The organism is Serratia marcescens subsp. marcescens ATCC 13880, from assembly GCF_017299535.1.
GTDB classification, from domain to species: domain Bacteria; phylum Pseudomonadota; class Gammaproteobacteria; order Enterobacterales; family Enterobacteriaceae; genus Serratia; species Serratia marcescens.
Map to the genome: position 1 here is coordinate 2,042,645 of NZ_CP071238.1, position 223,742 is coordinate 2,266,386.

Annotated in this window: 221 protein-coding genes, 1 other RNA gene, 1 pseudogene and 1 other annotated feature (1 of these 224 cut by a window edge); of the genes and pseudogenes, 117 read left to right on the forward strand and 106 right to left on the reverse strand. The window is 60.0% G+C overall.

All coding sequences use genetic code 11. The features are described 5' to 3' along the window. The 4 genes from fabV to J0F90_RS09810 form a co-directional block, all read left to right on the forward strand. Window positions 1–407: the end of an enoyl-ACP reductase FabV gene (gene fabV / locus J0F90_RS09795; RefSeq protein ID WP_016928134.1), read on the forward strand. It extends 793 nt beyond the left edge of the window; 407 of the gene's 1,200 nt are visible here — the last part of the coding sequence; its start codon lies off the left edge, out of view; it ends in the stop codon at window positions 405–407. Between the two features lie 226 nt (window positions 408–633). Further along, entirely contained in the window at window positions 634–852 is a 219-nt protein-coding gene (locus tag J0F90_RS09800) for a hypothetical protein (RefSeq protein ID WP_033640657.1), read from the forward strand. Window positions 853–1,023: 171 nt separating this feature from the next. Next, entirely contained in the window at window positions 1,024–1,329 is a 306-nt protein-coding gene (locus tag J0F90_RS09805) for a hypothetical protein (RefSeq protein ID WP_016928132.1), read from the forward strand. A 48-nt stretch (window positions 1,330–1,377) separates the two neighbouring features. Beyond that, window positions 1,378–1,713, forward strand: coding sequence for a hypothetical protein (locus tag J0F90_RS09810; protein WP_016928131.1), 336 nt, complete (start codon window positions 1,378–1,380; stop codon window positions 1,711–1,713). A 37-nt stretch (window positions 1,714–1,750) separates the two neighbouring features. Here the strand turns inward: J0F90_RS09810 and dcuR are convergent, their stop codons facing one another. From dcuR to J0F90_RS09825, 3 genes are all read right to left on the reverse strand, one after another. After that, complete coding sequence (dcuR, locus tag J0F90_RS09815; RefSeq protein ID WP_033640656.1) at window positions 1,751–2,470, reverse strand: two-component system response regulator DcuR; 720 nt, start codon at window positions 2,468–2,470, stop codon at window positions 1,751–1,753. Then, complete coding sequence (locus tag J0F90_RS09820; RefSeq protein WP_033640654.1) at window positions 2,463–4,076, reverse strand: sensor histidine kinase; 1,614 nt, start codon at window positions 4,074–4,076, stop codon at window positions 2,463–2,465. The genes dcuR and J0F90_RS09820 overlap by 8 nt, the downstream gene beginning before the upstream one ends. 125 nt (window positions 4,077–4,201) lie before the next feature. Continuing rightward, on the reverse strand, window positions 4,202–5,044 hold the full coding sequence (locus J0F90_RS09825; RefSeq protein ID WP_033640653.1) for a class I fructose-bisphosphate aldolase: 843 nt from the start codon (window positions 5,042–5,044) through the stop codon (window positions 4,202–4,204). 484 nt (window positions 5,045–5,528) lie between these two features. Between J0F90_RS09825 and J0F90_RS09830 the strand changes: the two genes are divergently transcribed. From J0F90_RS09830 to J0F90_RS09850, 5 genes are all read left to right on the forward strand, one after another. After that, window positions 5,529–6,458 (forward strand): sugar ABC transporter substrate-binding protein, encoded by a 930-nt coding sequence (locus tag J0F90_RS09830; RefSeq protein ID WP_033640652.1) that lies wholly within the window; start codon window positions 5,529–5,531, stop codon window positions 6,456–6,458. A gap of 75 nt (window positions 6,459–6,533) precedes the next feature. Continuing rightward, window positions 6,534–8,018 (forward strand): sugar ABC transporter ATP-binding protein, encoded by a 1,485-nt coding sequence (locus tag J0F90_RS09835; protein WP_033640651.1) that lies wholly within the window; start codon window positions 6,534–6,536, stop codon window positions 8,016–8,018. A gap of 15 nt (window positions 8,019–8,033) precedes the next feature. After that, complete coding sequence (locus J0F90_RS09840; RefSeq protein WP_025160279.1) at window positions 8,034–9,074, forward strand: ABC transporter permease; 1,041 nt, start codon at window positions 8,034–8,036, stop codon at window positions 9,072–9,074. A 63-nt stretch (window positions 9,075–9,137) separates the two neighbouring features. Next, window positions 9,138–10,058, forward strand: a complete 921-nt coding sequence (locus tag J0F90_RS09845; RefSeq protein WP_033640650.1) for a sugar ABC transporter substrate-binding protein — start codon at window positions 9,138–9,140, stop codon at window positions 10,056–10,058. Between the two features lie 139 nt (window positions 10,059–10,197). Further along, complete coding sequence (locus tag J0F90_RS09850) at window positions 10,198–10,962, forward strand: SDR family oxidoreductase (RefSeq protein WP_033640649.1); 765 nt, start codon at window positions 10,198–10,200, stop codon at window positions 10,960–10,962. Window positions 10,963–11,008: 46 nt separating this feature from the next. Here the strand turns inward: J0F90_RS09850 and metQ are convergent, their stop codons facing one another. Beyond that, complete coding sequence (gene metQ / locus J0F90_RS09855; protein WP_033640648.1) at window positions 11,009–11,824, reverse strand: methionine ABC transporter substrate-binding lipoprotein MetQ; 816 nt, start codon at window positions 11,822–11,824, stop codon at window positions 11,009–11,011. Window positions 11,825–12,060: 236 nt separating this feature from the next. Between metQ and J0F90_RS09860 the strand changes: the two genes are divergently transcribed. From J0F90_RS09860 to J0F90_RS09880, 5 genes are all read left to right on the forward strand, one after another. After that, the gene (locus tag J0F90_RS09860) at window positions 12,061–12,579 is read left to right on the forward strand and encodes a hypothetical protein (protein ID WP_016928122.1); all 519 of its coding nucleotides are present in this window, start codon (window positions 12,061–12,063) and stop codon (window positions 12,577–12,579) included. A 147-nt stretch (window positions 12,580–12,726) separates the two neighbouring features. Continuing rightward, window positions 12,727–13,152, forward strand: coding sequence for a universal stress protein (locus J0F90_RS09865; protein ID WP_015377548.1), 426 nt, complete (start codon window positions 12,727–12,729; stop codon window positions 13,150–13,152). A gap of 110 nt (window positions 13,153–13,262) precedes the next feature. Continuing rightward, on the forward strand, window positions 13,263–13,577 hold the full coding sequence (locus J0F90_RS09870) for an ArsR/SmtB family transcription factor (RefSeq protein WP_016928121.1): 315 nt from the start codon (window positions 13,263–13,265) through the stop codon (window positions 13,575–13,577). Next, window positions 13,574–13,903, forward strand: a complete 330-nt coding sequence (locus J0F90_RS09875; protein ID WP_033640647.1) for an SRPBCC family protein — start codon at window positions 13,574–13,576, stop codon at window positions 13,901–13,903. Before J0F90_RS09870 ends, J0F90_RS09875 begins: the two co-directional genes overlap by 4 nt. Window positions 13,904–13,948: 45 nt before the next feature. Continuing rightward, a complete protein-coding gene (locus tag J0F90_RS09880) occupies window positions 13,949–14,542 on the forward strand; it encodes an ATP-dependent Clp protease proteolytic subunit (RefSeq protein ID WP_033640645.1) in 594 nt (197 codons plus the stop codon). A gap of 5 nt (window positions 14,543–14,547) precedes the next feature. Here the strand turns inward: J0F90_RS09880 and J0F90_RS09885 are convergent, their stop codons facing one another. From J0F90_RS09885 to J0F90_RS09910, 6 genes are read right to left on the reverse strand one after another with little or no spacing between them, the layout of a single operon-like run. Continuing rightward, entirely contained in the window at window positions 14,548–15,414 is an 867-nt protein-coding gene (locus J0F90_RS09885; RefSeq protein ID WP_033640644.1) for a hypothetical protein, read from the reverse strand. A gap of 43 nt (window positions 15,415–15,457) precedes the next feature. Continuing rightward, a complete protein-coding gene (locus J0F90_RS09890; RefSeq protein WP_227944614.1) occupies window positions 15,458–16,210 on the reverse strand; it encodes a fimbrial biogenesis chaperone in 753 nt (250 codons plus the stop codon). After that, window positions 16,207–17,547 carry a fimbrial protein gene (locus tag J0F90_RS09895; protein WP_016928116.1) on the reverse strand — a complete coding sequence of 447 codons (1,341 nt, stop codon included), beginning with the start codon at window positions 17,545–17,547 and terminating at the stop codon, window positions 16,207–16,209. The genes J0F90_RS09890 and J0F90_RS09895 overlap by 4 nt, the downstream gene beginning before the upstream one ends. A 27-nt stretch (window positions 17,548–17,574) precedes the next feature. Continuing rightward, window positions 17,575–20,106: a fimbria/pilus outer membrane usher protein gene (locus J0F90_RS09900; protein ID WP_033640642.1), complete on the reverse strand. Its 2,532-nt coding sequence runs from the start codon at window positions 20,104–20,106 to the stop codon at window positions 17,575–17,577. A 20-nt stretch (window positions 20,107–20,126) separates the two neighbouring features. After that, the gene (locus J0F90_RS09905; RefSeq protein ID WP_227944613.1) at window positions 20,127–20,879 is read right to left on the reverse strand and encodes a fimbrial biogenesis chaperone; all 753 of its coding nucleotides are present in this window, start codon (window positions 20,877–20,879) and stop codon (window positions 20,127–20,129) included. A gap of 59 nt (window positions 20,880–20,938) precedes the next feature. Continuing rightward, on the reverse strand, window positions 20,939–21,472 hold the full coding sequence (locus J0F90_RS09910) for a fimbrial protein (RefSeq protein WP_033640638.1): 534 nt from the start codon (window positions 21,470–21,472) through the stop codon (window positions 20,939–20,941). A gap of 618 nt (window positions 21,473–22,090) precedes the next feature. Here J0F90_RS09910 and J0F90_RS09915 point away from each other — a divergent pair. Then, complete coding sequence (locus J0F90_RS09915) at window positions 22,091–22,531, forward strand: helix-turn-helix transcriptional regulator (RefSeq protein ID WP_016928112.1); 441 nt, start codon at window positions 22,091–22,093, stop codon at window positions 22,529–22,531. Window positions 22,532–22,538: 7 nt separating this feature from the next. Here the strand turns inward: J0F90_RS09915 and J0F90_RS09920 are convergent, their stop codons facing one another. Further along, on the reverse strand, window positions 22,539–22,757 hold the full coding sequence (locus J0F90_RS09920) for a hypothetical protein (protein ID WP_227944612.1): 219 nt from the start codon (window positions 22,755–22,757) through the stop codon (window positions 22,539–22,541). A gap of 119 nt (window positions 22,758–22,876) precedes the next feature. Here J0F90_RS09920 and J0F90_RS09925 point away from each other — a divergent pair, with 119 nt between their 5' ends. Beyond that, entirely contained in the window at window positions 22,877–23,209 is a 333-nt protein-coding gene (locus J0F90_RS09925; protein WP_033640637.1) for a tautomerase family protein, read from the forward strand. A gap of 53 nt (window positions 23,210–23,262) precedes the next feature. Here J0F90_RS09925 and J0F90_RS09930 read toward each other — a convergent pair whose 3' ends face one another. The 4 genes from J0F90_RS09930 to ychF form a co-directional block, all read right to left on the reverse strand. Next, window positions 23,263–26,589 (reverse strand): efflux RND transporter permease subunit, encoded by a 3,327-nt coding sequence (locus tag J0F90_RS09930; protein ID WP_033640636.1) that lies wholly within the window; start codon window positions 26,587–26,589, stop codon window positions 23,263–23,265. A 10-nt stretch (window positions 26,590–26,599) separates the two neighbouring features. Beyond that, entirely contained in the window at window positions 26,600–27,766 is a 1,167-nt protein-coding gene (locus tag J0F90_RS09935; RefSeq protein WP_227944611.1) for an efflux RND transporter periplasmic adaptor subunit, read from the reverse strand. A gap of 917 nt (window positions 27,767–28,683) precedes the next feature. Then, window positions 28,684–29,268 carry a TetR/AcrR family transcriptional regulator gene (locus J0F90_RS09940; RefSeq protein WP_033640633.1) on the reverse strand — a complete coding sequence of 195 codons (585 nt, stop codon included), beginning with the start codon at window positions 29,266–29,268 and terminating at the stop codon, window positions 28,684–28,686. A 296-nt stretch (window positions 29,269–29,564) separates the two neighbouring features. Continuing rightward, complete coding sequence (gene ychF / locus J0F90_RS09945; RefSeq protein ID WP_004941048.1) at window positions 29,565–30,656, reverse strand: redox-regulated ATPase YchF; 1,092 nt, start codon at window positions 30,654–30,656, stop codon at window positions 29,565–29,567. Window positions 30,657–30,990: 334 nt separating this feature from the next. On the opposite strand from ychF, the gene J0F90_RS09950 reads away from it, so the two are divergent. Next, window positions 30,991–32,520 (forward strand): SulP family inorganic anion transporter, encoded by a 1,530-nt coding sequence (locus J0F90_RS09950; RefSeq protein ID WP_033640631.1) that lies wholly within the window; start codon window positions 30,991–30,993, stop codon window positions 32,518–32,520. Between the two features lie 37 nt (window positions 32,521–32,557). On the opposite strand, the gene pth is transcribed toward J0F90_RS09950, so the two are convergent. After that, window positions 32,558–33,148, reverse strand: coding sequence for an aminoacyl-tRNA hydrolase (gene pth, locus J0F90_RS09955; RefSeq protein WP_028128042.1), 591 nt, complete (start codon window positions 33,146–33,148; stop codon window positions 32,558–32,560). A gap of 301 nt (window positions 33,149–33,449) precedes the next feature. Between pth and ychH the strand changes: the two genes are divergently transcribed. Continuing rightward, a complete protein-coding gene (ychH, locus tag J0F90_RS09960; protein ID WP_004941056.1) occupies window positions 33,450–33,728 on the forward strand; it encodes a stress-induced protein YchH in 279 nt (92 codons plus the stop codon). 185 nt (window positions 33,729–33,913) lie between these two features. Here the strand turns inward: ychH and prs are convergent, their stop codons facing one another. The 3 genes from prs to lolB form a co-directional block, all read right to left on the reverse strand. Next, entirely contained in the window at window positions 33,914–34,861 is a 948-nt protein-coding gene (prs, locus tag J0F90_RS09965; protein ID WP_004941061.1) for a ribose-phosphate diphosphokinase, read from the reverse strand. A 174-nt stretch (window positions 34,862–35,035) separates the two neighbouring features. Beyond that, a complete protein-coding gene (gene ispE, locus J0F90_RS09970) occupies window positions 35,036–35,902 on the reverse strand; it encodes a 4-(cytidine 5'-diphospho)-2-C-methyl-D-erythritol kinase (protein WP_033640629.1) in 867 nt (288 codons plus the stop codon). After that, window positions 35,899–36,522 (reverse strand): lipoprotein insertase outer membrane protein LolB, encoded by a 624-nt coding sequence (gene lolB, locus J0F90_RS09975; protein WP_004941069.1) that lies wholly within the window; start codon window positions 36,520–36,522, stop codon window positions 35,899–35,901. The genes ispE and lolB overlap by 4 nt, the downstream gene beginning before the upstream one ends. A gap of 467 nt (window positions 36,523–36,989) precedes the next feature. On the opposite strand from lolB, the gene hemA reads away from it, so the two are divergent. From hemA to kdsA, 6 genes are read left to right on the forward strand one after another with little or no spacing between them, the layout of a single operon-like run. Further along, window positions 36,990–38,252 carry a glutamyl-tRNA reductase gene (gene hemA, locus J0F90_RS09980; protein ID WP_016928100.1) on the forward strand — a complete coding sequence of 421 codons (1,263 nt, stop codon included), beginning with the start codon at window positions 36,990–36,992 and terminating at the stop codon, window positions 38,250–38,252. A gap of 31 nt (window positions 38,253–38,283) precedes the next feature. Then, entirely contained in the window at window positions 38,284–39,369 is a 1,086-nt protein-coding gene (gene prfA, locus J0F90_RS09985) for a peptide chain release factor 1 (RefSeq protein WP_016928099.1), read from the forward strand. After that, window positions 39,369–40,202 carry a peptide chain release factor N(5)-glutamine methyltransferase gene (prmC, locus tag J0F90_RS09990; protein ID WP_033640628.1) on the forward strand — a complete coding sequence of 278 codons (834 nt, stop codon included), beginning with the start codon at window positions 39,369–39,371 and terminating at the stop codon, window positions 40,200–40,202. The genes prfA and prmC overlap by 1 nt, the downstream gene beginning before the upstream one ends. A gap of 41 nt (window positions 40,203–40,243) precedes the next feature. Beyond that, the gene (locus tag J0F90_RS09995; RefSeq protein WP_170913124.1) at window positions 40,244–40,645 is read left to right on the forward strand and encodes a SirB2 family protein; all 402 of its coding nucleotides are present in this window, start codon (window positions 40,244–40,246) and stop codon (window positions 40,643–40,645) included. After that, window positions 40,642–41,451 carry an invasion regulator SirB1 gene (gene sirB1 / locus J0F90_RS10000; protein WP_016928096.1) on the forward strand — a complete coding sequence of 270 codons (810 nt, stop codon included), beginning with the start codon at window positions 40,642–40,644 and terminating at the stop codon, window positions 41,449–41,451. Before J0F90_RS09995 ends, sirB1 begins: the two co-directional genes overlap by 4 nt. Window positions 41,452–41,509: 58 nt before the next feature. Next, window positions 41,510–42,364, forward strand: a complete 855-nt coding sequence (gene kdsA, locus J0F90_RS10005; RefSeq protein WP_004941087.1) for a 3-deoxy-8-phosphooctulonate synthase — start codon at window positions 41,510–41,512, stop codon at window positions 42,362–42,364. Window positions 42,365–42,411: 47 nt separating this feature from the next. On the opposite strand, the gene dauA is transcribed toward kdsA, so the two are convergent. After that, a complete protein-coding gene (gene dauA / locus J0F90_RS10010; RefSeq protein WP_033640627.1) occupies window positions 42,412–44,100 on the reverse strand; it encodes a C4-dicarboxylic acid transporter DauA in 1,689 nt (562 codons plus the stop codon). A 232-nt stretch (window positions 44,101–44,332) separates the two neighbouring features. Further along, window positions 44,333–44,818: a heme-degrading domain-containing protein gene (locus tag J0F90_RS10015; RefSeq protein WP_004941092.1), complete on the reverse strand. Its 486-nt coding sequence runs from the start codon at window positions 44,816–44,818 to the stop codon at window positions 44,333–44,335. A 323-nt stretch (window positions 44,819–45,141) separates the two neighbouring features. Here J0F90_RS10015 and J0F90_RS10020 point away from each other — a divergent pair, with 323 nt between their 5' ends. Next, window positions 45,142–46,242 carry a GGDEF domain-containing protein gene (locus J0F90_RS10020; protein ID WP_033640626.1) on the forward strand — a complete coding sequence of 367 codons (1,101 nt, stop codon included), beginning with the start codon at window positions 45,142–45,144 and terminating at the stop codon, window positions 46,240–46,242. Between the two features lie 32 nt (window positions 46,243–46,274). Here J0F90_RS10020 and mfd read toward each other — a convergent pair whose 3' ends face one another. Next, complete coding sequence (gene mfd, locus J0F90_RS10025; protein WP_033640624.1) at window positions 46,275–49,748, reverse strand: transcription-repair coupling factor; 3,474 nt, start codon at window positions 49,746–49,748, stop codon at window positions 46,275–46,277. A 10-nt stretch (window positions 49,749–49,758) separates the two neighbouring features. Beyond that, the gene (locus tag J0F90_RS10030; protein WP_033640622.1) at window positions 49,759–50,019 is read right to left on the reverse strand and encodes a hypothetical protein; all 261 of its coding nucleotides are present in this window, start codon (window positions 50,017–50,019) and stop codon (window positions 49,759–49,761) included. Between the two features lie 38 nt (window positions 50,020–50,057). Between J0F90_RS10030 and lolC the strand changes: the two genes are divergently transcribed. The 5 genes from lolC to cobB all read left to right on the forward strand — a co-directional run bounded on the left by lolC (window position 50,058) and on the right by cobB (window position 55,103). Beyond that, on the forward strand, window positions 50,058–51,260 hold the full coding sequence (gene lolC, locus J0F90_RS10035) for a lipoprotein-releasing ABC transporter permease subunit LolC (protein WP_004941116.1): 1,203 nt from the start codon (window positions 50,058–50,060) through the stop codon (window positions 51,258–51,260). After that, a complete protein-coding gene (gene lolD / locus J0F90_RS10040; RefSeq protein WP_004941120.1) occupies window positions 51,253–51,957 on the forward strand; it encodes a lipoprotein-releasing ABC transporter ATP-binding protein LolD in 705 nt (234 codons plus the stop codon). The genes lolC and lolD overlap by 8 nt, the downstream gene beginning before the upstream one ends. Then, window positions 51,957–53,204, forward strand: coding sequence for a lipoprotein-releasing ABC transporter permease subunit LolE (gene lolE, locus J0F90_RS10045; protein WP_004941124.1), 1,248 nt, complete (start codon window positions 51,957–51,959; stop codon window positions 53,202–53,204). The genes lolD and lolE overlap by 1 nt, the downstream gene beginning before the upstream one ends. 53 nt (window positions 53,205–53,257) lie before the next feature. Then, complete coding sequence (gene nagK / locus J0F90_RS10050; RefSeq protein WP_033640621.1) at window positions 53,258–54,175, forward strand: N-acetylglucosamine kinase; 918 nt, start codon at window positions 53,258–53,260, stop codon at window positions 54,173–54,175. A 91-nt stretch (window positions 54,176–54,266) separates the two neighbouring features. Next, complete coding sequence (gene cobB / locus J0F90_RS10055) at window positions 54,267–55,103, forward strand: Sir2 family NAD+-dependent deacetylase (protein WP_016928086.1); 837 nt, start codon at window positions 54,267–54,269, stop codon at window positions 55,101–55,103. Between the two features lie 48 nt (window positions 55,104–55,151). Here cobB and potD read toward each other — a convergent pair whose 3' ends face one another. Continuing rightward, a complete protein-coding gene (potD, locus tag J0F90_RS10060) occupies window positions 55,152–56,195 on the reverse strand; it encodes a spermidine/putrescine ABC transporter substrate-binding protein PotD (RefSeq protein ID WP_025302505.1) in 1,044 nt (347 codons plus the stop codon). Window positions 56,196–56,431: 236 nt separating this feature from the next. Between potD and J0F90_RS10065 the strand changes: the two genes are divergently transcribed. Further along, on the forward strand, window positions 56,432–57,142 hold the full coding sequence (locus tag J0F90_RS10065) for a MurR/RpiR family transcriptional regulator (protein ID WP_016928084.1): 711 nt from the start codon (window positions 56,432–56,434) through the stop codon (window positions 57,140–57,142). Window positions 57,143–57,159: 17 nt separating this feature from the next. On the opposite strand, the gene J0F90_RS10070 is transcribed toward J0F90_RS10065, so the two are convergent. The 6 genes from J0F90_RS10070 to J0F90_RS10095 all read right to left on the reverse strand — a co-directional run bounded on the left by J0F90_RS10070 (window position 57,160) and on the right by J0F90_RS10095 (window position 63,384). Further along, window positions 57,160–58,545, reverse strand: coding sequence for a family 4 glycosyl hydrolase (locus J0F90_RS10070; RefSeq protein ID WP_033640619.1), 1,386 nt, complete (start codon window positions 58,543–58,545; stop codon window positions 57,160–57,162). 24 nt (window positions 58,546–58,569) lie between these two features. Then, window positions 58,570–60,129, reverse strand: coding sequence for a PTS transporter subunit EIIC (locus J0F90_RS10075; RefSeq protein WP_033640618.1), 1,560 nt, complete (start codon window positions 60,127–60,129; stop codon window positions 58,570–58,572). A 218-nt stretch (window positions 60,130–60,347) separates the two neighbouring features. Then, the gene (potC, locus tag J0F90_RS10080) at window positions 60,348–61,130 is read right to left on the reverse strand and encodes a spermidine/putrescine ABC transporter permease PotC (RefSeq protein WP_033640617.1); all 783 of its coding nucleotides are present in this window, start codon (window positions 61,128–61,130) and stop codon (window positions 60,348–60,350) included. Beyond that, window positions 61,127–61,987 carry a spermidine/putrescine ABC transporter permease PotB gene (potB, locus tag J0F90_RS10085; RefSeq protein WP_004941149.1) on the reverse strand — a complete coding sequence of 287 codons (861 nt, stop codon included), beginning with the start codon at window positions 61,985–61,987 and terminating at the stop codon, window positions 61,127–61,129. Before potB ends, potC begins: the two co-directional genes overlap by 4 nt. Next, window positions 61,971–63,086 carry a spermidine/putrescine ABC transporter ATP-binding protein PotA gene (potA, locus tag J0F90_RS10090; protein WP_033640616.1) on the reverse strand — a complete coding sequence of 372 codons (1,116 nt, stop codon included), beginning with the start codon at window positions 63,084–63,086 and terminating at the stop codon, window positions 61,971–61,973. Before potA ends, potB begins: the two co-directional genes overlap by 17 nt. A gap of 25 nt (window positions 63,087–63,111) precedes the next feature. Next, window positions 63,112–63,384 carry a hypothetical protein gene (locus J0F90_RS10095; protein WP_126186627.1) on the reverse strand — a complete coding sequence of 91 codons (273 nt, stop codon included), beginning with the start codon at window positions 63,382–63,384 and terminating at the stop codon, window positions 63,112–63,114. A gap of 57 nt (window positions 63,385–63,441) precedes the next feature. On the opposite strand from J0F90_RS10095, the gene pepT reads away from it, so the two are divergent. From pepT to J0F90_RS10130, 6 genes are all read left to right on the forward strand, one after another. Beyond that, window positions 63,442–64,671 carry a peptidase T gene (pepT, locus tag J0F90_RS10100; protein ID WP_033640614.1) on the forward strand — a complete coding sequence of 410 codons (1,230 nt, stop codon included), beginning with the start codon at window positions 63,442–63,444 and terminating at the stop codon, window positions 64,669–64,671. 299 nt (window positions 64,672–64,970) lie between these two features. Further along, window positions 64,971–66,110: a tail fiber domain-containing protein gene (locus J0F90_RS10105; protein ID WP_033640613.1), complete on the forward strand. Its 1,140-nt coding sequence runs from the start codon at window positions 64,971–64,973 to the stop codon at window positions 66,108–66,110. A 106-nt stretch (window positions 66,111–66,216) separates the two neighbouring features. Continuing rightward, the gene (locus J0F90_RS24675; protein ID WP_261140105.1) at window positions 66,217–68,232 is read left to right on the forward strand and encodes an S-type pyocin domain-containing protein; all 2,016 of its coding nucleotides are present in this window, start codon (window positions 66,217–66,219) and stop codon (window positions 68,230–68,232) included. Window positions 68,233–68,237: 5 nt separating this feature from the next. Continuing rightward, window positions 68,238–68,495, forward strand: coding sequence for a colicin immunity domain-containing protein (locus J0F90_RS10120; protein ID WP_227944609.1), 258 nt, complete (start codon window positions 68,238–68,240; stop codon window positions 68,493–68,495). Window positions 68,496–68,724: 229 nt separating this feature from the next. Next, on the forward strand, window positions 68,725–69,168 hold the full coding sequence (locus J0F90_RS10125) for a colicin D domain-containing protein (protein WP_229601630.1): 444 nt from the start codon (window positions 68,725–68,727) through the stop codon (window positions 69,166–69,168). Then, window positions 69,149–69,430, forward strand: coding sequence for a colicin immunity domain-containing protein (locus J0F90_RS10130; RefSeq protein ID WP_033640608.1), 282 nt, complete (start codon window positions 69,149–69,151; stop codon window positions 69,428–69,430). Before J0F90_RS10125 ends, J0F90_RS10130 begins: the two co-directional genes overlap by 20 nt. A gap of 412 nt (window positions 69,431–69,842) precedes the next feature. Here J0F90_RS10130 and J0F90_RS10135 read toward each other — a convergent pair whose 3' ends face one another. From J0F90_RS10135 to phoP, 4 genes are all read right to left on the reverse strand, one after another. Continuing rightward, window positions 69,843–70,628, reverse strand: coding sequence for an ATP-grasp domain-containing protein (locus J0F90_RS10135; protein WP_042707019.1), 786 nt, complete (start codon window positions 70,626–70,628; stop codon window positions 69,843–69,845). Between the two features lie 271 nt (window positions 70,629–70,899). After that, window positions 70,900–72,021, reverse strand: a complete 1,122-nt coding sequence (locus J0F90_RS10140) for a ribosomal protein uL16 3-hydroxylase (RefSeq protein WP_033640607.1) — start codon at window positions 72,019–72,021, stop codon at window positions 70,900–70,902. An 84-nt stretch (window positions 72,022–72,105) separates the two neighbouring features. After that, window positions 72,106–73,563, reverse strand: a complete 1,458-nt coding sequence (gene phoQ, locus J0F90_RS10145) for a two-component system sensor histidine kinase PhoQ (RefSeq protein ID WP_028128045.1) — start codon at window positions 73,561–73,563, stop codon at window positions 72,106–72,108. A 5-nt stretch (window positions 73,564–73,568) separates the two neighbouring features. Beyond that, complete coding sequence (gene phoP, locus J0F90_RS10150) at window positions 73,569–74,240, reverse strand: two-component system response regulator PhoP (RefSeq protein WP_004941169.1); 672 nt, start codon at window positions 74,238–74,240, stop codon at window positions 73,569–73,571. 378 nt (window positions 74,241–74,618) lie between these two features. Between phoP and J0F90_RS10155 the strand changes: the two genes are divergently transcribed. Then, on the forward strand, window positions 74,619–75,638 hold the full coding sequence (locus J0F90_RS10155) for an ADP-ribosylglycohydrolase family protein (RefSeq protein WP_033640606.1): 1,020 nt from the start codon (window positions 74,619–74,621) through the stop codon (window positions 75,636–75,638). 4 nt (window positions 75,639–75,642) lie between these two features. Here J0F90_RS10155 and J0F90_RS10160 read toward each other — a convergent pair whose 3' ends face one another. Further along, complete coding sequence (locus J0F90_RS10160; RefSeq protein WP_033640605.1) at window positions 75,643–76,407, reverse strand: GntR family transcriptional regulator; 765 nt, start codon at window positions 76,405–76,407, stop codon at window positions 75,643–75,645. 138 nt (window positions 76,408–76,545) lie between these two features. Between J0F90_RS10160 and pdxR the strand changes: the two genes are divergently transcribed. The 3 genes from pdxR (at window position 76,546) to J0F90_RS10175 (ending at window position 79,349) form a co-directional block, all read left to right on the forward strand. Next, window positions 76,546–78,060, forward strand: a complete 1,515-nt coding sequence (pdxR, locus tag J0F90_RS10165) for a MocR-like pyridoxine biosynthesis transcription factor PdxR (RefSeq protein WP_016928072.1) — start codon at window positions 76,546–76,548, stop codon at window positions 78,058–78,060. A 116-nt stretch (window positions 78,061–78,176) separates the two neighbouring features. Further along, window positions 78,177–78,629: a GNAT family N-acetyltransferase gene (locus J0F90_RS10170; protein WP_033640604.1), complete on the forward strand. Its 453-nt coding sequence runs from the start codon at window positions 78,177–78,179 to the stop codon at window positions 78,627–78,629. Window positions 78,630–78,644: 15 nt separating this feature from the next. After that, the gene (locus J0F90_RS10175) at window positions 78,645–79,349 is read left to right on the forward strand and encodes a GNAT family N-acetyltransferase (RefSeq protein WP_033640603.1); all 705 of its coding nucleotides are present in this window, start codon (window positions 78,645–78,647) and stop codon (window positions 79,347–79,349) included. Between the two features lie 51 nt (window positions 79,350–79,400). Here J0F90_RS10175 and purB read toward each other — a convergent pair whose 3' ends face one another. Both purB and hflD read right to left on the reverse strand, forming a co-directional pair. Continuing rightward, window positions 79,401–80,771 carry an adenylosuccinate lyase gene (gene purB, locus J0F90_RS10180; RefSeq protein WP_033640602.1) on the reverse strand — a complete coding sequence of 457 codons (1,371 nt, stop codon included), beginning with the start codon at window positions 80,769–80,771 and terminating at the stop codon, window positions 79,401–79,403. A 22-nt stretch (window positions 80,772–80,793) separates the two neighbouring features. Beyond that, the gene (gene hflD / locus J0F90_RS10185) at window positions 80,794–81,420 is read right to left on the reverse strand and encodes a high frequency lysogenization protein HflD (RefSeq protein WP_016928068.1); all 627 of its coding nucleotides are present in this window, start codon (window positions 81,418–81,420) and stop codon (window positions 80,794–80,796) included. Window positions 81,421–81,751: 331 nt separating this feature from the next. On the opposite strand from hflD, the gene kup reads away from it, so the two are divergent. After that, window positions 81,752–83,620, forward strand: a complete 1,869-nt coding sequence (gene kup, locus J0F90_RS10190; protein ID WP_016928067.1) for a low affinity potassium transporter Kup — start codon at window positions 81,752–81,754, stop codon at window positions 83,618–83,620. Window positions 83,621–83,670: 50 nt separating this feature from the next. On the opposite strand, the gene mnmA is transcribed toward kup, so the two are convergent. From mnmA to rluE, 4 genes are all read right to left on the reverse strand, one after another. Next, on the reverse strand, window positions 83,671–84,771 hold the full coding sequence (gene mnmA, locus J0F90_RS10195) for a tRNA 2-thiouridine(34) synthase MnmA (protein ID WP_033640601.1): 1,101 nt from the start codon (window positions 84,769–84,771) through the stop codon (window positions 83,671–83,673). Window positions 84,772–84,877: 106 nt separating this feature from the next. After that, complete coding sequence (locus J0F90_RS10200) at window positions 84,878–85,324, reverse strand: NUDIX hydrolase (protein ID WP_033640600.1); 447 nt, start codon at window positions 85,322–85,324, stop codon at window positions 84,878–84,880. A gap of 9 nt (window positions 85,325–85,333) precedes the next feature. Then, window positions 85,334–85,672, reverse strand: a complete 339-nt coding sequence (locus J0F90_RS10205) for a lysozyme inhibitor LprI family protein (protein ID WP_033640599.1) — start codon at window positions 85,670–85,672, stop codon at window positions 85,334–85,336. A 22-nt stretch (window positions 85,673–85,694) separates the two neighbouring features. Then, window positions 85,695–86,321 (reverse strand): 23S rRNA pseudouridine(2457) synthase RluE, encoded by a 627-nt coding sequence (gene rluE / locus J0F90_RS10210; RefSeq protein WP_033633281.1) that lies wholly within the window; start codon window positions 86,319–86,321, stop codon window positions 85,695–85,697. Window positions 86,322–86,452: 131 nt separating this feature from the next. On the opposite strand from rluE, the gene icd reads away from it, so the two are divergent. Beyond that, window positions 86,453–87,706 (forward strand): NADP-dependent isocitrate dehydrogenase, encoded by a 1,254-nt coding sequence (gene icd, locus J0F90_RS10215; protein ID WP_015377612.1) that lies wholly within the window; start codon window positions 86,453–86,455, stop codon window positions 87,704–87,706. An 84-nt stretch (window positions 87,707–87,790) separates the two neighbouring features. Here the strand turns inward: icd and uspF are convergent, their stop codons facing one another. After that, entirely contained in the window at window positions 87,791–88,246 is a 456-nt protein-coding gene (uspF, locus tag J0F90_RS10220; RefSeq protein ID WP_016928063.1) for a universal stress protein UspF, read from the reverse strand. A gap of 314 nt (window positions 88,247–88,560) precedes the next feature. Between uspF and J0F90_RS10225 the strand changes: the two genes are divergently transcribed. From J0F90_RS10225 to J0F90_RS10235, 3 genes are all read left to right on the forward strand, one after another. Beyond that, entirely contained in the window at window positions 88,561–88,968 is a 408-nt protein-coding gene (locus J0F90_RS10225) for a hypothetical protein (protein ID WP_033640598.1), read from the forward strand. 162 nt (window positions 88,969–89,130) lie between these two features. Further along, a complete protein-coding gene (gene tolA / locus J0F90_RS10230; RefSeq protein ID WP_227944608.1) occupies window positions 89,131–89,628 on the forward strand; it encodes a cell envelope integrity protein TolA in 498 nt (165 codons plus the stop codon). Between the two features lie 148 nt (window positions 89,629–89,776). Beyond that, window positions 89,777–90,679 (forward strand): HNH endonuclease, encoded by a 903-nt coding sequence (locus J0F90_RS10235; RefSeq protein WP_033640596.1) that lies wholly within the window; start codon window positions 89,777–89,779, stop codon window positions 90,677–90,679. A gap of 30 nt (window positions 90,680–90,709) precedes the next feature. On the opposite strand, the gene J0F90_RS10240 is transcribed toward J0F90_RS10235, so the two are convergent. After that, window positions 90,710–91,000 carry a hypothetical protein gene (locus J0F90_RS10240; RefSeq protein ID WP_016928059.1) on the reverse strand — a complete coding sequence of 97 codons (291 nt, stop codon included), beginning with the start codon at window positions 90,998–91,000 and terminating at the stop codon, window positions 90,710–90,712. 145 nt (window positions 91,001–91,145) lie between these two features. On the opposite strand from J0F90_RS10240, the gene J0F90_RS10245 reads away from it, so the two are divergent. Further along, on the forward strand, window positions 91,146–91,565 hold the full coding sequence (locus J0F90_RS10245; RefSeq protein ID WP_033640594.1) for a GNAT family N-acetyltransferase: 420 nt from the start codon (window positions 91,146–91,148) through the stop codon (window positions 91,563–91,565). Here the strand turns inward: J0F90_RS10245 and J0F90_RS10250 are convergent. Beyond that, window positions 91,562–91,774 carry a hypothetical protein gene (locus J0F90_RS10250; RefSeq protein WP_033640592.1) on the reverse strand — a complete coding sequence of 71 codons (213 nt, stop codon included), beginning with the start codon at window positions 91,772–91,774 and terminating at the stop codon, window positions 91,562–91,564. The genes J0F90_RS10245 and J0F90_RS10250 overlap by 4 nt on opposite strands. Before the next feature lie 93 nt (window positions 91,775–91,867). Further along, a complete protein-coding gene (locus J0F90_RS10255; RefSeq protein WP_033640590.1) occupies window positions 91,868–92,983 on the reverse strand; it encodes an AI-2E family transporter in 1,116 nt (371 codons plus the stop codon). Between the two features lie 294 nt (window positions 92,984–93,277). Here J0F90_RS10255 and J0F90_RS10260 point away from each other — a divergent pair, with 294 nt between their 5' ends. Next, a complete protein-coding gene (locus J0F90_RS10260) occupies window positions 93,278–93,415 on the forward strand; it encodes a hypothetical protein (protein ID WP_004941229.1) in 138 nt (45 codons plus the stop codon). Window positions 93,416–93,500: 85 nt separating this feature from the next. Here J0F90_RS10260 and J0F90_RS10265 read toward each other — a convergent pair whose 3' ends face one another. Continuing rightward, window positions 93,501–93,710 carry a tautomerase family protein gene (locus J0F90_RS10265; protein WP_033633277.1) on the reverse strand — a complete coding sequence of 70 codons (210 nt, stop codon included), beginning with the start codon at window positions 93,708–93,710 and terminating at the stop codon, window positions 93,501–93,503. A 17-nt stretch (window positions 93,711–93,727) separates the two neighbouring features. Continuing rightward, a complete protein-coding gene (locus tag J0F90_RS10270; protein ID WP_033640589.1) occupies window positions 93,728–94,468 on the reverse strand; it encodes an SDR family NAD(P)-dependent oxidoreductase in 741 nt (246 codons plus the stop codon). A 122-nt stretch (window positions 94,469–94,590) separates the two neighbouring features. Between J0F90_RS10270 and J0F90_RS10275 the strand changes: the two genes are divergently transcribed. Next, window positions 94,591–95,493: a LysR family transcriptional regulator gene (locus J0F90_RS10275; RefSeq protein ID WP_033640587.1), complete on the forward strand. Its 903-nt coding sequence runs from the start codon at window positions 94,591–94,593 to the stop codon at window positions 95,491–95,493. Here the strand turns inward: J0F90_RS10275 and J0F90_RS10280 are convergent. Continuing rightward, entirely contained in the window at window positions 95,468–96,676 is a 1,209-nt protein-coding gene (locus J0F90_RS10280) for an MFS transporter (RefSeq protein ID WP_033640585.1), read from the reverse strand. The genes J0F90_RS10275 and J0F90_RS10280 overlap by 26 nt on opposite strands. A 228-nt stretch (window positions 96,677–96,904) precedes the next feature. On the opposite strand from J0F90_RS10280, the gene J0F90_RS10285 reads away from it, so the two are divergent. The 5 genes from J0F90_RS10285 to J0F90_RS10305 all read left to right on the forward strand — a co-directional run bounded on the left by J0F90_RS10285 (window position 96,905) and on the right by J0F90_RS10305 (window position 101,279). Then, window positions 96,905–97,363, forward strand: a complete 459-nt coding sequence (locus J0F90_RS10285; protein ID WP_016928054.1) for a hypothetical protein — start codon at window positions 96,905–96,907, stop codon at window positions 97,361–97,363. Between the two features lie 98 nt (window positions 97,364–97,461). Next, window positions 97,462–97,878: a DUF2000 domain-containing protein gene (locus tag J0F90_RS10290; RefSeq protein WP_033640583.1), complete on the forward strand. Its 417-nt coding sequence runs from the start codon at window positions 97,462–97,464 to the stop codon at window positions 97,876–97,878. 72 nt (window positions 97,879–97,950) lie between these two features. After that, window positions 97,951–98,982 carry a LacI family DNA-binding transcriptional regulator gene (locus J0F90_RS10295; protein WP_033640582.1) on the forward strand — a complete coding sequence of 344 codons (1,032 nt, stop codon included), beginning with the start codon at window positions 97,951–97,953 and terminating at the stop codon, window positions 98,980–98,982. A 186-nt stretch (window positions 98,983–99,168) separates the two neighbouring features. Next, window positions 99,169–100,092 carry a TIM barrel protein gene (locus J0F90_RS10300; RefSeq protein WP_033640581.1) on the forward strand — a complete coding sequence of 308 codons (924 nt, stop codon included), beginning with the start codon at window positions 99,169–99,171 and terminating at the stop codon, window positions 100,090–100,092. Window positions 100,093–100,106: 14 nt separating this feature from the next. After that, the gene (locus J0F90_RS10305; RefSeq protein WP_033640580.1) at window positions 100,107–101,279 is read left to right on the forward strand and encodes a Gfo/Idh/MocA family protein; all 1,173 of its coding nucleotides are present in this window, start codon (window positions 100,107–100,109) and stop codon (window positions 101,277–101,279) included. Window positions 101,280–101,292: 13 nt separating this feature from the next. Here J0F90_RS10305 and J0F90_RS10310 read toward each other — a convergent pair whose 3' ends face one another. After that, window positions 101,293–101,643, reverse strand: a complete 351-nt coding sequence (locus J0F90_RS10310; protein ID WP_016928050.1) for a GFA family protein — start codon at window positions 101,641–101,643, stop codon at window positions 101,293–101,295. A gap of 141 nt (window positions 101,644–101,784) precedes the next feature. Between J0F90_RS10310 and J0F90_RS10315 the strand changes: the two genes are divergently transcribed. From J0F90_RS10315 to J0F90_RS10325, 3 genes are all read left to right on the forward strand, one after another. Then, window positions 101,785–101,994 (forward strand): hypothetical protein, encoded by a 210-nt coding sequence (locus tag J0F90_RS10315; RefSeq protein ID WP_004941260.1) that lies wholly within the window; start codon window positions 101,785–101,787, stop codon window positions 101,992–101,994. A gap of 152 nt (window positions 101,995–102,146) precedes the next feature. Beyond that, entirely contained in the window at window positions 102,147–103,220 is a 1,074-nt protein-coding gene (locus J0F90_RS10320) for an SMP-30/gluconolactonase/LRE family protein (protein WP_042705818.1), read from the forward strand. 74 nt (window positions 103,221–103,294) lie between these two features. Further along, on the forward strand, window positions 103,295–103,939 hold the full coding sequence (locus J0F90_RS10325) for a Qnr family pentapeptide repeat protein (RefSeq protein ID WP_015377630.1): 645 nt from the start codon (window positions 103,295–103,297) through the stop codon (window positions 103,937–103,939). Between the two features lie 8 nt (window positions 103,940–103,947). Here J0F90_RS10325 and J0F90_RS10330 read toward each other — a convergent pair whose 3' ends face one another. Further along, on the reverse strand, window positions 103,948–104,349 hold the full coding sequence (locus J0F90_RS10330) for a hypothetical protein (RefSeq protein WP_033641431.1): 402 nt from the start codon (window positions 104,347–104,349) through the stop codon (window positions 103,948–103,950). A 558-nt stretch (window positions 104,350–104,907) separates the two neighbouring features. Between J0F90_RS10330 and cspE the strand changes: the two genes are divergently transcribed. Together cspE and J0F90_RS10340 are read left to right on the forward strand one after the other, a co-directional pair. After that, on the forward strand, window positions 104,908–105,120 hold the full coding sequence (cspE, locus tag J0F90_RS10335) for a transcription antiterminator/RNA stability regulator CspE (RefSeq protein ID WP_016928047.1): 213 nt from the start codon (window positions 104,908–104,910) through the stop codon (window positions 105,118–105,120). Between the two features lie 114 nt (window positions 105,121–105,234). Continuing rightward, window positions 105,235–105,313: pseudogene (locus J0F90_RS10340) on the forward strand. 213 nt (window positions 105,314–105,526) lie between these two features. Here J0F90_RS10340 and J0F90_RS10345 read toward each other — a convergent pair. Next, window positions 105,527–106,204: an isochorismatase family protein gene (locus tag J0F90_RS10345; protein ID WP_016928046.1), complete on the reverse strand. Its 678-nt coding sequence runs from the start codon at window positions 106,202–106,204 to the stop codon at window positions 105,527–105,529. A gap of 253 nt (window positions 106,205–106,457) precedes the next feature. On the opposite strand from J0F90_RS10345, the gene J0F90_RS10350 reads away from it, so the two are divergent. Both J0F90_RS10350 and budC read left to right on the forward strand, forming a co-directional pair. Beyond that, window positions 106,458–106,886 (forward strand): universal stress protein, encoded by a 429-nt coding sequence (locus tag J0F90_RS10350; RefSeq protein ID WP_016928045.1) that lies wholly within the window; start codon window positions 106,458–106,460, stop codon window positions 106,884–106,886. Between the two features lie 315 nt (window positions 106,887–107,201). Further along, window positions 107,202–107,957, forward strand: coding sequence for a meso-2,3-butanediol dehydrogenase (gene budC / locus J0F90_RS10355; protein ID WP_016928044.1), 756 nt, complete (start codon window positions 107,202–107,204; stop codon window positions 107,955–107,957). A gap of 44 nt (window positions 107,958–108,001) precedes the next feature. Here budC and J0F90_RS10360 read toward each other — a convergent pair whose 3' ends face one another. The 4 genes from J0F90_RS10360 to puuD are packed head-to-tail and all read right to left on the reverse strand — an operon-like array spanning window position 108,002 to window position 112,121. After that, window positions 108,002–109,282, reverse strand: a complete 1,281-nt coding sequence (locus J0F90_RS10360; RefSeq protein WP_033633265.1) for an NAD(P)/FAD-dependent oxidoreductase — start codon at window positions 109,280–109,282, stop codon at window positions 108,002–108,004. An 11-nt stretch (window positions 109,283–109,293) separates the two neighbouring features. After that, entirely contained in the window at window positions 109,294–110,790 is a 1,497-nt protein-coding gene (gene puuC, locus J0F90_RS10365) for an aldehyde dehydrogenase PuuC (RefSeq protein ID WP_033640578.1), read from the reverse strand. A 15-nt stretch (window positions 110,791–110,805) separates the two neighbouring features. Next, window positions 110,806–111,363: an HTH-type transcriptional regulator PuuR gene (gene puuR / locus J0F90_RS10370; protein ID WP_016928041.1), complete on the reverse strand. Its 558-nt coding sequence runs from the start codon at window positions 111,361–111,363 to the stop codon at window positions 110,806–110,808. Continuing rightward, complete coding sequence (gene puuD, locus J0F90_RS10375; protein WP_033640577.1) at window positions 111,360–112,121, reverse strand: gamma-glutamyl-gamma-aminobutyrate hydrolase; 762 nt, start codon at window positions 112,119–112,121, stop codon at window positions 111,360–111,362. The genes puuR and puuD overlap by 4 nt, the downstream gene beginning before the upstream one ends. A 219-nt stretch (window positions 112,122–112,340) precedes the next feature. On the opposite strand from puuD, the gene J0F90_RS10380 reads away from it, so the two are divergent. The 5 genes from J0F90_RS10380 (at window position 112,341) to J0F90_RS10400 (ending at window position 118,013) form a co-directional block, all read left to right on the forward strand. Further along, the gene (locus tag J0F90_RS10380; RefSeq protein WP_015377637.1) at window positions 112,341–113,759 is read left to right on the forward strand and encodes a glutamine synthetase family protein; all 1,419 of its coding nucleotides are present in this window, start codon (window positions 112,341–112,343) and stop codon (window positions 113,757–113,759) included. Between the two features lie 308 nt (window positions 113,760–114,067). Beyond that, window positions 114,068–115,438: an APC family permease gene (locus tag J0F90_RS10385; RefSeq protein ID WP_016928039.1), complete on the forward strand. Its 1,371-nt coding sequence runs from the start codon at window positions 114,068–114,070 to the stop codon at window positions 115,436–115,438. Between the two features lie 91 nt (window positions 115,439–115,529). After that, the gene (yddG, locus tag J0F90_RS10390; RefSeq protein ID WP_042705749.1) at window positions 115,530–116,459 is read left to right on the forward strand and encodes an aromatic amino acid DMT transporter YddG; all 930 of its coding nucleotides are present in this window, start codon (window positions 115,530–115,532) and stop codon (window positions 116,457–116,459) included. A gap of 37 nt (window positions 116,460–116,496) precedes the next feature. After that, on the forward strand, window positions 116,497–116,769 hold the full coding sequence (locus J0F90_RS10395) for a hypothetical protein (RefSeq protein ID WP_004941292.1): 273 nt from the start codon (window positions 116,497–116,499) through the stop codon (window positions 116,767–116,769). A gap of 362 nt (window positions 116,770–117,131) precedes the next feature. Then, window positions 117,132–118,013: a nucleoside-specific channel-forming protein Tsx gene (locus tag J0F90_RS10400; RefSeq protein ID WP_004941293.1), complete on the forward strand. Its 882-nt coding sequence runs from the start codon at window positions 117,132–117,134 to the stop codon at window positions 118,011–118,013. Window positions 118,014–118,067: 54 nt separating this feature from the next. Here J0F90_RS10400 and J0F90_RS10405 read toward each other — a convergent pair whose 3' ends face one another. Beyond that, window positions 118,068–118,247, reverse strand: a complete 180-nt coding sequence (locus tag J0F90_RS10405; protein ID WP_025160261.1) for a hypothetical protein — start codon at window positions 118,245–118,247, stop codon at window positions 118,068–118,070. 442 nt (window positions 118,248–118,689) lie between these two features. On the opposite strand from J0F90_RS10405, the gene J0F90_RS10410 reads away from it, so the two are divergent. Next, window positions 118,690–119,184, forward strand: coding sequence for an anti-virulence regulator CigR family protein (locus J0F90_RS10410; protein ID WP_033640576.1), 495 nt, complete (start codon window positions 118,690–118,692; stop codon window positions 119,182–119,184). Window positions 119,185–119,298: 114 nt separating this feature from the next. Continuing rightward, entirely contained in the window at window positions 119,299–119,829 is a 531-nt protein-coding gene (locus tag J0F90_RS10415) for a chorismate mutase (RefSeq protein WP_033640575.1), read from the forward strand. Between the two features lie 3 nt (window positions 119,830–119,832). Here J0F90_RS10415 and J0F90_RS10420 read toward each other — a convergent pair whose 3' ends face one another. From J0F90_RS10420 to hutC, 4 genes are all read right to left on the reverse strand, one after another. Continuing rightward, window positions 119,833–121,368, reverse strand: a complete 1,536-nt coding sequence (locus J0F90_RS10420; RefSeq protein WP_033640574.1) for a serine hydrolase domain-containing protein — start codon at window positions 121,366–121,368, stop codon at window positions 119,833–119,835. Between the two features lie 236 nt (window positions 121,369–121,604). Next, window positions 121,605–122,408 carry an N-formylglutamate deformylase gene (gene hutG, locus J0F90_RS10425; RefSeq protein WP_016928031.1) on the reverse strand — a complete coding sequence of 268 codons (804 nt, stop codon included), beginning with the start codon at window positions 122,406–122,408 and terminating at the stop codon, window positions 121,605–121,607. Next, window positions 122,405–123,628 carry an imidazolonepropionase gene (gene hutI, locus J0F90_RS10430; RefSeq protein ID WP_033640573.1) on the reverse strand — a complete coding sequence of 408 codons (1,224 nt, stop codon included), beginning with the start codon at window positions 123,626–123,628 and terminating at the stop codon, window positions 122,405–122,407. Before hutI ends, hutG begins: the two co-directional genes overlap by 4 nt. Window positions 123,629–123,784: 156 nt before the next feature. Then, window positions 123,785–124,540 (reverse strand): histidine utilization transcriptional repressor HutC, encoded by a 756-nt coding sequence (gene hutC / locus J0F90_RS10435; protein WP_028128056.1) that lies wholly within the window; start codon window positions 124,538–124,540, stop codon window positions 123,785–123,787. A gap of 180 nt (window positions 124,541–124,720) precedes the next feature. On the opposite strand from hutC, the gene J0F90_RS10440 reads away from it, so the two are divergent. The 3 genes from J0F90_RS10440 (at window position 124,721) to J0F90_RS10450 (ending at window position 127,719) form a co-directional block, all read left to right on the forward strand. Next, window positions 124,721–126,091, forward strand: a complete 1,371-nt coding sequence (locus J0F90_RS10440; RefSeq protein ID WP_033640572.1) for a formimidoylglutamate deiminase — start codon at window positions 124,721–124,723, stop codon at window positions 126,089–126,091. After that, the gene (locus tag J0F90_RS10445; RefSeq protein ID WP_033640570.1) at window positions 126,091–126,648 is read left to right on the forward strand and encodes a HutD/Ves family protein; all 558 of its coding nucleotides are present in this window, start codon (window positions 126,091–126,093) and stop codon (window positions 126,646–126,648) included. The genes J0F90_RS10440 and J0F90_RS10445 overlap by 1 nt, the downstream gene beginning before the upstream one ends. Window positions 126,649–126,717: 69 nt before the next feature. Beyond that, window positions 126,718–127,719, forward strand: coding sequence for a LacI family DNA-binding transcriptional regulator (locus J0F90_RS10450; RefSeq protein ID WP_033640568.1), 1,002 nt, complete (start codon window positions 126,718–126,720; stop codon window positions 127,717–127,719). 41 nt (window positions 127,720–127,760) lie between these two features. On the opposite strand, the gene J0F90_RS10455 is transcribed toward J0F90_RS10450, so the two are convergent. The 4 genes from J0F90_RS10455 to J0F90_RS10470 all read right to left on the reverse strand — a co-directional run bounded on the left by J0F90_RS10455 (window position 127,761) and on the right by J0F90_RS10470 (window position 132,723). Next, window positions 127,761–129,203, reverse strand: coding sequence for a glycoside hydrolase family 32 protein (locus tag J0F90_RS10455; RefSeq protein ID WP_033640566.1), 1,443 nt, complete (start codon window positions 129,201–129,203; stop codon window positions 127,761–127,763). Continuing rightward, window positions 129,200–130,459, reverse strand: coding sequence for an MFS transporter (locus J0F90_RS10460; protein WP_033640564.1), 1,260 nt, complete (start codon window positions 130,457–130,459; stop codon window positions 129,200–129,202). The genes J0F90_RS10455 and J0F90_RS10460 overlap by 4 nt, the downstream gene beginning before the upstream one ends. Before the next feature lie 168 nt (window positions 130,460–130,627). Continuing rightward, window positions 130,628–131,932 carry an MFS transporter gene (locus tag J0F90_RS10465; RefSeq protein ID WP_033640562.1) on the reverse strand — a complete coding sequence of 435 codons (1,305 nt, stop codon included), beginning with the start codon at window positions 131,930–131,932 and terminating at the stop codon, window positions 130,628–130,630. A gap of 92 nt (window positions 131,933–132,024) precedes the next feature. Next, window positions 132,025–132,723 carry a DAPG hydrolase family protein gene (locus J0F90_RS10470; protein ID WP_016928021.1) on the reverse strand — a complete coding sequence of 233 codons (699 nt, stop codon included), beginning with the start codon at window positions 132,721–132,723 and terminating at the stop codon, window positions 132,025–132,027. A 93-nt stretch (window positions 132,724–132,816) separates the two neighbouring features. Here J0F90_RS10470 and J0F90_RS10475 point away from each other — a divergent pair, with 93 nt between their 5' ends. Beyond that, on the forward strand, window positions 132,817–133,461 hold the full coding sequence (locus tag J0F90_RS10475) for a TetR/AcrR family transcriptional regulator (protein ID WP_033640560.1): 645 nt from the start codon (window positions 132,817–132,819) through the stop codon (window positions 133,459–133,461). Between the two features lie 56 nt (window positions 133,462–133,517). Here the strand turns inward: J0F90_RS10475 and pckA are convergent, their stop codons facing one another. Continuing rightward, window positions 133,518–135,137, reverse strand: coding sequence for a phosphoenolpyruvate carboxykinase (ATP) (gene pckA, locus J0F90_RS10480; RefSeq protein WP_016928019.1), 1,620 nt, complete (start codon window positions 135,135–135,137; stop codon window positions 133,518–133,520). A gap of 432 nt (window positions 135,138–135,569) precedes the next feature. Here pckA and J0F90_RS10485 point away from each other — a divergent pair, with 432 nt between their 5' ends. After that, a complete protein-coding gene (locus J0F90_RS10485; RefSeq protein WP_016928018.1) occupies window positions 135,570–136,913 on the forward strand; it encodes a 2-hydroxycarboxylate transporter family protein in 1,344 nt (447 codons plus the stop codon). 333 nt (window positions 136,914–137,246) lie between these two features. After that, a complete protein-coding gene (locus tag J0F90_RS10490; protein WP_033640557.1) occupies window positions 137,247–138,665 on the forward strand; it encodes a serralysin family metalloprotease in 1,419 nt (472 codons plus the stop codon). Between the two features lie 147 nt (window positions 138,666–138,812). Here the strand turns inward: J0F90_RS10490 and J0F90_RS10495 are convergent, their stop codons facing one another. Further along, window positions 138,813–139,022 carry a hypothetical protein gene (locus tag J0F90_RS10495; RefSeq protein WP_033640556.1) on the reverse strand — a complete coding sequence of 70 codons (210 nt, stop codon included), beginning with the start codon at window positions 139,020–139,022 and terminating at the stop codon, window positions 138,813–138,815. A 159-nt stretch (window positions 139,023–139,181) separates the two neighbouring features. Between J0F90_RS10495 and J0F90_RS10500 the strand changes: the two genes are divergently transcribed. After that, entirely contained in the window at window positions 139,182–139,334 is a 153-nt protein-coding gene (locus tag J0F90_RS10500; RefSeq protein WP_162835083.1) for a hypothetical protein, read from the forward strand. A gap of 27 nt (window positions 139,335–139,361) precedes the next feature. Here the strand turns inward: J0F90_RS10500 and yniD are convergent, their stop codons facing one another. Next, window positions 139,362–139,454, reverse strand: a complete 93-nt coding sequence (yniD, locus tag J0F90_RS24685) for a small membrane protein YniD (protein WP_016928013.1) — start codon at window positions 139,452–139,454, stop codon at window positions 139,362–139,364. Between the two features lie 339 nt (window positions 139,455–139,793). Between yniD and J0F90_RS10505 the strand changes: the two genes are divergently transcribed. After that, window positions 139,794–140,186: an ASCH domain-containing protein gene (locus J0F90_RS10505; RefSeq protein ID WP_033640554.1), complete on the forward strand. Its 393-nt coding sequence runs from the start codon at window positions 139,794–139,796 to the stop codon at window positions 140,184–140,186. Window positions 140,187–140,190: 4 nt separating this feature from the next. Then, window positions 140,191–140,790, forward strand: a complete 600-nt coding sequence (locus tag J0F90_RS10510; protein ID WP_033640552.1) for a papain-like cysteine protease family protein — start codon at window positions 140,191–140,193, stop codon at window positions 140,788–140,790. Window positions 140,791–140,844: 54 nt separating this feature from the next. Here the strand turns inward: J0F90_RS10510 and J0F90_RS10515 are convergent, their stop codons facing one another. The 10 genes from J0F90_RS10515 to yebS form a co-directional block, all read right to left on the reverse strand. After that, window positions 140,845–141,084: a DUF1480 family protein gene (locus J0F90_RS10515; protein ID WP_004931517.1), complete on the reverse strand. Its 240-nt coding sequence runs from the start codon at window positions 141,082–141,084 to the stop codon at window positions 140,845–140,847. Between the two features lie 135 nt (window positions 141,085–141,219). Continuing rightward, on the reverse strand, window positions 141,220–142,152 hold the full coding sequence (locus tag J0F90_RS10520) for a Csu type fimbrial protein (protein ID WP_033640550.1): 933 nt from the start codon (window positions 142,150–142,152) through the stop codon (window positions 141,220–141,222). Window positions 142,153–142,172: 20 nt separating this feature from the next. After that, entirely contained in the window at window positions 142,173–144,593 is a 2,421-nt protein-coding gene (locus tag J0F90_RS10525; RefSeq protein WP_195757904.1) for a fimbria/pilus outer membrane usher protein, read from the reverse strand. Window positions 144,594–144,660: 67 nt separating this feature from the next. Continuing rightward, the gene (locus tag J0F90_RS10530; RefSeq protein ID WP_033640548.1) at window positions 144,661–145,425 is read right to left on the reverse strand and encodes a fimbrial biogenesis chaperone; all 765 of its coding nucleotides are present in this window, start codon (window positions 145,423–145,425) and stop codon (window positions 144,661–144,663) included. A 24-nt stretch (window positions 145,426–145,449) separates the two neighbouring features. Further along, window positions 145,450–145,998: a Csu type fimbrial protein gene (locus J0F90_RS10535; protein WP_162835082.1), complete on the reverse strand. Its 549-nt coding sequence runs from the start codon at window positions 145,996–145,998 to the stop codon at window positions 145,450–145,452. Window positions 145,999–146,003: 5 nt separating this feature from the next. Further along, a complete protein-coding gene (locus tag J0F90_RS10540; RefSeq protein WP_033640544.1) occupies window positions 146,004–146,507 on the reverse strand; it encodes a Csu type fimbrial protein in 504 nt (167 codons plus the stop codon). A gap of 2 nt (window positions 146,508–146,509) precedes the next feature. Beyond that, window positions 146,510–147,049 carry a Csu type fimbrial protein gene (locus J0F90_RS10545; RefSeq protein WP_016928005.1) on the reverse strand — a complete coding sequence of 180 codons (540 nt, stop codon included), beginning with the start codon at window positions 147,047–147,049 and terminating at the stop codon, window positions 146,510–146,512. Window positions 147,050–147,323: 274 nt separating this feature from the next. Then, window positions 147,324–148,760 (reverse strand): 16S rRNA (cytosine(1407)-C(5))-methyltransferase RsmF, encoded by a 1,437-nt coding sequence (gene rsmF, locus J0F90_RS10550; protein WP_033640542.1) that lies wholly within the window; start codon window positions 148,758–148,760, stop codon window positions 147,324–147,326. A gap of 102 nt (window positions 148,761–148,862) precedes the next feature. Continuing rightward, window positions 148,863–151,493 carry a PqiB family protein gene (locus J0F90_RS10555; protein WP_015377667.1) on the reverse strand — a complete coding sequence of 877 codons (2,631 nt, stop codon included), beginning with the start codon at window positions 151,491–151,493 and terminating at the stop codon, window positions 148,863–148,865. Continuing rightward, window positions 151,462–152,709, reverse strand: a complete 1,248-nt coding sequence (gene yebS, locus J0F90_RS10560; protein WP_028128162.1) for a membrane integrity lipid transport subunit YebS — start codon at window positions 152,707–152,709, stop codon at window positions 151,462–151,464. The genes J0F90_RS10555 and yebS overlap by 32 nt, the downstream gene beginning before the upstream one ends. Window positions 152,710–152,964: 255 nt before the next feature. Here yebS and J0F90_RS10565 point away from each other — a divergent pair, with 255 nt between their 5' ends. The 5 genes from J0F90_RS10565 (at window position 152,965) to J0F90_RS10585 (ending at window position 158,577) form a co-directional block, all read left to right on the forward strand. Further along, window positions 152,965–153,462 (forward strand): GAF domain-containing protein, encoded by a 498-nt coding sequence (locus J0F90_RS10565; protein WP_033640540.1) that lies wholly within the window; start codon window positions 152,965–152,967, stop codon window positions 153,460–153,462. 96 nt (window positions 153,463–153,558) lie between these two features. Further along, window positions 153,559–154,269 (forward strand): RNA chaperone ProQ, encoded by a 711-nt coding sequence (gene proQ / locus J0F90_RS10570; protein ID WP_016928000.1) that lies wholly within the window; start codon window positions 153,559–153,561, stop codon window positions 154,267–154,269. A 19-nt stretch (window positions 154,270–154,288) separates the two neighbouring features. Continuing rightward, window positions 154,289–156,337, forward strand: a complete 2,049-nt coding sequence (gene prc / locus J0F90_RS10575; RefSeq protein ID WP_033640537.1) for a carboxy terminal-processing peptidase — start codon at window positions 154,289–154,291, stop codon at window positions 156,335–156,337. A gap of 309 nt (window positions 156,338–156,646) precedes the next feature. Next, window positions 156,647–157,531, forward strand: a complete 885-nt coding sequence (gene htpX, locus J0F90_RS10580; RefSeq protein WP_016927998.1) for a protease HtpX — start codon at window positions 156,647–156,649, stop codon at window positions 157,529–157,531. Between the two features lie 338 nt (window positions 157,532–157,869). Continuing rightward, the gene (locus J0F90_RS10585) at window positions 157,870–158,577 is read left to right on the forward strand and encodes a hypothetical protein (protein WP_033640534.1); all 708 of its coding nucleotides are present in this window, start codon (window positions 157,870–157,872) and stop codon (window positions 158,575–158,577) included. 90 nt (window positions 158,578–158,667) lie between these two features. On the opposite strand, the gene J0F90_RS10590 is transcribed toward J0F90_RS10585, so the two are convergent. After that, window positions 158,668–160,062: an MFS transporter gene (locus J0F90_RS10590; RefSeq protein WP_033640532.1), complete on the reverse strand. Its 1,395-nt coding sequence runs from the start codon at window positions 160,060–160,062 to the stop codon at window positions 158,668–158,670. 231 nt (window positions 160,063–160,293) lie between these two features. Here J0F90_RS10590 and kdgR point away from each other — a divergent pair, with 231 nt between their 5' ends. Then, window positions 160,294–161,085, forward strand: coding sequence for a DNA-binding transcriptional regulator KdgR (gene kdgR, locus J0F90_RS10595; protein WP_028128163.1), 792 nt, complete (start codon window positions 160,294–160,296; stop codon window positions 161,083–161,085). A 45-nt stretch (window positions 161,086–161,130) separates the two neighbouring features. Here the strand turns inward: kdgR and J0F90_RS10600 are convergent, their stop codons facing one another. The 5 genes from J0F90_RS10600 to phnR all read right to left on the reverse strand — a co-directional run bounded on the left by J0F90_RS10600 (window position 161,131) and on the right by phnR (window position 165,839). Further along, entirely contained in the window at window positions 161,131–161,934 is an 804-nt protein-coding gene (locus tag J0F90_RS10600) for an ABC transporter permease (protein WP_033640530.1), read from the reverse strand. Between the two features lie 2 nt (window positions 161,935–161,936). Beyond that, window positions 161,937–162,800, reverse strand: a complete 864-nt coding sequence (phnU, locus tag J0F90_RS10605) for a 2-aminoethylphosphonate ABC transporter permease subunit (protein WP_016927992.1) — start codon at window positions 162,798–162,800, stop codon at window positions 161,937–161,939. Between the two features lies 1 nt (window position 162,801). After that, window positions 162,802–163,926, reverse strand: a complete 1,125-nt coding sequence (gene phnT, locus J0F90_RS10610; RefSeq protein WP_042705821.1) for a 2-aminoethylphosphonate ABC transport system ATP-binding subunit PhnT — start codon at window positions 163,924–163,926, stop codon at window positions 162,802–162,804. A gap of 8 nt (window positions 163,927–163,934) precedes the next feature. Further along, on the reverse strand, window positions 163,935–164,945 hold the full coding sequence (locus tag J0F90_RS10615) for a 2-aminoethylphosphonate ABC transporter substrate-binding protein (RefSeq protein ID WP_033640527.1): 1,011 nt from the start codon (window positions 164,943–164,945) through the stop codon (window positions 163,935–163,937). Window positions 164,946–165,119: 174 nt separating this feature from the next. Beyond that, window positions 165,120–165,839, reverse strand: coding sequence for a phosphonate utilization transcriptional regulator PhnR (gene phnR, locus J0F90_RS10620; protein WP_033640526.1), 720 nt, complete (start codon window positions 165,837–165,839; stop codon window positions 165,120–165,122). A 154-nt stretch (window positions 165,840–165,993) separates the two neighbouring features. Here phnR and phnW point away from each other — a divergent pair, with 154 nt between their 5' ends. Together phnW and phnX are read left to right on the forward strand one after the other, a co-directional pair. Further along, window positions 165,994–167,097 carry a 2-aminoethylphosphonate--pyruvate transaminase gene (gene phnW, locus J0F90_RS10625; protein ID WP_033640525.1) on the forward strand — a complete coding sequence of 368 codons (1,104 nt, stop codon included), beginning with the start codon at window positions 165,994–165,996 and terminating at the stop codon, window positions 167,095–167,097. A 9-nt stretch (window positions 167,098–167,106) separates the two neighbouring features. Next, window positions 167,107–167,916, forward strand: coding sequence for a phosphonoacetaldehyde hydrolase (phnX, locus tag J0F90_RS10630; protein ID WP_033640524.1), 810 nt, complete (start codon window positions 167,107–167,109; stop codon window positions 167,914–167,916). Window positions 167,917–167,979: 63 nt separating this feature from the next. On the opposite strand, the gene J0F90_RS10635 is transcribed toward phnX, so the two are convergent. The 4 genes from J0F90_RS10635 to J0F90_RS10650 all read right to left on the reverse strand — a co-directional run bounded on the left by J0F90_RS10635 (window position 167,980) and on the right by J0F90_RS10650 (window position 172,537). Then, window positions 167,980–169,371, reverse strand: a complete 1,392-nt coding sequence (locus J0F90_RS10635; protein WP_033640523.1) for an L-cystine transporter — start codon at window positions 169,369–169,371, stop codon at window positions 167,980–167,982. Window positions 169,372–169,552: 181 nt separating this feature from the next. After that, a complete protein-coding gene (locus tag J0F90_RS10640) occupies window positions 169,553–170,101 on the reverse strand; it encodes a metal-dependent hydrolase (RefSeq protein WP_004931456.1) in 549 nt (182 codons plus the stop codon). Between the two features lie 422 nt (window positions 170,102–170,523). Further along, window positions 170,524–171,189: a hexitol phosphatase HxpB gene (hxpB, locus tag J0F90_RS10645; protein ID WP_033640522.1), complete on the reverse strand. Its 666-nt coding sequence runs from the start codon at window positions 171,187–171,189 to the stop codon at window positions 170,524–170,526. A gap of 67 nt (window positions 171,190–171,256) precedes the next feature. After that, entirely contained in the window at window positions 171,257–172,537 is a 1,281-nt protein-coding gene (locus J0F90_RS10650; protein ID WP_033640521.1) for an HdeD family acid-resistance protein, read from the reverse strand. A gap of 185 nt (window positions 172,538–172,722) precedes the next feature. Here J0F90_RS10650 and J0F90_RS10655 point away from each other — a divergent pair, with 185 nt between their 5' ends. Next, a complete protein-coding gene (locus J0F90_RS10655) occupies window positions 172,723–173,283 on the forward strand; it encodes a YniB family protein (RefSeq protein WP_004931453.1) in 561 nt (186 codons plus the stop codon). Between the two features lie 35 nt (window positions 173,284–173,318). On the opposite strand, the gene J0F90_RS10660 is transcribed toward J0F90_RS10655, so the two are convergent. The 6 genes from J0F90_RS10660 to ghoS all read right to left on the reverse strand — a co-directional run bounded on the left by J0F90_RS10660 (window position 173,319) and on the right by ghoS (window position 178,392). Further along, the gene (locus J0F90_RS10660; RefSeq protein WP_004931452.1) at window positions 173,319–174,188 is read right to left on the reverse strand and encodes a fructosamine kinase family protein; all 870 of its coding nucleotides are present in this window, start codon (window positions 174,186–174,188) and stop codon (window positions 173,319–173,321) included. Window positions 174,189–174,424: 236 nt separating this feature from the next. Beyond that, window positions 174,425–175,279, reverse strand: a complete 855-nt coding sequence (locus J0F90_RS10665) for a metal ABC transporter permease (protein WP_033640520.1) — start codon at window positions 175,277–175,279, stop codon at window positions 174,425–174,427. Further along, window positions 175,279–176,139, reverse strand: coding sequence for an iron/manganese ABC transporter permease subunit YfeC (yfeC, locus tag J0F90_RS10670; RefSeq protein ID WP_033640519.1), 861 nt, complete (start codon window positions 176,137–176,139; stop codon window positions 175,279–175,281). The genes J0F90_RS10665 and yfeC overlap by 1 nt, the downstream gene beginning before the upstream one ends. Next, the gene (locus tag J0F90_RS10675; protein ID WP_033640518.1) at window positions 176,139–177,029 is read right to left on the reverse strand and encodes a manganese/iron ABC transporter ATP-binding protein; all 891 of its coding nucleotides are present in this window, start codon (window positions 177,027–177,029) and stop codon (window positions 176,139–176,141) included. Before J0F90_RS10675 ends, yfeC begins: the two co-directional genes overlap by 1 nt. Beyond that, window positions 177,026–177,961 carry a metal ABC transporter substrate-binding protein gene (locus J0F90_RS10680; protein ID WP_033640517.1) on the reverse strand — a complete coding sequence of 312 codons (936 nt, stop codon included), beginning with the start codon at window positions 177,959–177,961 and terminating at the stop codon, window positions 177,026–177,028. The genes J0F90_RS10675 and J0F90_RS10680 overlap by 4 nt, the downstream gene beginning before the upstream one ends. Window positions 177,962–178,092: 131 nt before the next feature. Next, window positions 178,093–178,392 carry a type V toxin-antitoxin system endoribonuclease antitoxin GhoS gene (ghoS, locus tag J0F90_RS10685; RefSeq protein ID WP_016927977.1) on the reverse strand — a complete coding sequence of 100 codons (300 nt, stop codon included), beginning with the start codon at window positions 178,390–178,392 and terminating at the stop codon, window positions 178,093–178,095. Between the two features lie 109 nt (window positions 178,393–178,501). Between ghoS and J0F90_RS10690 the strand changes: the two genes are divergently transcribed. The 6 genes from J0F90_RS10690 to J0F90_RS10715 all read left to right on the forward strand — a co-directional run bounded on the left by J0F90_RS10690 (window position 178,502) and on the right by J0F90_RS10715 (window position 186,160). Next, window positions 178,502–179,167, forward strand: a complete 666-nt coding sequence (locus J0F90_RS10690; protein WP_033640516.1) for a transglycosylase SLT domain-containing protein — start codon at window positions 178,502–178,504, stop codon at window positions 179,165–179,167. A gap of 307 nt (window positions 179,168–179,474) precedes the next feature. Further along, entirely contained in the window at window positions 179,475–180,200 is a 726-nt protein-coding gene (locus tag J0F90_RS10695) for a gluconate 2-dehydrogenase subunit 3 family protein (RefSeq protein ID WP_033640515.1), read from the forward strand. Window positions 180,201–180,202: 2 nt separating this feature from the next. Beyond that, window positions 180,203–181,984, forward strand: a complete 1,782-nt coding sequence (locus J0F90_RS10700) for a GMC family oxidoreductase (protein ID WP_004931432.1) — start codon at window positions 180,203–180,205, stop codon at window positions 181,982–181,984. A gap of 12 nt (window positions 181,985–181,996) precedes the next feature. Continuing rightward, window positions 181,997–183,334, forward strand: coding sequence for a c-type cytochrome (locus J0F90_RS10705; RefSeq protein ID WP_033640514.1), 1,338 nt, complete (start codon window positions 181,997–181,999; stop codon window positions 183,332–183,334). Window positions 183,335–183,592: 258 nt separating this feature from the next. Beyond that, window positions 183,593–184,876 carry an SLC5/6 family protein gene (locus tag J0F90_RS10710; protein WP_033640513.1) on the forward strand — a complete coding sequence of 428 codons (1,284 nt, stop codon included), beginning with the start codon at window positions 183,593–183,595 and terminating at the stop codon, window positions 184,874–184,876. Between the two features lie 150 nt (window positions 184,877–185,026). After that, window positions 185,027–186,160 (forward strand): ABC transporter substrate-binding protein, encoded by a 1,134-nt coding sequence (locus tag J0F90_RS10715; RefSeq protein ID WP_028128169.1) that lies wholly within the window; start codon window positions 185,027–185,029, stop codon window positions 186,158–186,160. 37 nt (window positions 186,161–186,197) lie between these two features. Here the strand turns inward: J0F90_RS10715 and J0F90_RS10720 are convergent, their stop codons facing one another. Both J0F90_RS10720 and J0F90_RS10725 read right to left on the reverse strand, forming a co-directional pair. Further along, window positions 186,198–186,884, reverse strand: coding sequence for a MarC family NAAT transporter (locus J0F90_RS10720; protein ID WP_016927970.1), 687 nt, complete (start codon window positions 186,882–186,884; stop codon window positions 186,198–186,200). Between the two features lie 107 nt (window positions 186,885–186,991). Continuing rightward, window positions 186,992–187,189: a hypothetical protein gene (locus tag J0F90_RS10725; RefSeq protein WP_050072186.1), complete on the reverse strand. Its 198-nt coding sequence runs from the start codon at window positions 187,187–187,189 to the stop codon at window positions 186,992–186,994. A gap of 246 nt (window positions 187,190–187,435) precedes the next feature. On the opposite strand from J0F90_RS10725, the gene J0F90_RS10730 reads away from it, so the two are divergent. The 9 genes from J0F90_RS10730 (at window position 187,436) to ihfA (ending at window position 195,566) form a co-directional block, all read left to right on the forward strand. After that, window positions 187,436–188,059 (forward strand): hypothetical protein, encoded by a 624-nt coding sequence (locus J0F90_RS10730; protein ID WP_033640512.1) that lies wholly within the window; start codon window positions 187,436–187,438, stop codon window positions 188,057–188,059. 218 nt (window positions 188,060–188,277) lie between these two features. Beyond that, the gene (gene thrS / locus J0F90_RS10735; RefSeq protein ID WP_025159696.1) at window positions 188,278–190,206 is read left to right on the forward strand and encodes a threonine--tRNA ligase; all 1,929 of its coding nucleotides are present in this window, start codon (window positions 188,278–188,280) and stop codon (window positions 190,204–190,206) included. Between the two features lie 3 nt (window positions 190,207–190,209). Next, window positions 190,210–190,761 carry a translation initiation factor IF-3 gene (gene infC / locus J0F90_RS10740; protein ID WP_048233542.1) on the forward strand — a complete coding sequence of 184 codons (552 nt, stop codon included), beginning with the start codon at window positions 190,210–190,212 and terminating at the stop codon, window positions 190,759–190,761. A gap of 98 nt (window positions 190,762–190,859) precedes the next feature. After that, a complete protein-coding gene (gene rpmI / locus J0F90_RS10745; protein WP_004931418.1) occupies window positions 190,860–191,057 on the forward strand; it encodes a 50S ribosomal protein L35 in 198 nt (65 codons plus the stop codon). A gap of 43 nt (window positions 191,058–191,100) precedes the next feature. Beyond that, entirely contained in the window at window positions 191,101–191,457 is a 357-nt protein-coding gene (gene rplT, locus J0F90_RS10750; protein WP_004931417.1) for a 50S ribosomal protein L20, read from the forward strand. 113 nt (window positions 191,458–191,570) lie between these two features. Next, window positions 191,571–191,693, forward strand: a sequence feature (Phe leader region). After that, window positions 191,575–191,619, forward strand: a complete 45-nt coding sequence (pheM, locus tag J0F90_RS10755; RefSeq protein WP_121626058.1) for a pheST operon leader peptide PheM — start codon at window positions 191,575–191,577, stop codon at window positions 191,617–191,619. (Overlaps the previous feature by 45 nt.) Before the next feature lie 186 nt (window positions 191,694–191,879). Beyond that, window positions 191,880–192,863 (forward strand): phenylalanine--tRNA ligase subunit alpha, encoded by a 984-nt coding sequence (gene pheS, locus J0F90_RS10760; RefSeq protein ID WP_004931416.1) that lies wholly within the window; start codon window positions 191,880–191,882, stop codon window positions 192,861–192,863. A 14-nt stretch (window positions 192,864–192,877) separates the two neighbouring features. Next, complete coding sequence (gene pheT, locus J0F90_RS10765) at window positions 192,878–195,265, forward strand: phenylalanine--tRNA ligase subunit beta (RefSeq protein WP_016927965.1); 2,388 nt, start codon at window positions 192,878–192,880, stop codon at window positions 195,263–195,265. 4 nt (window positions 195,266–195,269) lie between these two features. Next, on the forward strand, window positions 195,270–195,566 hold the full coding sequence (gene ihfA / locus J0F90_RS10770; protein ID WP_004931414.1) for an integration host factor subunit alpha: 297 nt from the start codon (window positions 195,270–195,272) through the stop codon (window positions 195,564–195,566). A gap of 187 nt (window positions 195,567–195,753) precedes the next feature. Here ihfA and J0F90_RS24815 read toward each other — a convergent pair whose 3' ends face one another. Then, on the reverse strand, window positions 195,754–195,885 hold the full coding sequence (locus tag J0F90_RS24815) for a hypothetical protein (protein WP_016927963.1): 132 nt from the start codon (window positions 195,883–195,885) through the stop codon (window positions 195,754–195,756). Between the two features lie 232 nt (window positions 195,886–196,117). Between J0F90_RS24815 and J0F90_RS10775 the strand changes: the two genes are divergently transcribed. From J0F90_RS10775 to J0F90_RS10845, 15 genes are all read left to right on the forward strand, one after another. Then, window positions 196,118–196,534, forward strand: coding sequence for a DUF2502 domain-containing protein (locus tag J0F90_RS10775; RefSeq protein WP_033640511.1), 417 nt, complete (start codon window positions 196,118–196,120; stop codon window positions 196,532–196,534). Between the two features lie 179 nt (window positions 196,535–196,713). After that, the gene (btuC, locus tag J0F90_RS10780) at window positions 196,714–197,721 is read left to right on the forward strand and encodes a vitamin B12 ABC transporter permease BtuC (protein ID WP_033640510.1); all 1,008 of its coding nucleotides are present in this window, start codon (window positions 196,714–196,716) and stop codon (window positions 197,719–197,721) included. A 45-nt stretch (window positions 197,722–197,766) separates the two neighbouring features. Then, the gene (locus J0F90_RS10785; RefSeq protein ID WP_004931411.1) at window positions 197,767–198,318 is read left to right on the forward strand and encodes a glutathione peroxidase; all 552 of its coding nucleotides are present in this window, start codon (window positions 197,767–197,769) and stop codon (window positions 198,316–198,318) included. A gap of 5 nt (window positions 198,319–198,323) precedes the next feature. Further along, window positions 198,324–199,079 (forward strand): vitamin B12 ABC transporter ATP-binding protein BtuD, encoded by a 756-nt coding sequence (btuD, locus tag J0F90_RS10790; protein WP_016927960.1) that lies wholly within the window; start codon window positions 198,324–198,326, stop codon window positions 199,077–199,079. 396 nt (window positions 199,080–199,475) lie between these two features. Continuing rightward, window positions 199,476–200,630: a UDP-4-amino-4-deoxy-L-arabinose aminotransferase gene (gene arnB, locus J0F90_RS10795; protein WP_033640509.1), complete on the forward strand. Its 1,155-nt coding sequence runs from the start codon at window positions 199,476–199,478 to the stop codon at window positions 200,628–200,630. Then, window positions 200,617–201,597 carry an undecaprenyl-phosphate 4-deoxy-4-formamido-L-arabinose transferase gene (gene arnC, locus J0F90_RS10800; protein WP_033640508.1) on the forward strand — a complete coding sequence of 327 codons (981 nt, stop codon included), beginning with the start codon at window positions 200,617–200,619 and terminating at the stop codon, window positions 201,595–201,597. The genes arnB and arnC overlap by 14 nt, the downstream gene beginning before the upstream one ends. Beyond that, complete coding sequence (gene arnA, locus J0F90_RS10805) at window positions 201,597–203,579, forward strand: bifunctional UDP-4-amino-4-deoxy-L-arabinose formyltransferase/UDP-glucuronic acid oxidase ArnA (RefSeq protein ID WP_033641428.1); 1,983 nt, start codon at window positions 201,597–201,599, stop codon at window positions 203,577–203,579. Before arnC ends, arnA begins: the two co-directional genes overlap by 1 nt. Next, entirely contained in the window at window positions 203,576–204,481 is a 906-nt protein-coding gene (gene arnD / locus J0F90_RS10810; protein ID WP_016927957.1) for a 4-deoxy-4-formamido-L-arabinose-phosphoundecaprenol deformylase, read from the forward strand. The genes arnA and arnD overlap by 4 nt, the downstream gene beginning before the upstream one ends. Further along, window positions 204,478–206,142 carry a lipid IV(A) 4-amino-4-deoxy-L-arabinosyltransferase gene (gene arnT, locus J0F90_RS10815; protein ID WP_033640507.1) on the forward strand — a complete coding sequence of 555 codons (1,665 nt, stop codon included), beginning with the start codon at window positions 204,478–204,480 and terminating at the stop codon, window positions 206,140–206,142. Before arnD ends, arnT begins: the two co-directional genes overlap by 4 nt. Continuing rightward, window positions 206,139–206,483: a 4-amino-4-deoxy-L-arabinose-phosphoundecaprenol flippase subunit ArnE gene (arnE, locus tag J0F90_RS10820; RefSeq protein WP_033640506.1), complete on the forward strand. Its 345-nt coding sequence runs from the start codon at window positions 206,139–206,141 to the stop codon at window positions 206,481–206,483. The genes arnT and arnE overlap by 4 nt, the downstream gene beginning before the upstream one ends. Next, window positions 206,480–206,872, forward strand: coding sequence for a 4-amino-4-deoxy-L-arabinose-phosphoundecaprenol flippase subunit ArnF (gene arnF, locus J0F90_RS10825; RefSeq protein WP_016927955.1), 393 nt, complete (start codon window positions 206,480–206,482; stop codon window positions 206,870–206,872). The genes arnE and arnF overlap by 4 nt, the downstream gene beginning before the upstream one ends. Before the next feature lie 171 nt (window positions 206,873–207,043). Beyond that, entirely contained in the window at window positions 207,044–207,508 is a 465-nt protein-coding gene (locus tag J0F90_RS10830; RefSeq protein ID WP_016927954.1) for an NlpC/P60 family protein, read from the forward strand. Between the two features lie 59 nt (window positions 207,509–207,567). Further along, window positions 207,568–208,581 (forward strand): lipoate--protein ligase, encoded by a 1,014-nt coding sequence (lplA, locus tag J0F90_RS10835; RefSeq protein WP_033640505.1) that lies wholly within the window; start codon window positions 207,568–207,570, stop codon window positions 208,579–208,581. A 514-nt stretch (window positions 208,582–209,095) separates the two neighbouring features. After that, on the forward strand, window positions 209,096–209,827 hold the full coding sequence (locus J0F90_RS10840; RefSeq protein ID WP_016927951.1) for an EAL domain-containing protein: 732 nt from the start codon (window positions 209,096–209,098) through the stop codon (window positions 209,825–209,827). Between the two features lie 256 nt (window positions 209,828–210,083). After that, window positions 210,084–211,526, forward strand: a complete 1,443-nt coding sequence (locus J0F90_RS10845; protein WP_033640504.1) for a protein adenylyltransferase SelO — start codon at window positions 210,084–210,086, stop codon at window positions 211,524–211,526. Window positions 211,527–211,559: 33 nt separating this feature from the next. On the opposite strand, the gene J0F90_RS10850 is transcribed toward J0F90_RS10845, so the two are convergent. From J0F90_RS10850 to ppsR, 9 genes are all read right to left on the reverse strand, one after another. Then, window positions 211,560–212,345 carry a heme ABC transporter ATP-binding protein gene (locus J0F90_RS10850; RefSeq protein ID WP_016927949.1) on the reverse strand — a complete coding sequence of 262 codons (786 nt, stop codon included), beginning with the start codon at window positions 212,343–212,345 and terminating at the stop codon, window positions 211,560–211,562. Next, entirely contained in the window at window positions 212,338–213,342 is a 1,005-nt protein-coding gene (locus J0F90_RS10855) for a FecCD family ABC transporter permease (protein WP_016927948.1), read from the reverse strand. Before J0F90_RS10855 ends, J0F90_RS10850 begins: the two co-directional genes overlap by 8 nt. Further along, the gene (locus J0F90_RS10860; protein WP_033640503.1) at window positions 213,342–214,172 is read right to left on the reverse strand and encodes a heme/hemin ABC transporter substrate-binding protein; all 831 of its coding nucleotides are present in this window, start codon (window positions 214,170–214,172) and stop codon (window positions 213,342–213,344) included. Before J0F90_RS10860 ends, J0F90_RS10855 begins: the two co-directional genes overlap by 1 nt. Continuing rightward, entirely contained in the window at window positions 214,169–215,206 is a 1,038-nt protein-coding gene (locus J0F90_RS10865; RefSeq protein WP_033640502.1) for a hemin-degrading factor, read from the reverse strand. The genes J0F90_RS10860 and J0F90_RS10865 overlap by 4 nt, the downstream gene beginning before the upstream one ends. Window positions 215,207–215,272: 66 nt before the next feature. Then, a complete protein-coding gene (locus tag J0F90_RS10870; protein ID WP_033640501.1) occupies window positions 215,273–217,345 on the reverse strand; it encodes a TonB-dependent hemoglobin/transferrin/lactoferrin family receptor in 2,073 nt (690 codons plus the stop codon). A gap of 94 nt (window positions 217,346–217,439) precedes the next feature. Next, window positions 217,440–217,622, reverse strand: a complete 183-nt coding sequence (gene hemP, locus J0F90_RS10875; RefSeq protein ID WP_016927944.1) for a hemin uptake protein HemP — start codon at window positions 217,620–217,622, stop codon at window positions 217,440–217,442. 171 nt (window positions 217,623–217,793) lie between these two features. Further along, complete coding sequence (locus J0F90_RS10880; protein ID WP_015377714.1) at window positions 217,794–218,279, reverse strand: glutathione peroxidase; 486 nt, start codon at window positions 218,277–218,279, stop codon at window positions 217,794–217,796. Window positions 218,280–218,384: 105 nt separating this feature from the next. After that, the gene (locus tag J0F90_RS10885) at window positions 218,385–219,431 is read right to left on the reverse strand and encodes a 3-deoxy-7-phosphoheptulonate synthase (protein WP_015377715.1); all 1,047 of its coding nucleotides are present in this window, start codon (window positions 219,429–219,431) and stop codon (window positions 218,385–218,387) included. 196 nt (window positions 219,432–219,627) lie between these two features. Then, a complete protein-coding gene (ppsR, locus tag J0F90_RS10890) occupies window positions 219,628–220,488 on the reverse strand; it encodes a posphoenolpyruvate synthetase regulatory kinase/phosphorylase PpsR (RefSeq protein ID WP_161544659.1) in 861 nt (286 codons plus the stop codon). Between the two features lie 458 nt (window positions 220,489–220,946). Between ppsR and ppsA the strand changes: the two genes are divergently transcribed. Continuing rightward, on the forward strand, window positions 220,947–223,325 hold the full coding sequence (gene ppsA, locus J0F90_RS10895; protein WP_028128172.1) for a phosphoenolpyruvate synthase: 2,379 nt from the start codon (window positions 220,947–220,949) through the stop codon (window positions 223,323–223,325). A gap of 109 nt (window positions 223,326–223,434) precedes the next feature. Here ppsA and rprA read toward each other — a convergent pair. Further along, window positions 223,435–223,544: antisense sRNA RprA (rprA, locus tag J0F90_RS10900), an RNA gene on the reverse strand. Window positions 223,545–223,742 lie beyond the last annotated feature (198 nt).

Below are 223,742 nucleotides of genomic sequence, written 5' to 3' on the forward strand. Positions count from 1 at the left end.
CTTACGTTGCGGTGCTCAAGTCGGTAGTGACTCAGGCTTCCTCCGCCATTCCGGTGATGCCGCTGTATATCTCCATCGTGTTCAAAATCATGAAGGAACAGGGCATTCACGAAGGCTGCATCGAGCAGATCCAGCGTCTGTTCGCCACCAAGCTGTACAGCGGCGCGGCGCCGGACACCGACGAGAAGCACCGTCTGCGTCTGGATGACTGGGAACTGCGCGACGAAGTGCAGGAAACCTGTCGTGAAATCTGGCGGCAGCTGAACGACAACAACATCAACGAACTGACGGATTACCAGGGCTACAAGGCGGAATTCCTGCGCCTGTTCGGCTTCGGTCTGCAGGGCGTTGACTACGACGCCGATCTGAGCGGCGAAGCCAATTTCGATGTGATCGAGCTGGTCTAAGCGCGTCGAGCGGTCAAACAAGGTCGGGTTAGCCCGGCCTTTTTTATTGCCTGCGAATTATCGGCTGGCTAAGCGAAAATGTTTATTTCGGGTTAACAGAGGAACCGAGTGGTTAACATCGGCGGTCGGAAGGTGAAATAACGGCGGTTATTAAACTAAAGAAAGTCATTTTTTATTTACCCTTGCCGCCGGCTGCGGTTATTTTATTTCCTTTAAGGAGAAAACTATGACATGGCGTTATTGTGCCACGGTATCGTTGTTTTTGTTGAGCGGCTGCGGCGCGATCCAGCCGACGTCGACGTCCCCAGACTGGTCTCAGCCCCAGCCGGCCACGCGGGAACAGCGGCAACGCATCATGGCGGGTGAGTCTGCCTCGTCGGTATTGCATGAAGGGAATATCGGTATTGGCGGCACGTTAGATGGGTCGAAAATATTCGATCGTTAAACCGCTAAATATATTCAGCCAAATTAATGCGCGCATTCTGCCGATATTGTCGGAGGGTTTACCTTTCCTGCGTTATTCTGCCGTGGCTTGACCATTCATTGCGTTAGCAGACAATTCGTTTTCCTTATAGGGAACCGCCGGTTTATTTCGGCGTAATCAAAGGAGTTGCCCATGACGAAGAACATGGCCGCGATCTTTCTCTTGCTGTTGCCGCCGCTAAGCCAAAGCGCCGGCGCAGCGCGCTACGACAGGCCGTGCGAAGGGGTGTCGCCGGTGCTGTTTCAAAAGCGCCTGAAAGCGCTGGCGCAGGATCTGCGGCAGGAAATAAGCGAGGAAGCGCCGCCGACGGAGCGCGATGCGGAAGAGCTGGCGCGGTTGGCGGAGTGCGCTATCGAGCCCGGCAAGGCGCCCGTCACCGGCGGGCAGCGCGTCTCCCGTTCAGAGGAAAAGCCGACGGCATCGCCGAACGGTTGCTGAGCCGGCGTGTGCGCAGAGTCAAGCGATGTAATGTAAAAGGAGTCATTGATGAAAAGGATCGTGTTGGCCGGCGTGGCCTTGTGTTGTTCCAGCTTCGCGCAGGCGCGGGTGGATCTGGAATACCATGCGGCGGCGCCGAAGGACAGTAAGGTCACCGAGGAGTACCAGAAAAAGCGCGACGCATTGCGCCACAAGGTGTGGAATGTCGATAACCTGACGCTGGCCAACGAGCAGGCGATTGCACGCGAACAGCAGCGCGAAGCCGCTGAGACCGCCGAGCGGCAGCAGCGGAATCTGGAACAGCAGCAGAAAAAGCAGCGCTGCCTGCGGAGACACTCGAAAGATCCTCACCCCGAGGCGAAGTGTTACAGGCACAACTTCTAACCTTCAACGTCCGGGCGCTTTCTGCGCCCGACGTCGTTTAGGCCGGGCGGCAATGCTCTTTCAGCATGGCGATCGCGTCCGGCTTCAGCTGATACAGATAGACCGGTCGGCCGGTGGCGCCGTACAGAATACGGGTGCCGAGGATACCGCTCTCCGCCAGATAGATGAGGTACTTGCGGCAGGACACTCGCGAAATGCCAATGGCGTTGGCCAGGTTGTCGGTGGAGAATTCGCTGTCGTGCTCCTGTTCGATCCACTCGCACACCGTGCTCAGGGTGATGCTGGTCAGGCCCTTCGGCAGCTTTTTGCTCTCCTGGCCGCCGGGCTGGCGGCGCAGCAAGCTGTCGACGTCGGCCTGCGAAAACTCGCGCTGCGCCAAGAGCTGGGACTGTTGCCGGTAGTGGCTCAGCGCCTCCTTAAAGCGGCTGAACTGGAACGGTTTGATCAGATAATCCACCACGCCGTAGTGCAGCGCTTTTTGCACCGTGTTCACGTCGCTGGCGGAGGAGATGATGATCACATCGGTCTTCTCGCCGAGTTCACGCAGGCCGGGCAGCAGATCCAGCCCGTTCTCCTGCTGCATGTAGATATCCAGCAACACCAGATCGATGCTGACGCTGGCATCGGCCAGCAGGGCGCGCGCCTGGCTCAGAGTGGCGACCGTCGCCTGGCAGTGAAAACCACCGACCTGGCTCAGATAGTATTTGTTCAGCTCCGCCACCATCGGGTCGTCGTCGACAATCAGTACGTTAATCATGGGCTCTGCTCTTGGCCTGATAGGGAAGGTGCACGAAAAATTGGGTCAGCTCGCCCGGTTCGGATTCGAAATCGATGCTGCCGCCCAGTTTCTCCAGATGGCTGCGGATCAGCGCCAGGCCGATGCCGCGTCCCGTTCCCTTGGTGGAAAATCCGTGTTCGAAGATGCGCGCGCCGATCGCCGGATCGATGCCGGGGCCGTCGTCGCTGACGATACAGTGTAATTGATCGTCGTGATGATGGAAGCTCAGGCCGATCTCGTGGCCCTCAACGCCGTCGATGGCGTCGATGGCGTTTTCGATCAGGTTGCCGAGCACGCTGATCAGCACGTGGGTGGTCTCCGCATCGTCGGTTTCCGGCAGCAGGCTGGTTTCCTCAATGGTCAGTTCGATGCCGGCCTCGTGGGCGCGGCTGATCTTGCCGATGAAGAAGCCCGCCACTTCCGGCGAATGGATCTTGCGCAGCAGCGCGCCGATCTCTTCCTGGTAGTTGCTGGCGGTGTTGATGATGTAGTTTTCCAACTGTTGATAGGCCTTCATGTGCAGCATGCCGAGTATCACATGCAGCTTGTTCATAAATTCGTGCGACTGCACCCGCAGGGCGTCGGCGTAGTGCGCCATGCCGCTCAGCCGCTGCAGCAGGCGGCTGACTTCGGTTTTGTCGCGGAAGGTGGCGATGGCGCCGGTCACCTGGCCGTTGACGATCACCGGCACGGTATTGGTCAGCAGTTCGCTGCCGTTGAAGCTGATCTGTCGATCGCGCAGCGGTTCGCCGCTGGCCAGCACCTCCGCCAGATGCAGCTGCGCCGGCCAATGCTTGCTGGCGGCTTCCAGCAGCAGGTTTTCCACCGGCCCGCTCTGGCGCAGCAGGCGCTTGGCTTCGTCATTGACGATGGTGATGCGAGATTCATTATCGACCGCGATCACGCCTTCTTTAATCGACTGCAGCATGGCGTTGCGCTGTTCGAACAGGTTGGAGATTTCGTAGGGCTCGAAACCCAGCATGATGCGTTTGAGCGCAGAGACCAGGAAAAAGGTGCCCAGGCTTCCGACCAGCGCGGCGAAGGCGATGGTCCAATAGATGATCCAACGGCTCTCCGCCACCACCCGCTGCACGGTGTCCAGCGCGATGCCGAGCGCCACCACGCCGATTTGTTTTTTCTGATCGTCATACACCGGCACGAACACCCGCAGCGCCGGGGCCAGCGTGCCGCGGTTGATGGCGCTGTTGACGTTGCCTTGCAGCGCGGGCGCCAGATCGTCGCCGATAAAATGCTTGCCGATCAGCCAGGGTTTAGGGTGCGAATAGCGGATGCCCCGCATATCCACCACCACCACGAACAACAGCTCGTTTTGATGGCGCACCTGCTCGGCGAAGCGCTGAATGGCGCCGCTTTGATCGCGCCGCTGCAAGCCGTCGATCACGGTGTTGGAGAGCGCCAGCGTGTTGGCGACGGCGATGGCTTTTTGCTGCAGCTGATCTTGCCCCTCGCGGCTCATCTGCACGAAAAACAGCGCGAACACCACCAGCAGCACCGAAGCGATGATGGCGGACACCATCAGCGTGATGGAGGTGCTCAGCTTGAGCGGCACCCGTTGTTTTGGCATGGCGGTTCTCCGAATGGCGATATCACGGCGTATTCTAGCGAGGAATGCGGCAAGCTGCAGTTACCGGCAGCAGGTTATAGCATGCTGCCGGGGGAGCGGGGGGTTATTTTAGTTACAAAAGCGGGTTACTGCTGGTGGTAGATCTCCAGCGCCTGTTGGCCGCTGGCGCCCTGATGGATGATCGCCATCAGGGCGCGCACCACCTGCGACGGGTTGCTGTGTTGATAGACGTTGCGGCCATAGACCATGCCGGAGGCGCCCTGCGCCATCAGCGCGGCGGATTTCTCCAGCACCGGGCCCAGCTCACCCTTGCCGCCGCCGCGCACCAGCGTCGGGCAGCGCGCCGCTTCCACCACGCGGTGGAAATCTTCCACCCGATCGGTCGGATCGGCCTTGATGATGTCGGCGCCCAGCTCGCGCGCCAGCCGCACCAGCGGCACGATCTTCTCCACGTCACCCAGCGATCCGTAGGCGGCGCCCTGGCCGGCCGGGGCCATCACCAGCGGTTCGATCATCAGCGGCATGGCGTAGCGGTCGCAGGCGTGGCGCAGGCGGCCGATGTTCTCTACGCATTGGCGGAAAATGCCGGGTTCATCCGGGATCATATACAGGTTGACCACCACCGCGGCGGCGTCCATTTGCAGCGCGGCCAGGATCGGCGCTTCCGGATTGTGCAACACCGCCCACATCTCACGGTGGCGCGCGGCGTTATAGGCGTTGCCGACGTCGGTGCGCAGCACCAGCGCCGGCTTTTCGCGCTGCGGCGCGCGCTGCAGCAGATCCGCCTGGCCGTAGTTGACCTGAATGGCGTCGGGGCGCGCGGCGATCAGGTTGCCCATCACCCGTTCGATATCTTCCAGGCCGATTAAGAAATCCGGTTCGTTGGCGATGCCGTGATCGATCGCCACGTCCAGGCACTTGCCGTTGTTGAACAGGCGGTTCATCCGCACCTTACTGCTGAGCTGCATGTCAGGTCCTCCTGAGATAGGGATATGTCCATTATTGCCGAGTAAGGATGGTCGGGAAACGCGGAAACCGCAAACTGCGCGCCCGCTCGCAGTTTTTGCCGGCGCACGAAAGGGGAACGCTCGCGGGCGGCTTTCATTTCATTTGTTAGATCCATGTCATGTTTTTGTTAATAAGCCATTCCAAAACGCATGTTTCGCTTGTTTGGGTTAAAAAGTTTCAATAATCTAAATTATGAAATAAACATTTAAAAAAGCGGCGAGGACGCGGCTTTCTCCTCCAGGGGTTTATTTCAATTGATTGTTTTTAATCTGTTTTGAGATATCGATCACCATTTTGTTCACGGCCTTAATACGGCGATAACGCGGTAATTTCGCCGTATCAAAGGGATAACACCGACCGTATTGTTGTTTGAATGTAAAAAATATTTTTCATTAGCTGTCAACCAACAGACCTCTTCATTCTAACGATTAAAGGGTAACGAACATGAAGCTGAAGAAACTGATCGCCGCCTCGGTACTGATGTGCATGCTGCCGGCCAGCGTGTTGGCGAAAGACATCAAGATCGGCGTTTCCATGGCTTACTTCGATGACAACTTCCTCACCATTCTGCGCCAGTCGATGCAAAGCAAAATGAAAGCCGACGGCAACGTCAGCGGCCAGTTCGAAGACGCCAAGGGCGACATCGCGCAGCAAATTCAACAAATCGAAAACTTCGTCAGCCAGGGCGTCGACGCCATCATCCTCAACCCGGTGGATACCCAGGGCGTCAAGCCGATGATCAAACTGGCCGAGAACGCCAAGATCCCGCTGGTGTTCGTCAACCGCAAGCCGGAAGTGGCGCTGCCGGCCGGCATGGCCTACGTCGGATCCGACTCCAAGCTGGCCGGCAAACTGCAGATGGAAGCGCTGGCCAAGCTGATGAACGGCAAGGGCAACGTGATGATCCTGATGGGCGAGCTGTCGAGCGAAGCCACGCGCGACCGCACCCGCGGCGTGGAAGAAGTGGCGGCCAACTATCCCGGCATCAAAATAGTCGACAAGCAAACCGCCAAGTTCTTCCGCAAAGAGGCGGTGGACGTCACCACCGACTGGATTTTGTCCGGCCAGCAGATCGACGCCATCGCCTCCAACAACGACGAAATGGCCATCGGCGCTATTTTGGCGCTGAAGCAAGCCAAAAAACCCGGCGTGCTGGTGGCCGGCGTTGACGGCACGCCGGACGCGCTGGAGTTCATCAAAAAGGGCGATCTGGCGCTGAGCGTGTTCCAGGACGCCAAAGGCCAGGGCGAGGGCGCGGTGCAGACCGCCGTTCAGCTGGTGAAAGGCGAAAAAGTGGAAAGCAACGTGTTGATCCCTTACCAGCTGATCACTCAGGCCAATTACCAGCAATTCGCCGATAAAAACAAGAAATAAGCCTTGAAGCCCGCCGCGGGCGCCGGTGTGGGGCGAGCGCGGCGGAAAACGTGGGTCAGTGCGGAGGTAAGCGGTATGTACCCTTATGTTCTTGAGGCCGAAGGCATCAGCAAGCAGTTCCCCGGCGTCAAAGCGCTGGATAAGGTCTCGATTAAAATCAAACCCGGCAGCGTGCATGCGCTGATGGGAGAAAACGGCGCGGGCAAATCGACGCTGATGAAATGCCTGATCGGCATCTACCACCCGGATGAAGGCTCGATAAAAATCAAAGGTCGGCCGGTCACCTTCAGCGACACGCTGCAGGCGCTGCATTCGGGCATTTCCATGATCCACCAGGAGCTGAACCTGGTGCCTTACATGACGGTGGCGGAAAACATCTGGCTGGGGCGCGAGCCGGCGCGGTTGGGGTTCGTCAACCACGAACAGCTGAACGAGAACACCCGCGAGCTGCTGGCGCGGCTGAACATCAAACTGCAGCCGGACACGCTGGTGGGTGATCTGAGCATCGCCAACCAGCAGATGGTGGAGATCGCCAAGGCGGTGTCCTACAACGCCGACGTCTTGATCATGGACGAACCGACCTCGGCGCTGACCGAAGGTGAAGTGGTGCATCTGTTCGCCATCATCCGCGAACTGCGCGAGCAGGGCAAAGGCATCATCTATATCAGCCACAAGATGGACGAGATCTTCGCCATCACCGACGAAGTGAGCATTTTCCGCGACGGCACCTTCATCGCCTGCGACAAAACCGAAAACCTGACCAAACAGTCGCTGATCACCATGATGGTGGGGCGCGAACTGACGCAGATGTTCCCCAAATTCAACAACAATATCGGCGAGGAAGTGCTGCGGGTAGCGGGGCTGCGCCGCAGCGGCTGGTTCCATGACGTGTCGTTCAGCGTCAAACGCGGCGAGATCCTCGGCGTCGCCGGGCTGGTGGGCGCCGGGCGCAGCGAAGTGATGGAAAGCCTGTTCGGCATGCACCCGGCGGACGGCGGCGAGATCTTTATCGAAGGCCAGGCGGTGAAGGTCGATTCCCCGGCGAAGGCGATCGAGAGCGGGCTGGCGTTTCTCACCGAAGACCGCAAGAAATCCGGCCTGTTTCTGGTGCTGTCGGTGGTCGAGAACATGAGCATCGTCAACCTGTCGGAATACATCGGCAAGAACGGTTTCGTCAGCCACGTGCAGATGGCCAAAGACTGCATGGATCAGATCAAAAAACTCAACATCAAAACGCCGACCATGGATCAGATCATCAATAACCTCAGCGGCGGCAACCAACAGAAGGTGCTGATCGCGCGCTGGCTGCTGGCGCAGCCGAAAATTCTGATCCTCGACGAACCGACGCGCGGCATCGACGTGGGGGCGAAAGCGGAAATCTACCGCCTGATCAGCGAGCTGGCCAACCGCGGCGTCGCCATCATTTTGGTCTCCTCCGAGCTGCCGGAGATCCTCGGCATGAGCGACCGGGTGATGGTGATGCACGGCGGCCGCATCACCGGCATTTTGGACAAAGACGACGCGGACCAGGAGAAGATCCTGGCGCTGGCCTCAGAATAACGAAGGGTGAACATCATGAGTAACGTAAAGATTGAGAAGCCGCTCTCCGCCGATTCAACGGGCAAGGGAACGCTGTTCTCCGGGCTGAGCGGCAAAATGCCGAAGGATACCGGCATCTTCATCGTGATGATCGGCATCGCGCTGATCTTCGAAATCCTCGGCTGGTACATGCGCGATCAGTCGTTCCTGCTGAACCCGAACCGCCTGCTGCTGATCGTGCTGCAGGTGGCGATCATCGGCATCATCGCGGTGGGCGTCACCCAGGTGATCATCACCACCGGCATCGATCTCTCCTCCGGTTCGCTGATTGCGCTGACCGCGGTGGTGGCGGCCAGCCTGGCGCAGACCTCGGACAGCATTTCGCCGATGTACCCGGGGCTGCTCGATCTGCCGGCGGCGATCCCGATCGGCGCGGGGATTGGGGTGGGCATTGTCTGCGGCTTTATCAACGGCTTCCTGATCACCCGCACCGGCATTCCGCCGTTCATCGCCACGCTGGGGATGATGGTATCGGCGCGCGGTCTGGCGCAGTACTACACCAAGGGCAATCCGGTCAGCTTCCTGTCGGACGGCTTCACGTCAATCGGCCAGGGCGCGATGCCGGTGATCATCTTCCTGGTGATTGCGGTGATCTTCCATATCGCGCTCAAACACACCCGCTACGGCAAATACATCTACGCCATCGGCGGCAATATGACCTCGGCGCGGGTGTCCGGCATCAACGTCAACAAATATCTGGTGACGGTTTACACCATCGCCGGCGGGTTGGCGGGACTGGCGGGCGTGGTGCTGGCGGCGCGCGTCAGCAGCGGCCAGTCGAGCATGGGGATGTCGTACGAGCTGGACGCCATCGCCGCGGCGGTGATCGGCGGCAGCAGCCTGATGGGCGGCGTCGGGCGCATCACCGGCACGCTGATCGGCGCGGTGATCCTCGGCCTTATCAAAAGCGGTTTCACCTTTATCGGCGTCGATTCTTACATTCAGGACATCATCAAAGGCGTGATTATCGTCGCCGCCGTGTCGATCGACATGCGTCGCAACCGCAAAAAACACTGATTGCCGTGAATTGCCGCCGGCGCCAAGGTTGGCCGGCGGCGTTTTTTTACCGGGGGGCACATCATGAATTACCTGAAAGGGCTGTGGCTGGCGGTGGCGCTGTGTGCGTCCACCCCGGCATGGGCGCAAACCATCGGCGTATCGATGGCCTATTTCGACCAGAACTTCCTCACCATTATCCGCCAGGCGATCGACAAGGAGGCCAAGGCGCGCGGCATTACCGTGCAGTTCGAGGACGCGCGCGGCGACGTCGGCCGCCAGACCGATCAGGTGCAGAGTTTTATCAGCGCCGGGGTGGACGCGATTATCGTCGATCCGGTCAACTCGGCCAGCACGCCGGTAATGACCAAAATGGTGCAGGCCGCCGGCGTGCCGCTGGTGTACGTGAACCGCACGCCGGGCGACGCCAAACTGCCGCAGGGCGTGGTGTTCGTCGGCTCCGACGAGCGGGAATCCGGCACGCTGCAGATGGAAGAGTTGGCGCGGCTGGCCAACTATCAGGGCAACGTGGCGGTGATGATCGGCAACCTGACCGACGCCGGCGCGCTGCAGCGCACCAAAGACGTGGAGCAGGTGGTGGCCAGGTACCCGAAAATGAAGGTGGTGCAGAAGCAGAGCGCCAACTATTCACGCAGTGAAGGCATGGATCTGATGATGAACTGGCTGACCAACGGCGAAGCGATCGACATCGTCGCCGCCAACAACGACGAGATGGCGATCGGCGCGATCATGGCGCTGCAGCAGGCGGGCAAGGCGGACAAGAAAGTGCTGATCGGCGGCATCGACGCCACGCCCGACGGCCTCAAGGCGCTGGCCTCCGGCAAGATGCAGGTCACGGTGTTCCAGGACGCGGTCGGCCAGGGCAAGGCCTCGGTCGATGTGGCGCAGCGCATGATCAACGGTGAAAAGCTCGAGCCGTATTACTGGATCCCGTTCGAGCTGGTGACGCCGGCCAATCAGGGAAAATACGCGGCCAGGCCGTGAGTTAACCGCCAGGTTCGCGTTGCCGGGGCGCTGCTTGCAGCGCCTTTTTTATTGGCGTCAGTTACATGTCCGCTTGCGGCCAGCGCGGCGCGGGATCTTGCCTCACACTGAGGATCTTTAAACCGCGTGAGGATGAGCGATGAATGCATTAAACGGCAAGGTGGCGGTGATCGGCGGCGCCAGTTCGGGGATCGGCAAAGCGGCGGCGCTGCTGTTCGCCCGGCAGGGGGCAGCGCTGGTGTTGGGCGCCCGGCGCGCGCCGCTGTTGGCCGAGTTGGTGGAGGACATTCGGCGCGAGGGCGGCCGAGCATTGGCGGTGGTGGGTGACGTGCGCGACGAAGCCTTCGCCGAACGGCTGACGGCGACGGCGGTCGACGAATTCGGCGGGCTGGATATCGCCTTCAACAACGCCGGCACCTTGGGGCCGCTGGGGCCGTCGCTGGCGCTCAGCGCGTCAGAATGGCGCGAGGTGCTGGAAACCAACCTGTCCAGCGCCTATTACGGCGCCAAGCATCAAATTCCCGCCATGCTGGCGCGCGGCGCGGGCTCGGTGATTTTCACCTCCACGTTCGTCGGCCACACCGCGGCGTTTCCCGGCACGGCAGCCTATGCGGCCGGCAAATCGGGGCTGATCGGCCTGACGCAGGCGCTGGCGGTGGAGTTTGGCGGGCGCGGCATTCGGGTGAACGCGCTGCTGCCGGGGGGCACCGACACGGCGATGGGCCGGCAGATGAGCAATACCCCGGAGGCGCTGGCGCAGGTGGCCGATCTGCACGCGCTGAAGCGGCTGGCGATGCCGGAGGAGATCGCGCAGGCGGCGCTGTATCTGGCGTCTGACGCTTCCTCATTCGTCACCGGCACCGCGATGCTGGTGGACGGCGGCGTGTCCATTCAGCGCGGCTGAGGTTGGCATGGCCCGTGGCCTGGCGCCACGGGCATACGGGAGAGATTTACCAGCCTTTGACGGCGTCACCTTTGTAGATGTCGGCGGCGCTGGCCGCCACTTCATCAGTCTGGTAGGCCTTGACCAGATCCTTCACTTTCTCGCTGTCTTTGTTGTCGATGCGGCTGGCGAAGATGTTGACGTAAGGCGAGTTTTTGTCTTCGACAAACAGCCCGTCCTTGGCCGGCGACAGGCCAATCTGGCTGGAATAGTTGGTGTTGATGATCGCCAGCGTCACCTGTTGGTCGTCCAGCGCGCGCGGCAGTTGCGGCGCTTCAACCTCGACGATCTTCAGCTTTTTCGGGTTGCTGACGATATCCAGCGCGGTCGGCAGCAGGCCGACGCCGTCTTTCAGGGTAATCAGCCCCTGTTTTTGCAACAGCAGCAGCGAACGGCCCAGGTTGGTCGGATCGTTAGGCACCGCCACCTGCGCGCCGTCCGGCAACTGGCTGAGTGCGGTTATCTTCTTCGAATACCCGGCGATCGGGTAGACGAAGGTATTGCCCACCGCCGCCAGCTTGTAGCCACGTTCCTGCATCTGCTTGTCCAGGTAAGGCTTGTGCTGGAAGGCGTTGACGTCCAGATCGCCATTGTTCAGCGCTTCGTTCGGCAGCACGTAATCGTTGAAGGTCACCACCTCCACGTCCAGATCGTATTTTTGCTTGGCGACCTTCTGCACCACCGCCCACAGCGACTGATCGATGCCGGCGCTGATGCCGACCTTGATGTGGTGCTCGTCCTGTGCGGTCGGGCCGCAGGCGGTCAGCAGCAGCGTGCCGGCGGCGGCCAGCGCCAACGTGAGGTTTTTCAGCGTAAATGTCATTTTCCCAGGGTCCTTGTCAACATTGCCTGCTAATTTTGGCGGGCAGAATAGTGGCAGTGACTGTAGGTAATCGCTGGGCTAAAACAAAATACTGATTCACTATGACTCATAGCGATTAGCTATGAGCGGCCGCTGCCCGGCGCGGTGCGGATTGTTTTGACGGCGAATCGGCGGGCTTATTATGATAGCCGTTGGCCCGTAAGGGCAGACTGGGTACTGAAACGAAGGAATAGACAATGCGATTGAACACTTGGAGCAAGGCGCTGCTGCCGCTGGTGGTGTTGGCCTGCGTCTCGGCGACTCAGGTTCGGGCGGCGGAGAGCGATACCGGGCCGATCCCTAAACAACTGCTGGGCAACTGGCGCGTCAGCAAAATTGTGCCGACTCAAACCACCGGCTGCTGGGATCAGCAACAGGCGCAGAGCCTGATCGGCGGCAAAATCAGCTATAAGGCGGATGCGTTCAGCTGGAACGACACGGCGCTGAAAAGCGAAGGGGCGACCGTCAGCACCGTAGAAGCGCAGGAGTTTGTCGAGGACAATGCCGGCAGCAGCTCCTATATCGATTTCCCGATGCTGGGCATCAGCACGCCGTCGGTCGAGCGTGTGGCCATTCAGCACGCGGATACCGTCATCAAAGGCATCACCGATCAGGGCACTGATGGGGTGCCCGGCGATAACGTGCTGGTGAAAGACGCCAACACGCTGATCCTGTCGTTGTGCAACGTCTGGTTTGAGGCGCAGCGCGAGAAATAATTTCTGCCTTCAGCCCCGGCAACGGGGCTTTCCCACCGCATCACCTCCCGCCATGAGCGCCATTTCTGAACTAAAATTAATCATAACGATATGACCCCGGCGTGATATCGGAGCCTCGGCTCAACCGAGTCCATGACAGGAGGCGCTATGTGTTACCACCATATTGTCATCGCCACCGATCTGAGCGATGACGGCAAACGGCTGGTCGAAAAGGGGGCGTTGCTGGCGGAGGCGCTGCAGGCCAAACTCTCGCTGATCTATGTGGACGTCCACTACGACACCTACCACGCGGCGATCGGCTTTTCGGAACGCAGCTATGACGGCGTGCCGTTCGAAGAGAAGATCCGCAAAGAGCTGGAACCCACCACGCAAAACGTCAATTACCCGATCGCGGAAGTGATTATCGGGCGCGGCGGCTTCGTTGACGAACTGCGCACGGCGGTCGTGGACAAGAACATCGATCTGTTGGTGTTCGGCCATCACCACGATCTGTGGAGCAACCTGTTTTCCTCTACCCGCAACGCCATCAACCAACTGAATATCGACGTGCTGGTGATCCCGATCCGTTCATAAGCGCGATCATGCCTCGTCCATTCACTCCGCGCTGCGGCGCGGAGTCTCTTTTGCAGCAAAAAATGCCGTGCTCGGTTGCATAATACATAAGTGAATACTAATGTGTTTATATGAACGAAAATGACATCTTCAAGGCGTTGGCCGATCCGACCCGCCGCCGCATCTTCGACAAACTCGCTGTCGCCAGCATGAACGCCAGTGCGTTGCGCGAAGGGCTGCCCATCAGCCAGTCGGCGATGTCACAACACCTGGCGGTGCTGCGTAACGCCGGACTGGTACGCGAGACGAAGCAGGGGCGCTGCGTCAATTACCAGGTCGACCCGGAAGGGCTGGCGCAGATCGCCCAGTGGCTGGCGAAGTACCGCGCCTACTGGCCGGCGCGCATCGACGCGCTGCAAACCTTGCTGAAGGACATGGATCAATGAACAAACAGGCTGAGCGGCCGCCGCGCGACCGGCTGGTGTTGGAGTATGCGCTCGAGGCGCCGCCGGAAAAAGTGTGGCGGGCGCTCAGCGTTCCCGAATTGCGCGAGCAATGGCTGCCGACGGGGGATCTGGCGCAGGCTGAACCGTTGGCCGCCACGCCGGGCGAGGCGGTGAGCTATCGCCTGCGCGACGACCAACCGCCGTTTCTCGAAAGCGTCGTCACCCTGCAGATCGTGCCGGACGCCGGCGGCGGCAGCCTGCTGCGGATTATCCACCAGCTCGACGCCGCCAACGATGGCCCGCCGACGGTGATGCGCGCCGCCTGACGCGTTAAACACATTTCTCTTTGTTGCCAACCCAGGAGTTCACCGATGCGTGAGAAGATGATGCTCGTCCCGATGGTGGTGGAACAGACCAGCCGGGGAGAACGTTCCTTTGATATTTATTCGCGCCTGCTGCGCGATCGGATCGTGTTCCTTAACGGCGAAGTCAACGACGACGTGGCCGAAATGCTGTGTGCCCAGTTGCTGTTTCTGGAGGCGGAAAACCCGGAAAAACCGATCCACCTGTACATCAACTCGCCGGGCGGGGCGATCACCAGCGGGCTGGCGATTTACGACACCATGCAGTATATCCGCGCGCCGGTGCATACGCTGTGCATGGGCACCGCGCGTTCGATGGGGTCGTTCCTGTTGATGGCCGGCGAACCGGGGCACCGCATGGCGCTGCCTAATGCCAGCCTGCACGTGCACCAGCCGCTGGGCGGCTTTCAGGGGCAGGCCTCCGACATCTTGATCCACGCCGAAGAGATGAAGCGCACCAAAGACCGGGTGATTCGGCTGTATGCCCAACATTGCGGCCTAAGTTATGAAGAGGTGGAGCGGGTGTTGGATCGCGATCGCTTCATGACCGCCGACGAAGCGGCGGCCTGGGGGTTGATCGATAGGGTATTGCGGGCGCGGTAAAGGGCTCAGGAGTGCGAGGCGGATTGTTGCGTTTGCCAAACCCGTTCAAGTCCGAATTCGACCATTGCGAAATAGAGACTGAAATAGCGCTCCGCCATGATGAAGAACGAACTATTGAGTTCGATCACCACATTATTGGTGGTGGTCAGCAGACCGGATTTTTCCGCCGCCTGCAGAATGCGGTTCACGTGCGCGCGTGAGACGGAGCAGGACTTGGCGATTTTGGCCGAGGAGAGCAGCAGAAAAGGGGAGTCCTGTCGGATGCTTTCGATAAACAGCATCAACAGCACCATGTGGCCGGCATCTTTGCTGATAAACAGCCCTGACTGTTGCACCAGATCGATCAGGTAGATCTCCTTGAGCATCAGTTGTCCGTAGGCGGCGAAAAAGGTGGACAGAAAGCCGGGCGCCGCCAGCAGCGCCGCGATGGGCATCTGTGGCGCCAGCGCCTGATAAGGCCGCGCCATTGAGGCGATCAGCGCCTGGGTTTCCGCCAGCGCGTGCGGCGTAGGCTTATAGCGTAACTGGCGTTTGTCATGCTCACAGGGTTTGACCTCCAGCCGGCGCCCGACCCGCAAGAAAAACAGAAAGGAGTCCAGGGAGTTCTCGCTGATCAAATTTTTCCCTTTAAAAAAGGCTTTGATGTCTTTCAGCCCGGCGGCGGGCTGGTGGTAATAAATGGACAGGATGGTGGAACAAATGATGAACCGGCTGTTCCTGAAGATGATTTTGTAAAACAGCGGATGTTTCTTGTAGGTCTCTTTCAATAACTCCCCGTGTTTGACGATGGCGGCGTGAAACGCCGGTGACTGCCTGATGATGTTGGCCTGTTTCTCCAGGTGAAACTGTAGCTGGAATCTGCTTAGACTCATTTTCCCTATTTCCTGTACTTAAAAAATGTGCTGCTTTTTATCGTTATGGGTTTGCTGTGTATGACTTGACGATCTGTTGGCCCTGGTCGTTGATGAGGGTGGCCTGAACGGTGATCTGAGAGGGGAGTTCCGACGCTGCAACGTCGTCCAGGTGATAATCTCGCGTGCTGAATGGCGCGGTCATCATGTCGCTTTCTTGCCGCACCGGGGCATCGCGCCTGTCGGTTTGCACGGCGATGCGCGCGAACGAGAGATAAAACGCCGACCGGTTGTGACAGCGCAGCAGATAGCCGCCCGGTGATTTTTGCAGCGTGAACGAAACGGCCTCGGCCGCGTTGTCGGCGTTTCCCTTCAGCGCGCTGGGCCGGTAGAAGATTTTCATCTGCGTGTTCATCGCCAGCGTCACGCGCGACGCCAGCGGCGGCGTGGCCGGCCGGCTGGGCGGGATCTCATACAGGTTAAGCCAGAACACCGACTCCCTGTCGGCGGGCAGGCTCGCGCCGGCAAACAGGATCCGCAGCCCCTTCAGCGCCGAAGGCTGCAGGGCGAATACGCTGGGCAGGGTGACAAACGGCGCGCGGGACAGTTCGGGGGCGGCGTTGACGTCACCGTTATCGATCCAGGTTTGCGCCACGATCGGATAGCCGTTGGTGTTGAGCAGCATCAGGGTTTTTTCCGTCTCGCCCTCGTGAAAGATCACCCGCGTGGCGGAGGCGATGATGCCCGCCTGCGCGCCGATGGAAGCCAGCGCCAGCAGCAGGGCGCATCCCATAATCAGGCATTTCTTTCTCATCATTGCACCTTAACCCAGACGTAGGCCCTGGCGTCCACCTTGCCGGCGGTGACGGTTTGGCCAGGCAGCCGGGCGAGCGTGGCGGTGAGCTGGGTGGTGTAGTGGGTAAACCCCGCCGCGGTGCTGCCGCCGCCGCTGGCGCCGTTGAGCACCGGATACCAGCCGGCGTCGTTGCCCTGCGGGCATTGCCCGGCGCTGCAGCGCGCCCAGCCGACAAAGTTCATTGGCGCGCCGTTGCCGGCGTTGGCGAGCGCGATGCCCACGCCGGTAGCGACGCTGCTGTCGGTGCCGTAGCCGCTGGAGAGCAGGTAACTCACGCCGCCGTTGGCGCTGACCAACCCGAGTCGCTGCGCCGCGACATAGCTTTCATACGGCACCTGCAGGCCGAGGGCGGTATTGTTGCTGCTGACGCCGGACACGGCGGCGTTGTCACATTCGATATTGAGGGTGAACTGCGCCTGTGAGGTTTGCCCGGCGGTCAACTGGCTGACGGAGAGGGTCGGCAGGATCACCAGCGGCGTGACGTTGCGCGCCACGCAGGTGGCGGTATAGGTCAGCGAAGAGATCGGTGCGGTGCCCATGCCCATCGCATTCCAGCGCCCGGTGCCCCAGGTGGCGTAGTTGGTGGCGGAATCGCTGCCGATAGGATCCGAGGCGATGCCGGGCCCCTGAAAGGTGACATAGCCGTTCGGCTGCGTGCAGGTATAGTTCGAATTGCCGGTGGTCGACGCCATGCCCACCAGCGGGTTGCCGGCGCTGTAGCCGCAGTAGTTGCTGGCGCCCGCGCCCGGCAGCGAGCTGATGCGGATCAGATCGGCGCGGATGGCGCTGAAGTCTTTCACCCGGATCTGGATTTTGTTGCCGACGGTGGCGTAGCGGGTAATCGGCGCCGACTGCCAGTAACGGGTAAAAACCTTGCCGGAATCCAGGTGGGTCAAACGGATGCCGACGTAAGGGAAGTAGGTGGCGTAATAGTTGGGGTTGCCGTCCCTGGCGCCCAGATCGTAATAGCCGCCGACGCGATCGTCGCCGTTGGTGGCGAAGACTTCATAAATTTGCCCGACATCGCCGGCATCGCATTCATACAGCACCTTATTGGGATCGGGATAGCGGGTGCCGGAGGTCAGATCGAACACGCTGGTGCCGAGCGGCGTGCCGACGGGCTGCAGATAGGTGCTGGTCAGGTTGACCCGACCCAGCGCCGTGCCCACCCCGCAAGGATCGCAGCCGGAGTCGATCCAGGGGGCGACCCGCGTGCATTGCGCCAGCGCCGCGGGCGCGCCGAACAGCGACAGGGCGAACAGCGCCGGGGCGGCGACCAGATAAGAAATGCGTTTCATCGTCTCTCCTGAGATAAGTTAAACGGGCTAGCGGCACGGGGCGCTGAGCCGTTGCATCGGGCTGTCTTCCGCGACGGGCAGGCGGTAATGCAGCGTGCACTGCTGACCGGGCGCGTCGCCCCAGTTCAGCGTCAGCACACCGGCATTCCGGTCGCTGCGCAGATACACCTGATTGGCCTGGCCGACCATGCCCACGCTGTTGCCCGCTTTGTCCAATACGGTGGCGCCCATCGGGATCGGCGCGTTATCGGGCCGCTGCGCGGTGATCAGCAGCGCCTGGCCGCGCACGGTGTTGAAGCGCAGGCGCACCGTGGCGCCAGCGTACGGCGCCACGCGCCGCTGGCCGTCTTCCAGTTCCGCTTTGTCATTCATACCCTCGGGGTTCAGCGCGACGGTGTTGTAGTGATAGGGCACCAGCGCCGGCGCCAGCGCATAGCCGAAGCGATCGACACGCGCGCCCTGGCCGTCCATCACCTGCGCGCCGCTGGCGCCGGGCGCCTCGATCAGGGCGAAGGTGTCACCGACATACGGCCCTAATGTCACGCCGCCGCGGTGCGCCACCACCGCGCCCTGCAGCGACAGTGAGCCTTGTCGATATTGGCGCGCGGTGGAGAACGAGCCGGTGACGTTGGCGTAGGGCAGGCGGGTTTGCAGGTTGCCGCCCCAGATGCTTTGTTGGCGATCGTCGTCGGTGGTGAAGTTCAGGCCGTAGCTGACTGGCTGCTCGTCACCGACGCTGCCCGACAGCGCAGCCTGATAGTTGCCGCCCTGACCCTGGCTGTGGTTGGCCAGCAGCGAGACGCTGGGGGCGGATGACGAACGCCCGAGCGGGAAGCTCAGCGACAGGGCGGTGACGGTCTGCGTGTTCTGCGCCAACGGCGCGCTGTAGACGTTGTCCAGCGGCCCGTAGCCGCGGTAGTCGCCGTTGCTGTAGCCCAGGCTGCGGGTGCGGGTGACGGAGAGGTTAAGCGCCACGCCGTTGCCGAAGGTTTTCCCCCAGCCCAACTGGAGCTGATTATCGCGGCCGCGCTGATCGCGGTAGTCCTGGGTCGAGCCGGACATCGTCAGGCTGCCGAACGCGCCCATGCCCTGATTGACGGCCACCTCGAAACGCGAACGCTGGCGGTAGGAGTCGGACTGCCAGCGTTGGCCGGTGACGGCGGCGCGCCGCACGCCGAGCACGTCGCTGAGATCGCGGAAACCTTCGGTGGAGTGGCGGTAGCCGGCGATGGATAAGGTGGTGTCCGTCGGGCTGAAGGTTCGGCTGTAAGAGAGATGCAGCATCCAGCCTGAGGCGCCGCCGTCCGGCAGGCTGGCGTGGGAATAGGTTGTGTCCATGCCGAAGGCGCCCAGTTCGTTGCTGTACACGCCGCCCAGCATCATCGCCTGATAGCCGTCCGCCAGCTGGTTGCCGAGGTTGAAGGTCAGGGCGTTGGTCAGGCCGTGCTGCCAGGTCACTTCGCTGAACAGATCGTTGTCGCCGACGTAGCGGGAACGGCCGACAATGGCGGAGTAGCGAGACTGGCCGGGGCGGATGGATTCCGGCACTGCGGCGAACGGCACGGTGAAGGTGCTGACGCTGCCGTCGGCTTCGGTCACCACTACGGTCAGATCGCCGGCGTAGTTGGTGGCGTACAGATCGTTGATGGCGAACGGCCCCGGCGCAACGGTGGTTTCGTACAGCGTGCTTTTGCCCTGCAGCACCGTCACGCGCGCGTTGCTTTTCGCCACGCCGCGCACCACCGGCGCATAGCCGCGCTGTGAATCCGGCAGCATGCGATCGTCCGAACTGAGCTGAATGCCGCGAAAGCCCAGGCCAGAGAAGAAGTGCCCGTCGGTAAAGCCTTCGCCCAACAGCATTTCGCTGCGCCAGGGCAGGATTGCGCGCTGCACGTAGCGGCGGCTGGTGTCCAGGTGACCGCCGAACTCCCGATCGTAGCGGTAGCTGGACTGCTGACGGTAGCGCCATAGCCCGAGGTTGAACCCGCCGTTCAGGTTGGCGTAGGTCGAATCGAGGTCGCGGGTTTGCCCCTGCCGGTAGCTGACGTGGTACTGGTTGAGGTTGTAATTGACGAAGGCCATCGATTCGCCGCTGTCCAGGCTGGCGGGGTTGACGCTGCCGCGCGGCTGGCCGTTCAACAGCGCCTGCGGAATGCTCAGATCCAGCCGTAGCCGCGAGATATCGGCATTCACCGCGATGTCTTTGAGATCCCGGCCGGGCAGCAGGCATTCCGCCTCGGCCGCCGGCGGATTCTTCAGCCCGAAGCGTGTCAGCTGCGGCCGATCGAAACAGGGCAGCACCTGCTTGTCTGCGCGCACGAAGCGAATTTGGTCGCGTTCGAGAAACTGGCCGTTGAGGTACAGATCGATCTGATAGCTGCCGGGGGCGACGGCGTCCTGTTGGTTGAACTGGCTCAGGGCGCTGTTGCTCAGCACGCTGCCGCGCAGCAGCGCGGGATCGAAGGTATAGCCGTCGGCGGCGGCGCAGCCCAGCGGCAGCGCCAGCAGCGCGCAGCACCAGCGCGCGGGCAGCGGCGTCGCCTTGCGGACATCGAACATGAAAACCTCCCTGTCTGGTTTCAGCGCGCGACGTTCAGGGTGCGCGTGATTTCCACCCCATAGTCATTGATGACGCGCAGCGCGACCTGCCGCACCTCCCCGTTCACCGGCCAGCTGGCCTGCGAAAACGGCGGGATCAGATCCGCCTGCGGGATCACGGTGCGTTTCGCGCCGCTCAGGATCGCGGCCTGGCTGACGTTGGCGTAGTAGCCGGTCGGGTTGTCGATGCGCAGCGCGTTGCCGACCTGGCGCAGGCTGAGCCGATCGATGACGTGGTTGGCGTCGCCGGCCAGCCCGGCGGGGCGATAGAACACCTTCAGCCGATTGGTGACCACCAGCAGCAGTTTGTTCTTGTCGCTGTCCGTCTGACGCACGGCGGGCACCTGCAGGAAGTTGAGGTAGAACAGCGATTCGCGATCGCGCGCCAGCGGCTGGCCGACGAACGACAGCCGCACCATTTGCCCGCTGTGCGGGGCCATGCGGAAGATTTGCGGCGAGGCGACAAAGGGCGCATCGGCGTTTTCCGGCGTGGACTGCGGGTTATTGATGTCGAGCCAGATCTGCATCAGCGCCGGGGCGCCGTCGTCATTGGTGAACTGCAGCGTTTTTTCCCGCGCCTCGGCGGGGTAGATCACGCGGTTGCCGAGCAGCGTTACGCTGGCCAAGGCGTGGGTGGCGGCAAAACTCATCAGGCAAAGCGACAGGGCGGCCCATCGGCGGGCGGAGCGGGTTATCTGCGGCATAAACGTGAACCGATAAAGGGAGCGAGTCATTCAGCGCCGCCCGCTAAGGAACGGCGCTGGCATCAACAGGTATGGCGCCTGACGCCGGCTTATTTGTAGCTAATGGCGAACTGGGCGGTGGCGATCACCGAACCGGCCGCCACGCCGGTGTCTTCCGCGTAGTAGCGGGCCACCAGATTCTGTGAGGTGGAGGTGGCGTCCTTCGCCAGCGTCATCGCGGAGGTGGTGACGGTCGAACCGCTGGCGAATGACAGCGGCGTGGTGGCGTCGCTGTCCAGCAGTTGAATGGACACCTTGGCCGCATCGCCCGCGTTGCCCAGGTTGCCGTTGGTGGTCGGGTTGTTGCCCGCCAGCACGGTTTTGATCGCCGTATCGCTGGTCGCCGCGGCGCAGCCCGTCACGTTAACGGTAAAGGTGGTGTCGCCGGCGGTGGCGCCTTTGGCGGCGAGTTTGCTGGCGGCGACGGTCGGCAGCAACACGACCGGGTTGGATTGGTTGCCGTTAATATTCACCGAACAGGTTTGCGTGCTGACTTCGCCTTTGAATTGCACGGTATTGGATGAGGCGGCCGCACAGGCGCCGGAGAGAGCCAGCATGGATAATGCGACTAATTTAACATTCATGTGAAATGCCCTTTAATTAACTTTAGAGAAAAGCTTTCCTGACAGTAATAAATTACTGACGTGCGTTTGTTGATTAATCATGTTGCGCAATTGTTTTTTTAACGCGTCGGCAAACATGGATTTTCATCCTAACAAACTAAGAATTTTCCCTATAGGTGTTTTCCACATGGTAATAAGGTGATGGTGTGGGTTGTTACATTTATTTTCATTTTCCCTTATATCATACAAAATGGAAAATAGATCTATATCATTGTGTTGCGTTTTTATTGGGTTGTCAGTTTTTAATTATGAAATAATTTGAAACATTCATGCCTTTTTTGCGTATTAATCAACGTGCTGACTGTTGCGTGATTATTTGAAAAACATGTTATCAAGATGTTTTATATCGGTGTGCTTTGCAAACGAATTACCCCAAAAAAGAACAGCGACAAGCTGCCTAAGGTGTGGAAGCATGTTTTCATGCTGATAAGGAGAATTAAAGTGAGAGTGATTTATATCGACGGTTCGTCGTTGTGCCGGTTAGGTATGAAAACATTATTGGGCGGTGGGGTGATAACCTTATCTGCGCCTAATATTAACATCGTTAAAAATATAAGCCCGGCGCCTGATTTAATTATCATGGATTTTCCCCATGAAATCTATCGGTTCGAAGCCTATTTGAGGTTTGTTGACCTTTGCCGCGCTGAATATAAAGACGTCCGGATACTGTTCTTCGTCGATAAGACTTCGCCGCTGATCCTGGCATTTATCGCGGCGGCGCGGCCGGATGCGATTTTGCACAAACGGGAAGCGCTGCAGGTGGTGCGGGAAACCTGCGCGGCGCTAGTCCGCCGTGAAGCGGCGGGCGAACGGCGCGTGGTGAACCGGCATCGGGCGGCGGCGATCACGCCTGGCGAGGCGGCGGTGCTGTGTGAAACCGCCCGCACCGAAGATATCCGCCAGACCGCGCGGCGGCTGAATTTGCACCCGAAAACCGTTTATTCGCACCTCAACAATGCCGGCAAGAAGTTCGGCATCCGTAATCGGGTGGAACTGCTGAAGATGATTGCGCTGTTGTAGCGCGCCGTTAACGGGCCTGGCCGACGGCCAGCCGCCATCGCGTGATCTCATCGGCGCCGGGCCCGGCCGCCAGCGCCAGGTTTTGCGGCGGCAGCGATGCGCCGGTCACGGCATCTACCACGGGCAAGGTAGCGGGGTGGCCGGTCGCGCGGTCAACTACGCGCAGCGGCGGCCCGGCCAGCTCGGACAGATTCCATTTGTCGCCAATCTGAATCATCGCCATCACCAGCAACCCGAGATCCTTTCCCTTCTCCGTCGGCAGATACTCGCAGCGATCGGGGCGCGTCGGGTATTGCCGCTAAACGCGCGATCGCACAGAAGGTCTCCGCCCTGTATCAGGACTTCTTGCCGCGTTTTTACGTCAACGTGTTTTTTCACGCGCTGCCGCCAGGGTCGGCCTATCTCGGCGGCGAGCCGGCCGATGACTTCGTGCGGGTGACCATCGATCATATCGCCCGCGCCATGGACAACGACGCGGAGCAGCAGCAATTCCTGGCGGCCTGCACCCGCATCCTGCAACCCGACGTCGCCGCCCGCGGGCTGTGTCGGGAACTGCACGCCGACGAAACGCCGTTCTCGCTGTGGACCATTGACGAATTGAAACCGCCGGCGCCGGGGCCTTCGGCGGGGGAGAGGTGGCGCAGCGAGAATCGGCCCTCGGCGTGGGAGGGAAGTTGATGGGGCGCGGCGGCGGCAAAACGCTATTCGCCACCGCGAACCGTCATCAGCGCTTAGCCTTTTCGCTTAAAGACCTTCTGCCGCAGCCAGTGTTTGATCTGGCCCCAATACTCTTTGCCCAGCAGGGCGATGGCAATGACAAACAAGGTTTCACCGACCACGACAAGCGTAGAGACAACGACAATCTTGTAGGGAATGTCGAGGAACGGAATGACAGGAAATGCCAGCCAATACAGCAAAACCACGGTAAGCATGGCAAACCCGGCTTTTTTCCTCCCGCTCAGGTTCTTGCTGCGTGCCAGTAGGCTGGGCAACTTGCGCAGCCAGTTTTCGAGATCGTCAATCAGGGTATAAACGACAGGGATAACCAGCAGGCTCAGCACGGTGGAGGTGATCAATCCTCCGATGACGGCCACCGCCATCGGGCTGCGGAAGCTGGGATCGGCACTGCCGAAACCCAGAGCCACGGGCAACATGCCCGCCCCCATCGCTAACGTCGTCATGATGACGGGGCGGGAACGTTTGTGGCAGGCATCAATCAGCGCCTCTGTCCGGCTCATGGGTTTATTGAGCACTTCGCCATTCGGGCCGTAATGGCCGCGCCGTGACTCGATCGCATAATCGACCAGCAGGATCGAGTTTTTGGTCGCAATCCCCATCAACATGATTAACCCGATCAGGGATGACATCGAGAAAGACTGGCCCGCCAGCAGTAACCCAACGAATGCGCCGCCCAATGACAGCGGGAGCGCGGCCAGAATGGTGATCGGTTGGAAGAAGTCTTTGAACAGCAGAACCAGCACGATATAGATGGCCAGGATGCCGGCGACCATTGCCGTACCGAAACCGGAAAACAGCTCCTTCATCATTTCGTCATCACCCTGCACAACCTGGTGCACGCCGGTCGGCAGATTCTGGATTGACGGCAGCTTCGCCACCTGAGCGGCCAGATCCCCGAGCTGGGTGCCCGACAGTTCCACGTCAAGGGTCACGCTGCGTGTGCGATTGATGCGATTAATCTGCGCCGGCCCACTGCCTTGCTCGATATTGACGATCTGATTGAGCAGCACCGGGCCTCTGGCGCCTGGTACGGTCAAACGTTCAAGTACCCCCATATCTTCACGGATGTCCTTTGACAGCTTGACGACGATCGGGATCTGGCGCTGCTCCACGTTGAATTTTGACAGAAACTGATCGTAGTCACCCACGGTTGCGATACGCAAGGTATCGGCAATCGCGACGCCCGATACCCCCAGATCGGCCGCTTTGGCGAAATTGGGCTGCAAGAGGACTTCGCTGCGCGCCAGCCCGGCGCTGGAGGTAATATTGCCGAGGCCGGGGATCTGCCGCAGGTCACTTAATACGGCATCGGCCGCCTTTGCCAGCAGCTGAGGATCATCGCCGGCCAGCACCAATTGGTATTTTTCACCTGAGCCGCCAAACCCCACCTTGCTGCGCACGCCCGGAAGCGCTGCCATCGCCGTGCGTATCTCGCCTTCGATGACCTGTTTCTTCGGGCGCTCGTTACGCGCATCCAACAACACCGTCAGCGTTGCCATGCGAACATCGGTTTTTCCGTCGGAAGCCATGACATCGCCGCCCGTTGCGCCGCCACCGATGGTGGTATAGATGTTGCGGATATGCGGGATGGGGGCCAGGCGATGCCGAGCGCGTTCGGCCACTGCCTGGGTTTGTTCCAGCGTGCTCCCCGGCGGCAGTTCCAACGTCACCTGCGTCTGGGAGTTGTCATCTGCAGGGAAAAAGCCCTGGGGCAGCAGAGGGATAAGCATCAGAGAGCCGATAAAGAACCCGCCGGCCAGCGCCAGGGTGAGCCCGCGGTGCCGCAGCGTCCACCGACAGGCGCGCAGGTAGAGCGCCATCCAGAAAGGATCGCGCTGAGGGCGCGTATGCGGCTTCATCAGGTAGGCGGCCATCATCGGCGTCAGCAAGCGCGCCACAACCAGCGAGGCAAACACCGCCAGCGCCGCCGTCCATCCAAACTGCGTGAAGAATCTTCCGGCAACGCCGGACATGAAGGCCGTCGGCAGGAAAACGGCGATCAAGGCAAATGTCGTGGCGACGACGGCCAGGCCGATTTCCGATGCGGCATCCATCGCGGCCTGGTACGGCGGTTTGCCCATGCCGATGTGGCGTTCGATGTTCTCCACTTCGACGATGGCATCATCCACCAACAGGCCAATCACCAGCGATAGCGCCAGCAGCGTGACGATACTGAGCGAGAAGCCCATCATGTCCATACCGATGAAGGCCGGTAAAATCGACAGGGGCAACGCCGCCGCCGAGATCAACGTCGCTCGGATATCGCGCAGAAACATGAAGACCACCAGGATGGCGAGAATGGCGCCTTCATAAATCATGTGCATGGAGGCGTCGAACTCCTCCTGCACAGGCCGGACAAAGTCGAAGACCTGCGTGACGTGCAAATCAGGCCGCTCCGCACGCAATTGCGCCAGAACTTTTTCAACCTTGTCGCCGACCTCGACTTCACCGGCGCCTTTGGCGCGCGTGATCTCAAAGCCAACCACCTTCTGGCCGTTGAGGAGCGCAAGTGAACTGCGTTCCGCAATGGTGTCTTTCAGCGTCGCCACGTCGTCCAGGCGAAAACGTTGCCCGCCGGGCAACGACAGTTCGACTGCGGCTAATTCATCCACGTTCTTGACGCGGGCGACCAAACGCAGCGGCTGTTTTCCCCGCCCCAGATCGACTCGCCCGCCCGTCGCGTCCATCTGTACATCGCGCAACTGGCGGGAAACCTCGGCGGCGGTGGCGCCAATCGCCTCCAGTTTGACCGGATCGAGTTCGACTTGGATCTCGCGGTTCACGCCGCCCACACGGGTGACCGACCCTACGCCGGCGACGCCTCTCAGACGCCGCGACAGGGTATTGTCCACGAACCAGGACAGCTCATTCTCATCCATCTTGCTGGCGCTGATGGAAAAGGCCAGGACAGGTTTGCCCGTGATGTTGAGCTTGCGAACGATAGGATCACGCAAATCCGTCGGCAATTCGGTGCGAATGCTTTGCACGGCTGAGCGGACTTCATCCACCGCTTCCTGAACGGGTTTTTCCAGACGAAACTCCGCTGAGATATCGACCAGTCCATCCTGGATCGTGGTGCGCAGGTTCTTCAAACCCTGTACCGAAGAGACGGTGTCCTCCAGCTTGCGCGCCACCTCCGTTTCGAGCTGGGGCGGCGCAGCGCCCGGAAGCGAAGCGGATACGGTGACCGTGGGCACATCCATGTCCGGGAAGCTCTGGATCTTCATCAATTTGAAAGAATAAAAGCCGGCAACGCTCAAGATGACAAAGAGCAAGATGGACGGAATAGGGTTGCGAATGGACCAGGTTGAGATATTCATAATGGGCCTCTTAGCGCGGATCCGATGAGTTGGAAGCCTCGGCCGTGTTGGCCAACTGGACTTTATCGCCCTCATTGAGGAACACGCCGCCGCTGGCGACGATGCGTTCCGCGCCTTGAAGACCGGACAGGATCTCCTGCTGGTCATTCACCAGACGGCCTACCGCGACTTTAAGCGGATGTGCATGCAGCTCGTCATCTACGGTGAACACCAGGTGAAAACCGTCGCGCGCCACGACGGCGGATTGCGGCACGGTCAGCCCTTGCCGATCGCCTACCGTAATCGTACCGCTGGCATACGTGCCGGGCCGAATCGGCGAGGCATTCTTCGCGGTTGATGGGAGGATGTCCACATAGGCAATTCCGCGGCGCGAGGTCGAATTGACCGTCGGTGCCGCCAGGCGCACGATGCCTTCCCAGGTGTTACCGCCAGGTGAAGCGATCTGCGCTTTTTGCCCCGGTTGGATTTGTTCCAGCTGCTGCGCCGACAATTCCGCTCGCCATTCAAATTTTCCCTGGCGGATCAGGCGGAACATTTCGGTGCTTTGCATAGGAACTGAACCGACCGCGGCCGATCGCGCGGAAATGATGCCGTCATCGGGGGCGCGCAATATCGTCTGGTCTAGTCGCAACTGCTGGGCCGCCATCCGCGCTTTCGCCGATTCCAGACGCGCCTGCGCCGTCTTTTCCTGGGTTAACAGCTTTTGGATATCCTGTTCGCTCAGGCTGCCGACACCGCGCAACAACCGCGCTCGTTTTCCATCCGCTTGCGCATTCAACGCGACCGCTTTCGCTTCGTTGAGATCGGCTTTCGCCAGCAGCCAGTCATTCATCACGGAATCGCGTGTAAATTCCGCCAGAGGTTGGCCCTGGCGCACCACATCCCCTTCCTGCACCAACAGTTTTTGCACGCGCAGTCCATTAGCCTCCGGGCTGATGATCGCCTCTTGCCAGGCCGCAATCGAACCATTGGCCGTGATGGTGCGGGAAAGGGATTGTCTTGCCGGCGTCGTCAGGGCCACGGTCAGCGTCGGTTTATCTGCCGGTGGGGCAACCTTGTCCGCCGGCGCATCGCAGGCCGATAAGGCGGCGGCAATCGGCATCATCAGCGCGGTTGTACGAAGTGTCTGTAAAGACCAAAAGCGGGGGCGCGTGTTTTGAGCTATCAGTTGTGTCATCGGGAGAACCCATAAGGTAATTATTTGTCGGACCAGTCGCCAACGGCGCGGCGATGTATTGTTCTGTATTGAATTTCAAACGAATCCGGTGCTGTTCTGCTGCGGTTCAGCCTGGCGTTGAAGCACTGTTCGCTCTGACGAAGTGAACAAACGCCGTATCCACTTCCGCACGGTCGATCGCACGCGGTTATGATGCTCATGCGGTTCAGCCCGCCAATCCGCTGCGCTTTCGCCGGGTTCGGTATCCACGCGCGATAAATCCAACATCAAGGAAACGGAATTCCTGGTGGTGTGGCGGTTGCTCCCGTTTCCATCGGCAGCGGTCTTGCCGCGCTCGGCGACGTCCCCACGCAGAGGGGAGGACGTTCGACGCGGGGGCGTTTGTCTCGCCCGTTCGGGGGATTCAGGCAATGGCGCGCTTTGGAGAGAGAACGCGTGTTGTCGCCGGCAGGTGCGTGATGCGTAATAGAGGGCCGCAGCCTCTGCCGCAACCAGTTTGCGAGCGTCATTCCATAACGCCTGAACGCACTCCAAATTTGCACGCGCAACCGGCGTTTTTGCTCCGCGCTCATTCTCCTCGTGACTGGGCTTGCCAGCCGGAGCGCGCAAGCGCCGGGCGCCTGATTCATTTCGGGCGGAGGGCCATGCATTCCACACAGGCACGTGTGCCGAGTCAGGCAGGGAGGCCCGCCATTTTGTTGGAACATGCTGGGTTCCTGACAAACGGTCTGATGCAGGTGCGGTTGCGCAAGCGCAGAGGATCAAAGACACGCTGAGAATAAGAGAAACGAATATGAGTCGGCGGAGCCTTGGATAGGGCCGTGTTCGCAGCATTTTTAGTTTTGAAACGGGTGGCATGATTGTCGTGTCTTTTTTAATGCGTGAGTACGCACTCATTATATGATTAAAAAAAGAAGCTAGATGGCTGTATGAGCGCCAGGAAGCTCAATGGCTCGCATCATGGCTTCATAACCTGCGCGTTTGTAAATATCCAACAGGTGCGGTTTTTGAACGGCCATATCGATAACGCCATTGGCCATTACCGTGCAGATCATGCCCTGAAACTCGCTCGACTGCGGTAAATCCAGCCCTTGAACCAATGGAATACCCAGCTGGGAAATATCACCGAACCGTACGCTTCTTTCCCTCTGTGCAGGGGATAACTTGCCGGAGACCATCAATTTGTTCCCTGTCGCATACGCGGCGGGATTGGCGAGCGCCCAATCAATGTAGGCATCCCAGGCGAGCTGCATTTGATCTTTACCCGGCAAAACGCCCTGCAAGCTTTGCGTCAGCAGGCGCTCCATTTCATCAAGCAGGTAGTCGCAGACTGCGCTCAGCAGTACGTCCTTATTTTCAAAGTAGCGGAACAGCGTGCCTTCCGAGACGCCGGCTTTCCTGGCGATGGCCGATGTGGGCGCCGCTAATCCTTGTTCGGCAAAAATGTCGGTGGCGGCCTGCAAGAGCGCCTGCTGCTTTTCTTCACTGCGGGGACGGGCCACGGTGAGGCTCCTTTAATAAGTGAGTAAACACTCATTATAAAGACACAAGGGAAGATGACAAGCTTTTTCCTGTAGGACAAGGGATCAACACGAGAGCCGTTTTTCGTGCTGTGATGCGGATAATGCCGTCATGACGGGCGCAATGAAACGTACGGCGAGATCGTTCTGTGGGAAACATGAGACCGTGATGCTCTGTGTCCAGACCGTCAAAACACAGAACCGAGAAACAAAAAATCCACGCCGAAGCGTGGATTTTTCCGTTTCCGGCAGCGGAGAGAAACGCTGCGGGGAAGGGGTTAGACGTTGAACAAGAAGTTCATCACGTCGCCGTCTTTGACGATGTAGTCTTTACCTTCGGAGCGCATTTTGCCGGCTTCTTTGGCGCCTTGCTCACCCTTGTAGGTGATGAAGTCGTCAAAGGCGATGGTTTGCGCGCGGATAAAGCCTTTCTCGAAGTCGGTGTGGATCTTGCCGGCCGCCTGCGGAGCGGTGGCGCCGACCGGGATGGTCCAGGCGCGCACTTCTTTCACGCCGGCGGTGAAGTAGGTCTGCAGGTTCAGCAGCTCGTAACCGGCGCGGATCACGCGGTTCAGGCCCGGCTCTTCCAGACCCAGCTCGGCCATGAATTCGTCGCGCTCTTCGTCTTCCAGCTCGGCAATGTCGGATTCCACGGCGGCGCACACGGCGACCACCACGGAGCCTTCGGCGTCGGCGATTTTACGCACGGTGTCCAGGTACGGGTTGTTCTCGAAGCCGTCTTCGTTGACGTTGGCGATGTACATGGTCGGCTTCAGCGTCAGGAAGCTCAGGTATTTGATCGCCGCCTTGTCTTCCGCGGTCAGATCCAGCGCGCGCAGCATGCCTGCGTTTTCCAGGTGCGGCAGGCATTTCTCCAGCGCCGCCAGCTCGGCCTTGGCGTCTTTGTCGCCGCCTTTGGCTTTCTTCTGCACGCGGTGGATGGCGCGTTCGCAGGTGTCCAGGTCAGACAGCGCCAGCTCGGTGTTGATGACGTCGATGTCTTCGGCCGGATCGACCTTGTTGTTGACGTGGATGATGTTGTCGTTCTCGAAGCAGCGCACCACGTGGCCGATGGCTTCGGTTTCGCGGATGTTGGTCAGGAACTGGTTGCCCAGGCCTTCACCCTTGGACGCGCCTTTCACCAGGCCGGCGATGTCGACGAATTCCATGGTGGTCGGCAGAATGCGCTGCGGCTTGACGATCTCGGCCAGCTTATCCAGACGCGGATCGGGCATCGGCACCACACCGGTGTTCGGTTCAATGGTGCAGAACGGGAAGTTGGCTGCTTCAATGCCCGCTTTGGTCAACGCGTTGAACAGGGTGGATTTGCCTACGTTAGGCAGGCCGACGATACCGCATTTGAATCCCATGTTGTAATCACCTTAAATATCTTAACTATCAGCTGGTTAGGTTTAACCGACTGCATAAAGGGCAAAATAATGCCGCCATTATACACGTAATGGGCGTTTATCTCGATCAGACTTGCTTGGCGGGGGGGAGCGCAGCGCGGGTGACCGGTTTTTGATTGAGATTTGGATCACATTTACCCATACTGGCCGTTCCGATTAACCGACAGGAAACGCGCCGGATGTATTTCTTGCCTACGCCACCCTGAGCTGTGCCCGCCTGCACTCTGCCGCGCCTTGCGGTACCCCATACCCGCTACGCGGGGAGATGATGTCATCTGTCATAAGTGAATAATGCATGTTTAACCTGAGTAACGTCAGGATCGCGGACGTTAAAAATGAAGTCCTGGCGGGCTTTGTGGTGGCGGTTTCGATGATCCCCGAGGCGGTCGGCTTTTCGCTGGTCGCCGGTCTTTCGCCGATCGTCGGTTTGCATACCGCGTTTATTATCGGCCTGGTCACGGCGCTGTTCGGCGGCAAGCCGGGCATGGTTTCCGGCGCCGCCGGCTCCATTGTGGTGGTGCTGATGAGTCTGGCGGCGCAGTACGGCATGGGTTACGTGCTGTGGGCCACGCTGTTTGCCGGGGGGATCCAAATTCTGATCGGCGCCTTCCGGTTGGGCAAGTTCATTCGGCTGGTGCCGCTGCCGGCGATCCACGGCTTCGTCAACGGTCTGGCGATCGTCATCATGCTGGCGCAGCTGAAGATGATCGCCGGGCAGGGCCCGCTGATGTACGGCCTGGTGGCGCTGGCGATTGCGGTGGTGGTGCTGTTCCCGCGCCTGACTAAAGCCATCCCGTCTTCGCTGGCGGCGCTGCTGGTGGTCTCGGCGTTGGCGATCGGCCTCAGCCTGCACACGCTGCGCGTGGGCGATCTGGCGGACATTTCCGGCGCGCTGCCGCACTTTAGCCTGCCGACGGCGCCGTTTACCCTGGAGATGGTGCGGGTGGTGCTGCCCTATGCGGTGGTGATCGCCCTGGTCGGTTTGATTGAATCGCTGCTGACCATGACGGTGCTGGATGAAATGGGCGGCAAGAAGGGCAACGGCAACCGCGAGAGTATCGCGCAGGGCGCCGGTAACGCGGTATGCGGCCTGTTCGGCTGCTTCGCCGGCTGCGCGATGATCGGCCAGTCGATCATCAACTTCACCTCGGGCGGTCGCGGGCGCATCTCCGGCACGGTAGGCGCCATCCTGCTGATCCTGTTCGTGGTCAGCCTGTCGCGCTATATCGGCCTGCTGCCGGTGGCGGCGCTGGCCGGGGTGATGCTGGTGGTGTGTTACAACACCTTCGAGTGGAGCTCGCTGCGTCGCTTGCGCCGCATGCCGAAGGCGGACGCGCTGGTGATGGTCGCCGTCACGCTGATCACCATCTTTACCGATCTGGCGGTGGCGGTGATCAGCGGGGTGATTATTTCGGCGCTGGTGTTCGCCTGGCAGCAGGCGCGCATCCGCGTGCGTCAGCGGCAGGTAACGGGCGAGGTGGCGGTGTATCAGCTCGATGGCCCGCTGTTCTTCGGCTCTGCTGCGGCTTTCGCCGAGCTGTTCGACCCGCAGAGCGATCCGCAGAGCGTGGTGCTGGATTTTGCCGGCACCCGGGTGATGGATTCCAGCGGCGTAGAGGCGATCGATAAGCTGACGGCGCGCTATCTGGCGGCGGGGAAAAGCATTCGTCTGCGCCACCTGAGCGGTGACTGCGTGCGCCTGCTCAAGCGCGCCGGGCCGTTTTGCAGCCATGAACTGGACGATCCGCAGTATTATGTGGCGGAAGAGGGATTCACCGCCGACGATCGCCGCGTGGGCGAGGAGACCTTCAACCCGCGCGGCTAAAAGCAGGCAGCGGGCAGGGCGCCCGCTGCGGCAAGGTTCAGGCCTGCGCCTTGAAGCTGTGCAGGCGCTGAACAGTTTTTTCCAGCCCGTCCTTCATCAGCATCTCGGTGCAGCGCAGCGATTCGTCGATCGCTTCATCGATCATCTTCTGCTCGCCGGCCGGCGGCTTGCCGAGCACGAAGCCCACCACCTTGTTCTTGTCGCCCGGATGGCCGATGCCGATGCGCAGGCGGTAGAAGTTCGGGTTGTTGCCGAACTTGTTCTGGATGTCTTTCAGGCCGTTGTGGCCGCCGTTGCCGCCGCCGAGCTTGATTTTGGCCACGCCGGGCGGCAGATCCAGCTCGTCGTGCGCCACCAGGATCTCGTTGGGTTCGATGCGGTAGAAATTGGCCATCGCCAACACCGCTTTGCCGCTCAGGTTCATGAAGGTGGTCGGCACCAGCAGGCGCACGTCGTTGCCCGCCAGGTTCAAACGGGCGGTGTAGCCGAAGAACTTGCTCTCTTCTTTTAACTGCTGATTGTGGCGCTGGGCCAGCAGATCGACGTACCAGGCGCCGGCGTTGTGGCGTGTCTGGGCGTATTCCGCGCCCGGGTTGGCGAGGCCGACTATCAATTTAATACTGCTCACTGGGAGATTCGCTATGATCAGGGTAATGGAAAGGGCCTTAGTCTACCTGTCGGGGCGGTGAATGACAAAACCCGATCTCTGCCGTCACCTTAGGTAAGAAAGGCGAGTGATTCATTAGCTGAATAATTCAATTTGTCCGCTAATTTTCATCGCCGTGTTAAGAAGTGTCAATAATTCTTTACCATTTGTGATCGCCTCCGCAATCCCCTTGCCGCAACAGGGACTATACTTAACTTATCAAAGTGGGTTAACAAGTTGCAGCGTTATCCCGGTTGGCACATGGCAATCATGGAGGTGGCATATGAAACGTAGAAGCGCGGACAGAGTGGGCAACTTTTTTATGGGGCTGGGGCTGGTCGTGATGATCGGCGGTGTCGGATACTCCATTATTGCTGAAGTATCCCAGTTCAATCTGCCGCAGTTTTTCGCCCACGGCGCCATCATGAGCATCTTCGTCGGCGCGCTGTTGTGGCTGGTGGGCGCGCGTATCGGCGGCCGCGAGCAGGTGGCGGATCGCTACTGGTGGGTAAAACACTTTGATAAACGGTGCCGCAACGATCAACATCGTTCGTCGCATTGATTAAAAAAGCAGAAGGGAAGCAAGAGCAGGGCAAGGGAACATCTGCCGTGCATTAAGGTTTGAGGTCATGTCGGACTACGAGTAGAAAACCCGTTGTTGCTCACGCACCAACGGGTTTTTCTTTTTCTGCTGTCGAGCGCGCTATCTTTCCGGCGCAGTGGGCGCCGCACCGGAAAGATGACGGATCAATGCTCGAACATCGCAGAGATCGACTCTTCGTTGCTGATGCGGCGGATGGCTTCAGCCAGCATGCCGGACAGGGTCAGAGTGCGAACGTTTTTCAGTGCCTTGATTTCCGGCGACAGCGGAATGGTGTCGCAGACGATCACTTCATCAATCACCGAGTTCTTGATGTTGTCCACGGCGTTGCCGGAGAAGATCGGGTGCGTCGCGTAGGCGAATACGCGCTTGGCACCGCGTTCTTTCAACGCTTCAGCCGCTTTACACAAGGTGCCGCCGGTGTCGATCATGTCGTCGACCAGCACGCAGTCGCGGCCTGCCACGTCACCGATGATGTGCATCACCTGAGAAACGTTCGCGCGCGGGCGGCGTTTGTCGATGATGGCCATATCGGTGTCGTTCAGCAGTTTGGCGATGGCGCGGGCGCGCACGACGCCGCCGATGTCCGGGGAAACCACGATCGGGTTTTCCAGGTTCTGCTGCAGCATGTCTTCCAGCAGGATCGGGCTGCCGAACACGTTGTCTACCGGTACGTCGAAGAAGCCTTGAATCTGCTCAGCATGCAGATCCACCGTCAGAACGCGGTCAACCCCTACGCTGGAGAGGAAATCGGCGACAACCTTGGCGGTGATTGGCACACGCGCGGAACGCACGCGGCGATCCTGGCGGGCATAGCCGAAGTAAGGGATAACGGCGGTAATACGACCTGCGGAGGCGCGACGTAGGGCGTCGACCATCACAACCAGTTCCATCAGGTTGTCGTTGGTCGGGGCACAGGTGGACTGGATGATGAAAATATCACCGCCGCGTACATTTTCGTTGATTTGCACGCTCACTTCGCCGTCGCTAAAACGACCTACAGCGGCGTCACCAAGGCTGGTGTACAAACGGTTGGCAATACGTTGTGCTAGTTCCGGGGTGGCGTTACCAGCAAAAAGCTTCATATCAGGCACGAGAAGAACCTCAGGCTTGCGTCCAGAGAAGATATTGTCATGCGACATCGCCAAGGGGCAGTCGGCGACGCCGGCGCAATATACATACGGGTATGTAAAACTAAAATTGAGACCGCAGGCAGCGCAGGGATAACAGGGCCAGGTGTGCATGACCCTGCGCAGCGAAACGTTGAGCTACGACTCAAACCGCCCGGAACGAATGCGATGTAGTGGGGAGACGTTAACGCCGCGCGCTACAAAACCACACAACCACTCCGGGGCTTGATTTAACACCTGACGGGCGGCGATTTCTGTGTCGAATTCAGCAAACACACAAGCACCTGTGCCAGTCAGGCGTGACGGGGCGTATTCTAACAGCCATGAAAGAAGCTGTTCAACCTCGCGAAAACGTTTTCTTGCGATCGGTTCGCAATCATTTGCGTACGGCGCCTGCAACAGCTCACTTAAGGAGCGAACCGGGGTGTTTCTTTTTAATTCGGGGTCGCCGAAGATAACCGGCGTCGGGATGCCGACGCCGGGATGCGCCACCAGATACCATTTTTCCTGCGGCTCGGCCGGCTGCAGACGCTCGCCGATGCCTTCGGCGAAGGCGGCGTGGCCGCGCACGAACACCGGCACGTCGGCGCCGAGGCTAAGCCCCAATGCAGCCAGTTGGTCGTCGCCAAGACCGCAGCGCCACAGTTCGTTCAGCGCCACCAGCACGGTGGCGGCGTTGGAGGAGCCGCCGCCCAAACCGCCGCCCATCGGCAGGCGCTTGTCGATGCTGATGTCGGCGCCGCGCGGCGCGGTCTGCAGACCCTGTTCATCACAATAGCGCTGCAGCAGGCGGGCGGCGCGCACGATCAGGTTCTGCTCGTCCGGCACGCCCTCGACCGGCGTCAGCAGGTTAATGCGATCGTCCTGGCGCGGGTCAATGGTCAGGGTGTCGCCGTAGTCCAAAAACTGGAACAGCGTTTGCAGCAGGTGATAGCCGTCTTCACGACGGCCGGTGATGTACAGAAACAGGTTGAGTTTCGCGGGGGAGGGCCACTGGCGGATCATTTGAGCGTCCAGTTATCCATTTTCAGCTTGATGCGCTGGTCGCCCTGCTGCAGCTCCAGACGGTTCGGCAGCGTCGGCTGCACCTCGGTGCTGTAGCTCTGGTAATCCACTTTCCAGGTCTGGCCGCCTTGCTGGTAGGTCAGTTTGCTCAGTCGATATTGGTCATCCAGCGCAAAATCGCTGGCTTCGCCCGGCAGGCCGACCATCCACTGGCGCAGGTTGTTCAGCGGGATCGCCATGCCGGTCAGCTTGCGGATCATCTCTTCCGGGTTGTCGCTGACGTAGCGTTTGCCCTGGTTGTCGGTCAGCTGCACCACGTTTTTCTGTACGTTGAGATCCATTTCCGTGCTGCCCAGCGGGTTAGTCAGCAGCAGGCGGTAGCGCTCCGGCGAAAACTGTTGCCAGAAGAAGCGGGCATAGACTTTTTTCTGATCAGACAAGTAGGCGAAAGAGCCGCGGGTCTGATAGGTGCTAAGCTGCTGCACCGCCTGCTCATGGGCGCGCCACTGCGGTGAGGTCGGGCTGGTGGCCGGGCCGGTCGGCTTGGTGGTGGTACAGGCGGCCAGCACCAGGCTGGCCAGCGGGATCAGACGGAGCAAACTAACTTTGCGTATTGGCATAACTTTTTCTTGTCCTTTTGTCCTTGCGGGCATGCGCGACGAAACCCGGATTCAGCGCTCACGCTAACGGGGCGCCGGCGGCGCGTCAATTTTTTGCTGCATCGCGTTGAATCTTGCCGCGTTTACCGGCGTAGTGCCAACGCGGCGCGCGCGTCGGGGTTGCCATTAAGCGTAACACAATCGCCTGAAGGCGGGGGAGGCGCTCCCGATAAGCGGTGCAGAGTTGCGCAAACGCCGCCGTTATGTGCGCCGAATAGCGTGCGCGTCATCGCAAACTGCGCTAAAATTTAAACAATCAACCTACCCTTTGACTATTTATCCCGCTGTATTTATTACTTATTCATTAATTGATGTCGTCTATGACAGCGATTGAACGGAAGATGCGGTTGTTACTTTTATTGATCCCGCGCATCAAGTAGAATGCCGTTCAACGAGAACCCGTACCAACAGAAGTATTACTCGAAGCAATGACCCTGCTGGCGTTAGGTATAAATCACAAAACCGCTCCGGTTTCTCTGCGTGAAAGGGTGACCTTCTCGCCAGAGTCCATCGATGAGGCGCTGACCAGCTTGCTCCAACAACCGTTGGTGCAGGGCGGCGTCGTGTTGTCCACCTGCAACCGCACCGAGCTGTACCTCAGCGTGGAGCAGCAGGAGCACATGCACGAACAGCTGGTCGCCTGGCTGTGCGCCTACCACAACCTGCGTCCGGAAGAGGTGAAGAAAAGCCTCTACTGGCATCAAGGCAACGACGCGGTCAGCCATCTGATGCGGGTGGCCAGCGGGTTGGACTCGCTGGTGCTGGGCGAACCGCAAATCCTCGGCCAGGTGAAAAAGGCCTTCGCCGAATCCCAACGCGGCCAGTCGCTGTCCGGCGAGCTGGAGCGGCTGTTCCAGAAATCCTTCTCCGTTGCCAAGCGCGTGCGCACCGAAACCGACATCGGCGCCAGCGCGGTCTCCGTGGCTTTCGCCGCCTGTACGCTGGCGCGGCAGATCTTCGAATCGCTGGCCGATCTCAACGTCTTGCTGGTGGGCGCCGGTGAAACCATCGAGCTGGTGGCGCGCCACCTGCGCGAGCACAAAGTGCGGCACATGATCATCGCTAACCGCACCCGCGAGCGCGCGCAATTGCTGGCGGACGAAGTCGGCGCGGAAGTGATCACCCTGCCGGAGATCGACGAGCGTCTGGCGGACGCCGACATCATCATCAGTTCCACCGCCAGCCCGCTGCCGATCATCGGAAAAGGGATGGTGGAGCGCGCGCTGAAGGCGCGCCGCAACCAGCCGATGCTGCTGGTGGATATCGCCGTACCGCGCGATATCGAACCGGAGGTCGGCAAACTGGCCAACGCCTATCTGTACAGCGTGGACGATCTGCACGCCATCATTCAAAGCAACCTGGCGCAGCGCAAAGCGGCGGCGGTGCAGGCGGAGTCGATCGTGCAGCAGGAAAGCACCAACTTCATGGCCTGGCTGCGCTCGCAGGGCGCGGTGGAAACCATCCGCGACTACCGTTCGCAGGCCGACCAGATCCGCGCAGAGATGGAGGCCAAAGCGCTGGCCGCCATCGCGCAGGGCGCCAGCGTGGAGCAGGTTATTCACGAGCTGGCCCATAAACTGACCAACCGTCTTATTCATGCCCCTACCAAATCCCTCCAGCAGGCCGCCGGCGACGGCGACGTGGAGCGGTTGCAGTTATTACGCGACAGCCTCGGGCTGGATCAGCATTAGTTTTCTCTATTAACAGGGTTTATTACCACGCATGAAGCCTTCTATTGTTGCCAAACTGGAAGCGTTACAAGAGCGCCATGAAGAAGTGCAGGCGCTGCTCGGCGATGCCGGCGTCATCGCCGAGCAAGACCGGTTCCGCGCGCTGTCGCGAGAATATGCGCAGCTGACCGATGTCAGCCGCTGCTTCCTGGAATGGCGTCAGGTGCAGGAGGATCTGGAGACGGCGGAAATGATGCTGGACGATCCGGAAATGCGCGAGATGGCGCAGGAAGAGCTGAAACAGGCGCGGGCGACCAGCGAAGCGCTGGAACAGCAGCTGCAGGTGTTGCTGCTGCCGAAAGATCCGGACGATGAGCGCAGCTGCTTCCTCGAAGTGCGCGCCGGCACCGGCGGCGATGAGGCGGCGATCTTCGCCGGCGATCTGTTCCGCATGTACAGCCGCTATGCGGAAAGCCGCCGCTGGCGCGTCGAGGTGATGAGCGCCAACGAAGGCGAACACGGCGGCTTCAAAGAAGTGATCGCCAAAGTTTCCGGCGACGGCGTGTACGGCCAGCTGAAGTTTGAATCCGGCGGCCACCGCGTGCAGCGCGTGCCGGAAACCGAATCCCAGGGGCGCATCCACACCTCCGCCTGTACCGTGGCGGTGATGCCGGAAGTGCCGGAAGCCGAGCTGCCGGACATTAACCCGGGCGATCTGAAAATCGACACCTTCCGCTCCTCCGGCGCCGGTGGTCAGCACGTTAACACCACCGACTCGGCGATCCGCATCACCCACCTGCCGACCGGCATCGTGGTGGAGTGCCAGGACGAACGTTCGCAGCACAAAAACAAAGCCAAGGCGATGTCGGTGCTGGGCGCGCGCATTCGCGCCGCCGAGATGGCCAAGCGCCAGCAGGCCGAGGCGTCCACGCGCCGCAACCTGCTGGGCAGCGGCGATCGTTCCGACCGCAACCGCACCTACAACTTCCCGCAGGGGCGGGTGACCGACCACCGTATCAACCTGACGCTCTACCGTCTGGACGAAGTGATGGAAGGCAAACTGGACATGTTGATCCAGCCGATCGTGCAGGAGTATCAGGCCGATCAGCTGGCTGCGCTGTCCGCCGAGCAAGAGTGATGGACTATCAACACTGGCTGAAAGCCGCCGCCGCGCGTTTGACCCACAGCGACAGCGCCCGGCGCGACGCGGAAATCCTGTTGGGTTTCGTGACCGGCAAGGCCAGAACCTTCCTGATGGCGTTCGGGGAAACCCTGCTGACGCCGCCGCAGCAACAGCAGCTGGAGACGCTGCTGGCGCGCCGCGAACGCGGTGAGCCGGTGGCCTATCTGGTGGGTGAACGCGAGTTTTGGTCGCTGCCTCTGTCGGTCTCGCCGGCGACGCTGATCCCACGCCCGGATACCGAATGCCTGGTGGAACTGGCGCTGGCGCGCCTGCCGCCGCAATCCTGCCACTTCCTCGATCTTGGCACCGGCACCGGCGCCATCGCGCTGGCGCTGGCCAGCGAGCGCCCGGATTGTTCGGCTATCGGCGTTGATGTGCAGCCGGAGGCGGTTGCGCTGGCGCAGCACAATGCGCACAAGCTGAGGATCGACAACGTCCGATTTCTACAGGGCAGCTGGTTTGCGCCCGTCGCGGGGCAACGCTTTGCGCTGATCGCCAGCAATCCGCCCTATATCGACGCCGCCGATCCGCATTTGTCACAGGGCGACGTGCGCTTCGAGCCGGGCAGCGCGCTGGTCGCCGCCGAGCACGGGCTGGCGGATCTGGCCGCCATCGTGCGCCAGGCGCCGCACTATTTGCAGCCGCAGGGCTGGCTGCTGTTAGAACATGGTTGGCAGCAGGGCGAGAGCGTGCGCGCGCTGCTGCAGGCCGCCGGATTTTCCGCTGTCGCCACCCACCGTGATTACGGCGACAACGACCGCGTGACGCTCGGCCAATGGCCGGGATAAGCGCCCCTCATAATAACGACGCCCGGGCCATTTAAGAGAGCATCATGACTGCATACACCGCGTTGAAACATTTCCATTTGCTGACGGTCGCCATCAGTATTACCTTGTTTGTACTGCGTTTCTACTGGCAGTGGCGCCGCTCGCCGATCATGGGGCGCCGCTGGGTCAAGGTCGCGCCGCACCTGAATGACACGCTGCTGTTCGTCAGCGGCATCGCGCTGGTGGTGACGTTCGGGTTTTATCCGCTGCTGGGTATGGACTCATGGCTGACCGAGAAGCTGTTTGGCGTTATTATCTATATCCTGCTTGGCTATGTCGCATTGGGCAAGAAGACCAAAAGTCAGCGGCTGCGAACCGTGGCGTTCGTGCTGGCGTTGGGCTGTCTGTATCTGATAATTAAACTTGCCACGACGAAAATACCGTTTCTGATGGGATACCTATGAGTAGCATTGCTGATTTTGAATTTAACACCTCGCCGCTGAGCGAAGGGGTGATCCTGGTGTCGCAGTCGGTGCGGCGCGACTTCCCGGCTGCCGACGTGGAGCGAAAGCTGCAACAGCTGGTGGATGAAGCGCGTGCGGCAGTGCCGGTCGATATCACTCAGGAGCAGCAACTGGATGCGCTCATTGAACTGTTCTACAAGACCTGGGGATTCGGCGGCGCCAGCGGCGTGTACCGCCTGTCGGACGCCATCTGGCTGGACAAGGTGCTGGAAGGGCGGCAGGGCACGCCGGTCTCGCTGGGCACCATTTTCCTGCACATCGCCAACGCGCTGGATCTGCCGCTGCTGCCGGTGATTTTCCCCACCCAGCTGATCCTGCGCGCCGATTGGCTGGACGAAGAGCTGTGGCTGATCAACCCGCTGAACGGCGAAACCCTGAGTGAGCACCAGCTGGAAGTGTGGATCAAGGGCAACCTGGGGCTGGGTGCCGAGCTGGAAGACGACGACCTCGATGAGTCGGAGAACATCATGGTGGTGCGCAAGATGCTGGACACGTTGAAGGCCGCCCTGATGGAAGAAAAGCAGCTGGAAATGGCGCTGCGCACCAGCGAAACGGTGCTGTGTTTCGATCCGGAAGATCCGTACGAGATCCGCGACCGCGGGTTGATTTATGCCCAGCTGGAGTGCAACCACATCGCGATTTCCGATCTCAACTATTTTGTCGAGCAGTGTCCTGAAGACCCGGTCAGCGAAGTGATCAAAGTACAGATCCACTCGATTGAGCCGAAACAGGTGACGCTGCATTAATTCAATGACTCCGTGCAGTTTGCAAGGCGACGGTTACAACCTTAACAAAGGCGAAAGCATGAAACAGAAAGTGGTTAGCATTGGCGACATCGACGTAGCAAACGACCTGCCGTTTGTGCTGTTTGGCGGTATGAACGTGCTGGAATCGCGCGATCTGGCGATGAGCATCTGCGAGCACTACGTCACCGTGACGCAAAAACTGGGCATTCCTTACGTATTCAAAGCTTCCTTCGACAAAGCCAACCGTTCTTCCATCCACTCGTACCGCGGTCCGGGCCTGGAAGAAGGGATGAAGATCTTCGAAGAGCTGAAAAAAACCTTCGGCGTGAAAATTATCACCGACGTGCATGAAGCGGCGCAGGCGCAGCCGGTTTCCGAAGTGGTTGACGTGATCCAACTGCCGGCCTTCCTGGCGCGTCAGACCGATCTGGTGGAAGCGATGGCGAAAACCGGCGCGGTGATCAACGTCAAGAAGCCGCAGTTCGTCAGCCCGGGGCAGATGGGCAACATCGTCGACAAGTTCAAAGAGGGCGGCAACGACCAGGTGATCCTGTGCGATCGCGGCAGCAACTTTGGCTATGACAACCTGGTGGTCGACATGCTGGGCATCAACGTGATGAAGAACGTCACTGGCGGCCATCCGGTGATCTTCGACGTGACCCACGCGCTGCAGACCCGCGATCCGTTCGGCGCCGCGTCCGGCGGCCGTCGCGCTCAGGTGGCCGAGTTGGCGCGCGCCGGTATGGCGGTTGGCCTGGCCGGCCTGTTCCTCGAAGCGCACCCGGATCCGAACAACGCCAAGTGCGACGGTCCTTCCGCGCTGCCGTTGGACAAACTGGAGCCGTTCCTGGCGCAGATGAAAGCCATCGACGACCTGGTGAAGAGCTTCCCGGAGCTGGATACCAGCAACTAAGCGCTCGTCGCCATAAAAAAAGCCCGACTTGTCGGGCTTTTTTACGTTTAGGCGCCGGTGGCCGCCAGCGCTTCCGGCAGGGTCGGATAGAACTGCAAGCGGCCCTCGATCGGCTGCACCCGCGCGCGCGCCAGGGTTTTCAGCGGCTGGAATGGCACGTCGGTGATCACCAGTTTCTTGTCCGCCGGCAGCACGTCGATAAAGCGGCGCAGGGCGCTCAGGCCGCCGGCGTCGAGCACCGGCACCGCATCCCATTGCAGCACGATCGTGCGATAACTTTCGCTGCGCGCCAGCAGTTCGGTAAAGATGCGCTCGGCGGCGGCGAAGAACAGCGGGCCATTCACTCGCAGCACCAGACGGCCGTCATCGGCGCTCAGTTCGCTTAGCCGCGTCATGCGGGCGATGCGGCGCATAAACAGCAGCGACGCCAACACGATGCCCACGGTAATGGCGATCACCATGTCGAACAGCACCGTCAGCGACATGCACAGCAGCAGTACCAGAATGTCGTCCTTCGGCGCCCGGCGCAGCAGGTAAATCACTTTGTGAGCCTCGCTCATGTTCCAGGCGACCATCAGCAGCAGCGCCGCCATCGCCGCCAGCGGCAGATAAGAGAGCCATGGCGCCAGAACCAGCAGCGCCAACAGCACCAGCAGCGCGTGGATGATGGCGGACACCGGCGAGGTGGCGCCGGCGCGCACGTTGGCGGCCGAGCGGGCAATCGCGGCGGTCGCGGTGATGCCGCCGAAGAACGGCGCGATGATGTTGCCCGCGCCCTGGCCGATCAGTTCGCTGTTCGAGTTATGCTTCTTGCCGGTCATGCCGTCGAGCACCACCGCGCACAGCAGCGATTCGATCGCCCCGAGCATCGCCATCGAAAACGCCGCCGGCAACAGGGCGGAAACGGTTTGCCAACTCAGAGTGAACGGCTGCCCGCCGCCGCCCGGCAGATCCCAGGGCAGCAGCAGCTGCGGCAAGATAGGCGGGATGCCCTGGCCGCTGCTGCCATCGGCCAGCAGGTAGCTGAAGCGGGAGCCGATGGTCGCCACCGGGTGGTCAAACAGCGTCAGCAGCCCCATCAGCGCGGTGCCCGCCAGCAGCGCCGGCAGGTGGCCTGGCACCCGCAGGCCGAGCTTGGGCCAGAAGATCAGGATCAGCAGCGTCACGGCGCCGATCAGGGTATCGCCGAAATCCAGCGTCGGCAGCGCCTGCAGCAGGGCGTACAGCTTGCCGACGTAATTTTCCGGCGTGTGCGCCAGTTGCAGGCCGAAAAAATCCTTGATCTGCATGGTGGCGATGGTGATGGCGATGCCGGAGGTAAAGCCGAGCGTCACCGGCAGCGGAATGTACTCGATCAGCCGGCCAAAGCGCGCCAGCCCCATCAGCAGCAGAAATACCCCGGAGATCAGCGTGGCGACCAGCAGGCCGGCCAGGCCGAACTGCTGAGAAACCGGATAGAGGATCACTACGAAGGCGGCGGTGGGGCCGGAGACGCTGTAGCGCGAACCGCCGCTGACGGCGATGACGATGCCGGCGATGGCGGCGGTATACAGGCCGTACTGCGGCGGCACGCCGCTGGCGATCGCCAGCGCCATCGCCAGCGGGATGGCGATAATACCGACCGTCACCCCGGCGATAGCGTCTTTCAGCAACCGCGCCAGGCTATAAGGTTCCCGCCAGCAGGCGTCTATCAGCGCGCTGAAGGGGCGAATTTTGTTTATTTCATGGGTTTTCATCTACGGTGCGTACCAAATCTTCAAAAGTGAAAGGAATGGCGGGCCCGATGAGGTCCGTCTTGTCACGTGACAGATACCATACGCCTTTTTTCCAGCGGATTACCAGACCTGTGTCAATTTGGCGCAGGAAATCAGAGAGTCGCCCTTTTGTTCGGCGCTAAATGCCGTTAATAGAGAAGTCAGCCGCAGATTCTGCGGCTGAAAAGGAAAGTGACAGTCAAGGTTTTAACGGTTATTGCAGGGCGGGCAGGGATAAGCCGAGAAAGTGGGCTAAAGTGCTCACCAATAGTTGGTGATCTTCCTTCTGCGGCGCGCCGGAAATGCTGATGCTGCCGACGCAGCCGAGGCCGGTCAGGGTGAGCGGGAAGGCGCCGCCGTGCACCGAATAGTCGCGCACGCTCAGCCCGTAACGCTCCTCCAGCGACGTTTGCCGCTGCTGCAGGCGCAGGCCGATGGCGTAAGAGCTTTTGTGAAAATGGTTCACCAGATTGCGCTTGCGCCGCACCCAGTCGGCAATGTCCGGCGTGGCGCCCGGCATGGCGTAATAAAACAGCGTCTGCCCGGCCAGTTGGATCTCGATGGCGATGCTCAGGCCGCGCCGCTCGGCGGCGGTTTTCAGCGCCGCGCCCAGTTCCCAGGCGGTGGCGGCGTCAAAATGGGTAAAGGCCAGCGTCGCTTCCTGTTCGCTGAGCGCTTGCAGTTCATCGTCGATATTCATGCGGTTCTCCCCCGATAACACAACGCTCAGAGTAGCCTGAAGCATGCGTCGTGAGATAGACGGCTTGGCGATAAGATAGAACTGCTACTCTATTAATAGACTGTGTATCCCTATGGATTTCAAATTGCAGCTAGGCGCCCAGCGATCGCATCCCCAGTAGCTTACTCAGGTAAGTGACTGGGGTGAGAGCGCGCAGGTAACAACGCTGCGGTTTGAAAGACGATGGGTATAAATGGCCGCCGCCGAAGCGGAGACGACAGGGATGCGTTATTCAACATCTGCACATTACCCCCTGGCGATCCCGAGGAGCGCGCTGACTATTTATGACTTACATTGCGTCCATTTCCACCCTTTACAGCGACGCCTGCATCACCTACGCGACGTTGTCGATAAGCTATTTCCTTCTCAGCAAGAATGCCCCTTTTTCTTATCAATCCGCACTGTGGAAGCGCGTTGTTTTCGGCCTGCTGGCCGGGGTGGCGGTGCTGTATTTGAGCCAGGATCGGCTGGAGCTGACCGATAAGGTGCATTACAGCTTTGCGATGATCCCGATGATATTGGTGACTTTCTTCGGCGGCGGCGTCAGCGGGCTGGTGAGTTTTCTGTTCGCCATGGCGCTGACCGGCGGTTTCACCGTCGATAACTTGTTCATCGCCTCGATCGTCGCGCCGCTGCTGCTGTCTCGCGTGTGGCTGAAGAAATCCCATCGGGTGTTTTACCTGACGATCGGCATCATCGCGCTGTATCGCATCGCGGTGGTGTGGCTGCTGGTGGACATGAGCGGGCTGTGGCCGGATGTGTTGCTGTACCAGGCGGTTTCCGCACTCTGTCTGGCGATTTGCTATCATGCGCTGAATTTCAAAGAGCGCCATATCTACGCCTATTTCGCGATGCGCGCGCGCGCCACCACCGACAGCCTGACCCACATCAACAACCGCGCCAGCGTCGATTATCAGCTGATGCTGCAGCGCGCCGAACGCCGCCCGTGCGGGCTGATGATCCTCGATTTGGATAACTTCAAAAGCATCAACGATACCTACGGTCATCCGGCCGGTGACGTGCTGCTGGCCAGCGTCGGCCGGCTGCTGCAAAACAGCGTGCGCAATGAGGACTTCGTCGGGCGCTACGGTGGCGAAGAGTTTATGGTGATCACCGCCAGCTACGATCCGCAGGTCATCGGCGGGGTGGCGGAGCGCATTCGCAGCGCGGTGGAAAGCTCGACGTTCTTGCTGAATGCGCACGACGAAGCGCACATCACGCTGTCGATCGGCGTGTCGCTGTATCTGCCGGGCATGACGCTGGACAAGGCGATCGCCATGACCGACGAGGCCTTGTATGAGGCGAAGCGCGGCGGCAAAAACCGGGTGGTGACCAGCCGCGTGATGCAGCTGGCGCCGCTGGGCGCCGGATTCCCGCGCGAATAAGCCGCCCCCGCCGCCACGGCGGGGGCGTTGGCTCAGGCCGCCAGCGTGTGCTCGCGGAAGGCGTTCAGCAGCTCTTCGGTGAACGTCAGGCGTTTTTGGCGATCGGCCAGATCGAGCGTGAACTTCAGCTTGCTCGGGCCGTCCAGGCGGTAAACCTGCGGATTGCCCTGCAACAGGCCGATCAGATAACCCGGATCGACGCGGTTGTTGTCGCCGAACTCGATAAAGCCGCCGCGTTCGTTGCTCTCGATGCGTTTGATCCCCAGTTTCTGCGCATGCAGGCGCAGCGCCGCGCACTGCAACAGATTGCGCGCCGCATCCGGCAGTTGACCGAAGCGGTCGATCAGCTCGACCTTCAGCTCGTCAAGCTCACCGTCGTTTTTCGCGCTGGCGATACGCTTATACAGTGACAGGCGGGTATTGACGTCGGGAATGAAATCTTCCGGCAGCAGCGCCGGCATGCGCAACTCTACCTCGGTCTGGCTGCTGGTAAGATCTTCCAGCGACGGTTCTCGGCCGTTTTTCAACGCGTCGACGGCGCTTTCCAGCAGCTCCATATAGAGCGAGAAGCCGACGGTGGTCATCTGGCCGCTCTGATCTTCTCCCAGCAGCTCACCGGCGCCGCGGATCTCCAGATCGTGGGTCGCCAGCGCGAAACCGGCGCCGAGATCTTCCAGCGACGCGATGGCCTCGAGCCGTTTATGAGCGTCGGTGCCCATGGCTTTCGGGTTTGGCGTCAGCAGATAGGCGTAAGCCTGATGGTGCGAACGCCCGACGCGGCCGCGCAGTTGGTGCAGCTGCGCCAGGCCGAAGCGATCGGCCCGCTCGATGATGATGGTGTTGGCGCTGGGGATATCGATGCCGGTTTCGATGATGGTGGTGCACACCAGCACGTTGAAGCGCTGGTGGTGAAAATCGTTCATCACCCGCTCCAGATCGCGTTCGCGCATCTGGCCGTGACCGATGGCGATGCGCGCTTCCGGCACCAGCTCAGCCAGGCGCTGCGCCGCTTTCTCGATGTTTTCCACGTCGTTGTAGAGGTAGTAAACCTGGCCGCCGCGCAGCACTTCGCGCAGGATCGCCTCGCGCACCACCAGACTGTCGTATTCGCGCACGAAGGTCTTCACCGCCAGCCGGCGCGCCGGTGGGGTGGCGATGATCGACAGATCGCGCATGCCGCTCATCGCCATGTTCAGCGTACGCGGGATCGGCGTGGCGGTCAGCGTCAGGATATCGACGTCGGCGCGCATCGCTTTGATGCGCTCCTTGTGGCGCACGCCAAAGCGGTGCTCTTCATCGACGATCAGCAGCCCCAGGTCTTTCCAGCGCAGATCGCTCTGCAACAGCTTGTGGGTGCCGATAATGATGTCCACTTTGCCTTCGGCCGCGTCGTCCAGCACCTGCTGCTGCTCTTTGGCGCTGCGGAAACGCGACATCATCTCGATGCGGATCGGCCAGGTGGCGAAGCGATCGCGGAAGTTGTCGAAGTGCTGCTGCGCCAGCAGTGTCGTCGGCACCAGCACCGCCACCTGCTTGCCGTTTTCCACCGCCAGGAAGGCGGCGCGCATCGCCACTTCGGTTTTGCCGAAGCCGACGTCGCCGCACACCAGGCGGTCCATCGCCAGCGGCTGGCACATGTCGCTCAGCACCGCGTTGATCGCCTGTTCCTGATCCGGCGTGGTTTCGAACGGGAAGCTCTGGCAGAACAGCTGGTACTGCTCGCGGTTGTGTTTGAAGGCGAAACCGGCCTTGGCGGCGCGCTGGGCGTAGATATCCAGCAGCTCGGCCGCTACGTCGCGCACCCGCTCGGCCGCTTTCTGCCGCGCGCGCGTCCAGGCGTCGCCGCCCAGTTTGTGCAGCGGAGCGTTTTCGTCCGCGCCGCCGGCGTAGCGGCTGATCAGATGCAGCGAAGACACCGGCACGTACAGCTTGTCCTCACCGGCGTAGGAGAGGATCAGGTATTCGGCCTTGATGCCGCCGGCTTCCAGCGTGGTCAGGCCGACGTAGCGGCCAACGCCGTGCTCCAGGTGCACCACCGGCTGGCCGGGATGCAGCTCCGCCAGGTTGCGGATCAGGGTATCGGTGTTGATGGTGCGCCGGTTGTCCTGCCGGCGGCGGCTGACGCGCTCGCCGAGCAGATCGCTTTCGCAGATCAGCGCCCGCTGGCGCAGGCCGTCGAGGAAGCCGTGTTCGGCGGCGCCGACCATCATGTAACGGCCTGTCGTCTCCGCCTGATCGAGACGCTGAATCAGCGCCGGCGCCAGCTTGATGCGGCCGAGCAGATCCTGCAGCGTTTCACGCCGCCCCTCGCTCTCGACGGAGAAAATCACGCTGCCGTCGAAGCCTTCGATAAAGCGCCGCAAATTATCCAGCGGGGATTTATGCTGCGCCTGCACAGCCAGGTCGGGCAGGGCATGGTAATCCAGATTGGTATTGCCGGCCTTGGCCGGCAGCTCATCGGTTTTCAGCGCGATGCGCGGCCAGGCCTTCAGCTCACCGAACAGCGCGTCAACGCGCAGCCACAGCGTATCCGGCGCCAGCAGCGGACGCATCGGATCGACGCGGCGGCTTTCGTAACGCTGGTTGACGTCCTGCCAGAAGCGCTCGGCGGCGCCCTCCAGATCGCCGGTATTGACGATCAGCGTATTGGCCGGCAGGTAGCTGAACAGCGACGGCAGCGGCTGGCTGAAGAACAGCGGCTGCCAGTATTCGATACCGGCGGGCCAGGCGCTTTTGCTGACCTGCTGATAGATGTGCTCGGCGTCGCGACGCACCTCAAACTGCTCGCGCCACTGGCTGCGGAACAGCTCGATGGCGTTCTTGTCGGTGGGGAACTCGTGGGCCGGCAACAGATTGATGGCCTCGACTTCGCTCAGCGTGCGCTGGGTATCGACGTCGAAGATGCGCAGACTGTCGATTTCGTCATCGAAAAAGTCGATGCGGTAAGGCTCATCGCTGCCCATCGGGTAAAGATCGAGCAGCGCGCCGCGGGTGGCGAATTCGCCATGCTCCATCACCTGATCGACGCTGCGGTAACCGGCCTGTTCCAACTGCGCGCGCAGCTTGTCGCGCGACAGGCGCTGGCCTTTCTTCATCACCAGCGCGTGGCCATGCAGGAATTCGTGCGGGCAGACGCGCTGCATCAGGGTGTTGACCGGCAGAATGATCACGCCGCGCGCCATGGTCGGCAGGTGATACAGGCTCGACAAACGATCCGAGATGATTTCCTGATGCGGCGAGAAGCTGTCGTACGGCAGGGTTTCCCAGTCGGACAGCGTGGTCACCATCTGATCGGTGAACTGCTGGATCTCGTCGCGCAGCCGCAGGGCGTTTTGCATGTCCGGCGCGATCAGCATCACCGGGCCAGGGTGGCGTTCGACGATCTCGGCGCACTCCACGGCACAGGCCGCGCCGGTCAGTTGCCCCAGTTGGCGCAGATCGCCCGCGCGATCGGGCAGAGAATAACGGGGGGATGAAGAACGGTTACGGCTATCGGAAGTGCTCATTCAGGTATCTTTAATCAATGTGTTGGATGGCGTCCCGGCACGGATAACCCAGCGCCTTTATGCTGTTTATAGTAGCCCAGCGGCCGGCAAACTGACACAGCAAAAAGCGCTGCCCATCAATTTTCTGCCGGTTATTTAACCGGTTAATGCCGTCTGTTTTTTGCGGTTGAGAATAAATAACGCGCGAAGCTGCCGCCGTCTCCCTCTTCGCCGCCACGCAATAAAAGGCCGTCGGGTGTTCCCTAAACGAGGGAGAGCCTTTATTATCCATGATCACTTTGCTTAAGCCACGGCTATCAAACGGATTTCATGTATCAACCTGTCGCGTTATTCATTGGCCTGCGCTACATGCGCGGGCGAGCCTCAGACCGCTTCGGGCGGTTTGTGTCCTGGCTTTCCACCATCGGCATTACGCTGGGGGTGATGGCGTTGGTCACCGTGCTGTCGGTGATGAACGGATTTGAAAAGGATCTGGAAAACAACATTCTCGGCCTGATGCCGCAGGCGTTGGTCACCAGTCCGCAAGGATCGGTCAACCCGCAGCAGCTGCCGGCCTCCGAAGTGCAGAAGCTGCAGGGCGTCACGCGCGTCGCGCCGCTGACCACCGGTGACGTGGTGCTGCAAAGCGCCCGCAGCGTGGCGGTCGGGGTGATGCTCGGCGTCAATCCCGACGAGGCCGATCCGCTGACCCCGTATCTGGTCAACGTCAAGCAGCAACAGCTGCAGCCGGGCCAATACAACATCATCATCGGCGAACAGCTGGCGGGGCAACTGGGCGTCAAGCGCGGCGATTCGCTGCGCGTGATGGTGCCGAGCGCCAGCCAGTTCACGCCGATGGGCCGCATTCCCAGCCAGCGCCTGTTCACTCTCATCGGCACCTTCCACGCCAACAGCGAGGTGGACGGCTATCAGCTGCTGGTCAACCAACAGGACGCTTCGCGCCTGATGCGCTACCCGGCCGGCAACATCACCGGCTGGCGCCTGTTCCTGCAACAGCCGCTGACGGTCGATACCCTCAGCCAACAGGCGCTGCCGGCGGGCACTGTCTGGAAAGACTGGCGCGATCGCAAGGGCGAGCTGTTCCAGGCGGTGCGTATGGAGAAGAACATGATGGGGCTGCTGCTCAGCCTGATCGTGGCGGTGGCGGCGTTTAACATCATTACATCGCTCGGCCTGCTGGTGATGGAGAAGCAGGGCGAGGTCGCCATTCTGCAGACCCAGGGGCTGACCCGCCGCCAGATCATGTCGGTGTTCATGGTGCAAGGCGCCAGCGCCGGCATTATCGGTTCGCTGCTCGGCACGCTGCTCGGCGTGCTGCTGGCCACCAACCTGAATAACCTGATGCCGATCCTCGGCGCCTTGATCGACGGCGCTTCGCTGCCGGTGGCGGTCGATCCGCTGCAGGTGACGATCATCGCCGTGGTGGCGATGGCGGTTTCCCTGTTGTCCACGCTTTATCCTTCATGGCGCGCTGCCGCCGTACAACCCGCTGAGGCTTTACGTTATGAGTAACCATCTTTTGCTGCAGTGTGACAACCTGTGCAAGACCTACCAGGAAGGCAATCTGCACACCGACGTGCTGCGCAACGTCAGCTTTGCCATGCAGCAGGGCGAGATGATGGCGATCGTCGGCAGCTCGGGTTCCGGCAAGAGCACCCTGTTGCACCTGCTGGGCGGGTTGGACTCGCCGACCTCCGGCGAGGTGATCTTCAAGGGCGAATCGCTGAACGCCATGTCTTCGGCGGCCAAGGCCGAGCTGCGCAACCGCCAGTTGGGCTTCATCTATCAGTTCCACCATCTGTTGCCGGACTTCACCGCGTTGGAAAACGCCGCCATGCCGCTGCTGATCGGCGGCGCCAAGCCGGCGCAGGCGCAGGAGAAAGCGCGGGAGATGCTGGCGGCGGTCGGGCTGGAAAAGCGCAGCAAACACCGCCCGTCCGAGCTTTCCGGCGGCGAGCGTCAGCGCGTGGCGATCGCCCGTGCGCTGGTCAACAACCCGGCGCTGGTGCTGGCGGACGAACCGACCGGTAACCTGGATAAACGCACTGCAGACAGCATCTTCGATCTGCTAGGCGAGCTGAACGTGCGCCAGGGCACCGCGTTCCTGGTGGTGACGCACGATCTGCAGCTGGCCAAGCGACTGAGCCGCCAGCTGGAAATGGCCGACGGCCACCTGCAGGCGCAGCTGACCCTGATGGGGGCCGAGTAATGGCGGGAGCCTCACTGTCCTTCCTGACGGCCCTGCGTTTTAGCCGCGGCCGTAAACGCGGCGGCATGGTGTCGCTGATCTCGGTCATCTCCACCATCGGCATCGCGCTGGGGGTGGCGGTGCTGATCGTCGGTCTGAGCGCGATGAACGGCTTTGAGCGCGAGCTCAAGAACCGCATTCTGGCGGTGGTGCCGCACGGCGAGCTCGAGCCGGTCAATCAGCCGTTCAGCGGTTGGCCGTCGATTCTGCAGCGGGTGGAAAAGGTGCCGGGCATCTTGGCCGCCGCGCCGTACATCAACTTTACCGGCCTGATGGAAAACGGCGCGCAGCTGCGCGCGGTGGAAGTCAAAGGCGTGGATCCGCAGCAGGAGAGCCGACTGAGCGCGCTGCCGCAGTATGTGCAGGGCGACGCCTGGGCCAACTTCAAGCCCGGCGAGCAGCAGGTGATCCTCGGCAAGGGCGTGGCCGACGCGCTGGGCGTCAAGCAGGGCGCCTATGTCACGGTGATGATCCCTAACAGCGACCCGGAGATGAAGCTGCTGCAGCCGAAGCGCATTCGCCTGCACGTGACCGGCATTTTGCAGCTCAGCGGCCAGCTCGATCACAGCCTGGCGCTGGTGCCGCTGGCCGATGCGCAGCAGTATCTCGACATGGGTGACAGCGTCACGGGCATCGCGCTCAAGATGAACGACGTGTTCGCCGCCAACAAGCTGGTGCGCGACGCCGGCGAAGTGACCAACGCTTACATCTACATCAAGAGCTGGATCGGCAAGTACGGCTACATGTACCGCGACATCCAGATGATCCGCGCCATCATGTACCTGGCGATGGTGCTGGTGATTGGCGTGGCCTGCTTCAACATCGTCTCCACGCTGGTGATGGCGGTGAAAGACAAAAGCGCCGACATCGCGGTGCTGCGCACCCTGGGCGCCAAAGACGGCTTTATCCGCGCCATCTTCATCTGGTACGGGCTGCTGGCCGGGCTGCTGGGCAGCCTGAGCGGCGTGGTGATCGGGGTGATCGCCTCGCTGCAGCTGACCAACATCATCCGTGGCATCGAGAAACTGGTCGGTCACTCCTTCCTGTCGGGCGATATTTACTTCATCGACTTCCTGCCTTCCGAGCTGCACTGGCTGGATGTGCTGATCGTGCTGGCGACCGCCATCGTGCTGAGCCTGTTGGCCAGTTGGTATCCGGCGAGGCGCGCCAGCCGCATCGATCCGGCGCGGGTGCTGAGCGGACAATAAAACCGACGGGGAGGCAGCGATGCCGCCCCGTTTTTTTAGCCTGGGGATGGGTTATGTACTACGGTTTCGATATGGGCGGCACCAAGATTGAGCTGGGGGTGTTCGACGACAACCTGCAGCGCATTTGGCAAAAGCGGGTGCCGACGCCGCGTGAAGATTACCGGCAGCTGCTGGCCACGCTGTGCGATCTGACCCTTGAGGCGGATGCGTTTTGCGGCCGGCGCGGCAGCGTCGGCATCGGTATTCCGGGCCTGCCCAACGACGATGACGGCACGTTGTTTACCGCCAACGTGCCGGCGGCGATGGGGCGGCCGCTGCCGCGCGATCTGGCGGCGCTGATCGGGCGCGAGGTGCGCGTCGATAACGACGCCAACTGCTTTGCGCTGTCGGAAGCCTGGGACGACGAGTTCCGCCGCTACCCGACGGTGCTGGGCATCATTCTCGGCACCGGCGTAGGCGGCGGCCTGATCGTCGACGGCAAGACGGTGCCCGGGCGCAACTATATCGCCGGCGAGTTCGGCCATTTGCGCCTGCCGGTGGACGCGCTCGAGGTGCTGGGGCGTGATGTGCCTCGCGTTGCCTGCGGGTGCGGCCATCAGGGTTGCATTGAAAATTACATATCGGGCCGCGGTTTCGAATGGATGTACGCCCATTTCTATGACCGGCGCTTGCCTGCCACCGAGATCATTGCGCATTATCAGGCGGGCGAGCCGCAGGCGGTGGCTCACGTCGACCGCTTTATGGACGTGCTGGCGATCTGCTTGGGCAACCTGCTGACGGTGCTGGATCCGCACCTGGTGGTGATCGGCGGCGGGCTGTCGAACTTCGACGCCATTTACCGGGCGTTGCCGCAGCGGCTGCCGGCTCACCTGCTGCGGGTGGCCCGGCTGCCGCGCATCGAGAAAGCGCGCTATGGCGACGCCGGCGGCGTGCGCGGCGCGGCGTTTCTCAATTTGGCTCGCCCAACGTAATGGGCGTTGCGGCCAGGCGTGAATATATGCAGCCAACAACGCCGCAACGTCCAGTAAGAAGGGTAAACAGGGAAAAGTAAGGAGAGAGTTAATGCACACTCGCCATCGGCTGTGTCAATTTCGCAAGAGTAAGCATGTGCTGCATCAGCGCTTTCGTTCACGCATTTTTCACCGTGACACCATGGCGGCGGCCGAGCTGAAAAAGCCGTTTGTGGTGGTGTTGACCGGGGCCGGCATTTCGGCCGAGTCGGGCATTCGCACCTTCCGCGCCGCGGATGGGTTGTGGGAAGAGCACCGGGTGGAGGATGTCGCCACGCCGGAAGGTTTCCAGCGCGATCCGGCGCTGGTGCAGGCGTTTTACAACGAACGCCGCCGTCAGCTGCAGACGGAGGAGATCGTTCCGAACGCCGCGCACCGCGCGCTGGCGGATCTGGAAGAGTGGCTGGGGGACAACTTCCTGCTGGTCACGCAAAACATCGATAATCTGCATGAGCGCGCCGGCAGCAAGCGGGTGCTGCATATGCACGGCGAATTGTTGAAGGTGCGCTGCACCCAATCGGGGCAGGTGTTCGAATGGCCCGGCGATCTCAGCGTCGACGATCGTTGCCATTGCTGCCAGTTCCCGGCGCCGCTGCGGCCACACGTGGTGTGGTTCGGCGAGATGCCGCTGGGCATGGACGACATCTACCAGGCGCTGAGCAAGGCCGATTTCTTCGTCGCCATCGGCACTTCCGGCCACGTCTATCCGGCGGCCGGGTTCGTGCATGAGGCGCGGCTGGGCGGCGCCTACGCGATGGAGTTGAACCTGGAGCCGAGCCAGGTGGAAAGCCAGTTCGACGAGAAACACTACGGTCTGGCCAGTGAAGTGGTGCCGCGTTTTGTGCACAAGTTCCTGGTGGGCAAGGTGGCGCGGGCCGACAGGCCCTGAGAAAGGCATCAGGGCGCACTGCGCGCCCTGATGAGATGGCGGGGCGTATTAGCGCCCGGCTTTCAACTTTTGGAAGTAGCTTTCGTACAGCGTGCTGGCGTCGCCGACGTCGTTTTGCCACTCGCCGTGCTCAATCACCGCCTTATCCGGATAGAGTGACGGGTCGTTGGCGATCTCCGGCGACAGCAGCTTCTTCGCCGCCAGGTTCGGCGTCGGGTAACCGATGGTCTCCGCCACCTGCACCGCGATTTCCGGCCGTAACAGGAAGTCGATCAGCTTCAGCGCCCCTTCGACGTTGCGCGCGTTGGCCGGAATGGCCAGGCTGTCCATCCAGAAGATCCCGCCTTCCTTCGGCCAGACGATCTCCAGCGGCGTGCCGGCCTGGCGCGCCACAAAGGCCGAACCGTTCCACACCATGCCGACGTTGACTTCCCCTTCCATAAACGGGTTGCCCGGGTTGTCGGAGTTGAAGGCCAGCACGTTCGGCATCAATTTCTGCAGTTCGTGGTAGGCGGCTTCGATCTCTTTCGGATCGGTGGTGTTGCCGGAATAACCCAGCTTGAGCAGCGCCATCTGGAACACTTCGCGCGCGTCGTCGGTCAGCAGCAGGCGGCCCTTGTACTGCGGTTGCCACAGATCGGCCCAGGCGGTAACGGTAGAGGGATCCTGCGCGTCGCTGTTGACGCCGATGGCGGTAGCGCCCCAGATGTAAGGAATGGAATAGTCGTTGTTGGGATCGAACGGCTTGTTCAGCAGGGTGGGATCGAGATCCTTGAAGTGGCTGAGCTTGCTCTTGTCGATTTTTTGCAGCATGCCTTCCTTGCTCATCTTGGCGATGAAGTACGTGGAAGGCACCACCAGATCGTACGCGCCGTCTTTGTAGGTCTTCAGCTTGGCGTACATGCTTTCGTTGGATTCATAGGTGGAATAGATCACCTTGATGCCGGTTTCTTTGGTGAACTGCTCCAGCAGCCCCGGCGGGACGTATTCAGTCCAGTTATAGAAGTACAGTGTCTTGCCGTCAGAGGCGTTTGCAGAGCAGAAACTCAGCGCCATCATCCCGGCTGCGAGCAGATGTGACCACTTTTTCATGCAGCGTATCCTTCAGCAGTAGTGAGCCGAACCCGTATGGGCTGCCGTTTCCGGCCGCGCCATACCCCAGAAAGGGGCCATTATAGGGGCCGGGGCGGGGTGGGTAAAGGCGGTTATCCCGCTGGCAAATCAAGGGGTTCGGCGGCTTAAAGCGCATCACAATTTGTGTGTCTCGCGCTGGACAGGCGGTGAAGCGCGTGCGAAACAATAATTTTGGCGAATAAACGAGGGCGGCGATGAATTTCAAACAGGTCTTCAGCCAGGCGGAGCTCAGCAAGACGGATCTGACGATTTTGCACTGCATTCTCGACAACCCGGACGCCTGCATCGACGACGGCATCCGCGCGGTGTCCGCACGCTGCTACAGTTCCCCCTCGACGCTGGTACGGCTGGCTAAAAAGCTGGGCTTTCGTGGCTATCTCGAACTGGTTTATTTCATCAAATTCAACCTGACGATGGCGCCGGCCTACCAGGCGGAACGCCCTACGTCGGCGGCGCCGCCGGCCCAGCAGGCGCAGTTTCTCGATCTGCTCGACAGCGGCAAGATCCTGATCCACGGCAGCGGTTTTTCGCAGCTGGTGGCGCAGTATATGTACAACAAGTTTATGACGCTGGGCGTAGACAGTTACCTGTCGCTGTGGCCGGATTTCGACATTCTTGACCGTGAGACGCGCTTTCGCTTCGACATGGTGATCGTGATTTCAAAGTCGGGCAACAGCGGCTCGGCGCTGAGCTGGGGCGAGGCGGTGAAGCGTAACCGCATTCTGCTGGCGGCCTTCTGCGGCGACGGCGACAGCCCGCTGGCGCAACAGGCCGACATGACCTTTCTGTTTGAGGACCGGCAAAAATACGATCACGATATCTACTATCCCAACCCGTTTTTCGGTCACTGTCTGTTGGGATTCGAGAATGTGATCACCGCCTGGTTTGAACGGCGCGGCCGCTGACGGCCGCGCCGCGCCATTTAGCGCCAGTGCCCTGCATACTGACGGTGAACCTGCAGGTACTCCTCCACCAGCGTTTTCGCCAGCGAGTAGGAGTTGACCAGCGGGTGCACCATCAGCGCCTTGATGGCCAGCTGGCGATTGCCGGTCAGGATCGCCGCCACCGCCAACCGTTCGTACTCTTTCACCTGCGAAATCAGGTTTTTCTGGGTGTCGGGAATATCGCGCATTTTGACCGGCTGAATGCCGGCGCTGCTCAATTCGCAGCTGATTTCGATCACGTCTTCCGGGTGCAGAAAATCGAGCGTGTCGCGGTTTTGCATCGATACCACCACGCGTTTTTGCCGGCCGCTGTTGACCGCCTCCAGAATGTCGATCGCCACCCCGGCATAGCCGCCGCTGTCCGGCTGTTCGATAAACTGTTGCAGCGTCAGCATCTCACGCGTTTTCACCTTGCCCTGGTTGGACTCGCGCTGCATGTAGGAGTTTTCGCGCTGCAGGTAATGGCAGAAATAGACAGAGAAGGCGTGTTCCAACTGGCGGGGGATGTCCAGTTCGCCTAACTCTGACAGCATTTGGCGGTTGATCGCCGCGATTTGTTCGCCGCGCGTCTCGCCGCCCGCGACGATGGCGGCGATCGCCTGCTCACGGTAGTAGTAATAGTAGAGATACTCGTTGAGCATCAAATTGTCCGACAGCGCCACCAGCTCCGGCGAGAAGTATTTCATGCAGGTATCGCGATACAGGCGCGGATCCGCCAGCAACCGTTCCGTGACCGGCTCGCCGTTGACGCGCGCATTGCGGAACCAGGAAAGATGGTTGAGGCCGAAACAGTCGACGCTCAGTTGGTCTTCGCGGCAGTCCAGCAGCTCGGCCAGTTCGCGGATAAACTCGCTGGGGGCGTCGCAGATGCCGTAGACCCGGCGCTGGAAGCCGGATTTGATGATCGCCTCGGTCACCATGCCGGAAGGATTGGTGAAGTTGAACAGGACCGCGTCCGGCGAGGAAAGCTGCTCGATCAGGCGGCAATAGTCGAGGATCGCCGGAATTGAACGCATCGCCATGGCGAAGCCGCCGGCGCCGGTGGTTTCTTGCCCGAGCAACTGGTGATTGAGCGCGATGCGCTCGTCATGGATGCGGCCTTCCTCGCCGCCGATGCGCAGGGTGGTGATGATGTAATCGGCGTCTTGCAGCGCCTGGCGCGGATCGCTGCTGAGACTGAAAGCAATGTCGCCGCGAATGCGCTGGAATACGCCCTGCGCGAGGGCGCCGTAGATCGCCAGATGGCGCTCATCGGTATCCATAAACACCACTTCGGTAATGCCGATGCGATGGGCGTTATAGGCGATGGACTTGGCGAGGAACGGGGAACGCACGCCGCCGCCGCCGAGAACGGTTAATTTCATTCGATATCTCCCATTAATAAAGCGTTAGAGTGCCGCTAAATATTTCTCTACCTGATTTTTGACCTTTCCGACCGTGACGCCGTAAATCACCTGCACTTCACGGCGATTCTTCACCACGCCTTTGGCGCCGGTGCTTTTCAACGCGGCCTCATCCACCCGCGCCATATCCTTTAATTCCACCCGCAGCCGGGTAAAGCAGTTATCGACGGAAATAATGTTTTCCTTGCCGCCCAGCGCGCGAATAATGATGCCGCTCGGCTCGTCCGGGGTATTTTTGCGGTTCCGGTAATCCTGTTTGGAATAGAGTTTGACGTCCTGATCATCTTCACGGCCCGGCGTCTTCAGATTGAGCTTCAGCACCAGCGTTTTGAACACCAGGTAATACACCGCAAACTGCACCAGGCCGATGACCACATACAGCGGCCAGCGGGTGAGGGAAACCGGCAGCGGCAGGTTGTAGGCCAGGAACTCGACCAGCCCGCTGGCGCCCCAGGGGCGAACCTGCAACAGGTTGCAGGCTACCTGCGACAGCGCGGTCAACACGGCGTGGATCACCCACAGCAGCGGAGAGATAAACAGGAAGGTGAACTCTATCGGCTCGGTGATGCCGACCAGGATCGAGGTGGTGATGGCGGGGATTAGAATCGCCTTGGCCAGCATTTTCTTTTCCGGCTTGGCGGTGTGATAGAAAGCCAATGCCGCGCCCGACAGGCCGAAGATGGTCACCATCCCTTGCTGCGAGAAGCGCAGCGCCTCGTTCATCAGCGGCGAGATGCTCGGGTCGCGCATGTAGGCCAGGAAAATCGCCTGTGAACCGGAGACGGTCTGGCCGTCCTGCACGATCGAACCGCCGATGCTGGTGAGCTGGAACGGCGACCAGATAAAGTGGTGCAGCCCGGTGGGGATCAGGAATTTCTCAAAGAAACCGTAGACGAATACCCCGAGCGAGCCGGCGCTTTTCATAAAGCCGGTCAGCGCGATCAGGCCCTGTGAAATCGCCGGCCATAGGTAGCTGAAGGCGACGGCGTACAGCATGATGATCGGCGTCATGGCAATCAGCACCAGCTTGGCGCCGCCGTAGACCGAGAACACGCCGTTGAGTTCGACGTTGCACAGGCGGTTATGCACCCAGGCGATGGTGACGCCGAGGATAAGACCGAGGAAAATGCCCATATCCACCACGGTAAAACCCAGCAACTCCGTCTGCCCGGTGCCATAATACTCACCGTTGATCTTGGCCGCGACGTGGCCGCTGAATTGCAGATAAGAAGAATTGGCGCCGAGGAACATGATAAAGCACATCACCGCGACCAGCGCCGCTTCGCTTTTCTTGTCTTTGGCCAGGCCGTAGGTAATACCGATACAGAAAATCAGCCCGAGATTGCCGAATAACGGCCAGAAGGTATCGCCGATCATTTTACCGATAGAGAAGACGGCGGAATGTTCATTGATTAATGTGGCATTGGTAAGAATAGAACTGAGCGCCAGAATCAGACCGATTACCGGCAGGAAAAATATCGGCCCCATCATGGCTTTGGAGAAAAGCTGCAGCTTATTTAAGATATTATCGATAATACCTTTCATGGCAGTTCCTTTTTATATTTTAATGGATGACGACGTTGCTGAATAAACTCCCTGAAAGCGAGAAAAAATAAGGCGCCTTGCCTGGATTCAGTTATAGGGGGAAGTTTTCGCCGCTGCAATCGGCGGGGCGGAAATAGGCACCGATGGTCAGAGAGTGACAACCGGTGCCGGTTGTGAAGGGGATCACAACCGGGCGCTGCGGCGCCCGGCGGGAAGGATTATTCTGCCTTGGGCGCGCGATCGCGCATCACCCACTGGCTGGCGATCACCAGCACCAGCGACAGCAGCAGCAAAATGGTGGCCAGCGCATTGACCTCCGGCGAGACGCCGACTTTCACCATCGAGTAGATCTTCAGCGGCAAAATCTCGTAGCTCGGCCCGGTGACGAAGGAGGAGACGACCACGTCGTCCATCGACAGGGTGAAGCTCAGCAGCCAACCGGCCGCCACCGCCGGCATCGCCAGCGGCAGGATGATTTTGCGCAGGATGGTGAACTCGCTTGCGCCGAGATCGCGCGCGGCTTCCAGCATCTTCACGTCGAAGCCTTTCAGGCGCGCGTAGACGGTCACCACCACGAACGGCAGGCAGAAGGTGATGTGCGAGAACAGCAGCGACCAGAAGCCGAGCGAAATGCCCAGCAGCATGAACAGCACCAGCAGCGAGATAGCCATCACGATGTCCGGCGACATCATCACCACAAACAGCATGCCGCCGACAAACGGCTTGCCGCGGAAGCGGTAGCGGTACAGCGCCACCGCGGTCAGCGAGCCGATCAGGGTGGCGAAGGTAGCGGAGAGCACCGCCATGGTCAGCGAGTGCCCCGCGGCCTGCAGCAGGCTGTCGTTATTCAGCAGCGTGCTGTACCACTTGGCGGTAAACCCTTGCCAGTTGATGCCGAAGCGCGAGGCGTTGAAGGAGTTGACGATCAGGATGACGATCGGGATATACAGATAGGCGTATACCAGCGTCATAAAGCCGCCGCGCAGCAGACGTCCGATCATGCCAGATCCTCCTTCTTGTTCAGCAGGCGTGCGGCCCGGTAATAGACCAGCAGCAACAGCCCCATCACCAGCGTCAGGCAGATGCTGGTGGCCGCGCCGAACGGCCAATCGCGGATATTGAGGAACTGGCTTTTAATCACGTTGCCGATCAGCAGGTTTTTGGCGCCGCCCATCAGATCGGCGACGAAGAACAGCCCCATCGCCGGCAGCACCACCAGCAGGCAGCCGGCGATAATGCCCGGCATGGTCAGCGGCACGATGATGCGGATAAAGGTCTGCAGCTTGCTGGCGCCGAGATCGCGCGCCGCCTCCAGACAGGACTTATCGAGCTTTTCGATGCTGGAGTAGAGCGGCATCACCATAAACGGCAGCAGGATATACACCAGGCCGAGGACGACCGCTTCCGAGGTGTACATGATGCGCAGCGGCTTGTCGATGACGCCGATCCACAGCAGCGCGTCGTTGAGATAGCCGCGGGTGCTGAGAAACAGCTTCAGGCCGTAGATGCGGATCAGCGAGTTGGTCCAGAAGGGCACGATCAGCAGAAACAGCAGCAGCGGCCGCACCTTCTGCGGCAAGCGCGCCAGGATAAAGGCGAACGGATAGCCGATAGCCAGGCAGCACAGGGTGGCGATCAGCGCCATGTTCAGCGAGTGCAGCAGCACCTGGGCATACAGCGGATCGAACAAACGCCGGTAGTTATCCAGCGTGAACACCATCTGCACCAGGTTGGCGTCGTCGCGGGTCAGGAAGCTGGCGCCGATGATCATCAGGTTCGGCATGAACACGAACAGCAGCAGCCAGGCGACGACGCCGACGATCACCACATTCTGAAAGACTTTACGCGATTTCTTCATCGGCCAGCACCACCTCCCAGCTTTCGACCCAGGTCACCGCCATCTTCTGATTGAGCGAGTGATCGACGTCCGGATCGTCTTCGTTGAAGAACTCGCTGACCATCACCGTTTTGCCATTCTCCAGCTCGACCACCGACTCCAGCGTCATGCCTTTGTAGTTGCGCTCGCGCACGTACCCGATCAACCCGTCGTGCTGCGCGCTGTCGTTCACTTCTTCCACCCGCAGATCTTCCGGGCGCAGCAGCACCTTCAGCTTTTGGCCCGGCTCCACCGGCAGATCGGCGTAGATGTCGCACTCGCGGCCCTCGACGTTGGCGCGCACCCGCTGCGGATCGAGGCGTTGCAAAACCACCGCGTCGAAGATGTTGATCTCGCCGATGAAGCTGGCGACGAACAGGTTCTTCGGCTCTTCGTAGATCTCACGCGGCGTGCCGTCCTGCTCGATGCGGCCTTCGCGCATCACCACGATGCGATCCGACATGGTCAGCGCTTCTTCCTGATCGTGGGTAACGAACACGAAGGTGATGCCCAGTTTGCGCTGCAGCGCTTTCAGTTCGTTCTGCATCTGCTTGCGCAGCTTGTAGTCCAGCGCCGACAGCGATTCGTCCAGCAGCAGCACCTTCGGTTTGTTGACCACCGCGCGGGCGATGGCCACGCGCTGCTGTTGGCCGCCGGAGAGCTGCCCCGGCCGCCGCTTGGCGAACGCATCCAGCTGCACCATGCGCAGCGCCTCTTCCACGCGCGGCGTCAGTTCCGCCGCCGGCACCTTTTGCATGCGCAGGCCGAAGGCGACGTTGTCGAACACCGACATGTGCGGAAACAGGGCGTAGCTTTGAAACACGGTGTTGACGTGGCGATGTTCGGCCGGAATGGCGGTGATGTCCTGGCCGTCGAGCGCGATGCGGCCCCGATCGGCGTCTTCCAGACCGGCGATCAGGCGCAGCACCGTGGTTTTGCCACAGCCGGAGGGGCCGAGAATGGTAAGGAATTCGCCGTGATTAATCGTCAGATCCAGATCGGCAATGATGGTTTTGCCATCGAACGCTTTGCTCAGGGCATGCAGTTCAACAAGGGGAGTCGGAGAGGATGTCTCAGTCATTTATCGTATTACTCTATCCCGTGGGCTAATGCAGATAGAACCGCAACTGGAAAAGACTGCCGGAGCTTGCGGGATGCCCGCTGATCAAATGAAGCTCAAACCAGTTACGCCAATGGAAATTTTTCGAGCGCGCATGATAGACGCTGAATGCCGGAATTGAAAGCCGATCCGGCCCAGATGCCGCGTTTTTCATCATGATAGCGACAAATGACCCTGTGATGACAGCATTATTCCCCTCAGAAATCATCACAAAGGTTAATGATATTGGCGAATTCTGGTTAAAAATGACCTGACGCAATATTTGATCCTGATCGGTTCCGCATAATGAAACGCGATATTCTGAGGGGCCGCTACCATGGACAAATTACTTGACCGCTTTTTCAACTACGTCTCTTTCGACACCCAGTCCAAAGCGAACGTAAAGCATGTGCCGAGCACCGACGGGCAGTTGAAGCTGGCGCGTGCGTTGCAGCAGGAAATGATCGCGCTCGGCTTCGAGCGGGTGTCGCTCAGCGAACACGGCTGCGTGATGGGCACCTGGCCGGGTAACGTCGCTTGGCCGGTGCCTGCGGTCGGTTTCATCGCCCATCTGGATACTTCGCCGGATTTCAGCGGCAAACATGTCAATCCGCAGATCGTCGAGAACTATCGCGGCGGCGACATTGCGCTCGGCATCGGCGATGAAGTGCTGTCGCCGGTGATGTTCCCGATCTTGCACCAGATGCTGGGGCAGACGCTGATCACCACCGACGGCAAGACGCTGCTGGGCGCCGACGACAAGGCGGGCATCGCCGAGATCCTCACCGCTATGGTGCGCCTGCGCGCGCGCAAAATCCCGCACGGCGACATCCGCGTGGCCTTCACCCCGGACGAGGAGGTGGGCAAGGGGGCGCAGCTGTTCGACGTGGCGGCCTTCAATGCCGAATGGGCCTACACGGTGGACGGCGGCGGCGTCGGCGAGCTGGAGTGCGAGAACTTCAACGCCGCCTCGGTGACGATCAAAATCCTCGGTAACAGCGTGCACCCCGGCAGCGCCAAGGGGGTGATGGTCAACGCGCTGTCGCTGGCCACCCGCATTCATCAGGCGCTGCCGGCGGACGAAGCGCCGGAGACCACCGAAGGCTACCAGGGCTTTTATCATCTCAGCAGCATTAAGGGCAGCGTAGAGCGCGCCGAAATGCACTACATCCTGCGCGACTTCGAGCGTGAGGGGTTTGAGGCGCGCAAACGCAAGATGGTGGACATCGCTCGCGAGGTCGGCAAAGGCTTGCCGCGCGATTGCTATATCGAAGTGAGCATCGAAGACAACTATTACAACATGCGTGAACAGGTGGCGGAGCACCCGCACGTGATTGCGCTGGCGCAGCAGGCGATGCGCGACTGCGACATCGAACCGGTGATGAAGCCGATCCGCGGCGGCACCGACGGCGCGCAGCTGTCGTTCCGCGGCCTGCCGTGCCCGAACCTGTTCACCGGCGGCTACAACTACCACGGCAAGCACGAATTCGTGACGCTGGAGGGCATGGAGCAAGCGGTGGCGGTGATTATGCGCATCGCGGCGCTGGCCGCCGAGCGGGCGCGGTAAACCCCTTCATTCCCCGGCCGGCTTGGCCGGCCCGCATTCCCTTTTCTGATCCACCCGGCGGGGCTCCGTGCACTCGCCGTTCTCTTATCGTTCCCTGCCTCACTGTTGTCCCCTTCATCATACAACCCGTGGTGAGGGGATCTCGTTATCCTCAGAGATAGAATGCTGGTTATGCATACAGGCTTGCTGTGTGCTTAACCGGTTTTACAGCTTCGGTGCGGTGAGCCCAGTGGCCAGGGAATGCTGGGGGAATGAGCGCTGTTAACCGCCATCAAACAGGACGTAAGAGGGTAACAATCATGGCAGAAGAAAAGAAAAATGCTCAGGTGATTAACGGCGTTAATGACGATATCGCCGAACTGAAATCGCTGTCTACACTGCGCCAGCGCGTGGTCAGCGACGGTGAAATCGTCTCCAAATCGGCCAATGGTTTTCGGCTGGCAAATGGCAATACCGGCGTGATGCTGCGTAATGATGGACGCGATTTTTATGCGCTGACGACGCCGGGTGGCCAAGCGCTTAACGGACAGTGGAACACCCTGCGCCCGTTCTCGTTCAATTTGGCGTCTGGCCGGGTTGCACTGCGCAATGGGGTGGACATTTCCGGCGGGGCGATGGTCTCGCATGACGCGGGTATCTCCACCTCGACCACCGGCCCGATCCCGCTTATCAATGGACAAATCTATAACTCCGCACCTTTAAAAAGTGATTTCACTAGCGGTAGTGTCACCACAACCATCATGTTGGGATCCCGCGTCATTCCGGGGAAGGATAACTTCGGGTTAATTTCTTACCGCGACTGGCAGGGGAATTGGAACGAACTTCAAGTCAGAACTAACGCGGAACTTTCCGTCGGGCAATTGACCAAACGCAATTCTGACGGCTGGTTCTTTGCCAGCCCTCCTCAGAATGCAGATAGCAATAAAGAATCCCTTACCAAGGGATTGTACTTGCAAGCCCCGAATAACAAGCATGCCAATATTTATCACCATGACCATGTGAAATACAACGAACTCGTTATCAACGTGGGCAATGGCGGTCGGAATAGTTGGTTCGTTTTCAAAGAAGATGGCTATGCCGTTACCGGCGGTGGCTGGAACAGCAGCTCCGACGTCCGCATGAAAACGGACATCACCCAAATTGCTGGCGCATTGGACAAGTTGGCCAATATCGGCGGCTACACCTACCTCAAACAGGGCGTGCCGGAAGCCGGGGTGATCGCTCAGGAAGTGGAGAGCGTATTGCCGCAGTCGGTCACCCAAACCGAATTGAAGCTTAACGACGGCAGCGTGCTGAAGGATGCCCGGGGCATCAATATCAACGGCGTGGTGGCGCTGCTGGTTGAGGCGCTTAAGGAGGAGCGCTCACTTCGAGATGCCGAGCGTGAAGCATTTGAAGCTCGATTGGTTGCTTTGGAAAAAGCGATTGTGAACGCCTGATTAATATCGGTAGCGATAGTTTGCGCTGCGTGGTGCTCAGCGCTTTCGCCGGAGAGCACCACGCAGGCATTCACTTTACAATACGATGACGGAAAGGAACTCAATTATGGGTGGATTTAATTACGGTGGTGGCAAAGGGGACGGCACCAATTGGAGTAGTGAGCGGGGAAATGAACCGGCACCTGGCGGTGACTCTCAGGGTAATGGCGGAAGAGACAGCAGCAGCAGTGGGAACACCCAGGCGGCAGCCATACAGCGACAGATGAACGCCATTAAAAGTGACTCCTACGTTAATAATGTACTGAAAGAATTACAAAAAAAAGTGCGTGCGGTGGCGCCTTACGCAAAGGTTTACCTTTCAGGTGTTGATGATACCGGCAGAGTGCAGCTTCAGGTTGGCGAGATTAACCGTGCTGAAGAAGCGGCTGTGAGCCAGGCCTTGGCGTCAGTCCCTCAGGTTAAAAATGTACTAGGCATGGGATTCCCTAATGATGCCAAAGTCGTGTTTGGTGCGAATATTGATACTCCTCACCGCATCGGTAATTATCAAGGTGTTCCTAACGGAAACAATAATGGCAGTAATTCTGCTGCCGAAGACAAGGCGTCACTGGCAACATATTCAGAGGTACTGAACGGTAAGATTCCCCCCGGATTCTGGCTTGATAATGACAGGGTCATGACCGAAGTTACGATAAAATATGAAATCAACGGTGGTGGAAAGGGAGGTGACCGTACAGGGTACAGGAAAAGTAACGCCGAGGTGCCTTCTCTGACAGCAGCCTATAAACAATTTAAGCAGGTAGAGCGGGAAGTGGCGGAAGAAGCGCGTCGAGCCGAAGAAGCCCGCAAGGCTGAAGAGACCCGCAGAGCCGAGGAGGCCCGAAAGGTGGAAGAGGCCCGCAGAGTCGAAGAGGCTCGTAAGGCTGAAGAGGCTCGCAAAGCCGAGGAAGCCCGTAAGGCTGAAGAGGCCCGCAAGGTGGAAGCAGCTAGAAAAGCGTTGTTCGCTAAAGCGGGTATTATGGACGCTCCGGCGTATACGCCGGAAAAGCTAAAAGCGGCCAATGCGGCGCTGGCGGCGGCAGGCGCCATGGTGCTCAACCGCGCCCCCGCCATGCTGCAGACGTCGATGGTCGGGCAAGGTGTGATGACGACCACGAGCGAACTGGCCGGCTGGGCAGCGAGCGCATCGTGGCGGGCGGCCTACGAAGTCGGCAGTATACGCGCCGGCACCGCGGTCGCCGCCGGATCGGTGCTGGGGGCTTTTGCTCTCGGCTTCTACCCGACGGAGGTCGGTGCAGGGAGTGACCGGGTGCCCGGGCGGGATGTCAATCTGTTTGCCCTTCAGGCGAGCCTGGCGGCGGCGGGCAGGACGACCATTCAGCCCGGCATGACCTCGGTCGATTTGCCGGTGCGCGGATTTATCACCACTGACGATGACGGGAGACAGAGCGTCAACTTCGTCAGAACGGGCGTCGGCGGCGTATCGCCGAGCGTGCCGGTATTCAGACCCGTTCGCGATGAGCTGACGGGGCTGGACAAAATCATGCTGCCGGCGGTGGCGGGCGCGCCGGCCAGAACGATACTGATCAACCCGGTGCCGACCGGGCCGGCTGCGCCGGCGCATACCGGCAACGGCTCACCGGGGCCCAAATCGCCAGTGCATACCGGCACCGGCATCAGGCAGGCGGACAGCATCGTGGTCACCACCTTCCCGGCGGATGTGGTGCAGGATCTGCAAGACTTTATCCTGTGGCAGCCGGATGCGCTGGAAACCGGAGTTGAAGCTGTCTATGTGATGGTCAGTGATCCGCTGGACTCGGGGCGTTTTACTCGTCAGCAACTGGATAAAAAGTACAAGCACGCGAGTGATTTTGGTATTGCGGACACCAGAAAAAACAGAGAGACTCTGACTCAATATCGCGATGCGCTAGAGGCTCATTTGAAGGATAAGGATACGGTAGAGAAAGGGACTTATAGACGAGAAAAAGGATCTAAGGTGTTTTTCAATCCTAACACAATGAACGTTGTTGTTTTAAAAGAAAACGGCGATTTCTTATCAGGGTGGAAGATAAATCCAGACGCAGATAACGGTAGGATATATTTAGATACGGGGGATTTATGAATCGGATGGCAATTATTGATCTGGCTAAGAGTTTTATAAGAAAAGAGGTCGGGGCATTGGAGTTCTCCGAAAAAATATGTGTAGAAAGGCGTATGCTCTATGGGGTTAAGGATCAGGATAGAAACGTTATGAATTGTGGGGAAGAGCTGTTTATGATAGCTGAAGTTTACAATCCTGATTCAGAACGTGCTGATTATGAACTTGATGATGCCGGATTGCGTGCCGCAGTTATAACGACACTGGAAAAATTCAATTTTATCTGAACCTTTATTAGGGGGGGCTCTCGTAGATTTGAGTTTATCTGAGTATTGGGGACGGTAAAAAGAACCGCCTACATAGTGACAGAGTAGTTAACAAAAGTCCCCCTTACGCCCAATAGACGAGAGTCTCTTGGGCATTTTTTCATCACAATGACAAGGAAGTGAAGAGCTAATTTAATAACGGTTACTCGGTTACCCTTCAAGGTCCGGCATCAGGCAGGCGGACAGCATCGTGGTCACCACCTTCCCGGCGGATGTGGTGCAGGATCTGCAAGACTTTATCCTGTGGCAGCCGGATGCGCTGGAAACCGGAGTTGAAGCTGTCTATGTGATGGTCAGTGATCCGCTGGACTCGGGGCGTTTTACTCGTCAGCAACTGGATAAAAAGTACAAGCACGCGAGTGACTTTGGTGTTGCGGACACTAGAAAAAACAGAGAGACTCTGACTCAATATCGCGATGCGCTCGAGGCCCATTTGAATGATAAAGATACGGTAGAGAGAGGGACTTACATAAGAGAAAAAGACTCCAAAGTCTTTTTTAAATCAAGGACCAATAATGTTGTTGTAATTAGACGTGATGGATATTTCTCGACGGGAATGAAATTAAGCCCTGGGACGCCACAGTATAAAAACTATATGGAAAAGGAGTACTGTTATGAGTATGAAGTTGATTGAAATCGCGCAGGCATTACTCGACTCTAAATTAACCGCAGATGAGTATGAGTCACAGTATCTTAATGTGTGGAGGAAAGAACGCGATGACGGGACATTAAGAAATGATAGTAATGATGTTGGGTATTGTGCAGCAGAGCTTTTCAGCTTGGCGGATTGCTATACATCTTCCCCAAATCGGGATGGTAGCGATTTGGATGAGAATGAGCTCAAGATAGAGGTAAAAAAAACGCTCGAGAAGTATAATTTTCTCAAAAAAGAGTAAGTTCTATATGTTTTATAAATGAATACGCACACTCTGCCATCACGACGATGAGAAAGAGGGGGTTCTTCGCGCCCAGTAAAGAAAATTTATTGGGTGTTTTTACCTACTCATGTTTGCTTATGGTGAGCATCAGTATTGTAGTCAGATATTCTAATATTGTTGATTTAGATGTGTCGAGGCGTTAGCTTATCTGGAAATCTGCTGCGATAGATGCTGTCAGGCCGGAAAGAATGCCCTTTTAACATAGCGCATTTTTTTTGCACTAATACCCCCAGTGCATACTGGGGAGGTAGTGACATCACATATCGATAAGAGCGATGCAGACGGCCAGCATCACCTGGTTATTCACACGATGGAGGTTTTTTGGGATACACTTGGCCTTACTTATAACCACTCGAATTTAATGGGGTGGTTAACCGCCTGCTATACAAAATGCAGTAACCAGGTCTGCAACGCTCCACTCTTTGGTATCTGATACCTGGCCATCGCCTATTTCGATTAGGCGCAATTCGCCATTGGCATTTTTGGCGATATCGATCGAATAAAAAGGCGTTTTAATACGCGATGCGATCTGATGAACGATGTCAGGTATTTCACCATCGGCGGAAAAAACCTGGCCGTTAAGCGAAAAGTATCGGCGCTCACTGTCGTCAAACAAGTTTTCAAAGCGTCTTAAGCTAACGCCGCCTTCAAGCTCCCCTCTGTAATGCATAATCAGTTTAAGAACCTCTCTGATTTCAGCGGCATTGTGAGCTACCGAGCCTCGGGATGTGGTCAGCGATTTCACATAATCCTTAACAAAGTAGGCGGGCCAACAAAGTTGGGTGACCAGGGTGTCGAAATCTGTATCAGCCGTGGTGAGCACGGTCTCTGCGGTATATGACTTACATGGCTCATACCAGCCGGTTATATGGTGATTACGCAAATACTCATCCGGGGACTCAAGCATTTCCCCTCCATTAGCCGTTACCGCACGGTGCAACTGGCGATATTCCTCTGCATTCAACATCCAACCACGCCAGATTACCGGTACGCCTGGTTCAAAGCGGCCCGAAAAACGGGTTTTTCCTAATGCTGCGGCTTCTGAGGAAAGTAGAAAACAGCGTATTCCTCTATCTTTGGCGCAGGTAAATTCTTCGGCAAAATTTTCATCCGGTCTGCCTTGGTTTGAATAATCATCAGGATAAATAATTTGCATGGATAACACCTTGTATTAATTAGTATTGTAAGTAATTCAGTGAATGGCCTTAAAAATAACGTCAGTGGGACTGAGAAGCAATGGTTTGTTTGATTTCATGTGGTATGCATTACTTTCAAAATAATAATGATAGGGGCATTCGTGTGGTGGATAAATTGAGGTCTCGATAGAAACGTATTGTTGAGGGCGGGCCAGCTTTTTCTACCCTAAAGAAAAGGCCCGCATAAGCGGGCCGGTAGACATGTTCAACAGAGGCCACAGCCCCGAGAACTCAGTCGTTAAAGTACCAATAGCCGCTGTTGACCAGCGCGGTCAGCAGCGCCAGGAATGACGGTTCGTCCACCGCGTCGCCGAGCAGGGCGGCGTCGACGCTGAAGTTTTGGCACAGGGCGTCTGCGGCCTGCAGCTGGTCGGTGTCGATCAGCTCGCCGTTGACGAAGCAGCGATCGCCGACGCGCAGCACGCGCAACCCACCCAAGCGCTGCAGCGCTTCACCCTGTTGCAGCAGTTCGTAGATTTCCCCGGCCTGATACGGCGGCTCCGGCGGCGCCAGATCCAGCTCGTGGCGCGATTGGGAGATAAACTCGCCGAACCAGTGCTGGAAGTGCTCCGGCTGTTGCACCAGATCCAGCATCATCTGCCGTAAGGCGTCCACTTCCTGCGGCAAGATCTCCGCCGGGTGTTCGCGCAGTTTAACGTCCGGATCGCCGTAGCGCTTGCTGCCGAGTTCGCGCGCCAGCACGTAGTCGGCGAAGCCGCTCACCAGCTCGCGGCCGTTCGGCGCGCGGAAGCCCACCGAGTAGTTGAGCGCGTTTTCCAGCGCGTAGCCTTCATGCGGGAAGCCCGGCGGAATGTAGAGAATGTCGCCCGGCTCCATCTCTTCGTCGATGATGGCGTCGAACGGTTCGACCTGCAGCAGATCCGGGTGCGGGCAGTGCTGTTTCAGCGGCGTTTTTTCCCCGACTCGCCAGCGGCGGCGGCCGGTGCCCTGAATGATGAACACGTCGTACTGATCGAGGTGCGGGCCGACGCCGCCGCCCGGCACCGAGAAGGAGATCATCAGGTCATCCATCCGCCAGTCCGGCAGTTGGCGGAACGGGCGCATCAGCGCCGCCGAAGGCTCATGCCAGTGATCCACCGCCTGCACCAGCAGCGACCAGTTGTTTTCGCTCAGGTGATCGAAGCTCTCGAAGGGGCCGTGCGCGACCTGCCAACGGCCGTCCTGGTGGCTGACCAGGCGGCTGTCCACTTCGTTTTCCATCGCCAACCCGGCCAGCTCATCCGGGGAGATCGGATCGATAAAGTTTTTGAAGCCGCGCTTCAGAATCACCGGACGCTTTTGCCAATAACGTTGCAAAAAATCGTTCCAGTCCAGATCTAATTGATAATCCATGTTCTATTCCAGGATAGGGGAGTGAGCCTGAGTGCGATTATAACGGAAGTTTGGCCCCGTGGATCGGGGCCGCAGCGGCATAATTTATTCGTTGTGGTGGGTATCGTGCTGGCGGGCGAAAGTGACCTGCATGCGCGCGCCGCCGAGCGGGCTGTCGCTGATGACGATTTCGCCGTCGTATTGCTCGATGATCTCCGCCGCCACCGACAGGCCAAGGCCCTGGCCGGGGCGCAGGGTGTCCACCCGCTGGCCGCGCTGGAAGATCAGCTGGCGCTTGCTTTCCGGGATGCCCGGGCCGTCGTCGTCGATGACGAGGATGAGATTTTTCTCTGAGTGCAGCGAGGTGATCTCAACGAACTCCAGGCAGTATTTGCAGGCGTTTTCCAACACGTTGCCCATCACTTCCATAAAGTCGTTCTTCTCGCCCATAAAGGTCACTTCCGGCGAGATGTCCAGCGTGATCACCACCCCTTTGCGCTGGTAAACCTTGTTCAGCGCCACCACCAGGCTGTCGAGCAGCGCCGGCACCGAGTGGATCTCGCGCGTCAACACCGTCTGGCCGGAGTTGATGCTGGCCCGGTGCAGGTAGTAACCGATCTGCTGCGAGATGCGCCCGATCTGATCCAGCATGATCGGCTCGGCTTCTTCGATGGTGGTCTGCTTGCCGCTGCGCAGCGAGCGCAGGGTGCTTTGCAGCACCGCCAGCGGCGTTTTCAGGCTGTGGGTCAGATCCGACAGGGTGGTGCGATATTTGGTGTAGCGCTGGCGCTCGTTACGCACCAGAATGTTCAGATTGCGCACCAGCCCGCGCAGTTCGCTGGGCGGGTTCTCATCCAGCTGATCGCGCTCGCCGTTCTCCAGTTCGCCCACCTGATTGACCAGCGCCTTGATCGGCCGCAGGCTCCAGTAGGCCGCCAGCCACAGCAGCGGCACCACCAGCAGCAGGTTGGCCAACAGCACGTAGCTGAACCACTCCCACACCACGTCGGATCGCTGCAGCTCCTGCGGAATGCTGTCAACCACCACGATGGTCAGCGCCGGCAGGCGAGGCGTGGCGGCATAGGTGTTGACCGCCACCGAGTGGGTCAGCGCGTTCTGATCGGTATCGTCGTAATTCTTCAGCTGATCCTGCGCTTTGGGGTTGTCCCCCAGCACTTCGCTACTGACGCGGGTGTCGGTGTCGATTTCGTAGAAGCCGGACTCCTCCAGCCATTCCTTGTTGATCAGCTTCTCGAGCTCCGGCACCTTGCGCTGGCTCCACAGCAGGTTGCCTTTATCGTCGTAGATAAAGACCAGCGTCGGGAAGTTGAGATCGAGATCGGGGGGAATGGCGATGGTGAGTTTGTTGTCTTTCCACTGCGCCAGGCTGAAGAACAGGTTGCTCTCGCCGCGCAGCAGACGGAAGGCGGTTTTGTCGAAGCTGACGATATAGCCGACGACCGCCACCAAACCGTAAGAGAGCGACAGCGCCAGGATCACCCCGGCGGTCGCCATCAGGAAGCGGGCACGCAGCGAAAACGGTTTTTTATTCTTGTTGAACATCATGTTCACTTCGCGTCAAAACGATAGCCCTGGCCACGTACCGTGGTGATCACTTCATGCGGGTATTCCGCCTGCACTTTCTTGCGCAAGCGGCCCATCAGCACGTCGATGGTGTGGCTTTCACGCAGTTCGGCGTCCGGGTAGAGCTGCAGCATCAACGAATCTTTGCTCACCACCTTGCCGGCGTTGCGGATCAGGGTTTCGATGATGGTGTATTCAAAGGCGGTCAGCTTGATCTGTTGATCGTTGACGCTCAGTTCGCGGCGCGACAGATCGATCTGGAACGGCGGCAGCACGATCACCTGCGAAGCCAGGCCACTGTTGCGGCGCATCAGCGCCTGCATGCGGGCGATCACCTCTTCCAGGTGGAACGGCTTGGTGACATAGTCGTCGGCGCCGGCTTCCAGCACCGCTACTTTGTCCTGCCAGCTTTCGCGGGCGGTCAGCACCAGGATCGGCAGCTTGGTCTGATGGGCGCGCCAGCGGCGGATCAGGCTCAGGCCGTCTTCACCCGGCAGGCCGAGATCGACGATGGCGATATCCGGCGCGTGTTCCTGCAGGAAATAATCGGCTTCCTTGGCGTCTTCGGCCGCGTCGACCTGATGGCCCATCTCGCGCATCTGAACGGAAAGGTGGTGACGCAGCAAACCATTATCTTCAACAACCAGTACTCGCATGGCGAACTCCTGTGACTATGCGGGTGAACATCCTGTCACCCACGCGATAAAAGGGAACACGCTCTGCGGCGTGTCAGGGAATAACGCGGCCACCTGAACCATTTTGACAAAAAGTGCTGAGGCTATGGTAGGTATAACCCGCCCGGCCCGCAAGAGAGCCGAAGCAATGTATTAAAATAAGCGTTATCAATTTGTTCGCCGATATTATCGACAAGCTCTGATAAACGTCGGATAAACAGCGGCGGGGCAACATTAAACGCAACTTAAACGCGCCGGGCATTGCCCGCGAAAGGGAAGTGTGAGCCGGGCGCTTGATAAGCTTTAAAGGTACTAATAAGGTATTATTGAGGCAACGGCACATTTTCTCAGGAGCGACGGATGAAGCAGTTAACCCAGGCAGAACGCATAGCGGGCGCACTTTACGGACAGATGCTGGGCGACGCGCTCGGCATGCCTTCCGAGCTGTGGCCGCGCGAGCGGGTTAAACGCCATTTCGGCTGGATAGACGGTTTTCTCGATGGGCCGGAGGAGAACTCGGCCGCCTGTTACTTCAAGGCCGGGCAATATACCGACGATACCGCGATGGCACTGGCGCTGGCCGATGCGCTGCGGGAAGCGGAAGGTGAGGTAGTGCCGGCGCTGATCGCCCGCAATGTGATCCGCTGGGTGGACAGTTTTGACGCCTTCAACAAGAACATTCTCGGCCCCAGTTCCAAACTGGCGTTGAGCGAGCAGAAAGCGGGCACGCCGATCGCCGAGTTGGAAAACAACGGCATCACCAATGGCGCAGCAATGCGCATTTCGCCTTTGGGCTGCGTGCTGCCGTCTGCGCCGCTGGAGGATTTCTGTCAGCAGGTGTGGCTGGCCTCCAGCCCGACGCACAAATCCGACATCGCCGTCGCCGGTGCCGTCGCGATCGCTTGGGCGGTTTCGCGTGCGGTGGAGGGCGCGGACTGGGCCTCGATTCGCCTGGCGCTGCCGGGCGTGGCGGAGTATGCCCAGCGCCGTCAGGTGACGACGTTCAGCCCCTCGCTGGCGGCGCGCATCGAGTTGGCGTTTCAGGTGGTGGATGAGGCCGCCGATCCCGAGCAGGCCTCTGAGCGGATATATCAACTGATTGGCGCCGGGGTGAGCACCATCGAGTCGGTGCCGGCGGCGCTGGCGATGGTGCAGCTGGCGCAAACCGATCCTACCCGTTGCGCGGTGCTGTGCGCCAATCTGGGCGGCGATACCGACACCATCGGCGCGATGGCCACCGCTGTCTGCGGCGCGCTGCACGGCGCCGACGCGATGGATCCTGCCCTGCTGGCGGAGTTGCAGCGGGTGAATTCGCTGGACGTTGAGGCGTATGCCCAGGCGTTCGCGCGTTTTCGCCTCCGCCGGCAGGGCGAGGCGTGACGGATCAGCTTTCGCTGGTAAACTCGTACATGTCGCTGCGGCAGAAGCTTTCGCTGTATTCGATCGGCTTCTTGCGGTGGTCGAACAACGTCTGGCGCACGATCAGCAGCGGCATCGGTTCGGATAGCTGCAGCGCCTGGCGGATGTCGTCGTCGGCCATCGCCGCGCTGACCTGGCTGCGCAGCGAGCCCATCTCCACATTATTGCGCCGGAAGTAGTCGTACAGCGAGATGCCAATCTCGTCGACGTTGGCAATCGCCGCCGCCACCACGTAGGACACCGCCACCGACATCGGCCGCCGATCGATAAAGTGAATGCGCTTGAGTTGGTAGATCGGCGCTCCAACCGCCAGCCGGAGCTTTTCCGCCAGTTCGGCGCTGGCCGGCACCCGCTCGCGGCTGATCCATTGCGTATCCGGCTGACGCCCCTGTTGCGTCGCCTCGCGCGAGAACCCTTTGATGTCCGCTAATGAATAGCGCAGCTTCGGCGCGGGCCGTTGCGGCTGGATGAAGGTGCCGTAGCCGCGTGAACGGCCGATGATGCCGTCTTGCTCAAGGCAGGCCAGCGCTTTGCGCACCGTGATGCGTGAGATGCCGAGCCGTTCGGTAAACAGGCGCTCGCTGGGCAGGAAATCCCCCGCGTTCAGCAATCCTTGCTCGATAGCCTGGCGCACCGAGGCGTTAAAGCGCAGATATAACGGCATCGCGCCCGCGCTGGCCAGATCCTGCAGCAGTTTTTCCAGCAGACGCTGGTTGATCTCCTTGCTCATAGCTGACGGAAGTCCTGTAGCCGCAATGCGATGGCTTATTTAATGGGATTTCGCCGGGCAGCGCAACTGCCGCCGCCGCTGGGAGAAATGAGGTAGAGTAGTGTGCTATCGCCCCAGGCTCGGAGAAACAGACTGCCCATGAGTGACACCCCAAGACACGCGGACGACGCGGCAATCCTGGCAGCCTTCACCCAGCAGCGTCAGCAGGGGCTGACCCGACGTTCGGCGCTGCATCAGGCCCTGTTGCGGCTCATCACCGCCGGGGAACTGCCGTGGCGGGCGAAGCTGCCGCCGAGCCGCGCGTTGGCGGCCCGGTTGACGGTGGCGCGTGACACGGTGGAACAGACCTACGCACGGCTGGAGGCGGAGGGGTTTATCAGCCGAACGGTGGGGCGCGGCAGCTTTGTGCGTTATCGCTGCGATACGCTGCTCGGCCGTGAACTGCTGGCGACGCAGGCAGGCCAGGAGGCGCGGCTGGCGGAACGCGAGTTAAGCGATCGCGGCCGGGCGTTGCTGGCGGTCAGCCATACGCCGCACACCAGCCGCCAGGCTTCGCTGACGCCCTCGCTGGCGGATCTGCGGGCGTTTCCCATCGATTCATGGCTGCAGTGGGAAAAGCAGGCGCTGCGGCGGCACGGCGAGCGGCTGTTGGGGTATGCCGATCCGCAGGGCTTGCCGGAACTGCGTGCGGCGATCGCGCACTATTTGCAGCGGGAGCGGGGCGTCAAGGCGTCGGCGGAGCAGGTGATCGTGGTCACCAGCTCTCAGCAGGCGCTGGCGCTGTGCACCCAGGTGCTGTTCGATCCCGGCGATGCGGTATTCGTCGAAGAGCCGGGCTACCAGGGGGCGAAAAAGCTGGTGCAGTCGGCGGGGCTGCAGGCGCGACCGATCGGCATCGATGAGCAGGGGATGGACGTCGGGCAACTGATGCACGCCACGGGCGGCGGGCGGGGCGTTTACATCACGCCGTCCCATCACTACCCGCTGGGGTATTCGCTGAGCCTCGAGCGGCGTCTGGCGCTGTTGCAGTGGGCCCAGCGTCGGCGGGCCTGGATCATCGAAGACGATTATGACGCCGAGTTCAACTACGATCGACAAACCAAGGCGGCGCTGCAGGGGCTGGACAGCGGCGGGCGCACGCTGTACATCGGCACCTTCAGCAAGACGCTGTTTCCGGGGCTGCGCATCGGCTTCATGATTGCGCCGCCGCAGCTGGTGCGGCCATTGGTCGCCGCCAGGCAGTTTCAGGACGGCTACACGTCGGCGCTGGCGCAGATGACGCTGTTCCACTGCCTGCATGAGGGCGGCTACGCCGAGCATCTGCGCAATATGCGCACGCTGTACAAGGCGCGGCTGGATGTGCTGTACGACGCGGTGCAACGCCATCTCGCGCCCTGGACGCACCCGGCCTTGCCGCAGGGTGGGCTGCAGCTGGTTTGCCCGTTGGCGGATGCGGCGACGGAGCGGCGGCTGGTGGCGGCGGCGGCCGAACGAGGAATACGGTTGTACGGCCTGGCGGATTTCTACACCGGCGCGCCGCAGCGCGGGGCGCTGGTGCTCGGTTTTTCGGCCTATACGCCGGACGAGATCGTGCGCTTTATCGCCACGCTGGCGCAGGTGTTCAACGCGCTGCCGCGGGAAAGCGGCGGTTAAAATTGGTCTGCTCGGCGTTTTGAATTGGTCCGTATTACGCCGCCGCTGCGCGGTGTATCCTGCCGCTATTCGGTTATTTCCCTAATGGAAATAATATCTTAACCCCGTGAGGCGCTATGAACCCATCAAATCGTGAAGTGACCATCCGCAGAATCAATGGCGACGACAGAGCGCAATGGCTGGCGTTGTGGCAGGGCTATCTCGACTTTTACCGCGCCGACGTGGCGCCGCAGGTGACCGATCGCACCTTCGAACGGTTGGGGCTGGATGAACAGGTGTACGGGCTGGTGGCGGAGGATGCCGACAGCCGGCTGCTGGGGCTGATGAACCTGGTATTCCATCCGTCCACCTGGAGCGCGATGGGCTATTGTTATATCGAAGATCTCTATGTGTCGCCGCAGGCGCGCGGCCATAAAGTGTCGGAAAAACTGTTCGAACAGGCGTATCGACTGGCGGAGGCGCGCGGCAGCGATCGGGTCTATTGGATGACTCAAGAGTACAACGCGCCGGCGCGTTCGCTGTACGACAAAATCGGCAGAAGAAGCTCGTTTATCGTTTATACCCGTTAACCGCAGGAGGCGCGTATGGCAATGAATCGTTATGGTCAGCCGATTGGCGAACCGATGCCGGATTGGCAACCGGCTCGTCGCCCGGGCGGCGCAACGCTCGGCGGGCGTTTCTGCTCGCTGGCGCCGCTCGAGCCGCAGCGGGATTACGCCGCGCTGTACGACGCTTTCCAGCTGGCGCCGGACGGCCGCGACTGGACCTATCTGTCTATCGAACGGCCCGACACGCCGGCGGCGATGCTGCTGCATCTGGAGACGCTGCAGGCCAACCCGACGCTGGTCAATCTGACAGTGTTCGATGCCGTCAGCGACGCGCCGGTGGGGACGGTGGCGCTGATGCGCATCGACGAGGCCAACGGCGTGCTGGAGATCGGCCACGTCAGCTGGTCACCGTTGATGAAACAGCGCTCCAGCGCCACCGAGGCCATCGCGCTGCTGCTGCGTTACGCCTTCGACACGCTGGGCTATCGTCGCTGTGAGTGGAAGTGCGACAGCCATAACGCGCCATCGCGCCAGGCCGCGCTGCGCTTTGGCTTCCGTTACGAGGGCAACTTCCGCTTTGCGGTGATCGTTAAAGGGCGCAGCCGCGATACCGACTGGTTCGCCATTACCGCTGACCGTTGGCCGGTGGTGCGGCAGGCGTTTGAGCGTTGGCTGAGTGCGGACAACTTCGATACGCAGGGGCGGCAGATTGCCCGGCTGCAGGTGTTGCGCGGCGAATAATAAGCAACAAGGCGGCCCGCGGGCCGCCTTGTCGTTGTGGGTCTAACGCGTTTACTTCAGCTCGTCGACCAGGGTAGTGGCGCGGCCGATGTAGTTGGCCGGGGTCATCGCCTTCAGACGGGTTTTCTCTTCTTCCGGCAGCGCCAGGCCATCGATGAACGCCTGCATGCCGGCAGCGTCCACGCGCTTGCCGCGGGTCAGCTCTTTCAACTTCTCGTAAGGCTTCTCGATGCCGTAGCGGCGCATCACGGTCTGGATCGGCTCGGCCAGCACTTCCCAGTTGTGATCCAGTTCGTCCAGCAGGTGTGCCTGATTCACTTCCAGCTTGCTGATGCCTTTCAGGGTGGCCTGGTAGGCGATCAGCGCATAGCCCAGGCCCACGCCCAGGTTACGCAGCACGGTGGAATCGGTCAGGTCGCGCTGCCAACGGGAGACCGGCAGTTTGCCCGCCAGGTGGCCCAGCACGGCGTTGGCCAGGCCCAGGTTGCCTTCGGAGTTTTCGAAGTCGATCGGGTTGACCTTGTGCGGCATGGTGGAAGAGCCGATTTCGCCGGCGATGGTCTTCTGCTTGAAGTGGTTCAGGGCGATGTAGCCCCAGATATCGCGGTCGAAGTCGATCAGAATGGTGTTGAAACGCGCTACGCAGTCGAACAGTTCGGCGATGTAGTCATGTGGTTCGATCTGCGTGGTGTACGGGTTCCAGGTGATGCCGAGCGAGGTCACGAACGCTTCGCTGAACCGATGCCAGTCCACTTCCGGGTAAGCGACGATGTGGGCATTGTAGTTGCCGACCGCGCCGTTGATTTTACCCATGATCTCCACGCGCTCCAGCTGGCGGTACTGGCGCTCCATGCGGTAAGCCACGTTGGCGAACTCTTTGCCGACGGTCGACGGGGTTGCCGGCTGGCCGTGGGTGCGCGACAGCAGCGGGATATCGCGGTATTCCTGTGCCAGCCCTTTCAGCGCGTCGATGATCTTGCGCCAGTAAGGCAACACCACGTCCTGACGGGCGCTTTGCAGCATCAGCGCATGCGACAGGTTGTTGATGTCTTCGGAGGTGCAGGCGAAGTGGATGAACTCGGACACCGCGTGCAGCGCAGGCACCGCCGCCACTTTTTCCTTCAGGAAATACTCGACCGCTTTCACGTCGTGGTTGGTGGTGCGTTCGATGGTTTTGATGCGCTGCGCGTCTTCTTCATTGAATTCCGCGACGATTTTGTCGAGGAAAGCGTTTGCGTCGGCGTCAAAAGCGGGAACTTCCTTGATTTCTGCGCAGGCGGCCAGTTTTTGCAGCCAACGTACTTCAACCTGTACGCGGAATTTCAGCAGACCGTATTCGCTGAAAATGGGGCGCAGTGCGCTGACTTTATCACCGTAGCGTCCATCAACGGGGGAAACGGCGGTCAGTGAGGATAATTCCATCGGTAGCAACTCCTGGGATCGATTAACAATGAGCAACGATATTTTGCGCCTGCTTGAACAGACGATTACGGGAAAACATTAACTGCAGGCGGCTGCCGCCGACCTGTTGCCACAGCACGGCGGCGCGAATGCCGGCCAGCAGCGTGGCGCGCACCTTGGCCTGCACCTGCGGATTCTGCAAGATCGCCGGCGAGCCGGTCACCTGAATGCGCGGCCCGAGCGGGCTGACCACGTCGACGTAAATGCCGGCCAGCGCGCTGATGATGGTGTCTGACTCAAGATCGAAGTGCGCCAACTGGCGCTCAAGCTGGCCGAGGCGTTCGCCGAGCGTGTTCATCGCCTGTTTGTTGGCGTTGAGCTTGCGCTCCAGCACCATCAGGCTGATGGTGTAGCGGGTCAGTTCCGCGCCCGGCCCTTTGTTGTTGGCATTCAGCACGCCCATCAGGGTTTCGAGGCCGACCATCAAATTGCGTTCTTCGCCGCCGAACACCGCCAGCGTGGAGGGCGGATCCATTTGCAGCAGGCTTTTCAGCGAGGTCTGAAACGCTTCGCGGTCGCATTGCCCTTCATGGGCCAACTGCTGAACCAAACGCGCCGACTGGCTGATGCCCGCCATGGCCAGCGTGATGTCATAATAATTCTTCGCCACGATGACTCCTGTAAACGCGGTGAACGGTACATGGCTTACTGCATAAGGTTGTGTGTATCGCAGGGGCAACGGCGGCGGCCGCGAACGGTAACGCTCGGGCGTGGCTGTAACAACGATGACAACGAATGCCGCGGATCATGCCACAAAATCGAGGGTAAACCCAGCGTCTAATACGTCTGTGACGAGGCGGAGGCGCCGTGCGGCGCAGAACTGCGCAATAAGGCGGCGAAAATCGCCGGCGCGGCGGCGCGAACTTATTGTTGCGGCGGCAAATAAAGTGCGGCGGCTGCATCTATACTGCCAACGTGAACCCTTAAATAAAGACCTTTATATGCACGTAAAAAACAAGCAGCCGCTGCCGGCGGTGACGCTGGCGGCCATCGGCGTGGTGTACGGCGATATCGGCACCAGCCCGCTGTATACCCTGCGCGAATGCCTGACGGCGGAGGAGGGCATCACCCTGACGCCGGCCTCGATTTACGGCTTTTTGTCGCTGATTTTCTGGCTGCTGACGCTGGTGGTGTCCATTAAATACATTTGTTTTGTGATGCGCGCCGACAACGACGGCGAGGGAGGCATTCTGACGCTGATGTCGCTGGCGATCCGCAAGCTGGATGCGCGCTGGGTGCCGGCGGCGGTGCTGATCGGGCTGGTGGGCGGCAGCTTCTTTTACGGCGACGGGGTGATCACCCCGGCCATTTCGGTGCTCTCGGCCATCGAGGGGCTGCAGATTATCGCCCCCGAGCTGGACAGCTTTATCGTGCCGCTGTCGCTGCTGGTGCTGACCGCGTTGTTCGCGATCCAAAAACGCGGCACCGGCAGCGTCGGCAAACTGTTTGCCCCGGCGATGGTTATCTGGTTCCTGACGCTGGCGCTGCTGGGCATCGGCGGCATTCTGCATCACCCCGGCGTGCTGCGGGCGCTGAACCCTTACTGGGCGGTGAATTTCTTCCTCGAATACAAGGCGGTGTCATTCTTTGCGCTGGGCATGGTGGTGCTGTCGGTCACCGGCGCCGAAGCGTTGTACGCCGATATGGGCCACTTCGGTAAAAAGCCGATCCGTCTGGCGTGGTTTACGCTGGTGGCGCCGGCGCTGGTGTTGAACTACTTCGGCCAGGGGGCGCTGCTGCTGGCCAATCCGGCGGCGATCAACAACCCGTTCTTCCTGCTGGCGCCGACCTGGGCGCTGATCCCGCTGCTGGTGATCGCCACGCTGGCGACGGTGATCGCCTCGCAGGCGGTGATCTCCGGCGTGTTCTCGCTGACGCGGCAGGCGGTGCGGCTGGGCTACCTGCCGCCGATGCGCATCATCTATACCTCCGATCAGGAGTCCGGGCAGATCTACATTCCGGTGGTGAACTGGCTGCTGTTCGCGGCGGTGCTGATCGTGATTATCAGTTTCAAACACTCCAGCAACCTGGCGTCGGCTTACGGCATCGTGGTGACCGGCACCATGCTGCTGTCGTCGATTTTGCTGAGCATCGTGGCGGTGAAAAACTGGGGCTGGCCGCGCGCGCTGGGCGGGTTGATGCTGCTGGTCATGCTGTGCATCGACGTGCCGCTGTTCGGCGCCAACCTGATCAAGCTGGCGACCGGCGGCTGGCTGCCGGTGGCGCTTGGGCTGACGATTCTGCTGATCATGCTGACCTGGAAGACCGAGCGTTCGCGCCTGATCCGCCGGTTGCGCGACAACCAGGAAGGGCTGAGCGCGCTGATCGAATCGCTGGAGAAGGCGCCGCCGAAGCGGGTGCCGGGCACCGCGGTGTTTATGGAGCGCACGCCGCATGCGGTGCCGCTGGTGCTGTTGCATAACCTGAAGCACAACAAGGTGCTGCACGAGCGCGTGGTGCTGCTGACCATCGTCACCACCGACATGCCGTACGTGCACAATGTGCAGCGGGTGGCGATCGAACAGCTGTCGGCGAGCTTTTGGCGGGTGGTGGCGAGCTACGGCTGGCGCGAGACGCCCAACGTGACGGATATCCTTTATCGCTGCGGGCTGGAGGGGATGAGCTTCACCATGAACGAGACCTCGTTCTTCATGTCGCGCGATACGCTGGTGCTGGGCAAGCGACCCTGGTATCTGCGCGTGCGCGGCAAGGTGTTTCAGCTATTGCAGCGCAACGCGCTGCGGGCGCCGGATCTGTTCGAAATCCCGCCGAATCGGGTGATCGAGCTGGGCGCGCAGGTGGAATTTTGAATAAAAAAACGCTGCGGTAAACGCAGCGTTTTTCTTGGGCGGCAGGTGAATTACGCCAGGCGCTGTTCGATGATGCCGCCGCCGAGGCAGATTTCGCCCTGATAGAACACCGCCGACTGACCGGGGGTGACGGCGGAGACCGGCTCGTCGAAACGCACTTCGATGCGTTCGTCGTCGAGCGGGGTCACGGTGCAAGGGATGTCCTGCTGGCGATAGCGGGTCTTCACCGTACAGCGGAACGGGCCGGTCAGCGGCAGACGATCCACCCAGTGCAGCTGCTGCGCGATCAGGCCGGTGGACATCAGGCGCGGGTGATCGTGCCCCTGCGCAACCACCAGCACGTTGTTGGCCACGTCTTTATCCACCACGTACCACGGATCTTCGCTGCTGTCTTTCAGGCCGCCGATGCCCAGCCCTTTGCGCTGGCCCAGAGTGTGATACATCAAACCCTGGTGTTCGCCGACGGTCTGGCCGTCGACGCTGACGATCGGGCCCGGCTGGGCCGGCAGGTAGCGGCCGAGGAAGTCGCGGAACTTGCGTTCGCCGATGAAGCAGATGCCGGTGGAGTCTTTCTTCTTGGCGGTGACCAGCTCCAGTTGCTCGGCGATGCGGCGCACCTCCGGCTTCTCCAGCTCCCCGACCGGGAACAGGCTCTGCGCCACCTGCTCGTGGCTCAAGGTGTAGAGGAAGTAGCTCTGATCTTTGTTGCCGTCGACGCCGCGCAGCAGGCGGCTTTTGCCGTCCACGTCCTGGCGGCGCACGTAGTGGCCGGTGGCGATGAAATCGGCCCCCAGATCTTCGGCAGCGAACTCCAGGAAGGCTTTGAATTTGATCTCTTTATTGCACAGGATGTCCGGGTTCGGCGTGCGGCCGGCCTTGTACTCTTCCAGGAACAGCTCAAACACGTTGTCCCAGTATTCCGCCGCAAAGTTCACCGTGTGCAGTTCGATGCCCAGCTTGTCGCAGACCGCTTGCGCATCGGCCAGATCGGTCGCGGCGGAGCAGTACTCTTCGTCGTCGTCTTCTTCCCAGTTCTTCATGAACAGCCCAGCGACCTGATAGCCCTGTTGCTGTAACAGATAGGCGGTAACGGAAGAGTCGACGCCGCCGGACATACCGACGATTACTTTTTTCTGGCTGTTGTCTGACATGGGGATCTCACGAACTTGAACACGAACCGTGCTGATAAAAACAAGCGCAGGATTTTACCACGTTGGCCGCGCCGGCGCACTGTTCATCTTGTGCTGCCCGGCGCGCTTAATGCGGCCAGGCGAAGCTGCCGACCAGCGACAGCGGGTAGCGCTCCGGCTGCTGATAGCTGCGAATGCTCTCCGCCACCAGCGCGGAACGCAGGTTGGGCGCCTGCAAAATCTCGTCGGCGCTCAACCACAGGCAGCGATCGATGTCGCTGTCGTGCGGCTCGGTCGGCAGCGGTTGTTCCAGCTCGATGACGAAGCAGAAACGCAGGAACGACGTGCGATCCGGCGCGATCCACTGGTGCAGGCGCAGGAACGCCTGCGGCGTGGCGCGGATGCCGGTCTCTTCCCACAGCTCGCGCTCGGCGGCCTGCACCAGCGTCTCGTCGGCCTCCAGGTGGCCGGCCGGCTGATTCCACAGCGCTTTGCCGTTGATGGTCTCTTCGACGACCAAAAATTTGCCGGCGGCGTGCACCACGCAGGCTACGGTGACGTGCGGTTTGAACATGCGGTCTCCTTACAGCGGTTTGTCGATGCGCCGGTAGATGTCGTCCAGCTCGGCGATGCGGGTGCGGTAACTTTGCAGCAGGCAGGCGGTGTCGCCGCCGCACCGCTGGCGTTTGGCCAGCCAGGCCTGCTGGCTGTCCTGCATCGCGCCGCGCGCGCCCATGGCGAACAGGCCGCGCAGGAATTGGTACTTGGTGGCCATTTGCACGTCCAGATCGTTCAGCGTGCGGTTGGCGCAGATGGTGCGTTCATCGCTGCCTGCCGCCTTGGCGCAGTCGAAGCTGGCGGCCGGGGCGGCGAACGGGGCCGCCAGAGCGGCGAGCAGCAGCGCGATCGGAGTAGATTTCATGGCGCCTCCATCAGTTATCGGTCTACAGGGAATCGATGGTTTTCCATTCACCGGGCTGCAGTGAACCCAGCGAAAGATTACCCATACTGTAGCGAATTAGGCGCAGGGTAGGGAACCCGATATGCGCCGTCATGCGGCGCACCTGGCGGTTTCGCCCTTCGAACAGGGTGATTTTCAGCCAGCTGGTGGGGATGGATTTACGCTCGCGGATCGGCGGGTTGCGCGGCCACAGCCACTGCGGCTCGGCCACCAACTCAACACCGGCGGGCAGCGTCGGGCCGTCTTTCAGCGTGACGCCGCTGCGCAGCGGCGCCAGATCGCTCTCCTGCGGCGCGCCCTCGACCTGCACATAATAGATTTTGCCGGTGCGCTTGCCCGGCTGGGTGAGCTGCGCCTGCAGCTGGCCGTCGTTGGTCAGCACCAGCAGCCCTTCGCTGTCGCGATCCAGGCGCCCGGCGGCGTAAACGTCGGGGAAGGGGATGTATTCTTTCAGCGTGGCGCGGCCGGCTTCGTCGGTGAACTGCGGCAGCACGTCGAAGGGCTTGTTGAATAACACAATGCGGCGCGGCCCCTTCGGCGCGGCGGGTTTGGCGGCATTCGGCTTGCTGAATCGTTTAACGTTGTGATTTCTAACAGAGAATTTTTTCATAACGGTTGAGATTACGGATGATAAGCGCATTATAACCGAATCCGTTTCGGATTGGCGCGGACCGAATATTCAAGTAGTATCTACACGCATCTTACAAAGCATTAACAAAATTGCGCTTGAAGGAGAGGTTGATGGAAAGCAAAGTAGTTGTTCCGGCAGAAGGTAAAAAAATCACGGTTGACGCCCAGGGTAAACTGGTTGTTCCTCATAACCCGATCATCCCGTTCATCGAAGGCGACGGCATCGGCGTTGACGTGACTCCTGCCATGATCCACGTGGTTGATGCGGCCGTTAAAAAGGCTTACCACGGCGAACGTAAAATCTCCTGGATGGAAATCTACACCGGCGAAAAATCTACCCACGTTTACGGTAAAGACGTGTGGCTGCCGGACGAAACTCTGGACCTGATCCGCGACTACCGCGTCGCCATCAAAGGCCCCCTGACCACCCCGGTCGGCGGCGGCATCCGTTCTCTGAACGTGGCTCTGCGCCAGCAGCTGGACCTGTACGTGTGCCTGCGCCCGGTGCGTTACTACCAGGGCACCCCAAGCCCGGTGAAACAGCCTGAGCTGACCGACATGGTGATCTTCCGCGAAAACGCCGAAGACATCTACGCCGGCATCGAGTGGAAAGCCGGCTCCGCCGAAGCGGACAAAGTGATCAAATTCCTGCGCGACGAAATGGGCGTGAAGAAAATCCGCTTCCCAGAGCAGTGCGGTATCGGCGTGAAGCCATGCTCCGAAGAAGGGACCAAGCGTCTGGTGCGCGCGGCGATCGAATACGCCATCACCAACGACCGCGACTCCGTGACTCTGGTTCACAAAGGCAACATCATGAAGTTCACCGAAGGTGCCTTCAAGGATTGGGGCTATGAGCTGGCGCGCGAAGAGTTCGGCGGCGAGCTGATCGACGGCGGCCCATGGCTGAAGATCAAGAACCCGAACACCGGCAAAGAGATCGTGGTTAAAGACGTGATCGCCGACGCCTTCCTGCAGCAGATCCTGCTGCGCCCGGCGGAATACGACGTGATCGCCTGTATGAACCTGAACGGCGACTACATCTCCGACGCCCTGGCGGCCCAGGTAGGCGGCATCGGCATTGCGCCGGGCGCCAACATCGGCTCCGACTGCGCGCTGTTCGAAGCGACTCACGGCACCGCGCCGAAGTACGCCGGCCAGGACAAAGTGAACCCAGGCTCCATCATCCTGTCCGCAGAGATGATGCTGCGTCACATGGGCTGGTTCGAAGCGGCTGACCTGATTGTTAAGGGCATGGAAGGCGCCATCGCTGCCAAGACCGTGACCTATGACTTCGAACGCCTGATGGAAGGCGCTAAACTGCTGAAATGTTCAGAGTTTGGCGACGCCATCGTTAAACACATGTAAGGGTGTTTGGCGTTTGAATGAGAACGGGAGCCTTAGGGCTCCCGTTTTTTTACTGTTCAAATATGAGTGAGGTGTCGGACAGGCTCACTGCGCGGCGTTAGCCGATTCACGCACGACCAGCACCGGGCAATTGGCGTGGCGGACGACGGCGGTGGCATTGGAGCCGAGGAGATAAGTGATGGCAGAAGGGCGGTTGGAACCCATCACGATAATCTCCGCGTTGAGCGCATCGGCGAGCTCCAGGATCTGATCTTTGGGATCGCCGACGGCAACGTGCGTGGTCACTCTATCTTCAGGCACGCTGAATTCTTTGGCCGCTTTTGCCAGCCCCTCGGTTGCTACCGCAATGATTTCGTCTTTGGTTTCTATCGCCGCCGTGGCGGCAAAGCCGAAAGCGGCATAGGTGGCGCGCGACGGGATCACCGCCAGGAAATGGACGTGGGAGTCTTCGAGCCTGGCGAGCGCGTTGACATGCGGGATGACCTGCTGTGTTAATTCCGGCTCGGTAATATCCACGGGAACCAAAATAGTTTTGTACATACTCCCTCCTTATCGTTTTCAAAAAACTCCACTTTTTGGATTATAGCTGCTTGACGCCGAGAAAACGGCGATCGGTATGGCAGAACCAAAGAAATTGACCGCCAAAAGGGAAAGTATGCAGAAACCGTTGTTGTGGCAATCGATTAGAAGCGGCTGATCTGGCTGTTAAAGGCATGGGAAGCGAACTGTTCAATGATCGCGCCGCTATTGTTAAGCGTGTATCAGCGTGTTTGGCGTTTGAGTAGAAAAGGAGCTCTCGGGGCCCTTCTTTGTTACAATCAGTAATATTGTTATCCAGTGAAAAGATAGTTTAAATGACCAAGAAAACCATTTCTGTTTTGATTTTGTCTTTATTTATTGGCGGGTGCACCACGCAAACTACCGATGAGCGAATGGCCAGGGCGAAAGCGAAGTACGCCGAATCAACCCCAGTCGCGCAAGCGCCTTCACCCTTGGTGCGTTTGGAATGCAATACGCAAGCAGGAACCCAAATCACGGCCATGATGAATGGCGCATCGCAAACCGTCACCATTAACAGCGCCGTATTCCATTTTGTCGACCGGGACGACGTTCAGGGCATTGATACATTGAGCTTTGCCAGAACCGTTGACGGCGTAACCAGCTGGGTGTTCGTGAACATGGCATCCAGCGATCCGGTTTATCTCAGCATTGTGAGCCAAAAGACCGTGTTGAAATTTATGTGCAGTGCTTACAAAGGATGAGCGAAAACGTGTATGCCATCGCTGTCTATTCATACGTTATTCTGTCGAAAATCGGTGCGTCACTGCTGTTGTAGTGACGGACTGCACAGCCCCTGGCGAAAGTTTTAATGTCACTAGCGGTGTATATTGATCCTGTATAACGTATTGGCCGGAGCTCTTTGCGTGGCCCAGCGTCAACTGATTTCACTACTGATAATTATCCATAAGGACAGGGATATGAAAATAACGCATTCAGGCTATAAAACCGGCGTTGCCACAGTATTGGCGGCGATGACCGCGCTGGCATTAACGGGCTGTGCCAAAAACACGGCCCCCAGCCAAACCGATCCGGTAAATAAAGAGGTTGGCGATATTTTCACCAGCCTTGGCGGCCCAAAGACGTCGGCGCCGGGAAAAGAGAAAGAACACTATATCGCCCAGTTGCAGGCCGCGATTCAAAGCCATTTGAAAGATGCCGAAGCCTACTCAGGCAAGCGTTGCACATTGAGCATCAAGCTGGCGCCGGACGGTATGCTGATCAGCATTCGGGCTGAGCAAGGGGAACCGGAACTTTGCCAGGCCGCGATCAAGGCAATCACCAATGCGCGTCTGCCTAAGCCGCCAACGGCCGCGGTTTACGAAGCGGTCAAAAGCAGCGCGTTGGAATTTCGCCCGCAGTGAATAAACAACGCTGTTTCCGTGCAACGCTATCCCGGTCAAGGCCGGGATTTTTTATTGCCGTCACCCTGCGTTAATTGGTGAAACTCACTAAAGCCCTTGATGAATGGTGACGATAACCCTTAAAACTCCTGATTATAAAAGAGTGGCCATGCGTTTTTTCTGGGTCAACATTGGTGGCAGCGTCGCGGAAGTTTTTAAGGGCGAATTCCTGTGGGCGCCGCAATATGGAATAAATAAGACTGGGAACATGTTTAAACCTGCCGGGTGGGAAACGGTCAAAAAAGTCAAAGAGGGTGACCTGATTTTTTGCCACAAGGGTAGGAAGATCATCGGCGTGGCGACAGCGGTACGCGATGCTTACTCTGCACCGCGGCCTGAGCATCGGGTCGCGGGACCGCCGCATATTGCGGGTACCCAAGTCGATTTGGAACTGACGCGTCTTGAACTACCTATTGATGTTTCCCTTTTTAATCAGGCGTTCACACGCATGCACAACCAGGCTTGCCTTCCGCGCGTTTTTAATAAGAAAGGCGGATGCACCGAAAACTATATGTGCGAGATCCCCGCGCCGGCAGCCGCGTTGATCGCCGGTTTTCTCTCGGAAAACCTCTCTATCAACTTCCATGCGGATACCGTCGAAATCACCAGAGAGGTCGGTGGTGAGCAAGAAAGAGTGATTCAGGCGCGGATTGGGCATGGTCCCTATCGCGATAAAATGTTTAAGCGATGGGGAAACCGGTGCGCCGTCACGGGGATTGCGGAGCCGTCCATTCTCATTGCCTCTCACATCGTTGCCTGGTCGATTGCGACCCCAGAAGAAAAAGTGGATCCGCACAATGGTTTGCCGTTAATCCCCAATCTGGACAAGCTGTTCGATCGTGGCATGATCAGTTTTGCCGATGACGGACGTTTGCTGTATTCACGGACGATGAGCGGTTTGCTATGTGAGCTGAGGATCCCGTTGGACGCCAATATTAGCGGGTTGTCTGAAAAGAACAGAGCATACCTGCAACGGCATCGAGTGAAGTGGGGCTTTGAAACTGTGCCCTGATGCAGGTTTGCCAAATCTGAGCCGGGGCTCTTACCGATACATCATCGCGCTCACGCGCTCGCTCCGATCTTTAAAACCGTTGCTGCGCATCGTGACAACATAGTAGCGATAGTGATGTTTCTGTGCGTATTCGCGCACCAGATCTTCGGCGAACAGGCCGCTGAAGGTGACGGTGGTGACGAACGTCAGCCCTTTCACTTCGTAGGTGCTGATCTCCTGCGGGGCGCCGATATACGGCGGCGGGAACACGGTCTTGTGGAACTGGCAGCCCGCCAGCAGCAAGGTAAACAGCAGGGCGGCGGAGATTTGCGGTATTCTCATCGGGAAAAGCTTTCCTTCCTTGGCGTGTGTTTTAGTAACTCTATAATAGGATTACAAAATTCGGCGGGGATGTAAAAGTTATCCCGCTTCGGTTGCCGTTTCGTTGAAGCGGTGTCGCCGTATCCATCAGCATGAGGATTAAAACATGTTTGTTCGCCAGGCCACTGACAGCGATGTCGCAGCCCTGATCGCCCTCGACAGCGTCGCCGAACACGAACCGCAGCGCGCGGCGCAGATCCGGGCCTGGTGCGGGCAGGGGGAGTGCTATCTTGCCAAGGAACAGGACGTGGTGATGGGCTATGGCGTACTGCACTATCATTTCTTCGGCTGCGGTTTTATCGAGATGCTGATGGTCGGCGAGCGCTATCGCCGCCGGGGCGTCGGGCAGGCGTTGATTACGGCATTGAAGTCCCATTGCCGACACCCGAAACTGTTCACTTCCACCAATCGTTCCAACCTGTCGATGCAGCGGCTGCTGCTGAACGCCGGATTTGTCGCCAGCGGCCAGATTGACAATCTCGATGACGGCGATCCGGAGCAGGTATTTTTTATCCCGCTGCGCTAATACAGCCGGACATCGACCGCCTGCTGTTGCAGCCAGGTGCTGACGTAGCCGTAAGCGGCATAGAAGGCCAGCAGTGCGAAGAGCAGCACCGAAAGCGAGGCCAAAAACCTGACGTCGCCGTGCTTCGTCAACTGATAGGCGCAATAGAGAAAGGCTAACAGGCACAGCAGAGTGAAGGCGATGGCCAGCATGGCGTAAAAAATAAGCATAACGAAATCCGTTCTTCCTTGTGAGCCTGGCAAGGATACCACAGACAAAAAAAGGGGCCCAAACGGGCCCCTGCGTGATTCGCTGCGGGAGGTTTACTCCACCGCGTCGGGATGGTTCTTGCCTTCCTCGATAAACTCTTCGTCGATCTCTTCGATGTTCTCCTCGCTGTCGCGGCCGGACAGAATATTCCAGCAGGCGATGAACAGCGCGGCGATCAAGGGGCCGATGACGAAGCCGTTGATGCCGTAAATCTCCATGCCGCCCAGGGTGGAGATCAGGATCAGGTAGTCCGGCATTTTGGTGTCTTTGCCCACCAGCAGCGGGCGCAGGATGTTGTCCACCAGGCCGATCACCACCACGAAGAACACTACCAGGAAAATGGCTTTCCACAGCATGCCGGTGGCGAAGAAGTAGATCACCGCCGGCACCCAGATGATGGCGGAGCCCACGGCCGGGATGATCGACAGGAACGCCATCAGCGCGCCCCACAGCAGGCTGCCGTCGATGCCGGTAAAGTAAAACGCCAGCCCGCCGAGCGCGCCTTGCACCACGGCGACCACCACCGTGCCCTTGACGGTGGCGCGGGAAACGGCGGCGAACTTGACGAACAGATGGTGTTTCACGTGCTGGGAGAGCGGCAGCGCTTCGAGCGCCAGGTTCACCAGATAAGGGCCGTCTTTCAGCAGGAAGAACAGCAGATAGAGCATTACGCCGAAGCCGACGACGAAGTTGAAGGTGCCCTTGCCGATCAGGAACACGCTGCCCGCCAAGTATTGCCCGCCCTTGAGCGCCACCTCGGAAAGCTGCTTTTGGATCTCGGCGGCGCTGTTGAGGTTATGCTCCGCCAGGAAGCGCTGCGCCCAGCCGGGCAGGTGGCGCATGAAGTCCGCCAGCATGGTCGGCAATTGGCTGTTGTTGGTCTGCAGCTTGGTGTAGATCACGTTGAATTCCATCGCCAGCGACGAGGCGATGATCGCCAACGGCGTGAACACGATCAGGCAGATCAGCGCCACCGTCAGCAGCGACACCACGCCGTTGCGTTCGCCGACGTACTGCTTCAACTTCTTTTTCACCGGATGGAAAATCACCGCCAGAATAACCGCCCACAGCACCGAGGAGTAATAAGGCCCCAGCACGTCGAGAAAGGCGGCGGTAACGATGAACAGGATCAGAATAAAGAATCCTTTGGAAATGCCTTTAGACATCATAGTCGTCCCTCAAAAGATGAATTTTCAGCATAGATGAACTGAATGAAAACAACACTATCATCACCTTTGCTTAACCGGTAGGGGATTTTTAGTGGCGTATTCCATAGGGTTATTAAGGGCAAGGCGGGCGCCGCACGGTGAACAGGCGGCGGCGAGAGAAAAGAAAGAGGGCTAAATAATTAAATAAATTTATCTATTGTGTTTCATTTTGTGAGCCGCGCTTGCCGCCTGCGCCAGGCTTTCCTAGTTTTTAGGAGGGCGGCCGTTCGCCCGATATCACGAAGGAGTATGCAAATGACTGAACACAAACGACTTGCCGTTATCGAAAAGGTGCTGCTGATCGCTTTCGCCGGCGTGCTGGTTTATCTTGCCGCGACCGGCGCCTTGTCATTATCGGGCCTTGATCACCACTGGCCTTATCCTTCGCGCTAAGCGTGCCTGGTCTCATCATGCAGGCCCGATAACGATAACTAGCGGCTGTACCCTACGACACGAGACTCACAGCATCAATCATCCGTTATTCGCCTCGTTCTTTGGCGCGCAGGGCGGTGACGCTCTCTCCGCCGACGCCCCAGTTGTCGGTGGCCACCTCGTCAATCACCACGAAAGTGGTGTGGCGTGGCTTATTCAGCACCCGTTCCAGCAGCGTGGTGGCTCCCTCGATCAGCATGCGTTTTTGCGCGGCGCTGACCCCTTCGTCGGTCACTTTAATGTTGACGTATGGCATGGCGTTTTCCCCCGGTTTCACCAGACCCCGGCGGTGGCGCCGCCGTCAACCGCGAGCGCCGCGCCGGTAACGAAATTGGCGTCGGTCAGATACAGCACCGCATCGACGATGTCCTGCGGCTGGCCGATGCGGCCGGTTGGCGCCAGTTGCCGCATCTGCGTCAGGCTCTGTTCATCATTTTGATGCATCGGCGTGGCGATGATGCCGGGCGCCACGGCGTTGACCATCACGTTGTGCGGCGCTAACTCCAATGCCAGTTCGCGCACGGCGTGGTTAAGGCCGCCTTTAATCAGCACCGGCAGCAAGGCGGGCACTTTGCTGTTGGGCTGCATGGCGATCGACGCGGTGATGGCGACGATGTGGCCGGCGCCGCGTTGCTGCATATGCCGGGCGGCGGCCTGCGCCGGGTAGAAGAAGCCTTTCAGATTGGTTGCCACCATCGCGTCGACCTCCTCCGGCGTATAGTCGGCGATCGGCTTGGCGATAAATATGCCGGCGTTATTGATGAGAATATCTACCTGACCAAAAGTCTGTATCGCCAGGCTGAACAACCGCTCGGCGGTTTCCGGCAGCGCGATGTCTCCCGGCGCCAGCAGCAGATTGGCCGGGCGGCCGAGTTTGTCCGCCGCCGCCTGCAGCCGTTCAAGCGAACGGGCGTTTGCGACAACCTGATAGCCGCGCGCCAGGTAGGCTTGCGCGATGGCGAAGCCCAAGCCGCTCGATGCGCCCGTGACGATGACCGTTTTTACTTTGCTCATTTTTTCTCCTCGACAGGATAGTGATTGCTCGTAGGTGAACGGTAATCCATACCTGTTGGTTGAAAAATGAGAGGGAAAGAATTTTAATTTATACCTGATGTAATGAATCGGCGGGGAGAGACATGCAACGCCATTTTGACGACGTTCAGGTGGGCAGTATCGAGCTGTTTTGCCTGACGGTAGAAACCGGCAGTTTCACCGCAGCGGCCAATGCCGCCGGGATAACCCCTGCGGCGGTCAGCCGCTCGGTCGCGCGCCTGGAGACGCGATTGCAGGCGAAGCTGTTTATCCGCACCACACGCCAGATGCGCGTCACGGATGCCGGACAGCGTTATTACCTGGAATGTCGCCGGGCGCTGAGCCAGCTGATGGAGGCCGAGGCGAGAATTTCCGGCGAACGGGACAAACCGGTGGGGACGCTCAGCATCAGCGCACCGACGCTGTACGCGCATTTTAGGCTGTTGCCGCGTTTGCCCGAGTTTGCGCATCGCTATCCCGATCTCAAGCTGAATCTGCACGTCAGCAATCAGAATATCGATTTCTCCGAAGATAAATTCGACGTCGCCATTCGCGGCAGCGAGCTGAACGATTCCGGCCTGGTATCGCGACGATTGGAGGAGGCTGAACTGATCGTGGTGGCGACGCCGGGCTATTTGCAGCGTCATCCTGCGCCGCTCACGCCGGCGGATCTGGCCCGGCACGATTGCATTCAGTATGCGTTGCCCAGCACCGGCAGAAAAACCGCCTGGACGTTTAAGATTCAGGGCGAAAATAGCAAAGTGGACACTGCCGGACGCTGGCTTTGCCAGGAAGATTACCTCGCTACGCTGACGCTGGTGAAAAGCGGCGCCGGACTGATGCAGGTGTATCGCTTTACCGTCGAACAAGAGTTGAGCAACGGGGCGCTGGTCGAGGTTTTGAAAGATTATGCCGGCGCCTCGCGTCCCTTCATCCTGCTTTACCCCTATGCGCGCTTTGTCCCGCTGAAGGTGCGGAAATTCATCGATTTCCTGACGGAAGCGTAGCCGCCAGCGCCAATACGGCTCCTGACACCGCCGCCGCGAGCACTAGCCACGCCGGAGCCGCCCAGCCGGCCGCGGCCACGATGGCGCTCAGCGCGACCGGGCCGATCACCTGGCCGAGGTAGTTTCCCTGCATCACCAGCCCGAGACTCAGCGGCAGCAGCGTCGGTTCCGGTGTCGCCGCCGGCGTGGCGGCCAGAATGGTGGCGGGCAGCATGCCGGCGATGGCGCAGAACAGGAAGCACAGCGGGATCAGCAGGCCGTTGGGCGTCATCGGCAGGAAAATGCCGACGCCGAAGCCCCCGATCAACAGGCTGGTGGCGGCGAGCAGCGTTCTGGCGGGCAGCCCGCGCGACAGCAGCACGCCGGCGGCGAGGTTGCCGATGATGTTGGCCGCCACCGCCGCCGCGCTGATGCCGCCGGCGGCCGCGAGCGACAGGCCGATGCGCTGCATCAGAAAGATCGGCAAAAAGGTCATCACCGAGAAAAACTGCAGGTTGTAAGCGGTGAACATCAGCGCCAGCAACAGCGGCTGGCGCGCCCGCAGCATCGCGCCCAGCGCTTGCCGCAGCGGCGACGGCGAAACGTGCGCCTCGGCGGCGCGGCGGGACGTAGTCAGCGGCAGCAGCAGGGCGGCCAGCAGCGTCAACGCCGCACCGGCCTGCCAACTCTGTTGCCAACCGGCGAGATGGGGGCCGAAAAACAGTGAAATGGCGATGCCCGCCGGCATGAAGGTGCTCCAGATGCCGAACACCAGGTTGCGCTGCGCCGGGGCGACGATGCGGTTCAGCACCGCCGGCGAGGCGACCACCACGATCACGAAGCCGAGGCCTTCGACAAAGCGGCTGACAATCAACCCGCTGAAGTCGTGCAGCGTGGCACCGGCGAAGCTGGCGGCGCTGATGATCAGCAGCCCGAGCGCCAGCAGGCACCGATCGCCCCAGCGGCGCACCAGCAGTCCGGCGGCGATGCCGCCGAACACCCCGACGAAAGGAAAGGCCGAAATGACCCAGCTTAGCGTCTCCAGTGAACGGCCAAACTCGGCCTGCAGCGCCGGCAACGCGATGGTGGCCTTACCCACGTGCAGCGCCGCCGCGATGCCGGCGAACAGCACGTTGATGACGGCCAGCCAGGGCGTGGCGGCGGGGAGAACGCGGTCGATGGCGTCCGGTTTAATCGCGGTCATAACACTCTCCGGTGGCGGCAACGTCATCACTATGCCTCTGCGCTACAGCAAAGGCCGTTCAAATGCTGCGCTATCACGTGGGGAAACTGTTCATTTCGAGCTTTATTTTGCGCGCCTCGTTGTTTGGTTCGCCAGCGTGCCGCCCGGCGTGGACGCGGGTCCCCCCGCAGCGGTTTACTGTTCCGGCACGCAGCAGGCGTGTTGAATTCATTTTATAAGGAGCAGTGTATGTCAGAGATGATGAACGAGAGTGGGGCGCCGGCCATTGAATGGAGCTATGGCGGCCGGGGTGACGATATCAGCAGCAGCCTGAGCCTCGACACGGTTGAGGAACAGCCGCAGGGTTTCTTGATGACGGTCGATCGGCCGGTGCAGATCTTTAAAGAAGCGCTGTCGCCGATGATGGCCTTTGTCACGCTGCTGCGCCCGCTGTACGCCAAGACGAGCGAAGGCTTCCAGTATGTGCCGGTTTCCAACCCCTGGACCGACGTGCAGCGCCTGCCGGCCAGCGCAGGCTATTTGGGCGTACAGGTCAACGCCGGGCTGTTCTTCCATGGCGCCAAGCCGACGCACTATAAAGATCGCGACGGCCAGATGAAACCGATCGACGGCGGCACGCTTTTGCAGAACATCACCGTGCTGCATCAGGTGGCGCAACCGCTCGGCCCGGGTGAAGGCGCGGTCTGAGCCGGCAGCGTTAGCACGGGGCCGGACGCGGCCCCTTTTCGCGCCTTGAAACCCTGTGCAGATTGGGTAAAACTGGTTGCCTATTCAAGGAGAAGAGTATGTACAGCGACAACGAGAAAAAGTTTTATATCATCCTCAACCGCAATCACGAACCGGCCACGCTGTTTAACGCTTCCTGCCATCTGACGGCGGGCATCACCGATCTTATCGAGCAGCGCGAGTTTCACCACTACCCGAGCAGCCTCGACGGCGTCAGCGCCAACATGAGCCACTACCCGATCGTCATCCTTCAGGCTAAAAACAGCAGCCAGCTCAGCAACCTGATCCTCAAATGCAAGGAGGAGGGCGTGCTGTCCAACTTCTTCACCACCACCATGCTGTCGCACTCCGCCGAGCAGCAGATCGCCGACACCGCCAATACCCCCTACGAGCAGCTGGAGTTCGTGGCGGTAGCGCTCTACGGTGACACCGAGCAGCTTAAGCCGCTCACCAAGAAGTTCTCCGTCTATCGTTAATCGCGAACGGCGTCACATCAGGGGCGGCAACGGCTATGATATTTTTCCATCAAATCGTTGATGGAGATGAACATGAGCGGTAAGAAAACCACCATGGCGGCCATCGCCAGAGAGGCGCGGGTCGGCATCGCCACCGTCGATCGGGTGATCAACCAACGCGCGTCGGTGCGGCCCGCCACCCAGCGCCGGGTGATTGAGGCAGCGAAAAAGTTGGGGTTCGCGTTGGAGAAGTCCCACTGCCTGTCGGCAGTGCTGGGCAGGCCGGAGCGCCGCCTTAGAATGGGGTTTATCCTGCTGCGGCGCGAACACTCTTTCTATGCGCAACTGGCTGATGAATTGATGGCGCAAGCGGCACCGTATCATGAGCCGGGTCAGCCGCTGCAGTTCATCTTCCACTCTCTCAATGCCATCGACGACACCGCCGCCGCCATTAGCCAATTGAGCCGCCAGGTGGAAGCGATCGGCGTGCTGGCGCTGGATCACCCCCTGATCCACTATGCCGTAGAAGAAGCCGCCCAGGCGGGCATCAACGTTTTCGCGCTGCTGTCGGATTTATCGGTGCCCAGCCGCGCCGGCTACATCGGTCTGGATAATCAAAAAGCGGGCCGCACCGCCGGCTGGGCGGTGGATCGTCTGTGCCGGCGTCAGGGCGACGTCGGCGTGATCATCGGCGACAACCGTTTTACTTGCCAGGAAGCCTGCGAGATCGGTTTTCGCTCCTACCTGCGTGAGCAGATGAGCGGCCAGCGTGTGCTGGAACCGGTGCGCAGCCTCGAGGACGCGGAAACGGCGCGCCGGGTCACGCGTGAACTGCTGGCGAACCACCCGGAACTGGCGGCGCTTTACGCGCCGAGCGGCGGTGTGGAGGGCATTATTCAGGCGTTGCGAGAGAGCGGCCGGCAGCGCGACATCACGCTGGTGTGCCACGGCCCGGTGCTGGGCGGTGAAATGGCGCTGCTCGACGGCACGGTGGATCTGCTGCTGTGCCACCGCATTCCCGAATTGGCCGCCACGATCGTCGAGACGTTACTCGCCGCCGAAGAACAACCGGGATTACGCCACATCATTAATCGCTTCGATGTGATCACCAAAGAAAACCTCTGACGGCCGCTGAGTGGTGTTTGCCGAGGTCAGGGCGCAGCCAGGCACCGCCTGAATTTGATTAAAAAATATCAAATAATTTATCAAAAATAGCGCGATCTCTATCAAAAAATAAAATTTTCATTATTGATGGCTTTGGAATTTTTGTTTGATACTGCCGGCATTCCCCGCAAAAAAGGAGCCGTCGCCATGACTTTGCCTATCGCCAATGCGCCCTGCAGTTGGGGCGTGGATGATCCGAACAACCCCCATTTGCCGCTCTATGCCACGGTTCTGCAAGAAGCGTCGGCGGCCGGCTACCGCAGCATCGAGCTGGGGCCGTGGGGCTATCTGCCGACGCAGAGCGAGGCGCTGTGTGCCGCGCTGGAGCAGCATCATCTGTCGCTGGTGGCCGGCACGATTTTTGACGATCTGGTCAGCGAGGCGAACATTGAGCGCCTGCTGGCCCTGACTCATCGGATATGCCGCAACCTCTCGCGGGCGCCCAGGGCGGAGCCGACCGAGGGCGATCGCGCCGCGCCGCCGTTCTTGGTGATTATCGATTTCGGCAATCCGCAACGCGCCAGGTTCGCCGGGCGTTCAGATTTAGCGCCGCGTTTGTCGCAGGGGGAGTGGCAGAGGATGATCGGGCACATTACGCGCATTAGCGAACTGGCCTGGCGGGAATACGGTGTGCGGCCGGTGGTGCATCCGCACGCCGGCGGCTGCATCGAGTTCGCCGACGAAATCGACCGGTTGGCGGCGGACATTCCGCATCACACCGCCGGATTGTGCCTGGATACCGGCCATCTGTATTACGCCGGGCTGGACCCGGCTGCCTGGCTGAGCAAGCACTTTAATCGTCTTGATTACCTGCATTTCAAAGACGTCGATCCGCAGGTGTTCCGCGAGGTGCTGGCGCGCGGCGTCGATTTTTTCACCGCCTGCGCCGAGGGCGTCATGTGCCCGTTGGGCAGCGGGGCGATCGATTATCCGCAGCTGCGTGCGCTGTTGGCCGAGCGCGGATATCGGGGCTGGATCACTATCGAGCAGGAGCGCGATCCGCGCAATGTGCAGGGCAGCCTGCAGGACGTCGCCGCCAGCTTGCGCTACTTGCGCGGCCTCGGCTTTTAATCAGGAGAAACACGATGATCAACGGCAGCAAACCTTTGGCGAGATCGTTGCGCTGGGGCATGGTCGGCGGCGGTGGCACCAGCCAGATCGGTTACATCCACCGTTCGGCGGCCTTGCGCGACGGCGCGTTTACTCTGTTGGCCGGCGCGTTCGACATTGACACCGAACGCGGGCGTGATTTTGGCCGGAGTCTGGGCGTGGCGGCGGAGCGCTGTTATGCGGATTATGCCGAGATGTTCCGCGCCGAAGCCGCGCGGGCGGACGGCATCGAAGCGGTCTCGATCGCCACGCCGAACAACACCCATTACGCCATTTGCCGGGCGGCGCTGGAGGCGGGATTGCACGTGGTATGCGAGAAGCCGCTGTGTTTCAGCGTCGAAGAGGCGCAGGCGCTGGCGGCGCTGTGCGAGCGGCAGCGCAAAGTCATCGGCGTGACCTACGGCTATGCCGGGCACCAGATGATTTTGCAGGCCCGGCAGATGATTGCCGATGGCCGGCTGGGGGAAATTCGGCTGGTGAATATGCAGTTCGCCCACGGCTTTCACGCTGCGCCGGTGGAGCAGGATAATCCCAGCACTCGCTGGCGGGTCGATCCGCGCTTTGTCGGCCCCAGCTATGTGCTGGGCGATCTGGCAACCCACACGCTGTTCCTGGCGGAAACCATGGCGCCGCAGTTGAAGATCCGGCGGCTGATCTGCAGCCGGCAAAGCTTTGTGCCGTCGCGCGCGCCGTTGGAGGACAATGCCTATGTGCTGATGGAGTATCACAACGGCGCCGTCGGCTCCGTGTGGGCTTCGGCGGTCAACTGCGGTTCGATGCACGGCCAAAAGGTGCGCATTGTCGGTGAAAAGGCCAGCCTGGAGTGGTGGGATGAACAACCCAATCAGCTGCGCTTCGAAGTGCAGGGCGAGCCGGTGCGGATCCTGGAGCGCGGCATGCCGTATCTCGCCGCGTCGGCGCTGGCGGATGATCGCATCGGCGGCGGCCATGCGGAGGGGCTGTTTGAAGCGTGGTCGAATCTCTACCGCCGCTTCGCGCTGGCGATGGACGCCACCGATCGGCGCGACGCAGCCTTTCTGGCCGACTTCTGGTACCCGGACGTGCAGGCTGGCGCGCTGGGCGTGAAGTGGGTGGCGCGCTGCGTGCAATCCGCCGAAACCGACGCCGGCTGGGTCGCCTTCGACTGAGCGAGCGATTCGCTCAGACGCTGGCCCCGTCGTAGCTGTGGATCTGTAACGCATCCAGCGCGACGTCCGGCACGCAACGCAGGTTAACGGCGCACATCGCGGCGCCGTCTGGCGCGGTGCCGTAGGCGAAGGGCTGGGCTCCGCAGACTCGGCAGAACTGATGGCGGATCCTGTGGTGATTGAAAGTGTAGGTGCTGAGCTGGTCCTGACCGCTGTTGAGCGTGAAAGCGCTGATGGGGAAGAACGACAGCAGCAGCCCTTTGCGGCGGCAAATCGAACAGTTGCAGCTGAGGGCTTCGGTCGGCAGTTCGGCGTCCACGGTAAAGGTGACGGCGCCGCAGTGGCAGCTTCCCTGGAATGACATGGCGATGATCCTGTAACAGGGGAGAGTGTTTGCCCAGTATAGTGCAATTTATCGTCACTCGGCCGTGCCCGGCCTGGTTTCCTTAGTAAATGCACGGTTTTCTGGTAGGTTAGAGGTTAACGTCATCAAAAGGAGATCGCGATGTTAGAACATTACTATCCGGCCAATATGGGTGCCGAACCGGTCACGGACGAACAGCACAAACGGCTGGTGGCGGTGCAGGCGGCGCTGGAACTGATCAAGGCCACGCTGTCGGATACCAACGACGGCAACGGCGTGGACTTCCAGCTGAAGGCGGCGGAAAAGCACATCGGCCCGATGGCCGACGCCATTCAGGAAGCCCTGAAGTAACGGTTCGCCGTCACGTCAACCGCCCGTCTCGGGCGGTTTTTTTTGCGCTGATTACTGCGATTTTTTTAGTGGCGCATTGCCTTTTTCCCGGCTGGTGCCGTGAGCGGCGCGATCCTACTCTAGCGATCCGAGTCCTCATCAGGGTCATGCTCATGTTCCGCTTCAGCTTCTTTTCTTTCTTATTGCCGCGCCGCCGACGCGTCACCCAGTTGGCCGGCGCAGCGCTGTTGTTCAGCGGCGTTATGCAGGCGCAGGCCACGCAACGCATCGAGTTTTCGCCGGACCCCGCCGGCGCCTACCCTGAGGGCATCGCCTGGAATGCACGCGCCGGTGCGTTCCTGATTTCCTCTCTGCGCGGCGGGCAGCTTGGCCTGGTCTACCCGGATGGCCGCTATCGGCGGTTTTCCACCGGCAAGGGGCTTATCACCACCTCCGGCATGCTGGTGGACGCCGAGCGCAACCGGGTGCTGGTGTGCAACGAAGACGTGGGCGTGTCCCGCAACTCTGCCGCTGGCACGCGCAATCGCGTGGCGCAGGTGCTGGAGTTCAATCTCGATACCGACGCGCTGCAGCAGACGTACGATCTTTCATCGTTAAGCCATGGGCCGACGCTGCCCAACGATCTGACGCTCGACGCGCAGGGCAATATCTACGTGACCGACAGCTTCCAGCCGCAGATTTACAAGATCGACCGGACAACGCGCCAGGCGTCGATTTTGGTGCGCTCAGCGCGCTTGATGCCGGCCGACGCACCCGCCGCTGCGCAGGGCACGCGGCCTTATCTCAATGGCGTGGTGTATCACCCGGATGGCTACCTGATTGCCGCGGACTACACCCGCGGGCTGCTGTGGAAGGTGACGTTGGAGAACGCGCCGGCGGTCAGTGAAATCAGGCTGCCGCAGCGGCTGAAAGGGCCGGACGGGCTGCGGCTCAAAAACGCCCATGAATTGGTGATCGTACAGTCTTTTCCGGATGAAAAGGGGAGCATGTCCGGCGACGTGTCACTGCTCTCCTCGACCGACGGCTGGGCCAGCGCGCGTATCGCCGCGGTCGCCGCGCCGCCGGGATTGGATGGGCCGACCGGCGCCGCGCTGCGGGATGGCGAAGTGTGGGTCGTCAACTCCCGTTACCCCCGGCTGTTTGCCGACGTCGCTCAGGCGGAAAGTACCAAGACGTTCAGTATCGTCAAGGTGGCGTTCGAACCGGCCGCGGCGGATGGCCGCTGATCGACGGCGATTGCCAACCGCGCCGGAATAGGATTAAATGCGCACTGACTGTATAAATAAACAGGTGTGCTGCGATGAGTCTGATGTTGAAGGGTGAAAAGATTGACCGTAACCGCTTTACCGGCGAGAAGATTGAAAACGGCAGCTTTATGCTGTGCGATTTTTCGGGCGCCGATCTGACCGGTACCGAGTTTATCGGCTGCCAGTTTTACGATCGCGACAGCCGACAGGGCGGCAATTTCAGCCGCGCGATACTGAAAGACGCCAGCTTCAGAAGCTGCGATTTGTCGATGGCCGACTTCCGCCATGCCAGCGCTCTGGGGGTGGAGATCCGCGAATGCCGCGCGCAGGGCGCCGATTTTCGCGGCGCCAGCTTTATGAACATGATCACCAGCCGCACCTGGTTTTGCAGCGCCTATATCACCAAAAGCAACCTGAGCTATGCCAACTTCGCCAAGGTGGTGCTGGAGAAATGCGAGCTGTGGGAAAACCGCTGGCACGGTGCGCAGGTGCTCGGCGCCAGTTTCAGCGGTTCCGATCTGTCCGGCGGCGAATTCTCCGGTTTCGACTGGCGTGCCGCCGATGTCACCCAGTGTGATTTGAGCAACGCGGAACTGGGCGAGTTGGATTTGCGTACCACCGATCTGCAGGGCGTCAAAATGGACAGCCACCAGGCCGCGCAGCTGCTGGAGCGGCTGGGGATCGCAATCATCGGCTAAGGGAATGGCTAACGCGACGGTTGGGCAAATAAGCGATTGGAGGCTTTCTCTGCGTCCACGGGAATACGGCGTTGCATTACCGGGATAGTGAAGCGGGGATCCTGTGAGAGGTGGCGAGCCTGCTCGTTGAGCGGCACGACGGCGATCGCCAGATTGTCGTTGGCCTGCATGACGCCTTCCTGTTCGAACAGGGCGAACACCGGCGTGTCGCGCGCGTTACCCAATGAGCAAGCCGAAATCCAATAGTGCCCGTCTTGGGCAAATTTGCACTGCGCCGTTTGCGGGCTAATTGCGCTGATTTGTTTGGCAATCAAGGCATTCGCGTTTTCCACATAGCTTGGTGGTGCCGGCTGGCAGCCTGCCAAACTGAGCGTCAGTGCAGCTAGCGTCAGTGTTCTTTTGCCCATCATAGCCATCCTTGAGGTCATTTCCTGTAAAGTAAAATAATTATCCTAACAACGATAATGCACCAGTGTCGAGAACAGATTGATTTATTAAGCTTTTGTTTCTCTTTCATGACGATTAAGCGGTTTTCTTCAGTGTTATAGCAGGGAGTGGTTTCGCGTGAAGGGAAGAGCAGAACGCGGAATCGGCGGCTGTTTGCGCGTTCATGATCGGCCCCGGCGCGGCGAGTCCAATCATTCGTTATTTTTCACCCCGAACGCCGCGCAGATAACCCTGAGCTGGCGGCAGATGCAGGCGGTCCTTTGCGGTAATAAATTTATGAGCCATATGAATATAATTTAAAATATATCTTGCTTAAATAATTTAGCTGTGTGTAAATAGCGTCATCGGTTTGTAGTTCAGACCTTATGAAAGCAGTTTTAGTAAAGCAGTTCTCAGTATTAGCGATATCCCTCAGATACCTCTTCTTCCGCGAATTCTCTTCTCTAGTGCCCCATAAGTTTCCAATAAAAACAGACCTCTATCGCCCTATGGCGTCGCAAAAATATAAAGGAAATATCTCTATGACCAATAAAATGACGGGTTTGGTAAAATGGTTTGATGCAGGTAAAGGCTTTGGCTTTATCACCCCGGCAGACGGTGGAAAAGACGTGTTTGTACACTTCTCCGCTATCCAGAGCAACGATTTCAAAACGCTGGACGAAGGCCAACAGGTTGAGTTCACTATCGAAAATGGCATGAAGGGGCCTTCTGCCGGCAACGTGGTCGCGTTATAATTTTCGGCCGAGGTGCAATTTCTTACGACAGCGATGATGGTTTAAGCCGGAGCAGTTAAGCAATGAAATCCTCAGCCTGAATAAACTCCGGGTTCGCCCGGAGTCTTTCTCGATACGTCATTAGCTCAGCAGGAAGAGCGGCAGCGAAATTATTCGTTGGCGGACTGGGGTTCGATTCCTCGATGACGTTCCAATAATTAATGATTATTGGCAACAGAAAAATAGATTGCCGCAGAATTAATAACGACGCGTTTCAGTCTATTTTTCTGTTGTGAAAAAGTCGCGCTTAGGCTGCGTAATGTTGGAGTGTGGGATGGACGCTTACGCCATAACATGACAGCCGGGAAAGTCACCGGCACACGATTAATAGCCCCGGCCTTGGCCGGGGTTTTTTATGCCCGCGATCTTAACGCTGCGAGTCCAGCAGTTCGTTGTTTTTCACCACGTCCTGCGCCTTGAGGTAGCTCTCGATCAGCAACTGATAGGCTGGGAAGATTTTGGTGTAAACCTCGGCCCATTGCTGAGCGTCGGCGCGGTTCCAGCTGCCCTGCAGCTCCGAGGCCACGCCGGCGGTGTCGATCGGCACCACGCCGGCCTGCACCACGCGCGCCAGGGTGATTTCCTGCGCCATTTTTGAGTAGGTGCCGGAGGCGTCGATCACCGCGAAAACTTTATAGCCTTCGGCCACTGCGCTGATGGACGGGAAGGCCATGCAGACGCTGGTGATGGTGCCGGCGATGATCAGGGTCTTGCGGCCGGTGGCCTTGACCGCCGCCACAAAGTCCGGGTTGTCCCAGGCGTTGATTTCCCCTTTACGGGCGACGTATTGCGCGTGCGGCGCATTCTGGTGAATTTCCGGGATCAGCGGGCCGTTGGGGCCCTGCGGCACCGAGGCGGTGGTGATCACCGGCAGTTTGCTGAGGGTGGCGATGCTGGCCAGGGCGGCGGCGCGGGCGCGCAGTTCGGTCATCGGCATATCGGCGACGGTCTGGAACAGGCCGCTCTGGTGGTCAATCAGGAGCATGACTGCGTCATTAGCATCAATAACAGGACGCTGGCCGTTGAAGTTGGCTGGAGTGCTCATGGTGTTTTCCTTTTCTCGTCGTGAGGTCAGTAGGTATCTTCTTTGATTGATAAGGCTGAAACTCAGCACTTGCTTACAGTGTAGGGCCGAGAGAGAAATCCGGTAGAGCCTGAAGTCGGGATACATCGTTCCATAAATGGAACGACACTGCAGCAGGCGAGGGGGCCGGCGCTGGGCTAAACTTAAGGTGCATGAGAAACATGCGGCAAGGAGCGCCATCCTGTTTACGGATCTGACGAGGAGGGCCGACATCATGGCTTATCGGCATATCGTTGTCGCCACGGATCTCAGCGAAGACGCCGAGTTCCTGCTGGGCAAGGGCGCCAGACTGGCCGCCGCGCTCAATGCCAAACTTTCCCTGATCTATATCGACATTCATCGCGCCGGTTATTACGTCGATCTGGGCGTGGGAGATTACAACTACACCGATCGCACATTTTCGGAGCGGGTGAAGAATATGCTCAATGCGATCAAAGGGCAGTCGTCCTATCCGGTCGAAGAGGTGATCGTCAGCCGCGGCGCGTTGACGGAAGAGTTGAACCGGGTGGCGAAGGAAAAAGGGTTCGACCTGGTGATCTTCGGCCACCACCACGATGTCTGGAGCCGGCTGGTTTCTTCGGCGCGCCAGGCGATCAACGAACTGAAGGTCGATCTGCTGGTTGTCCCCATCGAGAAAAAATAGTCGCGGCCGCCTGCGGGCGGCTGCCGTTTTCCATTCGCATCGCTTTTCTCTGGGTGAAGATAACCGCATACCTGCAATAATCCCGCTTGCTGACAATCCGCCCGAAAAATAGTGACTGACCGCAATTTTATTTTCTCCATCAATATGTTGGCCAAAATCCGATAAAGGTTAATCCAGCGCATTGAAATCACTGCCATACCTCATTTGGGTTAATAAACCGCACGTTTTGACTGGCTCTCCGCGGAGGGGCGCCTTATTCTCGGGGTAATGAGATTTGTATGACTTATATAAATACGTTCACATGGAGGAGGTCTCATGCGTTTTGACAATAAAGTCGTGGTTATCACCGGTGCAGGCAATGGCATGGGGGAAGCGGCGGCGCGGCGTTTCTCAGCCGAGGGCGCGATCGTGGTGCTGGCCGACTGGGCCAAGGAAGCGGTAGACAAGGTCGCCGCTTCGCTGCCGAAGGGCCGAGCGATGGCGGTGCATATCGATGTGTCCGATCACGTCGCGGTTGAAAAAATGATGAACGAGGTGGCGGAAAAACTGGGCCGCATCGACGTCTTGCTGAACAATGCCGGCGTGCATGTGGCGGGCAGCGTGCTGGAAACCAGCATCGACGACTGGCGTCGCATCGCCGGGGTTGATATTGACGGCGTGGTGTTCTGCTCCAAATTCGCCTTGCCGCACCTGCTGAAGACCAAAGGCTGCATCGTTAATACCGCGTCGGTGTCCGGCCTGGGCGGCGACTGGGGCGCGGCCTATTACTGCGCGGCGAAAGGCGCGGTGGTCAACCTGACGCGCGCCATGGCGCTCGATCACGGCGGTGACGGCGTGCGCATCAACTCGGTCTGCCCGAGCCTGGTCAAAACCAACATGACCAACGGCTGGCCGCAGGAGATCCGCGACAAGTTCAATGAGCGCATCGCGCTGGGGCGTGCGGCAGAGCCGGAAGAGGTGGCGGCGGTGATGGCGTTCCTGGCCAGCGACGACGCCAGCTTTATCAATGGCGCCAACATTCCGGTCGATGGCGGGGCGACCGCCTCGGACGGCCAACCGAAGATCGTCTAAGCGTTAACGCACAGGCCCGGCCAGGATGACCGGGCCTGTTGTTTTTAGACGCCGATGCGGTCGCGCAGCGTGTAGTAGGCCGCGCCGATGGCGGTGAACGGGATCTGCAGATTGCGTCCGCCGAAGAACGGCAGGTGCGGCAGCTTAGCGAAGGCGTCGAAGCGTTCGGCGTCGCCGCGCATCAGCTCGGCGATCAGCTTGCCCGCCAGATGGGTGCAGGTCACGCCGTGGCCGCTGTACCCCTGCATGTAGTACACGTTATTCTCCAGCCGGCCGAACTGCGGCATGCGCGACAGCGTCAGCAGGAAGTTGCCGGTCCAACGATAGTCGATACGCACCCCTTTCAGCTGCGGGAAGGTCTTCAGCAGCTTCGGCCGGATCAGGTTGTCGATGTCGTCCGGATCGCGCGCGCCGTACACCACGCCGCCGCCGTACAGCAGACGATGATCGGCGGTGATGCGGTAGTAATCCAGCAGGTAGTTGCAGTCCTCCACGCAGTAGTTCTGCGGGATCAGCGCCTGCGCGATCTCCGGCGCCAGCGGTTCAGTGGTCACCACCTGAGTGCCGCACGGCATGCTGCGCTTGGCCAGCCGCGGCTCCAGCTTATCGCCCAGATAGGCGTTGCCGGCGACGATGACGAAACGCGCCTTCACCTGGCCATTGGCGGTGCTGATGAGCGCCGGTTCGCCGTGGCGAATGTTCGTCACCGCCGATTGCTCGAAGATGCGCCCGCCCTGCAGGCGGATCGCCTCGGCCTCGCCCAGCGCCAGATTAAGCGGATGGATGTGACCGCCGCTGTGATCGAGCAGCGCGCCGACGTAGCGATCGCTGGCGACCTCCTGGCGCACCCGATCCGCATCGAGCAGCTCGAGCTGGGTATTGCCGTAGCGCTCCCAGTTGCGCTTTTGCTCGATCAGCGCATGAAACTGCTTGTTGTTCAGGGCGGCGAAGATGCCGCCGGGACGGTAGTCGCAGTCGATAGCGTAGCGGCTGATGCGGCTGCGAATGATCTCCGCGCCTTCGAACATCATGCTGCCGAGCAGGCGGGCGCTTTCCGCGCCATAACGCTCTTCAATCACATCGATGTCGCGGCTGTAAGAGTTGACCAACTGGCCGCCGTTGCGGCCGCTGGCGCCGAAACCGATGCGCGCCGCTTCCAGCACCACTACGTCGTAACCGGCTTCCACCAGGAACAGCGCGGAGGAGAGGCCGGTATAACCGCCGCCGATCACGCAGACGTCGCATTCGATCGATTCATTCAGTTGCGGATAGGGCTGATGTGCGTTGGCCGTGGCCGCATAATAGCTTTTTACGTGTTCAGTCATGATATAAGCCCTTATTCCAGCGAGATCCAGGTGGTTTTCAATTCGGTGAATTTGTCCAGCGCATGCAGCGATTTGTCGCGGCCGTTGCCGCTCTGCTTGTAGCCGCCGAACGGCACGGTCATATCGCCGTCGTTGTAGTTGTTGACGAACACCGTGCCGGCCTTCAGTTGGCGCGCCATGCGGTGCGCGCGCGCCAGATCGCGGGTCCAGACCGCGGCGCCGAGGCCGTAGTCGCTGTCGTTGGCCAGCTGCAGCGCCTGTTGCTCGTCGTCGAAGGTGGTCACCGCCAACACCGGGCCGAAGATTTCATCGCGCGCCACGCTCATGGCATTGTCCACCTGGGTGAGGATGGTCGGCCCCAGATAGCCGGCGTGGTCGCCCTGCGGATGGTCGCGCCCGTCGAGGAATAGCGCGGCGCCCTGGCTCAGCCCCCGATCGATATAGCCGGCCACTTTCTCGCAGTGGCCGCTGTCGATCAGCGTGCCCATCACCGTGTCGGGATCGAGCGGATCGCCGGGCATGAAGGTCGCCGCGTGTTTGCGCAGCGCCTGCAGGAACGCTTGCTCAATGCTCGCTTCGACCAGCAGGCGAGTGCCGGCGATGCATACCTGCCCCTGATTATAGAAGATGCCGGCGGCGGCGCAGCGGGCGGCCTGATCCAGATCCGGGCAGTCGGCGAAGACGATGTTGGCGCTTTTGCCGCCGGCCTCCAGCCAGACGCGCTTCATGTTCGATTCGCCGGCGTAAATCATCAGCTGTTTCGCCACCAGCGTAGAGCCGGTAAAGGTGAGGGCGTCGACGTCGCGGTGCAGCGCCAGCGCCTTGCCGGCGTCGTGGCCATAGCCGGGCACCACGTTCAGCACGCCGTCCGGCAGCCCGGCCTGTTGCGCCAATTTGCCGAGCAGGATGGCGCTCAGCGGCGACTTTTCGGAGGGTTTGAGCACCACGCTGTTGCCGGCGGCCAGCGCCGGGCCGAGCTTCCAGCAGGCCAGCAGCAGCGGGAAGTTCCAGGGTACGATGGCGCCGACCACGCCGATCGGCTCGCGCTCGATCAGCGCCAGCGCCTCGCGACCGGTGGGGGCGATTTCGCCGTACACCTTATCGATCGCTTCGGCGTACCAGCGGATGCAGCGGATGGCGCCCGGCACGTCGTCGCGCAGGCTGTGACGAATCGGTTTGCCGGTGTCCAGCGTTTCCAGCAGAGCCAGCTCTTCATGATGCTGTTCCATCAGATCGGCGAAGCGCAGCAGCGTGGTTTTGCGCTGCGCCGGGGCGGCCTGGGCCCAGTCGCCGCGTTCAAAGGCGGCGCGCGCCGCGCTGACCGCCCGATCGATGTCGGCGGCTTCGCCGCGCGCGACCTGCGCCAGCTCACGGCGACCGGCGGGATCTTCGGCGGCGAAACGTTTCCCCGCGGCGGCCGGCTGGTAGCGGCCGTCGATAAACAGCTGGTGCTCAATCTTCAGGGTCTGCGCCCGTTGTTGCCAATACTGCAAATGGTGAAAGTTCATGCCTGGCTCCGTTGATCAGAATGTCGTCGGCGTATGGGCGCTGATAATCCGGCAAATGCGCGCCGACGTGTTGCTGAAACTGTGGGGAATACCGGTATTGATGGCGTAGCTCTGCCCGGCCAGCAGGTGATAGCTCTGGCCATTGACCTGCAGCACCACTTCGCCTTCCAGCAGCGTGCCGATCTCTTCCCCTTGGTGTTTGATGCGCTCGCCGGTGGTGGTGCCCGGTTCGTAGGTCTCGATCATCATCGCCAGCGTGCGGTTCGGGTCGCCGTTGTGGATCAGCTTCATCGAAACGCCCTGGCTGCCGATTTCGATCAGGTCGTCGCTGTCTATCACGATCTGCGGCTCAGCCGGTTTTTCCGGCTCGGCGAAAAACGCCGACAGCGACAGACCGTACACCGTCAGCAGCTTTTGCAGCGTGCTGATGGCCGGGCTGACCTTGTCTTGCTCGATAGTACTGATGGCGCTGTGGGTTAACCCAGACAGTTCGGCGACCCGGCGCTGCGACAACCCTAATTGTTGACGGATCTGCGACAGACGTTTTCCCGGTGCCAAGCTGACGTCGCTCATGGGCGTTTTTCCTTTTGATAGTTCCGACAGGCGGTGATGAAACCATCAAACAACAGGCGCGACAGGGCGTACTCGTCGCTGTTCCACTCCGGGTGCCACTGCACGCCGAGCGCGAAGGGCTGATCGCGCACGCTGATCGCCTCCACCAGCCCGTCAGCGGCGTGCGCCTCGATGCGCACGCTCGCGCCCAGGTTTTTGGCGCCCTGGCCGTGCAGCGAGTTCACCCAGAATCTGTTGCAATCCGGTATCAGTTGCGAAAGCAGCCCCCCTTCCTGAACGATGACCTCGTGGGCGGGGGCGTATTGCTGTTCCAGCGGCAGGTCGTGATCTTCACGATGCTCCAGCAGCTCGGGCAGTTCATACAGGCGGCGATGCAGGGTGCCTTGAGTGGCGACCACCATTTCCTGCATGCCGCGGCAAATGGCGAAAAGGGGAATGCGCCTGTCGAATGCCTGGCGGATCAGCGCCAGGCTCAACGCGTCTCGGCCAGGATCGGCGTCAGGCTCATCGCCGTTTTCACCATAAAGGTGCGGCTGCACATTACTGGGGCTGCCCGGCAGCAAAATGCCGTCGAGGCGCGGCAGCAGTTCCGCCAGCATTTCCGGCTCCGCCAGCGCGTGCGGCAGGGCGATCGGCAAGCCGCCGGCGGTGATAACGGCATTCAGGTACTTTTCTTGCAAGGTCTGTGTGAGGTGCCCGTTTAACCTATACCTGCACATGACGACGCCAATGACTGGTCTGTTAAATATATTGTCCATGCTATCCCCTTGGTACGTTCGAAATTATGAACGATAAGCTTCTCCACCGCCGATTTCGTTCAATATTCTATAAATCTAGCAGTCGATTGGGCAATATTCAAACCAAAAGTAACACTTGCAAAACAAATTTGTTTCATCTACGTTTCATTTGTGGGCATTATATTGAACAATACGGTCAATAAACATCGACGACAGCAAAACACAAACGGCGGGTGAACCATGCAGACCAACATCGTAGAAGTGGAAAACTTTGTTCAGCACAGTGAAGAGAGACGAAGTAGCGCGTTCCAGCGCGAAGTGAAGAAGTATTTGGAACGTTATCCGTTAACCCAACATGTCGACGTACTGTTGACCGATCTGAACGGCAGCTTCCGCGGCAAACGCATCCCGGTCGGCGGCCTGAACAAACTGGAGAAGGGCTGTTACTTCCCGGCGTCGGTATTTGCGATGGATATTCTCGGCAACGTGGTGGAAGAGGCCGGGCTGGGGCAGGAGTTGGGCGAGCCGGATCACGTGTGCGTGCCGGTGCCGGGCACGCTGACGCCGTCGGCGGCGGACCCGCAATATATCGCGCAGGTGCTGCTCACCATGCTGGATGAAGATGGCACTCCCTTTGACGTTGAACCGCGCAATGTGCTGAACCGAGTATGGCAGCGTTTGCGTCAGCGCGGGCTTTCCCCCGTGGTAGCGGTAGAGTTGGAGTTCTATCTCATCGATCGTCAACGCGACGCGGAAGGCTATCTGCAGCCGCCGTGCGCGCCGGGAACCCAGGAGCGCAACACCCAAAGCCAGGTGTACTCCGTCGATAACCTGAACCATTTCGCCGACGTGCTGAGCGAAATCGACGAGCTGGCGCGTTTGCAGGGCATTCCGGCGGACGGCGCGGTGGCGGAGGCGTCGCCGGGGCAGTTCGAAGTCAACCTGCACCATACCGATGATGTGCTGCAGGCCTGCGACCATGCGCTGGCGCTGAAACGGCTGGTGCGCATGGTGGCCGAGAACCACAACATGCAGGCCACCTTTATGGCCAAGCCGTATGAAGAGCACGCCGGCAGCGGCATGCACGTGCACATCAGCATGCTGAATGCGCAAGGCGACAATGTGTTCGCCGACGACGACGGCGAGGATTCGGCGCTGCTGAAACAGGCGCTGGCGGGCATGATCGCCCTGATGCCGTCCTCGATGGCGCTGCTGGCGCCGAATGTCAACGCCTATCGCCGTTTCCAGCCCGGCATGTATGTGCCGACCCAGGCTTCCTGGGGGCATAACAACCGCACCGTGGCGCTGCGCATTCCCTGCGGCGATCGCGACAACCACCGCGTGGAGTATCGCGTGGCGGGCGCCGACGCCAACCCGTATCTGGTGATGGCGACCATTCTGGCCGGCATCGTCTACGGCCTGGAAACCGCATTGCCGCTGCCTGAGCCGGTGACCGGCAACGGGCTGGAGCAGGACGGGCTGCCGTTCCCGATCCGCCAGAGCGACGCGCTGTACGAGTTCGAACATCAGCCGGTGCTCAATGCGTTGCTGGGCGAACGCTTCAGCCATGTCTACCTGGCCTGCAAAACCGACGAGCTGGTGCAGTTCGAGCGCCTGATCACCGAAACCGAAATCGAGTGGATGCTGAAAAACGCCTGATCCCGCTCACTCAACGACTACCGCGCGCGCCCGGCGCATTTCATCGGCTCTCCTGTAGCCCGTGAGGCTGCGCGCTGCGGTACAGCATTTCTTCTATCACGGCGTACAGGACGCCGACGAGGAAATAACCATGACTCAGCCATTCCCATGCGCAGACGTTTGCCTGTGCCGCAGTGCCTACGGGCCGGTCGCCGGCCGCCCGACAGTGACCCCAACCCGCTTTCCCCGCCGCCTCAGCAGCAGTTTCCCCGCGGCCTCTCTGAATGACGTTGCACGGTTGACAGCAGAGGACCAAAAGGGGAAACGCCATGACGATTAAAACCATCGACGGCGGTCCGGCGGGCAAACCGCAACTGCGCAAATCCCTCAAGCTGTGGCAGGTGGTGATGATGGGCCTGGCCTATCTGACGCCGATGACGGTGTTCGATACCTTCGGCATCGTCTCTGGCCTTACCGACGGCCATGTGCCGACCTCCTATCTGCTGGCGCTGGCCGGCGTGTTGTTCACCGCCATCAGCTACGGCAAACTGGTGCGCCAGTTTCCCACCGCCGGTTCCGCCTACACCTATGCGCAGAAGGCGATTAACCCGCACGTCGGTTTTCTGGTGGGGTGGTCATCGCTGCTTGATTATCTGTTCCTGCCGATGATCAATACGCTGCTGGCGAAGATTTACCTGACCGCGCTGTTTCCGGAAGTGCCACCCTGGGTGTGGGTGGTGGGCTTCGTGATCCTGATTACCGCCATCAACCTGAAAAGCGTCAATCTGGTGGCCAACTTCAACACCCTGTTCGTGCTGGCGCAGGTGGCGATCATTCTGGTATTTATCTACCTGGTGGTGCGTGGCCTGCACAACGGCGAGGGGATGGGCACGGTGTGGAGCCTGCGGCCGTTCCTCAGCGAGAATGCGCACCTGCTGCCGATCATTACCGGCGCGACCATCCTGTGCTTCTCGTTCCTCGGTTTTGACGCGGTCACCACGCTGTGCGAGGAGACGCCCGACGCCGCCAAGGTGATCCCGCGCGCCATCTTCCTGACCGCGCTGTACGGCGGGGTGATCTTTATCAGCGTGTCGTTCTTTATCCAGCTGTTTTTCCCGACCATTCAACGCTTTCACCAGCCCGACGCCGCACTGCCGGAGATTGCGCTGTACGTCGGCGGCAAGCTGTTCCAATCGATCTTCCTGTGCGTGACCTTTATCAATACGCTGGCCTCCGGCCTGGCGTCGCACGCCAGCGTGTCGCGCCTGCTGTACGTGATGGGGCGTGACAATGTGTTCCCGGAGAAATTCTTCGGCTATATCCACCCCAAATGGCGCACGCCGGCGCTGAACGTACTGATGGTCGGGCTGGTGGCGTTGTCGGCGCTGTCGTTCGATCTGGTGACCGCCACGGCGCTGATCAACTTTGGCGCGCTGGTGGCCTTTACCTTCGTTAACCTGTCGGTGATCAGCCACTTCTTTATTCGCGAAGGGCGCAACAAAAGCTGGAAGGATCGCTTCAACTTCCTGTTCCTGCCGTTGGTGGGGGCGCTGACGGTGGGGGTGCTGTGGCTGAACCTGGAGAAAAGCTCGCTGACCATGGGGCTTATCTGGGCGACGCTGGGCTTCGGCTATTTGGCCTGGCTGACCCGACGCTTTCGCCAGCCGCCGCCGCAGTTGGAGCGGCAACCGCAGCAATAAATTCACAGGCGGGAGTTTCCCGCCTTTCTTTTTGGCACGTGCGGCAGTAGAGTGAAAAACCTGATAAAAAATAACCTATTGGACCTGCCTTATGCCCGCTTTGCCCTCGCGTACCCGCGCCACGTTGTTCGGTTTATTGGCCATTGTGCTGTGGAGCAGCGTGGTCGGCCTGATTCGCAGCGTCAGCGAAGGGCTGGGGCCGATCGGCGGTGCGGCGATGATCTACAGCGTCAGCGCGGTGTTTTTGCTGGTGGCGCTCGGCGTGCCGAAATGGCGCAGCTTTCCGCGGCCTTATCTCATCGTCGGCAGCCTGCTGTTCGTCAGTTACGAGATCTGTCTGTCGCTGTCGCTCGGCTACGCCAATACCCGCCTGCAGGCGATAGAAGTGGGCATGATCAACTACCTGTGGCCCTGTTTCACCGTGCTGATGGCGCTGGCGATCAACGGCCAAAAGGCGAAATGGTGGCTGCTGCCGGGGCTGCTGCTGTCGCTGTTCGGCATCGGCTGGATCATGAGCGGCGAGGGCGGCTGGTCACCGGCGCAGATGCTGGCCAACGTGCGCAGCAACCCGCTCAGCTACGCGCTGGCCTTCAGCGGCGCGGTGATTTGGGCGCTGTATTGCAACCTGACCAAGAAGATCGCCCAGGGCAGCAACGGCGTGGTGCTGTTTATCGTGCTGACCGCACTGGCGCTGTGGCTGAAGTACGCCTTCAGCGCGGAAAGCGGCATGCAGTTCAGCGCCGGCGTGACCGTGACGCTGCTGTGCGCCGGGGTGGCGATGGGGGCGGGGTATGCCGCCTGGAACGTCGGCATTCTGCGCGGCAACATGACGCTGCTGGCGACCGTCTCCTATTTTACCCCGGTGCTCTCGGCGGTGTTCGCCGCGCTGGTGCTGCACACCTCGCTGACCGCCAGTTTCTGGCAGGGCGTAGCGATGGTCACACTCGGCTCGCTGATCTGTTGGCGGGCAACTCGCGGAAATTATCGGAAATTATCCGCTGTCGTCGCAATGTTGAACTAGAATTTAACTAGCCATGTTGCCTGAAGGAACGACGACGATGAGAAGCGACATTCAATTTATTCAACAGCCTGAAATCGACGTGCATCACTATGAGCGCGGTGATACCGTTCGCCTGACTACGGCGAATTTGCGACATGAATATCAGCTCGACGTTTATATTTTGCGCCGCGACGACAAGCTGATTTACGGCTCGGTCGTCGCGGCGGCGCCCAAGACCGATATCCCGGTCGCCAGTTGGGAGGTGAAAAACGGCGAAGAGGTGGCGTTCCGCCAGGAAAACATCGCCAAAGCGGTGCCGGCGGTGAACTGATTTTACGTTCCGCACTTTCTCCTGATTCTGATGAAGGCCGACGCTGGCGCGTCGGCTTTTTCTTTTCCAGGGCGTGATCACGCCCTGATGTCATTTGGCTCAAAAACTGCGCTAAAAGACGCGGTGCATGACAAAAATCACAGCGAATGTGAATTTGTATGAAACATAATTTGACAAATGTGAACGCAATCGATTACCTATTCGCGAAATGCGTAACTGGATCACAGATTCTTACAGTCAGTGGTTTCTATAATGCGCGCGTCATCCGAGTTTCTGTGTGAAGACAACGCCAGGTGTCGGCAGACTCATTGTCATCTTTTCTAAACGGGCAGGAAATGGCCCTTTAAGCATGTGGTAATAAAATGAAAAAAATAGCTCTCGCAGCAGGTGTACTGCTCGCAGCGTCTTACAGTGCATCATCAATGGCTGATAGCAAAGACAGTCAATATGTCTCCGACTGGTGGCACCAGAGCGTTAACGTGGTGGGCAGCTACCACACCCGTTTCGGACCGCAGCTGAATAACGACGTGTATCTCGAATACGAAGCCTTCGCCAAGAAAGACTGGTTCGACTTCTACGGTTACGTTGACGTGCCGAAGTTCTTCGGCGTGGGCAATACCCCGGATCGCGGCATCTGGGACAAAGGCTCCCCGCTGTTTATGGAGATTGAACCGCGCTTCTCCATCGACAAGCTGACCGGCACCGATCTGAGCTTCGGTCCGTTCAAAGAGTGGTACTTTGCCAACAACTACATCTATGACCTGGGCCACAACGCCGACGGTCGTCAAAACACCTGGTACATGGGTCTGGGCACCGATATCGACACCGGCCTGCCGATGAGCCTGTCGATGAACATCTATGCCAAATACCAGTGGGAAAACTACCAGGCTGCCAACGAGAACAGCTGGGACGGCTACCGCTTCAAGGTGAAATACTTCGTGCCGCTGACCCAGGTGTGGGGCGGCAATCTGAGCTATATCGGCTTCACCAACTTCGATTTCGGTTCCGATTTGGGCAAGGACAGCCATTGGGTTGACGGCACCGGCAAACAGGTGCGCACCAGCAACTCGATCGCCTCCAGCCACATTTTGGCGCTGAACTACGATCACTGGCACTATTCTTTCGTGGCGCGTTATTTCCATAACGGCGGCCAGTGGCAGGATGGCGCGGATATCGGTACCCCGCAGGGCCCGATCAAGTCTACCGGTTGGGGTTATTACCTCGTGGTCGGCTATAACTTCTGATTTTCCGTGCTATCAGAAACAGAAAACCCCGCCTGGCGGGGTTTTTTTTCGTCATCACTGGGCTTGTTCAACCGGGAGATGCTTCACCGGCATAAACAGTCTGCCTTTGATCACGTGACATTCATTATTTATCCAACTAATGATTTGTTCACGGCTGACGCCTTCCGACTGCGCGTACCGATGAAGATCGCCATTAAAGTGCCGAGTGATGTATTCCATGAGGGTCATTTGCACGTCTTTTGCTCCTGAACGCCCACCCGTTGCCAGCCTGGCCACCGCGGGAGGTTGAGGTTTCTCAGACAGCGAATGTAAATTATCGGCAACCAAATCTCAACATAAAGCACCAGATTGGGGCGACAGCGGTGTGAAAAAGAATCCCGCACGGAGAGGCGGGAAATGTTCGCTATTATCATTATGGATGATAAGAATAAGATTTGAGGTGCGACGAAAAAGAGCACGCTAACTCTTTTTTGTTACCTTCCCACGCTAGCGTAAGGCTTATTTTTCTTCAAGAAAAATCTGAGACAAGCATCGGCATTTTCGAGGCATTTTGCGTTGAGACAAGGTTTGAAAGCGAATGCCGTAAAAGCGCACCGTTATCTCGGAGTTTTCCTTATACTTTGTCTGGAAAAGGCTAGCTATAGTCAACAGAGTCACCCACGCAGGAATACACAACATGAACAAACGTCGTACGACTCTCACGGTGTTGGCGCTGATTGCATCGCTGGGGTTGTCATCCGCCCCGGCCTTGGCCGACAAAGGCGGCAATGGTAACGGCAACGGGAACGGCCATGGTAACAGCGGCAATCACGGCAATAACGGTAACCATGGCAACAACGGCAATCACGGCAACAAAGGCAATAAAGATAAAGGCGGCTATAGGAACGACGATAATCTGGTCTCCGTCAGCCTCTCGCGCGACCGCGCCCGTTCGCTGGCGCACAACTATGGCCTGACCGGCTACAGCTCGCTGCCACCGGGCATCGCCAAAAATCTGGCGCGCGGTAAACCGCTGCCGCCGGGTATCGCCAAAAAAGTGGTGCCTTACTCGATGCTGCGTGAGTTGCCGCAGTACCCAGGTTATGAGTGGCGTATCGCCGGCGACGACCTGGTGCTGGTCGCACTCAGCACCGCGATTGTGGCCTCCGTGATCAATGGCGTTTTCGACTAACGTTTGTCGGGCGTTATCGGGCCTCGCTGCGGCGGGGCCTTTTTATTTGCCAGCGCGGGGCGGACGTGGTGAACTTTGGGCCTGACCTTTTCACTGCATCATAAGGGAGGCGCCATGTTCAGGGCGTTATTGATAGCCTGCTGTTTGACCAGTTTTCCGGCGTTGGCAGACGGCGCTGCCGCCATCGGCGAGCTGGTGAACCAACGGCTGTCGTTGATGAAAGACGTTGCCGGTTACAAGGCGCAGCAGCATTTACCGATCGAAGACCTGGCGCAGGAGGCGAAGGTGTTGGCCAGCGCGCAGGCGGAGGCGGGGCGTTTGGGGCTGGAGCCGGCGTCGGTGCGGCCTTTTATCGCCGCGCAGATGGACGCCGCCAAGGCGATTCAGTACCGCTATCGTGCCGACTGGCTGGCGAGCCCGGAGCCCGGCTGGCAGCCGCGGCCGTTGGCGCAGGTGCGCCCGCAGATCGCGCAACTGAGCAGCCAGATATTGCAACGCCTGGCGGAGCGGCTGCGTGCCGGCCCGCTCGGCGAGGCGGATCGGGCGGCGTTTATGGCGTCGGTGGATCAGGTGAATCTCAGCGCCGCCGACAAGCGGCGGCTGGCGGATGCGCTGCTGGCCGTCAAAACCGGCAGCGCACGCTGAGCGTCAGTCGCGGCCGACGGTGCTGCGGCGGAAGGTCAGCATCCGGCTGCGGTTGGCGATGAGATCCACGTTGTAACCGCGGAAATAGAGGCAAAAGCGTTTTAACCACGGGCCGTCCTGGCACTCCACCAGCATGCGGCCCTGGCCGAGCGGGCTGAGCGTGCCGGTTTGCGCCGCCGGACCGACGCCAATATGCACCCGATCGCCGCGAATTTCAAAGGCGGTGCGATAGTGCGGGTGATACCACAGCCCCTGCACATGCTTCAGGCAGTCGCCGTTGGCCGTGACCGGCAGAAAACGGCGCGCCACATGCCCGACTTCGCCCTCGATCGCTTCACCGGTCCATTTCAATTTGAGCGGCATATGGGCGGACAGCGACACGGCGTACCCGTCCTCGCCCTGATACAGCGGTTCATCGCTGCCCAGATAGGCCAGGTTGCCGTCTTTGACCTCCAGCCAGTGCGGCTCCGCCAGCGTGGCGTAGAGGCCGTCGGGGATCGCCGTGCTGCGCTGCGGCAGCGGTTCGCCGAGCAGCGCCGCCATCACCTGCAAAGCCATCCCGAAACTGTCGCAGTCTTCGCGATTGGCCACCAGCGCGACGCCGGCCTGACGGTCGGGCGCCAGCAGGAAATAGGTTTTGTAACCGGCGTGGGAACCGCCGTGGCCGAGCAAGCGGCGGCGGCCCAGCGGGGTTTGCGCCAGACCCAGGCCATAGGCGCTGAGCTGGCCCTGATTGAGACGGCGCGGTGCACTGAGTTGCGCCAGCACGCCCTGGCCGGGACCCTGGTCGGCCAGCAGCGTCTGCAGCCAGCGGGTGAGGGCGTTGAGGCTGCCGGTCAGGCTGCCGGAGGCGGAAAGGTGCAGGCCGGCGCTGGCGTGTTGCCAGCCCTGCGGCGCACGCCAGTAACCCGGCACCAATCCCGGCACCACATCGAACCAGCTTTCCGGCGCCCGCATCTGCACCTGCAGCGGCCGGGCGATGTGCTGTTGCACCAGTTGGTCGAAATCATACCCTTTGCTGCGCAGCGCGGCCTCCAGCAGCCGATAGCCGGTATTGCTGTAGGCGATCTCGCTGCCGGCTTCGTAGTTCAATTTCTCCAGCCCCTCGACAAACCGCATCACCGGCTGCGCCTCGCTGACGGCATGCAGCGATATGCCCAGCAGACCGAGCGTCTCGCGCACGTCGGGCAGGCCGCCGGTCATGTCCAGCGCCTGGCCGACGGTAACGTCCGCCAACGCGGGCTGCAGGGCGGGGAGCAGTTCACCCAGACGTTGCTCCAGCCGAATGGCGCGATCGGTGGCGTTCAGCGCCAGCGCGGCGAAGATATGCTTGGTCACTGAAGCATAACGCACCACGCTGTCGGCGGTGAAGGGGGTGTTCTGCGCCAGATCGGCCAGGCCGGCGCAGGCGGTGGCGCGGCGTTGTTGGGCGTCAAACAGGGTGATGGCGCCGCCGGGTTCGCCATGCCGTTGCCAGCCGGCCAGCAGTTGTTCGGCCAAGGCGCCGGCAGCGCGCCAGTTTAACGGTGTTACAGACATAGGGCCTCCAGAGAGTATTCGAAACGGGCCAGCTGGCCACACGCCGCCCGGCGCGGAGCGCGGGCTTTTGGGCTGATTGTGGCGCAGTACGTTTTTCGTCGGCCGCTGTTTTGTGCGCTGTTTAGACCAGTTAGCGGGGAATCACGCGAAACTTTGATATAGCGCGCAGATTGCTGCTGGCGTTGCGGTTAGAGGCGGGAGAAAAACAGGCGCGCGGCGGCGCCTGTTAAGGGGGATCAATTCAGTCTGGCGGCGCCGTCCAACAGGCTTTCAATCATCTGCTTGAGCAGGCGCTGCAGCGAGGCGGCGCGCTGGGGCTCGAACGCGAAAGGATACTGTTCGGACATGTAGTTGACCTGCGCCAGTTCGAGCTGGATCGCATGCTGTTGTTGCTGCGGCTGACCATAGGCGCGGGTGATATAACCGCCCTTAAAGCGACCGTTCAGCACGTGGGTGTACTGCTGTTGCTGCTCGCAGCAGGCGACCAGCCGATCGCTCAGCGCCTGGGCGCAGCTTTCACCGCCGTTGGTGCCGAGATTGAGATCCGGCAGTTGGCCGTCGAACAGCCGCGGGATCACTGAGGCGATGGAGTGCGCGTCGAACAGCAGCGCATAGCCGTGGCGCGCTTTGAGGCGCGCCAGTTCGTTCTGCAGCTGCTGATGATAAGGTTGCCAAATTTGCTGCAGGTAGGCGGCGCGTTCTTCGTCCGTCGGCGCTTTGCCCGGCAGGAAGCTTGGGCGGCCGTCGAACAGCACGTCGGGATACAGGCCGGTGGTGGCGGTGGTGTACAGCGGCTTGTCGTCCGCCGGGCGGTTCAAATCGATGACGAAGCGCGAATAGTTGCCGACCAGCACGCTGGCGCCCATCGCCCGGGCGAAGTCGTACAGCTGCGGAATGTGCCAGTCGGTATCGGGCAGCGGGCGAGCGTCGTCGGTCAGCCCGGCCTCGACCGCCGGCGTCAGTTGCGTGCCGGCGTGCGGAATGCTGATCAGCAGCGGCAGGCTGCCGGTCTGGAAGCTAAAAGGATCGCGAATGGTCATTGACGTACTTCTCCTCGGAAAATCACCGTACAGGGCAGTTGACCGCCCAACCAATAAGCCAGTTCCGCCGGCCGCGACAGCGGCCAGTGAACGAAGTCCGCCACCTTGCCGGTTTCCAGCGTGCCGTGGCTGTGCTGCAGCCCCAGCGCTTTGGCGGCGTGGGTGGTGACGCCCGCCAGCGCCTCTTCCGGCGTCAGGCGGAACAGCGTGCAGGCCATGTTGATCATCAGGCGCAGCGACAGCGCCGGCGAGGTGCCGGGGTTGGCGTCGCTGGCGATCGCCATCGGCACGTGGTGCTTGCGGAACAGCGCTACCGGCGGGCACTGAGTTTCACGCAGCAGGTAGTAGGCGCCCGGCAGCAGCACCGCCACGGTGCCGGCGTCGCCCATGGCGCGGGCGTCTTGCTCGGTGGCGTATTCGAGGTGGTCGGCGGAGAGCGCGTGGTGGCGCGCCGCCAGCGTGCTGCCGCCGAGGGCGGAGAGCTGCTCGGCGTGCAGCTTGACCGGCAAACCGGCGGCTTCGGCGGCGGCGAAGACTCGCTCCACCTGCGCCGGTGAGAACGCCAGATGCTCGCAGAAGGCGTCGACCGCATCCGCCAGGCCGGCGGCCGCCGCCTGCGGGATGATGGTGTCGCAGACCAAATTGATGTAGTCGTCGGCGCGGTTGGCGTATTCCGGCGGCAGCGCATGGGCCGCCAGACAGGTGGTTTTCACCTCGACCGGCAGCAGCTCGCCCAACTTGCGCGCCACCCGCAACATTTTCAGTTCGCTCTCCGGGCTGAGGCCATAGCCGGACTTGATCTCCACGCAGGTGACGCCTTCCGCCAGCAGCGGCCGCAGGCGGAACAGCGCCTGCTCCAGCAGCAGCGCTTCGTCGGCCTCGCGGGTGGCTTTCACGGTGGAGATAATGCCGCCGCCCTGTGCGGCGATGTCGGCGTAGCTTACGCCGTTCAGCCGCTGTTCGAACTCGCCGCTGCGGTTGCCGCCGAACACCAGGTGCGTGTGGCAGTCAACAAAGCCGGGGGTGACGATGCCGCCGTCGAATTTCACCGTTTCGTCCGCGATCAGGCCGGGCGGCAACGCCGCATGTTCGCCAATCCAGACGATCTTGCCGTCGCGCACGGCGATCGCGCCGTCGGTCAAGGTGTGATATTTGCCGTCGCGCATGGTGACGATATCGGCGCCGTGCCACAGGCTGTCACAGTGAATCTCAGACGTCATTGCTTTCCTCCGCCGGAGCCGTAGCTCCCACATGGTTGTATATACAATTAAAAACAACCTAACGCATTCACCGGGATGTCACAAGAGGCGGGAGAGATTTTGTTATCAGGATGTGATCGACCGCGGAGATGCGGGCGCAGGGGCGCCCGCCGGGGATCAGACTTCGCTGGTGAAGCGGCCGAACAGTTGATAACGGCTGCCGGGGTACAGCAGCCGGGCCGAGGTGACCACGGTTTTGCCGGACCAGGTGCGGCGATGGATCAGCAGGCCGGGTTCGTGGTCCTCCAGCTGCAGCAGCTCGCGCTCGCGCCGGGTGGGGATCACCGCTTCGACGATGTGTTCGCCGGCGGTCAGCGGCGCGGCCTGCGTCAGATAGGTATAGGGCGTGACGCGGTCGAAATCCTGCTTCAGGTAATCCGGCGCCACCAGTGGGTTGACGCAGCGGTCTTCCACCTGCACCGGCACGTCGTTTTCGTAATGCACGATCTGGGAGTAGAACAGCCGTTGGCCGGGCTGAATGCCCAGCGCCGTCGCTTCTTCCTCGCTGGCCGGGCGGGCCTTCAGCTCGAGGATTTTACTGCTGTGGTGATGACCTCGCGCGGCGATCTCATCGGCGATGTTGTGCACTTCCAGCAGTGCGGTATGCGCCTTGGCTTCGGCGACGAAGGTGCCGACGCCCTGCATGCGAATCAAAAAACCTTCGCTGGTCAGCTCGCGCAGCGCGCGGTTGATGGTCATGCGGCTGACGCCCAGTTCCGCCACCAGTTCACTTTCGGAGGGCACGCGCTGGTGCGGTTGCCAATGCCCCGCACGGATTTGATTCACGATCGCCTGTTTGACCCGTTGGTAGATCGGGGCGGGGGCATCGCTCATTGCAGCCGCCAGTTGTAACACGGTCTGTTGTTCAGCCACGACGTTAACCTCGTCAAATAAAAAAATAATAACACCAGTTTACTGTTGATGTCGGCGTATGTATATGTATATACAACTAGTGGCCGTCGCGCCAGAAACTTGCCGGCGACCGCCAAAAATTCCTTAAGACGCGCCATCGCCGCGCCTTATTCGCCGTTACATTAACCGTGGAATACTGCCATGCCTGCTTATTTTGCCCCACGCGCTTTGCTCCCAGAGGGCTGGGCGCATAACGTCCGGCTGGACGTCGATGCGCAAGGTTATCTGACTCAAGTTACCGCCAACGCTGAGCCGCAAGGCTGCATTCGGCTGCACGGCGACGCGGTGCCGGGCATGCCGAACCTGCACTCCCACGCTTTCCAGCGCGCGATGGCCGGGCTGGCGGAAGTGGCGGGCAACCCGCAGGACAGCTTCTGGACCTGGCGCGATCTGATGTACCGCTTGGTGCAGCGTCTGACGCCCGAGCAGGTGGAGGTGGTCGCCCGTCAACTGTATATCGAAATGCTCAAGGGCGGATACACCCAGGTGGCCGAATTCCACTACCTGCATCACGACGCCGACGGCAAGCCTTACGCCGATCGCGGTGAGATGACCGGCCGCCTCAGCGAGGCCGCGCATCAGGCCGGCATCGGCATGACGATGCTGCCGGTGCTTTACAGCTACGCCGGTTTCGGCGCGCAGCCGGCCCAGCCGGGGCAGAAACGGTTTATCCAGGACACCGAAAACTATCTGCATCAGCAGCAGGTGATTGCCCGTCAGCTGGCGGATCGCCCGTTGCAGAATCAGGGGCTGTGTTTCCACTCACTGCGTGCGGTGGAGCTGGGGCAGATGCAGCAGATTTTGGCCGCGTCGGATCGCACCTTGCCGGTGCATATTCATATCGCCGAGCAGCAAAAAGAGGTGAACGACTGTCTGGCGTGGAGCGGGCAGCGCCCGGTGGCCTGGCTGTATGACCATCTGCCGGTGGATCAGCGCTGGTGCCTGGTGCACGCCACCCATCTGGATCGCGACGAGCTGGAAGCGCTGGCGCGCAGCCGCGCGGTGGCCGGCCTGTGTCTGACCACCGAAGCCAACCTCGGCGACGGCATTTTCCCCGGCGACGCTTACCTGCAGCAGCAGGGGCGCTGGGGCATCGGTTCCGACAGCCACGTTTCGCTCAACGTAGTGGAAGAGCTGCGCTGGTTTGAATACGGCCAGCGGCTGCGCGATCAGCGTCGCAATCGCCTGACGACACCGGAACAGTCGGCGGTGGGCGATGTGCTGTACCTGCAGGCGCTGCAGGGCGGCGCGCAGGCGTGCGGCGCGCCGATCGGTCGGCTGCAGAGCGGCTATCGCGCCGACTGGCTGGTGCTGGACGGCGACGATCCGTATCTGGCGGCGGCGCCGGACGCCTCGATCCTCAATCGCTGGCTGTTCGCCGGCGGCAAAGAGCAAATTCGCGACGTGTTCGTCGGCGGCCGGCAGGTGATCGAGCAGGGGCGGCACGCGCTGCAGCAGCAGAGCAGCGCCGAGTTCCTGCAGGTGCTGAAAACCTTTCAGCAGGAGGCGTAATGAGCCTGACCCGTTTTAACTTCGCCGCGCTGCCGGTCAGCCCGTGGCGCAACGGCGGTGGGGAAACCCGTGAAATCGTCAGCTGGCCGCCGGGCGCGCAGGATTTTGACTGGCGCGCCAGCATCGCCACCATCGCGCAGGACGGGCCGTTTTCCGCCTTTGCGGGCATCGATCGTTCGATCACCCTGCTGGAAGGCGACGGCGTGCGGCTGTTCAGCGCCGGGCATATCGACCATCAGTTGGCGCGCGTCGGGGAGCCGTTCGCGTTTTCCGGCGACGTGGCGCTGGAAGCGACGCTACTGGGCGGCGCCAGTCAGGATTTCAACATCATGACACGCCGCGGCCGGCAGGCGGCCGAGGTGCGGCGCAGCACGGCGCCCGTCACCCTGTCACCCAACCGGGCGGGCGTGCTGTATGTGCTGAGCGGCGTTTGGTCGCTGCCGGAGGGCGGCGAACTGCGGGCGCGCGAGGGTGTCTGGTGGACGGCGGCGGGCGGCGAAGTGACGCCGCTGACGGCCGACGGCGCGATCCTGTGGGCGAACATCACAGCCTGCTAACGCAGAGTAGAGTCCTGCGCCCGGTTATGGGATTATTCACTTTTCCCCATTAATCATAAAGAAGGGCGCATGGCTTCGCTGAAAGACGTCGCAAAACTTGCCGGAGTCTCGTTGATGACGGTGTCCCGCGCCATCAATGAACCCGGCAAGCTGCGGCCGGAAACCTATCACCGCGTCAAACAGGCGATCGACGAGTTGGACTACGTGCCGGATCTGTCGGCGCGGCGTATTCGCGGTGACGGAAATCGCGTACAGACGCTCGGCGTGCTGGCGCTGGACACCGCCACGACGCCATTCTCGGTGGACATGATCCTGTCGATTGAAAAAACCGCGCGTGAGCGCGGCTGGAACAGCTTCGTCGTCAACCTGTTTGCCGACGACAACGCTGAACAGACCGTCGATCTGCTGTTGGCGCATCGACCGGACGGCGTGATCTTCACCACCATGGGGCTGCGTCAGGTGGATGTGCCGGCCAAACTGTTGGACAAAAGGCTGGTGCTGGCCAACTGCGTCAGCCCGGCGCACGCGATCGCCAGCTACATTCCTGATGATGAGCAAGGGCAGTATGACGCCACGCGCGCGCTGATCGCCAAAGGCTATCGTTCGCCGCTGTGCCTACATTTACCGGCGGATACGCTGGCGGCGGGGCTGCGCCGTCGCGGTCTGGAGCGCGCCTGGCGCGAAGCGGGGCGCGATGTTGAACAACTGCGGCAGTATCATCTCGATCTGAGCGGCGGCGATCAAGGCTATCGCGACTGCGTCGCGTTGCTGGCGCGGCATTTCTCTGCGGGACGGCGCGATTGCGATGTCGTGGTATGCGGGAACGATCGGATAGCGTTTCTGGTGTATCAGGTATTGCTGGCGCAAGGATGGCGGATACCGCAACAGGTGGCGGTGCTGGGCTACGACAACATGGTTGGCATCGGCGAACTGTTCCTGCCGGCGTTGACGACGGTGCAATTGCCGCACTATGCGCTGGGTCGCCTTGCGGCGCTGCATGTGATCGAGCAGCGGGAACAGCGTGATACGGTGAAAGTGCCTTGCCCGCTGTTGGCGCGTGGTTCGCTGTAACCGCACCGGGTGCGTCGCTGCGTGCCCGGTGCTCATTCCCATTACCCCCAGATGCTCGCCAACTGCCACCCCGTGATGGGCTCGAACTGCGCCCGGCCGCCTTCGGCGAACAGGCTGAGGCGGCGATCGCCCGCCGTCGGATAGAAGCGGCTGGTCAGGCAGGCCTCTCCCTGATTAACGAAGATTTCCAGCGAGGAGCGGTCAATAAAGATCCGCAGCGACACGGTGTCACCTTCCGGCAGCGGCACACTGCGGCAGGCACACAGCGCCGGGTGCTTATTAAAACGCTCCAGCACCAGTCGGTGTGACTGATTGTCGACGTACAGCCGCGCCGCACTCCCAATGGCCAGCCCGTAACGTTCGGCGTCGCTGTCGGCCTGTCTCAACGTCAGGATGAGCTCCTGCATATCGTTCGCCAGCGGCAGTTGCTGATTGGTCAGCGTCTGCGCCGACAACGCGTGTGACTCTCGGCGCAGCGCCGCCAGTTCACGCGCCGGGGTCATGCGGACGCTGCCGTCGGCGGCCAGCGTCAGCTCGCGCGGCAGGGTGAGGGCGCCGGCCCAGCGGTGCGCTTTGCTGGGCATCGGTGATTCCCACATATCCATCCAGGCAAACAGCAGCCGACGGCCGTCGGCGGCGGTGAAGGTCTGCGGCGCATAGAAATCGTGGCCGGCATCCAGCTCACAGAAGGGCTGGGTCACCGTAAAATCGCTATCAGGCCGCCAGTGGCCAAGCAGATAGCCGCTCTGGAAGCGATTGCGGTAGCGGTAGCCCTGCGCCGCCAGTCCTTGCGGCGAGAACAGCAGCAGGTGTTGTTCCCCCAGCGGGAAGAAATCCGGGCATTCCCACATATACCCTTGATGCGCCGTTTGCGCGCCGGCCAGCACCCGATCGAAGCGCCAGGCGCGCAGGTCGGCAGAACGGTACAGGCGCACCTGGCCCAGGCCGTTTTCTTTGGCGCCGACCACCATCCACCATTCGCCGTTCTCACGCCAGACTTTCGGATCGCGAAAATGCTGAATGCCGTCCGGCGGGACCAGCACCGGCCCGTGCTTGACGAAGCGTATGCCGTCTTCGCTGGTGGCCAGACATTGCACTTCCCGCACCTGGCTGTCGTCACCGGGTTCGCCCAGCCACACGTGGCCGGTGTAAATCAGCGTCAGCACACCGTTGTCATCCACGGCGCAGCCGGAAAAGCAACCGTCTTGGTCATAGGGCGCATCGGGCGCCAGGGCGATGGGCTGATGCTGCCAGCGTATCAGGTCGCGGCTGGTCGCGTGCCCCCAGTGCATGGGCCCCCAGTGCTCGCTATAGGGATGATGTTGGAAGAAGGCATGATAGACGCCGTCAATACAGATCAGGCCGTTGGGATCGTTGATCCAGCCGGCGGGCGGCGCGAGATGGAACTGCGGATAATAATCGTCTCGGCGTTCTGCGCGCAGGGCTTCGACCGCATGGTCGGCTTGAGCTAAGGCAGTATTCATTGGACAGACTCACTTGATTTAATGGCGGATGGAAAGGGCGTTGCCGTGGCGGAGCGTTCGCCGCGCAGCAGGAAACAGGAGACAAGCGTGGTGGCGGCGACCGCGCAGCCCATCAGCAGATAGGTGTCGGCAAAGCCGATGCGGTCATAACCGTAGCCCGCCAGCGGTGACAGGAAGCTGGCCATCACCTGGGTGATGAACTGGAAACCTACCAGGTACAGCGTGGAGGAGAGTCGGCTGTCAAAGCGGCTCGCGATGTATTTGAAAATAGCGATCAGCAGGATTGGCAACTCTACGGCGTGCAGCAGTTTCATGGCGGAGATCATCAAGGCGCCGCTGACCAAGCCGGAGCCGAACATGCGCAGCGCCATTACGCCACCGGCCAGCAACAGCCCCTGTTTGGCGCCGATGCGGTTCACCAGTAGCGGGGCCAGGAACATGCCGCCGGCTTCGAGGAAGACCTGCAGCGAGTTGAGAAAACCGTACATCTCGTTGCCCTGTGCGCGAGAAGCGAACTGTGAGGCGAAGTAGACCGAAAATTGCTGATCGAAGACGTTGTATACGCTGATCCCCAGCACAAACACCACCAGCGCCCAGAAGCCGGGCATGCGCAGTAGCGCCAGCGCGTCCTGCAGCCGCAGGTTTTCCGGTTTGCCGAACGCCAGGCCGGCCATGGCATTCGGCTTCAGCTCGCGTACCTGGCTGAGCAGCACCAGGAACACCACGGCGGCGGCGGAGGCCAGCCAGAAATTGATGTTCGGATTGATATTGAAGATAAAACCGGCCACAAAGGTGGCGCTGGCCCAGCCAAGCGAGCCCCACATGCGGGCGCGGCCGAATTCGAAACCGCTGATGCGGCTGACTCGCTCGGTATAAGATTCCAGCGCGCCGATACCGGCGAAGAAGGTCGCGCCGATGAACACCCCGCCGACCAAAGCGCCGAGCGGCAGGCTGCTCGCCAGCAGCGGGGCGTAAACGTAGATAAAGAACGGGCCGGTCAGCAGCAGCATCACGCCGAGAAACTGCAGCAGGTGTTTGCGCAGCCCAAGTTTATCCTGAATAAACCCGTACAGCGGCTGTGCGCACAGCGCCACCAGCGAGATAGCGGAGAAGATCAGGCCGGTCTCGGCGCCTTTCAGCCCGATCTTTTGATTCAGCCACAGCGAGATCAACGAAAAGCTGGAAGACCAGGTGAAGAAAAAGAAGAACAGCAGGCCGCTGAGCAGCACGTAATATTTTTTCGTTTCGCGGTTCATGGGTAGGGCCCCGGTGAGTGAAGTTAGCTCTATTGTTAACGTTAACTCGCGAAGGTATGAAGCGGCCAGATATCACACATGAGATGTTAATCACAAAAGTTAACGTTAACATTTTTACCTTGTGATCGAGGTCACGAGTTGGCAAGGGGGCGATGTGCCCCCGCAGGATTAACGTTCGTTCAGCGAGCGCAGATGATCGTCGCGGCGCAGCGTCATCAGCGCAAACAGGCTCACCACCGAGGTGGCGACCACGTAGTAGGCGGGAATGTCGATATTGCCGGTCTGTTTGATGAGGCCGGTGATAATCAGCCCGGCCGAACCGGAAAACACCGCATTGGATAGCGAGTAAGCCAGCCCCAAACCGGTATAGCGCACCCGGGTCGGGAACATCTCAGCCAGCATCGCCGGGCCGGGACCGGCCAGCAGGCCGACCACGGCGCCGGCGACCATCACCGCCAACCCTTTGGCCCACAGTGAACTCTGCGCATCCTGCAGCAGGTGCAGTAAGGGAAAGGTGAACAGGATCACCGCCGCCACCGCCGTCAGCATCACCGTTTTACGTCCCAGTTTGTCGCTGATGATGCCCGCCGGCAGAATGGTCAGGGCGAAGCCGACGTTGGCCAGCACCGTCGCCACCAGCGCCTGCTGGAAGGTGGCGTGCAGCGAGGTTTGCAAATAGGAAGGCATTACCACCAGAAAGGTATAGCCGGCGGCCGACCAGCCCATCATGCGGCCGATGCCGATCAGTATGGTTTTCGCTACGCCGCCCAAGCTCGCTTCCGGCGGTGGGGCGTTGTGTTCCGCGGCCTGTTGCGCCTGGGTAAACGTGGGCGTCTCTTCGAGCTTGAGCCGCAGCCACAGCGCCACGGCGCCCATCGGCAGCGCCAGCAGGAAGGGAATGCGCCAGCCCCAGTCATGCAGCTGCTGCGCGCTGAGCAGCGCGGCCAACAGCGCCACCAATCCGGCGCCGGCCAACAGGCCGAGCGCGACGGTCAGCGACTGCCAGGCGCCGAACAGCCCGCGCTTGCCCTTCGGGGCGAACTCGGTCATCAGCGACACGGCGCCGCCGAATTCGCCGCCGGCGAACAGCCCCTGAAACATGCGCAGCAGCGTCAGCAGCAGCGGGGCGGCGACGCCGATCGAGGCATAGGTCGGCATGACGCCGATCAGCGCGGTGGCCAGCGTCATCAACAGCAGAACCGCAATCAGCGTCGGGCGACGGCCGATGCGATCGCCGATGCGGCCGAAGATCACCGCGCCGATCGGCCGACAGAAAAACGCCAGCGCGAAAGCGGCGTAGGTGAGGATCAGGCTGGTGATTTCATTTTCACCCTGCAGCGTGAAAAAATTGGCGGCGATAACGGTGGCCAGGAACCCGTATACGCCGAACTCATACCATTCGATAAAGTTGCCGACCGAGCCGGCCAGCAACGCCTGACGCGAGCGGCGCGCGTCGAGAGTCTGTTGATTCATCCCCGTTCCCATATTTTGAATTATTGTTCGTCAGTTCTAAATTTATACGACAAAACAATCAATTGATTTCAGCGGGAACTGTGAGGCGCGATTCACCAGAGCAACGGCGCTGGCTCGCGGCCGTTTTCGGCGTAGTACAGCGACGGCAGGAACTGCGCCAGATAGCTGAACTCGTTGTAGCAGTGGCGCATCAGGTTAAACCCGATGTCATCCGACAGTTCGTCGTGGGCGTTGGCGCAGGCTTTACCCAGCAGGAAGCGGCTGCGCAGCACGCACCCGTAGGGCGTATCGCGCACCAAATGCAGCATCTCGCCGTCGCAGGGATCGCCGTTGTCATCCAACGCCACCTGATCGCCGAAGCCGATGCGCGCGCAAACCGCGGCGGAGAGCGCCTGCGCGTCACGCGCCTGGCGCAGCGGCTGCGGCGCGAAGAAGTCATCGGCGGCGTGGAACTTGAGGCGCGCCGCGACCGGCGGCAGCTCCGCCAGCCATTCGACCGCTTCGATGCTGGCGCCGATGTAGCTTTCCCCTTTTTTCCAGTGGCGATCCCAGCCGCGATGTTCGACGTGATCGTGCGGGTGCCACCAGTTGATGTGCTGCGTGTTTTCGAAGAAGGTGAACCACCAGTCCAGCATGCGTCCTTTGCAGCCGTGCAGATCGGTACGAATCGCGACGGTGAGCAGGCCGTCGGCGCTGCGACTCAGCCCCATCTCCAGCCGCAGCGGTTCGGGCCTGAGCAACTCGTTGATATCGTTGACGCCCCACGGCGCCAGCAGGGAAGGGTGTGTCATAATGGGTTCCTGTTTTATTTTGGAAACTAGTATCGTTTCCAAAATAAAACTATGCTGCTATGCTGAGTCTGTCAATGCTTGTGAGGAATAACGATGGCGAACCCGAATGAAGAACCGCCGCGCGCTCGCGGTCGGCCGGCCACGCCGGAAACGGCGCTGCGCGCCGCGCTGGCGCAGGCGACGCTGGCGTTGCTGCTCGACGGCGGCTATGCCGCAGCAACGGTGGACGCGGTGGCGAAACGCGCCGGAGTGGCGAAAAAAACCCTGTATCGGTTTGCCGCTAATCGCGACGAACTGGTCGCGCAGGCGGTGAGCGGCTGGACCGAGGCGTTTCAGTCGGCCTTCGCCGAGGATGCCGGGCAACGGGCGGCGGTGGCGCCGCTGTTGGAAAAAGGGCTGCAGGCCATCGCGCAGCAGGTATTGAGCGCCGAGGCGGTGGGGATGTTTCGGCTGTTGCAAAGCGAGTTTCCGGGGCGCGAGGCGCTGCTGGACAGCTATCAGCGTAACGGCATTCAGCGCGGCCGGACGACGGTGGCGGACTGGCTGCAGCGCCAGCAGCAGTGCGGGTGGCTGCGTGAGCGCGACTGGGCGCAAACCAGCGACCTGATGTTGGCGATGACCATCGCCGAACCGCTACGGCAGATGACGCTGGGACTGTTGCCGCCGGGCAGCGCGATCGACGAACGCATCGCGGCGGCGGTGGCGCTGGTGATGCCGGGTTTGCTGGCGGAAGGATGAAAACAAGAAAGGGCCGAGAGTTCGGCCCTTAAACAGCAGAATGCAAAACGTCTGCGTTACAGCTTCGGCCCGGCGTTCACCAGTTTTTCGCCCGCCGGGGTGACGGTATATTTGGCGAAGTTATCGATAAAGCGCTGCGCCAGATCCTGCGCTTTCTCCTGCCACAGCGATTCGTCGGCATAGGTTTTGCGCGGATCGAGGATAGACGGATCGACGCCCGGCAGCGCGGTCGGCACTGCCAGCCCGAAGATCGGCAGCGTGAAGGTCTCGGCCTGCTCAATGTCGCCATTCAGAATGGCGTCGATGATGCCGCGAGTATCTTTGATCGAGATACGCTTGCCGCTGCCGTTCCAGCCGGTGTTGACCAGGTAAGCCTGGGCGCCGGCGGCCTCCATGCGTTTCACCAGCACTTCGGCGTACTGCGTCGGGTGCAGGGTCAGGAACGCGGCGCCGAAGCAGGCGGAGAAGGTCGGCGTCGGCGCGGTGATGCCGCGCTCGGTGCCGGCCAGCTTGGCGGTGAAGCCGGACAGGAAGTGGTATTGGGTCTGCTCCGGCGTCAGGCGCGACACCGGCGGCAGCACGCCGAAGGCGTCGGCGGTCAGGAAGATGATCTTGCGCGCGTGGCCGGCTTTGGACACCGGCTTGACGATGTTCTCGATGTGATAAATCGGGTAAGAGACGCGGGTGTTCTCGGTTTTGCTGGCATCGTCGAAGTCGATGCTGCCGTCGGCCAGCACGGTGACGTTTTCCAGCAGCGCATCGCGACGGATCGCCTGATAGATTTCCGGCTCCGCCTGCGGCGACAGCTTGATGGTTTTGGCGTAGCAGCCGCCTTCGAAGTTGAACACGCCGTCGTCGTCCCAGCCGTGCTCGTCATCGCCGATCAGCTGGCGTTTCGGATCGGTGGAGAGGGTGGTTTTGCCGGTGCCGGACAGGCCGAAGAATACCGCCACGTCGCCTTGCTCGCCGACGTTGGCCGAGCAGTGCATCGACGCGATGCCCTTCAGCGGCAGCAGATAGTTCATGATCGAGAACAGGCCTTTCTTCATTTCGCCGCCGTACCAGGTGCCGCCGATCAGCTGCATGCGCTCGGTCAGATTGAAGGCGACGAAGTTCTCCGAGTGCAGCCCTTGCTGCTGCCAGTCCGGGTTGGTGCATTTAGCGCCGTTCATCACCACGAAGTCCGGTTCAAAGTCCGCCAGCTCGGCGTCGCTCGGGCGGATGAACATGTTTTTCACGAAGTGCGCCTGCCAGGCCACCTCGGTGATGAAGCGCACTTTCAGACGCGTGTCGGCGTTGGCGCCGCAGAACGCGTCCACCACGAACAGACGCTTGCCGGAGAGCTGATTGCCCACCAGCGTCTTCAGATGCTGCCAGACTTCCGGCGAGAGCGGCTGGTTGTCGTTCTTGCCGGTGCCGTTGTCCGACCACCAAACGGTATCGCGCGTGGTGTCGTCACGCACGATGTATTTGTCCTTCGGCGAACGGCCGGTAAATTCACCGGTCGCGACGTTGACCGCGCCCAGTTGGGTGAGGGTGCCGCGCTCCAGCGGCGGCAGGTCGGCGCGGGTCTCTTCGGCGAACAGCAATTCATAGCTGGGGTTATAGACGATGTCGGCGGCCTGATGGATGCCGTAGCGAGCGAGGGTTTGTGGGGTAACAGCGCGTGAAGACATATTCTACTTCCTTATGAGTCATATTATGCCTCTTTCCCGTGCGGTGCCGCGCGCAGGATTGAGATTCGGATCAAGCTGACCGGATTCAGCTAATGCATTTCCGGTTCTTTATTAATAAAACAGGGGGCTTTTTCGCCCTCCTATAGCATAGCAGCGAATTTAAGCCTGCTTACTTTAATTACAAAATGCTGACGATAATTAATTAAAACTAACCTTGGCGGAGGGTCACAATATTGAATTCCGCCGGCGTAATTTAGTTTTTCATTTTTATTTTTTATCATATCGTCATGGCTGTCTACTGTTTTATTTCTTATTAGAAAAAGCGAAATCCACAATAGGATTTTTCGTAATCATTTGTTTTTGCTTGGCTATGGCAAAGTTTTTGCGCCAGGTGAATCTAACCGTACTGTACGCTTGTCAGCAGGGTGAATAATGAAACAGATAAATGCAGAACTGGCCTGTGATAAAAATACGGCATCGTCCGAATCATCAGGATTAATTAATCAACTTCGTCAAATAGATATCGGCGCGGTACCGATCGCCTTGTTTATCACGATTTGCGCGATCGTAGCGATTTCCGCCTACGCCAACTTCCTGCCGAAGAATATGATCGGCGGCCTGGCGGTGATAATGACGCTGGGCTTTGCGCTGGCGCAGTTGGGAAAAAGCATTCCCGTGCTGCGCGATATCGGCGGGCCGGCCATTCTGTGTTTGATGGTGCCGTCGGTGCTGGTCTATTTCAATGTCTTCCAGCCCAACGTCATGGGCACCGTCCATTTGCTGATGAAAGACGCGAACCTGCTTTATTTCGTCATCGCCAGTCTGGTGGTCGGCAGCATTCTCGGCATGAACCGGGTGATCCTGATCCAGGGGATGATTCGCATGTTCGTGCCGCTGGTGGTGGGCACGATCACGGCGGTGATCACCGGGCTGCTGGTGGGCAAGCTGTTCGGCTTTACCTTCTATCACACCTTCTTCTTCATCATCGTGCCGATCATCGGCGGCGGCATCGGCGAGGGGATTTTACCGCTGTCGCTGGCCTATTCGGCGATCCTGGGCTCGACGCCGGATGTCTATGTCGCGCAGCTGGCGCCGGCGGCGGTGCTGGGTAACATCTTCGCCATCGTGACCGCCGGGGTGCTGGCGCGCATCGGTATGCAGCGCAAGGCGCTGAGCGGCGACGGCATGCTGATCCGTTCGGCGCAGGAGAACGCGATGTTCGCCATCAAGGAGCAAAGCGGCAACGTCGATTTCCAACTGATGGGCGGCGGGCTGCTGGTGATCTGCGCCTTCTTTATCGTCGGCGGCCTGTTCGAACACATCGTGCATATTCCCGGGCCGGTGCTGATGATCCTGTTCGCGGTGCTGTGCAAGTACTGCCGGGTGATCCCGGCTTCGATGGAGACCGGCGCGCACAGTTTCTACAAGTTCGTCTCCACCGCGCTGGTGTGGCCGCTGATGATCGGTCTGGGCATGCTGTACGTGCCGCTGGAAAGCGTGGTGGCGGTGTTCTCGGTCGGTTATGTGGTGGTCTGCGGCTCGGTGGTGCTGTCGATGGGACTGGTCAGTTTCTTGATTGCGCCTTACCTGAAGATGTTTCCGGTGGAGGCGGCGATTGTCACCTGTTGTCACAGTGGCCTGGGCGGCACCGGTGACGTGGCGATCCTGTCGGCGTCGAACCGCATGGGGCTGATGCCGTTCGCCCAAATCGCCACGCGCATCGGCGGCGCTTCCACGGTCATCGGCGCGACGCTGCTGCTTGGTTGGTTAGTCTGAGTCCAGGGTATCTTATGGATAACCGGGGTTGGATTGCCCCGGTTTTTTTATGCGTTTTTATTCGCTTATCGTGATAGTGCTGATTATTACCTTGAAAATCATTCGTGTGGCGCAAATGCATAGCCGTACTTTATCTAAGAAAATTCTGTAATCGGTGAAAATGTGTCTATTCTTTTCTCTTAAGGGATTATCGTTCTCATTCAGAGTGCCGAGGGAAGGCGCCAGCGCATTACCGATATCCCCGTATTGATTCAACACCGGGCCGCTGCCGTTCAGGCAATCCGCCAGTTGGGGCATCCCCCCGATTGAATTGACGAATATGGAGATAAGGTTATGTCATCAAGCAATGCTTCCGTTAAGGCAGAAGGCGTATTAGCCCTGCTGGGCGCTTATAAACCCGATGAAGACGACACCATTACCGTGCTTCATCCGTCGAAAACGTTCGAAAACGCCGGCCTGGAGTTGGTGCGCGGCGATCGCAGTTGGCACGACAAGGGCGTGACCGACACGCCGGTCTCCCTGACCTACAGCTTCTGGGAAAAGGCGCCGGGCAACATGTCGAGCATGAGCATCAGCGGCTTCAGCAGCTTTAACGCCGAACAGCGCGAGCAGGCTAAACTGTCGCTGCAGTCATGGTCAGACGTGGCTAACATCACCTTCACCGAAACCAGCAACACCGCCGCCGCCAACATCAAATTCGGCCTGTTCGACTACAGCTCGCGCGGCTCCTATGCCTTCGCGTATAACCCGGACTCCTCGCCTTCGGTCGCCGGGCAAACCTGGTATAACGCCAAGAACCCTACCTTCGTCAACAACCAGATCCATGAGAACGAGTACGGTCGCCAGACCTTCACCCATGAAATCGGCCATGCGTTGGGGTTGCAGCATCCGGGCGACTATAACGCCGCGCCGGGCGTCAGCATCACCTACGCTAAAGACGCGACCTACTTTGAGGACAGCCGCGCGCACAGCCTGATGAGCTATTTCAGCGAAAGCAACACCGGGCAGGACTTTAAAGGCGCGTACTCTTCCGGGCCGTTGCTCAACGACATCACGGCGATCCAGCATTTCTACGGCGCCAACATGAACACCCGCACCGGCGACACGGTTTACGGTTTCAATTCCAACACCGATCGCGACTTCCTCACCGCCACCGGCGCGCAGGACAAGATAATCTTCACCGCCTGGGACGCCGGCGGCAACGACACCTTCGACTTCTCCGGCTTCGGCCAGAATCAGCGCATCAATCTGAATGAAAAGGCGTTCTCGGACGTCGGCGGCCTGAAAGGCAACGTGTCTATCGCCGCAGGCGTAACGATTGAAAACGCCATCGGCGGGTCGGGTAACGATGTGCTGGTAGGGAACGCCGCCGATAACGTGCTCAAGGGCGGCGCGGGCGATGACGTGCTGTACGGCGGCAAAGGGGCGGATCAGCTGTGGGGCGGCGCCGGCAAGGACACCTTCGTCTACTTTGCGGCGGATGAGTCGACGGCGGCGGCGCCGGATTGGATCCGCGACTTCGTGCGCGGCGAGGACAAGATCGATCTGACGCTGTTCAACACCGGCAGCGCCGACGGCATCCGCTTCGTCGATCAGTTCAGCGGCAAGGCGGGCGAGGCGACGCTGAGCTACGATGCGCAAAATCACGTCAGTGACGTGGCGATCAACCTGGGCGGCGGCTTTGACGGCAACGATTTCCTGGTGAAAGTGGTGGGACAGCCGCTGGATGCGGGTGATTTCGTGCTGGCCTGATGCAGGCAACAAAAATAGGGCATTTTGGGCAAAAACCCGACAATTCCTATTAATTACGTCATATTAGCGTGACATAGTAGCGCGCAGAAGGCCGGGCTTGCATACCTCGGGCTTCTGTCGGATCGCCAACCTTCTTCGGTTGGCGATTCATTTTCCGCCTTTCAGCATGTTGATGGCGGCGCCGAGCAGGATGCGCCGTTCGATATCGTTGCTGTCCGCCAACTGCCGCGTCAGATGTTTTTCCAGCGTTTCCACCGACAGCGCTTCGCCGCGATGACGCAGTTGCATCACGCCATCGCCGATCAGGCGTGCGACCTCATCCCATACGGGTTTAATCTCCTGTTCCGAGAACGTCATGGTCTACACCTCGGTGGGTTGATTTTTGCCCAATGTAGCAGCTGAGCTGCGGCTTCGCTACCCGCCGCCTAAAACAGGAAGCATAAAAAACAAGCCATCAGTATTTCTTCTGGTTTTTACGCTCAATACTTGCGTTGTCAAAAAGCAGGAGAAAACATCATGAACTGGGTCGAAACCTTGGCGGAGTACTACCGCCTGAGCCGCACGGGTGAAACGCAGCATTGGCTGTGTCGCCGCTGGTTGCTTCAGGAGGAGGCGCGTTTGGCCTATTTGCGGGAGTTGCTGGAGCCGACTGCGCCACGGCGGCGGTGAACAGGGCGCCGGCGTCGTTTCTCGGGATTAACCGAAGGCGATCGCCGCCCAACGCAACAGCAGCAGCGCCAGGCAGATCAGCAGCAGCACCACGACCATTTTACTGAGCTTGTTGCCCATGCGTTTTGTCGCCACGTCGCCTTCCTTTTTAGCTGAAATACCACCCGCCGGCGAGGAGGATGAGGAAAAGCGTCACTAACGCGACGCCGTTGAGTAAGTCGCTGAACGTATCGTCAGCATCGATGTCATTTTGCCGCATGTTACCGCCTGGCGGACGCCATTGGGTGAATAATGTTCACAGTATGCGCCCCGCAGCGCGACAGGCACAGCGAAGAACGGTAAAAACGCGTAAATACGGCGGTGGCGGAATGCGCAGTCGCGCCTGCGACGGGTGCAGACGGCCGGCAATACGTTGTACTATCCTGCCTGCATTGAGGCATTTTTCCAAAAGGTATAATCATGGCGACGGCAATTCCACAGAAATACGAACACCTTGAGCGTTGGGCATTCGGCGATACCGAGCAGCAGGCCGATGAAGTGGTGCAATTGATCCTCAATGGCAACAAAACGGCCACCTGTTCCAACCTGGACGGCGAAGGGATCCCGCAGGCCGGCGATCTGTTCCTGGTGGTGGATGGCAAGGGGGAGCCGGTCTGCGCGGTCGAGCTGACCGCGGTGGAAATGAAAACTTACGATCAGGTCGATGAAGCGCACGCCTTTGCCGAAGGCGAGGGCGATCGCTCGCTGGCGCATTGGCGCAAAGAGCTGCAGCGCTTCTTCGAAGAGTACGATCTGTTCTCGCCGGACATGACGCTGGTGCTGATGAATTTCAAAGTCGTCGACAAATTCTAATCTTATGCGCGCCGTTCCCTACGAGTGCCAGTGGGCGAGCCCGGAGTTGGCCGCCGATCTGATAGCCGGCCGCGCGACGCTGGCGCAAGACGAAAATTGGGCGCGCAGCGGCGCCCGCGATCGGGCCGAGTACATCGAGTGGGCCAACCACGTGTGCGGCATGGCCTGCCTGAAAATGGTGCTGGGCCATCGCGACGGCGCAGCGCCGCCGCTGCTGGAGCTGGCGCGGCGCAGCCTGCCCTATGGCGCCTATGTGCGCGAGGGTGAGCGGATCAAGGGCCCGATTTACGCGCCGTTCGTCGAGTACGTGCGCGAGCAGTTCGCGCTGCAAGCGGAGGTGAAGGTGGGGCTGGCGGCTGCCGACGTGCCGGCGCTGCTTAGCGAATGCCGTTACTTTATCGCCTCGGTGCATCCCGCCATTCGCCGGCCGGAGAGCGCACCGCCGCACAGGGGCGGGCATCTGGTGCTGATCACCGCCGCCGATGCGCAAAGCGTGACCTTCCATAATCCTTCGGGCGACAGCCCGGCGACGCGTGAGCGAGTACAGCTGTCACTCAACCGCTTCGCCCCTTTCTTTGCCGGCCGCGGCATCGCCATCGCATAAAAAACGCGCTGTTTCCGATGAAAACAGCGCGTCGTCAGCAGTTCTGATGCATTTTCATGCCAGCCGCATCACCCAGGCGTCCGCCTGCCGATCGTAGTGTTGCTTGTACAGCAGCGACTGTTTGCCGTCGAGGATCGCCGGGATGCTGGTATGTTCATCCCAGCCGTCCAGCTGCATGCACAGATCCGGATCGGACTTGCAGGGAATGCTCAGGGTGCCGGCGCGGTCGGCGCCGGCGTGAAGATGCGCGTCATCGACCTCGAAGCTGCCAATTTTTACGACGGTTTTGCTCATGGGAACTCCTTGCTCAATGGTGTGGTAGGAGGTTGGACCAGTGTGGTCATCGGTAAGAGCATAGCCAAATGAGCAAAAAATGCCACATAAAAATTACATTTTGGAAACAATTTCCACGCCGGCAAAACACAACGCCTAGTACTCCACCACAAAACTGAGGTTGTCCTGATAGCTGCCGACCGCCACTTCCGTCTGCGCCGCATTGATTGCCGCCTTATACGGGATGCTTTGCGCCAGGCCGGTGCCGGCGCCGCTCTGTTTGTTGGTGCTATCCCAAACGGTCGTCGTATTAGGCAAGTAAATCTGGTACTGCATGAAATTGCTGGTGCCGCTTTTCATGCGCCGCCAACCGGTGACCGGGTTATTGCCGTTGGTGAAATAGGTGTTGTATCCCTCGGTTTTGGTGCAGGTCAGGGTAATGCTCTGATTGACAGGATTGAACTGCCCGACCAACGCCATGCTGCCGAAGTTGACGTTGGGCGCGGTGCCGATCAGGCAATCTTTGGTGATGGTGACGCTGACGCTGACCGTGCTGGGTTTGTCGACGCCATCCCACCAAACGCACAGGCCGAGCACGCCCAGACCGCAAATATGGTAATTCCAGATCAGGTTGATGCTGTCGGTATAGGTTCCTGCGCGCACGTTGGCGCCGGCGGTGGTTTTGATATACAGCGGAAAGTTGACGTTGGAGGAAATCAGGATCAGCGACAGCAGGTTCAGCGAGCTGTAGTCGATGGTTTGGCCGATGCTGTAAGGATATTGGTAGTTGGCGTCGGGGTAGATCAGGTAAGCGATTTTATCGCCGGAACCGTCGGTGTTGGCAACCGCCATATTGTTGGTGGTGGAGGCGATCTTGACCGTGACGGTGTTTTGCGTGAGCAAATTGAGGCCGAGGCCGGTGCAGTTGAGGCCGGCGGTGCCCTGGGCGTTGATCTGCCCATTGTAGACCACGAAAGAGCTGCTCCCCGGTAAGGTGACGGTGCCGTTGGTGGTGGCGCAGTCGGCGAATGCGCGCTGACAGAGCAGCAGCGAAAGGGTCAACAATAAGGCTTTCAATCCCCGAAACATAGTGACTCTCCGTCGTTGAATTAGCGGCAGACAACCGGGCCGACGCGCTGGATGCCCTGAGGCTTCGCCAGACTGAATTCCGCCTGGCACGGCGGGCCGCCGTCGGCCGGGATCACGCTCAGGCGATTGTGTTGTTGCACCGGGTCGATATAGGTCATGCCATCCCAACCGACATAGCTCTGCTGACGGCCGCCAACCACCGCCACCTGGCTGCCGTTGGCCAGCGGTTTGCCTTGCTCGTCAACCAGTTCGACGTCGGCGGCGGAGATGGGTTGGATGGGGAACTCGACCAGAAAACCGCTGTGATCGCGAATGGCGACGGTTTTTTCCACCGTCGGCAGCGCGACGTCGGCGGGCAGGCTGAGCGGATCAATCTGGAATTTCGCATGGTAGTAAGAGGTGACGGTCGGCACCAGTAAATAGCCCTGGGCATCGGTCTTGCCGATCGGCTGGTTCTCATAGCTCACCGGAATGTCGGCGTATCCTTGCGTGGACACCAGCGCAAAGGCATCGTTGATGGTGTTGGTGGCGTATACGCCGCCGTTCATCGCCACCAGCGAACCGCTGATTTCTCCCCAGTGGTTGGTTTCATCGCGGGTGCCGTATACGCCCGCTCGGGCTTCGAGCCTGCGGGTTCGCCAGGTCAGATCCGCCTGGCGGTAATCGCCGCCGCTCGGGTTATTGGCGTAGGCCAGATTCCAACCGAAACCGCCATCGGTCGGTGCGGCGCGGCTGTAGCTGACGCGTTCGCTCCAGCGGTTGTTGTTGTCGCGCGCGGCGCTGAAGCTGGCCGTGCCCCAACTGTCGAACGGAATCGAGAGCTGCAGTTGGGCGCTGTAACCGCTGCTGCCGATTTCCCGGTTCAGCGAGGCGTACAGGCTGCTGTTGCGCCAAAGCGACACACTGTAGGACAGGTTCATCAGGCGGGTTCGTTGAGCGATGGCGTCGCGAACGTCAAAATAACCGGCGCCGAGGCTGCCGAGCCGGCCCAGGCTGACGCTGCCGGTCAACTGATCGGTGCGGCGGCTCAGACGGTAGTCGCTTTTATACACGGAAATGTCGCCAAAATCGGCGCTGCGCAGGATGCGTTGCGCGTTGAGGCTGAAGCGTGAGTTGCTGTAGGTGTAGCCAAAACTGCTCTGATCGCCGTGGTTGCCGGTGTAGCGATAGACGGGCTGGGGATCCGGTTGTTGCAACGGCCTGCCGGTCAGCGGGTCATAATACGTGGGGGATTGTATCGGCCTGCCGCCGTTAAACGCTTCGTCGCCGGCCTGGCTGACGCTGTAGGACGCGTTGAAAACCCCCCATTGTCCGATGCGAATGTCGGCGCCGCCGCCGCCGACCGCCAACTCGGCTGCGCCTTCGGCGCGCCCTTCCAGGGTTAACCAGTCAGTGACGCCGTAACGTAAGCTGGCGCTGCCTACCCATTGCCCGTAATCGGCAGAATTCAACCCGTAGTTGCGCCGCAGCAAACCGGTGGAAATGCTGAAATCGCTCATGCCGGTCTGCAGCAGGTTGCTGGCCACGTAGAACGGTACCGTGGTGCTGACCTGGCGGCCGAGGGCGTCGGTGGTGACGACGGTGGCCTGACCCGCGCCGTTAATGTAGGGCACGCTGTTGAGGGTAAACGGCCCGGGATTGATGTTGGTGGTGCTGTTTTTATAGCTGTTGATGTATAAATCGACGCTGCTGGGCAATGCCGCCTGACCGGAAAACTGCGGCAGCGGGTAGGTGATAAGATCCGGGCGCACCGCGAAATTGCGCGCCAATTGCAAGCCGCCGATGCGCACGGCGCTGCTCCAGGGGAGCGAGCCGGTGGTTAGGTCACCGGCGATCACACTAAGCATCCGCTGGTCATCGTTGAAACGCCAGTAGCTGTCATACCGAATATAGCGGCCGCCATCGTCGTTTGGCCCGCCGTTAAACCCGCTGCGGTAGATGCCGGTGTTGGCGACGACGCCGAACCCGTCGAACAGCCGCTGTTCGCTCCACGCCGACAGGTAGCCCGGCCGGCCATTGCCGTTGCTTTGGCTGGCGTAGATGTCGTAGTTGAACAGCAAACCGAGGCTGCTTTGCGCCGGCAAGCGCTGCAACGGTGAACGGGCGCCGATGGTTTGCTGCGGCAACCAGTCGTTGGGCACGTTGATCAGCAACTGCTGGCTCTCGCCGCTGTAGCTGACATCCACCTTCTCCAGCCGATCGACGGCGATTTCTTTCGCCTGTTTATCCGCTACCGGCAGCCCGGCGTCGAGCAGTTGTTGGGGCGTCATGTAGTAATGGCCGCCGCGGTAGTTGACCGGCACGACGTTGCCGGTTTGGCGCCCGTTGACGACCGGCTCCAGATACAGCGTGGTGTCCGGCATGCTGATGGCGCTGGGCGGCGGCGGCAGATCGTCGCCGAGCGCAAACGGCAGCCAGCCGCCGGCCGCCATGCTCAGCATGGCACACGCCAGCGGCTTAAGGCTGAAGCGCCGCGTCGATAGCCTCCCTGTCGGCTGCACCTGGGCCTCAATAAGACGGAATGGCTACGGGCTGTTTGTTGTCATTGACCGTGGCCATCAGCTTACCGCTGCTGAAACCGCCGGCGGGCGGCAAGGCGAAGCGCATCTGTGAACCGGGCAGCACGTATCCCATCAGGCCGGGATTCAGGCTGCGGCCTTGCAGCGTCACTTTCGATATACGGGCATGCACTGCGCCTTGATTTCGCACCTCCAGCCAGCGTTCGCTGCTTTGCTGCTGTAGACGATAGCTGAGCAGGGGTTGGCTGGCGGTCGCGTAATCGCGCGGTTTTTCGCTGTCCTGTTTGGTCCAGATGCCCTTGCCGCTGACGAACAGCGGCACCGAGTAGCGCATCTGGAATTTCAGCCCCATCTCCGCACCGCCGGGAGCGGCGCTCGACGATGGTTCTTTCACCGGCACTTCATCGACCAAAATGCGGTAGGCCCGCTCCTGTCCCGCCGCCGGCGCCGACTGTTTGATCAGACGTATCAGCTGGCGTTTGCCTGGCGCGATCGACGCCACCGGCGGGCTGGCGATCACGTCGCTTTGGTTGCTGTAATCGTCTTTGCCGGCGGTTTGCTGCCAACCCAACACGCGAATTTGCATATAGACCGGTTTGCTGTCGCGATTTTCCAGCCACAGCGCGGTGGCCTGTTGTTGATCTTCAATCACCGGATCGATCGGCCAAATGAGAATGGAAGCCGCGGCCAGGGCGTGCTGTTGGCTTGCCAGGAGCAAGGCTGCCGTTAACGGCAGACGGAAGGGTATGCGCATAACTCAATCCTTATTGCAAAAAACTTAATAAGTGACCGTCAACAAGACCGTATCGCTGTAAACGCCACTGGTGGGCAGGGTACTGGTCGAAAACAGACGGGCGTAAACCTTGATTTCTTGCGTGCTGCCGGTGGCGGCGACGGTCTGCGCCGCGCCGCCGTTGGCGCCATCTCCCCAAAGAGTGGCGTAGTTGCTGTCTTGATAAAGTTGATACAGCAGCGTTTCCGACGTGACGGCGTTTTGTAATTTTCTGCCGCCGGCGATGGATCCGGTCACGTGATTGCCGACGCCGAGGGCCAGCGTGACGCTCAGCCCCGGGTTGCAGCGAAACAGCACCGAACCGGAGCCGCTGCTGGAGACGACGCTGACTGCGTTGCTCAGCGAGGACAGTTGGCCGAAATTCAGGGTGCCGAAGGTGGTCACGTCACTGACGCCGCTGCCCAATACGCAGCCTTTTACCACGGTTGCATTGACGGTGAACGGCTGGCTTTTGGTCAAATCGTTGACGCCGGTATCGCTTTGGGCCGGGGAAAGCGGCAGGCAGAACAGCAAACCGCAAATGGAAGCGCGCATCGTCATTACCAATTGATCGTGACCTGTACCGTATCGGTGTAGCTGCCTGTCGGGGGCGTGGACTGCGCCGGAATCATGCCATAGACCGGCAGCCAGTTGTCCGCACCGTTGGCGGTTTGTGACACGCCCGTCAGATTATCCCAAATGGCGCTGTGGGCGGCGTTGGTGTACAGGTTGTAATTCACCCGTTGGCCCGCCGCGCTTTGCAGGTAGCGGGCAGCGGTATTGCCGCTTTGCCCGCCGCCAAGCAGAACGCTGTAGCTGGTGCCGTTGGTGCATTTCACCCGAATGGCGCCGGCGTTTTGCTGCCCGGCGACGCTGGTTGCGGTGCTGAGAAAATACAGCGTGCCGAAATTCAGCGTGCCGAAGCTGACGTTGCCGCCTGAGCTGCTGCCGGCCTCACAGGCGCTGAGCAAGGTCGCGCTGACGCCGAGGGTCGCGGTTTTACTGTCGGCCTGCGCCAACAGGCTGCACGCCCATAATCCGCAGCAGCAGAGCGCGCGCCGCACCGTTACCAGGTGACCGTCATCGTGACGGTGTCGTTATAAGTGTCCGCCGCCGGGGTAGAGCCGGCCGCCGGTACGCGGCCATACACGATCAGCGGAACGGCGGCGCCGGTGCCGGTACCGGTCCGCGCGTTGGCGCCGCTGCCCCAGGCGGTGGTGCGTGCGGCATCCTGGTACAGGTTATAGCTGATGAATGCGCCTGCCGTGCTGGCCATGCGGCGTTGGGTGCCTGAAGTGACGTGGAGCCCGTTGTCCAGCGCCACCGTGTAGTCTGTGCCGGTCGTGCAGGTCAATGACAGCGTACCGGCCCCCCCTGCGCCGGTGGCGCTGGCGTCGATGATGTTGGCCAGTGAAGAGTAAGTGCCGAAGCTGATGGAGCCGAAGTCGTTGACGGAACCGCTGCTGCTGCCGCCCCCCACGACGCAACCGGCGCCGATGGTCAGCGTCACGCCTAACGTGCCTTGAATGGTGCCTGCTGCGTTAGCCGCGCCGTTGGCGCACAGCAGGGTTGCTACCGAGGTCAATGCCATCAGAGTTTTTTTCATCTTATATTCCTTGCCGTATGAGAGAAAGCCCGCAAAGACGCCACCCAGAGGTGGGTTGAACGTATTCATTTAGCTGCACTTTAATTAATAGAATAAGAATCGGGAATTGTCTTGATGAAAACGAGAAACTTTTTATTCTCATTCCCCGTATGACGGGGCTTGTAGGCGAGGCATACCGATAAAGTGAAATGATTAGAATAATAACGAAAGGCGATGGGAATATTATTAGCGTTATTTTATCGCCGGGGAGTTTCATTCCCCGGCGCGGTATTATTTACAGGTGGAAATCGAGCGCGCCATCCCGCACCAGCTCACGCGGCAAATTGTTTTTGATGCGGCTGCCAATGCGTTTGGCGATGCCCAGCGGTTGCCCCTGATAGGTGACGATGCACTCGTCGCCCGCTGGTGGCTGCTCCGGGTAGAGATCGCGACCGTGATACCACTCCTGGGCCAGCGCGGCGTCCAGCTCGAAATGCTGTTTGCCGCCGGCGCCCGCGAGGGCGATCGCCGCTTCGTGCTGCCAACGGAAACCTTTCGGGAAGCGCTCCGCCAGCTTGAGACCGATACGCGAGAAGCGCACCTTGCCGAACAGCGGCTCCAGCTCGGCCGGGAACAGCCAGATTTCCTTATCGCGCTCCCACAGCCGGCTGTCATCGCCCCAGGTTAAGCCGGATGCGGCGGCGGCTTGGGCGACCAGCGCCGCCTCTTTGCCGGACAGCGGGCTGAACGGAAACTTACCGACTTTATAGGTCGGCTTCGCCAACGGCGCTACGGCGTGCTGTTTGCGCAGACGGGCGACGAAAAAGCCTTCGCTGTCGTAAATCTGCGGGAAGACGTGCAGGAAGCCTTCGGCGGTCAATGCCTTGCCGGCGCCGGGGAACAGCTCACCCAGCGGCTCGACGCTGACCGCGTCGCCATAGGTGTCCAGCAGCCAGCGCACCACCTGCTGATTTTCCTGCGCATTGAGCGTGCAGGTGGAATAAACCATCACGCCGCCCGGCGCCAGCGCATGAAACGCGCTGTCGATCAGCTCGCGCTGGGTGGCGGCGATCTCGGCGACGCTGTTCGGCGACCAGTTGCTCATGGCGTCCGGATCTTTACGCACCACGCCTTCACCGGAGCAGGGGGCGTCGAGCAGAATGGCGTCGAAGCTTTCCGGCAGCGCGGCGCCGAACACCCGGCCGTCGAAGTGGGTCAGCGCCGTGTTCTGCACGCCGCAGCGGCTGATATTGGCGTGCAGCACTTTCACCCGGCTGGCGGAGTATTCGTTGGCGACGATGCCGCCCTGGTTGCCCATCAACGCGGCGATCTGGGTGGTTTTGGAGCCCGGCGCCGCCGCCACGTCCAGCACCCGAGTCGGCGCCGCGTCGCCGGCGAACAGCGCGCTGACCGGCAACATCGAACTGGCCTCCTGAATGTAGAACAGACCGCTCAGGTGTTCGGCGGCGCTGCCCAGACGCAGTTCTTCATCGTCGCGCTCGATCCAGAACCCTTCCGCGCACCAGGGAATGGGCTCCAATCGCCAGTCGTAATCCTGCACCAGCGCCAGGAAGTCGGCGACGCTGATTTTCAGCGTGTTGACGCGCAGGCTGCGGCGCAGCGGGCGCTGGCAGGCGGCGATAAAATCGTCCATCGCCAGCTCGGCGGGCATGATGGCGCGGGTGGCGTCAAGGAAAGCGGGGGGCAGAAAAACGGCGGTGGATTTGGCCACGGGGCGAACTCTCAGGGTGCAATAAAGACAAGGGCGAGAGTTTATCACAAAGCGGAAAAAAACAGGGCCCGGCATTGCCGGGCCCTGAGGAAAACGCGAAAGTTAATCGCGCGGAATGGCGGTGCCCCAGGTTTTCCAGTCCTTCGGCTCTTCCGGATTCAGCAGGAAGTGCTTGTTCGGCGTCGCTTTCGGCGCCAGCGGAATAGTCGGCGGGGTGGCGAAGGCGATACCGCCGCGAATGAACTGCTGGAAGGTGCCGCTCTTGATCACGCCGCCGGTCAGGCCGAACTGCAGGTTGTAACCCGACGCCAGCCAGAACACGCTGTTGTTGCGCACTAGGTGTTGATACTTCTTGCTGATGCGCAGCGCAACGTGCACCCGGTCGGACATGGCGCCAAGGTAGAAACCGGTGATGGTGCCGACCTCCACGCCGCGGAACAGCACCGGCGTGCCGATCTGCAGCGAGCCGGTTTCGGCCGCGTCGAGCACGACGCTCAGGCCATCGAGATAGCGCGAGTCGGTGATGCTGGCCTGCTGCAGCTCGAAGGTGCGCAGCTCGCGGCCGCGCCCCGGCTCCACGTTGATATAAGGTTGAAGCAGGGTATCGAGATTGCTGACGCCGGCGGCGGAGATCTCCGGTGACACGATCGAGAAGCGGCTGCCCAGGCGCGCGAAGGTCTGCACGTATTCCGGATACAGCACCGCTTTGGCCAACACTTCGTTGCGCTCCGGCGCCAGCTGCAGCGACTCTACCTGTCCGACGTCGATGCCGAGGTAGCGCAGCGGCATACCCGCCGACAGCTTGCTGGCGTCGTAGGTTTTCAGCGTGATTTGGCTGCCCACTGCGCGGGCGGCGGTTTCGCTGGCGTACAGCACGCGGTTGGCGCCCTTGTTCAGCGTCACGCCCTGTAGATTATCGAAGCTGATGGCGCCTTTCAGCGCGCGGTTGAGCGGCGAAGCCTGCACCGTCAGGCCGCTGCCGTTGAGCTGCACCTTGGCGCCGCCTTCGGCCCAGAAGATGCTTTCGCGGGTGAGCAGCTTGCGGTATTCCGGGCTGATATAGACGTCCACCTCAAACTCGTTGGCCTTCGGCCGAACGTTGACGATCTCGCCCACCTGGAATTTGCGGTACAGCACTACCGAGCCGGCCTGCACGTCCGGCAGGCTGGTGGCGCTGAGGGTCAGGGTGGTGGCGGGGGCGTTGCCGACGATGCCTTCCTCGGCTTTTTCGCTGTTGGCGTACAGCGGGTATTGGCCGCCCGGTTCCCCCTTGCTGCCGGGAATAATGCGCACGCCGCCGTCTACCCATTCCTGGGCGCTGGCGCCAAGCACTTCCATACCGTCAATGCCCAGCTTGACGTCGAGACGACTGTTGACCACGAATTTGCTGTCTTTGTGCAGCAGGCCGCGGTACTGCGCGTCGATGGCGGCGGTGAACACCACGCCGCCGGCGGTCAAGGTGCGGCTCAGGATCTGGCCGACTTTCACGCCGTGCACCACCAGCGGCTGCCCGACGTCGATGCCGTAGCTTTGCGGCGCATTCAGCGTGACGGTCAGCACGCCAGGCTGTTGCAACAGCGTTTCGCTGCTGTCCAGCACGTTGAAGCGCTGCTGCGGCTCGCCTTCGCCCGGCACCAGCTCCAGCGTGGTGCCGGTCAGCAACTGGCTAAGCTTGGCGTCGTTGAGGCTGATGCGCGGGCTGCGCATCACGATGCGGGTGCCGCTGCGCATCAGATCGACCACCGAAGGATCGATGGTCAGTTCACCGACCACTTTGCTGTCCTGTTGCAACGTCAGCTTGGTCAGGGTGCCGACCTGCAGCCCCTGGTACATCAGCGGCGTGCGGTTTTCGCTCAGGCTGTTGCCGCTCGGCAGATCCAGCAGGATATTGACGCCGCGCTGGCTGTGGGCCAGATCAGGATACAGGGTATAGCTCTGATCGCCCTTGGCCTGCTGGCCATCGGCCGGAGAATCGAAGGCAATGGCGCCGTTGACCAGCGCCGCCAGGCTCTCCATCTGCACCGTGGCGCCGGACAGGCTGAAATCGCCCTTGAAGCCGGAAACGTTCCAGAAGCGGCTGTTGCTCTTCACCAGGTTGGCGAAGCGGCGGTCGATCAGCACGTCGATGGTCACGCCCTTGTTGCCTTCGCTGATGGTGTAGTCATACACCTTGCCGACCGGAATTTTACGGTAGTAGACCAGCGAGCCGCTGTTGAGCGAGCCGAGATCGTCGGCGTGCAGGTGAATCATCAGTTCACCGGTGTTCAGGCGGTACTTCGGCTGGGTATCGAGCGCGGTGAAATGGGTTTGCTCCTTGCCGCTGCCGGGCATCATGCCGATATAGTTGCCGCCGACCAGCGCATCGAGGCCGGACACCCCGGCCAGCGAGGCCTTGGGCGTCACCAGCCAGAACTGGGTGCCTTCGCGCAGCGAGTCTTCCAGATCGCTTTTGATGCTGGCTTCCACCACGATGCTGCGCAGATCTTTGCTCAGACTGATTTTTTGCACCGTGCCGACCTCAACGCCCTGGTAGCGCACCGGCGTGCGGCCGGCGACGATGCCCGCCGCCGATTGGAAATCGATGGTGACGGTGGTGCCGCGCTCCTGGACATTGTTATAGACCAGCCACCCGGCGATCAGCAGGGCGATGAACGGCAGTAACCAGAACGGTGAAATGCGGCGTTTGTTCTTGACCCGCGCTTCAGTCGGTGTAGTCGGCGTTTCCTGTTGCATGTGCATCCCAAATCAATCGGCTATCGAGCCATTCAACGGCAAGAATAGTCAAAATGACCGCCGAGCCAAAGTAAAACGCGGCCGGTCCCATAGTAAAAGATAACAGTTGATCGCGATTTACCAGCGACATCATCAAGGCGATAACGAACAGATCGAGCATCGACCAGCGGCCGATCCAGGTGACCAGGCGCAGCAGACGAATGCGCGTCTTCAGACTGTGCGAGGTTTTGAAGTGGATGCTCAGCAACAGCGTGATCAGCACGATCACCTTGGTGAAGGGCACCAGCACGCTGGCGATGAACACGATGGCGGCGATCGGCACGTTGCCGGAGGTGGCCAGTGAGACCACGCCGGAGAAGATGGTGTCTTCCAGCCGCACGCCGTTGGCGTAAATGATGGAAATCGGCAGCAGGTTGGCCGGTATCAGCAGGATCATCGCCGCGATCAGCGCCGCCCAGGTTTTCTGCAGGCTGTAGGGCTGGCGGTGGCACATCGGCACATGGCAGCGCGGGCAGCGGCCGCGCGCATCAGGGTAGCCGGTATAGTGGCAGGACAGGCAAATATGCAGCGCCGCCGGCGGGCCTTCCGGCTGTTCCTGCGGATAGTAACGCTCCCACAGCTGCTCCAGGTTAGCGTGGATCAGCGTCAGGATGCTGAGCAGGGTGAGCGACAGGTAGGCGATCAGCGCGCTGCCCGCCTGAATGTCGGCGTAATCCTGCACCTTGATGGCCGCCACCGCCATGCCGATCAGATAAATGTCCAGCATCACCCACTCTTTGAGCCGTTCCAGCATCAGCAGCACCGGGCGCAGGTTCATGCCGAGCGCGTGGCCGAAGCGCAGGTACAGCAACGACAGCGCCAGCGTCAGCGGGGCGCCGAGGGTGCAAAACGCCACCATGCTGGCGGTGAGCGGATCGCCCTGGCGGCTCATCTGCCAGATGCCCTCCAGCAAACTGGCGTCGATGCGCGTGCCGAGCAGGCGGATGCTGATCAGCGGTTCGGTGAAGGCGAACGGCATCAGCAGCAGCATGGTGATCGCCATGGCGGTCAGACGCGTCATCGACCAGTCGCGGCCGTGCACCACCTTGGCGTTGCAGCGCGGGCAATAAGCGGCCTGATTGCCGCTGAGCGGCGGCAGCATGAACAGCAGATCGCACTCGCAGCAGCGTTGGTGGCGCGCTTTGGAAAGGGGGGCGGTGATCGCGTGTATTTTCATTTTTGACAAGTCGCTGCCCTTGAGCCCGCCGGAACTGTCAGCGTAGCTGAAAAATAAACCGGCCGCGTCACTGGCGATCGGGCGCCGGACGGTAAAACGAGGTAAACCGGGATTCTGAGCGGCAAACATACCCCGAGCGACGGGGTTTTGTGAAGCAACAGATGATTAACCTTGTGGCTATACGCATTTAATGCTTATTTTATAGGGCCTAAGCTTTGGGCTTCTGGCCATCTTCACTGTTTCAATGGTTATCACATGACAAAAGAACAATTCTACGCGGAATTAAAACGTGATCTGAGCGCGTTGCTCGGCGGGGAGACCAACTTTATCGCGGCGCTGTCCAACGCCAGCGCCTTGCTCAACGAGCGTCTGGATGACGTGAACTGGGTCGGTTTCTATCTGATGGAGGGCGATCAGCTGGTGCTGGGGCCGTTCCAGGGCAAGATCGCCTGCGTGCGCATCCCGGTGGGCAAGGGCGTGTGCGGCACGGCGGTGGCGGAAAATCGCGTGCAGCGCGTCGGCGACGTGCATGCGTTCCCGGGCCATATCGCCTGCGATGCGGCCAGCAACGCGGAAATCGTGCTGCCGCTGGCGGTTGGCGGCCGGACGATCGGCGTTTTGGATATCGATAGCACGGTTTATCAACGCTTCGACGAACGGGACGAAGCGGGCCTGAAAGCAGTGGTGGCGGGGCTTTGTGAGCAACTGGAACAGTGCGACAGTGCGAAATATGTGACTGTGGCGGCAAGTTGATCGACGGTTAACGTGGCAATTACCGATGGCGTCATTATAATGACGCCTGTTCATGCCTGTGGCTTGTTGGCAATACCGTTGTAATCAGGAAATTTCATGGAAAATCAACCTAAGTTGAACTCTAGTAAAGAAGTCATTGCTTTTCTTGCCGAGCGTTTTCCGCTCTGCTTTAGCGCCGAAGGCGAAGCTCGTCCGCTGAAAATCGGTATTTTTCAGGATTTGGTAGAGCGCGTGCAGGGGGAAGAGAATCTCAGCAAAACGCAATTGCGTTCTGCCCTGCGCCTGTACACCTCAAGCTGGCGTTACCTGTACGGCGTTAAAGTCGGCGCGCAGCGCGTCGATCTGGACGGCAATCCGTGCGGTGAACTGGAACAGCAGCATGTCGATCATGCTCGCCAGCAGCTTGAAGAAGCCAAAGCGCGCGTTCAGGCACAACGTGCCGAACAAAACGCCAAAAAACGTGAAGCCGCCGGCGAATCCGCCGATGCTGCGCCACGCCGTCCGCGTCCAGCCGGTAAAAAGCCCGCTGCACGTCGCGAAGGCGGAGCCGCGCCGGAAAACCGCAAGCCGCGCCCACAAACTCGCCCACAGCCCGCTCGCCAACCTCGTGTAGCCAAAGAGGAAAGCCAGCCGCGTTATGCGCCAGTCACGGATATCTCTAAACTGCAAATTGGCCAGGAAATCAAAGTCAGAGCAGGCAAGAGCGCGATGGATGCTACCGTACTCGAAATCGCTAAAGATGGCGTACGTGTGCAGCTCTCTTCCGGTCTGGCGATGATTGTGCGCGCAGAACACTTGCAGTTCTGATACGGAGGCCAACCCAGGCATGAACAAATTCGTCAGATTAACAGCGATTGCAGGGCTGCTGTGGGCGGGTGTCAGTTACGGCGCGGAAACAGCCAACATCCGCATCGGCCAACTGCCCCAACTGCAACAGGAACCCCAGCACGCTACGGTGAGTGAGCGCGTTACCTCGCGCTTCACTCGCTCTCATTACCGCCAGTTCGCCCTTGACGCGGAGTTTTCAGGCAAGATCTTCGATCGCTACCTGAACATGCTGGACTACAACCATAACGTATTGCTGGCTTCCGACGTGGCGCAGTTCGCCGGCAAACGCAATCAGGTTGGCGAAGAGCTGAAAACCGGCAAGCTGGACACCTTCTACGCGCTGTTCAATCTGGCGCAGAAACGCCGTTTCGAGCGTTACACCTATGCGTTGTCGTTGCTGGACAAGCCGATGAACTTCACCGGCAACGGCACTATCGATCTCGACCGCAGCAAAGCGCCGTGGCCGAAAGACAAGACCGAGCTGGATAGCCTGTGGGATGCGAAAGTCACCTATGACGAGCTGAACCTCAAGCTGACTGGCAAGACCGACAAAGAAATCCGCGACACGCTGACCAAGCGTTATCAGTTCGCCATCAAGCGCCTGACGCAAAGCAACAGCGAAGACGTCTTCCAGCTGGCGATGAATGCCTTTGCGCATGAAATCGACCCACACACCAATTATCTGTCTCCGCGCAACACCGAGCAGTTCAACACCGAGATGAGCCTGTCGCTGGAAGGCATCGGCGCGGTGCTGCAGATGGATGACGACTACACCCTGATCAACTCGATGGTGCCGGGCGGCCCGGCGGCGAAGAGCAAGGCGATCACCGTAGGCGATCGCATCGTCGGCGTCGGCCAGGCCGGCAAACCGATGGTGGACGTGATCGGCTGGCGTCTGGACGACGTGGTGTCGTTGATCAAAGGGCCGAAGGGCAGCAAGGTGCGCCTGGAAGTCCTGCCGGCCGGCAAGGGCACCAAAACCCGCGTGGTCACCTTGACCCGCGAGCGCATTCGCCTGGAAGACCGCGCGGTGAAAATGACCATCAAGACCGTCGGCAAAGAGAAGGTGGCGGTGTTCGACATCCCCGGCTTCTACGTTGGTCTGACCGATGACGTGAAAGTGCAGCTGCAGAAGATGGCCAAGCAGAACGTCAAGAGCGTGATCATCGACCTGCGCACCAACGGCGGCGGCGCGCTGACTGAAGCGGTGTCGCTGTCCGGCCTGTTCATTCCGAGCGGCCCGGTGGTGCAGGTGCGCGACAACAACGGCAAAGTGCGTGAAGACGCCGACACCGACGGCGTGACCTACTACAAAGGCCCGCTGGTGGTGCTGGTCGATCGCTTCAGCGCCTCCGCCTCCGAGATCTTCGCGGCGGCGATGCAGGATTACGGCCGCGCGCTGATCGTCGGCGAACCGACCTTCGGTAAAGGCACCGTGCAGCAGTACCGTTCGCTGAACCGCATCTACGACCAGATGCTGCGCCCTGAGTGGCCGGCGCTCGGTTCGGTGCAGTACACCATTCAGAAGTTCTACCGCGTCAACGGCGGCAGCACCCAGCGCAAGGGCGTGACGCCGGACATTCTGATGCCGACCGGCGTCGATCCGGCGGAAACCGGCGAAGCGTTTGAAGACAACGCCATGCCGTGGGACAGCATCAATGCGGCGACCTACAGCAAGACCGGCGATATGACGCCGTTCGAGCCGGAACTGCTGAAAGATCACCAGCAGCGCATTGCGCAAAATCCGGAGTTCCAGTACATCGCGCAGGATATCGCGCATTACAAGGCGCTGAAGGATAAACGCAACATCGTGTCCCTCAATCTGGCGGTGCGCGAGAAAGAGAACCACGATGACGACGCGACCCGTCTGAAACGCATCAACGAGCGCCTGGAACGCGCGGGCAAGAAGCCGCTGAAATCGCTCGACGATCTGCCGAAGGATTACCAGGAACCGGATCCGTACCTGGATGAATCTGTGCATATCGCGCTGGACCTGGCTCATCTGGAAAAAGATCAGCCCGCTCAGCAGCCAACGCCGGCCAAATAAGGCCGCCTACGGCAGGATGAAAAACGCACCCTCGGGTGCGTTTTTTTATGGCGACGCGAAGGCCCGCCTCCCTGCGGGATGAAGGGAGGCGGGCTGATGCATCGCCTGACAAATTTAGGGTAAAAAAAACTCCGCCTTACGCAACAATCGTTTACAATTTGCCAAATCCCGGTCGCGCGCCGTTTTTGTAAAGTTTCGTATTTTTAGTAGGTTAATGACGCGCGACTCTTGAAACTGTGACGAATGCCCATACGATCTAGGGTATCTTAGACAGCGTTTTGTTAACATTTATGAGGAAGTAAACATTTTATGATGCGTATAGCTCTGTTCCTGCTCACCAACCTGGCGGTGATGTTGGTTTTCGGGCTGGTGCTCAGCCTGACAGGAATCCAATCCAGTAGCGTTCAGGGCCTGATGATCATGGCCGGTCTGTTCGGCTTCGGCGGCGCTTTCGTGTCGTTGCTGATGTCCAAGTGGATGGCGCTGCGCTCCGTCGGCGGGGAAGTGATTGAACAACCGCGTAACGAAACCGAAAACTGGCTGCTGGAAACGGTACGCCGTCAGTCGCAGCAGGCGGGCATCGCCATGCCGCAGGTCGCTATCTACCATGCGCCGGACATCAACGCCTTTGCTACCGGCGCACGCCGCGACGCCTCGCTGGTCGCCGTCAGCACCGGCCTGCTGCAGAGCATGAGCCGCGACGAAGCGGAAGCGGTCATCGCGCACGAAATCAGCCACGTCGCCAACGGCGATATGGTGACCATGACCCTGATTCAGGGCATCGTGAACACCTTCGTCATCTTCATTTCACGCCTGATCGCGCAGGTCGCCGCCGGTTTCCTCGGCAACCGCGACGGTGATGGCGAAGGGGAAGGCAACGGCAACCCGATGATTTACTTCGCGGTGTCGATGGTGCTGGAACTGGTGTTCGGCATCCTGGCGAGCATCATCACCATGTGGTTCTCGCGTCACCGCGAGTTCTATGCCGACGCCGGCTCCGCCAAACTGGTGGGCCGCGAGAAGATGATCGCCGCCTTGCAGCGTCTGAAAACCAGCTATGAACCGCAGGAAGCGGGCAGCATGATGGCGTTCTGCATCAACGGCAAATCCAAGTCGTTCAGCGAGCTGTTCATGTCGCATCCGCCGCTCGACAAGCGTATCGAAGCGCTGCGTTCCGGCCAGTACCTGAAATAATCGGCTGAATGAAAGGAAAACCCCGGCTTGCCGGGGTTTTTTTATGGCATGCCTGAACCGCTTGGTCAGCGGCGGTGACGGATTCAACAATGAAATTCGGCAATGAATGAGGTAAAGCGCCTCACCAAAGTCTACGGGCGTTAATGCTGCGCAGCAGCGTCCGAAGTCCCTGAAGCCCACCTGCAAATAGCGTCTTTCTGCCTCTCAGCCTGGGCAGGTGCGGTGCCCGTTCTCCCGGTGAGTGGGTAATCCGCATCGTGCTCGGTCACGGCCGGCTGTTTGGCTTTGGAGGCGCATGTTATATGCTTTGGCGCAATGACATTTGTCCCTGAGGCCCTATGAAAATCAACCACCTTCCCTTACTCAACGGTGATGAGCTACCGGCGCGCCTGGCCGAATTGACAAGCGGTATCGCCGATGCGGTTGCGGAACTGTTCAACCGGCATGATGACGATGCTGAACAGCCGGCTATTCGCTGGCATTCAGGCGATCTTCACCTCCCGGCATTTTTCCCCGACGAGCACGACAGCCACGAGTACGATTACCTTATCGTGGACGGCGATGTGATCGTGGAAGGATGCCTGGCGGTGTCACCGCAGCGCGAGGACGGCGGCATTGTCGTGCTGGGTCGGCTGCAGGCGGATACGCTGATTTGCTGGGGCGGACTGGTCGTGCGTGATGATGTCCGCATACGCCATGCCTATTGCAGCTCAGGAAACGACGGCGCATTCGTGGTGGGGGGAGACCTGACCGCGCTCACTCTGGTAGAGACGGGGGAGTTTATCCATGTCCATGGCGATCTCGACGCGCGGTGTCTCGCTTCGTTGCAGAACTTCGTTCAGGTTGACGGAGACACGCGCTGTGATTGCCGCATCGACAGCGCGCAGGCCGAAGATCTGATAAAGCGGATGTTCGCCCCTGGCTTACTGAAGGGCTTCGAGGGGGTGGATAACGACGGCCAACGCATTGTTGGCTGGTATCCGGATGACGACGCCTATTTAGCGTGTCTACGACAAGGCCGCAGCCCTTTGAGGAGCGGCGACTGACGGCAGGCCTGCATCGCACTCGACGCGGCCCGGCTCAGGCAGGCCGCGTCGGTTTTAAAATCGATTGGGTTCCGGCTCTTTCAATGTCCTCTATTTCACCTCGCGGCTAGGCTGCGCCGTTTGCGCGGTCGATTGGGTGATGCGCAGGCCGCTGACCGCCGCCGCCAGGGTAGCGAACACGCCGGCCAGGATCAGCGAAGCGTGGGTGCCGGAGGTAGGGAACAGGTTGAACATCAGCGCCACCAGCGCGGCCCCCGAGGTTTGCCCCAGCAGGCGGGCGGTGCCCAGCATGCCGCTGGCGCCGCCGCTGCGGTTGCGCGGCGCGGCGGAGATGATGGTGTGGTTGTTGGGCGACTGGAACAGGCCGAAGCCGGCGCCGCATAGCACCATGCGCCAGATGATGTCCATATTCGACGGCGCCGCCGGCAGCAGCGCCAGCGAAAACAGCCCGAGCGCGAACACCGCCAGCCCAATGCAGCCCAGCAGGCCGGCGTGCACGCGCTCCACCAGCCGACCGGCGATCGGCGCCATCACCACGATTGCCAGCGGCCACGGCGTCAGCAGCAGCCCGGTCGCCACCTCGTCGCGGCCCAACGCGGTTTGCAGGAAGAACGGCAACGACACCATCGCCAGCATTTGCGCGGCGAACGAACAGATTGAGGTGCCCATCGACAGGGCGAAGATCGGGATACGCAGCAGGTCGACGGGCAGCAGAGGGAATTCCTGGCGCAACTGACGGCGCACGAACACCGCGCCAATCGCCAGCAGTGCGGCGATTTCGCTGAAGATCAGCGTCAGGCTCTGGCCCTGGGCGAAGCCGCTGATGGCGGTGATCAGCAGGCCGAAGGTCAGCGCGTTCAGCACCGCGCTGGTGGGATCGAAACGGCGGTTATCGCTTTTTTGGCCGTTGGCCGGCAGGAATTTCATCCCCAGCAGCAGCGCGACGATGCCGATCGGCAGGTTGATGGCGAACAGCCACTGCCAGGACGCGACCGAAAGGATAGCGGCCGCCACCGTCGGCCCGGCCGCCGAGGAGCAGGCGACAATCAGCGAGTTGATGCCCATGCCGCGGCCGAGAAAACGCTGCGGGTAGATGATGCGGATCAGCGCGGTGTTGACGCTCATGATGGCGGCGGCGCCAAAGCCCTGCAGCACGCGGGCGATGGTCAGGGTGAGCAGCGAGTCGGACAGGGCGCAGAACAGTGAGGTGATGCTGAACACCAGCAATCCGGCCTGATAGATGCGGCGATAGCCGACCAGATCGCCGAGCGACGCCAGCGACAGCAAAGAGACGGTGATCGCCAGTTGATAGGCGTTGACCACCCAGATGGAGCTGGCCGGGCTGGCGTTGAGATCGCGCGCGATGGTGGGCAGCGCCACGTTGGCTATCGCGCCGTCGAGCACGGATACGGTAATGCCGAGGGCGATGGCGAGGATCGCCCCATAGCGTTGCGGGACGGGGAGGCCGTCGGAACAAGGACGCATGTTGGTCTCAGCGGTATTTATTCAGGGGAGTATTATCATGCTAATCATATTCGCCCGTGATTGCATGCCCCTTGTCCGCTTAATTGTAAACGGCGGTGAGCGGGCCAACGGTTATCCATTTGGCTTCAATTGCTTAGCGTTCAGCCGCGTTGCGCGCTGCGATCTGTTCCGATTATACTGAAACCCTTGTTTAAATTTCCTGAAACAAAACCGTTAAGTAGGGTATGCACCATGGCTAACGCAGATTCAGACAAGCAACCGGATGCCGTCTCATCCGTGATGAAAGTGTTCGGCATTCTGCAGGCGCTTGGCGATGAGCGCGAGATTGGCATTACCGAACTGTCCCAACGGGTGATGATGTCTAAAAGCACCGTCTACCGTTTTCTGCAGACCATGAAAGCGCTGGGCTACGTTTCGCAGGAGGGCGAGACGGAAAAGTATGCGCTGACGCTCAAGCTGTTCGAACTGGGCGCCAAATCGTTGGAGAACGTCGATCTGATCCGCAGCGCCGACGTGCAGATGCGTGAACTGTCGAACCGCACCCGCGAAACCATCCACCTCGGCGCTCTGGATGAGGACGGTATCGTCTATATCCACAAGATCGACGCGATGTACAACCTGCGCATGTATTCGCGCATCGGTCGCCGTAACCCGCTGCACAGCACCGCCATCGGTAAAGTGCTGCTGGCCTGGCGCGATCGGGATGAGGTGGCGCAGATCTTGTCGCAGATTGAATTTACCCGCAGCACCGAGCATACCTTGGCCAGCGCCGCCGAACTGTTGCCGGTGCTGGATCGGGTACGAGCGCAGGGATTCGGCGAAGATGCCGAAGAGCAGGAGGCGGGGATCCGCTGCATCGCCGTACCGGTCTTCGATCGGTTCGGGGTGGCGATCGCCGGGCTGAGCATCTCTTTCCCGACGCTGCGTTTTTCCGACGCGGCGCGGGAGGAGTATGTGGCGTTGCTGCACGTCGCCGCCCGACGCATTTCCGAGCTGCAGGGCTATCACGACTACCCGTTCTGACCTGCGTTTCGATGAGCAAGGCGCCGCCATGGCAGCGCCTTGCTGTTATTTCGCGCCGGGCGTCAGCCGCTGCGCAATCCGCTCCAGCACTAACATCAGCAACAGCGTGGCCGCCACCAGGATCATGGTCAGCGTCGCGCCGTTGGCGATGCTGCCGCGATCGGTCAGGCTGAAGATCGTGACCGGCAGCGTCGCCCAACTCGGCGGGTAGATCATCATGGTCGCGCCCAGTTCCCCCATCGACAGCGACAGGCTGAGCGCGAAGGCGGAGATCATGTAGGGGGCGATCATCGGCAGGGTGACGTGGCGCAGGCGGAACAGCGGCGAAGCGCCCAGGCTGGCGGCGACGTTCTCGTAGTCGCCAGGCAGCCGGGTCAACCCGGCCATCACGTTGCCGAAGGTAAAGGCGGAAATCAGCACGAAGTGAGCGGCGGGCACGATCAGGAAGGTGCCGTTCATCTGCAGCGGCCCCTGGCTGAACGCCACCAGCATCCCCAAACCGATAGAGACCGAAGGCACCGCGCTGGGAATGAAAAACAGCGTGCCCAGCAGCCGTCGGCCGCGTTCAGGCGCGTGGCGCAGCGCCAGCGCCGCCCAGGTGCCGCACAACAGCGCGAACAGGCTGGCGCTGAAACCGATAGCCAGACTGGCGACCAGCGCGTCCCAGGAGGCGCCGCTGAACGCCTGGCGGAAGTGGTTGAGGGTGAAACCGCTCGGCAGCACGCCGTTCCACTGTTCACTGAGGCTGGACATCAGGATCACCGCCAGCGGCAGGCAGAAGAACAGGGCGAACAGCGAGATCGTCAACGTGCAGGTCAGGGTGCGTCCGGTGCGGGACCATATCAACATCGTCAGTTCCTCAGCCCGGCGCGCGCCGCGGCGTAGCGGTAAAGGGAAAACAGCCCGAGCGACAGCGCGATATTCACGACGGCGATCGTGCAGGCGACGGCGTAATCCGACTCCAGAATCGCTTTGGTGTAGACCATCATCGGCAGCGTGGTGACGCCCTTGGCGCCGATAAACAGCACGATGCCGAACTCATTGGTGGTCAACAGCAGGCACAGGCTGCCACCGGCCAGCAAGGCCGGCAGCGCGGCCGGTAAAATCACCTGGCGCACCACGCGCCCCGGCCGGGCGCCGAGAATGCTGGCGGCCTCGAGCTGGCTGCGATCGATCTGCGACAATGCCGCCATCAGCGGGCGCATCACCAGCGGCGTAAACACGGTAATTTCCGCCAGGATCACCCCCCAGATGGAGTAAAGAAAGTCCACCGGCGGCAGGGTGAAACCGAAGGCCGTCATCAGCGTGCCGTTCAGCAGACCGGCGGAGCCGTAGATAAAGGTGAAGGCCAGCGTGATCAGGAAGGTCGGCATGGCGATAAAGGTATCGATCACCCGGGCGATCAGTCGGCTGCCGGGGAACGGCGTGAACACCAGCAGCAGCGACAGCAGGGTGCCGAGCACCAGGCAGCCCAGCGTCGCCAGCAGCGCAATCTGCAGCGTGTTGAGCAGAGCGCTGACAAAGCGCCGGGATTCGAACACCTGTTGCAGCGCGGCGGCGCTGAATAGCCCCTGATCGTCGGTAAACGCCTGTTTGACGATCAGCGCCAACGGGTAGAAAAACAGCGTCGCCAGCACCAGCAGCGGCAGCAGGATCCACAGACTGCGCGGGAAACGCAGCCGCAGGGCCGGGCGAATAAGCGTAGAGTCGGTCATGTCAGTCCTCGATCAGTACCGCATCGTCGGGGGCGAAATAGAGCGGCACGCGCTCGCCGATCTGCGGCATCCGGCTGCGATGGGTGGTGACCACGCGCAGCGAATGGCCTTGTACCTCGAACTGCAGGTGCGTCAGCTCCCCCTGCCAATGAATATCGCGCAGCGTACCGATGAGGCAGTTGCTGCGCTGGGCGTCGGCATCGAGCGCAATATGCTGCGGCCGGATGCACAGCAGCTTGTCGAAACCGCGTTGTGCGCCGTAGGTGAAACAGCCGATCACTTTGCCGGCGCAGCTGACGGTGGTCATGCCTTGCCCGGTGGTGGTCTCCAGCGCGGTGGCCGGCAGCAGGTTGGCGCGCCCAAGGAACTCGGCGGCGAAGCGATTGGTCGGATGGTGGTACAACGCGCGGGTTTCGCCGTGGGCGATCAGGTGACCGTCGCGCATGATGCCGATCTTGTCCGCCAGCGTCAGCGCTTCGCCCTGATCGTGGGTGACGTACAGGATGGTCAGCTCTGGGAGCTCGCGGTGCAGGCGGGCGATCTCTTCCACCATGCTGTGACGGATTTGCGCGTCCAGCGCCGACAGCGGCTCATCCAGCAGCAAGACTTTGGGGCGCACCGCAATGGCGCGAGCGATAGCCACCCTCTGCTGTTGGCCGCCGGAAAGCTGGCTGGGATAGCGCTTGGCGTAGGCGGACATGCCGACGATGGCCAACGCTTCTTCGACGCGCTCGGCGGTCAGGCCGCGCGGCTTGCCTTGCGCGCGCAGGCCGAACGCCACATTGTCCTCGACGCGCATATGCGGAAACAGTGCGTAGTTCTGTACCACCATGCCCAGGCCGCGCTCATAGGGCGGCACGTCGGTGACATCGATGTCACCGATGGCGATGCGTCCGGCGGAGGGCTGCACGAATCCGGCGATCGCCCGCAGCACGGTGGTTTTGCCCGAGCCGGAGGGGCCGATCAGCGCCAGCACTTCGCCGGGGGCGATGGTGAGCGTGAGGGGTTTCAGCACCTCGGTGCTGCGATACGACACGCTGACGCGGTTGAGCTGAATGCCCGACGGCCCGGCGATGTCGAGGCTGCTATCCCGCGCCTCGGTGCGGGAAGAGAGGGTAGAAGGCATCGTCAGCGTCATTCGGTCACCTGGCGCCAGCGGGAGATATCGGCGGACAGGCTGCTCACCACCTGGTCCCAGTCCGGCGCCCAGATGTCCACGCCTTTCAGCGCCGCCTGCGACTGCCTGAAGTTATCGTCGGTCGGGGTGACGTCCTTGCGCACCGGCATACCGTAGGAAATGGCGCTGACGCTGCTCTGCGCTTCTTTGCTCAGCAGGAAGTCGATCAGTTTTTTGCCGTTGGCGCTTTGCGGCGCGCCTTGCACCAGGCCGATGTAGTAAGGCAGCACCAGCGTGCTGCGTTTGCCGTCCGGCCCGGCTGGCCAGAACACCTTCACGTTCGGGTTGCTGCGCATCTGCGCCAGATTCATCTGCAGATCGCCGTTGGCCACCAGCAACTCGCCTTTATTGACCAGCGCGGTCAGCTTGCCGGTGGAGGCCGAAGGGCCGACGTTGTTGTTTTGCAGCTTGCCGAGGTAGTCGAAACCGGCATCTTTGCTGCCGAAGCTGTGAAACGCCTGCAGCATCACCGCGGTGCCGTCACCCGCCTGACCCGGCGTGGAGTACTGCAGCTTATTGCGGAATTGCGCGTCCAGCAGTTGTTGATAGCTGGCGGGCGCCTGCGGCAGCAGTTTGGCGTTATAGATGAAGCTCAGGTAGTTATTCACCAGCGGCACGAACTGCGGCTGGGCGTCGGCGATCTGCGCCGCATCCTGCGGGGTGAAATCCTGCAGCAGTTTTTCCGCGGCGGCGCGCTGGATGAACGGCGGCAGCGTCACCAGCACGTCGGCCTGCGGGTTGCTGCGCTCCTTCGACAGGCGTTCCACGATGGCGCCGGAGCCGCCTTCGACGTACTGCACCTTGACGCCGGTCGCCTTGGTGAAGGCGTCGAACTGGGTTTGATACCAGCTGTGATCGCCGTCGTGCAGACCATCGGCGGAGTAGACGGTCACCACCGCGTCGGCGGCCCAGGCCGGCGCGGCGCCGAGTGCGATGGCGGTCATCACGACCAGACGAGAGAATTTCATAGCTTCAGCCTCACTGTGCGGGTTTATGCGAAACTGGTATACACCAGATATGCGGCCAAGCTAATCGGCAAATATGACAAACAAATGAAAGCGGCAAAATATAGTTGCCGGAGACGGGGATTAGGCGTGGGAGAGAAAGGCGGAGCGGCAGGCGCAGCCCCGGCATGCAGGGGGTTAAAGCGTATCGACTTCGATGCGCAGGCTGTCGTGGCGCCAGTATTCGATATCGAAATCGAGAATGCGGCCGTGCTGATCGTAATTCAACCGGCGCAGCAGCAACGCGGGCAGGCCGACCATGGCGCCGAGCGCGTTGGCGGCGCGATAAGGCAGGGCGGTCGGGTAGAACGACAGGTGCATGTTGCTGTAAATCAAATCGTAATGCTGTTGATAAACCTCGGTCAGGCTGCCGTTGAGATCGTGACTGAGCAGTGCCGGCACCCGCTGCGGCAGGCAGTGGTTCTCGCAATAGCAGATGGCGCGGCCGTCGGCATACCGCACGCGGCGCAGCAGATACACCTGATCGAAGGGTTCGAGCGCCAGCGACTGCATCACGTCGAGCGGCACCGTGGTTTTTTCGCCGGACAGCAGTGCGGTGCGCGGCGTGCGCCCTTGCTCCTGACAGAGACGGTGGAAGTTGGTGTTCTGCGTCGGATCCAGCCACAGCCGTTCCGGCGTGACGAACCAGCCGCGGCGATCGGCGCGGTAGATGGCGCCGGTGGCTTCCAATTGCGCCAGGCTTTCGCGAATGGTGACGCGGCTGGTGGAGAAGATGGCGCACAGCTCGCGCTCCGAAGGCAGCTTATCGCCGGCCTGTAGCGCGCCGCGGGTGATGCGCGCCTGAAGCTGATCCTTGATCTGCAGGTAGTGAGGCATATCGCCCTGATGTTCTTTCATTTCGTCTCGCTATGGCATCGGCCCGACATTCCGGCACGCGCTTATTATACATAGCCAGATGAATTTTTTGTTTCACCGCGCTTTGTCGTTTGACCGGGGCAGGAATTTGCCGCCACAATGCGCGCAATCTGGTATAGACCAATAGGTGAATAACATGTCCGATCGTAACTACCTGCTGTTGACCCCCGGCCCGTTGACCACGTCGAAAACGGTGAAAGAGGCGATGCTGTATGACAGCTGCACCTGGGATGAAGATTACAACCTCGGCGTGGTACAGCGCATTCGCCAACGGTTGGTGGCGCTGGCGACGCCGTCCGCCGGTTATACCTCGGTGCTGCTGCAAGGCAGCGGCAGCTTCGCGGTAGAGGGCGTGCTGGGCACGGTCATCGGCCCGCAGGACAAGCTGCTGATCGTCAACAACGGCGCCTACGGGGCGCGGATGATCGAAATGGCGCGGCTGATGGATATCGACCACCACGCTTTCGACTGCGGTGAGGTGAATGAACCGGATGTGACGGCGATGGAGGCGGTGCTGAAAAGCGATGCGCGCATCAGCCATATCGCCATGGTGCACTGTGAAACCACCACCGGCATGCTCAACCCGCTGCAGAAGGTTGCCGGTCTGGCGGCGCGCAACGGCAAGACCTTTATCGTCGACGCCATGAGCAGCTTCGGCGGCATTCCGTTGGATGTGGACGCGCTGGGCATCGATTTTCTGATCAGCTCCGCCAACAAATGCATTCAAGGCGTGCCGGGCTTCGCTTTTGTCATCGCCCGCCGCAGCGAGCTGGAGAAATGCGCCGGCCGTTCACGCTCGCTGTCGCTGGATCTGTATGCCCAGTGGCGTTGTATGGAGGATCAGGCCGGCAAATGGCGCTTTACGTCGCCGACCCACACCGTGCTGGCCTTCGCGCAGGCGCTGAAAGAGCTGGAACAAGAGGGCGGCATTGCCGCGCGCCACCACCGCTATCAGACTAATCAGCGTCGGCTGGTGGCGGGCATGCGCGAGCTGGGCTTTGAAACCCTGCTGGACGATGCGCTGCATTCGCCGATCATCACCGCGTTCTATTCGCCGAAGGCCGACACTTACCGCTTCGCCGAGTTTTATCAGCGCCTGAAGCAGCAAGGTTTCGTGATTTATCCCGGCAAAGTGTCGCAGAGCGACTGCTTCCGCATCGGCAACATCGGGGAAATTTATCCGCAGGATATCGAACGTTTGCTGGCGGCCGTCGGGCAGGCGATGTACTGGAATCAATAAGGATTGACCATGAAACAGATCAACGCAGTGATCCTCGACTGGGCCGGCACCACGGTGGACTTTGGCTCCTTTGCGCCGACGCAGATTTTCGTCGAGGCGTTCAAACACACCTTCGATATCGATATTAGCCTGGCGGAAGCGCGCATTCCGATGGGCCTCGGCAAATGGCAGCACATCGAGGCGCTAGGCAAACTGCCGGCGGTCGACGCGCGTTGGCGACAGAAGCTGGGCCGCTCGATGAGCCATCAAGACATCGACGCGCTTTATCAGGCGTTTATGCCGCTGCAAATCGCCAAAGTGATCGACTTCGCCGATCCCATTGAGGGCGTGCCGCAGGTGATTGCCGGGCTGCGCGAACAGGGCATTAAAATCGGCTCCTGCTCCGGTTATCCGCGCGCGGTGATGGAGGTGCTGGCGCCGGCCGCCGCGCAGCGCGGTTACGCGCCGGATTACTGGGTCGCCACTGACGATCTCGCGGCCGGCGGGCGGCCGGGGCCGTGGATGGCGTTGCAGAACGTCATCGTGCTGGGCATCGATGCGGTGGCGCACTGCGTGAAGGTGGATGACGCGGTGCCGGGCATTGCCGAAGGGCTGAACGCCGGGATGTGGAGCGTCGGGCTGGCGCTGTCCGGCAACGAGTTCGGCGCTACCTGGTCGGAGTACCGTCAAATGGCGGCGGGGGAAATAGCGCAGCGTCGCACGGCGGCCGCCGATAAGCTGTACGCGGCGGGCGCGCATTATGTGATAGACACGCTGGCGCAATTACCGGATGTGATCGCCGATATCAACCGGCGGCTGGCGAACGGCGAGCGGCCGTAACGACCGAAAGCGGGGCATAAAAAAACCGGGGATAATCCCCGGTTTTTTTGTTCTGAGACGGCGTTAGCGGTGAGCCAGTTCGACTTCGTCTTCGCTGTCCATCACGGCTTTGTCGGTTTGCTTCATCAGCTGGCTGGTGATGGTACCTGCCGCCATGGAGCCGTTGACATTCAGCGCGGTGCGGCCCATGTCGATCAACGGTTCGACCGAGATCAGCAGCGCGACCAGCGTCACCGGCAGGCCCATCGCCGGCAGCACGATCAGCGCGGCGAAGGTGGCGCCGCCGCCCACGCCCGCCACACCGGCGGAGCTGATGGTGACGATGCCGACCAGGGTGGCGATCCACACCGGATCCAGCGGGTTGATGCCGACGGTCGGCGCAACCATCACCGCCAGCATCGCCGGGTAGAGGCCCGCACAGCCGTTCTGGCCAATGGTGGCGCCGAACGACGCCGAGAAGCTGGCGGTGGATTCCGGCACGCCCAGACGACGGGTCTGCGCTTCCACGTTCAATGGAATGCTGGCGGCGCTGGAGCGGCTGGTGAAGGCGAAGGTGATCACCGGCCACACCTTGCGGAAGAACTTCATCGGGTTCACGCCGGTGAAGGCCAGCAGGATGGCATGTACCACGAACATGATGGCCAGGCCGATGTAGGAGGCCACCACGAAGCTGCCGAGCTTGACGATGTCGTGAATGTTGGAACCGGCGACCACTTTGGTCATCAGCGCCAGCACGCCATACGGCGTCAGCTTCATGACCAGACGCACCAGCTTCATCACCCAGGCCTGCAGGGTGTCGATAGCCACCAACACGCGCTCGCCTTTCGGCTTGTCGTCTTTCAGCAGCTGCAGCGACGCCACGCCGAGGAAGGTGGCGAAAATCACCACGCTAATGATCGACGTCGGGCTGGCGCCGGTCAGATCGGCGAACGGGTTTTTCGGGATGAACGACAGCACCATCTGCGGCACGGTCAGGTCGGCCAGTTTGCCCACGTAGTTGGTCTGGATCGCCGTCAGGCGCGCGCTTTCCTGCGCGCCCTGCACCAAGCCTTCGGCGGTCAGGCCGAACAGGTTGGTGACCAGCACGCCCACCAGCGCGGAGATCAGCGTGGTGAACAGCAGCGTGCCGATAGTCAGTACGCTGATTTTGCCCAGAGAAGAGGCGTTATGCAGCTTGGCCACCGCGCTCAGGATCGAGGCGAACACCAGCGGCATGACGATCATTTGCAGCAGTTGCACATAGCCGTTGCCGACGATGTTGAACCAGCTGATGGATTCTTTCAGTACCGGGTTGTCGGAGCCGTACACCAGCTGCAGGCCCAGACCGAACACCACGCCGACCACCAGGCCGACCAGCACTTTTTTCGCCAGGCTCCATTGCTTGTGGCGGGTTTGCGCCAGCAGCAAAAGGAGCGCGACAAACACCAGCACGTTAATCACGAGCGGAAGATTCATCCCCAATGTCTCCAATAATCTTTCTTATAAAAACGACAACGCATCACGTATGTCGCGATGTAAATATCGTAACAGTTTGCCGAGTGGCCCACTTATATCCAAATGGAATTTGATATAGCTTTTTGTGTGTTTTTGTTCGTTTTATATACTTCAAGGTGATGGGTTGAGCGTTTTTTTGTGATCAGAGTCTGATATTTCTGATTTGCTCGACATAGGATTGCACCGGCAGGGTGAAATCACCTTGCCAGCAGATGGCAAACGCCACCAGGCACAGACACAGCACCCGCTCCAGCTGGTTGCCTTTTTGCGAGTTGAGCAGCGGCAGGCGAAAACGCCAGCGGCATGGCCACAGCAGCGGCACGCCGGCGGGGGTGAGCATATCGGCCAGCAGATGGCTGAAGTAACCGATGATCATGGCGTGCAGCGCGTCGGCAGGGATCGGCCAGCTGCGCGGCACGTCCAGCTGGAACAGCGCCATGCCGCCGGCGATCGCCAGCAGGCTGTGGGTGAAACCGCGGTGGCCGAAGGCGCGGGCGATGGGCAAGGCGATCCAGCGCAGGCGCTGGCCCAGCACCGACTTGGGGTGATCGATGTCCGGCAGCAGCGAGGTCAGCAGCGCGGCGGGTATGATGTGCCACCAGTCGCCGGTAGCCAGCTCTGGCGTCACTTCCGCCTTCTTGGCGAAGATCGCGCAAGCGACAGAGAATATAAGGTGTCCTTCCGCGGTCATGCTGTTGCGATTCCGGCTGGTAAACTGTTAATTTATCCAGTATATGGGAAAATTCCCAGTAGTGGAAGCAGTTACCCTGTAACCAATTGTTTATTTTTCCCTGTTTTACAACGGCTTGTTACGGCAATGCGTAACAAATCATCGATTTTGACGGGCGAGAACAAAAAGCGGGCAATGGGTGATGCATTAAGATGAGAAAAAAGGACGGTGGCTTGGCGTGTGGCGGGAGGAAGCGGCGGCCCTGAACAGCGCTGCGTGGCAGTGACAACGCTCCGCGGACCGTCGCTTTCCTGCCGCCCAGCATAATAATAACAACATGCTAATTCAATAATAATGAAACGCTGTTTTGTTTATTTTGCGGTACGGATCCCTTTTATAACGCAGAGCGGCAAAAGCAGGGCGCCGGCGGCCGGCGCCGCTGGTCAGGCAAAGTGAGCGGCAGTGAGCTGTTCCAGGGTCTCCAGCTTGTGGTCTGCCAGCGCCCAGCGCGGATCGTGACGGTATTCGGCCGCCGGGATGACGATGGAACGCATGCGCGCGGCCTTGGTGGCGATCATGCCGTTAAAGGAGTCTTCCAGCGTGATGCAGCGCAGCGGATCGCTGCCCAGGCGTTCGGCGGCGATCAGGTAGACCTCCGGGTGCGGCTTGCTGTATGGCAGGTATTCGGCGGAAACCAGCTGATCGAAGTAACCTTCAAGATCGAACATCTTCAGCACCTGCCGTTGCATGTGCAGCGGCGAGGCGGAGGCGAGGCCGATGTTCAGCCCCTGACTGCGGCACAGCTCCAGCGCCTGCTGGACGCCCGGCAGCAGCGGGCGCGTCTCGTGCACCAGCTCGATGGCGCGCTCGATAATCCGCGCCGACACCTCATCGAGCGAAACCCCTTGCCACGGCATCGCCTGGTACCACATCTTCACCACCAGATCGATGCGCAGCCCCAGCGTGTCCGGCAGCTTGTGACGATCGGACAGATCCAAACCCAGCGCACCGAAGATATCCAGCTCGGCCTGCAGCCACAGCGGTTCCGAGTCGATCAACAAGCCGTCCATATCAAAAATTGCGGTTTCAATGCGTTGCGAATAAGCCATTAGCGGTTAACTCCTGTCGGCGCGGGTGGGTGAATGTGCCGACACTCTATCATCGCCGGCGGCGAGACTAAAATCTTTGCCTGCGCGTGTGGCTTTTGCCAAAGCGAAGGATAGTCCACATTTCGCGCAGCTTTAGCCACCAACGTTGGTGCTGGCGCTCGGTAACCTGTTGCAACATGCGCGCATAGTCCAGCACCAAGCCTGGCGTCCAGGTCATGCTTTCGCCACGGCTGCGCAGTACCGCCAGCATCCACAGGTTGGGATCCAGCACCAGCAGCAGAAAACGGCGCCACAGATGTTTATCGCCCAGCACGCCTTCCAACGCGCTGTCGAGCGCGCCGATGACCGTGGTGGAGCAGTTGCGCCGAGTCAGGTTGTAGGTGGCGTCCTGCCGATAACGCAGCCAGAATGCGCGCAGCGCCGCCGGGTTATAGCGGTAGAATTGAATTTTCTTGTCCGGTGGGCACCAGGCGGCGATCTCGCCCGGCAGGTCGGGCAGGAAACGCCCGTCGACGTTGTTCTGTTCGCCGGCATGCAACAACTGGCGGAAATCCTGAACGGAATGGCTGATGTCGTTGAGCGGGTAGTGGCTGATATATACATCCGGCGCGAGCGCCAGAGCGGCGTGACCGGTGGAGATATTGCCGCCGCCGTCGACCGCCGCGATGTATCGGTCGACGATGTAACGCCGGCGCGGATCTTTAGCCGCACCAATCGGTGTCCAGACATACACCGTGAGCGGTGCAGTCTCATCCTCCGGGGGCGGTGGCTGCCGCGCGGGGTGCTGATTCAGAGAGAAGCTTGTCAGTCTGCGGGCGATACGCAATAAGGCCCAGCCGGAAAGCACCATCATCACGCCGAGGCAAAAGGGCACCGTCATCCGATGCGGCGCTGGCCAGCCGACAAAAATCATCAATGAAAGCAGGATCTCACCGCCGCCCGCCAGCGCCACGCCTTTCCATCGACTGTGTTGAATCACCGTGGAGGAGGCGATGCGCACGGCGCCGTCAAGCAGCAGCGCGCTGCCAAACACCACGGTGGCAACGATGTTATCGTCTGCGGGCACGTCCAACGTTAAAAAGGCCATAAACACGAAGCCCAGCCCCTTCAGCAGCACCGGCCTGCTGGCCGAAGAGCCGATCACCAGCGCGGCGGATATCGCCACCAGTCCCTCCAGCGCCAGGATGATCGCCAGCGCATCCAGCGCCAGCATGGACCGGCCATCCTGCAGTATGTCGAACAGCATCAGCGCCCCTGCGGCTATCCACAGCCAACCGAACAGCACCAGCAGGCGGCGCTGGCCGTGCAGCGCCTGCGCGCCCAGCAATAAGATAATCAGTCGAATCATGGCGGCCTCTGCCCGAATGGATAACGTTATCTCTTCAATGATAGTGCCCGGATATCGTTAAGCAGTTGATTTTGTCGAATTCGGCTAAGCTTGTAGCACAGCGGGAATGAAGAAAACGGTGGGCGAGTTTCGCCAACTGCAGGTAGACTTAGCCGATTCGGTTACGTCGCTAACAAGGGGAACACATGACGTATCAACAGGCCGGGCGTATCGCCATTTTGAAACGCATTCTCGGATGGGTGGTTTTTATCCCGGCGTTGCTGTCGACGCTGATTTCCGTGCTGGGCTTTATCTATCAGCACAGTGAAAAAACCAAAGGCATCAACGCAGTGATGCTGGATTTTGTCCACGTGATGGTGGATATGGTGCGTTTCAATACGCCGTTCCTGAACCTTTTCTGGTACAACTCGCCGGTGCCTGACGTGGATAAAAGCCTGTTCAGCGGCGCCAATTTGATGTTCATCATCATCTATATATTGATCTTCGTCGGGCTGGCCTTGCAGGCTTCCGGCGCGCGCATGTCACGTCAGGTCAAGTTCATTCGCGAAGGGCTGGAAGATCAGATGATCCTGGAGCAGGCCAAGGGCAGCGAAGGGCACACGCGCCAGCAGTTGGAGGAGCGTATCACGCTGCCGCACCACACCATCTTCCTGCAGTACTTCCCGCTGTACATCCTGCCGATCGTGATTGCGGTGATCGCCTGGTTCGTGATCCGCTTGTTAGGGCAATTGGCCGGCGCGGCCTGAGCCATCAACGGGGCGCCGCTCGGCGCCCCGGAACGTTATGACGCCTCCGGCTGCAACAGCGCCTCCACCGCGCGTTGTGCCGCCACCAGATGCTGGCCGCCGAACAGGTTGCTGCGGTTGAGCAGATAGTACAGCTGATAAAGCGGCTGGCGCTCGATAAACCCGGCCCCCAGCGGCCACACGCTCTGATAGCCGTCGTAGATCTGCGGCGGCAGCTCCGGATACAGCGGCAGCATCGCCAAATCGCACTCTCGATCGCCCCAGTAACTGGCCGGGTCGAACAGAATCGGCCCGTGGGCGGTCATCGCGCAGTTGCCCGGCCACAGGTTGCCGTGCAACAGGGACGGTTGCGGCTGGTGGTGCTGCAAGCGCAGATACACCCGATCGACAATGTCGTCGATATCGCCGAAGGTCATGCCTTTCTCCGCGGCCAGCTGCAGCTGCCAGCCGATGCGCTGCTCGGCGAAGAATTCCGACCAGCGGCGCTGCCAGGCGTTGGGTTGCGGGGTGGTGGTCAGATCGCTGTCGAAGTCGAGACCGAACTGCGGTTGCTCGCTCCACTGGTGCAAATGCGCCAGCTGCTGGCCCAGGCAGTAGGCGCCGTGAGCATCGAGGGGTTTCAGCTGCTGATACTCCAGCAGCAGGAAGCTGTAGTCGCGATCGCTGCCGACGCCGTACACTTCCGGCACCCGCACGCTTTTGCTGCGCGCCAGCAACGCCAGCTGATCGGCTTCGGCGGTGAATATCGGCAGTTGTTCCCGGGCGTCGCATTTCACGAACACCTCGTTATCACCGTAACTCACGCGCCACGCCGGGTGAATGTCGCCCCCGGGCAGTTCAATCCTTTCGCGTATCTCTGCGCTGCCAAGATGTTCACTTAACAGACGGCTAACGGCTTGCCACATGGTATCTCCCCCTCTGTGCTGCCTGATAATTCATTAGGTTAGCGTCTTTCCCGTGGTGAAAACACGACGCGGCGCACAGCCGGCGTCAAAGGCGGCGATTTTTTCAACGGCTCGCCAGCTCAAAGTATATACCCTATTGATTAATTTAAGCGCAATACCGGTTGCAACTTGATGACAACGGATAAGCGAGGGAAAGATAGGATGCGGCGGGGAACCCCGCCGCATCAGAGGGGCGTTTAACTGCCCATTGGGGCGTTTTTGTTACCCTGTAACGGACGCAGCTTGCTGTACAACAAGGCGACAACGAACAGCACGGCCTGCACGATGACGATGCAGGGCCCGGTGGCGCCGTCGATGTGGAAGCTGATCAGGGTGCCGAGCACGCAGGAGAACACCGACACCACCGTCGCCGCCATCAGCATGCGATCAAACCGGCGGCACAGCATAAAGGCGATGATGCCGGGGGCGATCAGCATGGCGATCACCAAAATCACCCCCACGGCCTGCAGCGAGGCGACGATGGTCATCGCCAGCAGGCACAGCAGCCCGTAGTGCAGCAGCTTGACCGGCAGGCCAATCACCCGGGCGTGGTGCGGGTCGAAACAGTACAGCATGAAGTCTTTGCGCTTGAGCAACACCACCGCGAGGGTGATGCCGGCAATCAGCAGGGTTTGCTTCAGCTCGCCGTCGGTGATGCCCAGCATGTTGCCGAACAGAATGTGGCTCAGGTGCTGGTCGGTGTCGATGCGCGAGAACAGCACCAGGCCGAAGGCGAACATGCCGGAGAAAACGATGCCCATCACCGTGTCTTCTTTCACCCGGCTGTTCTCTTTCAGGTAGCCAGTGGCCACCGCGCAGAAGATGCCGGAAAGGAAGGCGCCGATCGCCAGCGGAATGCCGACCACGAACGCCACCACGATGCCGGGCAGCACCGCGTGCGAGATGGCATCGCCCATCAGCGACCAGCCTTTGAGCACCAGATAGCAGGAGAGCACGGCGCACACCACGCCGGTAACGATGGCGGCGACGATCGCTCGCTGCATGAACGGGTAGGCGAAGGGTTCGCTGAGCAGTTGGTAGAGCGTGTCCATCAGCGGCCTCCGGTTTGCGAATGCGCCACGCGACGTTTTGCCGCCAGCAGGCCGTGTTTCGGCGCGAAGAAGAACGCCGCCAGGAACACCAGCGTTTGCAGGGTGACGATCACGCCGCCGGTGGCGCCGTCGAGGAAGAAACTCAGATAGGCGCCGATACCGCTGGTCAATGCGCCGATGATGATGGCGATGATCACCAGCCGGCTGAAGCGGTCGGTCAGCAGGTAGGCGGTGGCGCCCGGGGTGATCACCATGGCGATCACCAGAATGGCGCCGACGGTTTGCAGCGCGGCGACGGTGCAGGCGCTGAGCAGGGTGAAGAACAGGATCTTCAGCTTTAGCGGCGACAGGCCGATCGACACCGCGTGGCTTTCGTCGAAGAACACCGCCAGCAGGTCTTTCCACACCAGGCACAGGATCAGCAGCGAAACGCCGATGATGATTTCCACCTGCAGCACGTCTTCGTCGGCGATGCCGAGGATATTGCCGAAGATGATCGACTGTACGTTGACCGAGGTGGGATTGAGCGAAACGATCAGCAGGCCGACGGCGAAGAAGGTGGAGAAGATAAAGCCGATGATGGCGTCTTCGCGCAGCCGGGTGATGTGGCGCACCAGCGTCATCGCCAGCGCCGCCAGCATGCCGGTGAAGAAGGCGCCGGCGGCGTAGGGCAGGCCGAGGGCATAGGCGCCGGCCACGCCGGGCACCACCGAGTGCGACAGCGCATCGCCCATCAGCGACCACCCTTTCAGCATCAGATAGGCGGACAGGAACGCGCAGGCGGCGCCGACGATGGCGCTGACCCAGATGGCTTTCACCATGTAGTTATAACTGAAAGGTTGCAGCAGAAGATCCAGCATCAGGATTGTTTCTCCCTGGCCTGGCTGTTGGCCGGCGGATCGCTCTTGGTGTGGCCGTAGAACACCGCCGGGCGTTCATCGTCGGTCAACACCGTAACGGTACGCGGATCGTTGTCGTCGTGCAGATCCGGACCGGAGAGGTTGATATGGCGCAGCACGCCGCCGAACGCCTGCTCCAGGTTGCTCTGCGTGAAGGTGGTTTCGGTCGGGCCGGCGGCCAGCACCGTGCGGTTGATGAGGATCACCCGATCGCAAAACTCCGGCACGCTGCCGAGGTTGTGGGTGGAGACCAGGATCAGATGCCCCTCGTCGCGCAATGCGCGAAGCAGCTCGATAATGGCATTCTCGGTTTTCACATCCACGCCGGTGAATGGCTCATCCAGCAGCAGCACGGTGCCCTGTTGCGCCAGCGCGCGCGCCAGAAACACGCGCTTTTTCTGGCCGCCGGACAGCTCGCCGATCTGCCGGCCGCGCAGCTCGCTGAGGCCGACGCGCTCCAGCGCCTTGTCGACCCGCAACCTGTCCTCGCGCGACGGAATGCGCAGGAAATTCATCTTGCCGTAGCGGCCCATCATCACCACGTCTTCCACCAGCACCGGGAAGTTCCAGTCGACGTCTTCGGTCTGCGGCACGTAGGCGATCAGATTCTTTTTCAGCGCGTCCGCCACCGGTTTGTCGCTCAGCGACACCCGGCCGGCGGTGGGTCTGACCAGGCCCATGATGCTTTTGAACAACGTCGATTTACCGCTGCCGTTGACGCCGACCAGCGCGCAGATCGAACCGCCGCTCAGGGTAAAGCTGGCGTTGTGAATGGCGGTGTGTCCGTTGTTGTAGGTCACGGTGACGTCGTCCACGTTCAACTCCGGGCGGACAAACGGTTCATGGGTCATTGATCGAATCCTTTGGCGATGGTTTGCACGGTGGTGTTGAGCAGGTCGATGTAGGTCGGCACTGGGCCATCGCGAGTGGACAGCGAGTCTACGTACAGCACGCCGCCGTATTTGGCGCCGGTTTCTTTCGCCACCTGCTTGGCCGGCTTGTCGGAAATGGTGCTCTCGCTGAACACCACCGGAATATGGTGGGCGCGCACGGCGTCGATCACCCGGCGCACCTGCTGCGGCGAGCCTTGCTCATCGGCGTTGATCGGCCACAGATAAACCTCTTTCAACTGATAGTCCTGCGCCAGGTAGCTGAAAGCGCCTTCACTGGTCACCAGCCAACGCTGTGCGGCCGGAATGCGCGCCAGGCGTTCGCGCAGCGGGGCGTCCAGCGCGCCGATTTTCTCTGCGTAGGCCTTGGCATTGCGGTTATAGGTTTCCGCATGGGCCGGATCGTGCTCCACCAGCGCCTTGCGAATGTTCTCGATATACACCAGCGCGTTGCTTGGCGACATCCAGGCATGCGGGTTCGGGTTGCCGTTATAGGGCCCTTCGCGGATCGGCAGCGGGGTAATGCCTTCGGTGACTACCGCCGCCGGCACCTGCTTGATGTTTTCGAAGAAACGCTGGAACCAGCGCTCCAGGTTCATGCCGTTCCACAGGATCAGGTCGGCGTGCTGCGCCTTGACGATGTCGCGCGGGGTCGGTTGATAGTCGTGGATCTCGGCGCCCGGCTTGGTGATGGATTCCACCACGGCGGCGTCACCGGCCACGTTCTGGGCGATATCCTGAATGATGGTGAAGGTGGTCACCACGCGCAGCTTTTTTTCCGCCAGCGCGTTTTGGCTGACCAAGGCGGCGCCGAGCAGCAGGCAGGCGAGCGTAAAAGGGCGTAACAGTGCGGCAGGGCGACTGCGATGAAAAGCGCAACTTATCAATGGCATGATGACGTCTCCTGGTTCAAATGAAAATGATTATCAATATCAATTGAAGCGAAGTCAAGCGTCACTTGCCCACCGCCGGCGGGGTATTTCTCCAACTGAAAAAATAATACCGTCCGGGGAGTTATAGCATTTTATGTATCAGTATGTAACCGCTGAAGGTAGTCCTCACAGCTGCATATCGCCACCTCCGGCTGTTTTCCCAATGCCAACTGCCCGAACCCCTGCGCCAGGCGCAGTACATCCTCTTGATCCAACACGGTTATGAACGCAAAACTGTTGCTGCCGAGTTCGTGGTGAACGCCATTTTCGTCTGTCACCGACGTGACAAAACCTTCGCGCGTCAATTGCCCGGTCAGCTTCGCCAGGTCGGTTAATCCCGCTTCCTGATAGCGAAAAGTCACCACAAAGCAGCTTGTTGCAGATTGACTCATAAATCACCTCTTGGTATATGGATAGCTTGAGATTAGCCCAAAAAATTACTGCAGGTGTCCTTACAAGTTGTATATGCTACGCAACTCATTGAAAGGAGTGAGGGATTCTGTGAAAACAAAAATAGGTTGCCTTACGGCAATTTTACTTTTGTCGGGGTGCGCCAAAGACCCGCAAACGGCAAGCAATATTTCAGGCAGTGGCACAACGCGCGGCGGTTGGTTAAAACCCCCTCCGCAGGCACCGGTAAACCGCACGGGCACCCCGGTTGCTTATAACGATTACATTCGTCAGGCGGCCAGCAACTATGGCGTTGACGAAACGCTGATTAAAGCGATTATTCAGGTGGAGTCCGGGTTTAACCCGAACGTGGTCAGCACCTCGAACGCAGTGGGATTGATGCAGCTTAAGGCTTCTACCGCCGGCCGCGACGCCTATCGCATGAAGGGACGAAGCGGGCAACCCAGCTCGCGTGAGCTGAAGGATCCGGCGGTCAATATTGATCTGGGAACGGCCTATATCAATATTCTTCAAAGCCAGCAGCTAGCCGGGATCAACAACCCACAGACTTTACGTTACGCCACTATCGTTTCGTACGCGAACGGGGCAGGCGCCATGTTGCGCACCTTCTCCTCGGACAAGCGCGTGGCGGTCAATCGCATCAATCAGATGAGCCCGGATGAGTTTTATCAGCACATCCAGAAAAAGCACCCGGCACCGCAGGCGCCGCGCTATTTGTGGAAGGTGACCACCGCCTATCAGGCGATGTCGCAGTAATCCTCTTTTTTGTCGAGTCGGCCGCTTAACGCGGCCGATTTTGTTTTCGGCACCGTTCCAGTGCGCGACCCACCTCTCATTTTTCGTTATTTCCTCACCGCTTATCGGAAAAACCGCACAAAAAGTTAAATTTACGTTAGCAGATAAATCTTTACGTTCATTCAATAAGTTACCGGTAACATTTTTGCTTTTGTGCGCATTCTGACCTTCAATAAATATACAAATAAGTAACAAATTATTTTAAAAACCCGTATCGATCGCAAGGTTGCGGTTAAATAGTTGTGACTATCTTTGGATGGAATGTGACATGTCGAATCATAAAACCAACAATTCGCGGCGCGATTTCTTGTTGAAATCGATGACCTTAATTCCTGCGGCGGTAATTGGTGGCAGCGGCGTTGGCGCGCTGACGGCACCGACACCGGCGGTCGCGGCCTCGAACACCTCAACGCAGAACGATTACCAACCGACCTTTTTCACCCCGGAAGAGTGGGCCTTCATCAAGGCTGCCGTCGCGCGCCTGATCCCGGCCGACGAACGCGGCCCCGGCGCGCTGGAAGCCGGCGTGCCGGAGTTTATCGATCGCCAGATGAATACCCCGTACGCCACCGGTTCCATCTGGTACATGCAGGGGCCGTTCAACCCCGATGTGCCGAAGGAAATGGGCTATCAGCTGCCGCTGGTGCCCAAACAAATCTACAACCTCGGCATCGCAGACGCCGACGCCTACAGCAAGAAAAACGCCGGCAAGCCCTTCGCCGAACTGGATGGCGCGCAGCAGGACGCCCTGCTGCAAAAGTTCGAGTCCGGCGAAGCGGAGTTCCAGCAACTGCCGTCGAAACTGTTCTTCTCCTATCTGCTGCAAAACACCCGTGAAGGTTTCTTCAGCGATCCTATCCATGGCGGCAACAAAGACATGGTGGGTTGGAAGCTGATTAATTTTCCGGGCGCGCGCGCCGATTTTATGGACTGGGTTGAGCGAGGGGAGCGTTATCCCTTCCCGCCGGTCTCGATTCGTGGGGAGAGGGGCTAACCATGGCAACGGTAATGAAAAAAGTAGACGCGGTGATCGTCGGCTTCGGCTGGGTGGGCGCGATCATGGCCAAAGAGCTGACCGAGGCCGGCCTCAACGTGGTGGCGCTGGAGCGCGGCCCGATGCGCGACACCTATCCGGACGGTTCTTACCCGCAGGTGATCGACGAGCTGACCTATAACATCCGCCGCAAGCTGTTCCAGGATCTGTCGAAAAGCACCGTCACCATTCGCCATAACAGCAGCCAGACCGCGGTGCCTTACCGCCAGCTGGCGGCGTTCCTGCCGGGCACCGGCGTCGGCGGCGCCGGCCTGCACTGGTCGGGCGTGCATTTCCGCGTCGATCCGATCGAACTGCGCATGCGCAGCCATTATGAAGAGCGTTACGGCAAAAACTTCATTCCGAAGGACATGACCATCCAGGACTTCGGCGTGACTTACGACGAGCTGGAGCCGTTCTTCGACAAGGCGGAGAAAGTGTTCGGCACTTCCGGCACCGCCTGGACCATCAAAGGGCAGAAAGTGGCGCAGAAGGGCGGTAACCGCTTTGCGCCGGATCGCTCCGACGACTTCCCGCTGCCGGCGCAGAAAAATACCTACTCCGCTCAGCTGTTCGAGAAAGCGGCGCTGGAGGTGGGTTACCACCCCTACAACCTGCCGTCCGCCAACACCTCGGATTCTTACACCAACCCGTACGGCGCGCAGATGGGCCCGTGCAACTTCTGCGGTTTCTGCAGCGGCTACGCCTGCTACATGTATTCCAAGGCCTCGCCGAACGTCAACATCTTGCCGGCGTTGCGCATGGAGAAACGCTTCGAGCTGCGCACCAACGCCAACGTGCTGAAGGTCAACCTGACCGACGACAAATCCCGCGCCACCGGCGTGAACTACGTCGATGCGCAGGGCCGCGAAATTGAACAGCCGGCCGATCTGGTGATCCTGGGCGCGTTCCAGTTCCACAACGTGCACCTGATGCTGCTGTCCGGCATCGGCAAGCCTTACGATCCGGTAACCGGCGAAGGCGTGGTCGGGCGCAACTTCGCCTACCAGAACATGACCACCATCAAGGCGTTCTTCGATAAAGACGTGTTCACCAACCCGTTCATCGGCGCCGGCGGCAACGGCGTGGGCGTGGATGACTTCAACGCCGATAACTTCGATCACGCCAAAGAAGGCTTCGTCGGCGGTTCGCCGTTCTGGGTCAACCAGGCGGGCACCAAGCCGATCTCCGGCCTGCCGACCCCACCGGGCACCCCGGCCTGGGGCAGCAAGTGGAAAGCGGCGGTGGCGGATGCCTATACCCATCACGTCTCGATGGACGCCCACGGCGCGCACCAGTCGTACCGCAACAACTATCTGGATCTCGATCCCAACTACAAGAACGTGTTCGGCCAGCCGCTGCTGCGCATGACGTTCGACTGGCAGGAAAACGACATCAAGATGGCGCAGTTCATGTACGACAAGATGGCGCCGATCGCCAAGGCGATGAACCCGAAACTGATCGCCGGCAGCCCGAAAAACGCCAACAGCCACTTCGACACCACCAGCTACCAGACTACCCACATGAACGGCGGTGCGGTCATGGGGGAAGATCCGAAGACCAGCGCGGTCAACCGCTATCTGCAGAGCTGGGACGTGCACAACGTGTTCTCGATCGGCGCATCGGCCTTCCCGCAAGGGTTGGGCTACAACCCGACCGGCACCGTGGCGGCGCTGGCTTACTGGTCTGCCCGCGCCATTCGCGAGCAGTATCTGAAAAACCCAGGCCCATTGGTGCAGGCATAAGGACGGCGAACGATGAAAGCATTTGTACCGGCACTGGTTCTCAGTGCAGTGAGTTTTTCCGTTTGGGCGCAGGACGCCACCGTCAGCAGCGAGCTGATCAAGCGCGGCGAGTACCTGGCGCGCGCCGGTGACTGCGTGGCCTGCCATACCGATGGCAAGAGCGGCAAAACCTTCGCCGGCGGTCTGGCGATGGAGACGCCGATCGGCACCATCTACTCGACCAACATCACGCCGGACAAGAAAACCGGCATCGGCGATTACAGCTTCGAGGATTTCGATAACGCGGTGCGTAAGGGCGTAGCCAAAAACGGCAGCACCCTGTACCCGGCGATGCCGTACCCGTCGTTCGCGCTGGTGAAAGAGGACGACATGCGCGCCATGTATGCCTATTTCATGCACGGTGTGCAGCCGGTGGAACAGGCCAACAAGGACTCCGACATCCCGTGGCCGCTGTCGATGCGCTGGCCGCTGAGCATCTGGCGCGGCATGTTTGCGCCGTCGCCGGCGGACTTCGTTGCCGACGCCAAGGCCGATCCGGTGATTGAACGCGGCCGCTACCTGGTGGAAGGCCTGGGCCACTGCGGCGCTTGCCATACCCCGCGCAGCATCACCATGCAGGAAAAAGCGTTGAGCAACAGCGAAAGCGACGACTACCTGTCCGGCAGCAACGCGCCGATCGATGGTTGGGTGGCTTCCAGCCTGCGCGGCGACCGCAAGGATGGCCTGGGCAGCTGGAGCGAAGCCGAGCTGACCGAGTTCCTGAAAACCGGCCGTAACGACAAGGCGATCGTGTTCGGCGGCATGAGCGACGTTGTGGAGCATAGCCTGCAATACCTGAGCGACGACGATCTGACCGCCATCGCGCGCTACCTGAAATCGCTGCCGCCGAAAGACGGCAAGCAGCAGGCGGCGCCGGTCGAAGACAGCGTGGCCAAGGATCTGTGGCGTGGCGACGACAGCAAGCCCGGCGCGGCGCTGTATGTCGATAACTGCGCGGCCTGCCACCGCACCGACGGCGTGGGCTACAAGCGCGCCTTCCCGTCGCTGAAGGGCAATCCGGTGGTGCAGACCGAGGACGCGACTTCACTGATCCACATCGTGCTGACCGGCAACACTACGCCGGCGGTGCAGGGGGCGGTATCCAACATCACCATGCCGCCGTTTGGCTGGCGTCTGAACGATCAGCAGGTGGCGGACGTGGTGAACTTCATCCGCTCCAGCTGGGGCAACAGCGCCAAACCGGTGAGCGCTTCCGACGTGGCCGACGTGCGTAAAGACCGCTCGATGATCCGCGACGAGAAGGAGATGGGCAGCGCCGAGGTGCCGGACCATCCGGACGCGAAGAAATAAACCGCTTAAGGGCTCCGCAAGGGGCCCTTAGTTTTTTACTGAGCGAGCCGTTTTTTTCAGCATATTGTGTTCGAAAATCGTCCGTTCAGCCGATAAAACATAGACCCGCAGCGGATTTTTCATTATCCTTTGCCGTCCTTTCATCAGGCGTAAGTATGAAATATCGCTTTAATTCACTGATTATTATTAAAAAACTCGCGGAGAAGGATATCCCGTTAGGCGCAATCGTTGTCGCCGCAGATTAAGGTAGACTGTCTCATGAGTACGATTTCTCCCGATTCAGGCACGCTGACGGCCGCTCAGACTGCCAAATGGAACAAAACCGACACCGTCTGGATGTTCGGTCTCTATGCGACTGCGGTGGGCGCCGGTACGCTGTTCTTGCCGATCAACGCCGGCCTGAACGGCCCGCTGGTGTTGCTGTTGATGGCGCTGTTCGCTTTCCCGCTGACCTATTTGCCGCACCGCGCGCTCAGCCGCTTCGTGCTTTCCGGCTCCAGCCGCGATGGCAACATTCACGATGTGGTGGTGGAACACTTCGGCGTGCTGGCCGGCAAAATCATCATGATGCTGTATCTGATGGCGTTCTTCCCGATCGTGCTGGTGTACAGCATTTCGATCACCAACGCGCTGGACAGCTTCCTGATCCATCAGTTCCACGTGGCCCCGCTGCCGCGCATCTGGCTGAGCCTGGCGGTGGTGGTGGTGCTCAATCTGGTGCTGCTGCGCGGCAAAGACAGCATCGTGGCGGCGATGGGCATGCTGGTGTTCCCACTGCTGGTGTTCCTGATGGGCATTTCGCTCTATCTGATGCCGAGCTGGAATACCGCCAACTTCGTGCACGGCCTGGCCGCCACCCGCTTCGACACGCCGGGGCTGTGGCATTCGCTGTGGCTGGCCGTGCCGGTGATGGTGTTCTCCTTCAGCCATGCGCCGATCATCTCTTCCTTCGCCTCGACCCAGAAGAGCCTGTACGGCGACAAGGCGGAACGCCGCTGCGCGCGCATCATGCGCTATAGCTATGTGCTGATCTGCGTTACCGTGCTGTTCTTCGTGTTCAGCTGCGTGCTGAGCCTGTCTCATGAAGACATGCTGCAGGCGAAAGAGCAGAACATCACGGTGCTGACTACGCTGGCCAACAAGTTCTCCAACCCGCTGATCGCCTACCTTGGCCCGGTGATGGCGATGCTGGCGATGGCCAAGTCCTATCTCGGCACTTCGCTGGGGGTGACGGAAGGGGCGACCAGCCTGATCGACGGCGTCACGCGCGCGGTCGGCAAGCCGCTCACCTCGCGCATGACGCACCGCATCTCGGCGGCGTCGCTGTTCCTGCTCACCTGGGCGGCGACGGTGTGGAACCCCAGCGCGCTGCACATCATCGAAACCATCAGCGGCCCGCTGATTGCGGCGATCCTGTTTATCCTGCCGATGTACGCCGTGCGTGCGGTGCCGGCCATGCGCCAGTACCGCGCGGCGAGCAACGTCTTCGTGCTGGTGATGGGCCTGATTGCGCTGTCGGCGCTGATCTACGGCCTGATGTGATCCTCTGGGCGCGCCGCTTCCGGCGCGCCTCTTATCCTTCCTTTACACATCCCTTTGCAATTAATCGCCGACATGCCGGGCGTTACCTTTGATAATGCAAGCCATTCTCATTAGTATTTCCTGAATGTATTCATGACCAAGGAGTTTTTCGTGCACCGTCGAATCACTTTGCCGGCGCTGGTTTGCGCCGCCTTGCTCGCCTCTCCGGCGATGGCCACTACCTATCCGTTGACCCTGACCGACACCTCCGGCCAGACGGTCACCCTCCAGCAGGAGCCGAAACGCATCGTGGTGCAGGACGGGCGCGACATTCTCACGCTGGCGCTGCTCGATCGCGCCAACCCGTTCGGCCGGCTGGTGGCCTGGAATAACCTGCTGAAGAAAAGCGACGCGGCGACCTGGGATATCTTGCAGAGCAAATGGCCGGCGGCGAAAAACATCATCGACATGGGATTCAGCGATAAAGGCGAAGTGAATCTGGAGAGCGTGATCGCCAAGCGCCCCGATCTGATGATTGCCCAGCTGCGCTCCAAGCCTTCGCTGAGCCAAACCGGCGTGCTGGATAAGCTGAAGGCGCTGAACGTGCCGGTGTTGTTTATCGATACCATGCTCAAGCCGGTGGAAAACACGCCGAAAAGCGTGACGCTGTTGGGGGAAACCCTCAACCGCGAAAGCGAAGCCAAGCAATATACCGATTTTTATCAGCAGCATTATCAGGCCATTCTGGCCAAAACGCAGGCGGTGGAGCCCAAGCCGTTGGTGTTCTTCGAAGCCAAGGCCGGTCTGAATGGTCTGGAATCCTGCTGCTTCACCCATGCGCACGTCGGCTGGGGCGCGTTGGTCGAGGCGGTCGGCGCGCGCAACATCGGCTCTGCGCTGTTGCCGGGCGCGACCGGCGACGTGGCGCTGGAAAAAGTGATCGCCATGAAACCGGACGCCTACATTGTTTCCGGCTCACAGTGGGCCAGCAAGACCAATGCCGCGGTGCCGTTCGGCTATGGCGTGACGCAGCAACAGGTGGATGAGGCCTTCAACCGCATGAAACAGCGCCCGGGGTTCTCGCAGGTGTCGGCGGTGAAGGAAGGGCGGTTCTACGGCATCTACCATAACTTCTACAACCACCCGTACAACATCGTGGGGCTGGAGTATCTGGCGAAGTTTATCTATCCGGCGCAGTTCCCGGATCTGGATCCGGCCAAGACCTACAGCGAGATCCTCAGTCGCTTTACCGAAGTGCCGGAAGGCAAGGGCATTTTGGGCGCGCAGGCGCCGGCGGGGAAATAACGGCAACGGGCGCGACGATCGCGCCCGTTTTGTATGATCAGGCGGCCGGCGTATAGGTGGAGATAATCTCCAGCACGCCGTTGATGATGAACTGTACGCCCATGCACACCAGCAGGAACCCCATCAGGCGCGAGATCGCCTCGATGCCGCTTTTCCCCACCAACCGCATGATGGCGCCGGAACTGAGCAGGCAGGCCCACAGGATCACCGCGACCGTCAGGAAGATGGCGACCGGCGCCACGGCCAACACCCAGGGTTCAAAACCCAGCGAGTTCGCTTTGACGCTCGACGCCGAGCTGATGATCATCGCGATGGTGCCCGGCCCGGCGGTGCTCGGCATGGCCAACGGCACGAAGGCGATGTTGGCCGATGTCTTGTGGCGCAGCTCGTGCGACTTGCTCTCCACCTCCGGCGCGTCTTCGGGGCTCTGCTGCGGGAACAGCATGCGAAAACCGATGAAGGCGACGATCAGGCCGCCGGCGATGCGCAGGCCGGGGATCGAAATGCCGAAGGTGTTCATCACCACCTGCCCGGCGTAAAACGCCACCGTCATGATGCAGAACACATAAACCGAGGCCATCAGCGACTGCTGATTGCGCTCTTCGCGCGTCATATTGCCGGACAAGCCGAGCAGCAACGCCACCGTGGTCAGCGGGTTGGCCAGCGGCAACAGCAGCACCAAACCCAGTCCGATGGCCTGGAATAACTGCAAAATACCCGTCATAAAGTAGACTCCCTGTGCAACGTTCAGGCCGCCAAGCGGCGGCCCATGAGCTAAACAGCCTAGCCTGCCGCGTGCCTGGCGGCAATGGGGATAGCTCGTAACGTTAATTAACCGTCGGCCGGCGTTTCATCATTGCCGTTGCACTCGCCGGCGAGCTCAGGTTCATCCTCACATCCCAACGGCGCTTCGTTGACCGCAATCGCCCGCGGCGCCGAACGCACGCCAAAATGCATCAGCCCATGCAGCATCGCCAATACCGCGCATGCCACGACGAGGACCGCAAGTAACCGGTTCATGTTCTGCATAAGTCTCGATTGGAACGGACAGCTTTCAGGATAGCGGCTGGCGGCAGAGCGCGCCACGCGAGGCGGCGGCATCACCGACAACGGCGATAAAATGGCCTGCGCTCAGAAAAAATGCGCAGTTTTTGTGTTTTATGGCCTTTTTCGCCGCAGTTGACCGGTAAAGGCCGACGTTGCGCACCAATTGCTACACCCCACAGGCTCAGCTGCCTACCATAGGCGCGCTTTAAAACGATAACGAGATTGATTATGCAAGACGAACTGAAATTTTTACTGGGGAAAATCAGCGCATTCGCGCTTTCCGCCGCCTTCATGGCGGCATTGGTCGGCCTGGTGTTTATCGATGTGCACTGGTTGCATAACTTCGTGCATGAAACCTCGCTGACCGAAGCGGCGCAGGAACTGTTGCTGCTCGCCATCGCCGGCGGTTTTTTCGCCGCGGCCCGGCGGCAGGTGGAACGCCGCTCCGCCTGGATGCTGGTCGGCGGTTTCTTTCTCTGCATGCTGATCCGCGAGATGGACTTCGCTTTCGATGCGTTGTGGCACGGCGCCTGGGTGTGGTTCGCGCTGGCGGTCGCCTTGGCCTGCCTGTGGCATGCGGCACGGCATATTGCGGCTACGGTGCGCGGCCTGGCCTATTTCGCGACGCATCCCGGCTACGGCATGATGTGCGCCGGCCTGCTGTGCATTCTGGTGTTTTCACGCCTGTTCGGCATGAGCGCGCTGTGGCAAACGCTGATGCTGGACGGCTACAACCGGGTGGTGAAAAACATGGTGGAAGAGGGCTGCGAACTGCTGGGCTATGGCCTGTGCCTGTTGGCCACTCTCAGCTACATGAGAGGCGTTTTTGCGCCGGATGAAGCGAAAGTGTGACGGCGGCGGCGCTTTATTTATCCGGAACAATTTTAGTGATACTATTCGCTTAGCCGAATGCGGCTGAGAAGGTATGCGTTCCATTCTGTATACCCAGTGAGGTTTCAATCTGGCAATTGTGGGCGAGATCTGAAACCTGGCTGACCAAACCCAAAACCCAATTTTCGTACTGCATGTGATCTGTCGTGTGGGTCACCACTGTAGATAAGGAATTATTAATGCCTGTTATTACTCTTCCTGACGGTAGTCAGCGTCATTTCGACCACCCCGTTTCCCCGATGGATGTCGCGCGCGATATCGGCCCTGGCCTGGCGAAAGCCTGTATCGCCGGCCGCGTCAACGGCGAACTGGTTGATGCCGGCGATCTGATCGAATCGGATGCGCAGCTGGCCATCATCACCATCAAAGACGAAGACGGTCTGGAAATCATGCGCCACTCCTGCGCGCACCTGCTGGGTCATGCGATCAAGCAGCTGTGGCCGGATACCAAAATGGCGATCGGTCCGGTGATCGACAACGGTTTCTATTATGACGTGGATATCGACCGCACCCTGACGCAGGAAGACCTGGATCTGCTGGAAAAGCGGATGCACGAGTTGGCCGATAAGGATTACGACGTCATCAAGAAGAAGGTCAGCTGGCAAGAAGCCCGCGACACCTTCGCCGAGCGCGGCGAAATCTACAAAGTGGCGATCCTGGATGAGAACATCAGCCATGACGATCGTCCTGGCCTATATCACCACGAAGAATACGTCGACATGTGCCGCGGTCCGCACGTGCCGAACATGCGTTTCTGCCACCATTTCAAGCTGCAGAAAACCTCCGGCGCTTACTGGCGCGGCGACAGCAAAAACAAAATGCTGCAGCGTATCTACGGTACCGCCTGGGCAGACAAGAAGCAGCTGAACGCCTACCTGCAACGTCTGGAAGAAGCGGCCAAGCGCGATCACCGCAAGATCGGCAAACAGCTCGACCTGTATCACATGCAGGAAGAAGCGCCGGGCATGGTGTTCTGGCACAACGACGGTTGGACTATCTTCCGCGAGCTGGAAGCCTTCGTGCGCATGAAGCTCAAAGAGTACCAGTACCAGGAAGTGAAAGGTCCGTTCATGATGGACCGCGTGCTGTGGGAAAAAACCGGCCACTGGGAAAACTACAAAGACGCCATGTTCACCACCGCGTCGGAAAACCGCGAATACTGCATCAAGCCGATGAACTGCCCGGGCCACGTGCAGATCTTCAACCAGGGTCTGAAGTCGTACCGCGATTTGCCGTTGCGCATGGGCGAATTCGGCAGCTGCCACCGCAACGAGCCGTCGGGTTCCCTGCACGGCCTGATGCGCGTGCGCGGCTTCACGCAGGATGACGCCCACATCTTCTGTACCGAAGAGCAGGTGCGCGCCGAAGTGAACGAATGCATCCGCATGGTGTATGACGTGTACGGCACTTTCGGTTTCGACAAGATCGCCGTCAAGCTGTCGACTCGCCCGGAAAAACGCATCGGCACCGACGACATGTGGACCCGGGCGGAAGAAGACCTGGCCGCCGCGCTGACCGAGAACGGCATTCCGTTCGAATACCAGCCGGGCGAGGGCGCCTTCTACGGACCGAAAATTGAATTTACCCTGCATGATTGTTTGGATCGCGCATGGCAATGTGGTACCGTGCAGCTCGATTTCTTCTTGCCGGGCCGTTTGGGCGCATCGTACGTTGGCGAAAACAACGATCGCGTCGTGCCGGTAATGATTCACCGCGCCATTTTGGGCTCCATGGAACGCTTCATCGGTATCCTGACCGAAGAATACGCCGGGTTCTACCCGACCTGGATCGCTCCGGTGCAGGTGGTGGTGATGAATATCACCGACAGCCAGTCTGATTATGTCCAGCAATTGACCAAAAAACTGCAGGATGCAGGCATTCGCGTGAAAGCGGACTTGAGAAATGAGAAGATTGGCTTTAAAATTCGCGAACATACTTTACGTCGAGTCCCTTACATGTTGGTGTGCGGCGACAAAGAGGTCGAAGCAGGCAAAGTTGCCGTTCGTACCCGCCGTGGCAAAGACCTGGGAAGCCTGGACGTAAACGAAGTCGTAGACAAGCTGCTGAAAGAGATTCGCAGCCGTAGTCTTCATCAACTGGAGGAATAAAGTATTAAAGGCGGAAAACGAGTTCAACCGGCGCGTCCTAATCGCATTAACAGAGAAATTCGCGCGCAAGAAGTTCGCCTAACCGGCGTCGATGGCGAGCAGATTGGTATTGTCAGTCTGAATGAAGCTCTTGAAAAAGCTGAGGAAGCGGGCGTTGATTTAGTAGAAATCAGCCCAAATGCCGAACCGCCAGTTTGCCGAATCATGGATTACGGCAAATTCCTCTACGAGAAGAGCAAGTCGACGAAAGAACAGAAGAAGAAGCAAAAAGTTATTCAGGTCAAGGAAATCAAATTCCGTCCTGGCACCGATGATGGCGACTATCAGGTCAAACTACGCAACCTGATTCGCTTTCTGGAAGATGGCGATAAAGCCAAAATCACCCTGCGTTTCCGCGGGCGTGAGATGGCGCACCAGCAGATCGGTATGGAAGTGCTTAACCGCGTCCGTAAAGACCTGTGTGAAGATATGGATCTGGCAGTGGTCGAATCCTTCCCTACGAAGATCGAAGGCCGCCAGATGATTATGGTGCTCGCTCCTAAGAAGAAACAGTAAGGCTTACAAGTAATGGAACCCGCGCGGCGCTTGCGCTGTGTGGGTTTTATTCGCCCAACTGATTCGTTGTTTAACAATGCGAAGTGGATTTAATTAAAATGCCAAAGATTAAAACTGTACGTGGTGCAGCCAAGCGCTTCAAAAAAACCGGCAGCGGTGGTTTTAAGCGTAAACATGCCAACCTGCGTCATATTCTGACCAAAAAAGCAACCAAGCGTAAACGTCACCTGCGTCCGAAAGGCATGGTGTCTAAAAACGATCTGGTCCTGGTTACCGCGTGCCTGCCGTACGCATAAGCCATTTTTTTTGAATTTAGAATAAGACTTTAGGAGAGAGCATATGGCTCGCGTAAAACGTGGTGTAATTGCACGCGCACGTCACAAGAAAATCATGAAGCAGGCGAAAGGTTACTACGGTGCCCGTTCGCGCGTATATCGTGTTGCCTTCCAGGCAGTAATCAAAGCAGGTCAGTACGCTTACCGTGACCGTCGTCAACGTAAGCGTCAGTTCCGTCAGCTGTGGATTGCACGTATCAACGCAGCTGCTCGTCAGAACGGTCTGTCTTACAGCAAGTTCATCAACGGCTTGAAAAAAGCGTCGATCGAAATTGACCGTAAGATCCTGGCTGACATCGCAGTCTTCGACAAAGTGGCCTTCGGCGCACTGGTTGAGAAAGCGAAAGCAGCTCTGGCGTAAGTCAGTTGAAGAGGGAGCTTGCTCCCTCTTTTAATCTTTGTTTTCAGCGACAAATATTGACTTTTATTGCCCGCCGCTATATCACTGGTGGACAATCATCGACAAGGTACCGCAATCATGCACGCAGCTATTTTTCGTTTCTTTTTTTACTTTAGCGCCTGATTTCAGGAGGCTTCGCGCGTAAGAAAAGAAACGAAAAGTAGCGCCTAAGCCTCCCTCGTGGAGGCTTTTTTGTTTTTGGCCATCGCCTCGCCTTGCACATTGCTGCGGCGAGGGGGCAGACACTCAGCCGGCCCTGTGCCGCGCAGGTGAGTCACCTGGTCGACAACGCATTGAAAAGTCTTTGAAGATTGCTCAAAGGCGTGTTCGAATAATAGATAACAATTACTTAGGGCCATCCCGGCCAGAGGAAGAGGAAAGCAATGCCACATCTCGCAGAGCTGGTTGCCAATGCCAAGGCAGCCGTAGAAGATGCCCAGGATGTTGCCGCGTTAGATTTGGTGCGCGTCGAATATTTTGGCAAGAAAGGTCATTTCACCTTGCAGATGCAGTCTCTGCGTGACGTACCGGCGGAAGACCGTCCGGCGGCCGGCGCGGTGATCAACCAGGCCAAGCAAGAAGTGCAGGACGCCCTGAACGCGCGTAAGAACGCGCTGGAAAGCGCCGCGCTGAACGCGCGCCTGGCGGCTGAAACCATCGACGTCTCCCTGCCGGGCCGTCGCATGGAGAACGGCGGTTTGCATCCGGTGACCCGCACCATCGACCGTATCGAAACCTTCTTCGGCGAGTTGGGCTTTTCCGTTGCCACCGGCCCGGAGATTGAAGACGATTACCATAACTTCGACGCGCTGAACATTCCAGGGCATCACCCGGCGCGCGCCGACCACGATACTTTCTGGTTTGACGCCACGCGCCTGCTGCGCACCCAGACTTCCGGCGTGCAGATCCGCACCATGAAGAACCAACAGCCGCCGATCCGCATCATTGCGCCGGGCCGCGTTTACCGTAACGACTACGATCAGACTCACACCCCGATGTTCCACCAGATGGAAGGGCTGATCGTCGATAAAGACATCAGCTTCACCAACCTGAAGGGCACGCTGCACGATTTCCTGAACAACTTCTTTGAAGAAGACCTGCAGGTTCGTTTCCGTCCGTCCTACTTCCCGTTCACCGAGCCGTCCGCTGAAGTGGACGTGATGGGCAAGAACGGCAAGTGGCTGGAAGTGCTGGGCTGCGGCATGGTGCATCCAAACGTGCTGCGCAACGTGGGCATCGATCCGGAAGTCTACTCCGGCTTCGCCTTCGGCATGGGCATGGAGCGCCTGACGATGCTGCGTTACGGCGTCACCGATCTGCGCGCATTCTTCGAAAACGATCTGCGTTTCCTCAAACAGTTTAAGTAAGGCGGGAATATCACATGAAATTCAGTGAACTCTGGTTGCGCGAGTGGGTAAACCCGGCCATCAGCAGCGAAGCATTATCCGATCAAATCACCATGGCCGGCCTGGAAGTGGACGGCGTGGATCCTGTCGCCGGCGCGTTTAACGGCGTTGTGGTGGGTGAAGTGGTCGAGTGCGGTCAGCACCCGAATGCCGACAAACTGCGCGTCACCAAGGTCAACGTCGGCGGCGATCGCTTGCTCGACATCGTCTGCGGCGCGCCGAACTGCCGTACCGGCCTGAAAGTGGCGGTCGCCACCGTGGGCGCAGTGCTGCCGGGCGATTTCAAAATCAAGGCCGCCAAGCTGCGCGGCGAGCCTTCGGAAGGCATGCTGTGCTCATTCTCCGAGCTGGGCATTTCCGACGATCATGACGGCATCATCGAGCTGCCGCTGGATGCGCCGATCGGCACCGACATCCGTGACTACCTGAAACTGAACGACAACACCATCGAGATCAGCGTTACCCCGAACCGCGCCGACTGCCTGGGCATCATCGGCGTTGCGCGCGACGTGGGCGTACTGAACCAGGTGGCGCTGACCGAGCCGGATATGAGCCCGGTGGCTGCCACTATCGACGCCACGCTGCCGATCCGCGTTGACGCGCCGCAGGCGTGCCCGCGTTATCTGGGCCGCGTGGTGAAAGGCATCGACGTCAAGGCGCCAAGCCCGCTGTGGATGCGTGAAAAACTGCGTCGTTGCGGTATCCGTTCTATCGATGCCGTCGTCGACGTCACCAACTATGTGCTGTTGGAACTTGGCCAGCCGATGCACGCCTTCGATCTGAGCCGCATCGACGGCGGCATCGTGGTGCGCATGGCGGAAGAAGGGGAAACCTTGACGCTGCTGGACGGTAACGAAGCCAAACTGAACGCCGACACCTTAGTGATCGCCGATCATCAAAAAGCGTTGGCGATGGGCGGCATCTTCGGCGGCGAGCATTCCGGCGTCAACGGGGAAACTCAGGACGTGCTGCTTGAGTGCGCTTTCTTCAGCCCGCTGTCGATCACCGGCCGCGCGCGTCGTCACGGCCTGCACACCGACGCTTCTCACCGCTATGAGCGCGGCGTCGATCCGGCGCTGCAGTACAAAGCGATGGAGCGCGCCACGCGCCTGCTGCTCGACATCTGCGGCGGCCAGGCCGGCCCGATAATCGACGTGACCCACGAGAACGAACTGCCGAAGCGCGCCACCATCACGCTGCGCCGCGAGAAACTGGATCGCCTGATCGGCCACGTGGTGCCGAGCGAGCAGGTCAGCGACATTCTGCGCCGTCTGGGTTGCCAGGTGACCGAGCAGGGCGACAGCTGGCAAGCGGTCGCGCCGAGCTGGCGTTTCGATATGGAGATCGAAGAGGATCTGGTGGAAGAAGTGGCGCGCGTTTACGGCTACGACAACATCCCGGATGTGCCGGTCCGCGCCGATCTGGTGATGACCCAGCATCGCGAAGCCGATCTGACGCTGAAGCGCGTGAAGACCATGCTGGTCGATCACGGTTATCAGGAAGCGATCACCTACAGCTTCGTCGATCCGAAGGTGCAGGCGTTGTTGCACCCGAATGAAGAAGCGCTGATCCTGCCAAGCCCGATTTCGGTAGAAATGTCGGCGATGCGTCTGTCGCTGTGGACCGGCCTGCTGTCTGCGGTGGTGTATAACCAGAACCGCCAGCAGACGCGTCTGCGTCTGTTCGAAAGCGGTCTGCGCTTTGTGCCTGATAGTGCGGCAGATCTGGGTATCCGTCAGGATGTCATGCTGGCGGGCGTGATCGCCGGCCATACGCACGATGAACATTGGGATCTGGCGCGCAAGCCCGTCGACTTCTATGATTTAAAAGGGGATCTGGAGTCTGTCCTCGAGCTGACTGGTAAATTATCCGAAATTCAGTTCCGGGCGGAAGCCAATCCGGCCCTGCATCCAGGGCAAAGTGCGGCGATTTATTTGCATGGCGAACGCGTTGGTTTCATCGGTGTGGTTCACCCGGAACTTGAACGTAAACTGGATCTTAACGGCCGCACCGTGGTGTTTGAACTGGAGTGGAACAAGCTTGCGAGCCGCGCCGTGCCTCAGGCGCGGGAGATTTCGCGCTTCCCGGCAAACCGCCGTGATATCGCCATTGTGGTGGCTGAAAACGTCCCCGCAGAAGATATTTTGGCCGAGTGTAAGAAAGTTGGCGCAAATCAGGTAGTTGGCGTAAACTTGTTTGACGTGTACCGTGGCAAGGGCGTGGCAGAAGGTGACAAGAGCCTGGCTATCAGTCTGGTATTGCAGGATACCGCTCGTACACTGGAAGAAGAGGAGATAGCCGCTACCGTTGCAAAATGCGTAGAGGCTCTAAAACAGCGATTCCAAGCATCCTTGAGGGATTGAACCTATGGCGCTTACTAAAGCTGAAATGTCAGAACACCTGTTTGAGAAGCTTGGGCTTAGCAAACGGGACGCCAAAGACCTGGTGGAACTGTTCTTTGAAGAGGTCCGTCGGGCCCTTGAGAATGGCGAACAGGTAAAACTGTCGGGTTTTGGCAACTTTGATCTGCGTGACAAGAACCAACGTCCGGGGCGTAACCCGAAGACCGGCGAAGACATTCCGATTACGGCGCGCCGCGTGGTGACCTTCCGTCCGGGGCAGAAGCTGAAAAGCCGGGTAGAAAACGCCAGCCCGAAAGGGTGAGTGACGTGACATCAAAAAAGGCCGCTTGCGCGGCCTTTTTCTTTTCTGAGACAAAATTCAGTTTATTCCTAATCGATAAGACAAGACTTCATTGAGCCGTTAAGTCGGCACGGCGAAAATCATCTCCCTTAATTGCAGAATATTCTCATATCTTATTTCATGTAATGCGTGGCTTTTATTTCCCGCTTCAATAACGGCCGTAATAATGGCCAGGGCCGTCGCCGCGGTGGCCGCCGCCCCCGTGCGGGCCCCAGCAGCAGGCGCTAAGGGTTGAGGCGAGGGCGACCACGGCCAGCAGCATACCGATACGTTTAATCATCTTATTATCCTCCAGTGGGGATCCGTTTAATTATCATTGTCGCGCCGCTTAAGCGATGTCAGTTATTCGTTAAGCCTTGGCAGAGGCAATAATAATTAAAGGCGGCGGCAAACAGTGTCGGGATTGTGTAAGGCCGTCGAAAACGATCTGAAAATAGGCGCCGGTGAGATAGTCGCTAAATAAGCGCACTGATATAACCACTGCAGCAAGAAAAATAGAGTGAGAAGGCAAAATGAAAAAGATCCTGTTGCTGGTGTGTTTCCCGTTGTTGCTGCCGCTGGCGGCACAGGCCGATGTCTCCGTCGATATCAACGTGCCGGGCGTTTCCCTGCATTTGGGGGATCAGGACCGCCGTGGTTACTACTGGGATGGCTATGACTGGCGTCCCCCACAGTGGTGGCATGCGCACCAGGGCCGCGGCCTGGGTGAGCGCAATGCGCGCGGTATGTACTGGGACGGCGGACGCTGGCAACCTTCGCCGCCGCGTGGCTATGCGCATCGTGAACCGGAACGCAGCGGCAATCCATTCCACGGCGATCGCGATAGTCGCGACCACGACCGCCGTCATCACGATCGCGGTGACCATGACCGCCGCGATGACGGCCGCGGCCAACCTTATCCGCCGGGCAACGCCGGCCCGCATCGTTAATCCCTGAGTTTATCGGCGGCTGGTTTTGCCATCATTGCTGCGATGACGGGCAAGGCCAGCCGCTGCTTTCCTGAGCCACGATCCACGCAAGACTTCCCCTTACGGCGTTAACCCCCTAATATTCGACTCAAACGTCAATTATCCGGCCACGACAGCGGCCGGCAGGGAACCGCCGCGCCATGCCAACCAGCCGTACCTTCACCTTACTGTTGCAACATCAACGCTACCGCGATAAACGCCAGCTCAGTCTGTTGGCGCTGGGCGTGGCGGTGGCGTTGCTGGTCAGCCTTTGCGCCGGCGACCAATGGATATGGCCGTCAGCGTGGTTCAGCGATCGAGCGCAACTGTTCGTTTGGCAACTGCGTTTGCCGCGCGCGCTGGCGGTGATGCTGGTCGGCGCCGCCCTGGCGGTGGCGGGCGCGGTGATGCAGGCGCTGTTTGAAAACCCGCTGGCGGAGCCCGGTCTGCTGGGCGTCGCTAACGGCGCCGGTGTCGCGTTGGTGCTGACGGTGTTGTTGGGGCACGGTTTGTTGCCGGTGGCGCTGATGAGCGCCGCCGCGATAGTCGGTGCGCTGGCGATGACCTTCTTGCTGCTGGGTTTCGCTCGCCGGCGACGTCTGACCAATGCAAGGCTGTTGCTGGTCGGCGTGGCGCTGGGCATCGTGTGCAGCGCGCTGATGACCTGGGCGGTCTATTTCAGCACCAGCCTCGATCTGCGACAGCTGATGTACTGGATGATGGGTGGTTTCGGCGGCGTCGACTGGCGCCAAAAGTGGCTGGTGCTGGCGCTGCTGCCGGTGTTGCTGTGGCTGTGTGGCCAGGGCCGAGCGCTCAATCTGATGGCGCTGGGCGAGGTGCAGGCGCGCCAGCTCGGGCTGTCGCTGCATTTGTGGCGTAACCTGCTGGTGCTGGCGATCGGCTGGCTGGTTGGCGTCAGCGTGGCGCTCGCCGGGGTGATCGGCTTCGTTGGGCTGGTGATCCCGCATATTTTGCGGCTCACTGGCCTGACAGACCAGCGCTATCTGCTGCCGGCCTGCGCGCTGGCGGGGGCCGGGGTGTTGCTGGTGGCCGATGTGATCGCTCGCGTTGCGCTGCTGGCGGCCGAGCTGCCGATCGGCGTGGTGACCGCCACGCTGGGGGCACCGCTATTTATCTGGTTACTGACCCGGACAAAAGGCGTAAGGTAGTTTTCTTCATTCACCTGCCATTAAAAAACCAAAGGATGACAACCGATGAGCAAGCCAATCGACAACCTGCCGTTACAAACCATCGAAAATCAGACGACCACGCTGGGTGCCTATCAGGGCAAGGTGCTGCTGGTGGTCAACGTGGCCTCGGAGTGCGGCCTGACCAAGCAGTACGAAGGGCTGGAAGCGCTGTACGAAACCTATCGCGAACGAGGGCTGGAAGTCCTGGGGTTCCCGTCCAATGAATTCCTGGGCCAGGAGCCGGGCAGCAACGAAGAGATCCTGGCGTTTTGCCGCGGAACCTTCGGCGTGCAATTCCCCATGTTTGCCAAGATTGAGGTGAACGGCGAACACCGTCATCCGCTGTATCAAGCGTTGATTGCCGCACAGCCGGAGGCTGTCGCGCCGGAAGGCAGCGAGTTCCTGGCGCGGATGACCAGCAAGGGGCGTGCGCCGAAGCACCCCGGCGACATTCTGTGGAACTTCGAGAAATTCCTTATCGCGCGCGACGGCACGGTGATCCAGCGCTTCTCGCCTGACACCACACCTGAGGATCCGGCGCTGGTGGCGGCGGTGAAACAAGCGCTGGCAGGATAATACGGATGCTGCAACTCGTTGAGGTTGGGGTGGCGGGGCGCCTGGCGCCTTTTTCGGCACAGATTGACGGCGGGTTGCAGGTTCACCTGATCGGCCCAAATGGCGCAGGGAAGAGTACCCTGCTGGCGCGGGTGGCGGGCATGCTGCCGGGGCTGGGCGAAGTCTGCCTGGACGGACGCGCGTTAGCCGATTATCCGGGGAGCGAGCTGGCGCGCCGACGCGGTTATCTCAGCCAGCAACAGCCGCCGGTGTCGCTGATGCCGGTGTTTCAGTATTTGGCGTTGCACCGGCCTGCCGGCGCGGCGCAAACCGAAGTGGAGCATACCATCCTCTATCTGTGCCAGCGGTTGAAGCTGGTGGATAAACTGTCACGCATGCTGACACAGCTTTCCGGTGGCGAATGGCAACGGGTGCGGCTGGCGGCGGTATTGCTGCAGGTATGGCCCAGCGTCAATCCGCACAGCCGATTGTTGCTGCTGGATGAACCGACCAATAGCCTGGATGTGGCGCAAAAGGTCGCGCTGGATCGCCTGCTGCGCGAATTCTGCCAAAGTGGGCGAAGCGCGCTGGTGTGCGCGCACGATCTGAATCATACCCTGCAGCAGGCCGATCGGGTTTGGTTGTTGCACGCTGGGCAGTTGGTCGCGCAGGGCATCACCCGTGAGGTGATGGCACCCGCACTGTTGTCGCAGATCTATGAAGTGGATTTCCACCTGCAATGGGTGGGGAACCAGCGTTGGATCATGACCCGCACGGCTTAATTCGTCCCGCGGCATAAATGTAAACGAAAACTAAACATAGTGAATATAAATAGCCGGGTAATCATCGGCTATTATTGTGCTGCCTCTCATTTTCTCGTGAGTTTTCTTGAAAAACGCCAATGACGTGCTACGCTTGATTCGGCAAAAATAAAATAAGTAAATAATTATTAATAAATATAATTACTTGATTTACATAATAAAATTAAATTAATGATGACGGCGCCTATCCATCAGTTCTCCTACTGATGACAATCCTCGTCTTAAGGTTTAGTTAAGCTTGCGGCCTTACATTGGCAGTTAATCCACGGAAACGATTCTTCTCTGGCGTTTAATATTCGTTAAACGAAAGGGATTTACAGTGTCATCAAAAGCAGTTCGATACGTTTGGGGTTAACTATGGATCAATTTTTGCCTTTCTCTCGTCCGGCCATCGGCGACGAAGAAATCGCCGCGGTAGAGAAAGTGCTGCGTTCCGGCTGGATCACCACCGGGCCGCAAAACCAGCAACTGGAAAATGACTTCTGTTCCACTTTCGGCTGTAAGCACGCCATCGCCGTCAGTTCCGCCACGGCGGGCATGCACATCACGCTGATGGCGCTGGGCATCGGCCCCGGCGACGAAGTCATCACCCCTTCGCAAACCTGGGTTTCCACCCTCAACATGATTGAGCTGCTGGGCGCCACGCCGGTGATGATCGACGTTGACCGTGATACGCTGATGGTCAGCGCAGCCGATGTCGAGGCTGCCATCACCCCCAATACCAAAGCGATTGTTCCGGTGCATTATGCCGGTGCTCCCCTGCAAATGGATGCGCTGCGCGCCGTGGCCGAACGCCACCGCTTACCGCTGATCGAAGACGCCGCCCATGCGGTCGGCACGCGCTACAACGGCGAATGGGTCGGCGCACGCGGCACGGCGATTTTCTCTTTCCATGCGATTAAAAACGTGACCTGCGCCGAAGGCGGTCTGATAGCCACCGATGACGATGCGCTGGCGGATCGCCTGCGTTGTCTGAAGTTCCATGGTCTGGCCGTCGATGCCTTCGATCGCCAGCAGCTAGGCCGCAAACCGCAGGCCGAAGTGGTGGAGCCGGGTTACAAGTACAACCTGTCCGACATTCACGCGGCGATCGCCGTGGTGCAGCTGTCACGCTTCGCTGAGCTGAACGCACGGCGTAAGGCGCTGGCACAGCGCTACCTGAGCGCGTTGGAAGGCTCGCCGTTCCAACCGTTGGGCGTGCCGGATTATCCACATGACCACGCCTGGCACTTGTTCATGGTCCGCGTCGATCCGGCGCGTTGCGGCATCGATCGCGACCAGCTGATGGAGCGCCTGAAAGAGGTTGGCGTCGGCACCGGGCTGCATTTCCGCGCCGCGCACACCCAGAAATTCTATCGTGAGCGTTATCCGCAGCTTTCTTTGCCGAATACCGAATGGAACTCGGCGCGGCTGTGCACCTTACCGCTATTCCCTGACATGACCGACGCCGACGTGGATCGCGTGGTCAATGCCTTGTCTTCTGTTGTGGAGTCTTTACGTGTCTCGCGTTGAACCGATTAAAAAAGTGTCGGTAGTCATCCCGGTATACAACGAGCAGGAAAGCCTGCCGGCGTTGCTGGAGCGTACTACTGCCGCCTGTAAGCAGTTATCTCAACCTTATGAAATCATCCTCGTCGACGATGGCAGCAGCGACAACTCCGCTGACATGCTGACCGTGGCGGCGGAAAAGCCGGACAGCCACGTGATCGCCGTTTTGCTGAACCGCAACTACGGCCAGCACTCGGCGATCATGGCCGGTTTCAACCAGGTGACCGGCGATCTGGTGATTACGCTGGACGCCGATCTGCAGAACCCGCCGGAGGAGATCCCTCGTTTGGTCAGCGTGGCGGAAGAGGGCTATGACGTGGTGGGCACCGTGCGCGCCAACCGTCAGGACTCCTGGTTCCGCAAAAGCGCCTCGCGCGTGATCAACATGATGATTCAACGCGCCACCGGCAAGTCGATGGGGGACTACGGCTGCATGCTGCGCGCCTACCGTCGTCATATCGTTGAGGCGATGCTGCACTGCCATGAGCGCAGCACCTTTATCCCGATTCTGGCGAACACCTTCGCCCGCCGCACGACCGAGATCGACGTGCGTCACGCCGAGCGCGAGTTTGGCGACTCCAAGTACAGCCTGATGAAGCTGATCAACCTGATGTATGACCTGATCACCTGCCTGACCACCACGCCGCTGCGTTTGCTCAGCGTGGTCGGCAGCATCGTGGCGCTGTCCGGGTTTGTGCTGGCGCTGGTGCTGATTGCACTGCGTCTGCTGCTCGGCCCTGAATGGGCCGCCGGCGGCGTGTTCACCCTTTTCGCCGTCCTGTTCACCTTTATCGGCGCCCAGTTTGTCGGCATGGGGCTGTTGGGTGAATACATCGGCCGCATCTATACCGACGTGCGTGCGCGTCCTCGCTATTTTGTTCAGAAAGTGGTCGGTGCACAGCATGACCACAATACTCAGGAAGAAGAATGATGAAAGCTATTGTATTTGCTTACCATGATATTGGCTGCGCAGGTCTGAAAGCGCTGACTGAGGCGGGTTATGACGTGCAGGCCGTGTTCACGCACACCGACGACCCTGGTGAGAACAACTTCTTCTCCTCTGTGGCCCGTTTGGGCGCCGAATTGGATCTGCCGGTCTATGCGCCGGAAGACGTAAATCACCCGCTGTGGGTTGACCGCATTCGCGCACTGCAGCCGGACGTGATCTTCTCGTTCTATTACCGTCACATGCTGAGCGACGAGATCTTGTCGCTGGCGCCGCAGGGCGGTTTCAACCTGCACGGCTCGCTGCTGCCGCGTTACCGCGGCCGCGCGCCGGTGAACTGGGCGCTGGTGAATGGCGAAACCGAAACCGGCGCCACGCTGCACAAAATGGTGAAACGCCCGGACGCCGGCGATATCGTCGGTCAGCAGAAAGTGACCATCGCAGACAACGACACTGCGCTGACGCTGCACAAAAAAGTGCTGGAAGCCGCGCAGGTCGTGTTGAAAGAGCAACTGCCGAAACTGAAGAACGGCACCGCCACCTTCACCCGGCAGGATGAGTCTCAGGCCAGCTACTTCGGCCGTCGCACCGCGGCGGACGGCGAGATCCTGTGGCACAAATCCGCTAAAGAGATCAATAACCTGGTGCGCGCCGTCACGGAGCCGTACCCGGGCGCGTTCAGCTACCTCGGCCAGCGCAAACTGATTGTCTGGCGCTCTCGCGTGCTGGACACCCAACACGATAAACAGCCGGGCACCGTGCTGAGCACCTCGCCGCTGGTCATCGCCTGTGGCGAAGGCGCGCTGGAGATCGTCGCCGGTCAGAACGACAGCGGTCTGTACGTGCAGGGCAGCCGCCTGGCGCAGGAAATGGGCATCGTCACCGACGTGCGTTTGGCCGCCAAGCCGAACGCCGTAATGAAACGCCGCACCCGCGTGCTGATCCTCGGGGTTAACGGCTTCATCGGCAACCACCTGACCGAGCGCCTGCTGCGCGACGACCGCTACGACATCTACGGTCTGGATATCGGTTCTGACGCCATCAGCCGCTTCCTCGACAACCCGCGTTTCCACTTTGTGGAAGGCGACATCAGCATCCACTCCGAGTGGATCGAGTATCACATCAAGAAATGCGACGTGGTGCTGCCGCTGGTGGCGATCGCGACGCCGATCGAATACACCCGTAACCCGCTGCGCGTGTTCGAGCTGGACTTCGAAGAGAACCTGAAGATCGTTCGCGACTGTGTGAAATACAACAAGCGCATCATCTTCCCGTCCACCTCTGAAGTGTATGGCATGTGCGACGATAAAGAGTTCGACGAAGACCATTCGCGTCTGATCGTCGGGCCAATCAACAAGCAGCGCTGGATCTATTCGGTCTCCAAACAGCTGCTGGATCGGGTGATCTGGGCTTACGGCGCCAAAGAAGGCCTGAAGTTCACGCTGTTCCGTCCGTTCAACTGGATGGGGCCGCGTCTGGATAACCTGGACGCTGCGCGCATCGGTTCTTCCCGCGCCATCACTCAGCTGATCCTCAATCTGGTGGAAGGTTCGCCGATCAAACTGATGGACGGCGGCGCGCAGAAACGTTGCTTCACTGACATCAACGACGGCATCGAAGCGCTGTTCCGCATCATCGAGAACCGCGACGGCCTGTGCGACGGCCAGATCGTCAACATCGGCAACCCGACCAACGAAGCGAGCATTCGCGAGCTGGCGGAAATGCTGCTGGAAAGCTTCAACAACCACCCGTTGCGCGACCGCTTCCCGCCGTTTGCCGGCTTCAAGGACGTAGAGAGCAGCAGCTACTACGGCAAAGGTTACCAGGACGTCGAGCACCGCACGCCGAGCATCAAAAACGCTCACCGCCTGCTGGGCTGGCAGCCGACCATCGAGATGAAGCAAACCGTCGCCGATACGCTGGACTACTTCCTGCGCACTACCGTTCAGGAAGGGAACGGTGCATGAAGAAAGTCGGTCTGCGGGTTGATGTAGATACCTTCAGCGGCACCCGTGAAGGGGTGCCGCAGTTGCTGGACCTGTTCGAAAAGTACGACATTCAGGCCAGCTTCTTCTTCAGCGTGGGACCGGACAACATGGGGCGCCATCTTTGGCGCCTTTTGCGTCCGAAATTTCTGTGGAAAATGCTGCGTTCGAACGCCGCCTCGCTGTACGGCCTGGATATTCTGCTGGCCGGCACCGCCTGGCCGGGGCGCAATATTTCGCGCGCGTTGGGGCCGCTGATGAAGCGCACCGCCGAAGCCGGCCATGAAGTCGGGCTGCACGCCTGGGATCACCAGGGCTGGCAGGCCAAGGTCGGCAAGTGGAGCGAGGCGCAGCTGACCGAGCAGGTGCAGCGGGGCGTCGACGCTCTGAGCGCCTGCACCGGCCAGCCGGTGAAATGCTCCGCCGTGGCGGGCTGGCGCGCCGATACGCGCGTGCTGGAGGTCAAGCAGCGCTTCGGCTTCCATTACAACAGCGATTGCCGCGGCACCCATCCGTTTCGTCCGGTGCTGAGCGATGGGCGTCACGGTACGGTGCAGATCCCGGTCACGTTGCCGACCTTTGACGAAGTGATCGGCAGCGAAGTCAGCATGGCCGACTTCAACGACTACATTCTGCGCGCCATCGAGAACGATCGCGGCGTGCCGGTGTACACCATTCACACCGAAGTGGAAGGCATGTCGCAAGCGGCGATGTTCGAACAGTTATTGCAACGCGCACAGCGGCAGGGCATCGAATTCTGTCCGCTGAGCGCGCTGTTACCGCAAGATTTGGCGTCACTGCCGTTGGGCCGCATCAAGCGCGCTCCTTTCCCCGGCCGCGAAGGTTGGCTGGGCTGTCAAACCGATGTGAAGGACGTTACATGAAGGCGCTAAAAGGATCCTGGGCCATTCTGCTGGCCGTTTTTTTTGCTCTGGTTTACCTGATCCCGCTTAACGGCCGCCTGCTGTGGCAGCCGGATGAAACGCGTTATGCCGAGATCAGCCGTGAAATGCTGCAACGCGGCGATTGGGTGGTGCCGCATCTGCTGGGGCTGCGTTATTTCGAGAAGCCGGTAGCGGGTTACTGGTTCAATAACATCAGCCAGTGGCTGTTTGGCGAAAACAACTTTGCGGTGCGCTTCGGCTCGGTGTTCAGCACCGGCATGACCGCATTGCTGGTGTTCGCGCTGGCGATGCTGATGTGGCGCAATGCGCGCCGCGCCAGCCTGGCGATGTTGATGTTCCTGTCGATGGTGCTGGTGTTCAGCATCGGCACTTACAGCGTGTTGGATCCGATGATTTCGCTGTGGCTGGCGGCGGCGATGGTCAGCTATTACCTGACGCTGAAGGCCTCCTCGGTCAAGGGCAAGCTGGGCGCTTACGCATTGCTGGGCCTGGCCTGTGGCATGGGCTTTATGACCAAGGGCTTCCTGGCGCTGGCGGTGCCGGTGATCGCGGTGATCCCGATCGTCATTCAGCAACGCCGCATCAAGGATCTGCTGTGCTATGGCCCGGTGGCGATCGTGACCGCTACGCTGCTCAGCCTGCCGTGGGCGCTGGCTATCGCGCAACGCGAACCCGATTTCTGGAATTATTTCTTCTGGGTCGAACATATTCAGCGTTTCGCCGAAGATAATGCTCAACACAAGGCGCCGTTCTGGTATTACCTGCCGGTTCTGCTGGCGGCGGTGCTGCCTTGGCTGGCGCTGCTGCCCGGCGCGCTGCTCAAAGGTTGGCGCGAGCGCGTACAGCGTCCGGAGCTGTTCTTCCTGCTGAGCTGGGCGCTGATGCCGCTGATCTTCTTCAGCATCGCCAAAGGCAAGCTGCCGACCTACATTCTGCCGTGCATGGCGCCGCTGGCGCTGCTGATGACCGCCTATGCGGAAGACTATGCCGCCACGCTGCGCGCCAAGCTGTTCAAGGCCAATGCCTGGTTGAACGGCCTGTTCGGGCTGATTGGCATCGTGGCGCTGGTGGTGTTGAGCTCCGGTCTGCTGCCGAAAGCGCATCTGTTTACTCCCCAGGAGTGGCCGAAAGTGGTGCTCGGCCTGATCGCCTTCGGCGGCTGGCTGCTGTTCGCATTGGTTTCTGCGCGCGATAACGGCCGCCAATGGCGCTGGGCGGCGGCTTGCCCGGTGCTGCTGTGCCTGGTGATCGGTTACGCCATTCCGCAACAGGTGACCGATTCCAAACTGCCGCAAAACTTCGTCCGCGCCACGATGGCTGAACTGAGCGACAGCCGCTATGTGTTGAGCGACAGCGTCGGATTGGCGGCCGGCCTGGCCTGGGAACTGAAGCGCAGCGACGTGCTGATGTACAGCCAGAAAGGCGAGGTGGCCTATGGTCTTGAGTACCCGGACGCCAGGGGGCACCTGATCAGCGATGCCGACTTCCCGCAGTGGCTGGCGCAGGCGCGCAAGCAGGGCAATGTGTCGCTGGTGTTGCAGCTGTCCCGTGATGAAACGCTGCCGCAGGAGCTGCCGGTCGCAGACAAGGTGGATCGTATGAACCGCCTGGTGCTGATGTGGTATAAACAGCAACCATGATCGGTTTTTTGTTGGTGATAGTGGTCAGCCTGCTCACCTGTGGTGGGCAGCTGTGCCAGAAACAGGCGGCGCACTGTTGGGAACGGGCAGACGAGACGCGGCTGAAACAGACGCTGCGCTGGTTGGCGCTGGCGGTGTTGCTGTTGGGGCTGGGCATGGCGGTGTGGCTCAATGTGTTGCAACGCCTGCCGCTCAGCCTGGCTTACCCGATGCTCAGTCTGAACTTCGTGATGGTGACGCTGGCGGCGCGCTGGCTGTTTCATGAGCCGACGACCGTTCGCCACTGGTGCGGCGTGGCGTCGATTATGCTGGGGATCCTGCTGATGAGCGTGCATTCATGAAGGGCTATGCCTGGGGCGCCGCCAGCGTACTGCTGGTGACGCTGGCGCAGTTGCTGATGAAGTGGGGCATGGTGCAGATCCCGCTGATGTCGTTCGCCGACGTCTCGTTGGCGCTGATCGGCGACAACGGGTTGCCGCTGCTGGCGGTGGGCGGCGGCATCTTCGGTTATGCGCTGTCGATGCTGTGTTGGTTCTTTGCTCTGCGCCATCTGCCGTTAAACCGCGCTTATCCTCTGCTGAGCGTCAGCTATGCGCTGGTTTACCTGGCGGCGGTGATCCTGCCGTGGTTTAACGAGTCCGCTACGCTGCTGAAAACGTTGGGCACGCTGTTTATTCTGTTCGGCGTCTGGCTGATTAACAGCAAACCCGAGACAAAATCGCCGGAATAGCGCCAAAACCGGCGATCCCGCCATTATCTCCCTTATGGCGCTTGCCTTTTTCATCGTGCGGGAGATAAATTAACGCCAAATGGCGCTCTCCTTACGTGATGCCGACTTTGCCTCGCAGGCGGTGGTGTACCGGATGGCATAATGCGGCGACGTGTTCAATGAAGGGATATTATGCGGATGCGTGTGTGGTTTTTATTAGCCAGTTTGATCCTCGCCGGGTGTAGCAGCCATGCGCCGCCGCCCAGCGGCCGCCTGGCGGACTCTATCGTGGTGGTGGCCCAGCTCAACGAACAGTTGCGCCAGTGGTACGGCACGCCATACCGTTACGGTGGTCTGGATCGCGGCGGCGTAGATTGTTCCGGCTTTGTTTACCGCACGTTCCGCGATCGTTTCGACATGCAACTGCCGCGTTCGACCGAAGAACAGACCTCCCTGGGCACCAAGGTTTCACGCGATGAGCTGATGCCGGGCGATCTGGTGTTTTTCAAAACCGGCGGCGGTGAGAACGGCCTGCACGTCGGCATTTACGATACCAACGACCAATTTATCCACGCGTCGACCAGCCGCGGGGTGATCCGCTCCTCGCTCGATAACGTCTACTGGAAGCGGGTGTACTGGCAGGCGCGACGCATTTAGCCTTAACCCGTTGATTTGGTGTATCATGGCGGCATCTCGTGTTTTGAACGGTGCCTGCCATGAACAGCCTGCGTTTACTGATCTCCGACTCCTACGATCCCTGGTTCAACCTGGCGGTGGAAGAGTGCATCTTCCGCGAAATGACCACGCAAAAGATTCTCTTCCTGTGGCGCAATGCCGAAACGGTGGTGATTGGCCAGTCGCAAAACCCCTGGAAAGAGTGCAATACCCGGCGTATGGAGCAGGACGGCATTCGGTTGGCGCGGCGCAGCAGCGGCGGCGGGGCGGTATTTCACGATCTGGGCAATACCTGCTTCACCTTTATGGCCGGCAAACCGGGCTACGACAAGAGCGTCTCGACCGACATCATTCTGCAAGCGCTGCGGCAGTTGGGCGTCACAGCCGGCGCGTCGGGGCGCAACGATCTGGTGATGGAAACCGCCGACGGGCCGCGAAAAATATCCGGCTCGGCCTATCGAGAAACGCAGGATCGCGGTTTCCACCATGGCACGCTGCTGCTGAATGCCGATCTGGAACGGCTGGCGGACTACCTCAATCCGGATCCCAAAAAACTGCAGGCCAAGGGCATCACCTCGGTGCGTTCGCGCGTCGCCAATCTGGCGGAGTTTTTGCCGGGCATCAGCCATGAGCTGGTGTGTGAGGCGATCGTTCAGGCCTTCTTCGCCCACTATGGCGAGACGGCCGAGCCGGAGATCATTTCGCCGGATGTATTCCCCGAACTGCCCGATTTTGCCGCGCAGTTCGCCAAACAGAGCAGCTGGGAATGGAATTTTGGCAAGGCGCCGGCGTTCAGCCACTTGCTCAACGAGCGCTTTGTCTGGGGCGGCGTAGACCTGTTCTTCGATGTGGAGAAGGGGGCGATCGTTCGCGCGCAGGTATTCACCGACAGCCTGAATCCCGCCCCGCTGCAGCGGTTGGCGGAAATGCTGGTGGGCTGCGCGTATCGAAGCGAGCCCGTTGCCGCTTGCTGTGACCGACTGATGGCGGACTATCCTCAGCAGGCGGCCGAATTAGCCGAGCTGCGGCAATGGCTGAGCGAAACGATCCGCTAGCGCGCGCAGGCCAGGTGATGAAGGGATGAGCGTGCTCATCCCTTTTTTTATTGCTGAAATCGACGTTTTGCATGGCGGTAGCGCAGATTTTCTGAAAATCAAGGTGGGCATTTTTTTACGTTTTCAATGCCGCGAATAACGGGCGGAATTGATGCGTTATTAAATTTAATCAGTCGTCGTTAACGGCAGGAAAAATTGGCGTTAAGGAGGAAAGATTATTTTACTTTATTTAGGATTTTTCTTAAATAAAACAAAGGAGATAAGTCAAATTTAGCCATAAATCCATTCAACTTAAGTCAAATACCATTTTGCATAACGCGTTTGGCGCCCGCCATGGCATAAGTCCGGCTGCTTTTCTTTGCGCCTTTCACGATTGTCGTATAGCTTTAATCTATCAATTAAATGATATTTCATGGGTATTTACATTGATATTTCCGATTAATCCCAGAGGGATTGATCGATAAAATATATTGATATACGATGATACGCTAGCCATTCATCCTGTGGCATTAAAATGAACATCCAACTCGAAGCTGACTTTATTAGTAGCTATGTTTTTCAACCTGTTTACTCAATGGAGGGCGGGCTGTTGGCGGTGGAAATGTTGAGCCGTTTCAACAGTCTAGATGGTGATTTAGCCATGCCGGCCGAAATTGGGATTAATTTATTGGCGCCTGAACAAAGGATTGAGTTATTTAATGAGCAACTGAAACTTGCGGAGCAGCATGCGGCTTGGTTTACCGGTAACAACGTGCAGTTGACCATCAATATCGAAGAAACCATCGTTGAGCTTATTCTTTCCGATTCGGCGTTGGGCCAAAGGATCGGGCAATATCCTTTTATTGCATTTGAAATCAGTGAGAGTTTTCCGAATCTTTCGGCCGGCAAGAACAACCCGAGCGTGCGGCGATTAAGCGAAATGTTTACGCTGTGGCTCGATGATTTCGGTTCCGGTAAGGCCACGTTGACTGCGTTGTACGACGGTTTGTTTGACTACGTAAAGATAGACAAACGTTTTTACTGGCAGCTGTTTACCCATCAGGGGTATGACGTGGTCATTGACTCGTTGTTAAAGAATATCAACCTGTTATGTAAAGGCGTGATCGTCGGAGGAATAGAGAAAAAAGAGTATTTTAATAAACTCAGATACGCCGGTGTTTTAGGCCTGCAAGGTTTTTTATGGCCCAGCGTTGGTGTGGATAATCTGCAGGCTTTGCTGACGATGCCCAGCGAGTTCAATAATTAAGAAGTGATATAAAAAACTACACCCTATGAGGTCAATAATGCGCGGAGTGAGGTTACCGTGATCCCGCCGTCGTTATTCACCTCGTTTTGGGCTGATAACCGCGTTTGTCCGCCAGCGTTAAACCGCGTTCCCCCCGCCAGGCGGAAGCGCCAAACTCCCTGCATCCGTCCTGACGGCAGGCGGATGCGTTCTCCCTGCATTCCTTCGGTGTTAATCCGCCCGTTCACGCTCTACACTACGCTGAAACGGAGGGCCTATGCCGCAGTTCGATAACGCTTACTACCAACAGTTACCTGGTTTCTACACCGCTCTGAATCCAACGCCGCTTAAGGATGCGCGCCTGCTGTACCATAGCGAGCCGCTGGCGCGTGAACTGGGGCTGGATGAAAGCTGGTTTACTCAGGATAAAACCCCGATTTGGGCGGGAGAAACGCTGCTGCCGGGCATGCAGCCGCTGGCGCAGGTGTACAGTGGCCACCAGTTCGGCGTGTGGGCCGGGCAACTGGGGGATGGCCGCGGCATTTTGTTGGGCGAACAGCGCCTGGCGGACGGCAGCCACCGCGACTGGCACCTGAAGGGCGCCGGGCTGACGCCGTATTCGCGCATGGGTGATGGCCGCGCGGTGCTGCGTTCGGTGATCCGCGAGTTTCTGGCCTCTGAGGCGCTGCACCATCTGGGGATCCCCACCACCCGAGCGTTGACCATCGTCACCAGCCAACAACCGGTATATCGCGAGCAGCCGGAACGCGGCGCCATGCTGATGCGGGTGGCGGAAAGCCATGTGCGCTTCGGCCACTTCGAACACTTTTATTACCGTAAACAGCCGGAGCAAGTGCGGCAGCTGGCGGATTTCGTCATCGCCCATCACTGGCCACAGCTGCAGGATCAGGCTGAGCGTTACCTGCTGTGGTTTACCGACGTGGTCGAACGCACGGCGCGTTTGATCGCCCATTGGCAAACCGTCGGTTTCGCCCACGGCGTGATGAACACCGACAATATGTCGATTCTCGGCATCACCATCGATTACGGCCCTTATGGCTTCCTGGACGACTACCAGCCCGGCTATATCTGCAACCACTCCGATCACCAGGGGCGTTACGCCTTCGACAATCAGCCGGCGGTGGCGCTGTGGAACCTGCATCGCCTGGCGCAAACCCTGTCTGGGTTGATGACCACCGAGCAACTGCAGCAGGCGCTGGCGGCGTATGAGCCGGCGCTGATGCGCGCCTACGGTGAACAGATGCGCGCCAAACTCGGCTTCTTCACGCCGACGGCGCAGGATAATGACGTGCTCACCGGTTTGTTGAGCCTGATGGCGCAGGAAGGGCGGGACTATACCCGCACGTTCCGCTTGTTGAGTGAGACCGAACAGCAGCAGGTGCAGTCGCCGCTGCGCGACGAGTTTATCGACCGTGCGGCGTTCGACGCCTGGTATCAGCAGTATCGTCAGCGTTTGCAACAGGAACAGGTCAGCGATGCGGAACGGCAACGGGCGATGAAGGCGGTGAACCCGCGCCTGATCCTGCGCAACTATCTGGCGCAGCAGGCGATTGAGGACGCAGAGAAAGACGACGTGGGCCGTTTGCAGCGGTTGCATCAGGCCCTGCTCAGGCCGTTCGACGAGGCGCCGGAGTATGACGATCTCGCCGCGCTGCCGCCGGACTGGGGCAAACATCTGGAGATTTCCTGTTCCAGCTGAGATGAAAAAGGGCGCCTCATGGCGCCCTTGATGTTATTGACGTAGATAGACCTGCGGCAGCGACGCTTCGGGATGATGCACCACGCCGAGATCGGCCTGATACCAGCGGGTGAGAATGTCGGCCTGCAGCACTTCCTGCGGCGTGCCGCTCGCCACCAGGCGGCCCTGATGCAACAGCAGGATCCGATCGGCGTACAGCGCGGCCAGATTGAGATCGTGCAGCACGCAGCAGACGCCCAGCGGCTGTTGGCGCGTCAGCGAGCGCAGCAGGCGCAGGGTGTGCTGCTGGTGATACAGGTCCAGCGCCGAGGTCGGCTCGTCGAGGAACAGCCAGGCGGGGGACGGTTGCGGCTGCCACAGCTGCGCCAACACCCGCGCCAGCTGCACCCGTTGTTGTTCGCCGCCGGAAAGCTGACGGTAGTCGCGCTGTGCCAGCGCCAGGCAGTCGGTTTGTTCCATCACCTGTTGGAGCGCCTGATGCTCGTCGCGTTTGCCGTGCGGCGCCCGCCCCATGCTGACCACTTCTTCCACGCTGAAGGGAAACGCCAGATCGCTGTACTGGCGCATCACGGCCCGGACTTTGGCCAACTGCTGCGGCGCCCAGTGTTCCAGCGGGCGGTCGAGCAGCCGGCATTCGCCGCAGTCCGGCGTCAGATAGCCGGTCAGCAAGCGCAACAGCGTCGATTTTCCGGCGCCGTTAGGGCCGATAATCGCCACCATCTCACCGCTGGCGAGGCTGAGTGAAACGTCGTTGATCAGGCGGCGCGTACCGAGGCTGTAGCGCAGCTCTCGGGCCGTCAGGCAGGCGGCGTTATCCACCGGTTCGCTCCCGCTGGCGCATCACCAGCCACAAGAAGTAAGGACCGCCGATCAGGCTGGTCATCAACCCCACCGGCATTTCGGCCGGCGCCACCAGCGTGCGCGCCAGCGTATCGCTGACCAGCAACAGGCAGGCGCCGCCCAGCGCGGAGCAGGGCAGCAGCCAGCGGTGATCGCCGCCGAGACGCATGCGCACCAGATGGGGCACCACCAGACCGACGAAACCGATCACGCCGCTCATCGCCACCGCCGCACCGATCAGCAGGGCGCTCAGCAACAGCAACTGCAGCTTGGCGCGCTGGACGTTCACCCCGAGATAGTGGGCCTCTTCATCCCCCAACTGCAACAGGTTCAGCCGGCGCGCCTGCAGTAGCGTCAGCAGCGCCGTAGGCAGGATCAGCGAGGCCGAAACCGCCAGCGTCGGCCACTGCGACTGGCTGAGGCTGCCCATCATCCACAGCGAGAACTGGCGCAGCTGTTGATCGCTGCTGACGTAGGAGAGCACGCCGATGGCCGCCATGCACAGGGCGTTGATGGCGATGCCCGCCAGCAGCAGCCGCGACAGATTGCCGTGCCCGCTGCGGCTGATGCCGTAGATCAACAACGATACCAGCAGGCTGCCGAGGAACGCCGCCAGCATATGGCCGTACAGCGCGATCGTCACCGGCAATGCCAGCGGCATCACGATGAACAGCGCGACAAACAGCGCGCCGCCGCTGCTGATACCCAGCAGGCTAGGATCCGCCAGCGGGTTGCGGAACAGTCCCTGCATCACGGCGCCGGATACCGCCAGCGCGCAGCCGATCACCACCGCCAGCAGCACGCGCGGCAGGCGGATGTTCAACCAGATGTGCCAGGCGGCGTCGCTGAAAGGTTCGCGCCACAGGGTGCGAAACGACAGCGTCAGCGCGCCCAGGTTGGCGGCGACCAGCGCCAGCAGCGTCAGCAGCACCAGCAGACCGATGATGGCCAACTGAGGCGAGGTGCGACAGCGCATTACTTTTGCTCCGCCGCGTGGCGCAGCTTGGCCAGCGCCGCCGGCGTTTCCAGACCGAAGCCCAGCAGCGCCATGTCATCGACGATCAGTACGCGGCGCTGCTTGCCTGCCGGCGTCAACGCCAGGCCCGGCAGCGTCCACAGCTGCTGTTCGCCGCCGAGGGTGCGCACGCCGTCGGTGGTGACCAGCAACAGATCCGGCGCGCTGGCGATGACGCCTTCCTGCGACAGCGGACGGTAGCGGTCAAAGCCCTGCATGGCGTTTTTCAGTCCGGCGGCGGCGATCACCGCGTCGGCGGCGGTGTGTTGCCCGGCGGCCATCGGCGTAATGCCGCCGTGGCTCATCACGAACAGCACCTTGACCGGCAGCGGAGAGGTGTCGACCGCCGCCAGCTGCTGTTGATAGCGCTCGCTCAGCTGTTTGCCTTGCTCAACGCGTTGCAACGCGGCGGCGATCACGGCGATTTTCTGCGGCACCGCCTGCAGGGTGGTGTCACCCGGCACGCTGACCACTTTGACGCCGCTGTCCGCCAGCTGTTTGAGCACCAGCGCCGGTTGCGCCAGCTCGGTCGTCAGCACCAGCGTCGGTTTGAGCGCCAAAATGCCTTCGGCATTCAGCTGGCGCATGTAGCCGACGTCCGGCAGCTTTTTCACCGCCTCCGGATGCAAACTGGTGCTGTCACGGGCGATCACGTCGTCGCCGGCGCCGAGCGCGAAGGCGATTTCCGTCACGTCGCCGCCGATCGAGACGATGCGCTGCGCCGCCGCCGCGGTGAGCGGCAGCGCCAGCGTCATCATCAGCGTCAGGCGGCGGATCAAGGAAGATTTCATGCGGCGATGTCCTTGGCGGCGAGCGCGGCAACCTGCTCGCGCCACTGGGTTTGTTCCGGCTGGCCTTCGGTGCGTTGGCCATACAGCTGCGCAATCTGCGTGCCGTCGGCGGCGAACAGCTCCAGGCTGGTGACGATGCCGTCCTTGGTCGGTTTGCGGGTGATCCAGCTTTCGGCGATGGCGTCTTCGATCAAGTGCAGCGTGAAGCGGCGGTTGAACACGTTGATCCAGCCTTCCTGCGGCATCAAACGTTCGATCTGGCCGGTGAAGATCTGCACGCAGCCGCGGTTGCCGACGAAGATCATGATCTCGTTTTGCTGCTGCTGCGCCGCTTCCAGCAACTGCGACAGCGCGCTGTTGTCCACCTGATAGGCCAGATCGTCGCCGACGGCGCGGAAGGCCTGCTGGCGCGTGAGTTTATTGCGGCTCAGCAGCTGGAAAAACTGGTGAACGTCGGTCATCGCGCGCCATTCAGCGTCGATTTTGGCATGATCTTGCGTTGTTTCATCAACGGTGTTCGCCTCGACGGGCTGCAGCGTCAGCGCCGGGTTTTCTTCGCTCAGATGGCGTTCCACCAGCGCCATCCAGGCCGGCAGATCGGTTTCCTCGGTGGTGTAGACCTTGTGCAGCGCATCGCCCTGTTGGTCGAAGAACTGGATGCTGTGGCGCACGCCGCGTTTGTTGGTTTCGCTCATGGCGAAAACGCTGGTCCAGTGGTTGAGGAACAGGCGCAGATCCAGCTCGCGCGGGTTGAGGATCAGCCCGGCGTGGCCGTTGAGGTGCTGGTTGCGGTAGCGGCCCATCTGCTCATGCACCGCATAGCTGTTGCGGGTGATGGATTTGGTGACGCCCACTTGCTCAAGCTCGGTCAGCAGGGTGCGCGCGTCGGCCTGCAGGCGGCGGGCGTCGTGGACGACGCGGGCGTGCGTCAGCTCCGCTTCGCTGACGCCAAGGATCGCAGCCAGATCGCGGGCGTATTTGCCGGGGTGATCGATTTTAGCCTGTTGGTAGCGTTCGTATAGGGTGTTGCTCATGCCGGATTCTCCTGCGCTGTAATGCGAACGGCGGACAATCGGGTTGTCCGCCAGATAGTCAAATGATTACCACTGGTAGCTGACCAGCAGTTTGGCGTTGCGGCCATCCTGCGGGACGCCCTGCGGCGAGTAATATTCTTTGTCGAAGGCGTTGCCCAGTACCACGGTGGTGGTCATGCCCTGCAGCCGATCGCGGCCCTTGTAGCTCAGATAGAAGTCGTTGACGCCATAGCCGGCTTGTTCGGCCGTGCCTGTCTCCACGCGCGTCGCGCGTTCGGCGAAGGTGGCGACCCAGCCGGCAGACAGACCGGTTTCGCCCAGCGGCACGTCCAGCGAGCTGGTGACGGTGTCCGGATTGATGCTGCTTAGCCAGTCACCGGTCGCTTCATTTTTGCCACGGGTGCGGTTGTAAGCCAAATCCCAGCCGAACCAGGGGGTTTTATAGCTGAGCGTAGCGTCCCATCCCCAGATTTTGGCGCGATCGACATTGGTCGAGAAGGTGGTGCAACTGATGCAGTAAGGGCCGCGCGGACCGCGTCCCAGTTCCATCGTGACATCGGTGGTGATGTAGTCCTTGGCTTTGGTATCGAAATAGCTGGCTTTGAACTGCAGGCTATCATCGGCCAGCATCAAGTCATCGAAACGCAGACCAAACCCGTACTCTTGGGTCTCGTTGGTTTCCGGCTTCAAATTCGGGTTAGGCACCCAATAGTTGGTGATGGTGGTTGGTCCCATTGGAATTGAGAAGTGCTTGGAGTCGTTGTACATCTCACCCATCGTCGGCGCGCGGAACGCCTGAGAATAGGAGCCGAACAGCATCAGCCAGTCGGTAGGCGTAATGCTGACTGCGCCGCGAGAGGACCATTTGTCCGCATCCACATCGGCATAGCCGTCGCTTGAGCCCTTGTAATTGTCATAGCGGGTGCCGGCGAGCAGGGTGACGGGCAGATCGCGCAGCGTGATTTCGTCCTGCAGCCAGCCTGAAGCGAAATTGATTTTTGCGTGCGGGAAACTTTCGGTAGCGCCGCCCGGCGTTTGCTCCTGTTTGTAGGCCTCGGTACCGTAGGTCAGCAGATGTGAAGCGAAAGTATCCGCAAACAGACGCGTGCGGTTTTCGAGTTTGGCGCCTTTCGTGGTTTGTTTACGCGCTTCATCCTCGCTGCCATTGGCGTGAGCGTTAATTTTCACGTCTGAATAATACACTTTCGCTTCCGCATCCAGCCAATCCTGGCCGATCGGCTTCAGTTTGTAACTCAATGCCGCGTCGCGTTGAATCGTCGAACGATCGGTCATTAAGTTTCCACTGGAGCTGGCTGGGGTTTGCGGGTTTTTCGGCTCCTGGGCGCTGTTGTTGTAGTAGCGCAGGTTGCCGCTTAGCGACTGGCTATCGTCGATCTTCCAGGTGCCTTTAGCCAGCACGTTGCTGATGGTTTCGTCATTAGGCGCATCGAAGCCGTTGCCCTGACGAAGATCGCCGACGTCGCGGGTGCCGAACGACAGCAGGCCGTCGAGGTTATCGGTCTTGCCGTAGGCGCTGGCGCCCATGCCCAGGCTGTGGTCGCCGGTGCCGGCGGTGCCGTAGACGCGGAACCCGCTATCCTGGCCCGGCAGCAGCAGATCGGCGGCATCGACGGTCTCATAAGACACTACGCCACCCAACGCGCCGCTGCCGTACAGCAACGCGGAGGGGCCGCGCACGATTTCAATGCGTTTCACTAACGCAGGATCCAAAAAAGTGCCGTTAATATGGCCGGTATCGGTCCCCTGGCGGATGCCGTCAACTAACGTCAGCACGCCACGTCGGTCGTAACCGCGCATCATGAGATCCTGCCCATTGCTGCGCCCGGAACCCGTGACGGTAATGCCCGGCACGCGGCGCAGCATATCGGCGGCGGTGCCTGCAGTTTGACTTTCCGGCGAGTTGCCTTCGATGACCGTGACCATCATCGGCGCTTCAAAGCTGCTGCGTTGGTTGCCGGTGGCGACCACGGTCATGGTCTCGTCGGCGTTTTTGGCCGCTGCCGCGTTGGAAGAAGTTGTTGTGCTGGTGTTTTGTGCCAAGGCCACCGTAGGCAGAGCGCAGGCAATCGCTAGACTCAACGCGGAAAAACGCAGCCGGGTGGAAAATATCAGAGGCATGGTGCAACTCTCCGTATGTAATAAAACATATCAATAGATTTGCTGGCTGCCTGGATCAAACGATCGGGGTGGCTGGCGTTTGAGGGTTCTATGGTTATTTGGTCAGGATCAATTTCCCGGCTTTGGTCTGCCGCAGCTGATAGCGCTGGCCCTGATGGGTAATGAACGCGATGCCGTCGGCGCCGAGCAGCTGTGCGCTGTCGTAGCTGGGCGGCGCGTTTGCGCTGTGCTCGGTCGGGGCCGCGGCGGCGGGGGTTGGCGTGTTGGCAGTATCCATCATCATTGTGCTTATAAAACAGATCATTAAATGGTAATTAATATCAAACTGAGAATCATTATCATGTGAAGGAAAGGTTACATCAAGGAAAATTTTCTTACCGATGGAACCTTTTTGTCGAACGGACATCCGGCGGCGGGCCGAGCGCACTCGGCCCGTAAAAAAGGGGCGTTATTTCAGCAAGGTTTCGATGCGGTCAAACAGGCGTTCGGGCTTGGTGATCGGCGCAAAGCGCGTCACGCGCTGGCCGTCGGCGGTGAGCAGGAACTTGGTGAAATTCCATTTGATGCGGCGGCTGCCCAGAATGCCGGGCGCGAGGCGTTTCAGCTCATTGAACAGCGGGTGGGCGCCGGGGCCGTTAACGTCGATCTTGCTGAACAGCGGGAAACTGACGCCGTAGTTGAGGCTGCAAAAATTGGCGATCTCCAGCGGACTGCCCGGCTCCTGAGAACCAAACTGGTTGCAGGGGAAGCCGAGCACCATCAGGCCGCGCTCGCGATAGTATCGCCACAAATTTTCCAGCCCGCGGTATTGCGGGGTGAAGCCGCACTTGCTGGCGGTGTTGACCACCAGGTAAGCGCGCGCCGGGAAATCGCCCAGCGTTTTTTGCTCGCCCTGCAGCGTGACGCAGGGAATGGATAACAGAGAGTGAATCATGCCGGGGCTCCCAGTGCGTTTCGGCGGGTGCTAAAGCGTTGCAATCAGTATAGATGAGCGGGACAGAAGGGAGAAAGCCGGGGCGGGGCCCCGGTCTATGTTGCGTCAGAAACGGCTATCGACCGCATCCGCCAGCATCGCCAGCAACTGTTCGCTGTCGGACCAGCTCAGGCAAGGATCGGTGATCGACTGACCATAGGTCAACGGTTGGCCGGCGACGATCTTCTGCGTGCCTTCCACCAGGAAGCTTTCCGCCATCACGCCGGTGATGGCGGCAGAGCCGGCGCGGATCTGCTGGCAGACGTTGTCGGCCACTTCCAGCTGGCGGCGGTGCATTTTCTGGCAGTTGCCGTGGCTGAAGTCGATCACCAGGTGTTCAGGCAGATCGAACTCGCGCAGGCTGTCACAGGCGGCGGCGATGTCGCTGGCGTGGTAATTCGGCGTTTTGCCACCGCGCATGATGATGTGGCCATATGGGTTGCCGCTGGTCTGGTAGATGGTCATCTGGCCATGTTTGTCCGGCGACAGGAACATGTGCCCGGCGCGCGCCGCGCGAATGGCGTCGATGGCGATGCGGGTGTTGCCGTCGGTGCCGTTTTTGAAGCCGACCGGGCAGGAGAGCGCCGAGGCCATTTCACGGTGGATCTGGCTTTCGGTGGTGCGTGCGCCGATGGCGCCCCAGCTGATCAGATCGGCGATGTATTGGCCGACGACCATGTCCAGGAATTCGGTGGCGGTCGGCAGGCCGAGCTGGTTCACTTCCAGCAGCAGGCGGCGTGCCATTTCGATGCCGCGGTTGACCTGGAAGGTGCCGTCCAGCGCCGGATCGGAGATCAGGCCTTTCCAGCCGACGACGGTGCGCGGTTTTTCGAAATAGGTGCGCATCACGATCTCCAGGCGATCCTGGTAGCGCTCGCGCAGGGCGTTCAGCCGGCCGGCGTAATCGACGGCGGCGTCGAGATCGTGGATCGAGCAGGGGCCGATCACCACCAGCAGGCGGCGGTCTTCACCGGTGAGGATTTTTTCAATGCGTTTACGTGACGCTGTCACGTTATCAGCGATGGCCGCCGAGATCGGCAGCTTGTCCGCCAACGCTTGCGGCGTGACGAGGCTGTCGATGCGCGCGGTCCGCAGTTCATCTGTTTTGTGCATGTTGTTCCCTGGAAACTGTTCTTCTCTGCGGCAGGAGTGCCGGGAAGTGATGGCGATCACAATAACGCAAAAAGCGCTGAATTCAACCGTAGAGATTGTGTTCTGTTGATCAAAGCCGCGAAAAAAAGCACAAAAAAATCAGCTGCTGCTGAAATAAACGGCAGGCGGCGGGGCACGGGGCCCCGCGAGGGAAAGATCAGAACATGCGGCGGCTCATGCCAAGGATGTCGAGGATTTTGGTGGAGATCTCTTCGACCGAATAGTTGGTGGTATTGAGGTAGCGGATCTGATTTTTGCGGAACAGCGCCTCAACCTCGGCGAGCTCCATGCGGCACTGGCGCAGTGAGGCGTAACGGCTGTTTTCGCGCCGTTCTTCGCGGATCGCCGCCAGGCGTTCCGGATCGATGGTCAGGCCGAATAATTTATGCTGAAACGGTTTCAGCGAGGCCGGCAGGTGCAAATTGTCCATATCATCGGCGATAAACGGATAGTTGGCGGCGCGGATGCCGAACTGCATCGCCAGATAAAGGCTGGTGGGGGTTTTGCCGCAGCGCGACACGCCGAGCAGGATCACCTGCGCCTGATCGAGATTGCGCAGCGAAATGCCGTCGTCATGCGCCAGGGTATAGTCGATGGCGGCAATGCGCGCGTCGTACTTGCCGAGGTTGCTGGCGGTCAGACCGTGTGTGCGGTTCGGCACCGGCGTTGGCTCCACGTCCAGCTCACCCTGCAGCGGGCCGACCAGCGCCTGCACGATATCCTGACAGAAGCCTTGGCTTTGCACGATCACATCGCGCACTTCCGGCGAGATGATGGAGTAAAACACCAGCGGCCGCACACCGGTTTCATTATAGATATCATCGATTTGTTGGCGAACTGCGCGTGCGCGCGCCTCGGTTTCGACAAACGGCAAGGTGTAAGTGGTCGCCGTGACCGGGAACTGCGACAGCACCGCGTGCCCCAGCACTTCGGCGGTGATCGCCGTACCATCCGAAATATAAAAAACGCTTCTTTCCACCCGAGGCTCCTTACCTGAAAACGGTGTTCCTGCTGTCATCACTGCCAATATCATGAGCCGCAGACGATCCGCGGGTAAAGGGGCGAGGGAAAAAATTGTGACGGCGGGGCGGTAAAGCGTCTGCGGCGGCGCGCGAAAAAAAGCGCGCGTTGGCGGCGATAGAAATCGCGGCGCAGCGCCGCTTTTCGAGCCGAAACGTAAATTTGCCGCTATTTTCACCAAAAACGATAGCGTTTGCGTGGTCATTAAAACAGAATTTTAAAAAGAGCGTAATTTGTTGAGAACTAAGCTTTTCGTGCGATTGGGAACGGTTCCCAGGCAAATCAGCCGGTTAGGACATTCTCTTAAAAACCACTTTCTTCAGTGGGTTGATCGATTCACCTTTCCATTTTCCCCGGATCAGTGTGCTAGTCTGATTCGGCTCCGTGTTAGCGGCGCCGTAAAGCAAGCGAATTAAATCCGTCTTTACCCTACTGATAGCAATAAGGATTGTCTCGATGTCCAACAATGGCCCAGACTTGCGTAATGTGCTTTGGTACAACCAGCTTGGCATGCACGACGTTGACCGTGTCGGCGGCAAAAATGCCTCCCTCGGTGAAATGATCACCAATCTTTCCGATTTGGGCGTGGCCGTGCCTAACGGTTTTGCCACCACCGCACAGGCGTTTAACGATTTCCTCGAACAAAGCGGTGTTAACCAGCGCATCTATCAGCTACTGGATCAGACCGACGTTGACGACGTTGCCCAACTGGCCAAGGCCGGCGCCCAGATCCGCCAATGGGTGATCGACACGCCGTTCCACGCCGAGTTCGAGCGTGAAATTCATCAGGCTTACCAACAGCTCGCCGACGGCGAACCGGAAGCTTCCTTTGCGGTGCGCTCCTCCGCCACGGCGGAAGACATGCCGGACGCCTCCTTCGCCGGCCAGCAGGAAACCTTCCTCAACGTGCAGGGCATCGACGCCGTAATGGTGGCGATCAAGCACGTGTTCGCGTCGCTGTTCAACGACCGCGCCATCTCTTATCGCGTGCACCAGGGCTACGATCACCGCGGCGTGGCGCTGTCGGCCGGCGTACAGCGCATGGTGCGCTCGGATCTGGCCTCCTCGGGCGTCATGTTCACCATCGACACCGAGTCCGGCTTTGATCAGGTGGTATTCATCACCTCCGCTTTCGGCTTGGGTGAAATGGTGGTGCAGGGCGCGGTGAACCCGGATGAGTTCTACGTGCACAAACCGACGCTGCAAAACGGCAAGCCGGCGATCGTGCGCCGCAACCTGGGTTCGAAAAAGATCCGCATGGTATACGCGCCGTCGCAGGATCACGGCAAGCAGGTGCGCATTGAAGACGTGCCGGAAGCGCAGCGCAGCCGTTTCTCGCTGACGGATGACGAAGTGCAGGCGCTGGCGCAGCAGGCGATCCTGATCGAAAAACATTACGGCCGCCCGATGGATATCGAGTGGGCGAAAGACGGCCATACCGGCAAGCTGCTGATCGTGCAGGCGCGCCCGGAGACCGTACGCTCCAACGAACAAACCATGGAGCGCTACCAGCTGAACGGCACCAGTCCGGTGCTGGTGGAAGGCCGCGCCATCGGCCACCGCATCGGCGCCGGTCCGGTGAAAGTGATCCACGACATCAGCGAAATGGATCGCATCCAGCCGGGCGACGTGCTGGTCACCGACATGACCGACCCAGATTGGGAACCGATCATGAAGAAAGCCGCCGCGATCGTCACCAACCGCGGCGGGCGCACCTGTCACGCGGCGATCATCGCCCGTGAGCTGGGCATCCCGGCGGTGGTGGGCTGCGGCCACGCCACCGACGTGCTGAAAGACGGCCAGAAAGTCACCGTATCCTGTGCGGAAGGCGACACCGGCTTCGTTTACAGCGACATGCTGGATTTCAGCGTGCAGAGTTCCGAAGTGACCGAGCTGCCGGATCTGCCGCTGAAGATTATGATGAACGTCGGCAACCCGGATCGCGCTTTCGACTTTGCGCGTTTGCCGAATGAAGGCGTGGGCCTGGCGCGGCTGGAGTTTATCATCAACCGCATGATTGGCGTGCACCCGCGCGCGCTGCTGGAGTTCGATCAGCAGACGCCGGCGCTGCAAAACGAAATTCGCGCGTTGATGCAGGGTTACGACCACCCGGTCGAGTTCTACGTTGGCCGCCTGACAGAAGGGATCGCGACGCTGGGCGCCGCCTTCTGGCCGAAGCGTGTGATCGTGCGGCTGTCCGACTTCAAATCCAACGAGTACGCCAACCTGGTGGGCGGCGATAAGTATGAACCGCACGAAGAGAACCCGATGCTGGGCTTCCGCGGCGCCGGCCGTTACGTGGCCGACAGCTTCCGCGATTGCTTCGCGCTGGAGTGCGAGGCGGTGAAACGCGTGCGTAACGACATGGGGCTGACCAACGTCGAAATCATGGTGCCGTTCGTGCGCACCGTGGCGCAGGCGGAAGCGGTGGTGGCCGAGTTGGCGCGTCAGGGGCTGAAGCGCGGCGAAAACGGGCTGAAAGTGATCATGATGTGCGAGATCCCGTCCAATGCGCTGTTGGCGGATCAGTTCCTCGAGCACTTCGACGGCTTTTCCATCGGCTCCAACGACATGACTCAGCTGGCGCTGGGGCTGGATCGCGATTCCGGCGTGGTGTCGGAACTGTTCGACGAGCGCAACGAGGCGGTGAAAGCGCTGCTGTCGATGGCGATTCAGGCGGCCAAGCGCCACGGCAAATACGTCGGCATCTGCGGCCAGGGCCCGTCTGACCATGAAGACTTCGCCGAGTGGCTGATGGAGCAGGGCATCGACAGCCTGTCGCTTAACCCGGACACTGTGGTGCAGACCTGGATCAATTTGTCGAAAAAGAAATAATGTCTCGGCCTCGCTGAGGCATTAACGTCAGGCCGCAGTTAACGCTGCGGCCTTTTTATTTCTGAATGTAAATAACGGCGCGTAAAATAATCAATTCGACGAAAAAAGAATAAAAAAAAGCCCACCGTAGGAGATGGGCAAAGACTACACACAGCAATTCACATGTATGGCATTACATTGTTCAGAAAGGTTGCTTTAAAATCAGTGATTTGAAGCAATAGATGGCCATAATACTAGATTTTTGAACGCGACTAGTCATTAAGAATCATCCTAATCGATAGCGGCATCACATTTTATTTGCGGTAGTTATCTCTTTTTTCCGTTTGCAACAAACAGGGATTTACATTGCACCTTTCATTCGCCGTACTGAAATCAATATAGGGCGGCATTATATTGGGCGGAGATATTACTCGAATG

What these genes read in the sequence shown, in the direction of transcription:
- J0F90_RS10305 (WP_033640580.1), top strand. Translation starts at nt 100,107, where the DNA reads ATGATCAACGGCAGCAAACCTTTGGCGAGATCGTTGCGCTGGGGCATG.
- lolE (WP_004941124.1), top strand. Translation starts at nt 51,957, where the DNA reads ATGGCGGGAGCCTCACTGTCCTTCCTGACGGCCCTGCGTTTTAGCCGC.
- J0F90_RS10470 (WP_016928021.1), bottom strand. Translation starts at nt 132,723, where the DNA reads ATGACACACCCTTCCCTGCTGGCGCCGTGGGGCGTCAACGATATCAAC.
- kdsA (WP_004941087.1), top strand. Translation starts at nt 41,510, where the DNA reads ATGAAACAGAAAGTGGTTAGCATTGGCGACATCGACGTAGCAAACGAC.
- J0F90_RS10135 (WP_042707019.1), bottom strand. Translation starts at nt 70,628, where the DNA reads ATGCAAATTATTTATCCTGATGATTATTCAAACCAAGGCAGACCGGAT.
- J0F90_RS10415 (WP_033640575.1), top strand. Translation starts at nt 119,299, where the DNA reads ATGTTCAGGGCGTTATTGATAGCCTGCTGTTTGACCAGTTTTCCGGCG.
- J0F90_RS10880 (WP_015377714.1), bottom strand. Translation starts at nt 218,279, where the DNA reads ATGATTCACTCTCTGTTATCCATTCCCTGCGTCACGCTGCAGGGCGAG.
- J0F90_RS10360 (WP_033633265.1), bottom strand. Translation starts at nt 109,282, where the DNA reads ATGACTGAACACGTAAAAAGCTATTATGCGGCCACGGCCAACGCACAT.
- purB (WP_033640602.1), bottom strand. Translation starts at nt 80,771, where the DNA reads ATGGAATTATCCTCACTGACCGCCGTTTCCCCCGTTGATGGACGCTAC.
- J0F90_RS10200 (WP_033640600.1), bottom strand. Translation starts at nt 85,324, where the DNA reads ATGTTCAAACCGCACGTCACCGTAGCCTGCGTGGTGCACGCCGCCGGC.
- dcuR (WP_033640656.1), bottom strand. Translation starts at nt 2,470, where the DNA reads ATGATTAACGTACTGATTGTCGACGACGACCCGATGGTGGCGGAGCTG.
- J0F90_RS10420 (WP_033640574.1), bottom strand. Translation starts at nt 121,368, where the DNA reads ATGTCTGTAACACCGTTAAACTGGCGCGCTGCCGGCGCCTTGGCCGAA.
- J0F90_RS10535 (WP_162835082.1), bottom strand. Translation starts at nt 145,998, where the DNA reads ATGCGCGCTTCCATTTGCGGTTTGCTGTTCTGCCTGCCGCTTTCCCCG.
- arnD (WP_016927957.1), top strand. Translation starts at nt 203,576, where the DNA reads ATGAAGAAAGTCGGTCTGCGGGTTGATGTAGATACCTTCAGCGGCACC.
- J0F90_RS09820 (WP_033640654.1), bottom strand. Translation starts at nt 4,076, where the DNA reads ATGCCAAAACAACGGGTGCCGCTCAAGCTGAGCACCTCCATCACGCTG.
- J0F90_RS10530 (WP_033640548.1), bottom strand. Translation starts at nt 145,425, where the DNA reads ATGCGCATACCCTTCCGTCTGCCGTTAACGGCAGCCTTGCTCCTGGCA.
- J0F90_RS10070 (WP_033640619.1), bottom strand. Translation starts at nt 58,545, where the DNA reads ATGAAATTAACCGTTCTCGGCGGCGGCGGCGTGCGTTCCCCGTTCCTC.
- dauA (WP_033640627.1), bottom strand. Translation starts at nt 44,100, where the DNA reads ATGAAAACCCATGAAATAAACAAAATTCGCCCCTTCAGCGCGCTGATA.
- puuD (WP_033640577.1), bottom strand. Translation starts at nt 112,121, where the DNA reads ATGGACAATATATTTAACAGACCAGTCATTGGCGTCGTCATGTGCAGG.
- J0F90_RS10660 (WP_004931452.1), bottom strand. Translation starts at nt 174,188, where the DNA reads ATGTGGCAAGCCGTTAGCCGTCTGTTAAGTGAACATCTTGGCAGCGCA.
- phnX (WP_033640524.1), top strand. Translation starts at nt 167,107, where the DNA reads ATGAAACAGATCAACGCAGTGATCCTCGACTGGGCCGGCACCACGGTG.
- J0F90_RS10395 (WP_004941292.1), top strand. Translation starts at nt 116,497, where the DNA reads ATGAGAAGCGACATTCAATTTATTCAACAGCCTGAAATCGACGTGCAT.
- J0F90_RS10400 (WP_004941293.1), top strand. Translation starts at nt 117,132, where the DNA reads ATGAAAAAAATAGCTCTCGCAGCAGGTGTACTGCTCGCAGCGTCTTAC.
- J0F90_RS10260 (WP_004941229.1), top strand. Translation starts at nt 93,278, where the DNA reads ATGACTGAACACAAACGACTTGCCGTTATCGAAAAGGTGCTGCTGATC.
- J0F90_RS10515 (WP_004931517.1), bottom strand. Translation starts at nt 141,084, where the DNA reads ATGAGCAAAACCGTCGTAAAAATTGGCAGCTTCGAGGTCGATGACGCG.
- J0F90_RS10130 (WP_033640608.1), top strand. Translation starts at nt 69,149, where the DNA reads ATGAGTATGAAGTTGATTGAAATCGCGCAGGCATTACTCGACTCTAAA.
- J0F90_RS10650 (WP_033640521.1), bottom strand. Translation starts at nt 172,537, where the DNA reads ATGATTCGACTGATTATCTTATTGCTGGGCGCGCAGGCGCTGCACGGC.
- J0F90_RS10065 (WP_016928084.1), top strand. Translation starts at nt 56,432, where the DNA reads ATGAATTTCAAACAGGTCTTCAGCCAGGCGGAGCTCAGCAAGACGGAT.
- pdxR (WP_016928072.1), top strand. Translation starts at nt 76,546, where the DNA reads ATGAGTGACACCCCAAGACACGCGGACGACGCGGCAATCCTGGCAGCC.
- J0F90_RS09880 (WP_033640645.1), top strand. Translation starts at nt 13,949, where the DNA reads ATGCGTGAGAAGATGATGCTCGTCCCGATGGTGGTGGAACAGACCAGC.
- J0F90_RS10235 (WP_033640596.1), top strand. Translation starts at nt 89,777, where the DNA reads ATGCGTTTTTTCTGGGTCAACATTGGTGGCAGCGTCGCGGAAGTTTTT.
- J0F90_RS10245 (WP_033640594.1), top strand. Translation starts at nt 91,146, where the DNA reads ATGTTTGTTCGCCAGGCCACTGACAGCGATGTCGCAGCCCTGATCGCC.
- ihfA (WP_004931414.1), top strand. Translation starts at nt 195,270, where the DNA reads ATGGCGCTTACTAAAGCTGAAATGTCAGAACACCTGTTTGAGAAGCTT.
- J0F90_RS09890 (WP_227944614.1), bottom strand. Translation starts at nt 16,210, where the DNA reads ATGATGAGAAAGAAATGCCTGATTATGGGATGCGCCCTGCTGCTGGCG.
- J0F90_RS10015 (WP_004941092.1), bottom strand. Translation starts at nt 44,818, where the DNA reads ATGAATATCGACGATGAACTGCAAGCGCTCAGCGAACAGGAAGCGACG.
- J0F90_RS10640 (WP_004931456.1), bottom strand. Translation starts at nt 170,101, where the DNA reads ATGACCGCGGAAGGACACCTTATATTCTCTGTCGCTTGCGCGATCTTC.
- lolB (WP_004941069.1), bottom strand. Translation starts at nt 36,522, where the DNA reads ATGCCAATACGCAAAGTTAGTTTGCTCCGTCTGATCCCGCTGGCCAGC.
- lolD (WP_004941120.1), top strand. Translation starts at nt 51,253, where the DNA reads ATGAGTAACCATCTTTTGCTGCAGTGTGACAACCTGTGCAAGACCTAC.
- ppsR (WP_161544659.1), bottom strand. Translation starts at nt 220,488, where the DNA reads ATGACAGCAGGAACACCGTTTTCAGGTAAGGAGCCTCGGGTGGAAAGA.
- nagK (WP_033640621.1), top strand. Translation starts at nt 53,258, where the DNA reads ATGTACTACGGTTTCGATATGGGCGGCACCAAGATTGAGCTGGGGGTG.
- J0F90_RS24675 (WP_261140105.1), top strand. Translation starts at nt 66,217, where the DNA reads ATGGGTGGATTTAATTACGGTGGTGGCAAAGGGGACGGCACCAATTGG.
- pheT (WP_016927965.1), top strand. Translation starts at nt 192,878, where the DNA reads ATGAAATTCAGTGAACTCTGGTTGCGCGAGTGGGTAAACCCGGCCATC.
- J0F90_RS10705 (WP_033640514.1), top strand. Translation starts at nt 181,997, where the DNA reads ATGAAAGCATTTGTACCGGCACTGGTTCTCAGTGCAGTGAGTTTTTCC.
- J0F90_RS10665 (WP_033640520.1), bottom strand. Translation starts at nt 175,279, where the DNA reads ATGGACACGCTCTACCAACTGCTCAGCGAACCCTTCGCCTACCCGTTC.
- J0F90_RS10325 (WP_015377630.1), top strand. Translation starts at nt 103,295, where the DNA reads ATGAGTCTGATGTTGAAGGGTGAAAAGATTGACCGTAACCGCTTTACC.
- J0F90_RS10860 (WP_033640503.1), bottom strand. Translation starts at nt 214,172, where the DNA reads ATGAAATCTTCCTTGATCCGCCGCCTGACGCTGATGATGACGCTGGCG.
- J0F90_RS09835 (WP_033640651.1), top strand. Translation starts at nt 6,534, where the DNA reads ATGTACCCTTATGTTCTTGAGGCCGAAGGCATCAGCAAGCAGTTCCCC.
- rpmI (WP_004931418.1), top strand. Translation starts at nt 190,860, where the DNA reads ATGCCAAAGATTAAAACTGTACGTGGTGCAGCCAAGCGCTTCAAAAAA.
- thrS (WP_025159696.1), top strand. Translation starts at nt 188,278, where the DNA reads ATGCCTGTTATTACTCTTCCTGACGGTAGTCAGCGTCATTTCGACCAC.
- J0F90_RS09950 (WP_033640631.1), top strand. Translation starts at nt 30,991, where the DNA reads ATGTTTAACCTGAGTAACGTCAGGATCGCGGACGTTAAAAATGAAGTC.
- lolC (WP_004941116.1), top strand. Translation starts at nt 50,058, where the DNA reads ATGTATCAACCTGTCGCGTTATTCATTGGCCTGCGCTACATGCGCGGG.
- J0F90_RS10020 (WP_033640626.1), top strand. Translation starts at nt 45,142, where the DNA reads ATGACTTACATTGCGTCCATTTCCACCCTTTACAGCGACGCCTGCATC.
- J0F90_RS10475 (WP_033640560.1), top strand. Translation starts at nt 132,817, where the DNA reads ATGGCGAACCCGAATGAAGAACCGCCGCGCGCTCGCGGTCGGCCGGCC.
- J0F90_RS10700 (WP_004931432.1), top strand. Translation starts at nt 180,203, where the DNA reads ATGGCAACGGTAATGAAAAAAGTAGACGCGGTGATCGTCGGCTTCGGC.
- J0F90_RS10155 (WP_033640606.1), top strand. Translation starts at nt 74,619, where the DNA reads ATGAAGCAGTTAACCCAGGCAGAACGCATAGCGGGCGCACTTTACGGA.
- J0F90_RS10300 (WP_033640581.1), top strand. Translation starts at nt 99,169, where the DNA reads ATGACTTTGCCTATCGCCAATGCGCCCTGCAGTTGGGGCGTGGATGAT.
- phnU (WP_016927992.1), bottom strand. Translation starts at nt 162,800, where the DNA reads ATGACCGACTCTACGCTTATTCGCCCGGCCCTGCGGCTGCGTTTCCCG.
- J0F90_RS10105 (WP_033640613.1), top strand. Translation starts at nt 64,971, where the DNA reads ATGGCAGAAGAAAAGAAAAATGCTCAGGTGATTAACGGCGTTAATGAC.
- J0F90_RS10830 (WP_016927954.1), top strand. Translation starts at nt 207,044, where the DNA reads ATGCGGATGCGTGTGTGGTTTTTATTAGCCAGTTTGATCCTCGCCGGG.
- J0F90_RS10250 (WP_033640592.1), bottom strand. Translation starts at nt 91,774, where the DNA reads ATGCTTATTTTTTACGCCATGCTGGCCATCGCCTTCACTCTGCTGTGC.
- metQ (WP_033640648.1), bottom strand. Translation starts at nt 11,824, where the DNA reads ATGACATTTACGCTGAAAAACCTCACGTTGGCGCTGGCCGCCGCCGGC.
- J0F90_RS10275 (WP_033640587.1), top strand. Translation starts at nt 94,591, where the DNA reads ATGCAACGCCATTTTGACGACGTTCAGGTGGGCAGTATCGAGCTGTTT.
- J0F90_RS10840 (WP_016927951.1), top strand. Translation starts at nt 209,096, where the DNA reads ATGAACATCCAACTCGAAGCTGACTTTATTAGTAGCTATGTTTTTCAA.
- J0F90_RS09850 (WP_033640649.1), top strand. Translation starts at nt 10,198, where the DNA reads ATGAATGCATTAAACGGCAAGGTGGCGGTGATCGGCGGCGCCAGTTCG.
- J0F90_RS10855 (WP_016927948.1), bottom strand. Translation starts at nt 213,342, where the DNA reads ATGCGCTGTCGCACCTCGCCTCAGTTGGCCATCATCGGTCTGCTGGTG.
- ppsA (WP_028128172.1), top strand. Translation starts at nt 220,947, where the DNA reads ATGTCCAACAATGGCCCAGACTTGCGTAATGTGCTTTGGTACAACCAG.
- budC (WP_016928044.1), top strand. Translation starts at nt 107,202, where the DNA reads ATGCGTTTTGACAATAAAGTCGTGGTTATCACCGGTGCAGGCAATGGC.
- J0F90_RS10175 (WP_033640603.1), top strand. Translation starts at nt 78,645, where the DNA reads ATGGCAATGAATCGTTATGGTCAGCCGATTGGCGAACCGATGCCGGAT.
- J0F90_RS10545 (WP_016928005.1), bottom strand. Translation starts at nt 147,049, where the DNA reads ATGAAAAAAACTCTGATGGCATTGACCTCGGTAGCAACCCTGCTGTGC.
- J0F90_RS10265 (WP_033633277.1), bottom strand. Translation starts at nt 93,710, where the DNA reads ATGCCATACGTCAACATTAAAGTGACCGACGAAGGGGTCAGCGCCGCG.
- J0F90_RS10600 (WP_033640530.1), bottom strand. Translation starts at nt 161,934, where the DNA reads ATGTTGATATGGTCCCGCACCGGACGCACCCTGACCTGCACGTTGACG.
- J0F90_RS10490 (WP_033640557.1), top strand. Translation starts at nt 137,247, where the DNA reads ATGTCATCAAGCAATGCTTCCGTTAAGGCAGAAGGCGTATTAGCCCTG.
- puuR (WP_016928041.1), bottom strand. Translation starts at nt 111,363, where the DNA reads ATGAGCGACGTCAGCTTGGCACCGGGAAAACGTCTGTCGCAGATCCGT.
- J0F90_RS10460 (WP_033640564.1), bottom strand. Translation starts at nt 130,459, where the DNA reads ATGAACCGCGAAACGAAAAAATATTACGTGCTGCTCAGCGGCCTGCTG.
- J0F90_RS10725 (WP_050072186.1), bottom strand. Translation starts at nt 187,189, where the DNA reads ATGCAGAACATGAACCGGTTACTTGCGGTCCTCGTCGTGGCATGCGCG.
- J0F90_RS10310 (WP_016928050.1), bottom strand. Translation starts at nt 101,643, where the DNA reads ATGTCATTCCAGGGAAGCTGCCACTGCGGCGCCGTCACCTTTACCGTG.
- J0F90_RS10255 (WP_033640590.1), bottom strand. Translation starts at nt 92,983, where the DNA reads ATGATGTCTAAAGGCATTTCCAAAGGATTCTTTATTCTGATCCTGTTC.
- J0F90_RS10865 (WP_033640502.1), bottom strand. Translation starts at nt 215,206, where the DNA reads ATGAGCAACACCCTATACGAACGCTACCAACAGGCTAAAATCGATCAC.
- yniD (WP_016928013.1), bottom strand. Translation starts at nt 139,454, where the DNA reads ATGGGCAACAAGCTCAGTAAAATGGTCGTGGTGCTGCTGCTGATCTGC.
- J0F90_RS09875 (WP_033640647.1), top strand. Translation starts at nt 13,574, where the DNA reads ATGAACAAACAGGCTGAGCGGCCGCCGCGCGACCGGCTGGTGTTGGAG.
- J0F90_RS09930 (WP_033640636.1), bottom strand. Translation starts at nt 26,589, where the DNA reads ATGAATATCTCAACCTGGTCCATTCGCAACCCTATTCCGTCCATCTTG.
- J0F90_RS09910 (WP_033640638.1), bottom strand. Translation starts at nt 21,472, where the DNA reads ATGAATGTTAAATTAGTCGCATTATCCATGCTGGCTCTCTCCGGCGCC.
- J0F90_RS10120 (WP_227944609.1), top strand. Translation starts at nt 68,238, where the DNA reads ATGGCAATTATTGATCTGGCTAAGAGTTTTATAAGAAAAGAGGTCGGG.
- J0F90_RS10345 (WP_016928046.1), bottom strand. Translation starts at nt 106,204, where the DNA reads ATGAGCACTCCAGCCAACTTCAACGGCCAGCGTCCTGTTATTGATGCT.
- J0F90_RS10205 (WP_033640599.1), bottom strand. Translation starts at nt 85,672, where the DNA reads ATGAAATCTACTCCGATCGCGCTGCTGCTCGCCGCTCTGGCGGCCCCG.
- J0F90_RS10075 (WP_033640618.1), bottom strand. Translation starts at nt 60,129, where the DNA reads ATGAAAGGTATTATCGATAATATCTTAAATAAGCTGCAGCTTTTCTCC.
- J0F90_RS10380 (WP_015377637.1), top strand. Translation starts at nt 112,341, where the DNA reads ATGCAGACCAACATCGTAGAAGTGGAAAACTTTGTTCAGCACAGTGAA.
- J0F90_RS09830 (WP_033640652.1), top strand. Translation starts at nt 5,529, where the DNA reads ATGAAGCTGAAGAAACTGATCGCCGCCTCGGTACTGATGTGCATGCTG.
- J0F90_RS10590 (WP_033640532.1), bottom strand. Translation starts at nt 160,062, where the DNA reads ATGCGTCCTTGTTCCGACGGCCTCCCCGTCCCGCAACGCTATGGGGCG.
- mfd (WP_033640624.1), bottom strand. Translation starts at nt 49,748, where the DNA reads ATGAGCACTTCCGATAGCCGTAACCGTTCTTCATCCCCCCGTTATTCT.
- J0F90_RS09845 (WP_033640650.1), top strand. Translation starts at nt 9,138, where the DNA reads ATGAATTACCTGAAAGGGCTGTGGCTGGCGGTGGCGCTGTGTGCGTCC.
- J0F90_RS10710 (WP_033640513.1), top strand. Translation starts at nt 183,593, where the DNA reads ATGAGTACGATTTCTCCCGATTCAGGCACGCTGACGGCCGCTCAGACT.
- hemA (WP_016928100.1), top strand. Translation starts at nt 36,990, where the DNA reads ATGACCCTGCTGGCGTTAGGTATAAATCACAAAACCGCTCCGGTTTCT.
- J0F90_RS09810 (WP_016928131.1), top strand. Translation starts at nt 1,378, where the DNA reads ATGAAAAGGATCGTGTTGGCCGGCGTGGCCTTGTGTTGTTCCAGCTTC.
- J0F90_RS10455 (WP_033640566.1), bottom strand. Translation starts at nt 129,203, where the DNA reads ATGAATACTGCCTTAGCTCAAGCCGACCATGCGGTCGAAGCCCTGCGC.
- J0F90_RS10285 (WP_016928054.1), top strand. Translation starts at nt 96,905, where the DNA reads ATGTCAGAGATGATGAACGAGAGTGGGGCGCCGGCCATTGAATGGAGC.
- potA (WP_033640616.1), bottom strand. Translation starts at nt 63,086, where the DNA reads ATGACTGAGACATCCTCTCCGACTCCCCTTGTTGAACTGCATGCCCTG.
- J0F90_RS09805 (WP_016928132.1), top strand. Translation starts at nt 1,024, where the DNA reads ATGACGAAGAACATGGCCGCGATCTTTCTCTTGCTGTTGCCGCCGCTA.
- phoP (WP_004941169.1), bottom strand. Translation starts at nt 74,240, where the DNA reads ATGCGAGTACTGGTTGTTGAAGATAATGGTTTGCTGCGTCACCACCTT.
- J0F90_RS09840 (WP_025160279.1), top strand. Translation starts at nt 8,034, where the DNA reads ATGAGTAACGTAAAGATTGAGAAGCCGCTCTCCGCCGATTCAACGGGC.
- J0F90_RS24815 (WP_016927963.1), bottom strand. Translation starts at nt 195,885, where the DNA reads ATGATTAAACGTATCGGTATGCTGCTGGCCGTGGTCGCCCTCGCCTCA.
- arnB (WP_033640509.1), top strand. Translation starts at nt 199,476, where the DNA reads ATGGATCAATTTTTGCCTTTCTCTCGTCCGGCCATCGGCGACGAAGAA.
- J0F90_RS09935 (WP_227944611.1), bottom strand. Translation starts at nt 27,766, where the DNA reads ATGACACAACTGATAGCTCAAAACACGCGCCCCCGCTTTTGGTCTTTA.
- J0F90_RS10555 (WP_015377667.1), bottom strand. Translation starts at nt 151,493, where the DNA reads ATGCAACAGGAAACGCCGACTACACCGACTGAAGCGCGGGTCAAGAAC.
- J0F90_RS10385 (WP_016928039.1), top strand. Translation starts at nt 114,068, where the DNA reads ATGACGATTAAAACCATCGACGGCGGTCCGGCGGGCAAACCGCAACTG.
- J0F90_RS10775 (WP_033640511.1), top strand. Translation starts at nt 196,118, where the DNA reads ATGAAAAAGATCCTGTTGCTGGTGTGTTTCCCGTTGTTGCTGCCGCTG.
- arnF (WP_016927955.1), top strand. Translation starts at nt 206,480, where the DNA reads ATGAAGGGCTATGCCTGGGGCGCCGCCAGCGTACTGCTGGTGACGCTG.
- J0F90_RS10410 (WP_033640576.1), top strand. Translation starts at nt 118,690, where the DNA reads ATGAACAAACGTCGTACGACTCTCACGGTGTTGGCGCTGATTGCATCG.
- proQ (WP_016928000.1), top strand. Translation starts at nt 153,559, where the DNA reads ATGGAAAATCAACCTAAGTTGAACTCTAGTAAAGAAGTCATTGCTTTT.
- lplA (WP_033640505.1), top strand. Translation starts at nt 207,568, where the DNA reads ATGAACAGCCTGCGTTTACTGATCTCCGACTCCTACGATCCCTGGTTC.
- htpX (WP_016927998.1), top strand. Translation starts at nt 156,647, where the DNA reads ATGATGCGTATAGCTCTGTTCCTGCTCACCAACCTGGCGGTGATGTTG.
- prmC (WP_033640628.1), top strand. Translation starts at nt 39,369, where the DNA reads ATGGACTATCAACACTGGCTGAAAGCCGCCGCCGCGCGTTTGACCCAC.
- J0F90_RS09870 (WP_016928121.1), top strand. Translation starts at nt 13,263, where the DNA reads ATGAACGAAAATGACATCTTCAAGGCGTTGGCCGATCCGACCCGCCGC.
- J0F90_RS09885 (WP_033640644.1), bottom strand. Translation starts at nt 15,414, where the DNA reads ATGAGTCTAAGCAGATTCCAGCTACAGTTTCACCTGGAGAAACAGGCC.
- J0F90_RS09865 (WP_015377548.1), top strand. Translation starts at nt 12,727, where the DNA reads ATGTGTTACCACCATATTGTCATCGCCACCGATCTGAGCGATGACGGC.
- J0F90_RS10695 (WP_033640515.1), top strand. Translation starts at nt 179,475, where the DNA reads ATGTCGAATCATAAAACCAACAATTCGCGGCGCGATTTCTTGTTGAAA.
- J0F90_RS10845 (WP_033640504.1), top strand. Translation starts at nt 210,084, where the DNA reads ATGCCGCAGTTCGATAACGCTTACTACCAACAGTTACCTGGTTTCTAC.
- arnT (WP_033640507.1), top strand. Translation starts at nt 204,478, where the DNA reads ATGAAGGCGCTAAAAGGATCCTGGGCCATTCTGCTGGCCGTTTTTTTT.
- J0F90_RS10290 (WP_033640583.1), top strand. Translation starts at nt 97,462, where the DNA reads ATGTACAGCGACAACGAGAAAAAGTTTTATATCATCCTCAACCGCAAT.
- prc (WP_033640537.1), top strand. Translation starts at nt 154,289, where the DNA reads ATGAACAAATTCGTCAGATTAACAGCGATTGCAGGGCTGCTGTGGGCG.
- J0F90_RS10720 (WP_016927970.1), bottom strand. Translation starts at nt 186,884, where the DNA reads ATGACGGGTATTTTGCAGTTATTCCAGGCCATCGGACTGGGTTTGGTG.
- J0F90_RS10500 (WP_162835083.1), top strand. Translation starts at nt 139,182, where the DNA reads ATGAACTGGGTCGAAACCTTGGCGGAGTACTACCGCCTGAGCCGCACG.
- J0F90_RS10785 (WP_004931411.1), top strand. Translation starts at nt 197,767, where the DNA reads ATGAGCAAGCCAATCGACAACCTGCCGTTACAAACCATCGAAAATCAG.
- J0F90_RS10635 (WP_033640523.1), bottom strand. Translation starts at nt 169,371, where the DNA reads ATGAATCTTCCGCTCGTGATTAACGTGCTGGTGTTTGTCGCGCTCCTT.
- pepT (WP_033640614.1), top strand. Translation starts at nt 63,442, where the DNA reads ATGGACAAATTACTTGACCGCTTTTTCAACTACGTCTCTTTCGACACC.
- J0F90_RS10615 (WP_033640527.1), bottom strand. Translation starts at nt 164,945, where the DNA reads ATGAAATTCTCTCGTCTGGTCGTGATGACCGCCATCGCACTCGGCGCC.
- J0F90_RS10320 (WP_042705818.1), top strand. Translation starts at nt 102,147, where the DNA reads ATGTTCCGCTTCAGCTTCTTTTCTTTCTTATTGCCGCGCCGCCGACGC.
- phnT (WP_042705821.1), bottom strand. Translation starts at nt 163,926, where the DNA reads ATGCCTTCTACCCTCTCTTCCCGCACCGAGGCGCGGGATAGCAGCCTC.
- J0F90_RS09915 (WP_016928112.1), top strand. Translation starts at nt 22,091, where the DNA reads ATGGATTTTCCCCATGAAATCTATCGGTTCGAAGCCTATTTGAGGTTT.
- J0F90_RS10525 (WP_195757904.1), bottom strand. Translation starts at nt 144,593, where the DNA reads ATGCTGAGCATGGCGGCCGGCGGCTGGCTGCCGTTTGCGCTCGGCGAC.
- ychH (WP_004941056.1), top strand. Translation starts at nt 33,450, where the DNA reads ATGAAACGTAGAAGCGCGGACAGAGTGGGCAACTTTTTTATGGGGCTG.
- J0F90_RS10870 (WP_033640501.1), bottom strand. Translation starts at nt 217,345, where the DNA reads ATGCCTCTGATATTTTCCACCCGGCTGCGTTTTTCCGCGTTGAGTCTA.
- sirB1 (WP_016928096.1), top strand. Translation starts at nt 40,642, where the DNA reads ATGAGTAGCATTGCTGATTTTGAATTTAACACCTCGCCGCTGAGCGAA.
- potC (WP_033640617.1), bottom strand. Translation starts at nt 61,130, where the DNA reads ATGATCGGACGTCTGCTGCGCGGCGGCTTTATGACGCTGGTATACGCC.
- prfA (WP_016928099.1), top strand. Translation starts at nt 38,284, where the DNA reads ATGAAGCCTTCTATTGTTGCCAAACTGGAAGCGTTACAAGAGCGCCAT.
- J0F90_RS09825 (WP_033640653.1), bottom strand. Translation starts at nt 5,044, where the DNA reads ATGCAGCTCAGCAGTAAGGTGCGGATGAACCGCCTGTTCAACAACGGC.
- J0F90_RS10350 (WP_016928045.1), top strand. Translation starts at nt 106,458, where the DNA reads ATGGCTTATCGGCATATCGTTGTCGCCACGGATCTCAGCGAAGACGCC.
- ghoS (WP_016927977.1), bottom strand. Translation starts at nt 178,392, where the DNA reads ATGAGTCAATCTGCAACAAGCTGCTTTGTGGTGACTTTTCGCTATCAG.
- potB (WP_004941149.1), bottom strand. Translation starts at nt 61,987, where the DNA reads ATGAAGAAATCGCGTAAAGTCTTTCAGAATGTGGTGATCGTCGGCGTC.
- J0F90_RS10495 (WP_033640556.1), bottom strand. Translation starts at nt 139,022, where the DNA reads ATGACGTTCTCGGAACAGGAGATTAAACCCGTATGGGATGAGGTCGCA.
- J0F90_RS10140 (WP_033640607.1), bottom strand. Translation starts at nt 72,021, where the DNA reads ATGGATTATCAATTAGATCTGGACTGGAACGATTTTTTGCAACGTTAT.
- uspF (WP_016928063.1), bottom strand. Translation starts at nt 88,246, where the DNA reads ATGTACAAAACTATTTTGGTTCCCGTGGATATTACCGAGCCGGAATTA.
- J0F90_RS10030 (WP_033640622.1), bottom strand. Translation starts at nt 50,019, where the DNA reads ATGGATAATAAAGGCTCTCCCTCGTTTAGGGAACACCCGACGGCCTTT.
- J0F90_RS10655 (WP_004931453.1), top strand. Translation starts at nt 172,723, where the DNA reads ATGACGTATCAACAGGCCGGGCGTATCGCCATTTTGAAACGCATTCTC.
- cobB (WP_016928086.1), top strand. Translation starts at nt 54,267, where the DNA reads ATGCACACTCGCCATCGGCTGTGTCAATTTCGCAAGAGTAAGCATGTG.
- J0F90_RS10280 (WP_033640585.1), bottom strand. Translation starts at nt 96,676, where the DNA reads ATGACCGCGATTAAACCGGACGCCATCGACCGCGTTCTCCCCGCCGCC.
- J0F90_RS10225 (WP_033640598.1), top strand. Translation starts at nt 88,561, where the DNA reads ATGACCAAGAAAACCATTTCTGTTTTGATTTTGTCTTTATTTATTGGC.
- J0F90_RS09800 (WP_033640657.1), top strand. Translation starts at nt 634, where the DNA reads ATGACATGGCGTTATTGTGCCACGGTATCGTTGTTTTTGTTGAGCGGC.
- J0F90_RS10445 (WP_033640570.1), top strand. Translation starts at nt 126,091, where the DNA reads ATGAGCCTGACCCGTTTTAACTTCGCCGCGCTGCCGGTCAGCCCGTGG.
- J0F90_RS10485 (WP_016928018.1), top strand. Translation starts at nt 135,570, where the DNA reads ATGAAACAGATAAATGCAGAACTGGCCTGTGATAAAAATACGGCATCG.
- J0F90_RS10465 (WP_033640562.1), bottom strand. Translation starts at nt 131,932, where the DNA reads ATGAATCAACAGACTCTCGACGCGCGCCGCTCGCGTCAGGCGTTGCTG.
- ispE (WP_033640629.1), bottom strand. Translation starts at nt 35,902, where the DNA reads ATGATCCGCCAGTGGCCCTCCCCCGCGAAACTCAACCTGTTTCTGTAC.
- arnA (WP_033641428.1), top strand. Translation starts at nt 201,597, where the DNA reads ATGAAAGCTATTGTATTTGCTTACCATGATATTGGCTGCGCAGGTCTG.
- potD (WP_025302505.1), bottom strand. Translation starts at nt 56,195, where the DNA reads ATGAAAAAGTGGTCACATCTGCTCGCAGCCGGGATGATGGCGCTGAGT.
- rplT (WP_004931417.1), top strand. Translation starts at nt 191,101, where the DNA reads ATGGCTCGCGTAAAACGTGGTGTAATTGCACGCGCACGTCACAAGAAA.
- phnW (WP_033640525.1), top strand. Translation starts at nt 165,994, where the DNA reads ATGTCCGATCGTAACTACCTGCTGTTGACCCCCGGCCCGTTGACCACG.
- J0F90_RS10160 (WP_033640605.1), bottom strand. Translation starts at nt 76,407, where the DNA reads ATGAGCAAGGAGATCAACCAGCGTCTGCTGGAAAAACTGCTGCAGGAT.
- J0F90_RS10170 (WP_033640604.1), top strand. Translation starts at nt 78,177, where the DNA reads ATGAACCCATCAAATCGTGAAGTGACCATCCGCAGAATCAATGGCGAC.
- btuC (WP_033640510.1), top strand. Translation starts at nt 196,714, where the DNA reads ATGCCAACCAGCCGTACCTTCACCTTACTGTTGCAACATCAACGCTAC.
- yddG (WP_042705749.1), top strand. Translation starts at nt 115,530, where the DNA reads ATGCCCGCTTTGCCCTCGCGTACCCGCGCCACGTTGTTCGGTTTATTG.
- hutI (WP_033640573.1), bottom strand. Translation starts at nt 123,628, where the DNA reads ATGACGTCTGAGATTCACTGTGACAGCCTGTGGCACGGCGCCGATATC.
- mnmA (WP_033640601.1), bottom strand. Translation starts at nt 84,771, where the DNA reads ATGTCAGACAACAGCCAGAAAAAAGTAATCGTCGGTATGTCCGGCGGC.
- hutG (WP_016928031.1), bottom strand. Translation starts at nt 122,408, where the DNA reads ATGACCATTCGCGATCCTTTTAGCTTCCAGACCGGCAGCCTGCCGCTG.
- pheS (WP_004931416.1), top strand. Translation starts at nt 191,880, where the DNA reads ATGCCACATCTCGCAGAGCTGGTTGCCAATGCCAAGGCAGCCGTAGAA.
- J0F90_RS10510 (WP_033640552.1), top strand. Translation starts at nt 140,191, where the DNA reads ATGCGCGCCGTTCCCTACGAGTGCCAGTGGGCGAGCCCGGAGTTGGCC.
- J0F90_RS10240 (WP_016928059.1), bottom strand. Translation starts at nt 91,000, where the DNA reads ATGAGAATACCGCAAATCTCCGCCGCCCTGCTGTTTACCTTGCTGCTG.
- hemP (WP_016927944.1), bottom strand. Translation starts at nt 217,622, where the DNA reads ATGGATACTGCCAACACGCCAACCCCCGCCGCCGCGGCCCCGACCGAG.
- J0F90_RS10680 (WP_033640517.1), bottom strand. Translation starts at nt 177,961, where the DNA reads ATGCCATTGATAAGTTGCGCTTTTCATCGCAGTCGCCCTGCCGCACTG.
- icd (WP_015377612.1), top strand. Translation starts at nt 86,453, where the DNA reads ATGGAAAGCAAAGTAGTTGTTCCGGCAGAAGGTAAAAAAATCACGGTT.
- J0F90_RS09895 (WP_016928116.1), bottom strand. Translation starts at nt 17,547, where the DNA reads ATGAAACGCATTTCTTATCTGGTCGCCGCCCCGGCGCTGTTCGCCCTG.
- J0F90_RS10330 (WP_033641431.1), bottom strand. Translation starts at nt 104,349, where the DNA reads ATGATGGGCAAAAGAACACTGACGCTAGCTGCACTGACGCTCAGTTTG.
- rluE (WP_033633281.1), bottom strand. Translation starts at nt 86,321, where the DNA reads ATGAAAAAATTCTCTGTTAGAAATCACAACGTTAAACGATTCAGCAAG.
- J0F90_RS10295 (WP_033640582.1), top strand. Translation starts at nt 97,951, where the DNA reads ATGAGCGGTAAGAAAACCACCATGGCGGCCATCGCCAGAGAGGCGCGG.
- J0F90_RS10520 (WP_033640550.1), bottom strand. Translation starts at nt 142,152, where the DNA reads ATGTTTCGGGGATTGAAAGCCTTATTGTTGACCCTTTCGCTGCTGCTC.
- yfeC (WP_033640519.1), bottom strand. Translation starts at nt 176,139, where the DNA reads ATGCTGGATCTTCTGCTGCAACCTTTCAGTTATAACTACATGGTGAAA.
- J0F90_RS10730 (WP_033640512.1), top strand. Translation starts at nt 187,436, where the DNA reads ATGCAAGACGAACTGAAATTTTTACTGGGGAAAATCAGCGCATTCGCG.
- pckA (WP_016928019.1), bottom strand. Translation starts at nt 135,137, where the DNA reads ATGTCTTCACGCGCTGTTACCCCACAAACCCTCGCTCGCTACGGCATC.
- kup (WP_016928067.1), top strand. Translation starts at nt 81,752, where the DNA reads ATGCACGTAAAAAACAAGCAGCCGCTGCCGGCGGTGACGCTGGCGGCC.
- J0F90_RS10270 (WP_033640589.1), bottom strand. Translation starts at nt 94,468, where the DNA reads ATGAGCAAAGTAAAAACGGTCATCGTCACGGGCGCATCGAGCGGCTTG.
- J0F90_RS09900 (WP_033640642.1), bottom strand. Translation starts at nt 20,106, where the DNA reads ATGTTCGATGTCCGCAAGGCGACGCCGCTGCCCGCGCGCTGGTGCTGC.
- J0F90_RS09860 (WP_016928122.1), top strand. Translation starts at nt 12,061, where the DNA reads ATGCGATTGAACACTTGGAGCAAGGCGCTGCTGCCGCTGGTGGTGTTG.
- hxpB (WP_033640522.1), bottom strand. Translation starts at nt 171,189, where the DNA reads ATGGCTTATTCGCAACGCATTGAAACCGCAATTTTTGATATGGACGGC.
- J0F90_RS10585 (WP_033640534.1), top strand. Translation starts at nt 157,870, where the DNA reads ATGAAAATCAACCACCTTCCCTTACTCAACGGTGATGAGCTACCGGCG.
- J0F90_RS10675 (WP_033640518.1), bottom strand. Translation starts at nt 177,029, where the DNA reads ATGACCCATGAACCGTTTGTCCGCCCGGAGTTGAACGTGGACGACGTC.
- phnR (WP_033640526.1), bottom strand. Translation starts at nt 165,839, where the DNA reads ATGAAAGAACATCAGGGCGATATGCCTCACTACCTGCAGATCAAGGAT.
- kdgR (WP_028128163.1), top strand. Translation starts at nt 160,294, where the DNA reads ATGGCTAACGCAGATTCAGACAAGCAACCGGATGCCGTCTCATCCGTG.
- J0F90_RS10885 (WP_015377715.1), bottom strand. Translation starts at nt 219,431, where the DNA reads ATGCACAAAACAGATGAACTGCGGACCGCGCGCATCGACAGCCTCGTC.
- ychF (WP_004941048.1), bottom strand. Translation starts at nt 30,656, where the DNA reads ATGGGATTCAAATGCGGTATCGTCGGCCTGCCTAACGTAGGCAAATCC.
- J0F90_RS10450 (WP_033640568.1), top strand. Translation starts at nt 126,718, where the DNA reads ATGGCTTCGCTGAAAGACGTCGCAAAACTTGCCGGAGTCTCGTTGATG.
- J0F90_RS10505 (WP_033640554.1), top strand. Translation starts at nt 139,794, where the DNA reads ATGGCGACGGCAATTCCACAGAAATACGAACACCTTGAGCGTTGGGCA.
- puuC (WP_033640578.1), bottom strand. Translation starts at nt 110,790, where the DNA reads ATGAACTTTCACCATTTGCAGTATTGGCAACAACGGGCGCAGACCCTG.
- J0F90_RS10565 (WP_033640540.1), top strand. Translation starts at nt 152,965, where the DNA reads ATGACAAAAGAACAATTCTACGCGGAATTAAAACGTGATCTGAGCGCG.
- phoQ (WP_028128045.1), bottom strand. Translation starts at nt 73,563, where the DNA reads ATGTTCAACAAGAATAAAAAACCGTTTTCGCTGCGTGCCCGCTTCCTG.
- yebS (WP_028128162.1), bottom strand. Translation starts at nt 152,709, where the DNA reads ATGAAAATACACGCGATCACCGCCCCCCTTTCCAAAGCGCGCCACCAA.
- btuD (WP_016927960.1), top strand. Translation starts at nt 198,324, where the DNA reads ATGCTGCAACTCGTTGAGGTTGGGGTGGCGGGGCGCCTGGCGCCTTTT.
- cspE (WP_016928047.1), top strand. Translation starts at nt 104,908, where the DNA reads ATGACCAATAAAATGACGGGTTTGGTAAAATGGTTTGATGCAGGTAAA.
- J0F90_RS09905 (WP_227944613.1), bottom strand. Translation starts at nt 20,879, where the DNA reads ATGACTCGCTCCCTTTATCGGTTCACGTTTATGCCGCAGATAACCCGC.
- J0F90_RS10440 (WP_033640572.1), top strand. Translation starts at nt 124,721, where the DNA reads ATGCCTGCTTATTTTGCCCCACGCGCTTTGCTCCCAGAGGGCTGGGCG.
- J0F90_RS10315 (WP_004941260.1), top strand. Translation starts at nt 101,785, where the DNA reads ATGTTAGAACATTACTATCCGGCCAATATGGGTGCCGAACCGGTCACG.
- arnE (WP_033640506.1), top strand. Translation starts at nt 206,139, where the DNA reads ATGATCGGTTTTTTGTTGGTGATAGTGGTCAGCCTGCTCACCTGTGGT.